Annotated in this window: 203 protein-coding genes, 1 tRNA gene and 5 pseudogenes (1 of these 209 running past the window's edge); 118 read left to right on the top strand and 91 right to left on the bottom strand. The window is 70.0% G+C overall.

The annotated features are described in order from the left end of the window. The 3 genes from groL to ACIBK4_RS20530 form a co-directional block, all read left to right on the top strand. A protein-coding gene (groL, locus tag ACIBK4_RS20540) for a chaperonin GroEL (protein ID WP_033281228.1) crosses the window boundary here: on the top strand, positions 1 to 905 show its 3' portion. The gene continues 724 nt to the left of window position 1, outside the view; 905 of the gene's 1,629 nt are visible here — the last part of the coding sequence; the start codon falls outside the window, past its left edge; its stop codon occupies positions 903 to 905. A 210-nt stretch (positions 906 to 1,115) separates the two neighbouring features. Continuing rightward, positions 1,116 to 2,246 (top strand): NADH:flavin oxidoreductase, encoded by a 1,131-nt coding sequence (locus ACIBK4_RS20535; RefSeq protein ID WP_398996167.1) that lies wholly within the window; start codon positions 1,116 to 1,118, stop codon positions 2,244 to 2,246. A gap of 266 nt (positions 2,247 to 2,512) precedes the next feature. Beyond that, a complete protein-coding gene (locus ACIBK4_RS20530) occupies positions 2,513 to 3,412 on the top strand; it encodes a metallophosphoesterase family protein (RefSeq protein ID WP_398996166.1) in 900 nt (299 codons plus the stop codon). Here the strand turns inward: ACIBK4_RS20530 and ACIBK4_RS20525 are convergent. Genes ACIBK4_RS20525 through ACIBK4_RS20515 form a run of 3 tightly spaced genes read right to left on the bottom strand, consistent with a single transcriptional unit; the run spans position 3,409 to position 5,108 of the window. Then, complete coding sequence (locus tag ACIBK4_RS20525; RefSeq protein WP_398996165.1) at positions 3,409 to 3,792, bottom strand: hypothetical protein; 384 nt, start codon at positions 3,790 to 3,792, stop codon at positions 3,409 to 3,411. The two genes, ACIBK4_RS20530 and ACIBK4_RS20525, sit on opposite strands and share 4 nt — an antisense overlap. 31 nt (positions 3,793 to 3,823) lie before the next feature. Beyond that, on the bottom strand, positions 3,824 to 4,390 hold the full coding sequence (locus tag ACIBK4_RS20520) for a hypothetical protein (RefSeq protein WP_366433566.1): 567 nt from the start codon (positions 4,388 to 4,390) through the stop codon (positions 3,824 to 3,826). A gap of 52 nt (positions 4,391 to 4,442) precedes the next feature. Further along, a complete protein-coding gene (locus ACIBK4_RS20515) occupies positions 4,443 to 5,108 on the bottom strand; it encodes an SCO4225 family membrane protein (protein ID WP_398996164.1) in 666 nt (221 codons plus the stop codon). Between the two features lie 219 nt (positions 5,109 to 5,327). Between ACIBK4_RS20515 and ACIBK4_RS20510 the strand changes: the two genes are divergently transcribed. Beyond that, a complete protein-coding gene (locus ACIBK4_RS20510) occupies positions 5,328 to 5,999 on the top strand; it encodes a class I SAM-dependent methyltransferase (protein WP_398996163.1) in 672 nt (223 codons plus the stop codon). Positions 6,000 to 6,049: 50 nt separating this feature from the next. On the opposite strand, the gene ACIBK4_RS20505 is transcribed toward ACIBK4_RS20510, so the two are convergent. Continuing rightward, a complete protein-coding gene (locus tag ACIBK4_RS20505; RefSeq protein ID WP_398996162.1) occupies positions 6,050 to 6,562 on the bottom strand; it encodes an RICIN domain-containing protein in 513 nt (170 codons plus the stop codon). Between the two features lie 341 nt (positions 6,563 to 6,903). Here ACIBK4_RS20505 and ACIBK4_RS20500 point away from each other — a divergent pair, with 341 nt between their 5' ends. Further along, positions 6,904 to 8,439, top strand: coding sequence for a subtype B tannase (locus tag ACIBK4_RS20500; RefSeq protein WP_398996448.1), 1,536 nt, complete (start codon positions 6,904 to 6,906; stop codon positions 8,437 to 8,439). Positions 8,440 to 8,505: 66 nt separating this feature from the next. Here the strand turns inward: ACIBK4_RS20500 and ACIBK4_RS20495 are convergent. Both ACIBK4_RS20495 and ACIBK4_RS20490 read right to left on the bottom strand, forming a co-directional pair. Then, positions 8,506 to 8,682 (bottom strand): annotated as a pseudogene (locus ACIBK4_RS20495) (hypothetical protein); the annotation flags it as partial. Then, positions 8,646 to 9,152, bottom strand: coding sequence for an AraC family transcriptional regulator ligand-binding domain-containing protein (locus ACIBK4_RS20490; RefSeq protein ID WP_398996161.1), 507 nt, complete (start codon positions 9,150 to 9,152; stop codon positions 8,646 to 8,648). The gene ACIBK4_RS20490 and the pseudogene ACIBK4_RS20495, both read right to left, overlap by 37 nt. 84 nt (positions 9,153 to 9,236) lie before the next feature. Between ACIBK4_RS20490 and ACIBK4_RS20485 the strand changes: the two are divergent. The 3 genes and pseudogenes from ACIBK4_RS20485 to ACIBK4_RS20475 form a co-directional block, all read left to right on the top strand. After that, a pseudogene (locus tag ACIBK4_RS20485) lies at positions 9,237 to 9,383 on the top strand (acyl-CoA dehydrogenase); the annotation flags it as partial. Between the two features lie 152 nt (positions 9,384 to 9,535). After that, a pseudogene (locus tag ACIBK4_RS20480) lies at positions 9,536 to 9,676 on the top strand (hypothetical protein); the annotation flags it as partial. Positions 9,677 to 9,737: 61 nt separating this feature from the next. Continuing rightward, entirely contained in the window at positions 9,738 to 10,037 is a 300-nt protein-coding gene (locus ACIBK4_RS20475; RefSeq protein WP_398996160.1) for an acyl-CoA dehydrogenase family protein, read from the top strand. On the opposite strand, the gene ACIBK4_RS20470 is transcribed toward ACIBK4_RS20475, so the two are convergent. The 3 genes from ACIBK4_RS20470 to ACIBK4_RS20460 form a co-directional block, all read right to left on the bottom strand. Next, positions 10,015 to 11,439: a PTS transporter subunit EIIC gene (locus ACIBK4_RS20470; protein ID WP_398996159.1), complete on the bottom strand. Its 1,425-nt coding sequence runs from the start codon at positions 11,437 to 11,439 to the stop codon at positions 10,015 to 10,017. The genes ACIBK4_RS20475 and ACIBK4_RS20470 overlap by 23 nt on opposite strands. Before the next feature lie 16 nt (positions 11,440 to 11,455). Further along, positions 11,456 to 12,391 (bottom strand): N-acetylmuramic acid 6-phosphate etherase, encoded by a 936-nt coding sequence (murQ, locus tag ACIBK4_RS20465; RefSeq protein WP_398996158.1) that lies wholly within the window; start codon positions 12,389 to 12,391, stop codon positions 11,456 to 11,458. Between the two features lie 184 nt (positions 12,392 to 12,575). Further along, positions 12,576 to 13,487 carry a MurR/RpiR family transcriptional regulator gene (locus ACIBK4_RS20460; protein WP_366433560.1) on the bottom strand — a complete coding sequence of 304 codons (912 nt, stop codon included), beginning with the start codon at positions 13,485 to 13,487 and terminating at the stop codon, positions 12,576 to 12,578. 55 nt (positions 13,488 to 13,542) lie between these two features. On the opposite strand from ACIBK4_RS20460, the gene ACIBK4_RS20455 reads away from it, so the two are divergent. Further along, the gene (locus ACIBK4_RS20455) at positions 13,543 to 13,917 is read left to right on the top strand and encodes a hypothetical protein (RefSeq protein ID WP_398996157.1); all 375 of its coding nucleotides are present in this window, start codon (positions 13,543 to 13,545) and stop codon (positions 13,915 to 13,917) included. Beyond that, on the top strand, positions 13,914 to 14,180 hold the full coding sequence (locus ACIBK4_RS20450) for a DUF4031 domain-containing protein (protein WP_398996156.1): 267 nt from the start codon (positions 13,914 to 13,916) through the stop codon (positions 14,178 to 14,180). Before ACIBK4_RS20455 ends, ACIBK4_RS20450 begins: the two co-directional genes overlap by 4 nt. A 49-nt stretch (positions 14,181 to 14,229) precedes the next feature. On the opposite strand, the gene ACIBK4_RS20445 is transcribed toward ACIBK4_RS20450, so the two are convergent. Then, a complete protein-coding gene (locus tag ACIBK4_RS20445; RefSeq protein WP_398996446.1) occupies positions 14,230 to 15,273 on the bottom strand; it encodes a GNAT family N-acetyltransferase in 1,044 nt (347 codons plus the stop codon). 529 nt (positions 15,274 to 15,802) lie between these two features. On the opposite strand from ACIBK4_RS20445, the gene ACIBK4_RS20440 reads away from it, so the two are divergent. From ACIBK4_RS20440 to ACIBK4_RS20425, 4 genes are all read left to right on the top strand, one after another. Continuing rightward, positions 15,803 to 16,906 carry a SagB/ThcOx family dehydrogenase gene (locus tag ACIBK4_RS20440; protein ID WP_398996155.1) on the top strand — a complete coding sequence of 368 codons (1,104 nt, stop codon included), beginning with the start codon at positions 15,803 to 15,805 and terminating at the stop codon, positions 16,904 to 16,906. Positions 16,907 to 17,011: 105 nt separating this feature from the next. Beyond that, positions 17,012 to 18,058: a SagB/ThcOx family dehydrogenase gene (locus ACIBK4_RS20435; protein WP_398996154.1), complete on the top strand. Its 1,047-nt coding sequence runs from the start codon at positions 17,012 to 17,014 to the stop codon at positions 18,056 to 18,058. After that, entirely contained in the window at positions 18,055 to 19,428 is a 1,374-nt protein-coding gene (locus tag ACIBK4_RS20430; protein WP_398996153.1) for an MATE family efflux transporter, read from the top strand. The genes ACIBK4_RS20435 and ACIBK4_RS20430 overlap by 4 nt, the downstream gene beginning before the upstream one ends. Before the next feature lie 499 nt (positions 19,429 to 19,927). Then, a complete protein-coding gene (locus ACIBK4_RS20425) occupies positions 19,928 to 21,766 on the top strand; it encodes a prolyl oligopeptidase family serine peptidase (RefSeq protein WP_398996152.1) in 1,839 nt (612 codons plus the stop codon). Here the strand turns inward: ACIBK4_RS20425 and ACIBK4_RS20420 are convergent. Further along, positions 21,666 to 22,340: a hypothetical protein gene (locus tag ACIBK4_RS20420; RefSeq protein WP_398996151.1), complete on the bottom strand. Its 675-nt coding sequence runs from the start codon at positions 22,338 to 22,340 to the stop codon at positions 21,666 to 21,668. The genes ACIBK4_RS20425 and ACIBK4_RS20420 overlap by 101 nt on opposite strands. A gap of 44 nt (positions 22,341 to 22,384) precedes the next feature. Between ACIBK4_RS20420 and ACIBK4_RS20415 the strand changes: the two genes are divergently transcribed. Together ACIBK4_RS20415 and ACIBK4_RS20410 are read left to right on the top strand one after the other, a co-directional pair. After that, complete coding sequence (locus ACIBK4_RS20415; protein WP_398996150.1) at positions 22,385 to 23,068, top strand: maleylpyruvate isomerase family mycothiol-dependent enzyme; 684 nt, start codon at positions 22,385 to 22,387, stop codon at positions 23,066 to 23,068. A gap of 107 nt (positions 23,069 to 23,175) precedes the next feature. Beyond that, entirely contained in the window at positions 23,176 to 23,868 is a 693-nt protein-coding gene (locus ACIBK4_RS20410; protein ID WP_398996149.1) for a copper homeostasis protein CutC, read from the top strand. A gap of 14 nt (positions 23,869 to 23,882) precedes the next feature. On the opposite strand, the gene ACIBK4_RS20405 is transcribed toward ACIBK4_RS20410, so the two are convergent. Then, positions 23,883 to 25,946 carry a HelD family protein gene (locus ACIBK4_RS20405; protein ID WP_398996148.1) on the bottom strand — a complete coding sequence of 688 codons (2,064 nt, stop codon included), beginning with the start codon at positions 25,944 to 25,946 and terminating at the stop codon, positions 23,883 to 23,885. A 294-nt stretch (positions 25,947 to 26,240) separates the two neighbouring features. On the opposite strand from ACIBK4_RS20405, the gene ACIBK4_RS20400 reads away from it, so the two are divergent. Next, positions 26,241 to 26,423: a hypothetical protein gene (locus tag ACIBK4_RS20400; protein WP_318017052.1), complete on the top strand. Its 183-nt coding sequence runs from the start codon at positions 26,241 to 26,243 to the stop codon at positions 26,421 to 26,423. A 39-nt stretch (positions 26,424 to 26,462) separates the two neighbouring features. Here ACIBK4_RS20400 and ACIBK4_RS20395 read toward each other — a convergent pair whose 3' ends face one another. After that, positions 26,463 to 28,109 (bottom strand): DNA repair helicase XPB, encoded by a 1,647-nt coding sequence (locus ACIBK4_RS20395; RefSeq protein WP_398996147.1) that lies wholly within the window; start codon positions 28,107 to 28,109, stop codon positions 26,463 to 26,465. Between the two features lie 134 nt (positions 28,110 to 28,243). Here ACIBK4_RS20395 and ACIBK4_RS20390 point away from each other — a divergent pair, with 134 nt between their 5' ends. After that, complete coding sequence (locus tag ACIBK4_RS20390) at positions 28,244 to 28,747, top strand: NUDIX hydrolase (RefSeq protein WP_398996146.1); 504 nt, start codon at positions 28,244 to 28,246, stop codon at positions 28,745 to 28,747. Between the two features lie 9 nt (positions 28,748 to 28,756). On the opposite strand, the gene ACIBK4_RS20385 is transcribed toward ACIBK4_RS20390, so the two are convergent. After that, positions 28,757 to 31,351: a helicase-associated domain-containing protein gene (locus ACIBK4_RS20385; RefSeq protein ID WP_398996145.1), complete on the bottom strand. Its 2,595-nt coding sequence runs from the start codon at positions 31,349 to 31,351 to the stop codon at positions 28,757 to 28,759. Between the two features lie 361 nt (positions 31,352 to 31,712). Between ACIBK4_RS20385 and ACIBK4_RS20380 the strand changes: the two genes are divergently transcribed. Continuing rightward, positions 31,713 to 32,720, top strand: a complete 1,008-nt coding sequence (locus tag ACIBK4_RS20380; protein WP_398996144.1) for a hypothetical protein — start codon at positions 31,713 to 31,715, stop codon at positions 32,718 to 32,720. A 77-nt stretch (positions 32,721 to 32,797) separates the two neighbouring features. Next, positions 32,798 to 33,439 carry an HAD family hydrolase gene (locus ACIBK4_RS20375; RefSeq protein ID WP_398996143.1) on the top strand — a complete coding sequence of 214 codons (642 nt, stop codon included), beginning with the start codon at positions 32,798 to 32,800 and terminating at the stop codon, positions 33,437 to 33,439. On the opposite strand, the gene ACIBK4_RS20370 is transcribed toward ACIBK4_RS20375, so the two are convergent. After that, entirely contained in the window at positions 33,418 to 33,666 is a 249-nt protein-coding gene (locus tag ACIBK4_RS20370; RefSeq protein ID WP_019057238.1) for a hypothetical protein, read from the bottom strand. The genes ACIBK4_RS20375 and ACIBK4_RS20370 overlap by 22 nt on opposite strands. Before the next feature lie 151 nt (positions 33,667 to 33,817). Between ACIBK4_RS20370 and ACIBK4_RS20365 the strand changes: the two genes are divergently transcribed. Next, a complete protein-coding gene (locus ACIBK4_RS20365; protein ID WP_019057239.1) occupies positions 33,818 to 34,201 on the top strand; it encodes a cold-shock protein in 384 nt (127 codons plus the stop codon). A gap of 133 nt (positions 34,202 to 34,334) precedes the next feature. On the opposite strand, the gene ACIBK4_RS20360 is transcribed toward ACIBK4_RS20365, so the two are convergent. The 4 genes from ACIBK4_RS20360 to ACIBK4_RS20345 all read right to left on the bottom strand — a co-directional run bounded on the left by ACIBK4_RS20360 (position 34,335) and on the right by ACIBK4_RS20345 (position 37,800). After that, entirely contained in the window at positions 34,335 to 35,189 is an 855-nt protein-coding gene (locus ACIBK4_RS20360) for a 1,4-dihydroxy-6-naphthoate synthase (protein ID WP_398996142.1), read from the bottom strand. Continuing rightward, entirely contained in the window at positions 35,176 to 35,868 is a 693-nt protein-coding gene (locus ACIBK4_RS20355; RefSeq protein ID WP_398996141.1) for a futalosine hydrolase, read from the bottom strand. The genes ACIBK4_RS20360 and ACIBK4_RS20355 overlap by 14 nt, the downstream gene beginning before the upstream one ends. Further along, complete coding sequence (locus ACIBK4_RS20350) at positions 35,838 to 36,302, bottom strand: DUF2771 domain-containing protein (protein ID WP_366433542.1); 465 nt, start codon at positions 36,300 to 36,302, stop codon at positions 35,838 to 35,840. The genes ACIBK4_RS20355 and ACIBK4_RS20350 overlap by 31 nt, the downstream gene beginning before the upstream one ends. Before the next feature lie 73 nt (positions 36,303 to 36,375). Then, a complete protein-coding gene (locus ACIBK4_RS20345) occupies positions 36,376 to 37,800 on the bottom strand; it encodes an MFS transporter (protein WP_398996140.1) in 1,425 nt (474 codons plus the stop codon). A 399-nt stretch (positions 37,801 to 38,199) separates the two neighbouring features. Here ACIBK4_RS20345 and ACIBK4_RS20340 point away from each other — a divergent pair, with 399 nt between their 5' ends. Next, on the top strand, positions 38,200 to 39,126 hold the full coding sequence (locus ACIBK4_RS20340; RefSeq protein WP_398996139.1) for a DUF3027 domain-containing protein: 927 nt from the start codon (positions 38,200 to 38,202) through the stop codon (positions 39,124 to 39,126). 46 nt (positions 39,127 to 39,172) lie between these two features. On the opposite strand, the gene ACIBK4_RS20335 is transcribed toward ACIBK4_RS20340, so the two are convergent. Together ACIBK4_RS20335 and ACIBK4_RS20330 are read right to left on the bottom strand one after the other, a co-directional pair. Continuing rightward, complete coding sequence (locus ACIBK4_RS20335) at positions 39,173 to 39,331, bottom strand: hypothetical protein (RefSeq protein ID WP_398996138.1); 159 nt, start codon at positions 39,329 to 39,331, stop codon at positions 39,173 to 39,175. A gap of 101 nt (positions 39,332 to 39,432) precedes the next feature. Beyond that, positions 39,433 to 39,966 (bottom strand): hypothetical protein, encoded by a 534-nt coding sequence (locus ACIBK4_RS20330; protein ID WP_398996137.1) that lies wholly within the window; start codon positions 39,964 to 39,966, stop codon positions 39,433 to 39,435. A 431-nt stretch (positions 39,967 to 40,397) separates the two neighbouring features. Between ACIBK4_RS20330 and ACIBK4_RS20325 the strand changes: the two genes are divergently transcribed. Beyond that, positions 40,398 to 43,523 carry a sacsin N-terminal ATP-binding-like domain-containing protein gene (locus tag ACIBK4_RS20325; protein ID WP_398996136.1) on the top strand — a complete coding sequence of 1,042 codons (3,126 nt, stop codon included), beginning with the start codon at positions 40,398 to 40,400 and terminating at the stop codon, positions 43,521 to 43,523. 86 nt (positions 43,524 to 43,609) lie between these two features. On the opposite strand, the gene ACIBK4_RS20320 is transcribed toward ACIBK4_RS20325, so the two are convergent. Then, complete coding sequence (locus ACIBK4_RS20320; protein ID WP_398996135.1) at positions 43,610 to 43,966, bottom strand: DUF6086 family protein; 357 nt, start codon at positions 43,964 to 43,966, stop codon at positions 43,610 to 43,612. After that, positions 43,963 to 47,628, bottom strand: a complete 3,666-nt coding sequence (locus ACIBK4_RS20315) for an ALF repeat-containing protein (protein ID WP_398996134.1) — start codon at positions 47,626 to 47,628, stop codon at positions 43,963 to 43,965. The genes ACIBK4_RS20320 and ACIBK4_RS20315 overlap by 4 nt, the downstream gene beginning before the upstream one ends. A 471-nt stretch (positions 47,629 to 48,099) precedes the next feature. Here ACIBK4_RS20315 and ACIBK4_RS20310 point away from each other — a divergent pair, with 471 nt between their 5' ends. The 3 genes from ACIBK4_RS20310 (at position 48,100) to ACIBK4_RS20300 (ending at position 51,453) form a co-directional block, all read left to right on the top strand. Next, positions 48,100 to 48,561: a hypothetical protein gene (locus tag ACIBK4_RS20310; RefSeq protein ID WP_398996133.1), complete on the top strand. Its 462-nt coding sequence runs from the start codon at positions 48,100 to 48,102 to the stop codon at positions 48,559 to 48,561. Between the two features lie 72 nt (positions 48,562 to 48,633). Continuing rightward, positions 48,634 to 50,202: an FG-GAP-like repeat-containing protein gene (locus tag ACIBK4_RS20305; protein ID WP_398996132.1), complete on the top strand. Its 1,569-nt coding sequence runs from the start codon at positions 48,634 to 48,636 to the stop codon at positions 50,200 to 50,202. Positions 50,203 to 50,508: 306 nt separating this feature from the next. After that, on the top strand, positions 50,509 to 51,453 hold the full coding sequence (locus ACIBK4_RS20300) for a hypothetical protein (RefSeq protein WP_398996131.1): 945 nt from the start codon (positions 50,509 to 50,511) through the stop codon (positions 51,451 to 51,453). 102 nt (positions 51,454 to 51,555) lie between these two features. On the opposite strand, the gene ACIBK4_RS20295 is transcribed toward ACIBK4_RS20300, so the two are convergent. Next, on the bottom strand, positions 51,556 to 53,952 hold the full coding sequence (locus ACIBK4_RS20295; protein ID WP_398996130.1) for a cation-translocating P-type ATPase: 2,397 nt from the start codon (positions 53,950 to 53,952) through the stop codon (positions 51,556 to 51,558). Between the two features lie 113 nt (positions 53,953 to 54,065). Continuing rightward, complete coding sequence (locus ACIBK4_RS20290; RefSeq protein WP_398996129.1) at positions 54,066 to 54,392, bottom strand: DUF2530 domain-containing protein; 327 nt, start codon at positions 54,390 to 54,392, stop codon at positions 54,066 to 54,068. 143 nt (positions 54,393 to 54,535) lie between these two features. On the opposite strand from ACIBK4_RS20290, the gene ACIBK4_RS20285 reads away from it, so the two are divergent. Next, positions 54,536 to 55,930, top strand: a complete 1,395-nt coding sequence (locus tag ACIBK4_RS20285) for an NCS2 family permease (protein ID WP_398996128.1) — start codon at positions 54,536 to 54,538, stop codon at positions 55,928 to 55,930. 19 nt (positions 55,931 to 55,949) lie between these two features. On the opposite strand, the gene ACIBK4_RS20280 is transcribed toward ACIBK4_RS20285, so the two are convergent. Then, entirely contained in the window at positions 55,950 to 56,132 is a 183-nt protein-coding gene (locus tag ACIBK4_RS20280) for a hypothetical protein (RefSeq protein WP_033281377.1), read from the bottom strand. Between the two features lie 154 nt (positions 56,133 to 56,286). On the opposite strand from ACIBK4_RS20280, the gene ACIBK4_RS20275 reads away from it, so the two are divergent. Both ACIBK4_RS20275 and ACIBK4_RS20270 read left to right on the top strand, forming a co-directional pair. Further along, positions 56,287 to 56,724, top strand: a complete 438-nt coding sequence (locus ACIBK4_RS20275) for a MarR family winged helix-turn-helix transcriptional regulator (protein ID WP_019072529.1) — start codon at positions 56,287 to 56,289, stop codon at positions 56,722 to 56,724. Positions 56,725 to 56,749: 25 nt separating this feature from the next. Next, the gene (locus ACIBK4_RS20270) at positions 56,750 to 58,102 is read left to right on the top strand and encodes an MFS transporter (protein WP_398996127.1); all 1,353 of its coding nucleotides are present in this window, start codon (positions 56,750 to 56,752) and stop codon (positions 58,100 to 58,102) included. Between the two features lie 37 nt (positions 58,103 to 58,139). Here ACIBK4_RS20270 and ACIBK4_RS20265 read toward each other — a convergent pair whose 3' ends face one another. Then, a complete protein-coding gene (locus tag ACIBK4_RS20265; protein ID WP_398996126.1) occupies positions 58,140 to 58,664 on the bottom strand; it encodes a GNAT family N-acetyltransferase in 525 nt (174 codons plus the stop codon). Between the two features lie 110 nt (positions 58,665 to 58,774). Between ACIBK4_RS20265 and thpR the strand changes: the two genes are divergently transcribed. After that, on the top strand, positions 58,775 to 59,332 hold the full coding sequence (gene thpR, locus ACIBK4_RS20260; RefSeq protein WP_398996125.1) for an RNA 2',3'-cyclic phosphodiesterase: 558 nt from the start codon (positions 58,775 to 58,777) through the stop codon (positions 59,330 to 59,332). Between the two features lie 210 nt (positions 59,333 to 59,542). Here the strand turns inward: thpR and ACIBK4_RS20255 are convergent, their stop codons facing one another. Next, positions 59,543 to 60,535 (bottom strand): aldo/keto reductase, encoded by a 993-nt coding sequence (locus tag ACIBK4_RS20255; protein ID WP_398996124.1) that lies wholly within the window; start codon positions 60,533 to 60,535, stop codon positions 59,543 to 59,545. A gap of 70 nt (positions 60,536 to 60,605) precedes the next feature. Beyond that, on the bottom strand, positions 60,606 to 61,352 hold the full coding sequence (locus tag ACIBK4_RS20250; protein ID WP_398996123.1) for an SGNH/GDSL hydrolase family protein: 747 nt from the start codon (positions 61,350 to 61,352) through the stop codon (positions 60,606 to 60,608). A gap of 78 nt (positions 61,353 to 61,430) precedes the next feature. Between ACIBK4_RS20250 and ACIBK4_RS20245 the strand changes: the two genes are divergently transcribed. Further along, complete coding sequence (locus ACIBK4_RS20245) at positions 61,431 to 62,426, top strand: WD40 repeat domain-containing protein (RefSeq protein WP_398996122.1); 996 nt, start codon at positions 61,431 to 61,433, stop codon at positions 62,424 to 62,426. Here the strand turns inward: ACIBK4_RS20245 and ACIBK4_RS20240 are convergent. Next, a complete protein-coding gene (locus ACIBK4_RS20240) occupies positions 62,410 to 63,207 on the bottom strand; it encodes a TetR/AcrR family transcriptional regulator (RefSeq protein ID WP_398996121.1) in 798 nt (265 codons plus the stop codon). The two genes, ACIBK4_RS20245 and ACIBK4_RS20240, sit on opposite strands and share 17 nt — an antisense overlap. 106 nt (positions 63,208 to 63,313) lie before the next feature. Here ACIBK4_RS20240 and ACIBK4_RS20235 point away from each other — a divergent pair, with 106 nt between their 5' ends. The 3 genes from ACIBK4_RS20235 (at position 63,314) to ACIBK4_RS20225 (ending at position 66,855) form a co-directional block, all read left to right on the top strand. Further along, positions 63,314 to 64,327 (top strand): ATP-binding cassette domain-containing protein, encoded by a 1,014-nt coding sequence (locus ACIBK4_RS20235; RefSeq protein WP_398996120.1) that lies wholly within the window; start codon positions 63,314 to 63,316, stop codon positions 64,325 to 64,327. Further along, on the top strand, positions 64,324 to 65,175 hold the full coding sequence (locus ACIBK4_RS20230; RefSeq protein ID WP_398996119.1) for an ABC transporter permease: 852 nt from the start codon (positions 64,324 to 64,326) through the stop codon (positions 65,173 to 65,175). The genes ACIBK4_RS20235 and ACIBK4_RS20230 overlap by 4 nt, the downstream gene beginning before the upstream one ends. Positions 65,176 to 65,301: 126 nt before the next feature. Beyond that, on the top strand, positions 65,302 to 66,855 hold the full coding sequence (locus ACIBK4_RS20225; protein ID WP_398996118.1) for a cellulase family glycosylhydrolase: 1,554 nt from the start codon (positions 65,302 to 65,304) through the stop codon (positions 66,853 to 66,855). Between the two features lie 123 nt (positions 66,856 to 66,978). Here the strand turns inward: ACIBK4_RS20225 and ACIBK4_RS20220 are convergent, their stop codons facing one another. After that, positions 66,979 to 67,644, bottom strand: coding sequence for a TetR family transcriptional regulator (locus tag ACIBK4_RS20220; protein ID WP_398996117.1), 666 nt, complete (start codon positions 67,642 to 67,644; stop codon positions 66,979 to 66,981). 111 nt (positions 67,645 to 67,755) lie between these two features. On the opposite strand from ACIBK4_RS20220, the gene ACIBK4_RS20215 reads away from it, so the two are divergent. Both ACIBK4_RS20215 and ACIBK4_RS20210 read left to right on the top strand, forming a co-directional pair. Then, positions 67,756 to 68,520 (top strand): SDR family NAD(P)-dependent oxidoreductase, encoded by a 765-nt coding sequence (locus tag ACIBK4_RS20215; protein ID WP_398996116.1) that lies wholly within the window; start codon positions 67,756 to 67,758, stop codon positions 68,518 to 68,520. Between the two features lie 34 nt (positions 68,521 to 68,554). Then, on the top strand, positions 68,555 to 68,971 hold the full coding sequence (locus ACIBK4_RS20210; RefSeq protein WP_398996444.1) for a Scr1 family TA system antitoxin-like transcriptional regulator: 417 nt from the start codon (positions 68,555 to 68,557) through the stop codon (positions 68,969 to 68,971). A 43-nt stretch (positions 68,972 to 69,014) separates the two neighbouring features. Here the strand turns inward: ACIBK4_RS20210 and ACIBK4_RS20205 are convergent, their stop codons facing one another. Continuing rightward, positions 69,015 to 69,197, bottom strand: a complete 183-nt coding sequence (locus ACIBK4_RS20205; RefSeq protein WP_398996115.1) for a hypothetical protein — start codon at positions 69,195 to 69,197, stop codon at positions 69,015 to 69,017. 117 nt (positions 69,198 to 69,314) lie between these two features. Here ACIBK4_RS20205 and ACIBK4_RS20200 point away from each other — a divergent pair, with 117 nt between their 5' ends. Continuing rightward, positions 69,315 to 69,854, top strand: coding sequence for a hypothetical protein (locus ACIBK4_RS20200; protein ID WP_398996114.1), 540 nt, complete (start codon positions 69,315 to 69,317; stop codon positions 69,852 to 69,854). A gap of 165 nt (positions 69,855 to 70,019) precedes the next feature. Next, positions 70,020 to 70,454, top strand: coding sequence for a GNAT family N-acetyltransferase (locus tag ACIBK4_RS20195; protein ID WP_398996113.1), 435 nt, complete (start codon positions 70,020 to 70,022; stop codon positions 70,452 to 70,454). Between the two features lie 229 nt (positions 70,455 to 70,683). Here ACIBK4_RS20195 and ACIBK4_RS20190 read toward each other — a convergent pair whose 3' ends face one another. Further along, positions 70,684 to 71,364 carry a hypothetical protein gene (locus tag ACIBK4_RS20190; protein WP_398996112.1) on the bottom strand — a complete coding sequence of 227 codons (681 nt, stop codon included), beginning with the start codon at positions 71,362 to 71,364 and terminating at the stop codon, positions 70,684 to 70,686. A 235-nt stretch (positions 71,365 to 71,599) separates the two neighbouring features. Then, a complete protein-coding gene (locus ACIBK4_RS20185) occupies positions 71,600 to 72,025 on the bottom strand; it encodes an ATP-binding protein (RefSeq protein ID WP_398996111.1) in 426 nt (141 codons plus the stop codon). Positions 72,026 to 72,212: 187 nt separating this feature from the next. Here ACIBK4_RS20185 and ACIBK4_RS20180 point away from each other — a divergent pair, with 187 nt between their 5' ends. Genes ACIBK4_RS20180 through ACIBK4_RS20170 form a run of 3 tightly spaced genes read left to right on the top strand, consistent with a single transcriptional unit; the run spans position 72,213 to position 73,449 of the window. Beyond that, positions 72,213 to 73,082 carry a helix-turn-helix domain-containing protein gene (locus ACIBK4_RS20180; protein ID WP_398996110.1) on the top strand — a complete coding sequence of 290 codons (870 nt, stop codon included), beginning with the start codon at positions 72,213 to 72,215 and terminating at the stop codon, positions 73,080 to 73,082. Continuing rightward, the gene (locus ACIBK4_RS20175) at positions 73,079 to 73,255 is read left to right on the top strand and encodes a DUF397 domain-containing protein (protein ID WP_398996109.1); all 177 of its coding nucleotides are present in this window, start codon (positions 73,079 to 73,081) and stop codon (positions 73,253 to 73,255) included. Before ACIBK4_RS20180 ends, ACIBK4_RS20175 begins: the two co-directional genes overlap by 4 nt. An 11-nt stretch (positions 73,256 to 73,266) precedes the next feature. Then, positions 73,267 to 73,449, top strand: coding sequence for a DUF397 domain-containing protein (locus ACIBK4_RS20170; RefSeq protein WP_398996108.1), 183 nt, complete (start codon positions 73,267 to 73,269; stop codon positions 73,447 to 73,449). 1 nt (position 73,450) lies between these two features. On the opposite strand, the gene ACIBK4_RS20165 is transcribed toward ACIBK4_RS20170, so the two are convergent. The 8 genes from ACIBK4_RS20165 to ACIBK4_RS20130 all read right to left on the bottom strand — a co-directional run bounded on the left by ACIBK4_RS20165 (position 73,451) and on the right by ACIBK4_RS20130 (position 81,468). Continuing rightward, a complete protein-coding gene (locus ACIBK4_RS20165) occupies positions 73,451 to 74,263 on the bottom strand; it encodes an acyl carrier protein (RefSeq protein WP_398996107.1) in 813 nt (270 codons plus the stop codon). 290 nt (positions 74,264 to 74,553) lie between these two features. After that, positions 74,554 to 75,672: a phosphoserine transaminase gene (gene serC, locus ACIBK4_RS20160; RefSeq protein WP_398996106.1), complete on the bottom strand. Its 1,119-nt coding sequence runs from the start codon at positions 75,670 to 75,672 to the stop codon at positions 74,554 to 74,556. Positions 75,673 to 75,768: 96 nt separating this feature from the next. After that, positions 75,769 to 77,001, bottom strand: a complete 1,233-nt coding sequence (locus ACIBK4_RS20155; RefSeq protein WP_398996105.1) for a cytochrome P450 — start codon at positions 76,999 to 77,001, stop codon at positions 75,769 to 75,771. 119 nt (positions 77,002 to 77,120) lie between these two features. Then, a complete protein-coding gene (locus ACIBK4_RS20150; protein WP_398996104.1) occupies positions 77,121 to 78,326 on the bottom strand; it encodes a cytochrome P450 in 1,206 nt (401 codons plus the stop codon). Next, the gene (locus ACIBK4_RS20145; RefSeq protein ID WP_398996103.1) at positions 78,323 to 78,964 is read right to left on the bottom strand and encodes a GTP-binding protein; all 642 of its coding nucleotides are present in this window, start codon (positions 78,962 to 78,964) and stop codon (positions 78,323 to 78,325) included. Before ACIBK4_RS20145 ends, ACIBK4_RS20150 begins: the two co-directional genes overlap by 4 nt. Further along, positions 78,945 to 79,289: a DUF742 domain-containing protein gene (locus ACIBK4_RS20140; protein ID WP_366437128.1), complete on the bottom strand. Its 345-nt coding sequence runs from the start codon at positions 79,287 to 79,289 to the stop codon at positions 78,945 to 78,947. The genes ACIBK4_RS20145 and ACIBK4_RS20140 overlap by 20 nt, the downstream gene beginning before the upstream one ends. Continuing rightward, positions 79,289 to 79,693, bottom strand: a complete 405-nt coding sequence (locus tag ACIBK4_RS20135; RefSeq protein ID WP_317880350.1) for a roadblock/LC7 domain-containing protein — start codon at positions 79,691 to 79,693, stop codon at positions 79,289 to 79,291. Before ACIBK4_RS20135 ends, ACIBK4_RS20140 begins: the two co-directional genes overlap by 1 nt. Beyond that, a complete protein-coding gene (locus tag ACIBK4_RS20130; RefSeq protein ID WP_398996102.1) occupies positions 79,690 to 81,468 on the bottom strand; it encodes an ATP-binding protein in 1,779 nt (592 codons plus the stop codon). Before ACIBK4_RS20130 ends, ACIBK4_RS20135 begins: the two co-directional genes overlap by 4 nt. Positions 81,469 to 81,723: 255 nt before the next feature. On the opposite strand from ACIBK4_RS20130, the gene ACIBK4_RS20125 reads away from it, so the two are divergent. The 12 genes from ACIBK4_RS20125 (at position 81,724) to ACIBK4_RS20070 (ending at position 99,572) form a co-directional block, all read left to right on the top strand. Beyond that, positions 81,724 to 84,726, top strand: coding sequence for an FAD-binding and (Fe-S)-binding domain-containing protein (locus ACIBK4_RS20125; RefSeq protein ID WP_398996101.1), 3,003 nt, complete (start codon positions 81,724 to 81,726; stop codon positions 84,724 to 84,726). A gap of 249 nt (positions 84,727 to 84,975) precedes the next feature. Continuing rightward, entirely contained in the window at positions 84,976 to 85,107 is a 132-nt protein-coding gene (locus ACIBK4_RS20120) for a hypothetical protein (protein WP_019072556.1), read from the top strand. Positions 85,108 to 85,248: 141 nt separating this feature from the next. After that, positions 85,249 to 87,336, top strand: a complete 2,088-nt coding sequence (locus tag ACIBK4_RS20115; RefSeq protein WP_398996100.1) for an ABC transporter ATP-binding protein — start codon at positions 85,249 to 85,251, stop codon at positions 87,334 to 87,336. Between the two features lie 206 nt (positions 87,337 to 87,542). Next, positions 87,543 to 88,400: an EamA family transporter gene (locus ACIBK4_RS20110; RefSeq protein ID WP_398996442.1), complete on the top strand. Its 858-nt coding sequence runs from the start codon at positions 87,543 to 87,545 to the stop codon at positions 88,398 to 88,400. 1,004 nt (positions 88,401 to 89,404) lie between these two features. Next, the gene (locus ACIBK4_RS20105; RefSeq protein ID WP_398996099.1) at positions 89,405 to 90,211 is read left to right on the top strand and encodes a TIGR03084 family metal-binding protein; all 807 of its coding nucleotides are present in this window, start codon (positions 89,405 to 89,407) and stop codon (positions 90,209 to 90,211) included. Then, complete coding sequence (locus ACIBK4_RS20100; protein WP_398996098.1) at positions 90,208 to 91,950, top strand: acyclic terpene utilization AtuA family protein; 1,743 nt, start codon at positions 90,208 to 90,210, stop codon at positions 91,948 to 91,950. The genes ACIBK4_RS20105 and ACIBK4_RS20100 overlap by 4 nt, the downstream gene beginning before the upstream one ends. Continuing rightward, the gene (locus ACIBK4_RS20095; protein ID WP_398996097.1) at positions 91,947 to 93,545 is read left to right on the top strand and encodes an acyl-CoA carboxylase subunit beta; all 1,599 of its coding nucleotides are present in this window, start codon (positions 91,947 to 91,949) and stop codon (positions 93,543 to 93,545) included. Before ACIBK4_RS20100 ends, ACIBK4_RS20095 begins: the two co-directional genes overlap by 4 nt. A 26-nt stretch (positions 93,546 to 93,571) precedes the next feature. Then, positions 93,572 to 95,428, top strand: coding sequence for an acetyl/propionyl/methylcrotonyl-CoA carboxylase subunit alpha (locus tag ACIBK4_RS20090; protein ID WP_398996096.1), 1,857 nt, complete (start codon positions 93,572 to 93,574; stop codon positions 95,426 to 95,428). Between the two features lie 70 nt (positions 95,429 to 95,498). After that, complete coding sequence (locus tag ACIBK4_RS20085; RefSeq protein ID WP_398996095.1) at positions 95,499 to 96,629, top strand: acyl-CoA dehydrogenase family protein; 1,131 nt, start codon at positions 95,499 to 95,501, stop codon at positions 96,627 to 96,629. Between the two features lie 35 nt (positions 96,630 to 96,664). Next, on the top strand, positions 96,665 to 98,233 hold the full coding sequence (locus ACIBK4_RS20080; RefSeq protein ID WP_398996094.1) for a 4-coumarate--CoA ligase family protein: 1,569 nt from the start codon (positions 96,665 to 96,667) through the stop codon (positions 98,231 to 98,233). Next, positions 98,230 to 98,967, top strand: a complete 738-nt coding sequence (locus ACIBK4_RS20075) for an enoyl-CoA hydratase family protein (protein WP_398996093.1) — start codon at positions 98,230 to 98,232, stop codon at positions 98,965 to 98,967. Before ACIBK4_RS20080 ends, ACIBK4_RS20075 begins: the two co-directional genes overlap by 4 nt. Next, positions 98,955 to 99,572, top strand: a complete 618-nt coding sequence (locus ACIBK4_RS20070; protein ID WP_398996092.1) for a TetR/AcrR family transcriptional regulator — start codon at positions 98,955 to 98,957, stop codon at positions 99,570 to 99,572. Before ACIBK4_RS20075 ends, ACIBK4_RS20070 begins: the two co-directional genes overlap by 13 nt. A gap of 172 nt (positions 99,573 to 99,744) precedes the next feature. Here the strand turns inward: ACIBK4_RS20070 and ACIBK4_RS20065 are convergent, their stop codons facing one another. Further along, complete coding sequence (locus tag ACIBK4_RS20065; RefSeq protein ID WP_398996091.1) at positions 99,745 to 100,857, bottom strand: citrate synthase 2; 1,113 nt, start codon at positions 100,855 to 100,857, stop codon at positions 99,745 to 99,747. 172 nt (positions 100,858 to 101,029) lie between these two features. On the opposite strand from ACIBK4_RS20065, the gene pdxH reads away from it, so the two are divergent. Further along, positions 101,030 to 101,716, top strand: coding sequence for a pyridoxamine 5'-phosphate oxidase (pdxH, locus tag ACIBK4_RS20060; RefSeq protein ID WP_398996090.1), 687 nt, complete (start codon positions 101,030 to 101,032; stop codon positions 101,714 to 101,716). Here pdxH and ACIBK4_RS20055 read toward each other — a convergent pair. Next, the gene (locus ACIBK4_RS20055; protein ID WP_398996089.1) at positions 101,706 to 102,635 is read right to left on the bottom strand and encodes a winged helix-turn-helix transcriptional regulator; all 930 of its coding nucleotides are present in this window, start codon (positions 102,633 to 102,635) and stop codon (positions 101,706 to 101,708) included. The two genes, pdxH and ACIBK4_RS20055, sit on opposite strands and share 11 nt — an antisense overlap. A 137-nt stretch (positions 102,636 to 102,772) precedes the next feature. Between ACIBK4_RS20055 and ACIBK4_RS20050 the strand changes: the two genes are divergently transcribed. Genes ACIBK4_RS20050 through ACIBK4_RS20040 form a run of 3 tightly spaced genes read left to right on the top strand, consistent with a single transcriptional unit; the run spans position 102,773 to position 105,417 of the window. Beyond that, positions 102,773 to 103,594: an ABC transporter permease gene (locus ACIBK4_RS20050; RefSeq protein ID WP_398996088.1), complete on the top strand. Its 822-nt coding sequence runs from the start codon at positions 102,773 to 102,775 to the stop codon at positions 103,592 to 103,594. A gap of 3 nt (positions 103,595 to 103,597) precedes the next feature. Further along, on the top strand, positions 103,598 to 104,587 hold the full coding sequence (locus tag ACIBK4_RS20045; RefSeq protein ID WP_398996087.1) for an ABC transporter ATP-binding protein: 990 nt from the start codon (positions 103,598 to 103,600) through the stop codon (positions 104,585 to 104,587). Continuing rightward, entirely contained in the window at positions 104,584 to 105,417 is an 834-nt protein-coding gene (locus ACIBK4_RS20040) for an ABC transporter permease (RefSeq protein ID WP_398996086.1), read from the top strand. Before ACIBK4_RS20045 ends, ACIBK4_RS20040 begins: the two co-directional genes overlap by 4 nt. A 280-nt stretch (positions 105,418 to 105,697) precedes the next feature. On the opposite strand, the gene ACIBK4_RS20035 is transcribed toward ACIBK4_RS20040, so the two are convergent. Both ACIBK4_RS20035 and iscB read right to left on the bottom strand, forming a co-directional pair. After that, positions 105,698 to 106,282 carry a hypothetical protein gene (locus ACIBK4_RS20035; protein ID WP_398996461.1) on the bottom strand — a complete coding sequence of 195 codons (585 nt, stop codon included), beginning with the start codon at positions 106,280 to 106,282 and terminating at the stop codon, positions 105,698 to 105,700. Positions 106,283 to 106,316: 34 nt separating this feature from the next. Beyond that, positions 106,317 to 106,865: pseudogene (iscB, locus tag ACIBK4_RS20030) on the bottom strand (RNA-guided endonuclease IscB); the annotation flags it as partial. Between the two features lie 601 nt (positions 106,866 to 107,466). Between iscB and ACIBK4_RS20025 the strand changes: the two are divergent. Beyond that, complete coding sequence (locus ACIBK4_RS20025) at positions 107,467 to 107,955, top strand: GNAT family N-acetyltransferase (protein ID WP_398996085.1); 489 nt, start codon at positions 107,467 to 107,469, stop codon at positions 107,953 to 107,955. Here the strand turns inward: ACIBK4_RS20025 and ACIBK4_RS20020 are convergent. After that, positions 107,924 to 108,550 carry a nucleotidyltransferase family protein gene (locus ACIBK4_RS20020; RefSeq protein WP_398996084.1) on the bottom strand — a complete coding sequence of 209 codons (627 nt, stop codon included), beginning with the start codon at positions 108,548 to 108,550 and terminating at the stop codon, positions 107,924 to 107,926. The two genes, ACIBK4_RS20025 and ACIBK4_RS20020, sit on opposite strands and share 32 nt — an antisense overlap. Positions 108,551 to 108,703: 153 nt before the next feature. On the opposite strand from ACIBK4_RS20020, the gene ACIBK4_RS20015 reads away from it, so the two are divergent. Next, positions 108,704 to 110,116, top strand: a complete 1,413-nt coding sequence (locus tag ACIBK4_RS20015; protein ID WP_398996083.1) for a PAS domain-containing protein — start codon at positions 108,704 to 108,706, stop codon at positions 110,114 to 110,116. A gap of 58 nt (positions 110,117 to 110,174) precedes the next feature. Here the strand turns inward: ACIBK4_RS20015 and ACIBK4_RS20010 are convergent, their stop codons facing one another. Next, the gene (locus ACIBK4_RS20010) at positions 110,175 to 110,930 is read right to left on the bottom strand and encodes an SIS domain-containing protein (RefSeq protein ID WP_366437110.1); all 756 of its coding nucleotides are present in this window, start codon (positions 110,928 to 110,930) and stop codon (positions 110,175 to 110,177) included. 227 nt (positions 110,931 to 111,157) lie between these two features. Between ACIBK4_RS20010 and ACIBK4_RS20005 the strand changes: the two genes are divergently transcribed. Next, entirely contained in the window at positions 111,158 to 111,850 is a 693-nt protein-coding gene (locus ACIBK4_RS20005) for a metal-dependent transcriptional regulator (RefSeq protein ID WP_019057324.1), read from the top strand. Positions 111,851 to 112,473: 623 nt separating this feature from the next. Continuing rightward, complete coding sequence (locus tag ACIBK4_RS20000; RefSeq protein ID WP_398996082.1) at positions 112,474 to 113,331, top strand: alpha/beta fold hydrolase; 858 nt, start codon at positions 112,474 to 112,476, stop codon at positions 113,329 to 113,331. A 111-nt stretch (positions 113,332 to 113,442) separates the two neighbouring features. On the opposite strand, the gene ACIBK4_RS19995 is transcribed toward ACIBK4_RS20000, so the two are convergent. From ACIBK4_RS19995 to ACIBK4_RS19985, 3 genes are all read right to left on the bottom strand, one after another. Next, entirely contained in the window at positions 113,443 to 115,050 is a 1,608-nt protein-coding gene (locus ACIBK4_RS19995; RefSeq protein ID WP_398996081.1) for a transporter, read from the bottom strand. Next, positions 115,047 to 115,817 carry an ABC transporter ATP-binding protein gene (locus ACIBK4_RS19990; RefSeq protein WP_078652842.1) on the bottom strand — a complete coding sequence of 257 codons (771 nt, stop codon included), beginning with the start codon at positions 115,815 to 115,817 and terminating at the stop codon, positions 115,047 to 115,049. The genes ACIBK4_RS19995 and ACIBK4_RS19990 overlap by 4 nt, the downstream gene beginning before the upstream one ends. A 64-nt stretch (positions 115,818 to 115,881) precedes the next feature. Next, positions 115,882 to 116,535, bottom strand: coding sequence for a bifunctional DNA primase/polymerase (locus tag ACIBK4_RS19985; protein ID WP_033286568.1), 654 nt, complete (start codon positions 116,533 to 116,535; stop codon positions 115,882 to 115,884). A gap of 265 nt (positions 116,536 to 116,800) precedes the next feature. Between ACIBK4_RS19985 and ACIBK4_RS19980 the strand changes: the two genes are divergently transcribed. After that, the gene (locus ACIBK4_RS19980) at positions 116,801 to 118,186 is read left to right on the top strand and encodes a transcriptional regulator (protein WP_398996080.1); all 1,386 of its coding nucleotides are present in this window, start codon (positions 116,801 to 116,803) and stop codon (positions 118,184 to 118,186) included. A 200-nt stretch (positions 118,187 to 118,386) separates the two neighbouring features. Next, positions 118,387 to 120,153, top strand: a complete 1,767-nt coding sequence (locus ACIBK4_RS19975; RefSeq protein ID WP_398996079.1) for a hypothetical protein — start codon at positions 118,387 to 118,389, stop codon at positions 120,151 to 120,153. Between the two features lie 68 nt (positions 120,154 to 120,221). Here the strand turns inward: ACIBK4_RS19975 and ACIBK4_RS19970 are convergent, their stop codons facing one another. Further along, positions 120,222 to 121,532: an ABC transporter substrate-binding protein gene (locus ACIBK4_RS19970; RefSeq protein ID WP_398996078.1), complete on the bottom strand. Its 1,311-nt coding sequence runs from the start codon at positions 121,530 to 121,532 to the stop codon at positions 120,222 to 120,224. A gap of 117 nt (positions 121,533 to 121,649) precedes the next feature. Between ACIBK4_RS19970 and ACIBK4_RS19965 the strand changes: the two genes are divergently transcribed. Then, positions 121,650 to 122,150 (top strand): hypothetical protein, encoded by a 501-nt coding sequence (locus ACIBK4_RS19965; RefSeq protein WP_398996077.1) that lies wholly within the window; start codon positions 121,650 to 121,652, stop codon positions 122,148 to 122,150. Between the two features lie 228 nt (positions 122,151 to 122,378). Then, positions 122,379 to 123,260 (top strand): formyltetrahydrofolate deformylase, encoded by an 882-nt coding sequence (gene purU / locus ACIBK4_RS19960; RefSeq protein ID WP_366437102.1) that lies wholly within the window; start codon positions 122,379 to 122,381, stop codon positions 123,258 to 123,260. Between the two features lie 281 nt (positions 123,261 to 123,541). Here the strand turns inward: purU and ACIBK4_RS19955 are convergent, their stop codons facing one another. Together ACIBK4_RS19955 and ACIBK4_RS19950 are read right to left on the bottom strand one after the other, a co-directional pair. After that, on the bottom strand, positions 123,542 to 124,909 hold the full coding sequence (locus ACIBK4_RS19955) for a zf-HC2 domain-containing protein (protein ID WP_398996076.1): 1,368 nt from the start codon (positions 124,907 to 124,909) through the stop codon (positions 123,542 to 123,544). 140 nt (positions 124,910 to 125,049) lie between these two features. Beyond that, entirely contained in the window at positions 125,050 to 125,622 is a 573-nt protein-coding gene (locus ACIBK4_RS19950; protein ID WP_398996075.1) for a sigma-70 family RNA polymerase sigma factor, read from the bottom strand. A 321-nt stretch (positions 125,623 to 125,943) separates the two neighbouring features. On the opposite strand from ACIBK4_RS19950, the gene ACIBK4_RS19945 reads away from it, so the two are divergent. Continuing rightward, positions 125,944 to 126,333 (top strand): STAS domain-containing protein, encoded by a 390-nt coding sequence (locus tag ACIBK4_RS19945; RefSeq protein ID WP_366437099.1) that lies wholly within the window; start codon positions 125,944 to 125,946, stop codon positions 126,331 to 126,333. 141 nt (positions 126,334 to 126,474) lie between these two features. Continuing rightward, positions 126,475 to 126,987 (top strand): EF-hand domain-containing protein, encoded by a 513-nt coding sequence (locus tag ACIBK4_RS19940; RefSeq protein WP_318016982.1) that lies wholly within the window; start codon positions 126,475 to 126,477, stop codon positions 126,985 to 126,987. Here ACIBK4_RS19940 and ACIBK4_RS19935 read toward each other — a convergent pair. Continuing rightward, a complete protein-coding gene (locus tag ACIBK4_RS19935; RefSeq protein ID WP_398996074.1) occupies positions 126,966 to 128,483 on the bottom strand; it encodes a class I adenylate-forming enzyme family protein in 1,518 nt (505 codons plus the stop codon). The two genes, ACIBK4_RS19940 and ACIBK4_RS19935, sit on opposite strands and share 22 nt — an antisense overlap. A 105-nt stretch (positions 128,484 to 128,588) precedes the next feature. On the opposite strand from ACIBK4_RS19935, the gene ACIBK4_RS19930 reads away from it, so the two are divergent. From ACIBK4_RS19930 to ACIBK4_RS19915, 4 genes are all read left to right on the top strand, one after another. Beyond that, positions 128,589 to 129,785, top strand: a complete 1,197-nt coding sequence (locus ACIBK4_RS19930; protein ID WP_398996073.1) for an amidohydrolase family protein — start codon at positions 128,589 to 128,591, stop codon at positions 129,783 to 129,785. Then, entirely contained in the window at positions 129,785 to 130,918 is a 1,134-nt protein-coding gene (locus ACIBK4_RS19925; protein WP_398996072.1) for an acyl-CoA dehydrogenase family protein, read from the top strand. Before ACIBK4_RS19930 ends, ACIBK4_RS19925 begins: the two co-directional genes overlap by 1 nt. 1 nt (position 130,919) lies before the next feature. Further along, a complete protein-coding gene (locus ACIBK4_RS19920; RefSeq protein WP_398996071.1) occupies positions 130,920 to 131,798 on the top strand; it encodes an acyl-CoA dehydrogenase family protein in 879 nt (292 codons plus the stop codon). A 494-nt stretch (positions 131,799 to 132,292) separates the two neighbouring features. Next, positions 132,293 to 132,784: an ATP-binding protein gene (locus tag ACIBK4_RS19915; RefSeq protein ID WP_398996070.1), complete on the top strand. Its 492-nt coding sequence runs from the start codon at positions 132,293 to 132,295 to the stop codon at positions 132,782 to 132,784. A 348-nt stretch (positions 132,785 to 133,132) separates the two neighbouring features. Here ACIBK4_RS19915 and ACIBK4_RS19910 read toward each other — a convergent pair whose 3' ends face one another. Beyond that, the gene (locus tag ACIBK4_RS19910) at positions 133,133 to 134,092 is read right to left on the bottom strand and encodes a cyclase family protein (RefSeq protein ID WP_398996069.1); all 960 of its coding nucleotides are present in this window, start codon (positions 134,090 to 134,092) and stop codon (positions 133,133 to 133,135) included. Between the two features lie 95 nt (positions 134,093 to 134,187). Here ACIBK4_RS19910 and ACIBK4_RS19905 point away from each other — a divergent pair, with 95 nt between their 5' ends. From ACIBK4_RS19905 to ACIBK4_RS19890, 4 genes are all read left to right on the top strand, one after another. After that, complete coding sequence (locus ACIBK4_RS19905) at positions 134,188 to 135,099, top strand: SDR family oxidoreductase (protein WP_398996068.1); 912 nt, start codon at positions 134,188 to 134,190, stop codon at positions 135,097 to 135,099. A 136-nt stretch (positions 135,100 to 135,235) separates the two neighbouring features. Beyond that, entirely contained in the window at positions 135,236 to 136,384 is a 1,149-nt protein-coding gene (locus tag ACIBK4_RS19900; RefSeq protein WP_398996067.1) for an acyl-CoA dehydrogenase family protein, read from the top strand. Beyond that, entirely contained in the window at positions 136,384 to 137,433 is a 1,050-nt protein-coding gene (locus ACIBK4_RS19895; protein WP_398996066.1) for a Zn-dependent alcohol dehydrogenase, read from the top strand. The genes ACIBK4_RS19900 and ACIBK4_RS19895 overlap by 1 nt, the downstream gene beginning before the upstream one ends. 100 nt (positions 137,434 to 137,533) lie before the next feature. Beyond that, positions 137,534 to 138,811, top strand: a complete 1,278-nt coding sequence (locus ACIBK4_RS19890) for an MFS transporter (protein ID WP_398996065.1) — start codon at positions 137,534 to 137,536, stop codon at positions 138,809 to 138,811. Between the two features lie 23 nt (positions 138,812 to 138,834). On the opposite strand, the gene ACIBK4_RS19885 is transcribed toward ACIBK4_RS19890, so the two are convergent. Then, positions 138,835 to 139,920, bottom strand: coding sequence for a GlxA family transcriptional regulator (locus ACIBK4_RS19885; RefSeq protein ID WP_398996064.1), 1,086 nt, complete (start codon positions 139,918 to 139,920; stop codon positions 138,835 to 138,837). Positions 139,921 to 139,992: 72 nt separating this feature from the next. Between ACIBK4_RS19885 and ACIBK4_RS19880 the strand changes: the two genes are divergently transcribed. Further along, complete coding sequence (locus tag ACIBK4_RS19880; RefSeq protein ID WP_398996063.1) at positions 139,993 to 141,342, top strand: MFS transporter; 1,350 nt, start codon at positions 139,993 to 139,995, stop codon at positions 141,340 to 141,342. Positions 141,343 to 141,345: 3 nt separating this feature from the next. Here ACIBK4_RS19880 and ACIBK4_RS19875 read toward each other — a convergent pair whose 3' ends face one another. The 3 genes from ACIBK4_RS19875 to ACIBK4_RS19865 all read right to left on the bottom strand — a co-directional run bounded on the left by ACIBK4_RS19875 (position 141,346) and on the right by ACIBK4_RS19865 (position 143,077). Then, positions 141,346 to 141,639, bottom strand: a complete 294-nt coding sequence (locus ACIBK4_RS19875; protein WP_398996062.1) for an SCO0607 family lipoprotein — start codon at positions 141,637 to 141,639, stop codon at positions 141,346 to 141,348. Between the two features lie 143 nt (positions 141,640 to 141,782). Further along, positions 141,783 to 142,319: a VOC family protein gene (locus ACIBK4_RS19870; protein WP_398996061.1), complete on the bottom strand. Its 537-nt coding sequence runs from the start codon at positions 142,317 to 142,319 to the stop codon at positions 141,783 to 141,785. Between the two features lie 149 nt (positions 142,320 to 142,468). Beyond that, positions 142,469 to 143,077 (bottom strand): flavin reductase family protein, encoded by a 609-nt coding sequence (locus ACIBK4_RS19865; RefSeq protein WP_398996060.1) that lies wholly within the window; start codon positions 143,075 to 143,077, stop codon positions 142,469 to 142,471. A 532-nt stretch (positions 143,078 to 143,609) separates the two neighbouring features. Here ACIBK4_RS19865 and ACIBK4_RS19860 point away from each other — a divergent pair. Beyond that, the gene (locus ACIBK4_RS19860) at positions 143,610 to 143,924 is read left to right on the top strand and encodes an HAD family acid phosphatase (RefSeq protein WP_398996059.1); all 315 of its coding nucleotides are present in this window, start codon (positions 143,610 to 143,612) and stop codon (positions 143,922 to 143,924) included. 51 nt (positions 143,925 to 143,975) lie between these two features. Here the strand turns inward: ACIBK4_RS19860 and ACIBK4_RS19855 are convergent, their stop codons facing one another. From ACIBK4_RS19855 to ACIBK4_RS19835, 5 genes are all read right to left on the bottom strand, one after another. Further along, positions 143,976 to 145,466 (bottom strand): oxidoreductase, encoded by a 1,491-nt coding sequence (locus ACIBK4_RS19855; protein ID WP_398996058.1) that lies wholly within the window; start codon positions 145,464 to 145,466, stop codon positions 143,976 to 143,978. 36 nt (positions 145,467 to 145,502) lie between these two features. Beyond that, a complete protein-coding gene (locus ACIBK4_RS19850; protein WP_398996057.1) occupies positions 145,503 to 146,318 on the bottom strand; it encodes an enoyl-CoA hydratase/isomerase family protein in 816 nt (271 codons plus the stop codon). Then, positions 146,315 to 148,540, bottom strand: a complete 2,226-nt coding sequence (locus ACIBK4_RS19845; RefSeq protein WP_398996056.1) for an acetate--CoA ligase family protein — start codon at positions 148,538 to 148,540, stop codon at positions 146,315 to 146,317. The genes ACIBK4_RS19850 and ACIBK4_RS19845 overlap by 4 nt, the downstream gene beginning before the upstream one ends. Positions 148,541 to 148,677: 137 nt before the next feature. After that, on the bottom strand, positions 148,678 to 149,871 hold the full coding sequence (locus ACIBK4_RS19840) for a flavin-containing monooxygenase (protein WP_398996055.1): 1,194 nt from the start codon (positions 149,869 to 149,871) through the stop codon (positions 148,678 to 148,680). A gap of 216 nt (positions 149,872 to 150,087) precedes the next feature. After that, a complete protein-coding gene (locus ACIBK4_RS19835; protein WP_398996054.1) occupies positions 150,088 to 151,689 on the bottom strand; it encodes a subtype B tannase in 1,602 nt (533 codons plus the stop codon). A 232-nt stretch (positions 151,690 to 151,921) separates the two neighbouring features. Here ACIBK4_RS19835 and ACIBK4_RS19830 point away from each other — a divergent pair, with 232 nt between their 5' ends. From ACIBK4_RS19830 to ACIBK4_RS19800, 7 genes are all read left to right on the top strand, one after another. After that, a complete protein-coding gene (locus ACIBK4_RS19830; RefSeq protein ID WP_398996053.1) occupies positions 151,922 to 152,374 on the top strand; it encodes a DoxX family protein in 453 nt (150 codons plus the stop codon). Then, complete coding sequence (locus ACIBK4_RS19825) at positions 152,362 to 152,799, top strand: Zn-ribbon domain-containing OB-fold protein (protein ID WP_398996052.1); 438 nt, start codon at positions 152,362 to 152,364, stop codon at positions 152,797 to 152,799. The genes ACIBK4_RS19830 and ACIBK4_RS19825 overlap by 13 nt, the downstream gene beginning before the upstream one ends. Before the next feature lie 12 nt (positions 152,800 to 152,811). Further along, positions 152,812 to 153,411 carry a GNAT family N-acetyltransferase gene (locus ACIBK4_RS19820; RefSeq protein ID WP_398996051.1) on the top strand — a complete coding sequence of 200 codons (600 nt, stop codon included), beginning with the start codon at positions 152,812 to 152,814 and terminating at the stop codon, positions 153,409 to 153,411. After that, entirely contained in the window at positions 153,408 to 154,286 is an 879-nt protein-coding gene (locus ACIBK4_RS19815) for a GNAT family N-acetyltransferase (protein WP_398996050.1), read from the top strand. The genes ACIBK4_RS19820 and ACIBK4_RS19815 overlap by 4 nt, the downstream gene beginning before the upstream one ends. Positions 154,287 to 154,296: 10 nt before the next feature. After that, the gene (locus ACIBK4_RS19810; RefSeq protein ID WP_398996049.1) at positions 154,297 to 154,986 is read left to right on the top strand and encodes a pyridoxal 5'-phosphate synthase; all 690 of its coding nucleotides are present in this window, start codon (positions 154,297 to 154,299) and stop codon (positions 154,984 to 154,986) included. 77 nt (positions 154,987 to 155,063) lie between these two features. Next, positions 155,064 to 156,428, top strand: a complete 1,365-nt coding sequence (locus ACIBK4_RS19805) for a hypothetical protein (RefSeq protein ID WP_398996048.1) — start codon at positions 155,064 to 155,066, stop codon at positions 156,426 to 156,428. Between the two features lie 116 nt (positions 156,429 to 156,544). Further along, on the top strand, positions 156,545 to 157,723 hold the full coding sequence (locus ACIBK4_RS19800) for an acyltransferase family protein (RefSeq protein WP_398996047.1): 1,179 nt from the start codon (positions 156,545 to 156,547) through the stop codon (positions 157,721 to 157,723). Here the strand turns inward: ACIBK4_RS19800 and ACIBK4_RS19795 are convergent. Further along, positions 157,621 to 158,793 carry a thiolase C-terminal domain-containing protein gene (locus tag ACIBK4_RS19795; protein WP_398996046.1) on the bottom strand — a complete coding sequence of 391 codons (1,173 nt, stop codon included), beginning with the start codon at positions 158,791 to 158,793 and terminating at the stop codon, positions 157,621 to 157,623. The genes ACIBK4_RS19800 and ACIBK4_RS19795 overlap by 103 nt on opposite strands. Before the next feature lie 76 nt (positions 158,794 to 158,869). Between ACIBK4_RS19795 and ACIBK4_RS19790 the strand changes: the two genes are divergently transcribed. Together ACIBK4_RS19790 and ACIBK4_RS19785 are read left to right on the top strand one after the other, a co-directional pair. Next, positions 158,870 to 160,060, top strand: coding sequence for an acyl-CoA dehydrogenase family protein (locus ACIBK4_RS19790; RefSeq protein ID WP_398996045.1), 1,191 nt, complete (start codon positions 158,870 to 158,872; stop codon positions 160,058 to 160,060). Next, positions 160,057 to 160,521 (top strand): nitroreductase/quinone reductase family protein, encoded by a 465-nt coding sequence (locus tag ACIBK4_RS19785; RefSeq protein ID WP_398996044.1) that lies wholly within the window; start codon positions 160,057 to 160,059, stop codon positions 160,519 to 160,521. Before ACIBK4_RS19790 ends, ACIBK4_RS19785 begins: the two co-directional genes overlap by 4 nt. Positions 160,522 to 160,608: 87 nt before the next feature. On the opposite strand, the gene ACIBK4_RS19780 is transcribed toward ACIBK4_RS19785, so the two are convergent. Next, entirely contained in the window at positions 160,609 to 161,244 is a 636-nt protein-coding gene (locus ACIBK4_RS19780) for a TetR family transcriptional regulator (RefSeq protein WP_266776648.1), read from the bottom strand. 134 nt (positions 161,245 to 161,378) lie between these two features. On the opposite strand from ACIBK4_RS19780, the gene ACIBK4_RS19775 reads away from it, so the two are divergent. From ACIBK4_RS19775 to ACIBK4_RS19765, 3 genes are all read left to right on the top strand, one after another. Continuing rightward, positions 161,379 to 162,113: a VOC family protein gene (locus ACIBK4_RS19775; protein ID WP_398996043.1), complete on the top strand. Its 735-nt coding sequence runs from the start codon at positions 161,379 to 161,381 to the stop codon at positions 162,111 to 162,113. 179 nt (positions 162,114 to 162,292) lie between these two features. Further along, the gene (locus ACIBK4_RS19770; protein ID WP_398996042.1) at positions 162,293 to 164,629 is read left to right on the top strand and encodes a PQQ-binding-like beta-propeller repeat protein; all 2,337 of its coding nucleotides are present in this window, start codon (positions 162,293 to 162,295) and stop codon (positions 164,627 to 164,629) included. A gap of 36 nt (positions 164,630 to 164,665) precedes the next feature. Beyond that, positions 164,666 to 165,226 carry a hypothetical protein gene (locus ACIBK4_RS19765; RefSeq protein WP_398996041.1) on the top strand — a complete coding sequence of 187 codons (561 nt, stop codon included), beginning with the start codon at positions 164,666 to 164,668 and terminating at the stop codon, positions 165,224 to 165,226. A 3-nt stretch (positions 165,227 to 165,229) separates the two neighbouring features. Here the strand turns inward: ACIBK4_RS19765 and ACIBK4_RS19760 are convergent, their stop codons facing one another. Genes ACIBK4_RS19760 through ACIBK4_RS19750 form a run of 3 tightly spaced genes read right to left on the bottom strand, consistent with a single transcriptional unit; the run spans position 165,230 to position 167,649 of the window. After that, positions 165,230 to 166,039 (bottom strand): enoyl-CoA hydratase/isomerase family protein, encoded by an 810-nt coding sequence (locus ACIBK4_RS19760; RefSeq protein WP_398996040.1) that lies wholly within the window; start codon positions 166,037 to 166,039, stop codon positions 165,230 to 165,232. Then, positions 166,036 to 166,452, bottom strand: a complete 417-nt coding sequence (locus tag ACIBK4_RS19755) for a Zn-ribbon domain-containing OB-fold protein (protein WP_398996039.1) — start codon at positions 166,450 to 166,452, stop codon at positions 166,036 to 166,038. The genes ACIBK4_RS19760 and ACIBK4_RS19755 overlap by 4 nt, the downstream gene beginning before the upstream one ends. Before the next feature lie 18 nt (positions 166,453 to 166,470). Beyond that, positions 166,471 to 167,649 carry a lipid-transfer protein gene (locus ACIBK4_RS19750; protein ID WP_398996038.1) on the bottom strand — a complete coding sequence of 393 codons (1,179 nt, stop codon included), beginning with the start codon at positions 167,647 to 167,649 and terminating at the stop codon, positions 166,471 to 166,473. Between the two features lie 98 nt (positions 167,650 to 167,747). On the opposite strand from ACIBK4_RS19750, the gene ACIBK4_RS19745 reads away from it, so the two are divergent. Continuing rightward, positions 167,748 to 169,328 carry a FadD3 family acyl-CoA ligase gene (locus ACIBK4_RS19745; RefSeq protein ID WP_398996037.1) on the top strand — a complete coding sequence of 527 codons (1,581 nt, stop codon included), beginning with the start codon at positions 167,748 to 167,750 and terminating at the stop codon, positions 169,326 to 169,328. A gap of 112 nt (positions 169,329 to 169,440) precedes the next feature. Here ACIBK4_RS19745 and ACIBK4_RS19740 read toward each other — a convergent pair whose 3' ends face one another. Continuing rightward, on the bottom strand, positions 169,441 to 169,638 hold the full coding sequence (locus ACIBK4_RS19740; protein ID WP_398996036.1) for a hypothetical protein: 198 nt from the start codon (positions 169,636 to 169,638) through the stop codon (positions 169,441 to 169,443). 218 nt (positions 169,639 to 169,856) lie between these two features. Next, the gene (locus ACIBK4_RS19735) at positions 169,857 to 172,811 is read right to left on the bottom strand and encodes a BTAD domain-containing putative transcriptional regulator (RefSeq protein WP_398996035.1); all 2,955 of its coding nucleotides are present in this window, start codon (positions 172,809 to 172,811) and stop codon (positions 169,857 to 169,859) included. A 210-nt stretch (positions 172,812 to 173,021) separates the two neighbouring features. Between ACIBK4_RS19735 and ACIBK4_RS19730 the strand changes: the two genes are divergently transcribed. The 3 genes from ACIBK4_RS19730 to ACIBK4_RS19720 all read left to right on the top strand — a co-directional run bounded on the left by ACIBK4_RS19730 (position 173,022) and on the right by ACIBK4_RS19720 (position 175,971). Beyond that, positions 173,022 to 174,275, top strand: a complete 1,254-nt coding sequence (locus tag ACIBK4_RS19730; RefSeq protein ID WP_398996034.1) for an amidohydrolase family protein — start codon at positions 173,022 to 173,024, stop codon at positions 174,273 to 174,275. Further along, entirely contained in the window at positions 174,272 to 175,195 is a 924-nt protein-coding gene (locus ACIBK4_RS19725) for an LLM class F420-dependent oxidoreductase (protein WP_398996033.1), read from the top strand. Before ACIBK4_RS19730 ends, ACIBK4_RS19725 begins: the two co-directional genes overlap by 4 nt. A gap of 215 nt (positions 175,196 to 175,410) precedes the next feature. Next, positions 175,411 to 175,971: a response regulator transcription factor gene (locus ACIBK4_RS19720; RefSeq protein WP_398996032.1), complete on the top strand. Its 561-nt coding sequence runs from the start codon at positions 175,411 to 175,413 to the stop codon at positions 175,969 to 175,971. Positions 175,972 to 176,021: 50 nt separating this feature from the next. Here ACIBK4_RS19720 and ACIBK4_RS19715 read toward each other — a convergent pair whose 3' ends face one another. Together ACIBK4_RS19715 and ACIBK4_RS19710 are read right to left on the bottom strand one after the other, a co-directional pair. Continuing rightward, the gene (locus ACIBK4_RS19715; protein WP_398996031.1) at positions 176,022 to 176,816 is read right to left on the bottom strand and encodes a hypothetical protein; all 795 of its coding nucleotides are present in this window, start codon (positions 176,814 to 176,816) and stop codon (positions 176,022 to 176,024) included. An 85-nt stretch (positions 176,817 to 176,901) separates the two neighbouring features. Next, positions 176,902 to 177,636: a hypothetical protein gene (locus ACIBK4_RS19710; RefSeq protein ID WP_398996030.1), complete on the bottom strand. Its 735-nt coding sequence runs from the start codon at positions 177,634 to 177,636 to the stop codon at positions 176,902 to 176,904. 212 nt (positions 177,637 to 177,848) lie between these two features. Here ACIBK4_RS19710 and ACIBK4_RS19705 point away from each other — a divergent pair, with 212 nt between their 5' ends. The 4 genes from ACIBK4_RS19705 to ACIBK4_RS19690 all read left to right on the top strand — a co-directional run bounded on the left by ACIBK4_RS19705 (position 177,849) and on the right by ACIBK4_RS19690 (position 183,166). Then, on the top strand, positions 177,849 to 178,625 hold the full coding sequence (locus tag ACIBK4_RS19705) for an SDR family NAD(P)-dependent oxidoreductase (RefSeq protein WP_398996029.1): 777 nt from the start codon (positions 177,849 to 177,851) through the stop codon (positions 178,623 to 178,625). Positions 178,626 to 178,742: 117 nt separating this feature from the next. Continuing rightward, complete coding sequence (locus ACIBK4_RS19700; protein WP_078652839.1) at positions 178,743 to 179,861, top strand: LLM class flavin-dependent oxidoreductase; 1,119 nt, start codon at positions 178,743 to 178,745, stop codon at positions 179,859 to 179,861. An 81-nt stretch (positions 179,862 to 179,942) separates the two neighbouring features. Further along, the gene (locus ACIBK4_RS19695) at positions 179,943 to 181,694 is read left to right on the top strand and encodes an amidohydrolase family protein (protein ID WP_398996028.1); all 1,752 of its coding nucleotides are present in this window, start codon (positions 179,943 to 179,945) and stop codon (positions 181,692 to 181,694) included. After that, the gene (locus ACIBK4_RS19690; protein ID WP_398996027.1) at positions 181,691 to 183,166 is read left to right on the top strand and encodes an aldehyde dehydrogenase family protein; all 1,476 of its coding nucleotides are present in this window, start codon (positions 181,691 to 181,693) and stop codon (positions 183,164 to 183,166) included. The genes ACIBK4_RS19695 and ACIBK4_RS19690 overlap by 4 nt, the downstream gene beginning before the upstream one ends. 15 nt (positions 183,167 to 183,181) lie before the next feature. Here ACIBK4_RS19690 and ACIBK4_RS19685 read toward each other — a convergent pair whose 3' ends face one another. Both ACIBK4_RS19685 and ACIBK4_RS19680 read right to left on the bottom strand, forming a co-directional pair. Then, entirely contained in the window at positions 183,182 to 183,619 is a 438-nt protein-coding gene (locus ACIBK4_RS19685; RefSeq protein ID WP_398996026.1) for an SMI1/KNR4 family protein, read from the bottom strand. Positions 183,620 to 183,638: 19 nt separating this feature from the next. Further along, positions 183,639 to 184,034 (bottom strand): nitroreductase/quinone reductase family protein, encoded by a 396-nt coding sequence (locus ACIBK4_RS19680; RefSeq protein WP_398996025.1) that lies wholly within the window; start codon positions 184,032 to 184,034, stop codon positions 183,639 to 183,641. 50 nt (positions 184,035 to 184,084) lie between these two features. On the opposite strand from ACIBK4_RS19680, the gene ACIBK4_RS19675 reads away from it, so the two are divergent. Continuing rightward, complete coding sequence (locus ACIBK4_RS19675) at positions 184,085 to 184,906, top strand: endonuclease/exonuclease/phosphatase family protein (protein WP_398996024.1); 822 nt, start codon at positions 184,085 to 184,087, stop codon at positions 184,904 to 184,906. A 13-nt stretch (positions 184,907 to 184,919) separates the two neighbouring features. Here the strand turns inward: ACIBK4_RS19675 and ACIBK4_RS19670 are convergent, their stop codons facing one another. Beyond that, entirely contained in the window at positions 184,920 to 186,452 is a 1,533-nt protein-coding gene (locus ACIBK4_RS19670) for a CehA/McbA family metallohydrolase (RefSeq protein WP_398996023.1), read from the bottom strand. Between the two features lie 261 nt (positions 186,453 to 186,713). Between ACIBK4_RS19670 and ACIBK4_RS19665 the strand changes: the two genes are divergently transcribed. Next, positions 186,714 to 189,299: a bifunctional FO biosynthesis protein CofGH gene (locus ACIBK4_RS19665; protein ID WP_398996022.1), complete on the top strand. Its 2,586-nt coding sequence runs from the start codon at positions 186,714 to 186,716 to the stop codon at positions 189,297 to 189,299. 111 nt (positions 189,300 to 189,410) lie between these two features. Then, positions 189,411 to 189,962 carry a hypothetical protein gene (locus ACIBK4_RS19660; RefSeq protein WP_398996021.1) on the top strand — a complete coding sequence of 184 codons (552 nt, stop codon included), beginning with the start codon at positions 189,411 to 189,413 and terminating at the stop codon, positions 189,960 to 189,962. A gap of 25 nt (positions 189,963 to 189,987) precedes the next feature. On the opposite strand, the pseudogene ACIBK4_RS19655 reads toward ACIBK4_RS19660, so the two are convergent. Together ACIBK4_RS19655 and ACIBK4_RS19650 are read right to left on the bottom strand one after the other, a co-directional pair. Continuing rightward, a pseudogene (locus ACIBK4_RS19655) lies at positions 189,988 to 190,086 on the bottom strand (DUF2165 family protein); the annotation flags it as partial. A gap of 98 nt (positions 190,087 to 190,184) precedes the next feature. Continuing rightward, positions 190,185 to 190,667, bottom strand: a complete 483-nt coding sequence (locus ACIBK4_RS19650; RefSeq protein WP_398996020.1) for a hypothetical protein — start codon at positions 190,665 to 190,667, stop codon at positions 190,185 to 190,187. A gap of 184 nt (positions 190,668 to 190,851) precedes the next feature. Between ACIBK4_RS19650 and ACIBK4_RS19645 the strand changes: the two genes are divergently transcribed. Together ACIBK4_RS19645 and ACIBK4_RS19640 are read left to right on the top strand one after the other, a co-directional pair. Then, on the top strand, positions 190,852 to 192,135 hold the full coding sequence (locus ACIBK4_RS19645) for a helix-turn-helix domain-containing protein (protein ID WP_398996019.1): 1,284 nt from the start codon (positions 190,852 to 190,854) through the stop codon (positions 192,133 to 192,135). Positions 192,136 to 192,407: 272 nt separating this feature from the next. After that, positions 192,408 to 193,526: an ADP-ribosylglycohydrolase family protein gene (locus ACIBK4_RS19640; RefSeq protein WP_398996018.1), complete on the top strand. Its 1,119-nt coding sequence runs from the start codon at positions 192,408 to 192,410 to the stop codon at positions 193,524 to 193,526. Between the two features lie 6 nt (positions 193,527 to 193,532). Here ACIBK4_RS19640 and ACIBK4_RS19635 read toward each other — a convergent pair whose 3' ends face one another. Both ACIBK4_RS19635 and ACIBK4_RS19630 read right to left on the bottom strand, forming a co-directional pair. Next, a complete protein-coding gene (locus tag ACIBK4_RS19635) occupies positions 193,533 to 195,116 on the bottom strand; it encodes a sodium:solute symporter family protein (protein ID WP_398996017.1) in 1,584 nt (527 codons plus the stop codon). Positions 195,117 to 195,251: 135 nt separating this feature from the next. Further along, positions 195,252 to 196,040, bottom strand: coding sequence for an SDR family oxidoreductase (locus ACIBK4_RS19630; protein ID WP_398996016.1), 789 nt, complete (start codon positions 196,038 to 196,040; stop codon positions 195,252 to 195,254). An 80-nt stretch (positions 196,041 to 196,120) separates the two neighbouring features. Between ACIBK4_RS19630 and ACIBK4_RS19625 the strand changes: the two genes are divergently transcribed. Next, complete coding sequence (locus ACIBK4_RS19625) at positions 196,121 to 196,960, top strand: hypothetical protein (protein ID WP_398996015.1); 840 nt, start codon at positions 196,121 to 196,123, stop codon at positions 196,958 to 196,960. 3 nt (positions 196,961 to 196,963) lie between these two features. On the opposite strand, the gene ACIBK4_RS19620 is transcribed toward ACIBK4_RS19625, so the two are convergent. Both ACIBK4_RS19620 and ACIBK4_RS19615 read right to left on the bottom strand, forming a co-directional pair. Continuing rightward, complete coding sequence (locus tag ACIBK4_RS19620; protein WP_398996014.1) at positions 196,964 to 198,820, bottom strand: MFS transporter; 1,857 nt, start codon at positions 198,818 to 198,820, stop codon at positions 196,964 to 196,966. Positions 198,821 to 199,018: 198 nt separating this feature from the next. Continuing rightward, positions 199,019 to 202,255, bottom strand: coding sequence for a D-alanyl-D-alanine carboxypeptidase (locus ACIBK4_RS19615; protein ID WP_398996013.1), 3,237 nt, complete (start codon positions 202,253 to 202,255; stop codon positions 199,019 to 199,021). Positions 202,256 to 202,563: 308 nt separating this feature from the next. On the opposite strand from ACIBK4_RS19615, the gene ACIBK4_RS19610 reads away from it, so the two are divergent. From ACIBK4_RS19610 to ACIBK4_RS19600, 3 genes are all read left to right on the top strand, one after another. Next, positions 202,564 to 203,316 carry a GPP34 family phosphoprotein gene (locus ACIBK4_RS19610; RefSeq protein ID WP_026150485.1) on the top strand — a complete coding sequence of 251 codons (753 nt, stop codon included), beginning with the start codon at positions 202,564 to 202,566 and terminating at the stop codon, positions 203,314 to 203,316. 401 nt (positions 203,317 to 203,717) lie between these two features. Continuing rightward, positions 203,718 to 204,575 carry a helix-turn-helix domain-containing protein gene (locus ACIBK4_RS19605; protein WP_398996012.1) on the top strand — a complete coding sequence of 286 codons (858 nt, stop codon included), beginning with the start codon at positions 203,718 to 203,720 and terminating at the stop codon, positions 204,573 to 204,575. A 257-nt stretch (positions 204,576 to 204,832) separates the two neighbouring features. After that, positions 204,833 to 205,042, top strand: a complete 210-nt coding sequence (locus tag ACIBK4_RS19600) for a DUF397 domain-containing protein (protein ID WP_398996011.1) — start codon at positions 204,833 to 204,835, stop codon at positions 205,040 to 205,042. Positions 205,043 to 205,206: 164 nt separating this feature from the next. On the opposite strand, the gene ACIBK4_RS19595 is transcribed toward ACIBK4_RS19600, so the two are convergent. The 3 genes from ACIBK4_RS19595 to ACIBK4_RS19585 form a co-directional block, all read right to left on the bottom strand. Next, positions 205,207 to 206,067 carry a MerR family transcriptional regulator gene (locus tag ACIBK4_RS19595; RefSeq protein ID WP_398996010.1) on the bottom strand — a complete coding sequence of 287 codons (861 nt, stop codon included), beginning with the start codon at positions 206,065 to 206,067 and terminating at the stop codon, positions 205,207 to 205,209. A gap of 137 nt (positions 206,068 to 206,204) precedes the next feature. Continuing rightward, positions 206,205 to 206,708 carry a glutathione peroxidase gene (locus ACIBK4_RS19590; protein WP_366436738.1) on the bottom strand — a complete coding sequence of 168 codons (504 nt, stop codon included), beginning with the start codon at positions 206,706 to 206,708 and terminating at the stop codon, positions 206,205 to 206,207. A gap of 77 nt (positions 206,709 to 206,785) precedes the next feature. Further along, positions 206,786 to 207,751 carry an ArsR/SmtB family transcription factor gene (locus ACIBK4_RS19585; RefSeq protein WP_398996009.1) on the bottom strand — a complete coding sequence of 322 codons (966 nt, stop codon included), beginning with the start codon at positions 207,749 to 207,751 and terminating at the stop codon, positions 206,786 to 206,788. A gap of 72 nt (positions 207,752 to 207,823) precedes the next feature. Between ACIBK4_RS19585 and ACIBK4_RS19580 the strand changes: the two genes are divergently transcribed. From ACIBK4_RS19580 to ACIBK4_RS19555, 6 genes are all read left to right on the top strand, one after another. After that, a complete protein-coding gene (locus tag ACIBK4_RS19580; RefSeq protein ID WP_398996008.1) occupies positions 207,824 to 209,011 on the top strand; it encodes an MFS transporter in 1,188 nt (395 codons plus the stop codon). Between the two features lie 154 nt (positions 209,012 to 209,165). Then, positions 209,166 to 210,095 carry a M23 family metallopeptidase gene (locus ACIBK4_RS19575; protein ID WP_398996007.1) on the top strand — a complete coding sequence of 310 codons (930 nt, stop codon included), beginning with the start codon at positions 209,166 to 209,168 and terminating at the stop codon, positions 210,093 to 210,095. Between the two features lie 139 nt (positions 210,096 to 210,234). Next, the gene (locus ACIBK4_RS19570; RefSeq protein WP_398996006.1) at positions 210,235 to 211,356 is read left to right on the top strand and encodes a GNAT family N-acetyltransferase; all 1,122 of its coding nucleotides are present in this window, start codon (positions 210,235 to 210,237) and stop codon (positions 211,354 to 211,356) included. Between the two features lie 177 nt (positions 211,357 to 211,533). Further along, a complete protein-coding gene (locus ACIBK4_RS19565) occupies positions 211,534 to 212,643 on the top strand; it encodes a DUF475 domain-containing protein (protein ID WP_398996005.1) in 1,110 nt (369 codons plus the stop codon). A 111-nt stretch (positions 212,644 to 212,754) separates the two neighbouring features. Then, entirely contained in the window at positions 212,755 to 213,339 is a 585-nt protein-coding gene (locus tag ACIBK4_RS19560; protein ID WP_398996004.1) for a MarR family winged helix-turn-helix transcriptional regulator, read from the top strand. Then, on the top strand, positions 213,336 to 214,325 hold the full coding sequence (locus ACIBK4_RS19555) for a DMT family transporter (protein WP_398996003.1): 990 nt from the start codon (positions 213,336 to 213,338) through the stop codon (positions 214,323 to 214,325). Before ACIBK4_RS19560 ends, ACIBK4_RS19555 begins: the two co-directional genes overlap by 4 nt. A gap of 68 nt (positions 214,326 to 214,393) precedes the next feature. Here the strand turns inward: ACIBK4_RS19555 and ACIBK4_RS19550 are convergent. After that, positions 214,394 to 214,466: transfer RNA gene (locus ACIBK4_RS19550), tRNA-Arg, on the bottom strand. 653 nt (positions 214,467 to 215,119) lie between these two features. Between ACIBK4_RS19550 and ACIBK4_RS19545 the strand changes: the two genes are divergently transcribed. Both ACIBK4_RS19545 and ACIBK4_RS19540 read left to right on the top strand, forming a co-directional pair. Then, the gene (locus ACIBK4_RS19545) at positions 215,120 to 215,773 is read left to right on the top strand and encodes an RNA polymerase sigma factor (protein WP_398996002.1); all 654 of its coding nucleotides are present in this window, start codon (positions 215,120 to 215,122) and stop codon (positions 215,771 to 215,773) included. Further along, a complete protein-coding gene (locus ACIBK4_RS19540; protein ID WP_398996001.1) occupies positions 215,770 to 216,807 on the top strand; it encodes a CU044_5270 family protein in 1,038 nt (345 codons plus the stop codon). Before ACIBK4_RS19545 ends, ACIBK4_RS19540 begins: the two co-directional genes overlap by 4 nt. Before the next feature lie 21 nt (positions 216,808 to 216,828). On the opposite strand, the gene ACIBK4_RS19535 is transcribed toward ACIBK4_RS19540, so the two are convergent. Next, entirely contained in the window at positions 216,829 to 218,481 is a 1,653-nt protein-coding gene (locus tag ACIBK4_RS19535) for an IclR family transcriptional regulator C-terminal domain-containing protein (protein ID WP_398996000.1), read from the bottom strand. A 56-nt stretch (positions 218,482 to 218,537) separates the two neighbouring features. Next, the gene (locus ACIBK4_RS19530; protein WP_398995999.1) at positions 218,538 to 219,821 is read right to left on the bottom strand and encodes a M6 family metalloprotease domain-containing protein; all 1,284 of its coding nucleotides are present in this window, start codon (positions 219,819 to 219,821) and stop codon (positions 218,538 to 218,540) included. 321 nt (positions 219,822 to 220,142) lie between these two features. Here ACIBK4_RS19530 and ACIBK4_RS19525 point away from each other — a divergent pair, with 321 nt between their 5' ends. Together ACIBK4_RS19525 and ACIBK4_RS19520 are read left to right on the top strand one after the other, a co-directional pair. Continuing rightward, positions 220,143 to 220,787, top strand: a complete 645-nt coding sequence (locus tag ACIBK4_RS19525; protein ID WP_398995998.1) for a TetR/AcrR family transcriptional regulator — start codon at positions 220,143 to 220,145, stop codon at positions 220,785 to 220,787. Positions 220,788 to 220,931: 144 nt separating this feature from the next. After that, on the top strand, positions 220,932 to 222,494 hold the full coding sequence (locus ACIBK4_RS19520) for an MFS transporter (protein ID WP_398995997.1): 1,563 nt from the start codon (positions 220,932 to 220,934) through the stop codon (positions 222,492 to 222,494). 112 nt (positions 222,495 to 222,606) lie between these two features. Here ACIBK4_RS19520 and ACIBK4_RS19515 read toward each other — a convergent pair whose 3' ends face one another. Then, positions 222,607 to 223,140, bottom strand: coding sequence for a MarR family winged helix-turn-helix transcriptional regulator (locus tag ACIBK4_RS19515; RefSeq protein ID WP_398995996.1), 534 nt, complete (start codon positions 223,138 to 223,140; stop codon positions 222,607 to 222,609). A 122-nt stretch (positions 223,141 to 223,262) separates the two neighbouring features. Between ACIBK4_RS19515 and ACIBK4_RS19510 the strand changes: the two genes are divergently transcribed. Then, positions 223,263 to 224,066, top strand: coding sequence for a class III extradiol ring-cleavage dioxygenase (locus ACIBK4_RS19510; protein WP_033285688.1), 804 nt, complete (start codon positions 223,263 to 223,265; stop codon positions 224,064 to 224,066). Between the two features lie 34 nt (positions 224,067 to 224,100). On the opposite strand, the gene ACIBK4_RS19505 is transcribed toward ACIBK4_RS19510, so the two are convergent. Further along, a complete protein-coding gene (locus tag ACIBK4_RS19505) occupies positions 224,101 to 224,631 on the bottom strand; it encodes a GNAT family N-acetyltransferase (RefSeq protein ID WP_398995995.1) in 531 nt (176 codons plus the stop codon). Positions 224,632 to 224,813: 182 nt separating this feature from the next. Between ACIBK4_RS19505 and ACIBK4_RS19500 the strand changes: the two genes are divergently transcribed. Further along, the gene (locus ACIBK4_RS19500; RefSeq protein ID WP_366436754.1) at positions 224,814 to 225,812 is read left to right on the top strand and encodes a sigma-70 family RNA polymerase sigma factor; all 999 of its coding nucleotides are present in this window, start codon (positions 224,814 to 224,816) and stop codon (positions 225,810 to 225,812) included. Positions 225,813 to 225,968: the final 156 nt, after the last annotated feature.

Here is a 225,968-nt window from a genome sequence, read left to right as displayed (position 1 = left end):
GCAAGCCGCTGCTGATCATCGCCGAGGACGTCGAGGGCGAGGCCCTGTCCACGCTGGTCGTCAACAAGATCCGCGGCACCTTCAAGTCCGTCGCCGTCAAGGCTCCGGGCTTCGGTGACCGTCGCAAGGCCATGCTCGGCGACATCGCCATCCTCACGGGCGGCGAGGTCATCTCCGAGGAGGTCGGCCTCAAGCTGGAGAACGCGACCGTGGATCTCCTCGGCCGCGCCCGCAAGGTCGTCATCACCAAGGACGAGACGACGATCGTCGACGGCTCGGGCTCGGCGGACCAGGTTGCCGGTCGCGTCAACCAGATCCGCGCCGAGATCGAGAACAGCGACTCGGACTACGACCGCGAGAAGCTCCAGGAGCGCCTCGCCAAGCTCGCCGGCGGCGTCGCCGTCATCAAGGCGGGCGCGGCCACCGAGGTCGAGCTCAAGGAGCGCAAGCACCGCATCGAGGACGCCGTTCGCAACGCGAAGGCGGCCGTCGAGGAGGGCATCGTCGCCGGTGGCGGCGTCGCGCTCATCCAGGCGGGCCACGTCTTCGAGAAGCTCGAGCTCGAAGGTGACGAGGCCACGGGTGCCGCGATCGTGAAGCTGGCCCTGGAGGCCCCGCTGAAGCAGATCGCCGTCAACGGTGGTCTCGAAGGCGGAGTCGTCGTCGAGAAGGTCCGCAACCTGCCCATCGGTCACGGCCTCAACGCCGCGTCCGGTGAGTACGTGGACATGATCGCCGAGGGCATCATCGACCCGGCGAAGGTCACGCGCTCTGCCCTGCAGAACGCCGCGTCCATCGCCGCGCTCTTCCTCACCACCGAGGCCGTCATCGCCGACAAGCCCGAGAAGGCCGGTGCCGGCGCGGGCGCCGGTGGCGGCATGCCGGGCGGTGACATGGACTTCTGATCGACCTCTGGTTGATCAACGGTCTTACCGAGGGCGGCACTTCCTGTTCCGGCAGGGGGTGCCGCCCTCGGGCGTTTCCGGGGTCTGCGTGTCCGGGATCACAGGCCGAGGTGCCGGGCGGTCGGAATGAGGGGCTTGGCCGGGTGGTTGTTGTTGACGCATGATCGATGCATACGCACATACCGTCCGGTACCCGAGGAGCCCCCACACGTGTCTACGACCGCCCCCGCATCCCGAGCGGCCGAAGTCCTCGCCCGCCCGATCACCCTCAACGGCCTGACCGTCCCGAACCGGATCGTCATGGCGCCGATGACCCGGCAGTTCTCGCCGGGTGGCATCCCCGGTGAGGACGTGGTGTCGTACTACGCCCGCCGGGCCGCCGCAGGTGTCGGTCTCATCGTCACCGAGGGGACCTACGTCGGTCATGAGTCGGCCGGGCAGAGTGACGACATCCCGCGCTTCCACGGCGCGGAGCAGCTCGCGGGCTGGGCGAAGGTCGCCGAGGGCGTGCACGCGGCGGGCGGGACGATCGTGCCGCAGCTGTGGCACATCGGCATGGTCCGCGAGCAGGGCCAGCCGCCGTACGCGGACGCCCCCGCGGTCGGCCCGTCCGGGCTGCGCATCGGCAGCGACGAGGTCACCGGCAAGGCGATGACGCAGCGGGACCTGGACGACGTCATCGGCGCGTTCGCCGAGGCGGCGGCCGCGGCCGAGCGGATCGGCTTCGACGGCGTCGAACTCCACGGCGCGCACGGCTACCTCCTCGACCAGTTCCTGTACGCGGGCACCAACCGCCGTACGGACTCCTACGGCGGTGACGCGGTCGCCCGTACGAAGTTCGCGGCGGAGATCGTGGCGGCGGTCCGCGAGACCGTGTCCCCCGAGTTCCCGATCATCTTCCGTTACTCGCAGTGGAAGCAGGACGTCTACGGCGCCCGTCTCGCCGAGACCCCGGAGGAGCTGGAGTCGATCCTGACCCCGCTCGCGGCGGCGGGAGTTGACGTCTTCCACGCGTCCACCCGGCGTTACTGGCTCCCCGAGTTCGAGGAGACCGGCTCCGACCTCAACCTCGCCGGCTGGACCAAGAAGCTCACCGGCAAGCAGACCATCACGGTCGGCTCGGTCGGCCTCGACGGCGACTTCCTCAAGGGGTTCCGGGGTGAGGGCGCGCCGGTCAAGGGCATCGACGACCTCCTCGACAGCCTGGAGCGGGACGAGTTCGACATGGTGGCTGTGGGGCGGGCGCTGCTCCAGGACCCGGAGTGGGCGGCGAAGGTGCTTGCCGGGCGGGTGGAGGAGCTGGCTCCTTATGACGCGGCGGCGCTGCGCTCGCTGAGCTGACCTTTGGGTGCGGGTCGGTGGGGGTGACCGTCCCTGGGGGCTGCGCCCCCAGACCCCCATCGGCCCTGAAGGGGCCTCGTCCTCAAACGCCGGACGGGCTGAATTTTGCCGGCCTGCGCTGGAAGGTGACGGGCGGGCTGGTACCGGCCTGCGCTGGAAATTGACGGGCGGGCCGGATGGCGTCGGCCTGTGTTTCGAGTTGTGGGCCGGGGTCTCGAGCCCTGTCCCCTGTCCGCCGACCCCAACTCCGGCTAGCGTTCGCGCACATGAGGATCCTGCACCTGTCCGACGCCCACCTGGAGCGCACCGACGCCCCCAACCGGCACGGGTTCAGCGCGACGGACTCCCTGCGGCTGATGCTTGCCGAGTTGCGGCATCAGCGTGGGGTGGACGCGATCGTCGTCACCGGGGATCTCGCCAATGACGGGGCGGTGGAGGCGTACGCGGCCGTGCGGGAGTTGGTGGGTGGGTTCGCGCGGTCGGTGGGTGGGGTGCCGGTTTTCTATACGACCGGGAACCATGACGAGCGGGAGGCGTTCGGGAAGGTGCTCGGGAGCGGGCACCTGGCCGCCGACGGCACGGATCGGGTCGTGTCCGCCGTGTTTCCCGCGGAGTTCGGGTGCGCGGCCGTGAGTGACGTGGGCGGGTACCGGTTCATCACGCTCGACTCGCTGGTGCCGGGGAAGGTGTACGGGCGGCTGAGCGGGGCCCAACTGGACTGGCTGAAGGAGGAGTTGAGCACGCCGTTCGGGAACGGGACCGTCCTCGCCTTCCATCATCCGCCGATCGCCCTCGACGTACCGACCCAACAGGCCTTCGGGCTGCGGAATCCCGGGGAGCTGGCGGACGCGATCCGGGGGAGTGACGTACGGGTCGTCCTCACCGGGCACTTCCACGTCCAGCTCTTCGGCTTTCTGGAGGCGACGCCGGTGTGGGTCACGCCCGGTGTCGTCAACCGGATCGACCTGACCACCGCGCCCGGTACGGAGCGGGCGGTGCGGGGGGCTTCCGCCTCGCGGGTCGAACTGGGCGGAGAGAGCGGGCCGTTGTTCCACACCTTCCACGCGAGGGATCCTCGGGCGCACGAGACCGTGTACCAACTGGACGCGGAGCAGACCCGGTTGGTCGTAGAAAGAGAACGGGAGCGGGAACAGGCCGACGGCTAGCGGGACTTGAACCACGCGACCGAGACGATCAGGGCCGCGCCGAGCACCGCGCCCGCGAACTCACCGGCCGCGTGGAAGGCCAGGTCGGAGCGGTCGGTCACGGCCCAGTCCCGGCCGGCGTAGAGCCGTATGCCCGTCACCTGTTCCTCGGCGTACTCGAAGCCCAGACCCGCTATCTCCCCGCGCCCGCGCTGTCCGCCGGGCAGGCCCCAGGCGCCCGTGCACCGGTCGTTCGACTCGCAGTGGACGTACCCTTCCGTGATCGTCCAGTCGCCGTCGACGAACCGGTGGACGTTCCGCGCGGCGAACCACAACGGCAGCGCGAGCGCGCACAGGCACACGGCCAGCACCGCCCGCTGCCACCACCTGAGCCCGCTCACCACATCGGCACTCCAAGCCAACGGGCCCACGTCAGAGGTTCCCCAGCGGCTCGATGTCCACGTGCACCGGCGTGCCCCACACCCGCAGCACCTCGTAGTCCGTGAACTCGTGGACGAGGCGGTACGCCATCGCCGGACGGGAGCCCCGGCGCGCGGCGTTGATGTACAGCTCGGCCTCGTGGCGGTCGCGGCGCGGGGTGCCGCAGAGCTGCCAGGCCTGGCCGTTCCACAGTTCGGGGAGCCAGCGCTGCTGGGCCTGCGGGCGGTCCTCGCGGACGCCGTAGCGGGAGGGTGTGGTGTCGGTGGGCCGGGGGGCGGCCGGGCCGTTGAACTCGGAGCGGCGGGCCGACCGGCGGCGGGTCTCGCAGAGGAGGCAGAGGTCGGGGGCGCTCTCGTCGACCGGGCCGTTCGGGTGCTCCGGGCAACGGGTGGTCGGCGCGGCGCCGCTGACGCTGTCGTCCAGCAGGTCCAGGGCGCGCTTGAGATCGGCCTTGACCTCGTGGAGCTTGCCGTCGGGGGTGTCGGACGTGAGCGCCTCGCCGTGCTCGCCGAGGAGACGGAGGGCGCGGCCTAGGGCGGTCTGCTGGGCGTGGTTCATGGTTCTTTCGACCATAGTCGAGCGCGCCGCGGTCCGGTGGTCCTGGTGGGGGTCAGGTGGCCGGGTGTGCCTCCGGTGCCCGGAGCCGGTGGGCGAGGTGGCCGAGCAGGACGGCGTTGGCCAGCCCGCACAGGGCCGTGGCGGCGGCGAAGGCCAGCGGGTTCGACGTCGGCAGGAGGAAGGCGAGGAAGCCGGCCGGTGCCGTGGCCATCAGCGGCCAGATCGCGGCGAATGCCGGGTCCGTCAGGACGTGGTCGGCGCAGAGGAAGAACACCAGCGAGGTCGCGACCACGGCGAGGTAGGCCCGCGCGGGCCAGTTGTCCACGGCGGGGGCGAGCAGGGTGCGCAGGCGGGCGCGGGTGCGGGCGTAGGGGCGGGCGCCGGCGCGGGTGGGAGGTGCCGTGGTGGTCGTCGGCGTGGATCTCTTCGCGAGGGCGCCGAGTACGGCGGCGTTCACGAGGGCGCAGAGCAGGAGCCATACCGTCCACGAGCCGAACGCCAGCGCCTGGAGCGGCCCCTCGGTGCCGGGGCCGAAGGGCAGGACCACGCTCAGGAGGGAGAGCGGCGCCGTGAGGACCAACGGGCCTGCGGCGACGGGGCTTTCCGGGGCGACGAACATCGCCGCGACGGAGACGCCCACGACGGTCAGGTAGGTCCGCGCCGGCCAGTTGTCCGTGGCGAGGGCGAGGAGTCGGCGCGGGCGGGAGGTCTGCGGCATCGAGGAGTCGTCCTTCGCGTCGGTCGGACCGGGTCGGTGATGACAACGGTGGACCGGGGGGCGCGTCCGGACATGAGTACCGGTACTCAGCAGCGGGGGAGAAGGGGCTCACCTCTCGCACGGCTCGTTCAACCGGCCGAACCGTGAGGCGCGCCTGCCCCGAGCTCACCTGCCCGAGCTCACCCGCCCCGAGCTCGCCGGCCGTGGTCGACTGGGCCCATGGCCGTGATCCCGTCCCGAGTCCTCCGCGCCCTGGAGGCCTTCAACTCCGCCCACCCCTGGAGCCACAACGCCCACTACCACCCTTGGCTGCTACGGCAGTTGCCCCGCGGGTTCGGGCGAGCCCTGGACGTGGGTTGTGGGAGCGGTGACCTGGTGCGGCTGCTGGCCGCGAGGAGCGCGGGTGGTGTGGAGGGGGTCGACTCCGATCCCGAAATCATCGCCAGGGCAAGGGAGTTGACCCCACCCGGCGTCCCCGCGGCCTTCGCCGTCGCCGACGCCCGGGCCGGAATCCCCGCCGGCCCCTACGACGTCATCACCTGCGTCGCCGCCCTCCACCACCTCCCGCTCACCGAGACGCTCACCCGCTTCCGCACCCAACTCGCCCCGGGCGGAACCCTCGTGGTCGTCGGCTGCGCCCGCGAGGCCGGCTTCGTCGACCATCTCCTCGCCGCCCTCTCGATCCCCCTGAACCTCGCCATGGGCCTGCTCAAGAACCGGGGCCGTAGAGCCGAGTCCCGCCCGGTGTCCATGACCGCCGTCACCCGGGCGCCGGAGCTGACCTTCGCGGAGGTGCGCCGGGAAACCATGCGTGTCCTGCCGGGTGTGCGGACGCGGCGGCGGTTGTTCTGGCGGTACACGCTGGTGTGGCGGGGGCGCCCCGGCCGGTGAGGGAGGGCCGGCCCCCGTTGGTCAGGAGCCGGACCCCGAGGCTCTGTCGGTTACTGCAGATGCCAGCGGTCGTACAGGTCGGTGGGGTCGCAGGACGTGGTCTGGATGGTGGTGCCGTTGGCGACGCTGGGCGTGGTCATGCAGTACCCGCTCGACGCGTTCTGCCAGACGTCGTACCAACCCGAGGGCGGGCCAAGGGGGTTGTCCGCGAAGAAGACGCGCCACTGCTGGTTGGTCGCGGCCGCGTTGCAGAATCCCATGATGACCGTGCCCGGCCCGGAGGAGGGCGCGGTGATGCACAGGCCCGTGTTCTGGTTGGTGAAGGTGACCAGGTCGGACTGGGTGCTGAAACCTTCGAGCCACTTCTGCTGGATGTTGCCGCTGCACGAATACATCTGGATCTTGGCGGCGTTCTCGGTGGCGTTGTCGAGACAGTGAGTGGAGTTCCAGATGTTGATCGGGGTGAAGCCCACGGCCTGTGCGGGTGATCCGCCCGCCCAGGCCAGGGCCAGTACTGCCAGCATCGCGGTGACGAGCGCGGCCAGTCTGCGTCGTGTGGACATGGTTCTTCTCCGTCCCTCGTGCGTGGTGATTCCGGTTTCCCGTGCGTGCCGGGAAGCCTTGTGGCCCCGGTAAGCGGTTGTCGTGCGCTGTTCCGCTCAACGGAACGGACATGAACACGCCAAAGTTGCGGACGGTTTTGCGGGCGATTGACGGGGTTTGCAGAGGCGATGTACAGGTCGGCCGGTTGGCCGGTTCGCCGCACTGTCACCGGGGACTCACAGGAACCCTTCAGGAACGGTTGCTGCACTGCCGTCTGCTGTCCGAACGAGCCGCGAACACACGCCACGGCACACCGAACGCACCACGACAGGAGACCGCAGTGAAACGCAGAACAGTCGTCATGGGGATCGGTGCGGCCGCCGCCGCGATACCCGCGGTCGGGTTAACCGGAACCGGCACCGCGCGCGCCGCCACCCCCAACTCCGTTGCCGCCGCGGCCGATTCGCTCGTCTTCGACCCCACGGCCTACACCGAGTTGACCATCGACATCACCGACACGGCCGGCACCACGCACACCGTCGTCTACCACTTCTACAAGGTCGCCTCCTACGTGGCGAACCCGGTCGACGCGACCTACCAGTCCCTCAACGTCAGCGTCCCGGTCACCATCGACGGTACGGCCGTGGACACGACCGACGCCCCGATCCTGTTCGCCAACTCCATCGGCGGCTACATGCCGTCCTCCGTGGCGGACGCCACCGGCATCGGCAGCGGGATGGGCGGAGGGCCGGGCGGCCCCGGCGGCCCGCCGCCCGCCGTCGACGCGACCCCCGCAGGCCGGCAGCAACTCGCCCTCGCCGCAGGCTTCGTGGTCGTCGAACCGGGCGCACGCGGCCGGTCCCTGGTCGACGCCGACGGGGTGCTGTACGGCACCGCTCCCGCCGCCATCGTCGACCTCAAGGCCGCCGTACGGTATGTGAAGTTCAACAAGGGCCGTATCCCCGGCAACGTCGAACGCATCGTCTCCGCGGGCACCAGTGCGGGTGGCGCGCTGTCCGCCCTCCTCGGCGCGTCCGGCGACAGTCCGGTCTACGGCCCCTACCTCGCGGCCCTCGGTGCGGCCGACGCCTCCGACGCGATCCACGCCACCGGTGCCTGGTGCCCGATCACCGACCTGGAGCACGCCGACATGGCGTACGAGTGGAACTGGGGCGCCAACGCGCTGAGTTCGGGCTCGCTCGTCGACCGGACGGTGTCGAAGGACCTCAGTACCGCCTACGGCTCCTACCTCGCGTCGCTGCGGCTCTCGGCCCGCGACTTCGGTCCGCTGACCGACCGCAACCTCGACGCGTACCTGGTGAGGACGCACCTGGAACCGTCCGCCACGAAGTACCTCGCGGCCCTGTCCGACGCCGACCGTACGACGTATCTCGCCGCGAACACCTTCATCACCTGGGACGGGAGCAAGGCCACCTTCACCTGGGCCGACTTCCTGGTCCACGTCGGCGCGCGCAAGAAGGACGCCCCGGCGTTCGACGCGTTCGACCTGTCCGCCGGTGAGAACAACGAGTTCGGCGCGGGGACCGTGGCCAACCGGCACTTCACGCTCTACAGCCTCCGGCACGAGGAGGGCCCGAGCGCCCGCCTCGACGCCGACATCCCCGAGAAGCTGCACCTGATGAACCCGATGTTCTTCCTCGCCGACAACGTCAACGGCCGCCGCTCCAAGCACTGGTGGATCCGCCTCGGCACGAAGGACAGCGACACCGCCCTCACCGTCGCGAGCAACCTCGGGGCCCGCCTGACGAACCTCGGCGACGACGTCGACACCTCGTACTACTGGGACGCCGGGCACGGCGCGGACGAGGACCCGGGCGACTTCGTCACGTGGATCGCCGCGGTCTCCGGCCATCCGGGGGGCCAGGCCAAGAAGTAGGCCGACCGGTTCCCTTGCCGTCGGGCCTCCGCCGCCGCGGGCCCGACAATACTGCTGATACGCCGCTCATCCGCCGGTGAGCGCGGGCGCCAGCTCCCGCCACGGCTCGGCCGGCACCTCGAACGGCGACTCCATCAGGACCTGTAGCGCGTGGGGTGGGGCCGGGTGGCTGAACTCGACCCGGGTGAGGGCGATCCGGCGCCGGATCAGCCGGCCCGCGAAACGGTGGGCGACGACGGTGGCGGACTCGGCGAGGTAGTGGTCGAGGTCGTCGAAGCCGGAGAGGTCGAAGACGAGCGCCGCCGCCTACTGCCCAATTCGCCTGCCCCCTCCTCCAGTTGGAAGCGGGAACCGCCGGGGAAGAGGCCGTAGAAGGTGCTGCTGCGGTTGATCGCGGTGCGGAGGTCGGGGCTGCAGTGCACCACCGCGTGACACATCATCGCGAAGGTGCCCACCTTGAGGGGGTGCGGCCCGAGGCCCTGCAACTCGTCGTCGAGGGCCTGCCAGACGGCCTGGGTGAGCCGGGCGAACTGCTGCGGCGAGACCCGGGCGAGCGGGACGTCGAGCAACTCCGTTGGAATGGACGCCACTTCGAGGAGCGAGGCGATGTCCACGCCGTGCCGCCGGGCTCCGCGCAGGGCGGCCCGTACGTGGTGGATGGCGACCGAGCGGGTGGGCGCGCCGTACGCCTCGCTCTCCAGAGGTGCGGACATGGCCGCCGATCGTACGGGACACGGAGGTCTGGGCGCGCGAGGGGATCGTAGGAAAGGACGTCTGGCGGCTCGCGGGCGCGGAACCTGCTCTGCCCGTGGGCCGATCCCGCCTACGGCGGTCTGGGGCTGGCCGATCTGCGGTACGAGCAGATCGCGATCGAGGAGCTGGCGGACGCGGGGGAGTCGGGGTTCGCGGTGCCGTTGCACTCGGGCGTCGTCACCCCCTACCTGGCCGCTTTCGGCACCGAGGACCAGAAGATCCGGCATCTCACCCGCGCGGTCTCCGGCGAGGCGCTGGTCGCCATCGCGATCACCGAGCCCGGGACCGGTTCGGACGTGGCCGCCCTTCGTACGCACGCGGTGCGCTCCCCGGGCGGGGACGGGTGGCTGCTCAACGGGCCAAGACGTTCATCTCCAGTGGCCTCAACGCCGACCTCGTCATCGTCGCCGCTCGCACCGGAGAGGGGCATGCGATCGGGCTGTTCCTGGTGGCCGCCGACGCGCCCGGCTTCACCCGGGGCCCCAAGCTCGACAAGCTCGGGCTGCGGACCTGGGACACCGCCGAGTTGTTCTTCGACGACGTCCATGTCCCGGACGCCGATGTGTTGGGCGGCCCGGGTCAGTTCCGCGCAGGCCTTCGTCGACGCCTGCGTCCTCGCCCACAACCAGGGCGCCCTCACCGCCGACCAGGCGGCCGAGGCGAAGCTCGTCGCCACGGAGTTGCAGGGCCAGGTGGTCGATGACTGCATGCAGATGTTCGGCGGCTCCGGCTATCTGTGGGAGTCGCCGATCTGCCGCCGGTACGCCGACGCGCGGGTCCAGCGGATCTGCGGCGGGACGTCCGAGATCATGAAGGAGGTCATCAGCCGCGCGATGCATCGGTGACCAACTCACCTCTGTCCCGGGCGACTTGGTCCCGGTCCCGGTGGGGGAAGCCGAAGGCGTAGGTCGCCAGGAAGCCGACCAGGTAACCGGTGAGCAGGCCTCCCGCGTAGATCGCCGCGGTCAGGAGCAGGGAGCGGTTCCCCGCCAGCAACGGGAACAGCGCCCACCCCGACGGCCCGATCGCCGTCGCCCCCACCTTGTCGCCCAGCATCGCGAAGAACCCGACGAACGCCCCGCCCGCCGCCCCGCCCGCACAGGCGGTCAGGAACGGTCGGCCGAGGGGGAGCGAGACGCCGTAGATGAGCGGTTCGCCGACCCCCAACAACCCTGCGGGGAGCGCCGACTTGATGGTCGTGCGGATCGAAGTGTCGTGGCGCAGGCGGAAGTAGACGGCGACGGCCGCGCCGACCTGGCCCGCGCCCGCCATCGCCAGGATGGGCAACAGGACGGTGTAGCCCTGCTGTTCGATGAGGGTGGTGTGGATGGGGATGAGGGCCTGGTGCAGGCCGAGCATCACCAGGGGGAGGAAGAGGCCGCCGAGGATCAGGCCCGCGAAGGGGCCGGTGGTGGAGAGGAGCCAGTTCGCGGCGGTGCCGATCGCGGTGGAGATCTCGCCGGCCGCGTACATGAGGCCGTAGAGCGTCGCGAGGCCTGCGATCAGGACGGTCAGGGTGGGGGTGAGCAGGACGTCGAGGGTCGCGGGGACCCAGGTGCGGCACCACTTTTCGACGTACGTGCCGAGGACCGCGGCGGCGAGTGCGCCGAGCACGCCGCCCTGGCCGGGGGAGAGGGCGATCCCGAAGGCGGTCACTTTGGCGACCCCGGGATACACCACGACCGCCGCCACCGCTCCGCCCAGCACCGGTGTCCCACCGAACTCCTGTGCCGTGTTGTAACCGACGAAGACCGCGATGAGGGTGAGAAACGCGGAGGGGATGACGGCGAGGGTGCCCGTGAGTCCCGGGAGCCAACCCATGGTGATCAGCAGCCCGTTGAGGCCTGCCAGGACTCCGCAGCCGATGAGGGCGGGGATGAGGGGGACGAAGATGTTGGCGATGCGGCGGAGGAGGAGCTTGCCGGGGGTGGAGTTGCGGGTGCGCTGTGCTTCCTTCAACTCGGCCCCGCGAGCGGCCAGTTCGCCAGCGCTGCCCACCAACTTCTCGAATTCCGGGGTCACTTTGGCCACCACCCCCGGCCCCAGCACGATCTGATACGTGTCGTCGTCCACCACCCCGAGCACGCCGGGCAGCGCCCGCAGCGCCTCCTCGTCCACCAGCGAACGGTCGGCCAGGCCGAGCCGGAGGCGGGTCATGCAGTGGGCGACGGAGGTGACGTTCGCGGGGCCGCCGACGAGGGGGAGGAGGGCGGCGGCGGTGGCGGTGGGCGAGGGCGAGGTGTTCACCCTCCGAGCGTGCTGGTCAGTCGGCCGCCGCGGTCAGCGCCGCGCGCAGTCGGCCGCCGGACTCCTCCAGAAGGCGGGCGGCCGTCGGGCCGTCGACCCCGGCGAGGATCACGAGGATCGCGTTCTTCACCTCGCCGTCGGTGGCGGCGAGGGCGCGTTCGATCTCCTTGTCGTCCGCGCCGGTCGCCAGCGCGACGATGCGCCGGGAACGGGCGCGCAGCTTCTCGTTCGACGCGCGTACGTCGACCATGAGGTTTCCGTACGTCTTCCCCAGCCGGATCATCGTGATCGTCGACAGCATGTTGAGCACCAGCTTCTGTGCCGTGCCCGCCTTCAACCTCGTTGATCCGGTGAGGAGTTCGGGGCCTACGACGACTTCGATGCCGTGCGCTGCCGCGGCGGCGAGGGCGCTGTGCTCGTTGCAGGACAGGCCGATGGTCAAGGCGCCCTTGCTGCGGGCGTGTTCTACGGCTGCGATCGCGTAGGGGGTGCGGCCGGAGGCGGAGATGCCGACCACTGTGTCGTTGGCGGTGAGCGCGAGCGCGTCGAGGTCCGCTTCCGCCAACTCCCTTGAGTCTTCGGCGCCTTCGATCGACGTGACGAGGGCGTCCGGGCCGCCGGCGATCAGGCCGACTACCTGGGTCGGGTCCGTGTTGAAGGTCGGTGGGCATTCGGATGCGTCCAGTACGCCCAGCCGTCCGGCGGTTCCCGCGCCCATGTAGATGAGCCTTCCGCCGCGTCCCATCCGGTCGGCTACGGCGTCGATCGCGGCGGAGATTTCGGGGAGGCGGTGGGCTACCGCTGCGGCGACCGTGGCGTCCTCGGTGTTCATGAGGCGGGCGATGTCGGGGGTGGGGAGTTGGTCGATGCCGGCGAGTTCTGGGCGGAAGGCTTCTGTGGTGAGTGACTCCAACTCGGTGCGGAGGTCACGGGGGTTGGACGTTGAGGTCATTTGAGAAGCGGCTCTTTCCGTTTGTTCTTTGACCGCGGGCCGGTGGGGGCTGGTCGCGCAGTTCCCCGCGCCCCTAAAAGCCTGGGTCCGCTGGTGTTTTTAGGGGCGCGGGGCTGCGTCTGTCTGCGGCTCCGCCGCGTGGGCGCGCTCAGCCCCCACCGGGCCCGCAGACAACCACGAACCGTCAGCGCCTATGCCTGTGCGCCAGCGCCTCATAAGACGCCGACAACGCGGGCGCAGCCTGCTCATACGTCCGTTGCGCCACCCCGATGAACAAACAGTCCACCACCAGCAACTGACTGGTCCGGGACGACATCGCGGCCGGCCGCAGCTCGCTCTCCCGAGCGGTGGACGTCGTGAGGATGTGATCGGCGTACTGCGTCACCGCCCCGTCGGGCCGCCCGGTGATCGCAACGGTCGTAGCCCCATGCTCAAAGGCCACCCGCAACGGCTCGATGACATCGCCGGTGGAGCCGGAGTGCGTGATCGCTATCGCCACATCCCCCGCCTTCAGCTGCACGGCGTTGGTGACGGCGAGGTGCGGGTCGCTGTGGGCGTGGGCTATGAGGCCTATGCGGAGCAGCTTCTGGGTCAGGTCCTGGGCGACGAGGCCGGACGCGCCGACGCCGTATATGTCGGTACGGCGGGCGGACGCGAGCGCGGTGACGGCCGCGCCGAGCTGGACGGTGTCGAGACCGGCCGCCGTGTCCGCCAGGGTCTGCTGCTCGTCGTAGGCGAGTTTCGCGACGACGTCGGCGATGGGGTCGTCGACGGCGATGTCGGTGGTGAGGGCGGGCGCGCGGCCGGACTGCTGCTGCGCGGCGAGCCCGGCGAGGGCGAGGCGCAGGTCGCGGTAGCCGGGGTAGCCGAGGATGCGGGCGGTACGGACGACCGTGGCCTCGCTGGTGCCGGTGAGTTCGGCGAGGCCGGTGACCGTGAGGGCCGCGCAGCCCGCCGGATCGGCGGCGACGGTCTCGGCGACGCGCTGCATGGAGCGGGTCATGGAGGGGGCGAGGGTGCGCACCTTGGCGGCCAGTGCGGCGGGTGGCGTACTCCCGGAGGCGCTTCCGAAAATTTCCTTCACGTCCTGGGTCACCTTTGAAAGATATTTTCGTGGCGGTGGTCCGGTCAAGAGTGCGCACAATGGGTGCATGGACCCCAGTAGTGATCCCATCAGCCCCCTGGAGCAGGCGCTGCACGCCGCCCGTGCCCTCGTGCTCGCCGACCTGGCCGCGCGCGAGGTCGTCGCGGCGGACGTGGTGTCCATGGTGGAGGAGTCCATCGTGGAGCGGCGGTGGTGGGTGGAGCAGTGGCCGGAGGGCGTGGCGTACGTCGCGGGGCTGGTCGCGCAGGACGTGCAGGACGCGCTGCTGGAGGCGTACGGCCGCTGGCCGCTCTGCCCGGTCTGCGCGGCCGGCGACCCGCACGCCCTGGAGGTCGAACCGGAACTCGGACCCGACCCGCACTGGGTCTGCCACCAGGCGGGCGTGAAGGTCGCGGCCGTGGGAAACCTGGGCTCCTTGTGACCGTGTACATCGACCCACCCACCTGGCCGGGGCACGGACGCCTCTGGTCCCACCTCGTGAGTGACGTCTCGTACGACGAACTCCACCTGTTCGCCGAGGAGTTGGGCGTACCCCGCCGGGCCTTCGAGCGCGATCACTACGACATCCCGTCGCATCGTTACGCGGACGCGGTGGCCGCCGGGGCGGTGGAGGTCAGGAGCCGGGAGGTGGTGCGGTTGCTGACGGAGGCGGGGTTGCGGAGGCCCAAGGGGCGGGAACGGTGAGGGAGTTGGCGGGGGCCGGCCGAACGGGCTTGCTCAGCAGCGCAGTTGATCAGCTCCCGAGTTCGTAGCCGAACTCCTCGTCCTCCTCGCTCACCTTCCTGAACCCGGCCCGCGTGACGACGGCCTGTGACGCGAGGTTGTCCCGTTCGATCGTCGCGAAGACCGTGCGTACGTCGTCGCGGGCCAGCGCCCACTCCGAGAGCGCGCGCAGCGCCTCCGTCGCGTAGCCCTGGCCGCGGGCGCCCGCCGCAAGGTCGTAGCCGACCTCCGCGCGGCCCTCCTCGTCGGGGACGCCGTGGAAGCCCAGGCCGCCGACCGCGCGGCCGTCCTCGCGGCGGACGAGGACGAACACGCCGAACTCCGGGCGGTGGACGCCCGATGCGTAGGCCTTCAGCAGGAAGGTCGCGGCCTCGCGGGTGCCCTCGTACGGGCCGCCCTCGATCCACTCGAACCCGCCGTCGCCACCGGCGACCAGGTCACCGGCGGCCCCGGGGGTGACGCCCTGGAGGGTGAGGCGGTCGGTGTCGTGGACGAGGTTGTTGTTCCACTTCCACTCGGTGACGGGGGCGCGGCCGGGGAGGTCGCCGCGGCCGGTCGCCCAGAGCAGGGTGCGCCACTGGTCGGCGCCGGGGCGGATGTGCGGGAAGATCCGGCCGAGGACGAACTCGGCGAGTTCCGGGGCGGGTTGATAGGTCAGGCCGAGGCCCTCGGCGATGTCGTGCGTGTGCAGCAGTACTTCGGCGGCGCCCATCGCGGCGAAGCCCTCGCGGTTCGCGCTGCGGAACGGGAACGGGTGGAACGCGCGTACCTCGCGGGGTGTGGTGCGAACAGCTGCGGAGAGCAGGGCGCCGGTCGTCCGAATCACGTCCAGGACACCGGAGTTGTCGGTGCCGTCGTCGAGGGTGATGTCGAAGGGGACGTAGGAGTGCTGCGGGCGCCCGGCCAACTGGCCCGCGTACGAGATGAGATCGCTGGCGATGTGCTCGGCGGTGGACCGGCAACTCCACTCCAGCCGCCCGGCCTTCGTCCCGTCCCAGTCCCGGTCCGTCGCCGCCCTCAGTACGGCGAGGCAGCTCGCGACGGCCTCTTCCAGCTGGTGTGCGCCTGTGTTCCCCATGCCGGGGAGCATAGGGGCCCGCGGCCGGGACCTCGTATTGATTAAAGCATTCACCAACGGCACATGACGGTGATTTGATCATTCACTCGGGCTGGCTTGGGGTTGGCCTGCCGGGTGGTACCGACAAATCGCACATAGCGGGTGATCCGTGTGCGTCCTCAATGGCTTCTGAAATGTAACCGACAGGTAGGAATGGAATCCCCTTTGCATTCCTCTCCGTTATTCCAGGGATGGAGAAAGGGGATGCTTGCCGAACTCCTCATTTCCGGGTGATCATTTCGTTGTCGCCGGGCAACCGGGGGCGGAAATGTAAATCACCGAAATCCAGGAGGTTCCCCATGGAGAACACCGTCGCCGCTCAGGACATCACCGTCGAGATCGAAGAGGTCGAGTCCTACGAGCCCATGCTCCTCCAGGGCCCGAACGTCGACTAATTCTGTGCCCGCTCCGGTGGCCCGGGGAATTCGCTTCCCCGGGCCGTCGGAGCCCCAGTCCAGGGGTGACCGTGTCTGTACAAGCGAGTGAGTCCGTACGAGCAAGTGAGTTCATCCGGCTGACGCCCCGACCGGGCGCGGTCGGCCAGTGGATCGCCGACGACCTGCTGACCAGGCGATCCTTCAAACTGGGAGCGCAGGAGGCGGCCGTACTCGTCCTCGCGAGCCGCCCGCTGGAACGGCGGCTGCTGGCCAAGGAGGCCGCCGCCGAACTCGGCGTGCCGCCCGAGCGGGCCGAGGCGGTCGTCGCCGCGATGGAGAAGGCCGGCCTCATCGTCGACGACGAATATCTCGACAGCCCGCGCTACACATGGGGTCGGGAATTGTTCCGCCGGTGGGAGGAAAAGGGCTGGCGTATGGCCGCCGAATATCACCTCGCCGCGCATGATTTCCCCGGGGTTGATTACAGCAAGGGAATTGCGGTCGACCGGGAGCGAATTCACCGGTATCGGGATGAGGAAATAGACGGCGACCGTTTCAAGGAGCCCGCGTCGGCGGAGCGTATTCCGCTGCCCGAACTCTCCCCGGAACTCGCCCCCATGCCCGTAGGCACGGACGCGGGCCGCACCCGCCACCTCGACCGCCCCGAACTCCTCACGATCGCGGCCCTCGCCCTCGGCATCGTGGAGACGACCCGAAGCCGCGCCCCCGGCTCCGCCGACTACCTGACCCGGACCAGCCCCTCCGGCGGCCGCCGCCATCCCACCGAGGGCTATCTCGCCGTCCTCGACGTCGACGGCGTCGAACCCGGCTGGTACCACGTGCACGGCGGCCTGCACGCGCTGGTCAAACTCCCGGTCCCGGCGCCGGACCCGACCTCCGAGGAGTTCCGCCGCGTCTTCCGGGCGAGCACCACCCGCCCCGCCTTCGACGTCCGCTGCCTCCTTGTCCTGACCTCCGTGTTCCGCCGCAACATGTGGCGCTATCGCGAACCCCGCACCTACCGCAGCATCCACATGGACGCCGGCCACATCGCCTCGACGGTGACCCAACTCGCCGAGGGCTTCGGCATCCCGGCCTTCCCCGCCTACGGCGACCTGGAGTCCGGGGTCGAGCGGATGATCGGCGTCGACGGACTGACGGAGGGCCTGATCGCAACGGTGGCCCTCGGCTGATACTCCTCACGCCTCTCACACCTTCGACTCCCTTGCCGTGCGGCCGAGTTGTCCCACGGCGAGTTGACTTCCGCCCCTGACGAAGGACTTGAAAGGAGCAGCCCCATGTCCGATCCGTCCGCTCTCCCGTCCATGCTGCGCATCGGCGGCGGGCTCAGTCCGCGGGACGGTGTGCATGTCCAGGACCTGGCCGGACGCCGTCGCGGGTACGTCGACCGGCGCACCCTGGCCCGTACGATCGCCGGGGGCGCCGCGCCGGACGGCTCCGGCGCCCTCGCCTCCTGGCTGGCCGCCGCCGAGGCCGCGCCCCAACCCGCCGAGGAACTGGTCGAGTTCTGGCACCGGCGGCGCTGGCGTCCCTCCCTCGAATATCACCTCCTCTCCCGCGATCTGCCGTACGCCGACTCGGGCCCCGACGCGGTGGACACCCGCCGCGAGGTGCTGTCCGGTTACGGCGGCGGTGCCCAACTCCCGCCCCGCATACGCCCGGAGGGCCGCCGCGTACCGTTGCCCGACCCGGTGCCGGGTGACAGCGACCGCAGCCTCGGGACCGCCCTGCTGACCCGGCGCTCGGTCCGCAGCTACCTCCCCCGGCCGACGCCGGGCGGCGCCCTCTCCGCCATCCTCCGCACCGGGCTCGCCACGGTCGCCGCCAACCAGCGCCGCACCGGCGAGGACGACCCCTGGGAACTGCTCCGCTCCTTCGGTACCGCCTTCGACTTCTACGTCCTGACGTACAACGTCGACGGCATCGACCCCGGCGCCTGGCACCTCGATCTCGCCCCCGCCGAACCGGAGTTGACCGAGATCCGCCCCGGTGACCTCCGGGGCGCCATGCGGCAGGTGTTCTACGGCTCGCCCTGGCCGCTGACCGCCGCGTTCACGCTGGTCATGGTCGCGGACTTCGAGCAGTACCAGTTCCGGTACCGGCACGAACGCGCCCTGCGCAACCTGTACATCGAGTCCGGGCACCTGGCGCAGCGGCTGTTGCTGCTCGCCGACACGCACGGGCTGGGCACGCTGGTCACCCCGGCGGTGCGGGACGGTCTGATCGAGGACCTGCTCGGCCTCGACCCCGTCCGTCAGGCGACCGTCTACACGCTGACCATGGGTCCCGATCCGCGGCACGGCACCCGGACACGGGTGAAATGAGCGCCGCACCGGACACGGTGGCGCCCGTCTCCCCGGGCGGCGGCGGCCGGCTACGCCAACAAGCCCGCCCGCTGCTGGAGTTGGCGCTGCCCGCCGTCCTCGCGACCACCGTGTCCCGGGCCGGTGACCTCATCAGCCTCGCGCTGACCGGGCACTACAGCTCGACGGCGCTGGCGGGGGTCGCCGGGGCGATCGTCGTCGTAGAACTGGCACTTGGGGTGTTGCTGGCCGGGGTGACGGGTTATCAGGTGCTGTGTGCGCGGTATCTGGGTGCGGGTGAACGGGGCGCTGCGGTACGGGCGTTGCATGCGTCGCTACGACCCGTGGGCGCGCTGGCGTTGCTGGCGGCCTTGGTGTTGGTCTTCGCCGCCCGTCCCCTGGTCGCGCTCACCGTGCACGATCCGGCGGCGGTCGCGGCCGGTGCGGCGTATCTCCGTGCCCGGGCCCTCAGCCTGCCGCTCGCCGTACTCTCCGCCCTCGGCACGATCACCCTCCAGGCGGCGAAACGAACCCGGCTCACCCTCCTCACCAACTGCGTTGCCATGCCCGTCAATCTGCTCATGAGCTGGGCCCTGATCTACGGCGTAGGCCCGTTCCCCGCGCTGGGCGCCGCCGGCAACGGCCTAGGAGTCACCCTCTCCCTGTTCTGCGCGGGCGCCCTCCAGGTGGTCCTACTGCGCCGAGCGGGCCTGTGGGACTGGCTGAGCACCTGGCGCGGAACGTCCTGGGACCGTCAATCAGCGCGCGAGAGCTGGGAGTTGGCGTGGCCGGCGATGGTGTCCATGGCGGTGGACTACCTGGCCTCCTTCGCCTTCTTCGCCGCGATAGGACTCCTGTCACTCACCGAACTGGCCGCCTCCCGTGTGGTGTTCCAGCTGGTCCTCCTGATCTTCATGCTGTCCAACTCGTTCTCGGCGGCGGCGGGTGTGCTCATGTCCCGGGCGGCGGGCGGGGGTTGTCCGGATGCGGTCCGCGTCCACTGGCGCACGAACCGCGTCCTCGTCACGGGTGCCCTGGCTCTTGCGGGGGGCGCGCTGGCGGTGGCCGTGCATCCGCTGCTGGGCCTGTTCACCGACGACCCGGCGCTCGTATCGGCCGGCGTCGGAGCGACCTTGCTGGTAGCCGCGAGCCTGCCCTTCGTCGCGGTGACCGTGAGCAACACGGCCGCGCTGCGCGCCCTGCGGAACACGCGGGCCGACATGGTCGCCAACGCGGTTGCGTCTTGGGCGGTTCAACTTCCGCTGGCCTGGGTGGCGGTGCGGGTTGGGTGGGGGCTGACGGGGGCGTTCGGTGGGGTGTTGGGGTACTGGGTGGTCCGGGCGATGGTCACGGAGTGGGCGGTACGGCGTCTGATGGGGGCGGGTGCGTGAGCGCGCCGATCCGTCGTGTCCGCCCAGGAACTCGGGGGTTCGCGTTCGAGGGGCGACTGCGGGTGCGTTGTGGCTGGTCGCGCAGTTCCCCGCGCCCCTGGGGGGGCTTCTGTTTCGGGGCGGCTGCGGGCAGTCCGTGGTTGCTCGCGCAGTTCCCCGCGCCCCTTCGAAACGCAGGCCCAGTCCCAGGGGCGCGATGAACGACGCACCCGCACCCTTCCGGATACGGAACCCCCACCCCCTAGGGGCGCGGGGAACGGCGCGAGCAACCACGACGCACCCGCACCCTTCCGGATACGGAACCCCCCCCCCCCCCAGGGGCGCGGGGAACGGCGCGAGCAACCACAGCGCACCCGCACCCTCCCCGATACGGAACCCCCACCCCCCCAGGGGCGCGGGGAACTGCGCGACCAGCCACACCCCACCCGCACCCGCCCCAAAACAGAACCCCCCATCACCCCCCAACCCCCCCAACCCCCCGTCCACAAGGAGCACAGGCATGATCACCCCCGCCCTCTCCCCGGACGGCACCTCCGTAGCCCACGTCACCGCCGACGGCACGGTCACGGTGACCGACCCAGCCACCGGCACGGCACGCACCCTGCACACGCTGCCCCCCGGTTCCATCCACGCCCTCCAATGGGCCCCGGACAACGCCCACTTGCTCCTCCTCACCGAGAACACCGGCGGCGAGCGCTTCACCCCCCACGCCCTGCGCGTAGCAGACCGCGCCCTCATCCCCCTCGCCCCCGACAACACCCTCCAGGCCCGCGGAATATGGACCTCCCCCACCCACCCCCACGCCATGGTCACAACCATCCGCCGCCGAGCCGACCACGCCCTCCACCCCTGGTACCTCCCCCTGGACCAAACCACCCCCGCCCGCCAACTCGCCCACTGCGCCCCCGGCACCAGAGACTGGGCCTTCGACCCCCAACTCACCTGCCGCGCAAGCCTCGTCGGCCTCCCCGACGGCACCCTGCGCCTGCTCACCACAACGAACGGCCACGACTGGCACCCCGTCCTCGACCTCCCCCTCGACGACGCCCCGGAGACCCGCCTCCTCGGCATCCACCCGACCACCGGCGAGATCCTGCTGCTCACGGCGTACGAGGCGGACGCCGTCCGGCTGGCCGCCGTAGACCCCCGCACCGCCCGCCCCCGTCCCCGCACCCTCCTCGCCGCACCGCCCCCGTACGACATCACCACCACCCGACTCACCCCGGACGGCACTCCCCGCGCCGCCCTCCACCACGCGGCCCGCCGCCACCACACCTGCCCGGACCCCGCCTACGCCCGCGACCTCGCCCGCGCGGCCACCCGTATCCCCGGCGACCTCGAACTCCAGGGCCACGACACCGCCGACACCCGCTGGCTCCTCACCGCCCACGACCCGGCCCGCCCTCCACGCCACTACGTCTACGACCGACGGGACGGGACGGCCGTAGCGTTGCACCCAGAACCCCAACACCCAACCACCGAGGGCCCGTTCACCACCGACCTCACCGTCACCGCTTCCGACGGCCGCCCCCTCACCGCCTACCTCACCCTGCCCCCGAACACCGTGAACCCGCCGCCTCTCATCCTCCGTGTCCACGGCGGACCGTGGGCCCGCGACCGCTGGCGTCACGACCCCGAAGCCACCTGGCTCGCCACCGAAGGCATCGCGGTCCTGCGCGTCAACTACCGCGGTTCCAGCGGCTATGGGCGCGCCTTCCGCGATCTCGGCGACGGCGAGTGGGGCGCGCGCATGCAACAGGATCTCTACGACGCGGTCGACGCCGTGGTCGAGCGGGGCGCGTGCGATCCGGACCGCATCGCCGTCTACGGCGGCTCGTACGGCGGTTACGCCTCCCTGCTCGCCCTCACCGACCCCCGTTTCCGCTGCGCCGTCGCCGTGAACCCCCTCGTCGACCTCGCCTCCTCCGACTGGGCGGACGGGCCGTACTGGCGCCGGATGCGGGCCCTTTGGGACAAGCAGATCGGCTGGAGTCGGTTGCCGGAGGGGGAGTTGAGGCGTCGGTCGCCGTTGCACCGGGTCACGGACATGCGCGGGCCCGCGTTGGTCGTACGCGGCGCGCACGATCCACGCATTGACGCGGCCGGCATCGAGGCGTTCGTCACCGCCCGGCGCGCGGCGGGCGGGGAGGTGGAGGAGCTGATCCTCCCCAACGACGGTCACGCCGTACGCAGTTCAGCGGGGCAGGACGCCCTCCGCCGCGCCCTCTCCGCCTTCCTCACTCGCCACTTGGCCCTGCCGACGCCAGCAACTCCAGCTCCGCCGCCAGGTTGTAGCGAGCCGTGGCCTCCCATTCCGCGGCCCCGTACGGCGTCCTGAACAGCCTGGGCAGGGACAGGAGTTGGCGCAGGATTGCCGAACGGCCCTCCCTGAACGCCTCGTTGGGGACGAACGCGTACTCCTCTCGGACCGCCGCCGTGTACGCCGCGTACGCCGACGGCGGCGCGGCCAGGATCGCGAGGTCGGCGTCGCACAGCACCTGGCCGTCGCGGTCGTCGTCGGCGGGATCGTGCGTGACGGTGAGCCGGACGAGACGGGCGACTTCTGCCGTCCGGTCCTCCGGCACGCCCGCCTCCGCCAGCGCCCGCTCGGCGAGCCGCGCGGACCGCTCCTCGTTCTCGGAACGGTCCGGGAGGTACACCGCGTCGTGGAACCACGCCGCGAGCCGTACGACGTCCGGGTCGTCGGCGTGCTTCTCCAGCACGTCGATGTGGTCGAGGACCGAGGCGAGGTGCGTGAGCGTGTGGTAGTGCCGCTGCGGCTCCTGCCAGCGGGCGAGCAGATTCTCGGCGTACGGCGAAGGGTCCGGACCGGCGTCGGGGTCGTCGGTGGATGTGCGGGCGCCTTCGAGGGCGTGGGTCCAGCGGGCGCGGAGGGCGTCGAGATCGGGCATGCCCCTTATTTTCCTCCCGGGGCCGCGCCCCTAGCGTGGAACGCATGACTTACGCCGACACAGCACACGACGTACGCGACCCCGAACTGCCCGGACGGCTCCTGGCCACCGAGCGCGACGCGCTGATCCCGTTGCTCCGTTCCCGGCCCGACGAGGACTTCGCGCTGGCGACCCTCGCGTGTCCGGGGTGGACCGTGCGGGATGTGCTCGCGCACTGTTCGGCCGCGCTGACGCGGGTCGTGGAGCGGCGCTTCGAGGAGGGCGTGTTCTCGCCGGAGGCCAACGACCGGGACATCGCGGAGCGCGCCGACTGGACGAACGCGCAGGTCGTCGACGAACTGGAGCGGGGCATGACCGAGGCGGGCGCCGCGATCGCCCGCGCGGGCGGCGCGCTGGACGCCGTAGCGCTCGGCGAGTGGGTGCACGCGGGTGACGTACGGGACGTTCTCGGCGCGCCCGGCGCCTATGGGGGTGCGGGGCTGGGGTCCGCTCTAACCCTTCTCGGCCTTGTGACCCGTCAGAAAAACCACCGGCCTCTGCACGCCGACCTCGACGACCTGGACGATCCCCTGCGCCTGGGCGACCTGTCGGGCGAGCTGACCCCGGCGCGCTACATCGGCGACGCGCCCACGCTCGTACGGCTGTACTCGGGACGCCCGGTGCCGGACGGGACGGGGTACGAGTTGGCCGGCGCCGAACCGGCTGAGCTGAACATCTTCGGCGGCTGATCCGGGTCCCGCGACGGGGGCGATCTCGCGGCCCCCTGACCTCCCGCGTACCCTGGATATTGGACTAGACCTGTAGCCGCTCCAGGGAACACGACGGAAGGGGTCCTATGAGCACGCGTGCAGTCCTGGAGGTGATCGCCCTCGGCGCCGAGGACGCGATCGCCGCCCAGGCCGGAGGCGCGGACCGTCTCGAACTGGTCACCGACATGGCGGCCGACGGACTCACCCCGCCGGTGGAGACCTTCGCCGCGATCCGGGCCGCCGTCGACATCGACCTGCGCGTGATGCTGCGCCTCGCGGACGGGTTCGCCGCGGGCGACGTGGACCGGCTCGTCCGGGTCGCGGGAGAGCTGCGGACCGCCGGTGCCGACCAGTTCGTGCTCGGGTTCCTCGACCCGGACGGCAGCGTCGACCTCGACGCGGTGGAGCGGGTCGTCGCCGAACTGGACGGCTGCGCCTGGACGTTCCACCGCGCGATCGACCGCGCCGCCGACCGCGACGCCCTGCGCAAGCAGCTCGCCGACCTGCCCGGCCTGGATGCCTACCTCACCGCCGGTTCCGCGGACGGCGTCGACGACGGCCTCCCCACGCTGCTCCGCGAGGCCGCGCTGCACGGCGAACCCGGCTACGAGCAGCGCGTCCTGGTCGGCGGCGGCCTGCGCCTCGACCACGTACCGACCCTGCTGGCGGCCGGAGTCGACGCCTTCCACATCGGCGGGGCCGCCCGCCCGGACGGCTGGGAGCGGCCGGTGTCGGCGACGGCCGTGGGCGAGTGGCGGGCGGTACTCGACCGAGCCTGAACCGCCCTCTCCACTCAGGCGAGTTGGGGCGGCAGCGGAGCCGTGTGCGTGACGATCAGGCCCGACACCGCTCGGGTCAGAGCCACGTACAGGCGCCGCAGGCCGGTGCGTTCGTCCGGTTCGCCGTCGACCACGGCCTGCGGCTCGTCGAGGACCACGTAGTCGTACTCCAGCCCCTTCGCGAGCGACGCCGGGACGAGGGTGAGACGCGTGTCCACGGTGGTCTCCTCACCCGGGTCGATGTAGCCGATGCCCGCCGCCGTGAGGGCTTCCGCCAGCGCCGGGATCCTGGCGTCGGCGGCGATCAGACCCGTCGAGCCCTCGTTGGCCAGCAACTCCTCGCAGGCGGCGACCACTTCGGCCGTGGCGGTCGTCTCCCGAAGGTCGAAGAAGCCCGGGTTCTCACGCACCGAGGCGACGGGCGTGAGCCCCGGGGCGATGTGGGGGAGGAGCCGGGAGGCGTACGTGATGACGTCCGTCGGTACGCGGAAACCGGCCGTCAACTCCTCGATCACACCCTCCGATTTGCCGAGGTGGGCCAGCGCCTCGTCCCAACTCCGCGTCGCCCAGGGCGTGGTGCCCTGCGCCAGATCGCCGAGGACGGTCGCGGAACCGGTCGTGCAGCGGCGGCCGACCGCGCGGTACTGCATGGGGGAGAGGTCCTGCGCCTCGTCGAGCACGACATGCCCGAGCGAGTGCGTCCGCTGGACGAGGTCGGTCGCCTCGTCGATCAACACGGCATCCGCAGCAGACCACTTGGCGGCTTTCACGCTCCGCACCGGCTTTGCCCAGAGGATCGTCTTCTGCTCGTCCTCGTCGAGGATTCCGTCCGCGTGCACGGCGAGGAAGTCGGCGTCGCTGAGCAGCCGCAGCACGAGCTTCGCGGGCTCGACCGGCGGCCACATCGCCTTGACGGCCGCCTTCACCGCGGTGTTGCGGGCGACGGCATCCTGCACCCGGTCGTCGGGCGCCTCCCCGGACCGCTCCATCTGCACCAGCACGGCATGCGCGATGCGTTGCGGAAGGGCCTCGCGGGCGGCGCCGTAGCGGATGTCGCGGTCGAGCAACTCCCGCACGATGGCTTCGAGTTCGTACGCCGGGACCCGCCAGCGCCGTGAGCCGCGCACGACCATCACCGGTTCGGTGGGCAGGGTGACGTGGGAGTAGATGGCCTTCCGCAGTACCTCGGCCATGCGGGCGTCGCCCTTGATGACGGCGGCCGGTGCCTCGTCCGTGCCGCGCACCTCGACGTGGGCGACCAGGTCGTCGACGGTTCCCTGGCGGACCGTCAACTCGCCCAGCGCGGGCAGGACTTGCTCGATGTAGTGGAGGAAGGACTTGTTCGGCCCGATGACGAGGGTGCCGGTACGGGCGAGCCGCTCGCGGTGGGCGTAGAGGAGATAGGCGACCCGGTGCAGACCGACGGCCGTCTTTCCGGTGCCGGGCCCTCCCTGCACACAGACGGTCCCGCCGAGACCGGACCGTACGATCTCGTCCTGCTCGGGCTGGATGGTCGCGACGATGTCGCGCATCGGCCCGACGCGCGGGCGCTCGATCTCCTGCTGGAGCAGCTTGCTGGTGGCGGCGGCCTCGGCCGGGTCCATGAGGTGCTCGTCCTCGTACGCCGTGAGGTCGCCGCCCGTGTACCCGAAGCGGCGGCGCAGCGAGATGTCCAACGGGTCCTTCTTGGACGCCCGGTAGAACGGCTGCGAGACCGGCGCACGCCAGTCGATGACCATCGGGTCGCCGTCGGCGTCGTGCACATGCCGGCGCCCGATGTAGAACTGCTCGCCCTCCGCGCCCTCGGCCTGCTCGGCGCCGGGTGCGTGCAGGTAGTTCAGCCGGCCGAAGAAGAGCGGAGTGTCGCTCAGGTCGGCCAGCGCTTTGATGCGGTCGTCGATCTGGCGGGCGAGGACCTCGGCGTTGACCCAGTTCGCCGTGACGTCCTTGATGTCGAGCGACTCGACGTCCTCGCGCATGGCACGCAGCGCGGAACGGGAGGAGGCGAGGTGAGAGCGTTCGCGGGCGAGCGGGTCGTCGATGGGATCGCCGAGGGGATCGGCGGCGGGCGTGGACAAGGGGGTGCCTCCGGAAGACCTGCTGAAGCGGCTGCTGGGTGGGATACCGACCGGTTTCCGTCCGGGCGGCGGCACTCCCTGCGGGGAGGCGGGCAAGAGCGGAGATTCTAGGTCAGGGGGAGCGGGGGAGGCGAATGGTTTTACGGCCGCGCTGACGCCGACGCCGGCTTCCCCTAGGGGACGACCCCTCCACCCAGGAGGGGAACGGGTCAGCCCGGAGGCGTACAAGGGCGGCTCGGAGGTTGGCTCTCTGGACCGATGCCGACCTTATGTCCCGAGACGCACCATGGAGACATGAGCGCAGCAACCATCACCCCGGTCCCCGTCCGCCCGTCCGGTGCCACACCGGTCGCCGGCGGCAGCCACCCCCATCGCCTCGGCAATGCCCTGCGCGCGATAAAAGTGTTCGCGGGCGCCGCGTTCAGCGTGGTCGTCCTCGGCGAGTACGGCGAGGAAGCGGGCGTTCGCCGTAAGTGACCACCGGCTCCGCCCGCTTCACCCGCCTTGCCGTGTCGCTCAGTTGTTCTCCGCGAGGATCTCGTCCGCGTCCATGATCCGGTAGGCGTACCCCTGTTCCGCCAGGAAGCGCTGGCGGTGGGCGGCGAAGTCCTGGTCGATCGTGTCGCGCGCGACGACGGAGTAGAAGTGCGCCTGGTGCCCGTCGGCCTTCGGCCGCAGCACACGGCCCAGCCGCTGAGCCTCCTCCTGACGCGAGCCGAACGTCCCCGACACCTGGATGGCGACGGTGGCCTCCGGCAGGTCGATCGAGAAGTTCGCGACCTTGGACACGACGAGCACGCTGATCTCCCCCTCGCGGAACGCCCCGAAGAGCTTCTCGCGCTGCGCGTTGGAGGTCTCGCCCTTGATCACGGGCGCGTTCAAGTGCTCGCCCAGCTCGTCGAGTTGGTCGATGTACTGCCCGATGACGAGGATCTGCTGACCGGCGAAGCGCCGCACGATCGCCTCGGTGACCTTCCGTTTCGTCGCGGTGGTCGCACAGAAGCGGTACTTCTCCTCGGCCTCGGCGGTGGCGTACGCGAGCCGCTCGGAGTCCGTGAGGTTGACCCGGACCTCGACACAGTCGGCGGGCGCGATGTACCCCTGCGCCTCGATCTCCTTCCAGGGCGCGTCGAACCGCTTCGGCCCGATGAGCGAGAACACGTCCGACTCGCGGCCGTCCTCGCGCACAAGGGTCGCGGTCAGGCCCAGCCGCCGCCGCGCCTGCAGATCCGCCGTGAACTTGAAGACAGGAGCGGGCAGCAGATGCACCTCGTCGTAGAGGATGAGCCCCCAGTCCCGGGAGTCGAAGAGCTCCAGGTGCGGGTAGACACCCTTCCGCCGCGTCGTCAGCACCTGGTACGTGGCGATGGTGACGGGCCGGATCTCCTTCCGCGTCCCGCTGTACTCCCCGATCTCCTCCTCGGTCAGCGAGGTCCGCTTGATCAGCTCGTGCTTCCACTGCCGGGCGGAAACGGTATTGGTGACGAGGATGAGCGTGGTCGACTTGGCCTGCGCCATCGCCCCCGCGCCGACGAGGGTCTTCCCGGCCCCACAGGGCAGCACGACAACACCGCTGCCCCCGTGCCAGAAGTTCTCCACGGCCTGCTTTTGATACGGCCGCAGCGCCCACCCGTCCTCGTCCAGCTCGATCGCGTGCGCCTCACCGTCGACGTACCCGGCGAGGTCCTCGGCGGGCCAGCCCAGCTTCAGCAGCACCTGCTTGATCTGCCCGCGCTCGGAGGGGTGCACGGCGACGGTGTCGGGGTCGAGCCGGTTGCCGACGAGCGGGGCGATCCGCTTCGACCGCAGGATCTCTTCGAGCACGGGCCGGTCGGTGGTGGTGAGCACGAGCCCGTGCGCGGGGTGCTTGCTCAGCGTCAGCCGACCGTACCGGTCCATGGTCTCGGCGATGTCGACCAGCAGCGCGTGCGGCACGGGATACCGGCTGTACTCCACCAGCGCGTCCACGACCTGCTCGGCGTCGTGCCCGGCGGCCCGCGCGTTCCACAGCCCCAGCGGTGTCACCCGGTACGTGTGGATGTGCTCGGGCGCCCGCTCCAGCTCGGCGAACGGCGCGATGGCGCGCCGGCAGTCGTCGGCTCGCTCGTGATCGACCTCAAGGAGCAGGGTCTTGTCGGACTGGACGATGAGAGGGCCATTCACGCGCGACTGCCTTTCTGCGGGCCTCGGCCGGGCCTGGAGGACTCGGGACGGCCAAACGTCCAGTGTGCACTACCGGCCGATGATCACAGCTGGCCATGTGAGGCTGGGGCATCGGCGAGCTGAGGATGGGGGCCATGGGAGAACTGGTGGAACGGGTGGACGAGAACGACCGGGTGCTCGGGGTCGTGGACCGGGGTGAGGCCATCACGCATCACTGGCTGCACCGGGTCGCGACGATCGTGTGCCGGGACACGGAGGGCCGCGTCCTGGTGCATCAGCGGGCGGCGGACATGTCCCGGTTCCCGGGGCAGTACAACTTCATGGTCGGCGGTGCCGCGGAGGTAGGGGAGTCCTACGAGGAGGCGGCGGCCCGCGAACTCACCGAGGAACTCGGGGTGCGGGTGCCGGTCCGGTTCGCCTTCAAGTTCCTGTGCCGGGGAGAGATCGCCCCGTACTGGCTCGGCGTCCACGAAGCCGCCGTCCATACGGCCATAGCCCCCGACCCGGCCGAGATCGCCTGGCACGCGTGGGTCACGGAGGACGAGCTGCGGGAGATGGCGAGTCGGCGGACGTTCGTGGCGGACGCCGTCGAGGCACTGGACCGCTACCTGAACCGGGACGCCCGCCCCGCTACCTGACCCGGGCCCTCAGTCCTCGGCCAGCTCCGCCACCCCCGTCACCCGGTGCAGCGGATACGTCCGTACCTCGTCCGCCGTGTGGTCGTACGCCGTGACGAAGCCGCCCTCCACACGGATCGGGGCGATGACGCGCTGGCTGGCGGAGCCCTCGGCGTTGACGTAGCCGATCCAGACGGTGTCGCCGGTGAGGACGGCGGCCTGCATGGTGGCGAGGGTCTCGGCGGAACTGGTCCGGGGGAGGTCACCGTTGGGCGAAGGGGTCGTCTTGAGCGGTGTCGTAGAAGCGCGGTCGCCCGCGCGGATCGCGCGGATCGCCGCCGACAGGAGCGTGGCGTCCGGGGTCGGCGGGCCGTCCGGTACCGGTTCCGGGGCCGTGCGGGGCGGGGTGCGGTGGGCGTGGGCGCGGGTGATGACGACATCGCCCTCGGCGGACTCGGCGGCCGGCGCGAATCCCATCGCGCGCAGCCCTTCGAGGAGCGCGGCGGGGTCGGCCTGGGCGGCGAGCACGGTCGGGGCGAGGCGGCGCAGGCGCAGGCCCGCGGAGCGTTTGTCGGCCAGGATCTCGCTGAGTACCGCGTCGTCGTCGCAGCGCACGTACGCCGAGGCCGCGCCGATCCGCAGATGACCGTGCCTGCGGGCCACGTCGTCGATCAGGTAGGCGAGGGGCTGCGGGACCGGCGTACGGGAGTGCGCGCTGAGGAAGTCGTGCAGGTCGGAGGCGGACCGCCCCGCGTCCAGCGCGCGCCGCACCGACCCCGGCGTGAACCGGTAGACGGTCGCCCCGCCCTTCGACTCCACCTCCGCGAGCACGTCCAGCATGTCCGCCAACGGCCGTTCCAGCGGGCCGGGGGCCACCGCCGTCAGGTCCGCCTGGAGGAGGACGTGGTCCAACGGTTCGGGGAGGAGCGGGGCAAGTAGCCGAGCGGCGGCGGCACTTGCGGCGGCCTGTTCGACGGGGGAGAGGGGTTCGGGGGGAGCGGGCGGGCGGTGATGGTGATGGTGGACGGGGAGCTTGTCACCGGGACCGGAGGGGCTGGAGGGGCTGGAGGAGCTGGAGTCACCCGAGGGAGCAGAGGCGCTGGTGGAGGAGTCGGCCGCTGCTGCACCCCGAGGCCCCAACAACGCCCGCCCCTGCGCCGACAAGGCCCCCCGCCCCGTCACCCCCAACATCTCCGCCTCGCTCAACGTCCACCGGGCCAGCCGACTCCGCAGATCGTCGCTCTCCTGAGGACCTGGCTGCGCACCCCCCGCCCCCCGAACCGGCCGCTCCCACCGCAACCGCGCCAACACCGACTCGGCAGCCGGCGAGGCACCCTCGGGCAACCCGGCAAGCAAGCCCAGCACCCGGTGCCGTACTTCAGGAGCCGCCGACCGGTCCAGCCCCGGCCCCAGCGCGGACAACGTCCGTTCCTTCGCGTCCCGCCCCCCGACCAGCCCCGACGTCCGCGTCCCGGCGAGCCAGGCCTCCGCGAGCCGCGCCCAACGCTGAGCGGCGGGCAGCTCCAGCCACTCGTCGAGGGCCGGGGTAGCGGCGTACCGTTCGTCGGCATCACCGTCGGAGGCCAACAGCCCGGCCGCATAAGCGAGTTCGACCCAAAAGGCCGCGACGGGCTCGGCGACATCCAGTGCGACCGCCGTCCGCTTCAGATCACGGACGCTGAGACCCCCCGCCCGCATCACGGTCGGCCCGCCCTCGTCCCAGTCCTTCAGCAGCTCCTCGACCGTCGCGAGCGCGGTGTACGCCTGCCCGGCCGCCGTAGTGTCCACAACCTGTGGACGATGCGTCGCCTTGGCCTCGACCACCGGCGCGACCGGTTCCGTCTCGCGGTGCGCACGCCCGGCCCGCAGGTGCAGGGCCACTTCACGGGGGAGTACGACCGTGCCGGGCGCGGTCGGCAGCAGCAGCCCCCGGTCGATGAGCCAGCGCAGATGGGACGCAGGTTCGGCGGTCACCTGCCCGTACGGCGGCCCCCAGACCAGCCGGGTGAGCACCTCCAGGGACTCCGCGGGGGCGCGCCCGAGCAGCGCTTTCATCCGCCGCCGACCGGTGAACAGCTTGGTCAGTGCGGCCACCGCAGACACGGAGTCATGCGTGGAGGGCAGCCCGGCGGCCGTCACGATCTCCTGAATACGCCCCGGCGACATCCCCGCCGTGGCCTCCGCGACCGTAGGCCCGAGGCCGGTCGGCGAAGGGTGCTGCGGCGAGGGCGCCAGCAGTTCCCGCGCGGTCCGCACCAGCCGCAGCCGATCGTCCGCCCCCCACACCAGCGCCTGCTCGCGCAACGTGGCAAGGGCACGCGGCAGCGCCTGCACAACGGCGGCATCGCGCGCGTCCCCCGCCATCAGCCCGACCAACTCGTCGTACGACGCCGGATCCGCCGCCACGGCCAACGCCTCCGCCGTCTGCAGCGCGAACCGGTCCAGCCGCTCCAACGCCCGCACGACCGACCCCCGCGTACCGGCCCGCGTCGCGAGCTGCGTCAGATCGGTGGGCACGGGCGTGATGAGGTCGGGCCGGCTGCGCAACAGCGCGGCAAGGGAGACGTCGTCCCTGTGTCGAAGTGCCTCCGCGAGCGAACGGGGCGGCGTGGCCGGGGTGCTCATCCGACCCACGGTAGCGGGTACGACGCCCACACCGCCGCCGCCCGCCCGACAGTGAGCGCCCGACGACACCCCGCATCCACCCCGTGCGGGGCCGGCGATCACTCTGACTCCGGGCTGATGACAGCCCCGCGCGGGCGGCGATCCCCTGCTGCCCGGGCCACGGTGAACGACCCGGCCGCCACCGCTCCGGCCGCCGGGAGGGCCCGCTCGTCCACGGCGGCCACTCCCTCGCCGCCCCCGTACAACGCCCGCCCTCACCTCACCCCGCCCCACACCCCCGATGCGCGGCCGACATGACGCCCGACCTGCGCTACGGTCGTTGCGGCGGGGTATCCAACGCACCCGCCCCGGAGGGGACTTCGTGGGTATCGAGAGCGACCAGGTCGTCTACGAGTATCTGAGCCGCGTCGGTGACGTGGCGCAGCAACGGCAGCTGCCCTCGGTCACGCGTATGCGGCTCGTGTCCGAGTTGCGGAACGAGATCGACCGGCGGCGGGCCGGGGCCACCGTCGACACCCCGGCCGCCGTCCAGCGCATCCTCAAGGGCCTCGGCACCCCGGACGAGATCGTCGCCGCGGCCGGCACCGGCGCCGGTGTTCCTCAGATGCCGACCGCCTCCGTCCCCGTACAACGCGACCACGAGGACGATCTACGGCCGAAGGGGCTGCGCCGGGTCGTACCGTTGCCGCGCCCCCGCCTCACCAAATCCGCGCCCACAGCCGACCCCGAGCCCGACAACTCCGCCTCGTCGCCGCATCTCGCGAGCGCCTCCGACCTCGGTGCGAGCGTGATGCAGCCGGACTGGTGGCGGGTGGAGAACGGCAACGGGTTCGCGCTCGGCGACAGCGTGCCCGGGTTCACGGGCGGGGTCGAGATCCCCGAACTCCTCAAGCCCCCGCCGCCGAAGGAGACGCCCAAGGAGACGGAGAAGGAGGCAGTCAAGGCACCTGAGACCGTCGTCGCCCCGGTCGTCGAGCAGGCGCCGGCAACCCCCGCCCGTCGGCGCCGCATGGTCCCCCGCCTCCCCGCCGGACGCTGGTCCAACCCCCTCCTCCTGATCGCCGCCGCGCTGCTCGTCGTAGGCGCCGTACTCGGCAACTGGTTCGCCCTGCTGCTGGGTTGGCTCATCGCGTATGCCTCCCGGCGACTGTCCGACGCCGAGACGAAGGCGGCGGTGATCGGTCTGCCGGCGGCGGCCGTCGCGGCCGGCATCGTCTGGCTGTGGGGGCGCAACGACGGCCGCTGGGGCACCCCCATCGCGCAGGGCCACATGAACGACGCGATCGCCGAGACGTGGCCGTGGGTGGTGCGGGGCGCGGCGGTGGCATCGGCGCTGTACCTGGTGTGGCGGTCGCAGCGACAGAGGTAGGACGGCCGGGGCGACAGAGGTGAGCGTCACGGTCGAGGGCCGGTGGGATTGTCGTAGCGTCGTACTGACTGGGCACAATGGCCCATATGAGCCCGCACCCTGAGCCCGCCCTGACCGTCGGTTTCGACCTCGACATGACCCTCATCGACTCCCGGCCCGGTATCCACGCCTGCTATGTGGCGCTGGCGGAGCGGACGGGGACGTACATCGACGCCGATCTGGCGATCACCCGGCTCGGGCCGCCGCTCGCGGACGAGTTGATCAACTGGTTCCCGGCGGACGAACTGCCCGCGATGGCCGACCTGTACCGCGAGATGTACCCGTCGATCGCCATCGCCGCGACCCCCGCGATGCCCGGCGCCCCCGAGGCGATCGCGGCCGTGCGCGCGGCCGGCGGGCGGGCGATCGTCGTCACCGCGAAGTACGAGCCCAACGCCAAGCTGCACCTCGCACACCTCGGCATCGACGCCGACGCGGTCATCGGCAACCTGTGGGCCGAGCAGAAGGCGGAGGCGCTGCGCGAGGAGGGCGCGAGCGTGTACGTCGGCGACCACGTCGGGGACGTACGCGGCGCCCGTACCGCCGAGGCCCTGTCGGTCGCGGTCGCGACCGGACCGTGCGACGCGGACGAACTGCGCGCCGCCGGGGCGGACGTGGTCCTCGGCGACCTCACCGAGTTCCCGCGATGGCTTTCGGACTACCTTCCGGCGCGCGCCTGACGGCGGCCCGCGGCGACCGACTGGAGCACGCCTCCGGCGGCCAGCAGGAATCCGACGCCCATGAGCATGCTCAAGAGGTACATGTACGTCGGAAAAGGCGTCGTGTGGAGCAACAGCGGTACCACGGTGACGAGTGTGGCCACCGCGCCGAGGAAAAAGACGATGGCACCGGCACGGATCAGTCGGTCACCGGCCGCGGCGGAATTCGTTTGGGTTTTGTCGCGCACTGGACCAGGGTAGTTCCCTGCGCAAAGGAACAACCCGGCGACGTCTTGTCACCGGCCTGAAGACCATTAGCCTTGGTACCGGCGGGTCCCGACGACCCGCCGGTCTGCTATCCGAAGCAGTTTTCCGACGAGTACGAGGACGAGGACAGACGTGCCTACCGGCAAGGTCAAGTGGTTCAACAGCGAGAAGGGCTTCGGCTTTCTCTCCCGTGACGACGGCGGTGACGTCTTCGTCCATTCCTCGGTTCTGCCCGCCGGAGTTGATGCCCTGAAGCCCGGACAGCGCGTGGAGTTCGGGGTCGTCGCCGGTCAACGCGGCGACCAGGCCCTCTCGGTGACCCTGCTCGACCCCACCCCGTCGGTCGCGGCGGCCCAGCGCAAGAAGCCGGACGAACTGGCCTCCATCGTCCAGGACTTGACCACCCTCCTGGAGAACATCACGCCCATGCTGGAACGCGGCCGCTATCCCGACAAGCCCGCGGGCGCGAAGATCGCGGGCCTGCTGCGGGCGGTCGCGGACCAACTGGACGTGTGAGGGGGCTTCTCAACTCAGGCCGGTATTAGTCGGCCCGTCCGGCGTTTGAGGACGAGGCGCCTTCAGGGCCGATGGGGGGTCTGGGGGCGCAGCCCCCAGGGGCGGCACCCCCAGCTCAGGCCAACCGGGAAGCTCAGGGAAACGTGAGCGCGTCCGGTCCCAGTGCGGGCACCAGCCCCTCCGCCGCCGCCCGCGTCAACAGCCCCCGGATCGCCGCATACCCGTCGCCCCCCAGCTCCGCCGTGAACTCATTGACGTAGAGCCCGATGTGCTGGTCGGCGACGGACGGGTCCATCTCCTGCGCGTGCTCCATGACGTACGGCCGGGAGACCTCGGGGTCGTCCCACGCGGCCCGCACCGACGCCCGGATCGAGTCGGCCAGCAGATTCAACCGCTCGGCACCCAGCGACCGCTTCGCGATGATCGCCCCCAGCGGGATCGGCAGCCCGGTCGTCGCCTCCCAGTGCTCCCCCATGTCCGCGAGCTTGTGCAGCCCGTAGTTCTGGTACGTGAACCGCGCCTCGTGGATGACAAGCCCCGCGTCGACCTTCCCGTCCCGCACGGCCGGCATGATCTCGTGGAACGGCATCACCACGATCTCCCCGACCCCACCCGGAATCGTGTCCGCGGCCCAGAGCCGGAACAGCAGATACGCGGTCGACCGCTCACTCGGCACGGCGACGGTACGACCGGTGAGGTCCACGTCCGCCCCCCGGGTGAGCACGAGCGGCCCGCACCCCCGCCCCAACGCACCCCCGCACGGCAGCAGCGCGTACTCGTCCAGCACGTACGGCAGCACGGCGTACGACACCTTCAGCACATCCAACTCACCGCGCTCGGCCATGCCGTTGGTGATGTCGATGTCCGCGAAGGTCACGTCGAGCGCGGGCGCACCCGGCACCCGCCCGTGCGCCCAGGCGTCGAAGACGAACGTGTCGTTGGGGCAGGGGGAGAAGGCGATCTGCAGAGGCTGCTCACTGGTGGTCATACGGGTTCCAACTCTCCAGTACGGGCGCACACTTCCCGAATCCCTCACTCAGGGCCGCGAGCGCGTCGCCGATCCGCCAGGCGGTACGGTCGCGCGGGCCGACGGGGTTGGAGACCGCGCGCAGTTCCAGGACGGGGATGCCGTGCGCGGCGGCGGCCTCGGCCACCCCGAAGCCTTCCATCGCCTCCGCGAGGGCGCGAGGGTGCCGGGCACGAAGTTCCGTGGCGCGGGCGGCAGTTCCGGTCACTGTCGAGACGGTGAGTACGGCTCCGACGCGGGCGCCGGTGGCCGCCGCGAGATCTCGTACGAGTGCATTCGGCGGACGGTGGGTGACGGCGCCGAAGCCGAGTTCGGTGACCGGGACGAACCCGTCCGGGGTCTCCGCGCCCAGGTCGGCGACGGTGATCTCGTCGGCGATCACGAGGGACCCGACGGGAGCCTCGGGCTGGAAACCGCCGGCGATCCCGGCGGAGACGACGAGGCCGTACGAGGCGCCGGCGAGGGCAGTGGCCGTAGCGGCGGCGGCTGCGGCGGGACCCACCCCGGCGGCGATGACATCAACCGCGCTGTCGCCGGTGAACGCCCGTGCCACCGCGTCCCGTTCGGCGGGGACGGCGGTGGCGACGAGGATACGAAAGGCGGCCGTGGTCAGGAATCCTTCTTGAACTTGAAGGACCACAGGCCCTTGACCGTCTTGTCGCCCTCCTTGATGGAGACGACGGTCGAGTTGCCGGTCGCGCCGTACTGGGTGTTGAAGAACACGCTGCCGGGGATCGTGCGGTACGTCTTCTTGCTGGAGTCGGTCAGCGGCTGACCGTTCATCAGGATCGTCCAGCCGTTGTCGGCGATCTTCGGGTCGACACCGAAGCGCACGGTCTCGTCCGGGTCGACCGAGATCGACGTGGAGGCCTTCAGGCACTTCGCCAGCTCCGCGGTCTTCACCGCGTCGCCGTCGTTGTAGCAGGTGGCCTCGGTGTGGACCGAGTTCCTCCCGACGGTGATCGTCGAGATCGGCGTCGGCTTGTCGCACGCCGACAGGACGAGCAGTCCGGCGGAAACGGCGCCGGCGGCGGCGACGGCGCGGCGGCGTCGCACAGCGGATTGCATGGTCATGGGGCGAAGGCTATCGGGCCCGTCCAGTACTCCCCCCACGTGGGGTGCGGCGCGGCGGGACGGGTGGCGCGGGTTAGGCCACTCGCGGGCGTCCGCCGGTGCCGTGTCGGGCCGAGGCGAGGAGGCCGCGCAGGGTGGTCAGCCAGCCCAGGGCGATGACTCCGGCGGCGAGGGTGAAGCCGAGGGCGCCGTTCAGCGGCATGACGATGCCGATCGCGCCGCCGAGGACCCAGGCCATCTGGAGCATCGTCTCGGACCGTGCGAACGCCGAGGTGCGCACCAGCTCGGGCACGTCCCGCTGGATCAGCGCGTCCAGGGACAGCTTGGCCAGCGCCTGGCAGAAACCGGCCGTAGCCGCGAGACAGGCCACCAGCACAGCCCCGAAGAAGATCGCCGCCGTGATGGCCGCACCCAGGACGAGCGCGACGACGGTCACGATGATGAGTTCCGGGGCCCGTTGCCGCAGCCAGGAACCCACCGCCGTACCGAGCGCGTTGCCCACGCCCGCCGCGACGGCGACTATGCCCAGCGACACGGCCGCGCTCTGCCCGGTCATCGGATGCTCGCGCAGCAGGAACGCGAGGAAGAAGGTCAGGAACCCCGACAGCCAGCGCAGCGCCGCGTTGGCGCCCAGCGCGTGGGTGACCGCGATGCCGACCGTGCGCAGCCCCGGACGCTTGACCTCCTTGGGATGCGGACCGTGCAGATGGTCCTCGTCCGCCGCGAGCAGCGCCGTGTCCTCGCCCTTGGCCGAGTCGACCTTGGGATCCAGCGAGAACGACAGGAACGTACCCGCGACGAAGATCACGAACGCGCCGTAGAGCGGCCAGGGATCGCCGATGGCGTGCAGGCCGCCCGCGATCGGGGCGGCGACGCCGGTGGCGAGGAGCCCGGCGAGGGTGACTCGGGAGTTGGCCTTCACCAGCGAGATGCGGGGCGGCAGCAGCCGGGGCACCACGGCGCTTCTGACGACGCCGTACGCCTTCGAGGCGACCAGGGCGCCCAGCGCGGCCGGATACAGCTCCAGGCTGCCGGTGGCGACCGCGCCGGAGATGATCAGCGCGAGGAGGGCGCGGGCGAGCATCGCGGCGGCCATGGCGGCGCGGCGCCCGTGCGGAAGCTTGTCGAGCAGGGGCCCGATCACCGGAGCCAGGACGGTGAACGGAGCCATGGTGATCGCGAGGTAGAGAGCGACCCGCCCCCGCGCCTCGTCGGTCGGCACGGAGAAGAAGACGGTCGACGCGAGGGCGACGGTGATCATGACGTCACCGGCGCCGTTCACCGCGTGGAGTTCGATGAGCCGGCCGAGGCCCGACTCGCCCGCGCCGTGGGCGTGCGTGGCCTTGCGGATGCCGCGGGCGGTACCGGTGACGGGGAAGTGCAGGGCACGACCCATCGCGCGGACGGAACCGCTCACCCGGCCCGAACCGCCACCTCGGATGTTCCCCTTCGCGCCACCGATCCCGGTGGCACCTTGGGGCGACCTCGCGGCTGCCACCCCGTCATAGTGCCCCGAGAACGGCACGAGTAGTGCGGTTACCGCGCGTATGGAGGTGTGCGGGAACGGATCGGGAACGGATCGGAGACGGATCAGGGACCGGGCAGAGACGGATTCGGGACCGTAATCGACGCCGTACCGGGACCGTCGGTGTGGGCGCATGGCGCGGGAGAAGGTAGCGTGCGTAGCGCGCCGTGGCGATTGTTCTCGGCCGCGCGCCTCTCGGCCATCCCGCAGAATGGATGGCGTAGGCGTGCCCGAGCGCGATCGGGTGCGGACGTCGACGCGGCCCTCCACCAGTGCCCCCAAGGGCCTGGTACATGTCTTTCAGCCGCTCCGTCCGCTCCCTTCGCCACACCAGGCGCACCCGTGAGACGGCGTAGGAGAGAAGCGATACCTGTGAGCGCAGCGACCACGCGAAGCCGCACCCCCGACCGCCTGTGCGCCGAGGCCGTCGACCTCGCCCGTGCCGCAGCCGAGGAGGCCGCCGCGCCCGGCGTGGTCGGCGAGCACGCCGGCTTCGAATCCGACGGCGACCGTGTGGTCACGCACTTCTTCGAGTGCAAGGAGTTCGGCTACCGCGGCTGGCGCTGGGCGGTGACGGTGGCGAGGGCGTCCCGAGCCAAGCTGGTCACCCTCGACGAGGTCGTCCTGCTCCCCGGCCCGGACTCGCTCCTGGCCCCCGAATGGGTCCCGTGGAGCGAACGCCTCCGCCCCGGCGACATGGGCCCCGGCGACCTCCTCCCCACCGACGCGGAGGACCTCCGTCTGGAGCCCGGTTACACGGGCGAGGACGAGCCCCCGCCGAACTCCGCGGTCTCCGAGGAGATGGCGGAGCTGGTGGAGGCGGAGGACGCGGAGGTGACGGCGGGCACCCCCGCCACGCTCCCCATGGCCCCCACCCGAGGCTCGATCGCCGCGGTGGCCGAGGAACTGGGCATCCGCCGAGCCCGAGTCCTCTCCCGCTACGGCCTCCATGTCGCCGCCGACCGCTGGGAGGACGGCTTCGGCCCGAAGACCCCGATGGCCCAGGCGGCCCCCGCGGCCTGCGTCAGCTGCGGCTTCCTGGTCGCGATCGGCGGCTCGCTGGGCCAGGCGTTCGGCGTCTGCGCGAACGAGTTCTCCCCGGCGGACGGCCACGTCGTCTCGTTGGCCTACGGCTGCGGCGGCCACTCGGAAGCAGCGATCATGCCCAAACCGCCCCAGCCCCCGGCCCCGGTGATCGACGAGACGATGGTCGACCCGTTCCCGCTGCGGCCTGCGGCGGATTCGGGGTCGGTGTCGGTGGGGTCGGACGGGGAATCGGCGGAGTTGGGGCACTCGTAGCCGCTGCGGCGAGCGGTGCGAGGCGTTGGGAGAGGGGCGGGGGCGATCACGCCGTCACGGCGAACGGGTCGCCCAGAACCCCGGCCAGCCGGACGAGCCCCGGGCCGTCCGCGTCGTCAGCCACCGCCGCGTAGACCGTGACGCGGTACCGGGCATGGTCCTGCTCCCAGGTGATGTCACGGGGATCAATGCCGCGAATATCCATGAGGCGAGCTTAAGAGACCATTTCGCACACCCGCCGACTCCCCAACCGAACAACGGCTTACTGAACACGATCTACTGGACCCCGACTTACAGCTGATCCCTTTACAGCTGATCCCCGCTGACGGCCGCTGCCGGAGGATGCGGACCGCCGCCGTCCTTGACGTCCTGCTCGCAGGTTTGTCCTTGGTAGGACTGGTCGTTGGGGATCAACAGCACTCCGGCGACCTGTGCAGGATGCTCGACGGTGAGCCAGTCGTCGCCCGTGGAGCTGCCGTTGGGCCCGAACGCCCCCGACGAATAGACCGTCTGACACCCCAACGCCACACGCTTCTTGTCGACCGCACAGACGTCCAACGCAGGATCGGACCATTCGTCGACGCCGCCGAAACGGTAGTGGAAGTGGACCACGTCACCTCCGTACGGCCGCTGCGGATGAGGCTCAAGCCGCCAGTCGACGACCTCTGCGGTAACGCCGCGAAGAACCTTCCCGTCCACATCCTCGACCCGCACCCTGACACCGGCGACACCACGCTTCGCAGTCGTGTCGGAACACCCCCAGCTCGAAGAACATCCGCCCCCGGCAAGAACCACCAGAGCCAACACCGGCACCCCGACAAACCCCCGTGCGACAAACACTCAGATGACCCCCAGTCAGAGTGAAGCGCGACAGTCTATCCAGGTGCATTGCCCCCCCCACGAGCCCGCAGCCGCCGACGAACCGGGAGCGGGTCGTGGCGGTACGGCGCAGCCCGCCGCTCAGCTGGTCCCCACTCCTTCAACTGTGGCAAAAGACAGAGGGGCGCAACCCGCGGCGGGCTCGCCGTACCGCCACGACCCCGACCCCACCCCCCCCCCACAGCGGGCGCCCCCCCCCACCCCCCCCCCCCCCCCCCCCCCCCCCCCCCCCCCCCCCCCCCCCGACCCCACCCACCACCAACTGCGGGCGCCCACCCCAACCCCCTCCACGCCAACCCCCTCCACCCCAACCCCCACACCCCGGCCCCGCGCCACCCCCTCCCCTCCGCGCGGTACCTTCATCGCGACGCCGATGAGGAGAGTGAACGTACGTGAGTAAGTTCGTGCGGCCCGCCGCCGAAGGTGCCGACCCGTTCGGCACCGCCCGTCTGCGGCGTGGGGTGCTCGACGCCTGGGCGACCAGCCCGGCCCGCTTCCGGGAGGACGCCAACGCCGAGGAGGACCTCGTCCTCGGCGGCTACCGGGACCGGCTGGTCGTCGAGCTCGCCCAGAACGCCGCCGACGCCGCCGCCCGCGCAGGCGTGGCCGGCCGCCTCCGCCTCACCCTCCGCGACGGCGTCCTGTGCGCCGCCAACACCGGCGCCCCCCTCGACGCCACCGGCGTCGAATCCCTCTCCACCCTCCGCGCCTCCGCGAAGCGCGACGCCGGCGACAGCGCGGTGGGCCGCTTCGGCGTCGGCTTCGCAGCGGTCGTAGCAGTCACCGACGAACCCGCCGTGGTCGGAAGGCACGGCGGCGTCCGCTGGTCCCTCGCCGAGGCCCGCACCCTCGCCGACGACACCGCCCGCCACAGCCCCGGCCTCGGCACCGAGATCCGCCGCCGCGACGGCCACATCCCCGTCCTCCGCCTCCCGTTCGCCGCCGAGGGCACCGCCCCCGACTCCTACGACACGGTCGTCATCCTCCCGCTGCGCGACACCGCCGCCGAGGACCTGGCCGAACGCCTCCTCAACGCGGTGGACGACGCTCTCCTCCTCGCCCTCCCGGGGCTGACCGAAGTCGTGGTCGAAGTCGGGGACCAGACCCCCCGCACCCTCACCCGCCGCACCGACCACGCCGACACGGTCGTGGACGACAGCCGCGACGGCTCCACCCGCTGGCGCACGGTCGCCGCGCACGGCGAGCTGGCGAAGGAACTCCTCACGGACCGCCCCGTGGAGGAGAGACTGCGCCCGTACTGGTCCGTCACCTGGGCCGTCCCCGTAGACGACGACGGAACCCCGGCCCACCCCCGCACCAGCCCCGTCGTCCACGCCCCCACCCCCAGTGACGAACCCCTGGGCGTACCCGCCCTGTTGATCGCCTCGCTCCCCCTCGACACCACCCGCCGCCACGCGGCCCCCGGCCCGCTCACGGACTTCGTCGTGGAACGCGCGGCCGACGCCTACGTCGAACTCCTCGCCGCCTGGCGCCCGGTGACCACCGGCATCATCGACCTCGTCCCCGGCCCCCTGGGCAAGGGCGAGCTGGACGGCACCCTGCGCCAGGCGATCCTGAACCGCCTGCCGCGCACCGCGTTCCTCCCACCCGCCCTCGAACCCGCCGCCGACGACACGGAGTTGCCCGAGTCGCTACGACCCCGGGACGCCGAGGTGGTCGAGGGCGCGGGCGCGGACACCGTGCGGGTCCTCGCCGAAGTACTCCCCACCCTCCTCCCCGCGGGCCTTGAACGCCGCGTGGAACTAAGGACGTTGGGCGTGGCCCGAGTCCCCCTCACCGACGCGATCGACCGCCTGGCAGGCCTGGAGAAGGACCCCGCCTGGTGGCGAAGCCTCTACGACAGCCTCGCGGGCGTGGACCCGGACCGCTTGTCCGGCCTCCCCGTACCGCTCGCGGACGGCAGGACGACGATCGGCCCCCGCCAAGTCCTCCTCCCCACCCCCGACTCGCCCCAGGTGGACCCCGAAGTCCTGGCCCGCCTGGGCCTCAAGGTCGCTCACCCGGACGCGGCACACCCCCTCCTGGAGAAGCTCGGCGCCCTGCCCGCAACCCCGCGCGCGGTCCTCACGACACCCCAGGTACGAGCAGCCGTAGCCGCGTCCCTGGACGACGAGGGCGGCGCCGTATGGGACGAACCGACCCTGGACGCCGAGGAGTTGGCGGACACCGTCCTCGCCCTGGTCCGGGACGCGGGCCTGGAACCCGGTGACGAACCCTGGCTGGGTGCCCTGGCCCTCCCCGACGAGGACGGCGAACTGGCCCCCGCCGGCGAACTGGTCCTGCCCGGCAGCCCGTTCGCGCAGGTAATGAGGCAGGACGAACTGGCTTTTGTCGAGGCCGACTTGGCCGACCGCTGGGGCGAACAGCCCCTGGCCGCCTGCGGAGTCCTCGCCACCTTCGCCCTGGTCCGGGCCACCGACGTGGTCCTGGACCCGGACGAACTGGAGCCCCGGGACAGCGACTTCGCGGAACCCGACGACCCCGGCCTGCTGGACTCCGTGGACGTCTGGTCGGAAGACGTCCTGGACCGCTTCCCCGACACCCCCGTACCCCCCGTGGCCACGGAACTGGTCGCCGTGCGCGACCTGGACCTGGTGGACGACGACCGCTGGCCCCAGGCCCTCGCCCTCCTCGCCCAGCCCCCACTCCGCGACGCGATCACCCAACAGGTCCGCATCCTCCTCCCGGACGGCACGCACGAACTCGTACGGCCGTACACCGCATGGTGGTTGCGCGGCCACCCGGTCCTGGACGGCCGCCGCCCGGCGGGGCTCCTGGCGGCCGGCGGCGACCCCCTCCTCCGCGGCCTGTACGACGAGGCCGACGCGACGGGCTTCGACGATGAACAGGTCCTGCGGGCCCTCGGCGTACGCACCTCGGTCGCCGCCCTCCTCGACGAGCCGGGCGGCGCAGCCGAACTCCTCGACCGCCTGGCCGACCCGGACCGCGAGGTCACCGGCGCCCAACTCCACGCCCTGTACAGCGCGTTGGCCGACCTGGACCCGGAACAGGTCACTCTCCCGGACGACTTGCGCGCCGTGGTCGACGGCGAGGTGACGGTCGTGGACGCGGCGGACGCGGTGGTCGTCGACTCACCCGACCTGCTCCCCTTCACCACCGGCACCCCCCTCCTCCCCGTACGCCCGTCCCGCGCCGCCGAGTTGGCCGACCTCTTCCAGGTCCGCCGCCTCAGCGAATCGATCACCGGCGAGGTTACCTCCGAGGGCACCGAACACGACGTACCGGATTCCGTCCGCGTCCTCCTCGGCCCCCGCACCCCCACGACGTACGTCGAACACGACGAACTGATCGTGGACGACGTGGAGATCGACTGGCGCCGAACCCGCGACGGAGTCCTGCACGCGTCGACCCTGGAGGGCGTCGCCGCCGGCCTGGCCTGGGCGGCCGGCCAGTGGCCGCGCCGCTTCGAGGTAGCGGCCCTGCTGGAAGACCCGTCCCGGACAGAGGAGTTGGCACGGGACCGCTGGTTCGACTGACCCTCACGCCAGAGGGGTGCCCCCGGTGTCACTGGGGGCACCCCTCTGGCGTGAGCCGTCCATGCCGTGTGTCGTGCCTGGGTGCGCTACGCCATGGAGTGTGCGAGCGCTGTCATCTCCTCCCTCAAGGACGCCTCGTGCTCGGGGCGGAGGGCGATCGCGCTCCCTGCCCGCTCCGCGAGGACGAGTGAGGTGACCAGCAGACCGTCCGCGAGGCGGTGCAGTACGTCGTTGTGAGTCGAGGCGTACAGGTCGTACAACCGTGCGGTGAAGGCGGCGAACGCTGCCGGGTTCACCTCGCAGCCGCCCTCGCGGGTGGGTGTCAGACCGGACGGAACCTTGAGGAACTCGGCCGCTCCCTGGGCCAAGGCGGCGTACAACCGCCCGCTGTGGTACCCCGCGTCCCAGAGCGTTTCGTCACCGAGTTCAAAGGGATGACTCAATCTGCGATCTCCAGCCTGAGGTCGAGGTCCGGGTATTTCTGCCTGAGTTGTTTGAACCGCTCCTCCAGCGCCGTCCTGAAACGCGGGTCCATCCCCGACGTCGTGAACCGGAAGCCGATGGGCGCGTTCTCGTAGCCCGGAAGAAGTCGACGGCACTTCAGGTAGTTGTCCAGCTTGATGTTGATGTGTTTGTTGAGCCAGACGTCGTCAGCGTAGATCGCCGACTTGAGCTCCCACATCACATTGTTCTCGAACAGGTCGATATCGGTGATGATTCTTCCCGTGTCCGGGTCGTAGACCTTGTGGTCGATGGCGCCTTCCAGGCAGCTGAACCCACTGCCGGCCGCCGTCCGCGCCACGGATGTGAAGGAGGCCCGCGTCGCCACCGACGCCTTCTTGACGATCTTGCAGCCACGCTTCAGCAGCTTCAGCTCGTCGTAGACCCGTTCCAGCGTCTTGAACTTGGCGCTGAGGAGCGCGTCCACCGCGACGCCCTTGCAGCTGTCGAAGTCCTTGTTCTGCAGGCACTTCTCGAACTGACCGAGACCCAGCAACTCCTTCTCGGCGTTCCACAGTTGCTCCATGGCATCGCCGAACTCCTCGCCCTGGGCCACGATGTCGCAGGCGATCTCCGAGTGCTGGCACCACCGGGCGAAGTCCTGCGGGTCGCACGGGACCATCCCCTGCTGGCAGCGGTAGACCTCGGCGGCACGGCGACCGTCCTCGTTCTTCGCCTTCTCCTTGGCCGCGACGGCGGCCTTGCGCCGCGCCTCCTCCTCTTCCCGGTACTTCGTGACCGTGATGGTGAAGGCCTCGGTCGCCGCCTTGAGGGCGGCGTCCGCGTCCTTGCCCGCCGCGACCGCCGACTTGCGGGCGTCCTCGGCGTAGTACGCGGCGTTCGACGCGGCGGCCTGGGCGGTCTCCGAGGAGAGCGTGGCGTCGGCCGCGGAGCGGGCCGCGTCGTTGGCCGAGACGTCGGCGCGGTTCGCGGCGTCACGGGCCGTCCTCGCCGACGCGGCGGCCTGGGCGGCGGACGTCTCGGCGTCCTTGGCGTACTGGTCGGCCTGCTTGGCGTAGTCGTTGGCCTTGGTCGCCGCGGCATCGGCCTTCTTGGCCCACTCGGCGGCTTCGGTGGCCGCCTTGCGGGCGGTGGCGGCGACCTTCTGGGCGGTCGCGGCGTTCTTCTGCGCGGTGGCCGCGACCTTCGCCGCGTCCGCCAACAGCTTCTGGACCTGGGCCACATGCGTGACGGCCAGATAGTCCTTGCGCTGTGCCTTGTACTGGCCGGAGACGACGAACACGTGCAGCGCCTGTGGTGAGCCCTCCAGCGCGACCCGGGCCGCCGACTTCACCTCGGGAGTGCCGCTGTCGATGAGCTGCGCGGCCTTGACCCGCTCGTCCTGGGTCCGTGCGGTGTACTGCGTGGCGACCAGGAACTCGCTGTACTTCTTCGGGTCGCCCGTGGCCAGCGCCTTGCGGCCGGCCTCGGTGACGACGGGCCCGGCGCCGGAGAGGACCTGGACGATGGCGACGCGCATCCCCTGGGCACCGGCCTGGTACTGCCCGTTCTCGACGAACGCGGTGATCGCGGCGGCGTCTCCGTCGAGTGCGGTCTCGGCCGCGTCGCGTACGGTCTGGTCCTCGCTCTCCTCCGCGAGACGCTCCACGTAGGAGCGGTCGTCCTGCTGCTCGGCGGTCCTCCAGCCGTTGCGCAGATAGTCGACGACGACCTCGTCGGGGCCCGACAGCGCGGCCTCGGCGGCGCCGCGACCCCAGGCCGTACCGCCCTTCATCACCCGTACGGCCAGGTCGCGGCCCTGTTTGGCGACGGACGCGAGATCGGCGCCGGGCTCGGTGGCCGCGGCCACCAGCCGGTCCCGTTCGGCCCGGCGGTCCTTGACCTCCTTGTCCAGCGCGGCCTGCGCGGTGGTGCGGGCGGTGTACGCGGCCTTGTCGTCCTTGGCGAGCTCGATGCCGCCGTTGGTACGGCCCAGCAGCTCCTCGCTCTCGACCTCGCGGGCGAGCTTGTAGACCGCCTGAGCCGTGGCTACGGCCTTGGTGGCGTCGTTCGCGGCCGTGGTGGCGGCGTTCGCGTGCTCGGTCGACCTGGTGGCGGCCTGCGCCGCGTTGCCGGCCTGGTCGGCGGCTTCCTTGGCGGCCTTGGCGGCGTTCTTGGCGTGCGTGGCCGCGGACTTGGCGGCATCCCGTGCCTCGCGAGCCGCGGTGGCCGCCTTGCGGGCCAGCGTCTCGGCGGCGGCCGCCGCGCGGTTGGCCTCGGTCGCGTGCCGCTTGGCGGCGGCCGCTGCGGCGCGGGCCTCGGCGGCGGCGGAGCTGGACTGGCCCGCGTAGTTGCCGGCCTCGATCGCGGCGTCGGCGGCGGCGTTGGCGTTGGCACCGGCACTGGCCGCGGAGTGCGCGGCGTCCCCCGCCGCGTCGGCTGCCTTCGCTGCCTGATCGGCGGCATCGGCAGCCAGGTTGGCGCCTGCGGCGGCCTTCTCGGCGTCCTCGGCCGCGGTGCGCGCGGCGGCCGCGTTGCCTGCGTCGACCGCGGCATCGGCGGCGGCGTTACGGGCACGGGAAGCGGCCTGGGAGGCGCCGGCAGCGGCGGCCGCTGCCTGCGAGGCCGCGTTGGCGGCCACGCGTGCCGAGTTGTTCGCGGCACTGGCCGCGTCGATCGCCCGCTGTGCGGAGGCCGCTGCCTGGGACGCCGCGGTGGCGGCCCGCTTGGCGGCCCGAGCGGCCTTGGCGGTGTCGTCCTTGGCCGCCTTGGCCTCGGCCTCCGCCTCCTGCGCGGCTTCCTTGGCGAGCTGCGAGGCCTTGACCGCCTTGGCGGACTCGGTCTTGGCCGCGGCGGTCTGCTCGGCGGCTTGTCGTCCCGCTTCCTTCGCCTGCGCGGCGAGTTCGGCGATGGTGGCGTGCTCCTGGTCCTTCGCGCGGGCGACGAACTGGCCGATCTCCAGGAACTCCCGGATGTCCTCGGCGGTGCCGTTCAGCGCGATGCGTCCGGCCGCCCGTACGTTGGTGCCGCCTACGCTGACGATCTGGACGAGCTGCACCCGCTCGTCCTGGTCACGCTGGGCGTACTGGCCCTGGGTGAGGAACTTCCGGACGTCGTCGGACGTGCCGTTCAAGGCGGCCCGGCCGGCGTCCCGCACGTTGGGGCCGCCGGTGTCGATGATCTGGGCGACCCGGACCCGGTTGTCCTGTTGCATCGGGTCTTCCCAGCCATCGTCCAGGAAGTCCTCGAGCGCGGCACGGTTTCCGGTAAGCGCCGTGCGTGCGGCGGTCAGCAGCTCCGGTCCGCCGACGGAGGCGAACTGCGCGGCGGTCACCCGCTCGTCCTGGAACACCAGGCCGTCCGCCGCGGCGAGGAAGTTCTGTACGTCGGTGTCGCTGCCGGTGAGCGCCGCCTCGGCAGCTGCCCTGACGCCGGGGCCACCGGCCTTCCAGTAGTCGACCACCGAGCCGCGGTCGGCGGGGTCGACGGCGGATACGGCGGCGGTGCGGACGCTGTTCGTCGGGCCTGTGGCGGCCGACGCGGGCGGCGAGCTCAGCAGGCCGACGGCGAGGGCGAGCGGCAGCAGACTCAGTACGGCGCCGTGGAGGACGCGCGGTCGTGGATTCTTCCCGGCGGTATCGAACTGGTCAGTTCTTCGATTCACTGGGTACCCGTCTCGATAATCGGCGACGACCCCCAATACGTGAGTCGCCGAATGGTCGGCGGGTAAGCATAGTCAGCTTTTTCTGTTTCGTGGTGACCAATATCCAGGACTGCGCAGAGCGGACAATGCGGGATCTTTGGTGCTCTTCCGCATTAATTCAATGTGCTGAAAAAATGCCCGTTGACGTTTTCTCTTCCTATGCTTACGCTATACCTCGACTTTGCTCCTGATGCGTCCAGCCTGACCAGCTGGGATCGCATCGGAGCCCTAGGACTGCAGGGGGTTGAGGGGGGTCGGGCGCGCTTGTTCGCGCCCGTCTGAACAGGGCTTTTACGTCGACCATGAGTAGTCGCGGCCCGTCTGTGTACTTTTCGACAGCATCCTGGCGGGGGGCCTCGCGCTGCGAGGAGCCGCGCCGGAAGGGACTCTTCGGTGCCTTTCCGTGCCCGAAATCTAATTGTTTCCGGGGTCGTGGCCGCAGCTGCCATGCTCACTGGAATTTCCGTTGCCTCCGCCGATGATCCACCGCAATCGCCATCGAATCCGCCTGCCCTGGTCGAGGACTATTCCTATCCCGGTGCCGACCGGATTTTGGCGGAAAAGGGAATCAAGCTGAAGAAGGGTGACGGTCGTATTCTGCTGGCCGACTGCGATTCGACCGCCTCGCAGATCCACGTGATGACCGTCGGGGACCCCGCCCAGAATCGCGCGGACGACTACTGCTTCAGGACTGTCGGGAAGACCGGCTGGCTCACCCTGGAGCTCTCCCGAGTCTTCGCCGTCGCGGCCTCGGACCACCCGATCCGCGCCGACCTCACCGCGAACGGCGAGACGACCTCGGTCCTCGTCCCCAAGGGCGAGTTGGCCCCCGTCGGTGAGGGGACCGTCGGGGGCGCGAGGTCCGTTCTCGTCGAGTTGCGCGTGACCGGCTGACCCTCACCTCTTCTTCCGCACGCTTCGTGGGGCCGCCGCTCCACCGAGCCGAATTCCCGATGCGAGGCACACGTGAATGACGCCCGTCCGCGCAGAACGCGCATGGTGTGGGCCACCGGGCTCGTGGCCGCCGGCCTGACGACCGGCCTGCTGGCCGCACCGCCCGCCCAGTCCGTCGTTGGCGACCAGGTCGCGGAGGGAGCCGACCAGTATGTGGTCAAGGTCCATATCGCCGGCGGCACCGACAACGAACGTTCCTGTTCCGGCACCCTGGTGGACCCCCAATGGGTCCTCACCGCCGCGAGCTGCTTCGCGGCCGATCCCCAGCACGCGACCGCGCTCACCAGGGGCGCGCCGCCTCTTCCCGCCGTGGTGACCGCCGACGGCAACAAGCCCGCTCCGAAGGCCGAGCGTAATCAGAGGGTGGATGAGATCGTGCCCTTCCCGGGCCGCGACCTGGTCATGGCCCGCTTCATCCAGCTTTCCTCCGACGATCCGTTTCTCGGACCGTTCCCCGAGATCGAGGTTGCCGAGGTCGACGACGCGGCCCCGACGCAGGGTGACCGGCTCAGGGCGGTTGGATACGGCCGGACCAAGTCCGAATGGACACCCGAGCGTGCTCACACCGGCTCCTTCAACGTGGACCTCGTCGACCCGACGACCCTGGCGATGTCGCCGGCCGCGACCCGCGCTGCCCTGTGCAAGGGCGACGCGGGCGCTCCAGTGTTCAACGGAGCCGACGGCATGGTCGGCGTGGTCAGCGCGGCCTGGGACGGCGGGTGCCTCAACTCGGCGGAGAGCCGTACCGGGGCTGTTGTCACCCGGGTCGACGACATCGCCGACTGGGTCCAGCAGGTTCGGCTGACCTTCCAGCAGCGGAAGATCAGCGATGTGATGACTGCGGGCGACTTCAACGGTGACGGCCGTACGGACATCGCCTCGCTGATGCGGTCGGGCACCATCCACGTGTTCCACGGTCGCCGGGACGGGACGCTGCAGTTCGGGAGCTATCTTTCCGCGGTTGGGCGCAGCGACCAGAAGCGGCTTGTCGCGGGCGACTTCGACAGTACGCGGGGACTCGAAGTGATTTCGGCCGACAGCGTCGGCAATCTCGTTCTGCACAGTCAGCGCACCTGGGTGCCGGGCTTTTACGCTCCGACCGATCTGTGGACCGACGCCACTTGGAAGGACGGCCTGCCCGTCGCCGCCTTGCGGACCGGCACCGCCGCACGCGACACCCTGCTGTTCCAGTGGCCCGACGGCTCCCTCTACACCTACAAACGGGACGCCGCCGGCAAGCTGGTCAACCAGAAGAAGGCGATGTGGCCGGACAAGACCTGGAAGAAGAAATACATCGCCACGGGTGACTTCACCGGTGACGGACGGGACGACATCGCGGCCGTGGCCGCCGACGGAGCACTGCACCTGTACCCGGGCAAGGCCGACGGGACCTTCGACACGGCCCGATCGATGTGGCCCGACAAGAGTTTCGGCGCCATGCGGCTCATTCTGGGCGGTGACTTCAACGGAGACGGCAAGGCCGACCTCGCCGCAGTGACAACTGCGCGCGACATGCGTCTGTACGCCGGTGACGGCAGGGGCGCTCTTGCCGCGCCCAAGTCGATGTGGCCGACGGTTTGAGCTGGTATGTGGGCGCGTGGATCGATGGTCAAGACGAGTTCGAAGGGCATCCTGAAGACCACGGTCAACGCCGCCGGTGACGTCATCCACGTGAAGTAGTCCGGGGAGCGTCGGCGGAGTCTCCGTACTTCACCACGGGTTTGCAATACCCGTACAAAGTCTCGATCCGCCGTACAACCTGTCCCACCTGTCGCGGATCAGGACACATGAGCCAACAGGCTCCGCCATCACTTGGGCCCCGGCGCCGACGACGAGCCGTTCGGAACGACCAGCGCGTCGGGGTCCCCTTTCCCACTTGGGGAACGCATGCGCATACGCGCCACCGTGGCCGCCGTCTCCGGCGCCCTGGTCCTCTCCGCCTTCGCCGTACCGGCCGCACAGGCCGCGGGCTCCGACGCCGGCTCCTACCGCTCGGACATCGCGAAGATCCGTGAGGCCGCCCACGCCGCCTCCGGCAAGGCCACCCTCTCCCACTCCACCGTCGCCACCGCGGCCGACGCCGAGCCGTACCCCCTCAACGTCACCTTCGCCAACGTCAAGGTGAACAACGGCAAGCCGATCGTGGCCGGTATCTCCGGGCACCTCTCCGTGCCGGTCACCTACACGCTGACGCACGGCGCCGACGTCGACATCACCGCGTCCGACTTCCTCACCGGCCCGTACATCTACAAGGGCACCTTCGCCAAGCCGACCAACGCGCTGTTCGGCGAGGACGCGGGCACCTGCAAGGTCACCTCGGCGACCGCCGCCTCCTGCAAGGCCACGCTCGACATCTACCCGGGTGAGGGCGACCTGTCGAACGTCGACGCCGGTGCCTGGAAGGCCGGTGCCGAGGCCATCGCGCTGAACGGCCAGAACCCGGACAGCACCAGCTTCGACATCACCAAGGTCGGCCTCGCCGACCAGGGCAACTTCGCCTCCCCGAACGTCACGCGCCTGGCCAAGCTCACGGTCAACGCCGCCCCGGAGCCCGTCAAGAAGGGCAAGACCATCACGGTCACCGGCAAGCTGACCCGCGCGAACTGGGACGACACCAACTACACCGGCTACTCCACCCAGCCGGTCAAGCTCCAGTTCCGCAAGAAGGGCGCCAGCACCTACACCACGGTCAAGACCATCAAGACCAGCTCCACGGGCGCCCTGAAGACCACCGTCAAGGCGGCGGTGGACGGTTACTTCCGCTACAGCTTCGCGGGCACGTCCACCACGGCCCCGATCAACGCGACGGGCGACTACGTCGACGTCAAGTAACCAACACCGGCAGCCACCCGCGCCCTGCTTTTAGGGGCGCGGGGAACTGCGCGACCAGCCCCCACTCGGCAGCAGCGAACAAACGACGTACCACCCGCCCCCTCAAGCCGGCACCCGCCGATCAACCACCCTCCACACCATCTCCAGCACAACCCCCGCCACCACCGAAATCCCCACAGCGATCCACGGCATGGTCACCCCCACCAGCTTCAAAGCAAAGAAGTGCTGAAGCCAAGGCACCACCAGCACCACCACGAACGCCGCCCCCATCGAGGCGACCAGAGTGATCCGCCACCACGTGTACGGCCGCGCGATGATCGCCAGCACCCACATCGAGATCAGGAACAAGGTCAAGGTCGCCGCGCTCGTCTCCGCCGCCAACGACCCCTTCCCCGTGTAGTGGTGACGGGCAATCAGATACGTCACGAAGGTAGCCGCCCCGGCGATCACCCCACCCGGGATCGAGTACCGCATCACCCGCCGCACGAAATGGGGTTTCGCCCGCTCCTTGTTCGGCGCCAGCGCGAGGAAGAACGCCGGGATCCCGATCGTCAGCGTCGACAACAGCGTCAAGTGCCGCGGCAGGAACGGGTATTCAACCCGCCAGCACACCACCAGCACCGCCAACAGTACCGAGTACACCGTCTTCACCAGAAACAGCGTCGCCACCCGGGTGATGTTCCCGATCACCCGCCGCCCCTCCGCGACCACCGAAGGCAGCGTGGCGAAGCTGTTGTTGAGCAACACGATCTGCGCGACGGCCCGGGTCGCCTCGGACCCCGACCCCATGGAGACGCCAATGTCCGCGTCCTTCAGGGCAAGGACGTCATTCACCCCGTCCCCGGTCATCGCAACCGTGTGCCCGCGAGACTGCAACGCCCCCACCATGTCCCGCTTCTGCTGCGGAGTGACCCGCCCGAACACCGTCCCCTCGTCAAGGGACTTGGCCATCTCCCCCTGATCCGAGGGCAGTTGACGGGCGTCCACGACCTGCCCGCTCAGCCCCAGTTTCCCGGCCACCGCCCCCACGGACACCGCGTTGTCCCCGGAGATCACCTTCGCGTGCACATCCTGCTCGGCGAAATACGCGAGCGTCTCGGCCGCGTCGGGCCGCAACCGCTGCTCCAGCACCACCAGCGCCGTGGCCGTGGCCTCCCGCGCGACCTCGGGATCGTCCAGCTCACCGGAGACCCGGGCCAGCAACAACACCCGTAGCCCTTGCTCGTTGAGCCGCCCGGTCTCCTCCAGCGCGGGATCGTCGTCGGCGAGCAGCACATCGGGCGCGCCGAGCAACCACGTACTCGACTCCCCGTTCCCCTCACTGAACGACGCCCCGCTGTACTTCCGCGCCGACGAGAACGGCAGCGACTCCACGCACCGCCACTCCCCGCTGTCCGGATAGGCCGCGATGATCGCCTGCAACGACGCGTTCGGCCGCGGGTCCGACTCCCCGAGCGCGCCGAGGACTTTGCGTACGTACGTTTCGTCGGCCCCGCCGAGCGGACGCAACTCGGTGACGTCCATCCCGCCCTCGGTGAGCGTGCCCGTCTTGTCGAGGCAGACCGTGTCGACGCGGGCGAGGCCCTCGATGGCCGGAAGTTCTTGAACGAGGCACTGTTTCCGGCCAAGCCGGATGACACCGATCGCGAAGGCCACCGAGGTGAGGAGGACAAGACCCTCCGGGACCATCGGGACGATCCCGCCGACCGTCCGGGCGATGGAGTCCTTGAACCCGTGCTGTTTGACGACGAGTTGGCTGATGACCAGGCCGATCGCGGTCGGGATCATCATCCACGTCACGTACTTGAGGATCGTGGAGATACCGGTCCGCAGCTCGGAGTGGACGAGCGTGAACCGCGAGGCCTCCTCGGCGAGTTGGGCCGCGTACGCCTCGCGCCCCACCTTCGTCGCCTCGAACGCGCCACCGCCGGCGACCACGAAACTGCCCGACATCACCGCGTCCCCGGGCCGCTTGACGACCGGATCCGCCTCACCGGTGAGCAGCGACTCGTCGATCTCCAGACCGTCCGCCTCGACGCACTCCCCGTCGACGACCACCTTGTCACCGGGCCCGATCTCGATCAGATCACCGAGCACGATCTCGGAGGTGCTCACCGCCACGGCGGCCCCGTCCCGCCGTACGGTCGGCTTCGACTCGCCGATCACCGCGAGGGAGTCGAGGGTCTTCTTCGCCCGCCACTCCTGGAAGACCCCGATCCCGGTGTTGGCGAGGATCACGTACCCGAACAGGCTGTCCTGGAGCGGCGCGACGCTCAGCATGATCAGCCAGAGCACACCGATGATCGCGTTGAACCGGGTGAAGACGTTGGCGCGCACGATCTCGCCGAGGGAACGGCTGCTGCGCACCGGGACGTCGTTGACCTCCCCGCGCGCCACCCGTTCGGCGACCTCGGCGGTGGAGAGCCCGCGCGCACGTGCGGCCGGGACGGGCACGGGGTGCACAGGGTCGAGTTCGGCGCCCGCGTCGGTGTGCGTCATGCATTCGACGGTACGTGCGGATTTACGGCTTCACCCGCCGAGTGCCCGGAAGATCCGACCAGGGGAGGACGGCGGGCGGAGCGGGCTGATGCCCCGGGTGGAGAGAGGCCTCATCAATCCGCAGCAGGGGAGGGGGTGTCCGTAGCCGAAGTGGTCGAAGGGGGCGACGCGGCCGAAGTGGTCGAAGCCGCCGCCTCGGCCGCCAGCCGCTTGAGCGCCGCGTCCCGCCCCCGCACGTACCAGATGCCGATCAGCCCGAGCCCGGCCCCGGCCAAGCAGGTCCACACCCACCACAGATGACCGTGGTCGTCGAACCAGCCGTAGAAGGGGAGCTGTGCCAGGAAGAGGACGAACCAGAGGATCGTGCCGCCGATGATGGTCGGGACGATCGGGCCCTCCAGGGGCTCCGGTGCCTCGTGTGTCGGTGTCCACTTCGCCATGCCCCCAGCTTACGAGGCGGCACAAGCGGCTCGATGGACACTCGGCCCCACGCCGGTCTACGCGCGGAGATAGCGCCTGACGTCTTCATATGTTCATACTGAAACGGTTTCCGTCTGTCCACTTCTGCTCGTAGGAACATCCAATGCCGACCGCGCTCGACCGTTACTTCAAGATCTCCGAGCGTGGCAGCTCGCTGCCCCGGGAGATCCGCGGCGGCTTCGCCACCTTCTTCGCGATGGCGTACATCATCGTGCTCAACCCGATCATCCTGGGCAGCGCGAAGGACATGTACGGGCACCACCTCGACAACGGCCAGCTGGTCACCGCGACGGCGGTCACGGCGGCCTTCACCACCCTCCTCATGGGGGTCATCGGCAACGTCCCGATCGCGCTGGCCGCCGGACTCGGCGTGAACTCCGTCGTCGCCCTCCAGCTCGCGCCCCGCATGACCTGGCCGGACGCGATGGGCATGGTCGTGCTGGCCGGCCTGATCGTGATGCTGCTGGTCGCCACCGGGCTGCGCGAGCGCGTGATGAACGCGGTGCCGTACGGACTGCGCAAGGCCATCTCGATCGGTATCGGCCTGTTCATCATGCTGATCGGGCTCGTGGACTCCGGGTTCATCTCCCGCATCCCGGACGCCGCCCAGACCACCGTCCCGCTCCAGCTCGGCGCCGACGGTCACCTCAACGGCTGGCCGGTCCTGATCTTCATCCTCGGCGTCCTGCTCACCCTCGCGCTGATCGTCCGCAAGGTCTCCGGCGCGATCCTGATCTCCATCGTCACGATGACCGTCCTCGCGGTGATCGTGAACGCGGTCGCGACGATCCCCTCCTGGGGTCTGACCACCCCGAAGTGGCCCGGAAACCCGGTCGCCACCCCGGACTTCGGCCTGATCGGCAAGTTCAGCCTGTTCGGCGGCTTCTCCAAGGTCGGTGTGCTGACCGGCGTCCTGTTCGTGTTCACGGTCCTGCTGTCGTGCTTCTTCGACGCGATGGGCACGATCATGGGCATCAGCGACGAGGCCAAGCTGACCGACGGCGAGGGCAACATGCCCGGCATCAACAAGGTCCTCTTCGTCGACGGCATCGCGGTCGCGGCCGGCGGTGTCAGCTCGTCCTCCGCGACCACCTGTTTCGTGGAGTCGACGGCCGGTGTCGGCGAGGGCGCCCGCACGGGCTTCGCGAACGTCGTCACGGGCGCGCTCTTCGCCGTAGCGCTGTTCCTCACGCCGATCGCCACGATGGTCCCGTCCCAGGCGGCCACCCCCGCGCTGCTCGCGGTGGGCTTCCTGATCCTGGCGGGCTCCGTCAAGGAGATCGACTGGGCCGACTACACGATCGCGATCCCGGCCTTCATCACGATGGTGATGATGCCGTTCACCTACTCGATCACCAACGGCATCGGCATGGGCTTCATCACCTTCGTGGTGCTGAGGCTGGTGGCGGGCCGGGGCCGGGAGGTCCCGGTGCCGATGTACGTCGTAGCGGCGGTGTTCGGGTTCTACTACCTGATGCCGGCGCTGGGTCTGACCTGACCCGCGCTTCTACGGGCCGTCACGTGACCCCGTAGAACTTCTCGGTTTCTTCTACGGCGGTCTGGAACCGCTCGTCGAAATCGTCCCGGATGAGCGTCTGGACCACATAATCCTGGACGCTCATTCCCCTTTTCGAGGCATGGTCGCGGAGCCGTTCGAGCAGCTCCCCGTCTATCCGCAGGCTGAGCACGCTGGTCCCCATGTAGACGAGGGTCCGGGGCGGTTCCGGGCGGCGGGTGACGTTCCGCGCCGGGATCACTCATATGGGTGACGGAAGGGTTCAGTGGTCAGGGTCACGGGCATCTCGGCGTGTTCCCGTTGGTCTTTAGCGAGAGTAATGAGTTACGCTAAAGAACATGCCGGACCTTACGCATGGCGACGACGCTGCCGCCGTGAACTCCCTGCGATCAGCCGTGATGCGGTTGTCCCGTCGACTCAAGCACCAGCGGGTCGACGAGTCACTGAGCCCTACCGAGATGTCGGTGCTGGGCACCCTGTCCAACTGCGGCAGCGCGACCCCTGGCGAGCTCGCTCGCAAGGAGCATGTGCAGCCGCCCTCGATGACCCGCATCGTCGCGCTGCTCGAAGCGAAGGGTCTGGTCCAGCTGGAGCCGCACCCCGAGGACCGGCGCCAGAAGGTCGTCACCAAGACCCCCCAGGCCGAGGCGATGCTCGAAGAGAGCCGCCGCAAGCGCAACGCGTTCCTGGCCGGCCTGGTCGACGGCCTCGACGAGGACGAGTGGGCGAAGATCGTCGCCGCCGCCCCCGTGCTGGAGAAACTCGCACACCTGTAAATCCCCCTAGCCTGGAGGCGACCTTTTGAGTTCGGGACCCGGAGCAGACTCCGCCCCCGCGCCAGCCACCCCCGACTCCCCGCCCACCCCACGCGGCAAGTCCTCGATGTTCAGCTCGCTGAAGATCCGGAACTACCGCCTGTTCTTCATCGGCCAGGTCGTCTCCAACACCGGCACCTGGATGCAGCGAATAGCCCAGGACTGGCTGGTCCTCAGCCTCACGGGCTCCTCGACCGCCGTCGGCATCACGACAGCCCTGCAGTTCCTGCCGATGCTGCTCTTCGGGCTCTACGGCGGTGTCCTCGTCGACCGGCTGCCCAAGCGCCCCACCCTGCTCGTCACGCAGTCCGCGATGGCCCTCACCGGCCTCGCCCTCGCCGCCCTCACCCTCTCCGGCCACGTCCAGGTCTGGCACGTCTACGTCGCCGCCTTCGCCGTGGGCCTCGCCACGGTCGTCGACAACCCGGCCCGCCAGTCCTTCGTCTCCGAGATGGTCGGCCCCGACCAACTGCAGAACGCGGTCAGCCTCAACTCCGCGAACTTCCAGTCCGCCCGCCTGGTCGGCCCCGCCGTCGCGGGTGTCCTGATCACCGGCGTCGGCACGGGCTGGGCGTTCCTCTTCAACGGCCTGTCGTTCGTCGCGCCGCTGGCCAGCCTGCTGCTCATGCGCAACCGCGACCTGCACTCCGTCCATCGCGCCCCGCGCGGCAAGGGCCAGCTCCGCGAGGGCCTGCACTATGTCGCCGGCCGCCCCGACTTGATCTGGCCGATCGTCCTCGTCGGCTTCATCGGCACCTTCGGCTTCAACTTCCCGGTCTGGCTGTCGGCCTACGCGGACGACATCTTCCACGCGGGTGCCGGCGCGTACAGCCTCTTCAACACCCTGATGGCGGTGGGCTCGTTGATCGGCGCCCTGCTGGCCGCCCGCCGGGGCACCACCCGTCTCCGCGTCCTGATTGCGGCGGCGGCGGCCTTCGGCATCCTTGAGGTGGTGGCCGCGGTGGCCCCCTCCTACTGGCTGTTCGCCCTCCTCATGGTCCCGATCGGCATCGCCGGCCTGACGGTCAACGTCACGGCCAACACCGCCGTCCAGATGGGCACCGACCCGGCCATGCGCGGCCGGGTCATGGCCCTGTTCATGATGGTCTTCATGGGCGGTACGCCGCTGGGCGCACCGATCGTCGGCTGGATCACGGACGCCTACGGCCCCCGGGTGAGCTTCGCCTTCGGCGGCGTAGTGGCGGCCGTCGCCGCGGCCACGATCGGCGTGATCCTGGCCCGCATCGGCGACCTGCGCCTGTCCTTCGACTGGAACCACGGTCACCCGAGCGTGGCCTTCGTCCCGCGCGAGCGGGAGCAACTGGCCGCTGCGGCTTGAGAGTTGTGCGGTACGACTGGCCCGGAGGGCGTGCGTGTCACACCCTCCGGGCCAGCACCTGTCCCGGCCACTTGTCCTCACCGACGACGAACGCCTCGGTCGCGGTGAACCCGTTGCCCTCGTAGTAGGCGACGAGCTTGCGGTCGTCCCCCGCGTAACAGTCCACCCGCAGCAGGGAGACCCCGGCCCGCCGCGTCTCCTCCGCCGCGTGCGCGAGCAGCGCGCTGCCGACGCCGTAGCCCTTGAACCGCCGGTCGGAGGCGAGGAGATGGACGTACCGCTCGGGTTCGTCGACGGCGGGGATGTACGACCCCGGTGAGTCGGTGAGGGTGAGCGTCCCGGCCGGCACCCCGTCGACCTCGGCGATGTAGGGCGAGCCGGTCGCCACATACCGCTCCACCATCGCCACGGCCTTCGGGTTCTCCGACCACGGTGTGCTGCCCCACTGCCCGGTACGCCCCTGCGCGACGAGCCACGCCACGGCACTGTCGAACATGCCGAGTATCGCGGGGATGTCGTCGGGCCCGCCGTCTCTGATGCTGATGCTGGTGTCGGTCTCCATGGCAGCAGGCTAGGGGTCCGAAGAGGCTGTGCGCTGGACTGACCGGTCTGGCCCCACGAGACCGGTTAGTCCAGCGCACACACCTTGAGCGGTGGTGAAAGGCTGCCCCCATGAGACTCTTCGCCGCGCTGCTGCCGCCGGAGCCCGCACTGGCCGAACTCGGCGCGGTGGTCGACGAGTTGAGACGCCTGCCGGGCGCGGACACCCTGCGCTGGACCGGCCGCCCCGGCTGGCACCTCACCCTCGCCTTCTACGGTGAGGTCGCCGAGGACGTCGTACCCGAACTGTCGGCCGGACTGGAGCGGGCGGCGCGGGCGACCGAGCCGTTCGGGCTGGCGGTGCGTGGGGGTGGGCAGTTCGGGGACGGGCGGGCGCTGTGGGCGGGGGTGGAGGGCGATGTCCTGGCCCTGCGGCGGCTCGCGGAGCGTTGCGAGGAGGCGGCGGTGACGGGGGAACACCGGCGGTACCGCGCCCACCTCACCGTGGCGCGCAGCCGGGACGCCATGGACGTACGGCCGTATCTCGACCGCCTCGACGGCTTCGCGGGCCGGGCGTGGACGGTGGACGAGCTGGTGCTGGTCCGGAGCGACCTGCCGAGGTCGGGTGTGCGGGGGGAGCAGCCTCGGTATGAGGCGGTCGCTCGCTGGGGGCTCGGGGTGGGCGGTTAGGCTCGGGTACGTGGACCCGAAAACCCGGAACCGGATCATGGCCGGTGTGCTTGTGCTGTTGTTCGTTGTCGTGGGGCTGGCTGCGGCGCTCGGTAAGTGAGGGCGGGACGGGGCGTGGAGGACTGCGCGATCGTTGCCGGGCGCGGGCCGGATGTGGCTGGTCGCGCAGTTCCCCGCGCCCCTAAAAAAGGGCGCTTGCCCTGACCGTGATTACCAGGCGAAGGCCTCGGGCGACGGCCCAGGACCCGGGAAGATCTCGTCCAGCGAGGTCAGGATCTCCTCGCTCAACTCCAGTTCTACGGCGCGCAGCGCGCTGTCGAGTTGCTCGGCGGTGCGCGGGCCGACGATCGGGCCGGTGATGCCGGGGCGGGTGAGGAGCCAGGCCAGGGCGGCCTCGCCGGGCTCGATGCCGTGCTTGTCGAGGAGGTCCTCGTAGGCCTGGATCTGCGCGCGTGAGGTCGGGTTGGCGAGGGTGTCCGCGGCCCGGCCGCTCGCCCGGCGCCCGCCCGAGACCTCCTTCTTGATGACCCCGCCGAGGAGTCCGCCCTGGAGCGGGGACCAGGGGATGACCCCGAGGCCGTACTCCTGCGCGGCCGGGATGACCTCCATCTCGGCGCGGCGCTCGGCGAGGTTGTAGAGGCACTGCTCGCTGACGAGCCCGATGGTGCCACCTCGGCGGGCGGCGATCTCGTTGGCCTGGGCGATCTTGTAACCGGGGAAGTTCGAGGAACCGACGTAGAGGATCTTGCCCTGCTGGATCAGGGTGTCGATCGCCTGCCAGATCTCCTCGAAGGGGGTGGCCCGGTCGACGTGGTGGAACTGGTAGATGTCGATGTAGTCGGTGTGAAGCCGCTTCAGGCTGGCGTCCACGGCCCGCCGGATATTGACTGCGGAGAGCTTGTCGTGGTTGGGCCACGCGTCGCCGTCGGCGGCCATGTTGCCGTAGACCTTGGTGGCGAGGACCGTCTTGTCGCGGTGGACGGGGCTCTTGGCGAACCAGTTGCCGATGATCTCCTCGGTCCGGCCCTTGTTCTCACCCCAGCCGTACACGTTGGCGGTGTCGAAGTAGTTGATGCCCGCGTCCAGCGCCGCGTCCATGATGGCGTGGCTGTCCGGCTCATTCGTCTGCGGTCCGAAGTTCATCGTGCCGAGGACCAGTCGGCTGACCTTGAGGCCTGTGCGGCCGAGCTGCGTGTACTTCATGAGTGTCTAGCCAACGACTTCGAGTGCGCTCTACGCAAGGGGAATCGGTCGTGGCCGACGTCGCCGGCGGTCAGCGCCGGGCCGATCGCCTCGACGAGGAGTGGGGCGCCCAGTGGTGGGGGCTGTCGTCCGCGGCCGGGTCTTCCTCGCCGTACTCCCCGCCCACCCCCCACGCCTGATGCATCGCCCCCGCGAACGCGCCCGCGATCTTGTGCTCGCCGGCCGCGTTCGGGTGCGTGCCGTCGTACGTGTCGTGGTCGACGTCGTACGACTCCGGGAGGGAGGCCAGGAGGAGGGGGGAGCGGGGGTCGTCGAGGTCGGCGACCGCCTTTGCCTGGAGTTCGTTGAAGAGGGCGACCTCGGTGGCGAAGGGGGCGTCCGTGCGGGCGCGGACGTTCGGGATGACCGGCAGGAACACCATGCGGACGGAGGGCTTCGCGGCGCGGGCCTCCGCCACGAAGGTGCGCATGTTGTCCGCCGTCTGGGGCGCGTTCGTGTAGAAGCCCAGGTCGATCAGGCCGAGGGAGACGAGGAGCACGTCCGCCCGGTGCGCGCGGACCGCCTCGCCGATCAGCGGGGCCATGTGCAGCCAGCCCTCGCCCCAGCCGGCCAGGTGGACGTGCGGGAAGTCGGGGTCGGCGTACTCGTACGACGTGGGCGAGTCCGTCGCCTTGTCGTACAGCGCCTCGCGCGGGCCGACCAGGGCGAACGGGCCGCCGTAGGTCGCGCGCAGGTGCTGCCACATCCGGTAACGCCACGTGTGTTCGCCCGCGCTTCCGATCGTCATGGAGTCGCCTACGGGCATGAACCTGAGCATCCGCTCATGATGGACGATCAACGGCCGTTCGCTGGAGCCGATGGGATGTGAGGCCCGCCACGATGGCAGGCTGGGGGCATGCGTCGCTTCCTCGCGTTCCTCGGCGCCGGCTTCCTCGTCGGCGCGCTCGCCCTCCCCGCTTCCGCGGCACCCTCCGACGACGGTGACGGCAAGGGCGACAAGGGGTTCACGATCACGGACTCCCGGATCACGGAGTCGAGCGGGCTCGCCGCCTCGCACCTCCACCCCGGCATCTACTGGACGCACAACGACAGCAACGACGGCCCGTACATCTACGCCGTCGACAGCAGCACCGGCAAGACGGTCGCCACGGTCACGTTCAGCGGGGTCGGCAAGCCGCGTGACGTCGAGGCGATCTCCATCGGCCCCAACAACGAGATCTACATCGGCGACATCGGCGACAACCTCGACGGGACCTGGCCGTACGTCTGGATCTACAAGCTGCCCGAGCCGAAGGTGCTCAAGAGCCAGACGATCCGGGCGACGCAGTACGTCGTGAAGTACTCGGACGGCGCCCGCAACGCCGAGTCGCTGATCGTGCACCCCAAGACCGGACGCGTGTACATCATCGACAAGAAGGAGGACGGCGGCCATCTCTTCGAAGGCCCGGCCAAGCTCTCCTCCTCCGGCACCAACTACTTCAAGCCCATCGCCGCCGTCGACCTCTGGGCCACCGACGCCGCCTTCTCGCCCAACGGCCAACAGCTCGCCGTACGCGGCTACTTGGGCGGTATCTACTACGACTGGAACGGCGGGAAGATCAAGCGCGAGGGGCGCCTCGACGTGCCGTTGCAGGGGCAGGGGGAGTCCGTCAGCTACTCGGCGGACGGCACCAAGCTCATGTACGGGAGCGAGGGCACCGACAGTCCGGTGCAGGCCGAGGACGCGCCCGGGGGCGGTTCGGATTCCTCCAAGTCGCCCTCGGGCGGCGGGAGTTCGGCGAGCGGCGACGACGGCGGCGGCTCGGGGAGCAACGTGAAGATCGGTGCCGTGGCCGTCGTGGTCGTCCTGGGCGCGCTCTTCGGGCTACGGCGCCTCACGCGTCGCCGCTGAACTCCCGTACCGCACACCGCTGTTGGACCACGACCTCAAGACCGTCCAGGATCCGCCCGAGCCCGAACTCGAAGTGGTCGAAGTCGGCGGTGAACGTGTCGGGGGAGAGCGACGCGAGCGTCGGGTAGGCGCCGGTCGTCATCGCCTTCTCCAGCGCCGGGACTTGAGCGCCGTAGAACTCAGCGTCGGTCAGGCCGGTGCTGCGGGCCGCCTCCTCCTGGTGGACCTGGGTGCGCGCGGCCCCGACGACATAGCCGTCGATCATGACGACCGTCGAGACGAGCTCGGGGTCGGTCAGGCCCATCGGGCGGATACGGCCGAGCAGGTGCTCCAGGGTGGCGAGGGCGCGCGGGCCGAGCAGCGGGCGGGACTGGTTGACGCGCAGCAGCCAGGGGTGCCGGCGGTGCACGGCGAGCGCGTCGCGGGCGGCGGTCTCCAGCGCGGCACGCCAACTGCCGCTGTCCGCCTCGTCGTTGGGCCGGTCCGGGAAACGGACCCGGTCCAGCATCAGGTCGAGGAGTTCGGCCTTGCCGGGCACATACCGGTACAGGGACATCGCGCCGGTACCGAGATCGGTGGCCACCCGCCGCATGGACACCGCGTCCAGCCCCTCCTCGTCCGCGATACGGATGGCCGCGTCCACGATCCGGTCGACGGAGAGCCCCGGTTTCGGTCCGCGGGAGGGGCGGGGGCCGGTGTCCCACAGCAGTTCGAGGGTGCGCCCGATGTCACCACTGCCGCTGGACTCCGTCGCGTTCGAGTTCGGGGGCCTGCTCGTCATGCGGGGGAGTCTAGGTCGCCGCGCGAAAACCGAGTACACCGTACGCGCAATCGGATACGGTGCACGCAGTTCGAACGCCCGGTACAGGAGGGAGGGATGAGGACCCATGGGTGATGACACCTACGTGGTGGAGGCCGAGGGGCTGGAGAAGCGCTACGGCGACAAACGCGCCCTCGACGGCTTCGACCTGGCCGTCCGCGAGGGCACCGTGCACGGTCTGCTCGGCCCGAACGGCGCCGGCAAGACCACCGCCGTCCGCATCCTCTCCACGCTGGTCCGCCTCGACGCCGGCCGGGCGACCGTCGCCGGCCTGGACGTGGCCCGGCAGCCGCGCCAGGTGCGTACCCGGATCGGCCTCACCGGCCAGTACGCGGCGATCGACGAGATCCTCACCGGCCGGCAGAACCTGGAGATGTTCGGCCGCCTCTTCCATCTCGGCCGCAGACGCGCCAAGTTGAGGGCGGCCCAACTCCTGCGCCAGTTCGACCTGGAGGCCGCCGCCGACAAGGGCGCGGGCGGCTACAGCGGAGGCATGCGCCGCCGCCTGGACCTCGCCGCGTCGATGATCCTGGCCCCCGCCGTCCTCTTCCTCGACGAACCGACCACCGGCCTGGACCCACGCAGCCGGGGCGAAGTCTGGGAAGCGGTACGGCAGTTGGTGGCCGACGGCACCACGGTCCTCCTGACCACCCAGTACCTGGAGGAGGCCGACCGCCTGGCCTCCCGCATCACCGTCATCGACCAGGGCCGCGCCATCGCCGACGACACCCTCGACGGCCTCAAGAACCGCGTCGGCGGCGACCGTATCGAGGTCGTGGTCCGCGAACCGGCCCACATCCCGTACGCGTTGCAGGCGGTCGCGAGGGTCGCCCACGGCGGCCAACCCGAGGCGGACATCGGGGAGTTGCGGGTGCACGCGCCGGTCGCCGACCGGGTGGGCTCGCTGACCGAGGTCGCCCGCTACCTCCACCACTACGGCATCCCGGTCGAGGACATCGGCCTGCGCCGCCCGAGCCTGGACGACGTGTTCCTACGGCTGACGGGCCGCCGTACGGAGGAGGAACCGGCAGACCGGGAGCCGGAGTCCGAGGTCGCGGAGACCGAGGAGGCAGCGGCATGAGCGGCGGCACCACGACGGCATCCGAGGGCACCGGCCGCACCTACCGCAGACGCCCCCAGCACGGCCGCCTCTTCTGGACGATCGCCGACTGCTGGAACGTCGTCCGGCGCGGCCTGACCCACTACCGCCGCCAACCGGTCAGCATCCTCTGGCAGTTGGGCTTCCCGATCCTCTCCGTGCTGCTGTACGGCTACGTCTTCGGCAAGGCGATGCGGGTACCGGGCGGCGGCGACTACAAGGCGTTCCTGATGCCGGGCATGTTCGTGATGACGGTGGCCATGGGGTTTGTCTCCACGGCCACGATCTTCGTGAACGACGCGAAGAAGGGCGTCATCGACCGTTTCCGTTCCATGCCGATGGCGCCGTCGGCGGTGGTCGCGGGGCGCGGCGCGACCGATCTCATCGTCGCCTGCGCCGAGTTGGGCATCATGATGACGACGGCGTACGGCATGGGCTGGCGCCCGGAGTTCGGCATCGGCTTCGCGAAGGCGGTGGCGCTGCTGCTGGCACTGCGCTTCGCGCTGATCTGGGTCGGCGTCTGGCTGGGGTTGCTGCTGCCCGGCCCGGAACAAGTCGGCGGCCTGTTCGCGATCGTCTTCCCCCTCACGATGATCTCCAGCATCTACGTCTCCCCGACCCAGATGCCCCACTGGCTCGGCCAGGCCGCGCTCTGGAACCCGCTCTCGTCGACGGCGGGCGCGACGCGGGCGCTCTTCGGGGCGCCGACCGGGCAAGGCACGTCCTGGCCGGAGCGGCACGCGTTGCTGCTGGCGGGAGCGTGGCCGGCGGCGCTGACCCTGCTGTTCCTTCCGCTGGCGGTGCGAAGGTTCCGCAGGCTGAGCCGATAGCCGTAGAGGACTGTCGACGCCCGTTGCCTTGACGTGTTCACGTGACGTGGCTTCCATGGAGGGTGCCGGGTGATGGGAGCGCTCCCACGAGTTCCGGACCCGCGCCTCCCGAGAGGAAGCAGCGACATGTTCCGCAGCTTGAGAAGAGCGCTGGGGGTTGTTGCCGCGACGCTGTTACTGCCGCTGGCCGGCGTGCAGACGGCACAGGCGGCTGGTCCGGCGGGCGTGGCGGGCGTGAAGGAAGTGGCGGCCGACGCACCCGGAGCGGGTTACTGGCACACCAGCGGCCGCCAGATCCTGGACGCGGCCGGGCAGCCGGTCCGTATCGCCGGGATCAACTGGTTCGGCTTCGAGACCGCCAACTACGTTGTCCACGGCCTCTGGTCGCGCGACTACAAGAGCATGATCGACCAGATGAAGTCGCTGGGCTACAACACCATCCGCCTCCCCTACAGCGACGACATCTTCAAGTCCGGCACGGTCCCCAACAGCATCGACTTCTCCAGCGGCAAGAACGCGGACCTCCAGGGCCTCAACTCGCTCCAGATCATGGACAAACTCGTCGCCTACGCCGGCCAGGACGGCCTGAAGGTCATCCTCGACCGGCACCGCCCGGACGCCTCGGCCCAGTCGGCGCTCTGGTACACGGCGGCGGTACCGGAGTCGACGTGGATCGCCAACCTTCGCTCCCTGGCGACCCGTTACGCAGGCCAGTCGACGGTCATCGGCATCGACCTCCACAACGAGCCGCACGATCCTGCGTGTTGGGGCTGCGGCGACATGGCGACGGACTGGCGCCTGGCGGCGCAGCGGGCGGGCAACGCGGTGCTGTCGGTCAACCCGGACCTGCTGATCTTCGTGGAGGGCGTGCAGACGTACGCCGGTGTATCGGGTTGGTGGGGCGGCAACTTGATGGGCGCGGGCCAGTACCCGGTCCAACTGACCGTGCCCAACCGGGTCGTGTACTCGGCCCACGACTACGCGACGAGCGTGGCCCAGCAGCCGTGGTTCAGCGACCCGACCTTCCCGGCGAACATGCCGGGCGTGTGGGACAAGTACTGGGGCTATCTCTTCCGGCAGAACATCGCGCCGGTGTGGGTGGGCGAGTTCGGCACGACGCTGGCGTCGACGGTGGACCAGAAGTGGCTTGCGGCGCTGGTGAGTTACCTGCGCCCGACGTCGACGTACGGCGCCGACTCCTTCTCCTGGACCTTCTGGTCGTGGAACCCCAACTCCGGTGACACGGGCGGGATTCTGAAGGACGACTGGGTGACCGTGGACACGGTGAAGGACGGGTATCTGGCGAGCATCAAGGCGGCGGGGTTCCCGAGCACGGGGACGGGCGGGGGCGGGGGAGACGGAGGAGGCGGCGGAAGCACAGCCGCGTGCGCGGCGACCTACGCCACCACCAGCGACTGGGGTACCGGCTTCAACGCCGCCGTGACGGTGACGAACTCCGGGACCTCGCCCCTCAAGTCCTGGCAGGTGAAGTGGACTTGGTCCGGCGCGCAGCAGATCACGAACATGTGGAACGCGACGTATACGCAGAGCGGGGCGAGTGTGACCGCGGTGAACGCGGATCACAACGGGAGTGTGGGGGTGGGGAGTTCGGCGAGTTTCGGGTTCGGGGGTGCTCCGGGGGGTGGGAGTGCGCCGAGCCTGAGCTGTACGGCGACGTGAGGGGCTGACGGGCTGACGGGGTGAGGGGCTGAGGGAGCCGGGCCGGGTTGTCGCTCGGGCGGCCGACAGCCCGGTCGGTCCAATGGGCTCGACCGGCTCGACCGGCTCGACCGGCTCGGCCGGTCAGGCGTGCGTCGTCAACGGGTGCACGGCGTTCATCGCCTCGTCGAGGAGGGTGGGCAGCGGGAGGCGGCCCTCCTCCCGTGCCCACGCCTCGATGGCCGCGTCCAGGCAGCTCAGGGCGCTGGCGATCAGGGCGGAGGCGGCGGGGTCGGGGCGGGAGGCGACGGCCGGGGTGATGCGACGGGCGACTTCGGGGAGGAGCAGGTCCCGCCAGCGCCGGTTGCGTTCCTGGAGGCGGGCCCGGATGGACGGGGACTCCACGATCACCCGGGCCGTCTGGAGGGCGGCGCCCAGGTCCTTGGCCTGCTCGCGGACGGGGGGTTCGAGCGCGTGCCGCAGCGCCGTCCACACCGGTTCGTCCTGCGGGCGCCGGATCAGCGCGTCCCGGGTCTGCTCGGCGAGGTCCTCGACCAGGGTCAGGACGACGTCCTCCTTGGTGGGGAAGTACCGGAAGAACGTGGCGCGGGACATGCCGGCCGCCTTGGCGATCTGGTCGGTCGTCGTCCGCTCGAAGCCGTCGGTCAGGAACAACTCCATCCCGATCTCGGCCACTTGAGCCTTCACGGCCTGACGGGCACGGGAGCGCACGCTCGGCGGCTGGTCCTTGACGCCCTCGGTGTCCTTGATGCCCGCGGTGTCCTTGGCGTCCTCGGTGGAAATCCCCATGGCTTCACGATAGCTTGCCTCGCGACTGAGACTTAGTCTCATTCACGAGATGTACTATCGATACTGAGGTCAGGCCTCGCGCGGGTGAGGCGAGAGCGGAAGGTGTGCACCATGACGAACAGACTGGACGGGAAGGTGGCCGTCGTCACCGGCGCCGCGAGCGGGATCGGCGCGGCCACGGCACGCGTCCTCGTGCGCGAGGGGGCCCGGGTGGTCCTGGGCGACATCAACGACGAGGCCCTGGGCAAACTGGTCGCGGACCTGGGCGACAGCGCGGTCGGGCTGCACGCCGACATCAGCCAGGAGGAAGGTGTACGGAGTCTGGTGCGGGCGGCGCTGGACACCTTCGGGCGCCTGGACGTGCTGGACAACAACGCCGCAGCCGAGGTGCCCGAGGACACCGGCACGTCCACGTCCAGCGACGAGGCATGGCGGCGCACCTTCGACCTCAACGTCATGGCCGCGGTCTGGGGCGCACGGCACGCGATCCCGGCGATGCTGGCAAGCGACGGCGGCGGCTCGATCATCAACATCTCGTCCGGCGCCGTACGCCACCCCACCGCGACGAAGGCGGCCTACGGCGCCTGCAAGTCGGCGCTGGAGACCTTCTCCCTGTACATCGGCGCCCAGCACGGCGCGGACGGCATCCGCAGCAATGTCGTACGGCCCGGGTTCGTCCTCACGGAGGGCGTCCGGGAGATCTTCGACGAGGAGCAACGGCAGCGGTTCGCGGACATGCTGGCGCTGGGCCGTGTCTGCGAACCTCAGGACATCGCCGAGACGGTCGCCTTCTTGGCGTCACCGGCGGCCGGCTACGTCAACTGCGCGGTCCTCGACGTCGACGGGGGCGGGGCGAAGCCGATGGTCTCCTGGTGATGTCCCCGACGAGAGGCAGGCGGGGGTTTCGGGAATCCCCACCAGGGACACGGACGACGCGGTGCGCGCGCGGATGAAGCGGCAGGAGTGGTTGCGCCTCCCCGGCAGGGAGTTGCACCAGTTGGTCTGGGAGGGGGCGTTGTGCCTCCGGCTTGGCTCGCGGGAGGTCATGGTGGCCCAACTGGAGCAGCTCCGCGCGGTGTTGGAGCTGGACACCGTACGACTCGGGGTCGTGCCGTTCGACGCCGTACTCCCGCTGGTGATCGGCAATGGATTCACGATGGTGGACGAGCGTCTCGTCGTGACGGAGGACTGGCACAGCGAGCACTGGCTCGACGACCCCGACGCGATCGCCCTGCGCCGAAGGGTCTGGGAGACGCACGCCGCGTCCGCCGTGTACGGGGCGGACGCCCGATCCCTGATCGTGAAGGCCGTCGACGCGCTGCGTTGATACGAGCGCGGCGCCCGACCCGCCGTACGGCGCGCACCGCCGCCTACTCGCGCTTCGCCCGGTCCAGCCACGCCAACAGGTCGACGCAGTCACGCAGTTCAGGTCGCGGCAGCCCGGCGTGTTCCCGTATCACCACGATGGCCTGGATAGTGCGGTCGGCGGCGACGAGGCCGTTCACCTCTGCTCGCGCCTCGGTCGACAGGCGGTCCCACAGCGTGTCATCCACATCCAACTCCTCGCTCTGCTGCCGTGAAAGCGGACAAAGGCACCGACGCGCACCCACCGGGCAACTACGCTGCGGACGCGCCGTGTTACCCATCGCGGCCACCGGAGGAGGAACCCCGTGTCATCGTCCTGCGACCCCAAGCACGCCCCCGCCGGCGACGTGGGCGCCGTACTCATGATGGTCGACTCCTGGATCAAGGCCGTCCACGCCGGGAAGTCCGGGACCGACCCCGAACAGCGGGCGCTGATGGACCATTACCTGGCGTCGTTGGGGCCCGACGGGCTCGACGAGCTGTTGGACGGTGCGTGCACGCTCATCTACATGTTCACGGTGTGGCTGAGGAAGGCCCACGAGAGCGAGGGCAAGGACGTCATCGAGTACGTGGTGCCCACCCTCGTGGCCACGATGCGGATGATGCCCAGGAGTTGTCCTCCCGAGGCCATCCCCACGATGGCCGGTCTGGTGATCGCCGCAGGCACCGGGCTGAGCCCCAACCTGTGGCGTCGGCAGTACGGCGACTGGACCGATGACGAGATGACCGCGCTCGAAGCCACCGTGTTCCTGCTCGCGGAACACATCAACCGCGTGGCCGACGACCCCGACTTCGCCACCCGCATGATCGTGGACGCGCTGACCAAAGTGAGTGGAGAGGGCTAGCGCCTGTCGTGGGTCCAGGCCACGCAAAATGCCTGATCAGAGGGGGCGGTGAGTGTTACCGTCGCCCGCATGCCCGAACTGATCAGGCCCACAGACCGACTCCACTCCTCATGGCTCGCGGCGCGTGACGAGTGGCCTCCAGGTGCCCACCAGGACGGAACCGGCTTGCGTCTCGCACCTGAAGCCGATCTCGACAGCCCCGAGGCTTTCTCGGCGTGGGTCGAGCAACTGCATCAGCAGTCGGACACGTCGGTCGCCGTGGGAGAGGGGCGCGTCCACGCCACCCACTGGTGGATCGTCGAGGACGACAACTACCTGGGAGCCATCGATCTGCGGCACTACCTGAACGCTTTCCTACTCGATGTCGGCGGCCACATCGGTTACAGCATCCGTCCCTCCGCCCGGAGACGCGGCTTGGCCAAGTGGGCCCTCGGGGCGGTTCTCCTGAAGGCCCCCGAGTTCGGTCTGGACCGGGTCCTCGTCACCTGCGACGACGACAACGTCGGATCGGCGCGCAGCATCGAGCGCAACGGCGGCGTCCTGGAGGACATCCGCACCACCGACGCGGGCAACAAGCGCCGCTACTGGATCACTCTGTAGGCATCCGTAGGCATCCATAGGCACCTGTGGGCAGTGGTGCCACGCTTCGGCCGTCGTCGGGCCAACTCGCCCTGGGTGTCGGCCAGTCGGTGCCTAGTCGGTGCCTCAGCGCTTCGGGGGACGCGATGGTGCGTCTACGTCTGCGAGACGGGCGTGGATTTCGGGGCCGGTCGGCTTGCCGCGGACGTGGCGGGGGCGAGTTCGACCTCGGGGCTCGGGTGCGGGCCGGTCATGCCTCCATGGATGCACCGTCGGTCCGCGTCGTCACGGTACGCGGCGGCTCGGGTGCGTCAGCCGCGCCACCGTTCCGCTTCGCCTCCACGCACAACCACACATAGACCAGGTCGAGCACGCTGCACATGATGCCGAGGCCGAGCAGGAACCCGTCGTGCTGGATGGCGCCGAACAGGATCGTGGGCGCGAGTGTGCCGAGCCACTTGGCCACGGCGATCGTCACCGACTGCCCGCGCAGGCCGCGTCGCGCGACGAACATCGCGATGAACAGGCCCGACATCAGCAGGTTTTGGAGGAACGCGGAGTAGCCGGCCCCGTCCTCCGCGCCGAACTTCCCCAGGAACAACCACTGCACGGCGAACGACATCCCGAACAGCAGCACGCTCAGCCCGGCGAACATCCGGGGCGTCACGAACGACGGGAACTCGGCACGGCCGTACCGGAAGAACGTGTACACGATGACCGCGTCGGCGATGCCCCACACCAGGTTGATACCGCCCTGCACGGACGGGTCGAAGACCAGGTTGTGCACCGCGTACGTCCACTCCCACGCGAAGTTGAGACCCAGCGCTACGGCGGGCATGGCGTAGGTGCGTTCGCGGAACCCGATGCGGATCGCTTCGATGTACACGATCGTCCAGGCGATGCCGCTCGCGAGGATGAGGGCGATATGCATCTGCGTCTCCTGTCGCGGATCTTCGGGCTGCGGATCTTCGAGGGGTCGCGCGGACGCTAACAGACACGTTCGGGGGTGTGGGCGATGTCCGGCTTACGGAAGTGTGACGGGCGGGAGTCGCCATACGTAGGGGTCGGGCGTCCGGACTTCGGCCCCAAGGTCCGTGTCCGGGAGGGGAGTTCGGGGCGTGCGGGGCGTTCTGGGTGTTCGGGGCGTGAGCATGCGGGCCGCCGCCTCATAAAGTCGCCGGAACATGAGCTTGGACCCCCTCCAGTTCGAACCTTGCCCACACGCACTTCGCGTACGGCTCCTGTCGGCATCCCCAGTCGGCGGCCAGCGCGGCGACGAGCGCGAGGCCCCGGCCACCTTCTTCCTCCGGGGTCGAGTCGTGAGGTCGGGGGAGTCTGTCCCGGTCGGGGTCTGAGACCTCAAGGATCAACTCCGTGCCGTTGAGGGTGAGTTCGACCTTGATCTGGGAGTAGGAGACGCGGCAGTGGGTCACGGCGTTGGTGACGAGTTCGTTGGCCAACAGGGTGACTGCGTCGGCGAGTTCGTCGGTGATGCCCCAGTCCGCGAGGGCCTTGCGGACGCGTTGGCGGGCGACGGGGACGTGGCTTCGGTGTTTGGGGATGCGGAAACGGAAGCTTTCGGACGCGGGCATGGGGAACTCCGTCCTGACGGGGCGTCAAGTTGGGCTGCGCGTCGGCGCCTTCACGAAGCTAAGGGTGGATTCCAGATCCGCGCAATGTGAATCGACGAATATATTCGTGAGTGTCACTCGATCGAGTGATGCAGCCCTGAGGTTGACGCTCGGTGTGGCATCGTTGCCGCAGAAGAGGGGAGGGCCCATGCCCGCAGGTGGACGGCCGACAGTGCGCAGCAGGCGCTTGGGTACGGCACTCAAGCAGTACCGGCAGGCTGCGAAGTTCGACCAGCCGCAGGCCGCCGATCTGATCGCATCAAGTCAGGCCAGGATCAGCCGCGTTGAGAGTGGCCACGCCACCCCGCGCGTGATCGAGGTGCGCTTGCTGTTGGATGCGTACGGCGTCAAGGACCCGGAAGTGCGCGTCAAGCTGGAGGAGTTGGCCAAGAACTCGAAGAACCGGGGCTGGTGGCTTGAGCATGCCGCACACCTGCGGCCGGACTACGTCGACCACATCGCGTTGGAGGATGACGCGACTTACATCCGCGAGTGGCAGCCGGTCATGGTGCCAGGGCTCCTGCAAACTCCGGCTTACGCGGAGGCAGCTATCGCCAGTGGTCCTCACTACATCGATCCGGATCGGGTCGACCAGTTGGTGAAGGTGCGAGTGGGGCGCCAGACGAAGATCGAGGACGGCGGTGCGTCGTACACGGCCATCCTCTCGGAAGCGGTCATCGTGCACCCGCTAGTGAGCGTCGAGCTTCACCGGGAGCAGCTGTCGGCGATCCTTGAGATCGGAAAGCGGAAGAACGTCACTGTGCAGGTACTGCCGTTCAGCGCGGGCGTCTTGGTGGGCTACACCTCAGCTTTCTCCTCCTTCAGTTTCGACGAGGAGCCGACGGTCGAAGCCGTCACTATGGACAATCTGCGTGGCACGTCGGTCCTCGAAGGGGCTGAGGACCTTGCCGCTTACGCCAATGCGTACGACCTACTACGATCGTCAGCGTTGGCACCGGACGCGAGCATGAAGCTCATCCGGGGCGTGCTGCGAAGCTTGAAGGAAGACACATCGTGACCGAGGTCGTAAGCCCCTTCTGGAAGTCGTCGTACTCGGGGCAGGAGAACAACTGCGTCGAGGTCGCTGACACAACCGACCTCGGCCGAGCCGTCCGCGACAGCAAGCAGGCAGACGGCCCCCTGCTCCTCGTCTCTCGCGACACCTGGCAAGACTTCCTCCAACAGTTCTGAGGAGATGCCTCATGGCCGAGAGCGCAGGCCCCTTCTGGAAGTCCTCGTACTCGGGCGCGGAGAACGCCTGCGTCGAGGTCGCCGACACCGCAGCCCACGGCCGCGCCATCCGCGACAGCAAGCACCCGGAAGACGGTGCCCCCCTCCTCACCGTCTCCCGGGAAGCCTGGAACCACTTCGTCCAGTGCCTCTGAACTACCCGCGGGGCAACGACGTGTTGGTGATCGGGAGCTTCTGGATCGCCCCCGCCACGTACAGGTCCCTCGGAGCCGTGCGCAGCGTGAACGTGTCGTCGTAGGACGAGACGCGGACCGACAGGACGAAGAAACCGTCGTCCTCGGCGGTCACCTTCACGTGGGACTGCTGTTCCCAGTACGTCTGGAGGAAGACCTCCGTGCCCTGGGGCTCGACGCCCTGGGGGAGGGTGACCTTGCCCTGGACGGTGAGGATGTCGCCGGCCTTCACCTTCTTCTTGTTGACGGAGTAACTGACCGAGCTGGAGCGGGCCTTGGTGGCGACCGTGGTCTCCGCGAAGTAGCCGTCCTGCGGGGTGTTGAGGTCGCCGTCCTCGTCGTACAGGGCGGTGATGTGAACGTCGCGCTGGACGTTGAGCAGGCTGCTGCCGCCCTCGTGGTCGATGTCGACGTCCGGGACCGTGAACTTCCCGTTGGCGTCGGTGACCGGCTTCCCGAGGTCGCGGGGCTCGTAGTAGTTGGGGTCGATCGGGTCGCCCCACGGGTTCCAGGTCGTGAACTGGACGACTTCCTGGAGGGTGACGGGGATGTTCGCCGCCGGGGTGCCGTCCGCCTTGGTGACGGTGCCGGTGACGTCGACGTGCCGTTCCTGGTAGTTGGTGCTGGCGGGGTTCGTCGTCACGGTCAGTACGTATGCATCGCCGGGCGCGGCGTCCGAGGGGGCCGCCGATGCGGCCGGTGCGGACAAGGCGCCTGCGGCGAGCAGTAGCGCGGCGGTGGCGGCGAGCCGCGTCGGCAGGGACTTCCTGGGCATGGGGGCAACTCCAACTTCGGTCGGCAATAGAGGAGTTGCGCCGCAGGTGTGCGACGCAACGGGTTCGACCGGCACGGTGGGGTGGGAGTTGTCCGCTGTGTGTTCGCTGTTACCCGGCTGTGGCGTGCGGGGGGTTTGTCCGGGTTCCTGGTTCACCTGGACTTCGGACGCAGGCTGCCCCGCATTGCCCTACGACGACAAAAGGCGCCCCGCGGAACAATCGCGGGGCGCCTTTCACCGTCGTAGCCGAAAAGCCTGAAGAGGCAGACAGGCCAGCGGAGTTGGAGAGGTCAGAGCTTCTCGATGACGTAGTCGATGCACTTCGTCAGCGCCTCGACGTCCGCCGGGTCGATCGCCGGGAACATCGCCACGCGGAGCTGGTTGCGGCCGAGCTTGCGGTAGGGCTCGGTGTCGACGATGCCGTTCGCGCGGAGGACCTTGGCGACGGCCGCCGCGTCGATCTCGTCGGCGAAGTCGATCGTGCCGATGACCTGCGAGCGCTTGGTGGGGTCGGACACGAACGGGGTCGCGTACTTCGACTCCTCCGCCCAGCTGTACAGACGGCTCGACGAGTCCTTCGTGCGGGCCGTCGACCAGGCCAGGCCGCCCTGGCCGTTGATCCACTCAAGCTGCTCGTTGAGGAGGAACAGGGTGGAGAGGGCCGGGGTGTTGTACGTCTGGTTCTTGCGGGAGTTGTCGATCGCCGTGGGGAGCGAGAAGAACTCGGGTACGTGGCGGCCGGACGCGTGGATGCGCTCCGCGCGCTCGATCGCGGCCGGGGAGAACACGCCGATCCACAGGCCGCCGTCGGAGGCGAAGGACTTCTGCGGGGCGAAGTAGTAGACGTCCGTCTCGGCGATGTCCACCGGGAGGCCGCCCGCGCCCGAGGTGGCGTCCACGAGGACCAGCGCGCCCTCGTCGGCACCCTGCACTCGCTTGATGGGGGCCGCGACGCCCGTCGACGTCTCGTTGTGCGTGTACGCGTACACGTCCACGCCCGCCTCGGCGGCCGGCTCGGGGTGCGTGCCGGGGTCGGAGGAGATGACCGTCGGCTCGGCCAGCCACGGCGCCAGCTTGGCCGCCTTCGCGAACTTCGAGCTGAACTCGCCGAAGGTCAGGTGCTGCGACTTGTTGTCGATGAGCCCGTGGGTCGCGACGTCCCAGAAGGCCGTCGAACCGCCGTTGCCGAGGACGACCTCGTAGCCCTCGGGCAGCGAGAACAGCGCGGAGACGCCCTCACGCACCTTGCCGACCAGGTTCTTGACCGGGGCCTGGCGGTGGGACGTGCCCAGCAGAGACGTACCGGTGGCGGCCAGCGCGTCCAGCGCCTCCGTCCGCACCTTGGAGGGGCCAGCGCCGAAACGTCCGTCGGCGGGCTTGATGTCAGCGGGAATCTGGATATCAGCCACGAGCCGGAGCGTATCCCCTCGGTGAAACCGGACGGAAACGCGTCCGTTCGATGAGACGACCGAGGAGATGGGTCCTCCGGCCCGTGGACAAGTGGATCAGTCGCCCGGCGTCAGCCGTACCGGCAGCTCGAAGATGTCGTTCTGCGTCACCACCGGCTTGTTGCGGAGCTCGCTCGCCGGGACCGCCAGGTCCAGGTGCGGGAAACGCTCGTAGAGGGCCGGGAGTGCCACGTCCGCCTCCAGGCGGGAGAGGGCCGCACCCGGGCACACGTGCGGGCCGTGGCCGAAGGAGATGTGGCGGTTCTCGCTGGTGCGGGTGATGTCGAACTCGCCCGCCGTCGGCCCGTGGGCCTCCTCGTCGCGGCCGATCGCGGCGTACGACACGATCAGCGCGTCCCCGGCCGGGAGGACCTTGTCGCCGACCTGGACGTCCTCCGTGGCGAAGCGGATCAGGACGTGCGAGGTGGGCGTCGAGTGGCGCAGGGTCTCCTCGACCACCGAGGACCAGTCGGCCTCGCCGGCCAGGACGAGGGCGCGCTGGACGGGGTGCGTCGAGAGGTTGACGACCGCGTTGACGATCAGCGAGATCGTCGTCTCGTGGCCGGCCGCGACCATCAGCTGGAGCGTGGAGACGATCTCCTCGTCGGTGAGGTGGTCGCCGTTCTCGGACGCCGCGATCAGCGCCGACGTCAGATCGTCACCCGGCTCCGCCCGCTTGGCCGCGACCGTCTGCGCCATGATGCCGGCGAGTTCGGTCAGCGTCGCGATGACCTCCGCCGGCGGCGTCTGCGTCGAGAAGAACTTCTCGAACAGCTCCTTCAGGCGCGGGAGTTGGGACTCTGCTATCCCCATCAGGTCGGCGATGACGTACATGGGCAGCGGGTACGCGAACGCCGCCTTCAGATCGACCTCGTCCGCGTCCCCGTCCAGGCCGTCGAGCAGGCTCTGCGTCCGCTTCGCGATCCGCTCCCGCATCTGCTCCACCCGGCGCGGGGTGAGCGCCTGCGCGACCAGCGTCCGCATCCGGCGGTGGTCCGCGCCGTCCACGGTCAGCATCGAACGGCCCGGGTTCGCCAGCCCGATCAGCGGCCAGTCCGCGGGGATCTCACCGCGCTGCCAGGCGCCCCAGACGTTGATGTCCTTCACCAGCCGCGGATCCGTGAGCAGCTGTTTCGCCTCGGCGTGCCGCGTCACCGCCCACACGGGCACGCCACCGGGCAGTTCTACGGCGGCCAGCGGACCGGCCGCGCGCAGCCTGGCACTCTCGCCGTCCAGGTCGCCGACGAAGGGGTCGAGGACGATACGGGTCTCTTCGGTACCGGTGCTCATACGGGTGCCTCCAAGGGCAGGGGTGGGGTACCGCGTCCTTCCGGGGGTCGTGGTCAACTCCCGTGCCCCCGGCGGGCGTTGTGGTGCCGCCGGGGTGACGCAGGATCGGAGTCGGAAGCTCAGAGCGCGGCTACGGGCGTGAACCGCACCGGCAGTTCGGTCAGTCCCCGCAGCCACGGGGAGGGCCTGCGCGTGAGGGACTCGGCCGGTACCGCCAGGTCGATGTCCGGGAGGCGGTCCAGGACGACCTCGATGCCCGTCCGCGCGATCACCTCGGCCACCTCCTGCGCCGGGAACGGACACCGGTGCTCCCCGTGCCCGAAGGAGAAGTGCGCGTTGTTGCCGCCGGTGAGCGCGGAGCCGTCGGTGCGGACCTGGGGGTCGGAGTTGGCGCCCTGGAGACCGAGCAGGAGCAGGTCACCGGCGCGGATACGGCGGCCGCCGAGCTGCGTGTCGCGGGAGGCCCAGCGCCCGGCCACGTTCTGCGTCGGGGTGTCCTCCCACAGGACCTCGTTCATCGCCTCGGCGACACTGTTGCGGCCACCGAAGAGGGAGGCGGCGAAACGGTCGTCGGTCAGCATCAGCCGCAGCGAGTTGCCGATCCAGTCGGCGGTCGGCTGGTGTCCGGCCGCCATCATGACCATCAAGTCCTGTGCGACTTCAACGTCGTTGAAGCCGGACTCGTGCGTCAGCATGCGCGATACGACGTCGTCGGCCGGCGCTTCCTTCCGGTCGGCCAGCAACTGCCCCATGGACGTGGCCAGATGGGTCTGCCCGGCGATCGCGCGCTCGCGTCCGTCGATCATGTCGTTCAACGCCGTCACCAGGCCCGGGCCTTGCTCGTCCCGGAAGCCGTAGAGCCGCGCCAGGACCCGTACCGGCAGCAGCATCGCGTAGTCGCCGACGATGTCCGTCTCGCCCTTGGCGCAGATCCCGTCGATCAGTTCGTCCGCGAACTTCTCGGTGTACGACCGGAGTTCGGACGGGTCGACGGCCTCCAACGCGTCGCTGATCATGCCGACGCGCTCGCGGTGCCGTTCGCCGACCGTGTAGAGGATCGACGGCTGCTTACGGCCGATCATCGGCAGCAGCGGCCAGTCGTCCGGGATGCCGTCCCACTGGTTCCACAGGTCGGAGTCACGGCTGAACAGCACGGGATCGCCGGTGACTTGGTGCAGCTCGCGGTAGCCGAGCACCAGCCAGGCCGGTATGTCGCCGTCCAGCACCACGGGGGTCACGGCGCCGTGCTCGCGCCGCATCTCCCGGTACAGCCGCGCCGGTTCGGTCTGGAACCTGGGTCCACTCAGCGGTACGGGCGCGGTCACAGGGCCAACTCCTGGTGGGGGGCGGGGACTTGGGTGTCGTAGCGACCGGTCTGGTGGCCGTGGTGGTTCTTGACGTGCTCGACCAGGGTGATCAGGACCTGCTTGGCGGACGCGCGGGAGCGGGCGTCGCAGTCCAGGAGGGGGACGTGCGGGTCGAGGTCGAGGGCCTCGCGGATCTGCTGCGGGGCGTAGGTGGGGCCGCCGAAGTCGTTGCAGGCCACGATGAAGGGGGTGCCGTGGTGTTCGAGGCGGTCGATCGCGTACCAGGAGTCGCCGATGCGGCGGGTGTCGACGAGGACCACCGCGCCGAGCGTCCCGGAGAACAGCCGGTCCCAGAGGAACCAGAACCGCTCCTGGCCGGGGGCGCCGAACAGGTACAGCACATTGCGGGCGTCGAGCGTGATGCGGCCGAAGTCGAAGGCGACCGTGGTCGCGGACTTGCCGCGCACCTCGCTGATGTCGTCGACGGCCTCGCCGGCCTTCGTCATCGTCTCCTCGGTGTTGAGGGGACGTATCTCGCTGACCGAACGGACCAGCGTGGTCTTGCCGACGCCGAAGCCGCCGACGACCACGATCTTCAGGCCGTTGTCGGCGGAGGCACCCAAGGGGGTGCGCGCGTCAGAGGTTGCGGAGTCCAACGAGCACCTGTTCCAGGACGTCGGGATCGAGAACCGCCTTCCGCGGATGCCGGGCACTGACCCGGCCGGCCGCGAGAAGGTCGGCGAGGAGGATCTTGGTGATGCTCACCGGGAGCTTCAGTTCGGCCGCCAACTCGACGACGGCCGTGGGGTGTTCGGTGAGCCGGAGGATCGCCGCGTGCTCCGACTGCATCCCGGTCACCGGATCGCACTCGGCGACCACGAGAGTCACCAGGTCGAACGGGCTGTCCGGGCCGGAACGGGTGCGGCCTCCGGTGAGCGTGTAGAGGCGGTCGGGTGAGTCGTCCCTGCCGGGGCGGCTCATCACGAACGGGGTTCCGCGCGCAGGTGCTCGCCGAGCTGTTCGACCAGCTCGCTCATGTTGTGCCCGATCAGCCCCGCGTCCGCGTCCTCGGTGGTGACGAGCGCCAGGTGCGCGCCCTCACCCGCCTCGACGATGAACAGCACCCCGCCGTAGAACTCCGTCATCGCGGAGCGCACACCCCCGCTGCCGTCGCCGAACTCCACCGACGCGCCGTGCGACAGCGACTGGATCCCGGCGGCGATCGCGGCGAGCTGGTCGGCCTGGTCGACGGAGAGTTCGGGCGTCCGGCACAGCTTCAGGCCGTCCCGGGACAGCACGAGCGCGTGCCGCGCGCCCGGGGTGCGCTCCAGGAGGCCCTCGATGAGCCAGGTGAGCTTCTCGTCGGCGGTCGTCGTGCCGGTCATGAGGTGGGGTTGCCTTCCGAGTGGGAGAGGGAGGGGGCGGGCTCTGCTGATACGGGGCTGTCTGTTGATACGGGGCTGTCCGCGTCGGTGCCGGTGTCGGACGCGCGCGTGCCCTGGTCGGCCGCCGCGTCGCGTACGGCCTGGCGGAAGCTGTTGAAACGGGCGGTGCGCGCGAGGGTGTCGTCGGCCGAGGGCGCGGGGCGCGTCGTCTCGGGGGCCGCGGACTCGGCACGCGCGCGTGACCGCTCGGCCTCCGCGAGGGCCTGACCCCGCCGCCGCTTGGGCAGCCCTTCGGGCAGGGTGTCCGCTCCGTCCGTCACCGCGTCGGCCGGGGCGCCGCGGTCCGGGGACTCGTGCGTGGGGACCGGGTCCGGGTCCAGGTCGGAGAGGGTGCGCCCGGCGGCGTAGGACATCCACGGATGGTTGCGAACGGAGGAGGCGGGCTCGGTAACCGCCTCCGGATCCACCACTGTTGACGACGACGAGGGCTGCGACGAGGGCTGCGGCGACGACTGCGACGAGGGCTGTGCCGACGGCTCGGGAAGGTCGAGGGTCTGCTGCGGGGCCCGCGCGTCCTGGGGTACCAGGATGTCCTGCGGGATGAGCATCAGGACGCCGGTGCCACCCCGCGCGGAGGGCCGGTACGACACCTTGAGGCCGTACTTGCGGGCCAGCCGCCCGACGACCGCGAGGCCCAGCCGGGTGCCGGTGAGGCCGCCGAGTTCAGTGGTGTCGCCGGACACGGCACGCTCGGCGCGGCGCAGTTGGATGTCGCCCATGACCAGGCCGCTGTCCTCCACCGAGAGGATGACACCGGCGGGCACTTCTTCTACGTAGACATGCACTTCGGCGCTCGGCGGCGAGAAGTTCGCGGCGTTGTCGAGGAGTTCGGCGAGCGCGTGCATCACGCCCTCGGCCGCGTGCCCGGCGACGGCGGTGTCGCTCGCGGAGTGCACGCGCACGCGCTGGTAGCCGCTGATCCGGCCCATCGCGCCGCGCAGGATCGACTCCATGGCGATCGGGCGGGCCCAACGGCGCCCGGAGCGTGCCCCCGTGAGGACGGCGACGGAGTCGGCGAGCCGGCCCGCCTGCGCGGTGCGGTGGTCGAGGTGGAGCAGGTCGGCGAGGACGTCCTCGTCGGAGTGCCGCTCCTCCATGGCGCGCAGGTCGGCGAGCATGCCGGTGGCCAACGCCTGCATACGGCCCGCCGCGTTGGCGGTCGCGGAGAGCGCGGCGGCGCGCTCGTGGGAGTCGCGGCGGGCGCGCTCGGCCAACTGCTTGTTCTCGGCGCTCAGTCGGGCGCGCTCCAGCTCGCTCTCCTCCGTGAGCCGGCTGCGCTCCTCCGCGAAGGAGGTGGTGAGCCGCATGCGCTCCTGGGAGAAGTCGGAGGTCAACCGGGCGCGTTCCTGCGAGAGTTCGGCCGTCAGCCGGGCCCGCTCGTGGGTCAGCTCCTCGGTCAGCTGCACGCGCTCCCGGTCGAAGTCCGTGCTCAGCCGGGCCCGTTCCTGCAACAGCCGCCCCGCGTCCAGCGTGACGGCCTCCAGCCTGCGGCGGGTGATCCGGGCCGTCTGGTACGCGTGCGCGGCGAGCGCGACGGCCGCGCACAGCAGCAGCGCGCCGGCCCCCGCACCGCAGGCGACCGCGAGGCGCTTCGAGCCGGGGGTCACATAGACCGCGCCGGCGACCGCGAGCCCGGCCAGGACGGCGGTGAACACGGGAGCGGGGGCGATGGTGCGGAAGGTGGGTCGTTCGCCGGGAAGTATGGGGGCGGTCATGAAGGGGGTCCTCGGTCGGGTCCTCGGGCGTCTTTGGTCGGGGTCCTCAGTCGTCCTCGGTCGTGTCCTCGGGGGGTGCTCGTCGGGTTCCTGGGCGAGAAGCGACACCGGGTGCTCAACTGACGGTCACTATATGAGAGTTAGTGATCGAACTGGGGAGGTTCTGGATGCGTTTACAGAATCGGTTCAGTCCGGACCCGAAGTTTCCCTGAACTGGTATCGGTCACTGTCAGTGGTCGGGGGCATGCTGGAGACATGGCGGATCTTCAGGCGGAACCGGCGGGTGTTCGGGCGGAACTGGTCGATCTTCAGGCGGAGCTGCGGCGGACCGTCCGGGGCGAGGTCGGCTTCGACATCACGTCCCGGGCGCTGACGACGATGGACGCGTCGAACTACCGACGCGTCCCCCTGGGAGTCGTCGCGCCCCGGGACGCCGACGACGTGGCGGCGACGCTGGCGGCCTGCCGTTCGCACGGAGTCCCGGTGGTGGCGCGCGGCGGCGGCACGTCGATCGCCGGCCAGGCGACGGGCACGGGCGTGGTCCTCGACTTCACCCGTCACATGACCGGCCTGGTGTCCCTGGACCCCGCCTCCCGTACGGCGGTCGTCCAGCCCGGCCTGGTCCTCGACCGCCTCCAACAGGCCGCCGCCCCCCACGGGTTGCGCTTCGGCCCCGACCCCTCGACCCACAGCCGCTGCACCCTCGGCGGCATGATCGGCAACAACTCCTGCGGCTCCCACTCGGTCGCCTGGGGCACGACGGCGGACAGCGTGAGCGAGTTGACGGTGATCACCGCGCGGGGGGATCTCCTGCACCCCGGGCGCGACTGGACGGGCGCCCCGGAGGGTCTACGCCCGCTGGTGGAAGCCGAGTTGGCCCGCCTGCGCACCGGCTTCCCGGACCTCCCCCGCCGCATCTCGGGCTACGCGTTGGACGCCCTCCTCCCCGAGAACGGCGCGGACGTGGCCCGCTCCTTCTGCGGCAGCGAGGGCACGCTGGGCATCCTCACGGAGGCGGTCGTACGCCTCGTCGAGGCACCCCGCGCGCGTGCGTTGGCCGTACTGGGCTACGCCGACGAGAGCGGGGCGGCGGAGGCGGCGGCGGGCCTGCTGGTCCACGGCCCCCTGACGGTCGAGGGCATGGCGGCCGACCTGGTCCGCTCCACGGCCGACCTCCCCCGGGGCGGAGCCTGGCTGTTCGTCGAAACGGGCGGCGACACGGAGGCGGAAGCACGCGCGCGTGCCGAGACGATCGTCCGCGCGGCCGACGTCCTCGACTCCCTGGTGGTGACGGACCCCGCGGGCCAGCGCGCGTTGTGGCGCATCCGCGAGGATGCGAGCGGCACGGCGACGAGGATGCCGGACGGTTCGGAGGCATGGCCGGGCTGGGAGGACTGCGCGGTACCACCGGCTCAACTGGGCGCGTACCTGAGGGACTTCAGAGGCCTACTGACCGCACACGGCCTACGGGGAACGCCGTACGGCCACTTCGGGGACGGCTGCATCCATGTCCGCATCGACTTCGACCTGTTGACGGAGCCGGGGGTGGCACGCTTCCGCGGCTTCTCGGAGGAACTGGCGGAACTGGTGGCGGCGCATGGCGGCTCACTCTCGGGCGAACACGGGGACGGCCAGGCACGAGCGGAGCTACTACCTCGGATGTACGGCGCCGAGATGGTGACCCTGTTCGAGCGAGCGAAGGGCGTCTGGGACCCGGACGACCTCCTCAACCCCGGGATGCTGGTGCGGCCGGCCCCGCTCGACTCGAACCTCCGCTTCTCGGTGCTCCCGCGCGAGCCGGTGGACGTGGTGTTCGGCTACCCGTCCGACGGCGGCGACTTCGCGGCGGCGGTACGGCGGTGTGTAGGGGTGGCCAAGTGCCGTACGACAGAGGTGTCCGGATCATCGGTGATGTGCCCGTCGTTCCGGGCGACGGGCGAGGAGGCGCACTCCACGCGCGGGCGCGCCCGACTCCTGCACGAGATGCTCGCGGGCGAACTGGTCACCGACGGCTGGCAGTCGACGGAGGTACGGGACGCGCTGGACCTGTGCCTGTCCTGCAAGGGCTGCCGTACGGACTGCCCGGTCGGGGTCGACATGGCCACGTACAAGGCGGAGTTCCTGCACCACCACTACGAGGGGCGACGCAGGCCGGCGGCGCACTACGCGATGGGCTGGCTGCCGCGCTGGCTGCGGCTGGTGGCACGGACGCGTACGGCGTGGCTGGTCAACTCCCTCGCCGCCGTGGGGCCGTTGGCGTGGGCGGCGAAGAGGCTGGGCGGGATCGCGCCCGAGCGGAGGATCCCGCGGGTCGCGCGGGTGACGTTCACCCGATGGTCGAAGCGATGGTTCAGGGCGAAGGTGCGGGGCATGCGCGCCGAGTGGCGATCGGGCCGGGAACCCGAGCGTCCCCGGGGCGGCGCCGTCATGGTCTGGCCGGACACCTTCACGGAGCACCTCTCACCGGCGGTGGGAATGGCGGCCGTGCGCGTACTGGAGGCGGCCGGGCTCTTCGTGATGCCCATGCCGGCGAAGACCATGGGCGTGACGGAGACACCGGACGAGGACGGCGACGGCACGCCGTACACCTTCAGCCCCTGGAAGGCCCGCCGAGTCCGCGTCTGCTGCGGCCTGACCTATGTGTCGACCGGCCAACTCGACCGCGCCCGCGCGGTGTTGCGCAACACGCTGGACCTGCTGGATGTGTTCCTTAGCCCCGTCCTGCCCGAGACGGACGAGCTTCCGGCGCACTTCGTCGTCCTGGAACCGAGCTGCGCGGCGGCCCTCCGCACGGACCTCCCGGAGCTACTCCCCGACGACCCCCGGGCGGCCCGCCTCGCCGCCATGGTCCTCACCTTCGCCGAGGCCCTGGAACGCCTTGCCGCCCCCGACTGGACCCCGCCCCGCATCGACCGCCCCGCGGTCGGCCAGACCCACTGCCACCAACACGCGGTCCTGGGCGACACCCCCGACCGCCGCCTCCGCACGGCAGCGGGCCTGACCGGCGAACTGGCGGGCGGCTGCTGCGGGTTGGCCGGCAACTTCGGCTTCGAGAAGGGCCACTACGAGGTGTCGGCGACCTGCGCGGAGGAACAGCTCCTGCCGTCGGTGAGAGAAGCACCGGACGGAGCGGTGATCTTGGCCGACGGCTTCTCGTGCCGGACGCAGCTGGAGCAGATGGCGGGGGTACGGGGGCGGCATTTGGCGGAGGTGCTGGCGGAGGCGCTGGACGGGGAAGGGGCCGGGGACGGGGCGTGAGGCGGCGCGACTGAGGGCGGAAGCACAGGTTCATTAAGGTTCCTCTCAGGTTTATCAGAGAAATCTCAGGTTCGGCGGCGTAACTCAGGTTTTACAAAGGTATTCACAGCACCTGCTTGCCGTTCTCTTGCCGACTTTGCTGCCGCTTGGCGTCGGGCGCGTGTAAGTTTCTCGGTGTCGGGAATTCCCCGGGCGGTAAAACGCTCGACTTTGACGCACAAATTCCTCTGCACAACCTAGGAGTTCGGAATGGGCCTCAACAAGCTCGCCCCGCTGCCCAAGCCCAAGAAGCAGCAGCTTCCGCCCCCGCCGCCCCCGAAGCCCCGCAAGAAGCACGAGCCGAAGCCGCTGCCGAAGCCGCTGCCCGGCCAGGACAGCTGAACCGGCAGTAGAAGAGGGCCGACCCACGCAGTCGGCCCTCTTTTCTTTCCCGAATTCGAAAATCCAAGAGAATTCTGATGACGGAAAGTGGAGGGGATTGTGGGCGTGGATGCAGATGCAGATACGTATGTGGATGCAGATGTGGATACGGATGAGGAAGACCTCGAATACGACGAGGACTACGGAACGCCCACCATTCCCGCCCGCGTCGCTTTTCGTCGCTTCTGGCCGTTGACCCGTGGTCTTCGGCGCTGGCTGATGCTCGTGTGGGTGTGCACGGTGATCGGCGCGCTCGCCGAGACCGAGTCCATCCTCCTCTTCAGCGACCTCACCGACCGCGCCCTCGCGAAGGGCTCGCTGAGCGCCTTCTGGAGCCCCGCCGCCAAATGGCTCGGCGTCGCGCTCGTCGGCGCGCTCGTCTCGTACGCCGGCAACTCCCTTGCCGCCTGGGCCACCGAACGCTTCGTGATGAGACTGCGCGAGCATGTCTTCGACCACGTACAGCAGTTGCCCCCGCACTTCTTCCAACAGCACCGCCAGGGCGACCTGTTGTCCCGCCTCACCGGCGACGTCGAGGCGATCGAGACCCTCGTCGTGTCCGGCGTCGTGGGCACCGCCTCCGCGATCTTCTCCGCCCTCTTCTATGCCGCCGCCGCGTTCTGGCTGCGCTGGGACCTGGCCGCCGCCACCTTCGTCCTCGCCCCCCTCTTCTGGCTGGCGGCCCGCCGCTTCTCCGGCTCCATCAAGGACGTATCGCGCGAGGGCCGGGTCGCCGACGGCGCGATCACCTCGGTGGTCGAGGAGTCACTCGGCAACATCGTCCTCACCCAGGCCTACGGCCGCCGCGACGCCGAACGCCGCCGCCTGAACGAGGAGGCCGGCGCCTGGTTCCGCGCCTCCGTCCGCTCGACGCGGCTCAACGAGGCGTACGAGCAGCTCGTCTCCGTCATCGAGACCGTCTGCGTGCTGGCCGTCATCGGCATCGGCGCGTGGGAGATCTCGACGGGCCGCATGACCCTCGGCCAACTCCTGGCGTTCTCCGCCTTCTTGGGCTACCTCTACCCGCCCGTCCGCGGCCTGGCCCAACTCGGCCTCACCATCACCGCGGCCACCGCGGGCGCCGAGCGCCTCATCGAGATCCTCGACGTACGCCCGTCCGTGGCCGACCCCGCCCGCGACTCGGAGACGGGCCGCCCCGACGGCACGGTCGAACTCCGCGACGTCTCCTTCAGCTACCCGGGCGCCGACCGAGTCGCCCTGGAGAACCTCTCCTTCACCGTCAACCCAGGCGAGTTGGTGATCGTCACCGGCCCCAGCGGCGCCGGCAAGTCCACGGTCTCCAAAATGCTGCTCCGCTTCTACGACCCCGACGCGGGCCAAGTCCTCCTCGACGGCGTGCCGTTGAGGGACCTCCCCCTAGCCCGCCTGCGCGAATACGTGACCCTGCTCCCGCAGGAAACCCTGGTCCTGCACGACACCGTCCGCGCGAACATCGCCTGCGGCCGCCCCGGCGCCAGCGAGCAGGCGATCGTCGACGCGGCGATCGCGGCCGACGCCCACGAGTTCATCCTCCGCCTCCCCAACGGCTACGACACCAAGGTCGACCCCAACTCGGCCCGCCTGTCCGGCGGTCAGCTCCAGCGCCTGGCGATCGCGCGGGCGATTCTGCGGGACGCCCCGGTCCTCGTCCTCGACGAACCGACCACCGGGCTGGACTCCATGGCCGCCCGCCGGGTCGTGAAGCCCCTACGCCGGCTGATGGCGGGCCGTACGACCATCATGATCACCCACGACCTCAACCTCGCCCCCGACGCCGACCGCATCCTGGTGGTGGACCGGGGCCGGATCGTGGAGACGGGACGGCATGCGGAGCTGATGGCACTGGGCGGGGCGTACTCGCAGCTGCACCGGTCGCAGAACAACGCGGTGATGGACACCGGGGAGCTGCGGTTGCCGTTCTTCGCCGAGACGGGGGTACCGGCGCAGGCACCGGTGGGGGTGCCGGTGGCGGAGGGCGTGGCGGCAGGTGCGGGCGTGAGTGCGGGCGTGGGCTACGACGGGTACTACGCGGCGCCGGTCTTCACGGAGAGCTGGGTGCCGTCGACCTACTACCACCAGCCGGAGTACCAGCCGACCTACCCGCAAGCCGCGTACCCGGAGTACTCCGACCCCCTCTTCGGCCCGATGCCCACCACGCTCCCCGACGGTCGGCCCCTGTTCCGGGACTAGGCGCGCATGACAGTTGCATAAGGGGTTCTCACGCCTGTCTAAGTCCATTACCCTGGACTGAGCAGTGCATCGTGATGGACGCATGTGCGCTGAGCTGAGCCGCGCCTAGCCCTGGAAGCCCCGTGAGTATTCCCAGTACGCCGACCCCCGCGACCACCGCCCCCACGGGCACCCCGACCGCCGACGCTGCCGCGGCTCCGTCTCGTATGGGTTCGCTCGGGCCGGTGGGGCTGGTGCTGGCCGGGGGGATCTCGGTGCAGTTCGGTGGGGCGCTGGCGGTGACGTTGATGCCCAGAGTCGGGGCGCTGGGTGTGGTGACGCTCAGGTTGTTCGTGGCCGCCGTTGTGCTGTTCGCGGTCTGCCGGCCGAGGCTGCGCGGGCACTCGCGTGCGGACTGGGGCACGGTCGTCGTCTTCGGCGTCACGATGGCCGCGATGAACGGCCTCTTCTACCAGTCGCTGGCCCGCATTCCCCTCGGCCCCGCGGTAACCCTGGAAGTACTGGGCCCGCTCGCCCTCTCGGTCCTGACTTCCCGGCGAGCGGTGAACGCGGTCTGGGCGGGGCTCGCCCTGGCGGGCGTCTTCCTGCTCGGCGGCGGAGGCTTCAGCAGCCTGGACCCCGTGGGCGTGGCCTTCGCCCTGGGAGCCGGCGCGATGTGGGCTACGTACATCATCTTCAGCGCCCGTACGGGACGCCGCTTTCCGCAGGCCGACGGGCTGGCGTTGGCGATGGTCGTAGCAGCGGTGGTGTTCCTGCCGCTCGGTGTCGTGGAGTCGGGCACAAAACTCCTGAACCCTACGACGGTCGCCCTCGGCTCCGCGGTCGCGGTTCTCTCTTCGGTCCTGCCCTACACACTCGAACTCCTGGCGCTACGCCGGCTCCCCGCCTCCACCTTCGCCATCCTGATGAGCCTTGAGCCTGCCGTGGCGGCGACGGCTGGCTTCCTGATCCTCCACCAGGCGCTGTCCGTTCCTGAGGCTATGGCTATCGCGCTCGTCATCGGGGCGAGTATGGGGGCGGTGCGGACGCAGGTGGGGCGGGGGAAAGTGAAACTAGACGTGTAGGTGCGGGGGGTTGGGCCACTCGCTTCTTGGCCAGTGTCGGGCTTCCACGGCCCGAGTGAAGGGCGCTTCGCTGCGCTACGCGTCGCCTCCGGCGATGGCCCTGCGGGCCACCCTTGACTAGGGCCGCTCCAGCCCGTTTGAGAAGCGAGCGAGCGGCCCTGAGGGATGGGTGGCCAGGTAGGGATCCCCTTGCCTGAACTGTGTCGGCGGCCGGTGTTGAGGGGCGCGCTCGCGTCTCGCCAGCACGCCGGGCCGGCTCAGCGGCCAACGGCGGGTGGGGGGGGGGTTGCTGGAAGCTGCAGGTGAATCTAACCACTGTGAGGCCCCTTGACCAGTTAGAAATTACCCCAGCCTACGGAGGGTGGTGGGCGCGGCGGGGGAGCGGATTGGCGGTTCGGTCAGGGTCATCGCTCGGATCGCCACTCCGAACTGGCCCGGACCTGCCCAGGTCCGCCCAGTCAGGAGTCTTCACTCATCCCGTGGTTCACATCGGTCTCTCGCCAACGCCCCACTGCCCACTGCCCCTTGGGTTGGTACCCACCCGTGCGCCCTCCTCGCCCCCGACCCTGCCTTCCCCGGAAGCCGGGGTCTTTTCTAACCAGTAAAAGCGCGCGACGATGGTCAGATTTACCCCCAGCTTCCAGCAACTACCCACCCGGGGTTGGCCGCTGAGTCGAGGTGGCGTGCTGGCGAGACGCGAGCGCGCCCCTCCACCCCGGCCTGCAACGCGGCCCACCCGACGGAATCCCCACCTGGCCACCCGTTTTTGCGGGCCGCTCGCTCGCTTCTGAAACGGGCTGGAGCGGGTCGAGTCAAGGGTGGAGTGCAGCGGAATCGGCGTAGCCGACGCGACCGTAGGGAGCGCCCTTTACTCGGGTCGTGGAAGCCCGACACTGGCCAAGAAGCGAGTGGCCCAACGTTCACGCCTCGCACCCCGGTCCCACGGCACCCTAAATAATACAAGCACGCTTGATTGTTTCCGGCGCCCCTGCCATGCTCCCCCCATGTCCGATCCAACGCGCGTGTTCGACGACCTGCGTGAGGAGAGCGAGGAACTCGACCGGCTAGTCGCCGAGTTGGGGCCAGAGGGCTGGGCCTTCGAGACGCCCGCCGCCCGCTGGACCGTCGCCCATCAGATCGCCCACCTGGCCTGGACCGACCACTCCGCCCTGCTCGCCGTAACGGACGAGGAAGCGTTCGGCGCACTGGTCGAGAAGGCGCTCGCCACCCCCGAGACATTCGTGGACGAGGGCGCGCAGGAGGGGGCCGCGAAGACACCCGCCCAACTCCTCGCCGACTGGCGGGCCGGTCGGGCAGCCCTCCTGGCCGCCCTGTACGCCGCACCCACCGGAACCCGTTTCCCCTGGTACGGCCCACCCATGTCGGCCGCCTCCATGGCCACAGGCCGGCTCATGGAGACCTGGGCCCATGGACAGGATGTCGCCGACGCGGTCGGTGTGGTCCGGCCGCCTACCGATCGGCTCAGGCACGTCGTACGCATCGGCGTGCGCGCCCGCGACTTCGCCTTCGGCGTGCATGGACTCACCCCGCCGAGCGAGGAGTTCCGCATCGAACTCCACGCACCCTCCGGCGAGGGCGAGTTGTGGGTCTACGGCCCCGAAGACGCCCCGCAACGCGTCACCGGCCCCGCCCTCGACTTCTGCCTCCTCGTCACCCAGCGAGCCCACCGCACCGACCTCGCGGTGGAGGCGGTAGGGCCCGATGCCGACCGTTGGCTCGACATCGCCCAGGCCTTCGCGGGACCCCCCGGTGCCGGGCGCCCGCCGAAGACGAAGGGGACCGGACAGTGACGACAGCGAACTCCACCGTCGCCCCCCTCCGCATAGGCAACGCCTCCGGCTTCTACGGCGACCGGTTCGACGCCCTCCGCGAGATGCTCACCGGCGGTCAACTGGACGTCCTCACCGGTGACTACCTCGCCGAGCTGACCATGCTCATCCTGGGACGCGACCGGCTGAAGGACCCCGGCGCCGGATACGCCCGTACCTTCCTCAAGCAGTTGGAGGAGTGTCTCGGGCTCGCCCAGGAGCGCGGGGTACGGATCGTCACCAACGCCGGGGGACTCAATCCCGCCGGACTCGCCGACGCCGTACGGAAGTTGGCCGATCGGCTCGGGGTGCCGGTGCGAGTTGCACATGTCGAGGGCGACGATCTCGCCGGGCGGTATCCGGATGCCCTGGCCGCGCATGCCTATCTCGGTGGCTTCGGGATCGCTGCCTGTCTGGATGCGGGGGCCGATGTCGTGGTCACCGGGCGGGTCACCGATGCCGCCCTGGTCACCGGGCCCGCCGTCGCCCACTTCGGGTGGGGGGCCGAGGACTACGACCGGCTCGCGGGGGCCGTCGTAGCCGGGCATGTGCTGGAGTGCGGGACCCAGGCCACCGGTGGCAACTACGCCTTCTTCACCGAGCACGCACCAGAGAAGCTCCGCCGCCCCGGCTTCCCGCTCGCCGAGATCCACGACGACGGCTCCTGCGTCATCACCAAACACCCCGGCACGGGCGGAGTCGTGGACGTCGGTACCGTCACCGCCCAGCTCCTCTACGAGACACACGGCGCCCGGTACGCCGGTCCCGACGTCACCGCCCGCCTCGACACCATCCGGATCGGGGAGGACGGGACAGGGACAGGGACAGGGACCGGAACCGATCGGGTCCGGATCGAAGGTGTACTCGGTGAGGCCCCGCCCCCCACCCTCAAGGTCGGGCTCAACCGGCTGGGCGGCTTCCGCAACGAGGTCACCTTCGTGCTCACCGGACTCGACATCGAGCGCAAGGCCACGCTCGTCCGGGAACAGATGGAGGCCGCGTTCGGCGAGGGGAACGCCAAGTCCCGGCCCAGTGAACTCCGTTGGGATCTCGCCCGTACCGATCACGCCGATGCCGTCACCGAGGAGACCGCCAGCGCGCTGCTGCGACTCGTCGTGCGGGATCCCGATCAGGAGGTCGTCGGGCGGCCGTTGAGTGCCGCCGCCGTCGAGCTCGCGCTCGCCAGTTACCCCGGCTTCCATGTGCTGACCCCACCTGGAAAGGGAGCGCCCTATGGCGTCTTCGATGATGTGTATGTCCCTCATGACGCCGTCGACCATGTGGCCGTCCTCCACGACGGGCGCCGGATTTCTGTGGCCCCGGCCCACGACACCCGCGTACTGGAAGACCTTCCGCAGCCGGCCCTCCCCGAGCCTCCGCCGGACGGGCCCACGACGCGGGCGCCCCTTGGTCTGGTCGCCGGGGCCCGTAGCGGTGACAAGGGAGGGAACGCCAACGTGGGGGTGTGGGCGCGTACGGATGAGACGTGGCGCTGGCTCGCCCATGCGCTGACCGTCGAGCAGTTCAGGCAACTCCTGCCGGAGACCGCCGAGTTGGGCGTCACCCGGCACGTCCTGCCCAACCTCCGCGCCCTCAACTTCGTCGTCGAGGGCATTCTCGGCGAGGGCGTCGCCGCCCAGCATCGTTTCGATCCGCAGGCCAAGGCCCTTGGCGAATGGCTGCGTTCCCGCCGTCTGGACATACCGGAGGTCCTCCTGTGACCGTCCTCCCGACCGCCCTGGACACCCACGGTCCCGACTACACGGCCAACCGCGAGGCCATGCTCGCCAAACTCGGCGAACTCGACACCGAGCACGCGAAGGCCCTCGCGGGCGGCGGCCCGAAATACGTCGAACGGCACCGCAAGCGCGGCAAGTTGCTGGCGAGGGAGCGCATCGAGCTGCTCCTCGACCCCGACACCCCCTTCCTCGAACTCTCCCCGCTCGCCGCCTGGGGCAGCGACTACACGGTCGGCGCCTCCCTCGTCACCGGCATCGGTGTCGTCGAAGGCGTCGAGTGCCTGATCACCGCCAACGACCCCACCGTGCGCGGCGGCGCGAGCAACCCCTGGTCGCTGAAGAAGGCCCTGCGCGCCAACGACATCGCCCTCGCCAACCGCCTCCCCTGCATCAGCCTCGTCGAGTCAGGAGGCGCCGATCTCCCCTCCCAGAAGGAGATCTTCATCCCGGGCGGCGCCATCTTCCGCGACCTGACCCGCCTCTCGGCCGCCGGCATCCCCACGATCGCCGTCGTCTTCGGCAACTCGACCGCCGGCGGCGCGTACATCCCCGGCATGTCCGACCACGTGATCATGGTCAAGGAACGCGCGAAAGTGTTCCTCGGCGGCCCGCCCCTCGTGAAGATGGCCACCGGTGAGGAGAGCGACGACGAGTCCCTCGGCGGCGCCGAGATGCACGCACGCGTCTCGGGCCTCGCGGACCACTTCGCCGTGGACGAGCAGGACGCGCTACGGCAGGCGCGCCGCGTCGTCGCCCGCCTCAACCACCGCAAGGCGTACGGCGATCCGGCCCCGGCGGCACCCCCCAAGTACGACGAGGACGAGCTGCTGGGCATCGTCCCCGGGGACCTCAAAACCCCCTTCGACCCGCGCGAGGTCGTCGCCCGCCTCGTCGACGCCTCCGACTTCGACGAGTTCAAGCCCCTCTACGGCACGAGCCTGGTGACGGGTTGGGCGGCTCTGCACGGCTATCCGGTCGGCATCCTGGCGAACGCCCAGGGAGTCCTGTTCAGCCAGGAGTCCCAAAAGGCGGCCCAGTTCATCCAGTTGGCGAACCAGCGAGACATCCCCCTCCTCTTCCTCCACAACACCACCGGCTACATGGTCGGCAAGGAGTACGAGCAGGGCGGCATCATCAAACACGGCGCGATGATGATCAACGCCGTCAGCAACAGCCGCGTACCGCACCTCTCCGTCCTCATGGGCGCCTCGTACGGCGCCGGCCACTACGGCATGTGCGGCCGCGCCTACGACCCCCGCTTCCTCTTCGCCTGGCCCAGCGCCAAGTCCGCCGTCATGGGCCCCCAACAGCTCGCCGGCGTCCTGTCGATCGTCGCCCGCCAGTCGGCCGTGGCGAAGGGGCAGCCCTACGACGAGGACGCGGACGCTGCGCTGCGCGCCATGGTGGAGCAGCAGATCGAGTCCGAGTCCCTGCCGATGTTCCTGTCGGGGCGGCTGTACGACGACGGAGTCATCGACCCGCGCGACACCCGCACAGTCCTCGGCCTGTGCCTGTCCGCCATCCACACGGCTCCCTTCGAGGGCGCGCGCGGTGGCTTCGGCGTCTTCCGGATGTGACGGCCATGACTGATGTGAGGGATCACGTGATTTCGACAGTACTGGTCGCCAACCGGGGCGAGATCGCCTGCCGGATCTTCCGTACCTGCCGTGAGCTCGGCATCCGGACGGTCGCCGTGCACTCGGACGCCGACGAGAACGCGCTCCACGCCCGCATGGCCGACGCGACGGTACGGCTGCCGGGAGCGACACCCCAGGAGACCTATCTGCGCGGGGAGTTGATAGTGAAGGCGGCCGTAGCGGCAGGCGCGGACGCCGTCCACCCCGGCTACGGCTTCCTCTCCGAGAACGCCGACTTCGCCCGCGCCGTCCAGGCCGCCGGGCTGGTCTGGATCGGCCCCCCACCCGAGGCGATCGAAGCCATGGCCTCCAAGACCCGCGCCAAGCAACTGATGGGCATCGCCCCCCTGGAAAACGTCACCGAGTCCGACCTCCCGGTCCTGGTGAAGGCGGCGGCGGGCGGCGGCGGACGCGGCATGCGCGTCGTACGCCAACTAGCAGACCTCAAAGCCGAGTTGACGGCAGCGCAGGCCGAAGCGACGAGCGCCTTCGGCGACGGCGAGGTCTTCGTCGAGCCCTACGTGGAAGGCGGCCGACACGTAGAGGTCCAGATCCTCGCCGACACCCACGGCACGGTCTGGTCCCTAGGCACCCGCGACTGCTCCCTCCAACGCCGCCACCAGAAGGTGATCGAGGAGTCCCCGGCACCGAGCCTGCCTGATCAACTATCCGCAGAACTGGGCGAGTTGGCTGTTCAGGCGGCACGCGCGGTCGCCTACGAGGGCGCCGGAACCGTCGAGTTCCTCATCTCCCCCGACAACAAGGCCCACTTCCTGGAGATGAACACCCGCCTCCAGGTCGAACACCCGGTGACGGAGGCTGTGTTCGGCATCGACCTGGTGGCCATGCAGCTACGCATCGCGGAGGGCGGCCCCCTCGAAAGCGACCCTCCGCACCCGCGCGGCCACGCCATCGAAGCCCGCCTCTACGCCGAGGACCCGGCGACCGACTGGACCCCGCAGACCGGCACCCTGCACCGCCTCGCCGTCCCGAACGGCGTCCGCCTGGAAACGGGTTACACCGACGGCGACGCGATCGGCGTCCACTACGACCCGATGCTCGCCAAGGTCGTGGCCCATGCCCCCACCCGCGCCGAGGCCCTCCGCAAACTCGCGGGAGCCCTGGAGCAAGCGCCAATCCACGGCCCGATCACGAACCGCGCCCTCCTCGTCAACTCCCTACGCCACAAGGAGTTCACGACGGCCCACATGGACACGGGCTTCTACGACCGCCACCTCCCGGAACTCACGAAGCCCACCCCCGACCCCCACGCCCCCCTGGCGGCCGCCCTGGCGGACACCCACGGCCGCTCCCGCTTCGGAGGCGGCGGCTGGCGCAACCTGCCGTCCCAGCCACAGGTGAAGCGCTACGCCATGGGCAACACCGAGTACGAGGTCCAGTACAGGCACACGAGGGAGGGCCTGACGGCGGACGGGGTGCGCGTCATCCACGCGGACGCCGGTCTGGTCGTACTCGAAGTGGACGGAGTGCGACGGAGGTTCGAGGTGGCGCGCTACGGCGACGGCAACCAGGTGTACGTGAACGCGACCACCCTGACGGCCCTGCCCCGCTTCCCCGACCCCACCGCCCAACTGGCCCCAGGTTCCCTCCTCGCCCCCATGCCGGGCACGGTGGTGAGAGTGGCCGAGGGCTTGGCGGTAGGAGCCCAAGTAACAGCAGGCGAGCCCCTGTTGTGGCTAGAGGCAATGAAGATGGAACACAAGATCACCGCCCCGGTCACGGGAAGTCTGACGGCCCTGAACGCAGTACCTGGCCAACAGGTACAGCTAGCCGCTCTATTGGCGGTAATCCAGCCCACCTAAAGGGGCGCGGGGCTGTATCTATATGCGGCTACCGCCGCGCGAGCGCGACCAGCCACAACGAGGGAGTCACATGTCCACAACCGAAACAAACGAGCACAAAGCCCTACGTGAAGCTGTATCCGCCCTAGGTAAAAGACACGGCCGCACCTACGACAGGGCACAACTCTGGTCCGAGGCAGCCAAACTGGGCTACCTAGGAGTCAACCTCCCCGAGGAATACGGCGGCGGCGGAGGCGGCATCTCCGAACTCTCCATAGTCCTGGAGGAGTTGGGAGCCGCAGGCTGCCCCCTCCTCATGATGGTCGTCTCCCCGGCAATCTGCGGCACAGTAATCGCCCGCTTCGGCACAGAACCCCAAAAACAAACCTGGCTCCCCGCACTGGCAGACGGCACCCGAACCATGGCCTTCGGCATCACAGAACCAGACGCGGGTTCCAACAGCCACCGCATCACCACCACAGCCAGAAAAGACGGCACAGACTGGCTGTTGACCGGCCGCAAGGTCTTCATCTCCGGCGTGGACCTGGCCGACGCGACCCTCATAGTCGGCCGCACGGAAGACTCCCGAACAGGCCGCCTCAAGCCCTGCCTGTTCATCGTCCCGCGAGACGCCCCCGGCTTCACCCGCCGCCAGATAGACATGGAACTCCAGGCCGCGGAGAAGCAGTTCGAGCTGACCCTGGACGACGTACGTCTCCCGGCGGACGCCCTGGTCGGAGACGAGGACGCGGGCCTGCTCCAACTCTTCGCCGGTCTCAACCCCGAGCGCATCATGACGGCCGCCTTCGCGATAGGCATGGGCCGCTACGCGCTCGCCCGAGCGATCGAGTACGCCCGCGACCGCACCGTATGGGACGCCCCCATCGGCGCCCACCAGGCCATCGCCCACCCCCTCGCCCAGGCGCACATCGACCTCGAACTGGCCCGCCTGATGATGCAGAAGGCGGCGTACCTGTACGACACCGGTGACGACGTGGGCGCGGGCGAGGCCGCCAACATGGCCAAGTACGCGGCCGGCGAGGCCTGCGTCCGGGCCGTCGACCAGTCCGTGCACACCCTCGGCGGCAACGGCCTCACGCGGGAATTCGGGCTCGCCTCATTGATAACTGCCGCGCGCGTGGCTCGTATTGCTCCGGTGAGCAGGGAGATGATTCTCAACTACGTCTCCCACCAGACCCTGGGCCTGCCCAAGTCGTACTGAACAGAAGCCCGCGCCAGTCCGGGCCAGGAGGAACCATGTTCCGCAGCGAGTACGCAGACGTTCCGGCCGTAGAACTCCCCATCCACGACGCGGTGTTGGGCCACGCCGCCGAGTTCGGGGACGAACCCGCGCTGGTCGACGGCACGGACGGCACCACCCTCACGTACACCCAACTCGACGCGTTCCACCGGAGTATCGCGGCCGGCCTCGCGGACGCGGGCGTGCGCAAGGGTGACGTCCTCGCCCTGCACAGCCCCAACACGGTCGCGTTTCCCCTGGCGTTCTACGCCGCCACGCGCGCGGGTGCCTCCGTCACGACGGTGCACCCGCTCGCCACACCCGAGGAGTTCGCCAAGCAGCTCAGCGACTCCGAGGCCCGCTGGATCGTCACCCTGTCGCCCCTCGTCGACACGGCCCGCCGGGCGGCCGAACTGGCAGGCGGCGTCGAGGAGATATTCGTCTGCGACAGCGCACCCGGCCACCGTTCGCTCGCCGACATGCTCGGCTCCACGGCCCCCGAACCGGTGGTCGACATCGATCCGGTGACGGACGTAGCGGCCCTCCCGTACTCCTCGGGCACGACGGGCACGCCCAAGGGCGTGATGCTCACCCACCGTCAAATAGCAACAAACCTGGCCCAGTTGGAGCCTGCGGTCCCCACCGGCCCCGGCGACCGCATCCTCGCCGTCCTCCCCTTCTTCCACATCTACGGCCTCACGGCCCTGATGAACGCCCCCCTGAGGAAGGGCGCGGCAGTCGTGGTCCTCCCGCGCTTCGACCTGGAGACCTTCCTCGCGGCCATCGAGAACCACCGCATAACAGGCCTGTACGTGGCCCCGCCCATAGTCCTGGCTCTGGCCAAGCACCCCGCGGTCGCCCAGTACGACCTCTCGTCCCTCAAATACATCATCAGCGCCGCCGCCCCCCTCGACGCGAACCTCGCCGCCGCCTGCTCCCAACGCCTGGGCCTGCCACCCGTAGGCCAGGCGTACGGCATGACGGAACTCTCCCCGGGCACCCACGTGGTCCCCGTACGGGACATGCCCACCGCACCTCCGGGCACGGTCGGCAAACTCATCGCCGGCACCGAGATGCGCATCGTCTCCCTCGACGACCCGGACAAAGACCTGGGCATCGGCGAGGCGGGCGAACTCCTCATCCGCGGCCCCCAGGTGATGAAGGGCTACCTCGGCCGCCCCGACGAGACCGCCGCGATGATCGACCAGGACGGCTGGCTGCGCACCGGGGACGTCGGCTACGTGGACGACGCCGGCTGGACGTTCGTCGTGGACCGCGTCAAGGAACTCATCAAGTACAAGGGCTTCCAAGTGGCCCCCGCCGAACTGGAGGCCCTCCTGCTCACCCACCCCGGCATCGCGGACGCGGCGGTCGTAGGCGAGTACAACGACGACAACAACGAGGTCCCGCACGCCTACGTGGTCCGCCAGCAGACCGCCCCCGACCTCTCCCAGAGCGAGGTCCTGATGTACGTCGCCGAACGCGTCGCCCCCTACAAACGCGTCCGCATCGTCACCTTCATCGACGCTGTCCCCCGGGCAGCCTCCGGCAAGATCCTGCGCCGCGAACTGCGAGGCCGCGCATGACCCTGATCGGCCGCACCCGCACACGTGGCATCGAGACCCTGAGCCTGGACTCACCGGAGACCAGAAACGCGCTGTCGGCGTCCCTGGTAAGGGAGTTGGCGGACGTGCTGACGGACTGCGCGAAGGACGCCGACGTACGGGCGATCGTCCTCACCCACACCGGCAACACGTTCTGCGCGGGAGCGGACCTACGGGACCCGCCCGCCCCGGAGTCCCTGGTGACCCTGCTCCGCCAGATCGTAGAACTCCCCAAACCGGTGGTGGCGAGGGTGACGGGCCACGTAAGGGCAGGCGGCGTAGGCCTGTTGGCGGCCTGCGACATGGCGGCAGCGGCGACGACATCCGCCACGTTCGCGTTCACGGAGGTACGGATAGGGGTGGCCCCGGCGGTGATCTCCCTCCCGCTCCTGCCCCGCGCGGACCCCCGCACCCTGGCCCGCTACTACCTCACCGGCGAACGTTTCGACGCGACGGAAGCGACCCGCGCGGGCTTGCTGACGGCGGCGGGAGAGGACGTGGACGAGGTATTGGCACCCATCCTCGACGGCCTGCGCCGCTCCGCTCCCGAGGCCCTGGCCGAGACGAAACGGCTGCTCACGGCTAGGGTGCTGGAAACCTTCGACCGGGACGCGGCCGATCTGACCGCGCTCTCGGCACGGCTGTTCGGTTCCGCGCAGGCCCGCGAGGGGATGACAGCTTTCCTCGAACGACGGGATCCCGCATGGGTGGTGTGAGCGCGACGACGGCACCGGGCGCGGTCGACCGCAGACCCAAGCAGGACCGCAGCCGGGCCACCCGGCAACGCCTCCTGGAAGCCGCCGTGTCCTGCCTCGCCGAACACGGCTGGGCAGGCTCCACCGTCTCCGTCGTGGCCGAACGCGCCGGCGTCTCCCGAGGCGCCGCCCAACACCACTTCCCGACCCGCGAGGACCTCTTCACGGCGGCGGTCGAGTACGTGGCGGAAGAACGATCGACGGCCCTCCGCGCCCTGTTCCCCGAGGGCGCCGCAGACCGCCGCGCGGTGATCGAGGCCTTGGTCGACCTCTACACGGGCCCGTTGTTCCGAGCGGCCCTACACCTCTGGGTAGCGGCATCGAACGAGGACCAACTCCGTCCGCGGGTAACGGAGTTGGAGGCGAAGGTGGGCCGCGAGACTCACCGTATCGCGGTGGAGTTGCTGTCCGCGGACGAGTCCCAACAGGGCGTACGAGAAACAGTCCAGGGCCTCCTGGACATGGCAAGAGGCTTGGGCCTGGCCAACCTGCTCACTGATGACGGGCCGAGGCGGGAGCGGGTGGTAGCCCAATGGGCGGCACTCCTGGAACACACCCTGGGGTGACGCTTTTAGGGGCGCGGGGCTGTGTCGATTTGCGGCTCCGCCGCGTGGGCGCGACCAGCCACGTCCGCCCCGCAGTCGCCCACTTACCTCAGCCCCCACTTCCCAGGGGCGCGGGGAACTGCGCGACCAGCCCCCACACACCCGCACCCGCCCACGCACCGAAAGCCCCTCTTCAGTGGGCGATATCCCCAAACCCCGAGATCTCCTGAGGCCCCCGAGTAGCAGGCCCCACATACCGAGCAGAAGGCCGCACAAGCCGCCCCGTCCGCTTCTGCTCAAGAATGTGCGCCGACCACCCAGCCGTACGCGCACACGTGAACATGGACGTGAACATGTGCGCCGGCACCTCGGCAAAGTCCAGCACGATAGCCGCCCAGAACTCGACGTTGGTCGCGAGCACCCGATCAGGCCGCCGCGCATGCAACTCGGCCAGCGCGGCCTTCTCCAACGCCTCGGCAATCTCAAACCGTGGCGCCCCCAACTCCCGCGCGGTACGCCGCAGTACACGAGCCCGAGGATCCTCAGCCCGATAAACCCGGTGCCCGAACCCCATCAACCGCTCACCCTTGTCCAGCGCCTGCCGCACATACGCCTCGGCATCCCCGGTCCGCTCGATCTCCTCGATCATCCCGAGGACACGAGAGGGGGCACCCCCATGCAGAGGCCCGGACATCGCACCCACGGCCCCGGAAAGCGCGGCGGCGACATCAGCCCCAGTAGAGGCAATAACCCGAGCGGTGAAGGTGGACGCGTTCATCCCATGCTCCGCGGCGGACGTCCAATACGCGTCCACGGCCGCGACATGCTTGGGATCCGGCTCCCCCCGCCACCGAATCATGAACCGCTCGACAACCGACTGCGCCTTGTCGATCTCACTCTGCGGCACCATCGCATGCCCCTGCCCACGCGCGGACTGAGCGACGTACGACAGCGCCATCACGGCCGCCCGCGCGAGGTCGTCCCGCGCCTGCTCCTCGTCGATGTCGAGGAGCGGCTTGAGCCCCCACACCGGCGCGAGCATCGCCAGCGCGGACTGCACGTCGACCCGGATGTCCCCGGAGTGCACCGGAATCGGGAACGGTTCGGCGGCCGGCAACCCGGGGTCGAACGCGCCGTCGACGAGCAGCCCCCAGACGTTGCCGAACGAGACGTGACCGACCAGATCCTCGATGTCGACGCCCCGGTACCGCAGGGCGCCGCCCTCCTTGTCCGGTTCGGCGATCTCCGTCTCGAACGCGACGACTCCTTCGAGACCAGGTACAAAGCCGGGATCGAGGTCGGACATCAGGCGGCTCCTCATGCTGTGGCTCCGCGGTCGCGGGGGACTCGCGGGCCGAAGATAGAGACATCAGCACCATAACGCCGAGTGCCACACAAGGGGAGGGTGTACGGCACTGAGTGCCACCGGAACGGGACACCGCCCCCACCCTTCCGACGCCGTACGGCAGGATGACCGCGTGACCGACCGCGATTCCACTGCCGCCGACCGTGATCCCCGCCTCGACCCGGCCGCCATGCGCAAGCAGTACCGCGTCGAGGGCCTCGACGAGACGAACCTGGCCCCCACCCCCATGGCACAGTTCGGCCGCTGGTTTGAGGAGGCGGCACTCCAGGGGCTCGTCTACGAGCCCAACGCCATGGTCGTCTCCACCGCCGACGCCGAGGGCCGCCCCAGCTCCCGCACGGTCCTCATGAAGCACTACGACGACCAGGGCTTCGTCTTCTACACGAACTACGACTCCCGCAAGGCCCGCGAACTCGGCGCCAACCCCTACGTCTCGCTGCTCTTCCCCTGGCACCCGATGGCCCGCCAGGTCCTGGTCACCGGCACCGCCCGCCGCACCGGCCGCGACGAGACCGCCGCGTACTTCCGCACCCGCCCGCACGGCTCCCAACTCGGCGCCTGGGCCAGCACCCAGTCCGCGGTGATCCCCTCACGAGCCGAACTGGAGTCGTCCTACGAGGAGTTGACCGCCCGCTACCCCGAGGGCGAACAGGTCCCGGTCCCCCCGCACTGGGGCGGCTTCCGCATCGCCCCCCAGACGGTCGAGTTCTGGCAGGGCCGAGAAAACCGCCTCCACGACCGCCTGCGCTACACGGCCGAGCCGGACGGAACCTGGCGGGTGGAGCGCCTCAGTCCTTGAGGTCCGTGAGGTCCCTGAACTCCCCGGACTCCCCGAAGTCCCTTACGGCGGTGGCGACTTCGAGGGATGCCGTCACCGCCGCCGGAATGTCCGTCACCGGGAACTGCACGTGTCGTACGACCCGTTCCCGGTCCACGACCAACACCGCCCGCTTCAGGCGCAGAACCTGCCCCGCCCGGAACGTCGGCAGCCGCAGCGCCGCGGACAGCCGTAGATCCACGTCCGAGAGGAGCGGGAAGGGGATGCGCTCCGCCTTCGCGAACTCCCGCTGTTCGTCCGGCCGTTGGGTGCTGACTCCGCGCACCGAGACTCCCGCGGCCACGAACTCGTCGTGGGCGTCCCGGAACAGCCGGTTCTCCAGGGTGCAGCCGACCGTCCCCGGGATGTCCGACCAGCCGTCCGGCAGCGGGCTCGGGCGGCCGGTCGCCGGGTAGCAGAAGAGCACGGTCGGCGCGTCGGCCACCGGGTCCAGGGCGTCCCCGGTGTGCGCGGGCAGGGTGAGCGCCGGCAGCCGGGTGCCGGGCAGGGCCGCCATCCGGCGCGCCTCCGCGCTGTCGCCCTCGGCGGACCCGGTCAGCGTGCCGTCGCCCAGCAGCCAGCGGTCGGCCCAGTCCTGCATCGACACCAGCACCGGCAGCAGCGCCCGCCCGGTCGCGGTCAGCCGGTACTCGTACCGCACCGGGCCCTCCTGGTACGGCACCTTCGCCAGGACCCCGCTGTCGACGAGCTGCCCGAGCCGCTCCGCGAGCACCTTGCGGGAGATGCCCAGCTCCTCCTGCAGCGCGTCGAAGCGATGGTGTCCGCGGGCCGCCTCCCGCACCAGCAGCAGGCTCCACCAGTCGCCGATCACGGCAGCCGCCTGCGCGATCGCACAGGCCGCGTCCCGTTCCGGTACGGCTCGCACCAAGACGCCCTCCATCGTCGGTCATCCGTGTTCGTCAATTCTGCCCACCATCTTGCGCCACCAGCTCAGTTCCCGATAGAAACCCTGATGAGAAAGTGAGTTCCCAATGGAGACTCACTCGTATCGACGATCGATGATCGACGGGGGATCGGATGGCTACAGCCACCGCCTGGCGCACCGGCCGGGCCACCACCTGGCGTACCTGGCACATGACCAGGCGCGCCTACCCATGGACGTACGCCGTCGGCACCGTCCTGCCCGCCGCGCTCACCATCGCGCTCGGCTACCTCGGCTTCCACGCCATCGGCGGCGGCGAGACCGGCGCGGACTTCGCGAAGGGCAGCGGTACGAGCGCCTACCTCGCGTATCTCGCGGTCGGCGCCACCGCGTTCCAGTTCACGGTCCGGCTGATCCTCTGGTCCGCGAAGGCGCTCATCACCGAGCAGCGCCAGGGCACGCTCGGCGCCCTGCTCATCGCCCCCGCGACCCGGCTGCCGTATCTGCTCGGCTTCACGGCGTTCGCGGTCCTGAGCTCCATCGCCGAGTTCCTGACGCTGGGCGTGGTCATCGGCGCGCTGGGGATCTCGATCCCGGTGGCATCGGCGCCGGGAGCGGTGGCGGGCGCACTCGCCCTGATCGTCGCGGTGTTCGCGCTGTCGGTGGGCCTCGGCGGCCTGATGATCGCGGCGGGGGAGGCGCACATCTCCCAGAACACCGTCTTCATCGTCCTGGGCCTGCTCTGCGGCTACACGTTCCCGCGCGACTACCTTCCCGACTACGTCCGCTGGCTGGCCGAAGCCTTCCCCACCACCGCCGCCATGGACGTCCTGCACGGCACCCTCACCGGCGGCCACACCCTCACCGACCTCGCGCCCCGCCTCGCCGTCAGCCTGCTGCTCTCCGCCGCGTACCTGCTGCTCGGCGTCAGGACGCTCCCGTACTTCGAACGCCGAGCCGTGGAAAGGACGTACTAACCGATGCCCGACACCGGCATAGAGGTCCGCGACCTGCACAAGGAATTCCCCGTCCGTGACCGCGGCCTGTTCGGCCCGCGCACCACCAAGACCGCCGTGAACGGCCTCGACCTCGACATCCCGGCAGGCCGCATCACCGGCCTCCTCGGCCTCAACGGCGCCGGAAAGACCACGACCATCAAGATCCTTGCCACCCTGCTGCGGCCCACCTCGGGCACCGTCCGCGTCGACGACCTCGACTCCGTCGCCGACGCCCGCGCCGTACGCCGCCGTATCAACCTCATCGCCGGCGGCGAACGCATGGTCTACACGCGCATGACCGGCCGCGAGAACCTCTGGTACTTCGGCCAGCTCTACGACGTCCCCAAGCGCGAACTCCGCGCCAGGATCGACGAGTTGCTGTCCCTGGTCGGCCTCACCCCGGCCGCCGACACCATGGTCGAGCGCTACTCGCGGGGCATGACCCAACGCCTGGCCATCGCCCGGGGCCTGATCAACGACCCGGCGTACCTGCTCCTGGACGAACCCACCCTGGGCCTGGACGCACCGATCGCCCGCGACCTGCGCCGTGTGGTCGCCCGGCTCGCGGCCGAGGGCACGGGGGTGCTGCTCACCTCGCACTACCTCGCCGAGGTCGAGGAACTGTGCGGCCACGTCTACGTCATCGCCGACGGCCGGCACCTGGCGGCGGGCAGCCCCGCCGAGCTGAAGACCGCGACGGGAAGCGTCGGCACGGTACGGGTCACGGTGCCTCGGGTCCCGCCCGCGGTCGCCGAGGTGGCCGCCCGCTTCGGGGCGACGCGGACACCGGCGGACGGCGGCGGCGAGATCCTCACCCTCCGCAGCCCGGACGACATGGCGGGCCCGCTCGCGGCGGCGATCGTCGGGGCGGGCGGAGCCATCACCGGCCTGGAGATCAAGGAGGCGAGCCTGGAGGACGCGATCCTGGCGCTGACGGACGGGACGGTGCCGGGGGCGGTGGTGCCGGCGTGATCGACGCGACGAGGTCGGCAGCACGGGTCTTCGCGGCGGAGACCCTGAAACAGCACCGCCGTCTCTTCGGCCAGCCGCTGGTCGTCTTCTCGATGCTGGTCTGGCCGATCCTGCAACTGGCGACGACCTACTACACCCTCCGCCCGGTCGCCACGGCATCCGAAGCGGCCGCCCACTGGCCCCTCGCGGCGGACCCCCACCGCCTCCTTGCCTTCCTGGCCACCGGCACCCTCGCCTACGCCTTCTTCTTCTCCCTGGTCCAGTCGGCCTGGCACTTCTCCTTCGAACGCACCACAGGAACACTGGAGTTGCTGTTCCTGTCCCCCGCGGGCCGCCTCACCCTGATGATCGCGAACGGCGCCGGCGCCCTCCTCCAGAACGCCTGGCTCCTGACCTGCTTCACCACCGCCGCCCTGCTCGGCTTCGGCACACTGTCGGTCGCGTCCTGGTGGATGTACGGGGTCGTGGTGCTCGCGTTGCTGATCCCGGCGGTGGCATGGGGAGCGTTCCTGAACAGTCTCCTGGTCTTCTCCCGCGACTCGGCATTCCTCTACACGGTCCTGGACGAGCCCCTGTGGTTCGTCAGCGGAGTCCGGCTACCGCACTTCGCTCTGCCGGCGGCGGTCCAGGTGATCGGCGCGGTGTTCCCCCTGACGGGCAGCCTGATCGCCGTAAGAGGAGCCCTGCTGGAAGGCGAACCCCTGGGAGCCCTGGCCCCGACCCTGGCCTGGCTGACCCTCCTGAGCGCCCTGCTCCTGACAGCGGCGGCACTGATCCTCCGAGCCGGCGAGGCCCACGCCCAACGAACGGGCAGACTCCGCCTCGCATAAGCACCCCGGAAACGGCCCCGAAAACGCAGACGACCCGCGAGCTCAGGTCCCCTCGCCTGACGGCGGGGGAGCCGGCCGGACGTACCGGCGAGCTCGCGGGTCGGGTGACTGCTGGAGATTGGGCCGGCTGCACGCGTTTCTCACGTGCTGGTCCGGCACCGCACTGGGTGTGGCGACGGGCCGCTAGCCCGCAGTCACCTCACGCGTCCGGTATTCATACATCTGCCGAACCACCTCCCTTCTCGTGTGCACCACACATTAGGAACCGCCCGGCGAGGGTTCAACCGCTTTTTCGGGAAGTTGACGGCGTCGGCTCCGGACGACTGCCGTATCCGTATCCGTCGCTCCGCTGGAGGAGCCGCAGATTCCGGTGAGAGACGTTGATACGTCCTCCCGGCGTCGTCAGACTGTGCTGCCCCCTGGCCCGTACGGAGACCCGGCCGGTCCACGTGCCCGCCCACTTGCCGGAGGACACCGTGGCCCGTACGAGATCTCCGGTGACGTACCCGAAGTGCCGCTTGGTACGAGCCCGGTGAAGCCGGGGGAAGCCGAACCGGTCCGGAGTCGTCCGGGCGTAGGAACCGCGCCCGGTGGCTTTGGCGACGAGCACCCGCTCCGGATACCGCACGATTGCGTCGCCGCCCTCGTGGTCCAGGCTTCCGACGGACAACGCGTCCAGGGTGTGCGTCTTGGGCAGGCCCATGGCGCTGCGGTTGCCATGCGTACGCCTGCCGGACCAGGCGTGCACGGGCCTGCCGAGGGTGCCCAGCGCCGCGGTGAGCTGCCGGTGGGTCGTGTTCATGGCGGCGGCGTCGTGGAGCGGCGTTCCGGCCTGGAGGTACCCCACTCGCGTCGCAGTAGGCACACGTGCTGTTCCACTTGGCGTGGAGGTAGGCGCGGGCGGTGGTTCCGGTGAGTGGGCCCTGTCGGTGCTCGGCTCCGGACAAGGGGCGCCCCGCGCTCATGGAGTGGGTGTCGAACGCGGCGTGTTCGAGGTGGACTTCAGTGACGGGCGCGTAGCGGCACAGGCGGGTTGCCAGGGAGAGGGTGGTGTCGACCCGGTGGCGCAGGGAGGGCGGCAGCCATCCCGCGGGACGGGGGCGGTTGCTCGAACGGGGCGCTCGGTAGCGGCAGTTGGCCGATCGGCGCCGGTAGCCGGCGCGTTGCCGCATGCACAGATGGATCTGCTCACCGCGATGCTGGAGTTCGACCGCGATCAGTCCGCGTCTGACGGTGACGGGGGAGCCCTGCCGACCGGCCTCCTTCTTCTCATCGGTGACGACGAGGCCGGTGCCTTGTGAGCCGGGGTCGATGCGCAGCCGCACTCCGTCGACTTCGGAGTCGGCGCGAGCGCGGTCCTTCAACCGGATGGTGAAGGGCACCTGCCGGGCGACCACGGCCCGCCCCGTGCCCAGGAGTTCACGGGCACGGGCCGGATGGCAGGGCATGAGAGGTTGTCCGCCCCTGGCGAGCACGAAGACCCTGCTCGCGCCGACCCCGCCTGTGTACGACCGGTGGTGTGCGGGAGCGTCACCGCTCCCGTTCTCTGCCGCCTGCGCCGCCGTGGCCGCGCTCTTGGCGTGACGCCGACGGGCACCGGTACCGCGCCCGTCGGTCTCCCCTCGCCCATGTTCCCCGGCGGTGCCCCGCGCCGTGGCGGGGAGTCCGTGAGCCGTTTCGTCCCTGCTCCCAGGGGTGTCTGCTCCCACGGATTCCAGAGCGGGCCGCTGAGGAAGCACGGCCTGGTGGGTCTGCTCGCCCACGGGAAACGTAGTCATCGGGGTACCTCCCTGATCTCTGCGATCGTGATGACCGGGGCTGGCCACTCTGCGTCCGTCCGCCGGGGCGGCGCGGACTCCGGTCGATGCCCGGGGAGCGAGTGGCCTCCTTTCCGAAGTGTCGAGCCGACGCTAGAGACCGAGATCCGTCCTCGGGGCTTGATCCAACAGAAGTCGCCCGTTCGTGCGAACAGGCCGAATATGTCGAACGCGTAGCCGATCTTCCTGTTATTCACGCACGGAGGCCGGTCCGCTCGCCTAGCGTCCTGCCATGACAGAACAGCGTGTGGAGTGGGGAGCGGTGACGGACCTTCGCATCGAACTGGTGGACCCGGCTGCGGAGAGCGCCCTCCAGGACTGGCGGCACGTCCACAACCTGATCGTGCCGCCCGCCGCGATGTCCCTCGACGAGGTGCGGGAGCGGAGTGGGCGGAATCGGCTGGAGAACGCGTATCTGGGGGACGCGCTCGTGGGGTGCTCCACCGTGCGGCCGCCGGACGGGGAGGACGCGGTGGTGACCGTCATCGCGCGCGTGCTGCCCGGGTTTCGGGGGCGTGGCTATGGAGCCGCCCTTTACGAAAACGGCCTTGCACGCGCGCGTGCGCTCGGTGCCGGTGCGATCGAGACCGTCGTGCTGGCCGCCAACACGGACGGGGTGCGGTTCGCCGAGGTGCGGGGTTTTGTCGAGACCGAGCGTTATGTGCTGGACGGTGAGAGCGACCTGTGGATCACGTTGCGGTTGGGGTCGTGGATTCCGTAGGCCAGGGGAGGACCGTCAGCTCCGGCCAGGTTTCCCGCCAGCGGGCCGCCTTCGTCTCGTAGACCTCTTGGGGTGCCAGGACCGGGTTCGGGCGTACGACGAGGTTGAAGACGTCGGAGAGGCCGTGCGGGGCGTATACGCGCCAACTGCCGTCCTCCTTCAGGCGTACGGCGAGGCAGCAGGTCGTCGCCGCGAAGGAGTCGATCGCGGCCTCTACGGAGTCGTACGGCGGGCACGGGGTGCCGAACTTCTGCTCATACCAGAGGTGGACCCGGGCTTCGTTACGGAGCTCGATCTCCGGCTTGGTGGGCAGGTCGGCGTACGTTTCGCGGGCCGACCGGATCACCTTGTCCTCGGCTTCCCAGGACAGGTCCGTGTCGTCGTAGTAGAAGACGTCGTAGTCCTTGATGCCGTGGGTCGGGGGACGGCCCGTGACCGTGTTCCAGATGGTTTGGAAGAGGCAGCCCGCGGTGAGGTACCAGTTCGGGAGATCGAGGGTCGCGGTGCGGTCGAGGATCTCCAGGAGAGTCTCGTTGCGGGACAACGTCGTGCGCAGCGCGGTGAGTTGTTCGTCGAGCGGGAGGCGGGCCGGCATCGGTCGAGTGTGCCGGGGGCCGAACCGGTGTCGTACAACGATTCCTTCAATCTTGCGGGAACTCAGTGTGTGCTGCGTCACGTTCGAGTTGAATGAGGGGGAGTGAGTGAACCGACGCGTCGTGTCCGCGGACGCAGCTTGCAGGGGGTCCAGGTGAGTGCTTCCCGGCGTAGTGGGACCACCGACGAGTTGGGTCCCGACGAGCCCGAGCGGGACGGCGGGCCCGAAGGGGTCGGTGGGTCGGATCTGTTGGCCGCGTTGCTCGACGGGATGGACGCGGCTCTGTGTGCCTTCGACGCGGACGGTGTGCTGACCCACTGGAACCGCGAGGCCGAGCGCATCCTCGGCTGGACCGCCGCCGAGGCCGTAGGGCGGCACGGGCTGGCCGGGTGGGCCGTACGGACCGCGGATGCCGAGGAGGTCGAGGGGCGGCTCATGTCCGCCATGCAGGCCCCCGGGCGGCAGGTCAACGAGTTCGCCCTCCTTACGAAGGACGGCGGGCGCGTGCTCGTGCGGACCCAGTCCGCCGCCGTGCGCGGGCCCGACGGGAAGCCCGCCGGGGTCTACTGCGCCTTCAGCGAGGTGCATGCGCAGATCGACCTTGAGCGGTCGATCGCCCTGAGTGAGGCGTTGTTCGAGGACGCCTCCTGGGGGGTTGTGCTCGTCGATGCCGATCTGCGGCCCGCCGTCGTCAATTCCCATGCCGCGCGGGCACTCGGTACCGGGCGCACCTCCGTGCTCGGGCGGCCCCTCGGCGAACTGCTCGCCCAAGGCGTCGAGGAGTTGGAGGCCGCGCTCACGCACGTGCTCGCCGAGGGCGCGCCGCCGGCGCCCGCGGAGATCTGGGTGAGCGTCCGGACGCCGGAGGGCAACCTGCGGCGCTGCTGGCGCAGCGGCTTCCTGCGGCTGGCCTCGCCGCTCACCGAGGAACCGGTGCCGCTCGGCGTCGGCTGGCTCTTCCAGGACGTCACGGAGGCCAAGCAACTGGAGCAGGAGGCCTCCCTGCTGCGCTTCCGCGCCCAGCAACTGCACCGCGCCGCCCGCGCCGCCGCCGAGTGCGAGAACCCCCGCGACGCGGCGACCGTCCACCTCGACTTCGCCCTCGCCGGCTTCGCCGACCACGCCCTCATCGACCGGGTGGCGGGAGGATCGTTGAACGATGGGGACGGGATGCGTGCTACGGCCGTACGACTCATTCGGGTCGCCGCTACGCCCACCGGCGCACCCGGCCCCAGCCTGCTCTCCGGCGCGGCGGGACTTCCCGTGCGCTACGGAGAGGGGCATCCCGCCCTCCAGTGCGTCGAACGCGTCGGCTCCGTGCGGGCCAGCATCGGCACCGTCCCGCCCGAACAGGCCCGCGAGTGGGCCCGCGTCCGCCAGTGGCCCACGGACGCCGTGCACGCCCTGTGCGCGGTGCTGCGCAGCCGGGGGCGCACCCTGGGCGTCGTGACGTTCCTACGGGGTGCGGGGCGCAGCCAGTTCGAACGGTCCGACTCGATCTACGCCGAGGACGTCGCCGTACGGATCGCGGCGGCGCTGGACCTGGCGGAGGCGGCGGGCGAGTAGTGAGCCACCGCCCAGTAGCGAGCGGCTACTAGGCAGTCGCTCACTACTGGGCTGCTGCTCAGTACTGGTAGAAGATCCGGTCCCGGTACTCCTCGAAGACCCGGCCGTTCCACTCGTGGCCGCCGTCCACGTTCCCGGAGCGCAGCAGTGGGGGCTCGATGCCGCGGTCGGCCAGGGTCGCCGCCGCTGTCGCCATGACCGCCTGGAGGAGGGCCGTGGTGACGGCCGTGGAGGCGGGGGCGAAGGGGGCCGGGATGGTGTCGAGGGTGAGTTCCGCGTCGCCGATCGCGATCTTCGAGTCGAGGACGACGTCGCAGTGGTCCTTGAGATACGTCCCCGAGGTGTGCCGTGACGTCGTCTCCGAGGCGTACGCCACCGAGGTCACGCCGATGACGCGGACGCCGAGGGAGCGGGCCTTCATGGCCATCTCCACGGGGAGGGCATTGCGCCCGGACAGCGAGATGATGACCAGGGCGTCGCCGGAGCGCAGCGGTGACGTCTCCAGGACGACGCTCGCGAGGCCGTCGACGCGCTCCAGGGCGGAGCCCAGCGTGGCCGGCATGACGTCGACGCCGACGACTCCGGGGACGGTGAGCAGGTTCATCAGGGCGAGTCCGCCCGCGCGGTAGACGACGTCCTGGGCCGCGAGGGAGGAGTGCCCGGCACCGAAGGCGAACAGGCGCCCGCCGTCGGCCACGGTGTCCGCGATGAGCGTGCCGGCCGCCTGGACGGACTCGGCCTCTTCGTCGCGGACCCGCTGGAGGAGGGTGATCGCGGCGTCGAAGAACTGGCCGGCCGGCGTACGGTCGCTCATGCGGAAGTCCCCTCGGTGAGTTTGTGTCGCGGATCACCGTGCGGTCTGGACCAAGGGGATGTCAATACGGCGACGGCACGTCTCCAGGGGGCGCTGCGGGCGGCTGTAACCGGCTGGTTTCAGCGGCGCGGCACGGTTGTCAGTGGTATGCGTCAGAATTGAGTCCAGGGCCAGCGCACGCGCCGCGGAGCCGTCGAGCTTCGGGCAGAGGTAATCGAGGGGCACGTATGTCCGGACTGATCGACACCACGGAGATGTATCTCCGCACCATCCTTGAGCTTGAGGAGGAAGGTGTGGTCCCCATGCGCGCCCGCATCGCCGAGCGGCTCGACCAGAGCGGCCCGACGGTGAGCCAGACGGTGGCGCGCATGGAGCGCGACGGCCTGGTGGCCGTGGCCAGCGACCGCCATCTGGAGCTGACCGACGAGGGCCGCCGGCTCGCCACGCGCGTGATGCGCAAGCACCGGCTCGCCGAGTGTCTGCTCGTCGACGTGATCGGCCTGGAGTGGGAGCAGGTGCACGCCGAGGCCTGCCGCTGGGAGCACGTGATGAGCGAGGCGGTGGAGCGGCGCGTCCTTGAGCTGCTGCGCCACCCCACGGAGTCGCCGTACGGCAATCCGATCCCCGGGCTCGAAGAGCTCGGCGAGAAGGACGGGGCGGACCCGTTCCTGGACGAGGGCATGGTGTCGCTGGCCGACCTCGACCCGGGTGTCGACGGCAAGACCGTCGTCGTACGGCGGATCGGCGAGCCCATCCAGACGGACGCGCAGTTGATGTACACGCTGCGCCGGGCGGGCGTGCAGCCCGGTTCGGTGGTGAGCGTGACGGAGTCGGCGGGCGGGGTGCTGGTGGGCAGCGGCGGTGAGGCGGCCGAGCTGGAGTCGGAGATCGCCTCGCATGTGTTCGTCGCCAAGCGCTGAGCCGAGGGTCGAGGGGCGGGGGTCGAGGGGCGGGGTAGGCGCTGAGTTCGCCCTTTCCTCGGTGGGGCGTCAACTCGCGGGGCGCGAGGGGTAGTTGTGGCGTTTCGGCGGGGCTGTCGGCGATCCCGGCGAAACCAAGATTCAGTGCGCTGAATCGCAGCGCTCGGGCGCTGCGCGTGCCAGGCTGTCGCGTAAGGCATATGACCGTGAGGGGGGCGGGAGGATGTGCCGCAGACGTGGAGAGGGCCCCGGCGCCGCACGGCGCCGGGGCCTGTCCTCCCCTGTGCTGACCCGGAGCCCCGAGCTCTCAAGGTCATCCCCTTCGGACCGGTTTCCCCGAGCGGTCCGCCTCCCGCTGAAGGTCTCCCCTCGGCAGCGGCGATCATTCCCGGAGCCGGGTCACTCGAACGAGGGGTGTTGCGGCCGCGGACAACATTTTCGAATCTGTATTCGATAACCTGTGGGTGATGAAACCCGCGGGGCATGAGCTGTAGGAAGAGACGAGCGAGAGAAGAGACGAAAGCAAGAAGAAACGGCACAGGCGGCAGAGCGTGGTTCACAGGACCGGTGGGCTCGAAGCGGGAGCGAGCGGTCCGTGCGGAGCTAGGGGGGTGCCAGGACCAATGGCGCGGCGCATCGACGTGACCGGAGCAGGCGGCGTACGCCTGGCCGCATGGGAGTTCGCGGACCCGCCCAAGTCGGGGGAGATCGAGCGGGCACCCGGAGTTCTGTTACTGCACGGCCTGATGGGCCGTGCCTCGCACTGGGCGTCCACCGCCCGCTGGCTCTCCGAACGGCACCGCGCCGTCGCACTCGACCAGCGCGGCCACGGCCAGAGCGACAAGCCGCCACAGGCGGCCTTCACCCGCGAGGCCTACGTCGAGGACGCGGAGGCGGCGCTGGTGCAACTCGGGCTTGCTCCGGTCGTTCTCATCGGTCATGCGATGGGCGCGCTCACGGCGTGGCAGCTCGCGGCGAAACGGCCTGATCTGGTGCGGGGGTTGATCATCTGTGACATGCGGGCGTCCGCGCTGGGCGCGGCCTCGCAGCGGGAGTGGTCGGACTGGTTCGAGTCGTGGCCCGTTCCCTTTGCCACGCTTGCGGATGTCCGGAAGTGGTTCGGCGAGGACGACCCCTGGGTCGAGCGGCCGAATCCCTCCCGGGGGGAGTTCTACGCCGAGGTCATGCACGAGTCCGCGGACGGGTGGCGGCCGGTGTTCGAGCCCGAGCAGATGCTGAAGTCGCGGGAGACGTGGGTGTACGACGCGCACTGGGAGGAACTGGCTCAGGTGCAGTGTCCTTCGCTGGTCGTGCGTGGGCTGGATGGGGAGTTGGGGCGGGCTGAGGCGCAGGAGATGGTGAGGGTGCTTCCTCGCGGGGAGTATGCGGAGGTCGCTGACGCCGGGCATCTGGTGCATTACGACCAGCCGGAGGCCTGGCGGGCGGCTATTGAGCCGTTTCTTGATGGGGTGCTGGTGTGAGTTGGGCGCCTAGGGGGGTGGGGGTTCTGTTGTGTGGCGGGTGCTGCGCCGTTGGGGCTGGTCGCGCAGTTCCCCGCGCCCCTAAAAGCACCGCTCCCGTGTCTTGGAAGGTCAGCCCTTGCTCACAGCCGCCAGGATCTCCGGCAGGCGCCTTGCCGTTCCCGGTGCCGCCAGGCGCAGCCCCGCGTAAGTGATCGCCGCCCCGTACCCCGCCCCCGCCGGCAGCAGCACCCAGCTCCACTGATCCCCGTCCGCGCTGACATTCGCCCAGATGGTGAGGGCGATGAGCGGGGCGCACAGCAGGGCCGCGGAGATCATGCCGCCGAAGATGGAGATCCAGGCGAGGCCGGCCTGGCCGGGGGCTACGTTTTTGTGGGTGCCCTGGGGGATGGAATAGGGGAAGCGGGCCGAGGTCCAGGCGCCGGTGGCGAGCATCGCGCCGAGGAGGGCGAAGGAGAGGCCGAGGACCTCCGGGAGCCGGGACCAGTCGCCGAGCAGCGCGGTCGTCAGAACGGTCACCAGGGCCGCGTACGGCAGGGTGATCACCAGCAACGCCAGGGCGCGGGCGCGGAGTTCGACGTAGGCGTCCCTCGTCGTGGAGATCGTCATCGCGACCATCCAGAACGCGGACGTGTCCTGGCCGAACTGGTTGTACATCTGGATGCCGAGCATCCCGGCCGCGAAGCACGCGAAGTACACCGAGCCGGTGCCCTGCAACGCGTTGAACACCGGCACGATCAGACCGATCGCCAGCGAAGTCACCCACGCCGCCTTGGTCTTGGGGTCGCGCCAGACGTAGCGCAGGCTCCGCTCCATCACCGTCCCCGTGCGGCCCGACGGGAGGAAACGGGCCAGGCCTCCCGTGGACGCCCTGTCCTTCGCCGCCGGTTCCGCGGACTGGAGCGTCGAGCCGTCCGGCGCCGTCATCAGCTTGGTCAGGCTGTGCGACCAGAGGAGGAGCAATGTCCCCAAGGCGCAGGCGGACAGGACGAGTTGAGTCGCTGCCAGGCCGTACTCACCCTTGCTCACCGAGTCCACCGCGCCCACCGCCGACGCCGGCGGTACCCAGCGCAACACCTCTGCCGCCGGGTCGAGTTGGGACAGCCCGGACGAACCGAGGCGCTGCGCACCGAAGTTGACCAACTGCGCCCCGACCGCGATCACCAGCCCGCTCAGCACCGCCAGGTCCCGGCCCTTGCGGCTGGTCAGCAGGCGGATGTTGGCCGCGGCGACCGCCCGCGCGAGGGCCACGCAGATCAGCAGTCCGAGGGCGACGGCCAGGACGGCCGTGACGTACGCGGCGGCGCCGTGCGCCACCGCGATCACCGACCCCAGCAGCAGCACCAGCGTGAACAGCGGCCCGATGCCGACCAACGAGGCCGCCAGCAGCGCCCGTACCAAGGGTTGGGGCCGAAGCGGCAGCATCACCAGGCGAGTTGGGTCGAGGGTCTCGTCGCCGGACGGGAAGAACAGCGGCATCACCGCCCAGCCCAATCCCAGGACCGCCACCAGGAGTACGACCACGGAGACCGCGTGCGTGTCCCCGCGCAACGCGATCAGCCCCAGCAACTGGAGCGCGGCGAAGAGCAGCGCCACGACCGCCGACGCGACGTATGCGGCCCGCCGGCCACCGGACTGTCGTAGACCGTTGCGGAGCAGGGACAGCTTCAGGCGGACGACGACCGGGGTGATCGAGGCGGGTGCCGTGGTGTCGGTCATCGGGTGCCGCCGCCCAGCCAGTCGAGGTCGGAACTGTGGTCGCGGGCGCCCGCGCCGACGAGTTCCAGGAACGCCTGCTGGAGGGTGGGGGATTCGCCGCGGACCTCGGCGAGGGTGCCCTGGGCGCGGATGCGGCCGGCGGCCATCACGGCGACCCAGTCGCAGAGCGACTCGACGAGTTCCATGACGTGGGAGGAGAAGACGACGGTGGCGCCGGAGGCGGTGTAGCGCTCCAGGACGCCCCGGATGGTCTGCGCGGAGACCGGGTCGACACCCTCGAACGGCTCGTCCAGGAACAGGACTTCGGGATTGTGGAGGAGAGCGGCGGCGAGCCCGATCTTCTTGCGCATACCGGTCGAGTAGTCGACGACCAGCTTGTGCTGGGCCCCGGCCAGGTCGAGCACGTCCAGCAACTGCGTGGCCCGCTTGTCGACCTCGGCACCGGGCAGCCCCCGCAACCGCCCGCTGTACCCGAGGAGTTCACGCCCCGAGAGCCGCTCGAAGAGCCGAAGCCCTTCAGGCAACACCCCGATCCGCGCCTTCACGGCCACCGGATCCGCCCACACGTCATGCCCGACGACCGAGACACTCCCCTGATCGGGCCGCAGCAACCCGGTCACCATGGAGAGGGTGGTGGTCTTCCCGGCCCCATTGGGCCCGACCAGCCCGATGAACTTCCCAGCGGGCAGTTCGAGATCGATCCCGGCTACGGCTACTTGCTGCCCAAACCGTTTCCAAAGCCCACGCACACTTACAGCCGACGTCATGGAAGCCAACCCTAGGGGCGCGGGGAACTGCGCGACCAGCCACAACGAACCCGCACCCGCAAAGCTACCGATCCCGCCCACACGCATAGGCGAGCGGCGAGATCAACTCCTCCGCATCCGGCAGCCAACGGTTCGCAGCGGTAGGCCGACAAGCCCACTGCACAGCCCCCCGAGACCCGAACCGAGTAGGCGGCGCAGCCACATACGCACCCTCACCCAGCACCACCAGATCAAGAGAAGCAGGCGCCCACCCGATCCGCCGCACCAGATCCGGCACCTTCACCGAAGCCCCGGGAAGAACGAAGAACTCCATCCGCCGCGCAGGCGTCAACGTCACAGGCCCGAGCGTCAGTTCCATCCGCTCCATCCGGGCCAGCGCCAAGAACCCCGAACTCTCCGGAACGGAAATCGCGTCGAACGTCCGCCCCGTGGGCAACAGAATCGAAGACGCCGGCTGCTTCTGCCACATCCGCCGCGCGACAGTCGCACTGCCCGTCGCCTGCGTCGCCCAGTCCTCACGCGCCGGGTGTGCGCCGGGTGCGGCGCACGCGGGGTCGCCGCAGGAGCAGTGCTGCACCCCGTCGACGGCTTCCAGCCAGGTGCCGGGGAAGACGTCCCAGTGGCGCTCCTCGGCGTAGCGTACGGCTGTCTCCAGCAGCGATTCCCCGCGCTGCTTCGGAATCTGAGCGGCTTCGGTGCCCGCGATCGTCTCTTCCACGCCCAACACAACTCCCGCACCCACCTGGAGTTACGGGGGTAGCGCGCGCGGGGGAGGGGCATCGATTCCGCAACTGGGGCGCATGGAGGCATGTGCGGGGGCGCGCGGGAGGAACGACGGCGGGAGTTGGGTAGCCACGTGTGGGGCGGGCACCAGCTTTTACCCCGGCATTCCTCGCATGCTTCGCATTTTCGCCATGTTCGCTGGGCATTGATCTTCACGGCCGGATCTTTTCGCTTCAGGGGTTGTTCCCAGGGGGTACGCCATGGCCGCAAGGCCACTTGTCGCGCGGCAGCCGAACGAACGGCTGCAGGCGCTCATCCAGGAGGCGGGGTGCTCGAACGCCGGGCTGGCCCGCCGGGTCAACATGTGCGGCGCCGAGCATGGTCTCGACCTGCGCTACGACAAGACGTCCGTGGCCCGTTGGCTGCGGGGACAGCAGCCGCGCGGGCGGGCTCCGGCGATCATCGCCGAGGCACTGGGCCGCAAGCTGGGCCGTACGGTCACGATCGACGAGATCGGCATGGCCAACGGCAAGAACCTCGCGTCGGGCGTGGGTCTTCAGTTCTCGCCGACCGTCCTCGGGGCCATCGAGCAGGTGTGTGAGCTGTGGCGCAGCGACGTGGGGCGCCGGGACTTCCTGTCCGGTTCGTCGGTCGCCGCGTCCGCGCTGGTCGAGCCGAGCCGTGACTGGCTGATCTCCTCGCCGGACTCGCAGGTCGCCCGTGCGGCGGGGCCGAGGGTGGGGCAGTCCGACGTGGCTGCCGTGCGCGCGATGACCCAGGCGCTGGGCGAGCTGGACCATCAGTACGGCAGCGGGCATGTGCGCCCGGTCGTCGTGCACTACCTCAACAGCGTCGTCTCCGGGCTGCTGGCGGGGTCGTACCGGGAGGCCGTGGGGCGTGAACTCTTCGCCGCCGTCGCCCGGTTGACGGAGCTCGCCGGCTATATGGCCGTCGACACCGGTCAACCCGGCCTGGCGCAGCGGTACTACATCCAGGCGCTGCGCCTCGCACAGGCGGCGGGGGACCGGGGATACGGCGGGTATGTGCTCGCCGCGTCCATGAGTCACCTCGCCGCGCAGCTCGGAAACCCGCGTGAGATCGCGCAGTTGGCGCGGGCGGCGCAGGAGGGGGCGCGTGGGCGCGTGACCCCGCGGGCCGAGGCGATGTTCCACGCGGCGGAGGCGCGCGGGCACGCCCTCATGGGTGACGCACGGTCCGCGCAGCTCGCGTCGGGGCGCGCGGTGAGCGCGCTGGACGCGGCCGATCCGTCGACCGGGGACGACCCGGCGTGGATCGCGCACTTCGACGAGGCGTATCTCGCCGACGAACTGGCGCACTGCCACCGGGACTTGGGGCAGGCGGAAGCGGCGGCGCGGTGCGCGCAGGAGTCCCTGGACGGGCACCCGGAGTCGCGGGCGCGCCGCCGGGCCATCGGGTACGTCCTCCTCGCGAGCGCACAGGTGCAGCAGCGCGAGGTCGAGCAGGCCTGCAACACGGGCCTCAAAGCAGTGGAGTTGCTCGGTTCGCTGCGGTCCAACCGGGGCGCCGAGTACCTGGACGACTTCCAGCAGCGCCTGGAGCCGTACCGGGACGAACCGGTGGTGCGGGAGTTCGGGGCGCGGATGGAGTTGCAGGCCGCCGCGTGAACGCCGGGGGGACCGGCAGGTGAACACCGCTCCAGTGCGGAAAGGAGTGCGGACAGCGGCACTTGGAGCGGAGACGGGTCCGGGACTGTTACCGCCGTCACAAGAGGGCAGGTCCAGTCCAGTGCTGCGTGGCACCGGGCTCGGGGTACCCGGTAGCGTGAGCCGACGATCCCGAAGGTCCCCCATTCGTAGGAGTCCCGGTGACGCAGAGTGGACAGGGCGAGGAGCCCTCGGCGCGGCCCGCGCGCGAAGGCATCGTGCTGCCCTCCGACGGAGGCGCACCCCTCCTGCCGGGTATGACGGGCGGACGCGGTGACCAGCAGTCGGGCGGGCAGCCGTCGATAGCACCGCCGACCAGTGGCCAGTCCTGGGGCGGGCCGTGGGGCCCGGACCAGCACGACCAGCAGCACCAGCACCAGAGCCCGGCCCCGCCGCCGGGCCAGGGCTGGGGAGACCAGCAGCAACAGCAGCAGTGGGGTGCTCCCGAGCAGCCCGCCGCGTCCCCGTGGGGCGCCCAGGACGGCGTCCCCGCCCAGCCGGGCGCCCTGCCCCAGGAGAGCGCCCAGCACGCGGCCTACGGCGTCCAGCAGCAGTCGTACGCCCAGGAGTACCCGTCGGGTTACGCCCAGGAGCCCGCCGCCGGGTACGTCGGCGCGGGCTACGCGTCCGACCAGTCGCCCGCGATACCCCAGGGCGCCGCGCAGAACTACGGCTACGGATACGGCACTTCCGGTTCCGACGCGCACCAGCAGCCGTCCTCCGCCCCCCTCCCGGCCGCCGCCCCCGCGTTCCCGAGCGCCCCGCTGCCGCCCGCCGACGAGGGCGCGACGCAGTACATCCCGCCGGTGGTCAACGTGCCCGGCGACGAGGGTGCCACCCAGTTCCTGCCGCCGGTGCCCGCCGCCCCCATGGACGAGGGCGCGACCCAGTTCATCCCGCCCGTGGGGCCCGGGGCGCTGCCGCCCGAGATGCCCGCGGCCGCCGGCCCGATGCCGCAGGCCGCGCACCCCGACGCGCAGCCCACGCAGTTCCTCCCGCCGGTACCCGCGCAGGGCGCCGCTCCCGGGTACGGGGCACGGCCGGGCGGGCCGGACGACCGGCAGCCGCCCGCCGAGTTCGACAACCTCTTCCGCAGCGACGCCGGGGCCGAGCAGCCCGCCGCGTCCACCCAGCAGATGCCCCGCTTCCAGCAGCCGCCGCGCGCCGAACAGCCGGGCCAGCAGGGCTACGGCCAGCCCCAACCGCCGTACGCGCAGCCGTCGTACGCCCAGCCCGCGTACGCCCCGCCCGGGGACGGCGGTGGCCGGCGCGGCGGGCAGGGCGACGACGGGGGCCGGGGCGGGCGCCGTTCGCGGGTGCCGCTGATCGCCGGGGTCGGGGTCGGTATCGCGATCCTCGGGGTCGGCGCCGGGGCGCTGCTCAGCGGCGGCGGCAGCAAGAGCGACGACAACAACAAGACGGTCGCCGCCACTTCGGCCGCTACTGACGGTTCCTCGTCGGCGGGCACGGATGCCGCGAAGGAACAGGCCGTCGCCCTGGACAAGTTGCTCGCCGAAAGCGGCAGCAGCCGTGCCTCGGTGATCAACGCCGTAGGCAATGTGAAGGCCTGCAACAAGCTCGGCGAGTCCGCCTCCGATCTGCGGGACGCGGCCAAGCAGCGGGCCGAACTGGTCACCAAGCTCTCGCAGTTGACGGTGGACAAGCTGCCGGACAACGCGGCGCTGACGACCGCGCTGACCAACGCGTGGAAGGCGTCCGCGTCGGCCGACAACCACTACGCGACCTGGGCCGACCAGGCGGCCGGCAAGAAGGGCTGCAAGAAGGGCCAGGCCCGCACCACCGGCCAGACCGCGGCCGGCAACGCGGCGAGCGGCGTCGCCAGCAACCAGAAGGTCAAGGCCGCCGCCCTCTGGAACACGATCGCGAAGACCTACGGCCTGACCCAGCGCCAGCCGACCCAGCTCTGAGCACGTCCGACAGCGCGGATCACGGATCACGGATCTCGGTCGAGGTCCGTGATCCGCGCGCTCCGTCGTCAGTCCAGGTCGGCGCCGTCCAGGGTCTTCGTCATGTCGAAGAAGCCTTTCTTCGCAGACACGAGAACGCCCTTCCGTACGACCTGAAGGGTCACGTTCGCGTTGACCAGCCGGGCCAGTCCGACCGAGGCGAGGTTGTCGTCGCGGGGGGCCCACTGCAGCGTCGGGGTGAGCCCGCCCGTGTTGACCTTCACACCGTCGTCGAGGGCGCGGCGCACGGTGTCGGCGGTGATGTCACCGCTGCCGAGCGAGTTCACGACCGTCTTGAACGCGGTGTACGCGATCCAGGTGGTCTGCACCCCCGCGTCCGCCGGGTCGATGCGGTTGTCGCCGAAGGCCACCTCGTTGATGGCCTTCTTCATCGGGTCCCAGCGCGCGTCGCTCGCGACCGGGTACCAGCCCGTGATGTACGACCCCTCGTACGGCCCGGACTGCCCGCCCGTCGAGTTGATCTCCGTCTGGTCGACACTGCCGAGCACGGTCGCGGCGTGCACCGCGGGATAGTCCTGGCGGTCGCGGCGGAACGAGTCCATGAAGGTGTCCGTACGGTCCCCGAGCGAGGGCACCACACAGCCCTCCTTGTCCGGGTCGCTGCTCGCGCTCGCGAGGGCGCGCGTCGACTGGCTGGAGTACTCGGTGGCGTCGTCGGCCGCGAGCTGGTCGGCCGCCGCCGCGTGGCCGCCCGCGGCGAGCCCGGCGTTCAGCAGCGGGGGCAGGTCGTCGCCGGCGATGGAGTCGGGCCGTACGAGGGTGACCGGGCCGCAGGTCGGGGCGAGTTCCTTGCCGAGGCCCGCCAGGAGCGCGGGCTGGCCGCCGTTGACGGGGTAGGACAGGGCGCGGGTGAACTCCTCGGTCGTCACGCCGTAGCCGCCGATGTACGGGATGCCGGCGCCCTCCAGCGGGGCGAAGTACGAGTCGCTGAACTCGCTGTACGAGCCGACGACCGCGACGACGTTCTCCTGCACGGCCTGCCGGGCGCACCGCGCGGCGGACACGCTGGTGTTGTGGTCGTTGCAGGTCAGGACCTTGAGCTTGCGGCCGTTGATCCCGCCGTGCTTGTTGATCCACTTCGCGTACGCCGTCGCCATGGCGGGCATGCCCGGCTTGTTGGTCGCGCTGGTGTCCCACGGCGCCCAGGTCATGACGGTGATCGAGTCGTTGGCGGAGCCCCCCGTGGTCCCGGGGATGACCCCGCAGCCGGCCACGAGCGACGCGCACGCCCCCAGGGCGGCCGCCGACAGGACGGTCGCTCTGACGGGCCGGGTGAAGGTGGGGAGGAAGGTGCTGCGGTTGCGTCGCCTGCCTGTCATGGACAGACACGCTTCCGTCACGCCACAAACCCGGGTGTGACTCGGGGTCAACAAGTGGTGACGTGGAGGTGAATTACGGGGGGCGTTCCTGTGTGTGTGACGAGGAACGTACGATCGATGACCGTGCAAGGTTCGGAGAACTCTTCCCGTCGCCCCCGTCGCTCCTCCACCATGGGCGGCATGCCACTGAACGACATGCCCTGGTGGCGCTGGCGCAGCAACGTGCGTTCCGCGCTGCACATGCTCTCCGATCCGGCGTTCCAGCAGAACGTCTGGCTGTCGGGTGTCGAGGGGTACGGCGACGTCACCGACGCCGTCTACCGCCTCGTCGAGGACACCTGGCTCGACAACTGGTCCGCCGAGAAATACGTCGGCACGATCTTCCGCGACTCCCAGGAGGCGGCGCTCGTCGACACCGCGGTCCTGCGCGTCCTGCGGATCATGCACCAGGTCGGGCCGGACGCCCATGTCTCCGTGTACGTCGATCACGAGGCGTGGCCGGATGCGGTGCGGGCGGCGCGGGATGCGCATGTGCGGATGGCGGTGAGTGACGGGGATGATCCGGATGCGGCGCCGCGGACGCTTGAGGTTTTGCAGATCATGACGCGGTCTGCGTAGGCGGGCCGTAGGGGTGGGTTGCGGGTTCGTCGGTGGGTGCGGGTGCGGGTGCGGGTGCGGGTGCGGGTGCGGGTGCGTGGGGGCTGGTCGCGCCCACGCGGCGGAGCCGCAAATCGACACAGCCCCGCGCCCCTTCGTGACGTGCCGTTCGTTTAGCGGTGCGGGGTGGTGGGTCCGGGTGGCGGACGGGCGTGTCTCTGGTCAGGGGGATATGGGACCCTGTCCTGCATGAACGCGCAGTCCACCCGAGCCGCGGCACTCGCCGACCAGTACGTCCTGACGTTGTCGTGCCCCGACAAGCAGGGCATCGTGCACGCCGTGTCGAGTTACCTCTTCATGACCGGCTGCAACATCGAGGACAGCCAGCAGTTCGGTGATCACGACACGGGGCTGTTCTTCATGCGCGTCCACTTCTCGGCGGAGTCGCCGGTGACCGTGGAGAAGCTGCGGGCGAGTTTCGCGGCGATCGGTGACTCGTTCCACATGGACTGGCAGATCAACCGGGCCGCCGACCGGATGCGGGTCGTGCTCATGGTCAGCAAGTTCGGGCACTGTCTGAACGACCTGCTGTTCCGTGCCCGGATCGGTGCGTTGCCGGTGGAGATCGCGGCGGTGGTGTCCAACCACACGGATTTCGCCGAGCTCGTGGAGTCGTACCACATCCCCTTCCACCACATCCCGGTGACGAAGGAGAACAAGGCCGAGGCGGAGGCGCGGGTTCTCGACCTGGTCCGCGAGGAGAACGTCGAACTCGTCGTCCTCGCGCGCTATATGCAGGTCCTCTCCGACGACCTCTGCAAGGCGCTCAGTGGGCGGATCATCAACATCCACCACTCCTTCCTGCCCAGCTTCAAGGGCGCGAAGCCGTATCACCAGGCTCACTTGCGCGGCGTGAAGCTGATCGGGGCGACGGCGCACTATGTCACCGCCGACCTCGACGAGGGGCCGATCATCGAGCAGGAGGTCGAGCGGGTGGGGCATGACGTGACGCCGGACCAGTTGGTGGCGATCGGGCGGGACGTGGAGTGCCAGGCGCTGGCGCGAGCGGTCAAGTGGCACGCGGAACGCCGGATCCTGTTGAACGGGCGCCGGACTGTGGTGTTCGCCTAAGAGCGGGGTGGGTTGCTGGTTCGGCGGCGGCTGCGGGTGAGTGGGGGCTGGTCGCGCAGTTCCCCGCGCCCCTGAGGGGGGTTCGGTTTCAGGGTTGGCTGCGGGTGCGTTGTGGTTGCTCGCGCAGTTCCCCGCGCCCCTGAAAGGAACCGCGCGTTACGAAGGCGCCCGGGGTTATGCCGGGCCACCCGCTTAAACGAACGGCTCGTCACGAAGGGGCGCGGGGAACTGCGCGACCAGCCCCCACTCACCCGCACTCCCCGACGAACCGAAACCCACCCCTACATCCGGCTCAAGCTAGCCGTAGCGAACAACACATCCCGAATCGCCTCCCGGTCACCGAGCTGCCCCGCAGCCGCCTCCTCCGGCGACACATGCCCCGCGGCCAGGTGGCAGAACTCCACACCATCCAGGGCGATATGGGCAACCTCCCGCTCAGCCGACCCCACCGCCCCGGGCGAGTCGAGGGAGATCAACCACTCACCCCCGCCATGCCCTTCGATCTCCAGCCGCAGGCTACGACCGGGCTCACCCACCCCCACCAAATGCCGCCCACTCCCCGGCGAAGCCAACCCATGCCGGCGCCGCTCGGCCAGCACCACGGGAAGCATGCGCGCGGCCAGGTCGATCATCCGGTTCAGATAGCGGGGGGACGGCGGATCGTACGGGTAGTCCACCGCCTCCGCGATATCCCCCGCGTGCACCCAGCACTCAAAGGCCCGGTCGAGCATCGCATCGTGCAACGGCAGCTCGAAGTCCCCGTAGGAAACGGCCAGTTTGCCGGTGCTGCCACCCGTGAACGACACCGTCCGCACGATGTTGTGGCTCTGCTCGCGCCACGGCGAGCGAATGGACCGGGTCGGCGGAAAGTGCGACGACTTCCAGTACGCCTCGGTACGCGACGCCGGCGTCATGGCCTTGGCGGCGCTCTCCCCGGTCAGCGGGTCGTCGAGGCCGAGCGCCGCCGCGACCAGCCCGTCGACGGTCAGCAGATGCGCGATGACCCCGGCAACGGTCGTACGACGACTCGTCGGCCCCTCACCCTCGAACCACCGCAACCGCACCGGCGCATGCCACTCGGCGTCACCTATGTCCTGCAACAGGGCGTCCAGGCGGGCGGTTTCGGAGTCGTACGGCGTCGCCCACTCCGGTACCGGAATCCGCGGCGGCCGGCGATCGAAAGACCCGCTCAGGACACGCGTCCGCAGACCGGGGTCGAGGTCGAGCGGTTCGACGGGATGCAGGAGGCCCACCGCACCGCGCAGCCGTAGCGCCTCGTCCGCGCAGGCCCCGCACTCCCCGAGGTGCTCCTCCACGGCCGCCGTCTCCTCCGCCGAACACGCGGCCAACGCCCACGCCCCGAGCAGCGCCTTCAACACCCGGTGCTCCAGAACCAACGGCACGCCCCGCGACTCCACCGCGTCCAGCTCGGGCAACGGCCGCCCACTGTCCTCAACGGAGGCCCGCGGCATGGGAATTCGAGGCGGCTCCCCTTCACCGCCCACAGAACCCCGGTCCACGGAACCACCGTCCCCGGAACCGGAAGCACCCCCGGGACCACCGGAACCGCCCGGCCCACCCCGCAAGGCGTCGTCGTCGCCGTCACCGTCGTCGTTCACCGAACCGCCGTTCCCGGAGCCGTCGTTCACAGGGCGCCCGTCCTCAGGCCCACCGGGCCTGCCGTCCCTCGCCCCACCCTGCGGCGGCACGACCTCCTCACCCTCCCCGGCCCCTTCGCCGTACCCCTCATACCTCTCGAAACCCTCCTGACCCTCCCGCCACGCGTCGCTCACCCCGGACCCCCCGCCCCCGGCGGCGCGCCGGCGTCGTGGGCAGTGGACAGGAGCTGGAGGCCGAGGCGCAGGCGGCGGCGGGCCTCGTCCTCGGTGACGCCGAGGTCGACGGCGGTCTGGCGGTAGTCGCGGCGCTGGAAGTAGGCCAGCTCCAGGGCGGCCCGCAGCGGGGCGGGCATGGACGTGACGATGTAGTCGGCGCGGGCGGCGACGGAGGCGCGGCGGACCTTGCGCTCCAGCTCCTCCGTGGAGCCGTGGCCGCCCTGCGCGAGGGCAGCGGTCTCGGTCGCGCGCAGGCGCTGCACCGCGAGCCGGTGCGTCAGCGCGGCCACCCAGGAACGCAGCGGGCCCTGCTTGGGGTCGTAGGCGTCGGGGTGTTCCCATACGTGGGCGAAGACCTCGCGGGTGATGCCGTCGGCGGCGCGCTCGTCGCCGAGGACGCGGTGGGCGAGGGAGTGCACGAGGGAGGCGAAGCGGTCGTACAGCTCACCGAGGGCCGCCGCCTCGCCGCGGGCCAGCCGCTGCTGCATCTTGCGGTCCCAACGGGGCGGTGCGTCCTTCGTCGCCATGCGGCCCCCTCACCGTGCCTGTGCCCGAGTCAAGCGTGCGCTCACCGTCTCTTCGAATGTAGTGGGCACGTCTGACAGCGCACCCCCCATTCTGCAATTGCACGCCCCCGAAGGGCCGTGGGTGGTAACGGATCTGCGCCTACCCCACCCACATCTGATCGAACAGGATCGAAGGCGACTAAAACAAGCCTCTTCCGACCGGCTTCCGTTTCTGCCCCCGTGTTTCAGGGAACGGCCGCTGGGCAGCCGCGCTGCAAGGAAGCGTAGGTACGGCTTCCGTTTCCGGACGGTCTCCGGGAGTTCCGGCTAGCGAGAGGCGCGATGGTGGCCTTCAAAGTGAACGACGGCGAGCGCGGCGGCTGGTCCGTACTCCTCGTGTCCGGCGAACTGGACCTGGTGACCTCGCCGGTGCTGCGCCAGGCGGTGCACGACGTGGTGGCCGAGGGGCAGCACAGCCTGGTCCTCGACCTCTCCGAGGTGCTCTTCTGCGACTCCAGCGGCGTGGGCGTGCTGATCGCCGCCCGCCGCCTGATCCGCTCCTGCCAGGGCCACCTGCGCGTGGTCCTGCCCGCCCAGGGCGCGGTCGACGGCTCGCACGTCAACCGGGTCCTCGGCGCCCTCGGCGTACGACGCCTCTTCGACGTCTACCCCGATGTGATGACCGCCACAGAGGACGAGCCCGAGGACGAGGCGGACCCCCTCTCGGCGTGACGCGTCGGTTTCCGGCGTGACGTCGTTGTTTCGGAATTTCCCCGGTCTTGGTACAAGCGTCGTTTTCCGCTCCCGGACCCGCCCCGGCGTCGTACGCTCCGTCCCAAGCGCACCCCACATGAGTAAGGCGGCCCGAAAGACATGGTCAGCACCGAGTACGAGCGACGGATCGCGGCCCGTTTCGCCACCTTCGACCAGGACGGCAACGGGTTCATCGACCGGGAGGACTTCAACTCGGCGGCCAAGGCGCTGCTCGCGGAGTTCGGTACGGCGGCCCGCTCCGACAAGGGCCAGGCCCTGTACATCGGCGCGGAGGCGTTCTGGCAGGGCATGGCCGGCATCGCGGACCGGGACGGCGACCAGCGCGTCAGCCGCGAGGAGTTCGTGGGCGGCGCGGTCAAGCGGCTGCGCGACAACCCGGAGCGCTTCGCCGAGATCGGCCGCCCCTTCCTGCACGCGGCCCTCGACGTCGCTGACCCGGACGGCGACGGCTCGGCCACCATCGCGGACACCGTGCGCGTCCTCAAGGCCCTCGGCGTCCCCGACGAGATCGCCGCGATGGCCGCCGACGCGCTCGACACGGACAGCGACGGCAAGGTCGGCGAGGCGGAGATCATCTCCTCCTTCGCGCGCTACTTCACCGTCCCCGAATAGCGTTCCCGCAGCTTGTACTTGAGCACCTTCCGCAAGGTCTCGTTGCGCGGAAGGGCGTCCACGACCTCCAGCTGCTCCGGCAGCTTGTGCACGGACAGCCCTTCCGCGCGCAGATAGTCGGTGACGGCGGCAAGGCTCAACTCCCCGCCCCCCGCCGCCCGTTCGACCACCGCACACACCCGCTCCCCACGCTCGGCGTCCGGCAGCCCCACGACGGCCACGTCCCCGACGTCCGGATGCGCGGCCAGCAGATCCTCGATCTCCTTCGCCGAGATGTTCTCCCCCTTGCGGATGATCACGTCCTTCAACCGCCCGGTGAGGATGAGATGCCCGCTGGCGGTCACTTCCCCAAGATCCCCGGTACGCAGGAAACCATCCCCGTCAAACGCCTCCGCCGTCTGCGCCGGATCCAAGTACCCCTGACACACGGCCTCCCCGCGCAACCGCACCTCCCCATCCTCCGCGATCCGTATCTCCATCCCCTCCGGCGGCCGCCCCTCGGTCGTTGCCAGATTCTCTACGGTGTCGTCGGGCGCCCCCATCGTGATCATCGGCACCTCGGTCATGCCGTATCCGTGGGTGAGTTGGACCCCCATCTCACGTACGACGGAGTGGTAGACCTCCGGCGGCTTGGGAGCCCCGCCGCCCGCGAGCAGCCGTAGCGAGGGAATGACCTTCTCGCCCGGCTGCTTGCGTTGCTCGGCAAGGAACATGGAATAGAAGGCAGTTGAGCCGCCGGCCACCGTCACCCCGTGCTTGCGGTAGCCCTCCAGCGCGTCCGGCAGCGCGAACTGCTCGAACATCACCGCCGGGAAGCCGTACAGCAGCAGCATCACGGTGTAGTCGGGCCCGGCGATGTGCGCGTACGGGAAGGCCATCGAGCCCACGTCGTCCGCCGTGAGGTGCAGCGCGTGCGCGAGGCACGAGCCGCCCGCGATCAGTGAACGGTCCGTGTGCAGCACGCCTTTGGGGTCGGAGGTGGTGCCGGAGGTCCAGTAGATCCAGCGGACGGAGGTGCCGTCGGCGGGCGGGGGCGGCAGCAAGGCCGGGTCGCCGTCCGGGAGTTGGGCGTCGTCGTACGCCTCGAAGATCCCGCGCGCCCCCAGCCGCCGCGCCATCTCCGTGTGGTCGAAGCCGCGCCAGACGCCCGGCACCGCGAAGTACTCCGCCTTCGACTCCCGTAGCGCGAAGCCGACTTCGCGGTCGCGGTAGAAGGGGATCACCGGGGTCTGTACGGCGCCCAGGCGGGCCAGCGCGAAAGAGAGCAGGGCCGTCTCGATGCGGGTGGGCAGCTGCCAGGCGACGACAGTGCCGGGGCGGACTCCCATGGCGTAGAGGCCGGCCGCGACCCGCTCCGACCGGTCGCGCAACTCCCCGAAGCTCAGGGCGCGGTCGTCCTGGAGGAAGACCGGCCGGTCGGGGGTCAGGTCGGCGCGGCGGGCGACCAGTTCCCACAGGGTGCGGGAGGAACTCAGGGAGTACGCCGTCTCGTTCATGGTCCCCCTCCGTGGCTGACGACTGACGACTTGGCTGACGACTCGTCAGGTGACATGCTATCTGACGGGTCATCAGATAAGTACCGTCCCGGCGGAGGGGAACCCATGGCCACCGAACTGCCCCGCATCATCAGCGTCGACGACCACGTGATCGAACCCGCGCACCTCTTCGAGACCTGGCTGCCGAAGAAGTACCGCGACCGCGGCCCCCAGCCGCTCACCGCCGGAATCGGCGAACTCGCCTACGTGGCGGGCAAATACCAGATCACGATGGACCCGGACGGCCCGCCCACCGACTGGTGGATCTACGAGGACCTCAAGTTCCCGTACAAGCGCAACATCGCCGCCGTCGGCTTCGACCGCGACGAGATGACCCTGGAGGGCATCACCCGCGAGCAGATGCGCCCCGGCTGCTGGGACCCGGCCGAGCGGCTCAAGGACATGGACCTCAACCACGTCGAGGGCTCGCTCTGCTTCCCGACCTTCCCGCGCTTCTGCGGCCAGACCTTCGCCGAGGCCCACGACAAGGAGGTCGCCCTCGCCTGCGTCCGCGCCTACAACGACTGGATGGTCGAGGAGTGGTGCGGCGACAGCGGCGGCCGGCTCATCCCGCTGTGCCTGATCCCTTTGTGGGACGTGGAGTTGGCGGTCGAGGAGATCCGCCGGAACGCGGCACGCGGCGTACGGGCGATGACCTTCTCGGAGATCCCCACCTACCTCGGGCTGCCGTCCATCCACTCCGGCTACTGGGACCCGTTCTTCGCCGTCTGCCAGGAGACGGGCACGGTCGTCAACATGCACATCGGCAGCAGTTCCCAGATGCCCGCCGCCTCCCCGGACGCGCCGCCCGCCGTCCAGGCCTCGCTCTCCTTCAACAACGCGATGGCCTCGATGATGGACTTCCTCTTCAGCGGGGTCCTGGTGAAGTTCCCGACCCTCAAACTCGCTTACTCCGAAGGGCAGATGGGCTGGATCCCGTACGCCCTGGAACGCGCCGACGACGTGTGGGAGGAGCACCGCGCGTGGGGCGGGGTGCGCGATCTGATCCCGGATCCCCCGTCGACGTACTACTACCGGCAGATGTTCTGCTGCTTCTTCCGCGACAAGCACGGGGTCGCTTCGCTGGATGTGGTGGGCCGGGACAACGCGACGTTCGAGACCGACTACCCGCACGTCGACTCAACCTTCCCGCACACCAAGGAAGTTGCCCTCGACCATGTGAAGGGCCTCGACGACGAGACGGTCTACAAGCTGATGCGGGGCAACGCGATCCGCATGCTGGGCCTGGACCTCGACAAGTAATGGACCTCTCGTACACGGCCGAGGAGGACGAGTTCCGGGCGCGCCTGAGGGAGTGGCTGGGCAAGGTGCTGCCGACTCTGCCGGTGAAGCCGTCGCCGGACGACTGGCCCGGCCGTCGTGCCTACGACTGTGGCTGGCAGCGGATGTTGTACGACGCCGGGTACGGCCATGTGCACTGGGACGCGTCCCCGACCACCCGGCTCATCTTCCTGGAGGAGACCGAGAAGGCCGGCGCGCCCTACGTAGGGGCCAATTTCGTGGGGCTGTTGCATGCCGGGCCGACGATCGCCGCGGAGGGGACTCCCGAGCAGCGGGAGCGGTGGTTGCCGCCGGTGCTGCGCGGGGACGAGGTGTGGTGTCAGGGGTTCAGTGAGCCGGATGCCGGTTCCGACCTGGCGTCGTTGCGCACGCGTGCGTGGCGGGACGGTGACGACTACGTGGTGAGCGGGTCGAAGATCTGGACCTCGCATGCCGAAGTCGCCGACTGGTGCGAGCTGTTGGTCCGGACGGATCCTTCGGCGCCCAAGCATCGGGGGATCAGTTGGCTTGCGATGCCGATGTCCGCGGCGGGGATCACTGTGCGGCCGTTGCGGACGCTGGCCGGGTCCGCGGAGTTCGCCGAGGTGTTTCTTGATGAGGTGCGGGTGCCTGTCGGGAATCGGGTGGGGGACGAGAACGATGGCTGGCGCGTGACCATGGTGACGCTGTCCTTTGAGCGCGGTACGGCTTTTGTGGGGGAAGTCGTTGCCTGTCGGCGGGTGTTGGGGGAGCTGGCGGTCGAGGCGCGGCGGAATGGGCGTTGGGATGATCCGGGGATCAGACGTCGACTGGGGCGGCTTAACGCGGAGTTCAGGGCGTTGTGGCGGCTTACTCAGTGGAATGTGAGTGAGTCGGAAGCCTCCGGCGGTGTACCGGGTGTGGGGGGCTCGGTCTTCAAACTCCGCTACTCGCACGCTCGTCAGGAGCTGTATGACGCGGCGGCGGATGTTCTTGGGCCCGACTCCCTTGATCTGGAGCGGGCTTGGGTGTTGGACCGGCTGTCGTCGCTGTCGTACACCATCGCGGCCGGTACTTCGCAGATTCAGCAGAACATTGTGGCTGAGCGGATTCTTGGGTTGCCGAAGGGACGCTGACATGCGGTTTCAACTCACCGATGATCAGAGGGCGTTGCGGGATGCAGTTCGGGGTGTGATCGGTCGGTGGTCGGGTGCGGGCCGGTGGGGGCTGGTCGCGCAGTTCCCCGCGCCCCTTATTGACCGGGGTTTTTGGGGAGCCCTCGGAGAGCTTGGGGTGTTCTCGCTTCGGTTGCCGGAGGTGGATGGGGGAGCCGGACTCGGGCTTCCCGAAGCTGTGTTGGTGTTTGAGGAGCTTGGGTGGGGGTTGGTGCCTGGGCCGTTGGTGGCTACCCATCTCGCGGCGGGGGAGGTGCCGGGGGCGGCTGCTGGAGACGTGGTCGTGGCGGCCGTAGACGATGGGTTTGTGGAGTGGTTGGACGCGGCCGATGTGGTGCTCGGGGATGCCTCGGGGGCCGTAGCGCTGCGGTCTGTGGATCCGTTGACGCCCTTGCATCGGGTGCCGGCTTCGGCGCGGGTCGACCCTGTTGCTGTTCTTCTCACCGCTGCCGAGCAGCTTGGGACCGCTGGGCGGGTGTGTGGGCTGGCGGTGCAACACGCCCGGACTCGGGAGCAGTTCGGGCAGGCGATCGGCGCTTTTCAGGCCGTCAAGCATTTGTGTGCGCAGGCGTTGGTGCGGGTGGAGGTGGCTCGGGCCGCCGTTTACGCGGCTGCCGTCACTGCTGATCCCGTAGACATCGCCGGGGCTCGGTTGCTTGCCGACGAGGCTGCTGTGCGGGGGGCCCGGGACTGTCTGCAAGTGCATGGCGGGATGGGGTTCACCTGGGAGTCCGAGGTTCATCTGCATTTGAAACGGGCGTGGGTGCGTGCTCGGCGTGGCGGTGGGGGCACGGAGAGTGAGGAGTTGCTCGCGGCGGATTTGGTGGCCCGCGTGGGCTAGTGGGGCGCCTGCCTGCGGGGACCGAGGCGGGCTCGACAACGGTGTCGCGGATTGTGGCACACCGGAATCACGGAGCGTTGATATCGGGTTGTGTCCTACGCGTGACTTGTCACGGCCTGGAGTCGTCTGCGGGCTCCGGTACCTTGTGTGGGATGCGAGTGGTTCAAGGTACGAGCCATGCCGGTGTTGCCCGTGGGGCGACTCCGGATCGGGCGGTGCGCGCCGCCGCTCGCACGGCAGAACGGGCCTTCACCCCTGCCTGTTCGACTCCCCGCGACGAGCGTCGCACAGTATCCCGCACACGTACTCCTTCGCGCTGGAATATGCCCGAAGCGCTTGTTGGGGTGACTGAACGTCAACCATGCTGTCTCACAAGGGATTCACGTTCCGTGACCCCGGTTCTGGCCGTTGTTCTGGCCATGCAGGAAATGGCTACGATCGTGGCCCTCGTGAGGCGCGAGGCTAAGTGTCCGCCGGTTCGGATGGTGTGAGCGGTGCAGGTGCTTCAAGTGCAGCTGGAGATCCGGCCCGACCCCGCGGAGGTGGGGCGAGCCCGACGGTGGGCGCGTTCGCGCCTCGCCGGGTCCGGGATAGAGGCCGACGAACCGCTCGCGGAGACGCTGATCCTGCTCGTCTCCGAGCTGGTCACCAACGCCGTGGTGCACACCGGCTGTCCGGCCGTGCTGCGGCTCTCCCTCCCGGACGTGGTGACCGAGTCGGCGACCGTACGGCTTGAGGTGGCCGACACCAGCTGTAAGGCGCCGGTGCCGCGGTGCGCCGAGGGTGACGAGACCGGCGGCCGCGGCCTGGCCCTGGTGGACGGTCTCGCCGACCGCTGGGGCTGGAGCGCCGAGGGCACCGGCAAGCGCATCTGGTGTGAGATCGACCGGGACAGCGAGCCCCGGGAGGCCGCGGCCGCGTTCGGCGGCGGTGTCACGGCGTACGAGGGCTTCGAGTTCGAGGGCTTCGCGTACGAGGCTGTGTAGGCCCGGGTAGGTGCTGCCTGCAAGTGCCGGGCGGAGATGCGCCGGGCTGTGCTTCCGTGCGCGCCCTGCGATAAATGGGGCTTACGCCGCAAATCCCCGGATGGGCGTTGACTCGACGTGACCATGTGGTCACGCTTGTGGGCAGCGATTCGCCGCGAGGGGACGGCGAGGGCTTCGGTGACGGGAGCCCTCGGCGAGTGTGGGTCGTGTTCGGCGTGGGCCCCCTCGGGGCCGGGGGTCAGGACGGGGCGCCGGAGTCGGATGGCGGCACGCGGTGCCGTGCTCGGGGCGGGCAGCAGCGCGCCGCCATCCGACCGTAAGTCCGGCCCTCGTCAAAACCGGACTGTCCTAGAGGATGGCGATCGGGGCCACCGGGGTTCCCGTTGCGCCGACGAAAGGTTCGGGCATCGCCGACAGGAAGAACGTGTAGCGGTTCTCTTGTCCACAGGCTGTGGACAACTCTTCGAGATTCCAGTTCTGGCCTTGCAGCATGCCCATCTCGACCAGGTCGAGCGCGTGCACCGGCAGCCACAAGTCGGCTATTTCCGGCGGAAATATCTCAAAGGTCAGGGTGTCGTTCGCGACCGCCGCGACATCCCGCGCATGGAACCACTCCGGCGTACGGACCGACAGCCCGGGTGACGGATAGCCGTACCCCTGCTTGTCGCCGGCCAGATACACCTGCACCTGCCCCGTCCGTACGAGCACGATGTCGCCGGCGCGGACCCGCGTACCGGCGAACTCCTCGGCGGCTTCCAGGTCTTCCGGGGTGACCGCGTGACCGCCCTCCAGGCGATCGACGCCCCGCGCGCGTGCCACGTCGAGCAGGACCCCGCGCGAGACGATGTGCCGGGCCTTGTCGATTCCGCTGAACTCGGCGCCGCCGTGCGGGGTTACGGTGCCGGCCGGGCGGCCGTTGTAGAGCTTCCCGGAGTGTGAGACGTGGGTGAGCGCGTCCCAGTGCGTGCCGGCCTGTAGGCCCATCGTCACGGCGTCGTCGCTGCACGCGACCGTTCCCGGGCCGAAGAGTTCCTGGTTGATCTGCACCATCGCGTGCAGGGGGTTGATCCGACCGGGGATCATCCCCGTCTGGACGCCGTCCTGTTGGAGCGGCAGCGCGAGGGGGATGCGGCGGCCGGTCCGGATCTCGGCGGCGGCCTCCCGGATCACGTCATCGGTGATCAGGTTCAACGTGCCGATCTCGTCGTCCGTGCCCCAACGCCCCCAGTTGTTCACGCGCTTGGCGATGTCGTGGAACTCCGGACCGAGTGACGGCGGTGACGCCTGCGGTGACCTCTGCGGTGACATCGGGGCCTCCCCGGGGCTTGTCTCCAGGTATCTGACGGGTCGTAGAATCTGAGTCGAATCTAACGGACCGTCAGAAACCGCGGGAGGGGCCGGACATGGGGAACTTCTTGGCTGGCAAGGTCATCGCCGTTACGGGGGCCGGGCGGGGGATCGGGCGGGCGGTCGCACTTGCGGCCGCGGAGGAGGGGGCGCGGGTTGTCGTCAACGACTACGGGGTCTCCATGGACGGGGGGTCGCCTACGAGTGAGATCGCGGAGGGGGTCGTCAAGGAGATCTTGGCTGCGGGTGGGGAGGCCGTTGCCGTTGCCGATGACATCTCAACCATGGCTGGGGGGCAGCGGGTTGTCGACGTCGCGGTGTCTTCGTTCGGGCGGATCGACGGGGTGGTGTGCGTTGCGGGGATTCTTCGGGAGCGGATGCTTTTCAATATGTCCGAGGAGGAGTGGGATCCGGTTGTCGCTACTCATCTGAAGGGGACGTTCACTGTGTTTCGGGCGGCTTCTGCGGTGATGCGGAAGCAGCGGGCGGGGACGTTGATCGGGTTCACCAGTGGGAATCATCAGGGGTCGGTTTCTCAGGCCAATTACAGTGCGGCCAAGGGCGGGATCATCTCGTTGGTGCGGAGTGCGGCTCTTGGGCTGAACAAGTACGGGGTCACTGCCAACGCGGTTGCGCCTGTTGCTCGTACGCGGATGTCTGCGAACGTTCCTATGGAGTTGGCGGAGATCGGGTCGCCGGAGGATGTGGCGGCGCTTGTTGTTTATTTGTTGTCCGAGCGGGCTCGGGAGGTGGGGATTACCGGGCAGGTTTATACGGTTGCCGGGGAGAAGATTGCTGTTTGGGCTCAGCCTCGGGAGTTGCGGGCGGCGTATGCCTCCGGCGGTTGGACGGCTGAGAAGATCGCGGAGTTTTTGCCGGGGTCTGTTGGGGTGGATCCGATGCCGATGCTTGGGCGGTTGCAGGAGATGGAGCGGGCTGCGCGGGGTGGGGAGCGGCCTAACGCCTAGGGGGGGTGGGGGGTTTGTGTTGTGTGGCGTGTACGGGTGCGTTGGGGCTGGTCGCGCCCCGCGGCGGAGCCGCTAATAGATACAGCCCCGCACCCCTTAAGTAACTGACCTGAACGGTGTTCTTGGGGAGCCCCCTGTGGAGTTTGGATTTGCTGCCGCGGATGAAGTGTTTCGGGCTGAGGCTCGGGCTTGGCTTCTTGCGCATGCTGAGGCCGGTCAGGATCGGCGGGTGTGGGAGCGGACGCTCGGTAAGAACGGGTGGATCGGGCTCGGTTGGCCCGAATCCGGATACGGGAATCGCAGTGCCACCCTTACCCAACAAGTTGCCTGGGCTGAGGAATATGCTCGGTCGGATGCACCGCCTCGGTCTGGGCATATTGGGGAGAATTTGCTGGCGCCCACCCTTATTGCCCACGGGACCGACGAGCAGAAGTCCCGCTTCCTGCCCGCTGTTGCTGCCGGGGACGAGTTGTGGTGTCAGGGGTACAGCGAACCGGGGGCCGGGTCGGATCTGGCCGGGATACGGACTGTTGCCGTTCGGGACGGTGGGGAGTATCGGATCACCGGGCAGAAGATATGGACCTCGCTCGCCCATGAGGCCGACTGGTGTTTTGTGTTGGCTCGGACTGAGGTGGGGTCTCGGCGGCATCGGGGGTTGAGTTTTCTGCTCGTGCCGATGGATCAGCCGGGGTGTGTCGAGGTGCGGCCCATACGGCAGTTGACCGGGACGAGCGAGTTCAACGAGGTGTTTTTTGATGGGGCACGTGCGCGTGCCGAGCATCTTGTGGGGGGTGAGGGCGAGGGGTGGGCCGTTGCCATGAGCCTGCTCGGGTTTGAGCGGGGGGTGTCCACGCTGGCCCAACAGATCGGTTTCGCGCGGGAGTTGGGGCGGGTTGTTGAAGCCGCCGTTGCCTCGGGGGCCGTTGGTGATCCTGTTCTGCGTGATCAACTCGTGCGGCAGTGGGCCGAGTTGCGGGCCATGCGGTGGAACGCCCTGCGGACTCTGGGGCGGGCCGGGGATGCGGGGGCTCCCAGCGTGGCCAAGCTGTTGTGGGGCGGGTGGCATCAGCGGCTCGGGGAGTTGGCGATGCGGGTGCGGGGGGCCGCGGCGGCGGTGGGGCCCGTCGACTGGACGCCGTCACTGTCGTATGAACTCGACCTGTTCCAGCACCAGTTCCTCTTTTCGCGGGCCGACACGATCTACGGCGGCTCGGACCAGGTTCAGCGCACGATCATCGCCGAGCGGGTGCTCGGTCTGCCCAGGGAACCCAAGGGGGTCGTCTGATGCGCGGTGTGGTCTTCGACGGCAAGCAGATCCAGGTCGTGGACGATCTGGAGGTACGGGAGCCGGGGCCCGGGGAAGTGCTGGTCGCGATCTCTGCGGCCGGGTTGTGCCACAGCGATCTGTCCGTGGTGGACGGGACCATACCCTTCCCCGTTCCTGTGGTGCTGGGGCATGAGGGTGCCGGGGTGGTGGAGGCCGTGGGCGCGGGCGTCAGCCATGTCGCGCCCGGGGATCATGTGGCCCTGTCCACGCTCGCCAACTGCGGGACCTGCGCCGAGTGCGACCGGGGGCGGCCGACCATGTGCCGGCAGGCCATCGGGCGGCCGGGGAAGCCGTTCACACGGGGCGGGCAGTCGGTGTACCAGTTCGCTTCCAACTCCGCCTTCGCCGAACGGACCGTGGTGAAAGCCGTGCAGGCCGTGCGGATTCCGAAGGACATTCCGATGGCGTCCGCCGCGCTCATCGGGTGCGGGGTGTTGACCGGGGTTGGTGCTGTGCTCAATCGGGCGCGGGTCGGGCTGGGGGAGAGCGTTGTCGTCATCGGGACGGGTGGGATCGGGCTCAATGTTCTTCAAGGGGCCCGGATCGCGGGGGCGTTGACGATCGTCGCGGTCGACGCGAATCCCGGGAAGGAGGCTGTGGCGCGGGAGTTCGGGGCCACGCACTTCCTTACGTCGGCCGAGGGTGTGCGGGAGATTCTGCCCAACGGGGCGGATCATGCGTTCGAGTGCGTCGGGCGGGTGGAGTTGATTCGGCAGGCCGTGGACCTGCTGGATCGGCATGGGCAGGCGGTGTTGCTCGGGGTGCCGCCGGCCACCGCCGAGGCGTCCTTCCTCGTCTCGTCCATGTATTTGGACAAGTCGATTCTCGGGTGCCGGTACGGGTCTTCTCGGCCGCAGCGGGACATCGCGCTGTACGCCCAGCTGTATCGCGAAGGGCGGTTGCTGCTCGATGAGTTGGTGACCGAGACGTATCCCGTGGAGGACTTCGAGAAGGCGGCGGGGGATGCGGAGGCGGGGCGGGTGGCGCGCGGGGTTCTGACGTTCTGACGGGCCCTGTTGAGCGGATGGGCTCAGTGGGTGGCTGGAGTTATCCACAGGCGGGGGAAAATCGCGGGGCGTTGTCGGTCCCTGGCCTTAGCGTTTCGGCATGACTTACCGCGATGTCGTCTCCCGACAGGTCCTGACCTGGGCCTGCACTGCCATCGGTGCCCGGATGCCGGTCGCCATGGCGCCGCTTGCCCTGGTCTTCCTGGTGCGCGAGCGGCCTGGCGGCTACTCGCTGGGCGCGATCCTCGCGGCGGCCTATGTCCTGGGGGAGATCGGCGGTGCGCCGGTACTGGGGATGCGGTTGCGGCCTGAGCGGGCTCGGGTTCAGTTGGCTGTCGGGCTCGCGGTCGGGACGGTCGGGTTTCTGGGGCTCGGGGTGTTTCCGGGGGCGCATCCTGCCGTGCTCGCCGGGTTCGCGTTCGTCGCCGGGGGCGCGCCGTCCGCCGCGACCGGTGGACTGCGCACGCTGCTCAGCGAGTTGGTGCCGGCGCGGTCCGTGGCGCAGGCGTTGTCCGTCGAGTCGATATTGACGGCGGGCGTGTGGGCGGTGTCTCCGGCGGCGGTGGCGGGGCTGGCGCTCGGTGTTGCGCCACGGGTTCCGTTGCTGCTTGCCGCCGGGTTGATGGCGTGGTCGGTCGCGGGGTTGTGGCTGCTGCCGGCGAGATGGGGCGCGGGCGGTGCGGAGGGCGTGGACGGCGGGGAGGGGCCTCCGTTGCTCCGGGTGCTGGTCGGGGCGTGGCCGGTGTACGTCGTGGGCGCGGCCAGCCTCGCCCTGCTCGGGCTGTCGGAGCTCGTCCTCCCGGCCCTCCTCGAACAGCGGGGCATCGGCGTCGGTTGGTCCGGCCCGCTGCTGACCGGGATGGCGGTGGGTGGTGGGCTGGGCGCGTTCGTCTACGGCTTGCGTGGTTGGCCGGGGCTGTTGCGCACCCGGAGTCTGGTGCTGATGCTCGGCACCTCGGTGTGTGTGGCGCTGGCCGCGGTGATACCGGCCATGGCGGGGATCGCGGTCGCGCTGGTCATGGGCGGCACGCTCCAGTCGGGGGCGATGCTCACCCGGAACCTGTCCCTGCGGGAGGTGTTGCCGCCGCGTGCGTTGGCTGCGGGGTATTCGGTCATGTACGCGGCGGCGGGGGCGGGGTATGCGGCGACGGGGTCGTTGGCCGGTGCGTTGTTGAGGGTGGCGGCGCCTTCTACGGCGATTTTGGCGGGGGTGTGCCTGACCGTGGCGATGACTGGCGTGGGGTGGTGGGGCGAGGTGCGGCGGGCGAGACGGGGCGAGGGTGCGGAGGGGAGTGGCGAGGGGAGTGGTGGGGGCGCCGTAGAACTAGGGGGTGTTGGAGCTGGAGTGGTTGCAGAGGGTGCCAAGTCAGCCAAGTGAGCCAAGTGGGCTGTGGCGCCAGGTCAGTTGAGGGCGCCGACCGTGCCGTGGTGGTCGGAGTTGGCGGTGGCGCGGTCGGGTTCGGAGCTGCCGGTGGCCCCTGTTGCCGCCGTTGCTCCTCCCGTGCGGAAGGTGCGGCGGTAGCCGGTCGGGGTGACGCCCAGGGCCGTCTGGAGGTGCTGGCGCATCGACTGGGCCGTGCCGAAGCCGGCGTCCGTGGCGACCTGGTCCATGGAGAGGTCGGTGGATTCGAGGAGGTGGCGGGCTCGTTCGACGCGTTGCTGGGTGAGCCACTGGCCGGGGCTGACGCCGACCTCCTCGCGGAAGCGGCGGGTGAAAGTGCGCACGGACATCGCCTCCTGCTCGGCCATGTCCCGGAGTTGGATGGGTTCGTGGAGGCGGCCCAGGGCCCAGGCGCGGGCGGCGGTCGTGGTCGCCACCTGGGGGTCAGGGACCGGGCGGTGGATGTACTGGGCCTGGCCGCCGTCGCGGTGGGGCGGTACGACCGTGCGGCGGGCGACGTCGTTGGCGACGGCGGTGCCGTGGTCGCGGCGGACCATGTGCAGGCACAGGTCGATGCCGGCGGCGACACCGGCGGAGGTGAGGACGTCGCCGTCGTCGATGAACAGGACGTCGGCGTCGACTTCGATCTGCGGGAACAGTTCCTGGAAGCGTTCGGCGTCGGCCCAGTGCGTGGTGGCGGGGCGGCCGTCGAGGAGGCCGGCGGCGGCGAGGACGTAGACGCCGGTGCAGATGGAGGCGAGGCGGGTGCCGGGGCGGATGTGGGCGAGGGCGGCGGTGAGCTCGGGGGTGAGGACGCCCTCCTCGAAGACGGGGCCGAGTTCGTACGACGCCGGGACGATCACCGTGTCGGCGGTGGCCAGGGCCTCCGGGCCGTTCGGGACGTCGACGGCGAAGTCGGCGTCGGTGTCGACGGGGCCGGGCGGGCGGACCGAGCAGGTGACGACCTCGTACAGCAGCCGCCCCTCGGTGTCCCTGGGGCGGCCGAAGATGCGGTGCGGGATGCCCAGCTCGAAGGGGAGGAGGCCGTCGAGGGCCAGGACGACGACGCGGTGGGGGCGGAACTCCGGCTCGGACTCTCGGCTCATGGCCCAATCCTAGCGAATGCTGTCCTTCGGGCCAGTGGATCGGGACGGGTGGGATGCCGGAAGCTCATTGACGTGACGCAGACAACCGATGCCACGCCCGGTCCCGGCACCGCCGAGGAGCCCGGCCCCGCGCCCAGTGGCCGTAGCGGCCGTAGCCGTACTCGGATCAACCGTGCGTGGTTCGTCGCCGCCGTCACGTTCGTGACGATCATTGGGGCGGCGGCGTTCCGTTCGCTGCCCGGGTTGCTGATCGATCCGCTGCACCAGGAGTTCGGGTGGTCGCGCGGGACGATCGGGGCTGCGGCCTCCATCAATCTCGCGCTCTACGGGCTGACGGCGCCCTTCGCGGCGGCGCTCATGGACCGGTTCGGGATCCGGCGTGTGGTCGCGGTCGCGTTGACCGTGATCGCGCTCGGGTCCGGGCTGACGGTGTGGATGACGGCGCCGTGGCAACTGCTGCTCTGCTGGGGCCTGTTGGTCGGGCTGGGGAGCGGTTCGATGGCGCTCGCGTTCGCGGCGACGGTCACCAACCGCTGGTTCACCGCGCGCAAGGGCCTGGTCACCGGCATCCTCACGGCCGCTTCGGCGTCGGGGCAGCTCATCTTCCTGCCGCTGCTGTCCTGGATAGTCGAGAAGCACAGCTGGCGTCCCGCCGCCGTCACCGTGTCCCTCGCGGCGCTCGCGGTGGTGCCCTTCGTGTGGCTGCTGCTGCGGGACCACCCGGCGGACGTGGGCGCGAAGCCGTACGGCGCGAGCGAGTTCGTGCCGAAGCCGGAACCGGTGACGGGTGCGGCACGCCGTACGGTATCGGTGCTGTTCAAGGCGGTCCGCACGGGCCCCTTCTGGCTGCTGGCCGGTACCTTCGCGATCTGCGGTGCCTCCACGAACGGTCTGATCCAGACCCACTTCGTGCCCGCCGCCCACGACCACGGCATGCCCATCACGGCGGCGGCCTCGCTGCTCGCGGTGATCGGCGTCTTCGACGTGGTCGGCACGATCGCCTCCGGCTGGTTCACCGACCGCTTCGAGCCGCGCCGCCTGCTCGCCGTGTACTACGCCCTGCGCGGCATCTCGCTCCTGTTCCTCCCCATGCTGCTGGCCCCCACCGTCCACCCGCCCATGCTCTTCTTCATCGTCTTCTACGGCCTCGACTGGGTCGCCACGGTCCCTCCGACCCTCGCCCTGTGCCGCGAGCAGTACGGCGAGGACAGCGCGATCGTCTTCGGCTGGGTCCTCGCCTCCCACCAGATCGGCGCGGCGCTCGTCGCCTTCCTGGGCGGGGTGGCACGGGACGCGTTCGGGTCGTACGACATGGTCTGGTACGTGGCGGGGGCGTTGTGCGCGGTGGCGGCGCTGATGGCGCTGGTGATCCGGCGGCGGCCGGTCGTGCGGACGGGTGCGGGTGCGGTCGCGGTGGCGTGACGGCTACGGGGCGGCGGTGATGTTGCCCTTCGCGTCCACGGTGTGGGTCTGCCAGTACGTGTCCCACTTGTCGTCGACGTGCTGCGGCACCTTCCCCTTCGGGTACCGGGCGTAGCCGCTCGGCGGGTTGTCGCCGTTCTTCACGCAGGCGCCGCCCGCGGTGCTGCCCACGGCCAGGACCGGGTACTCGCCCCCGCCGCACATGGCGTCCGCCGTGGAGAACGAGCAGGCGGACAGCAGCCCGGCGGCGGATATCAGGACGGACGTGAGAACGGCGACTCGCGTGCGCTTGCTCATGGTTGGGGTCCCCCGGTCGGATGCTCGACTGTTCGAATCGGTCTGAGAGCAAGGCTGTCGGAGGAGGGGCGGACCTTCATGAGTACGGAGGCTCAGAATCGGGGCACGGGTTACTCAGGGGGACTCAAGCCCGGGTTGCCCCGTCAGCCGGTCGTCGTCCGCACGGGCGCGCTGCTGCGGCCGTGTCCCCGGCCGCTGAGTTCGGCGTCGAACGTCTCCTGGGCGACGCGCATGACCTCGGCGTACTCGGGTTGCCGCAGCCGCTGCCACATCTCGTCCTCGGGGACGTCCTCGACGTGGGCGACCACCCACCAGATGTTGCCGAAGGGATCCTTGATCCGGCCGCCGCGCTGCCCGAAGGCGTCGTTCGCCAGGGGTGTGACGATGCGGCTGCCGGCGTCGACGGCCCGGGCGAACGCCTGGTCCGCGTCCGGCACGAACACGCGCAGCAGGCTCGGCATGACGGGCCAGTCGGCGGCTCGGTCGAAGGCCAGGACGACCGTGTCGCCGACCCGGATCTCACCGTGACCGATCGCCCCGCCCTCGGTCACCACCCGCCCGAGTTCCGTCCCGCCGAACACCGCGGCGACGAAGTCGAGGAAGGCTCCGGTGTCGTCGGTGACGACCCAGGGGGCGACGGTGGTGTAGCCGTCCGGGGCGGAGTTGGTGGGGTGGGACATGGTCGGATTCCCTTCGTCGCTGCCGGGTGTCGGGCGTGACGATAGGGGAGGGGTAGGACAGTTCCTGTCCTACTGAGGCATGCCGATGCCGACGCCGACGCCGACGCCGAAACCGATGCCGATGCCGATGCCGATGCCGATCCTGACAGTCAGAGGAAGCGGCCCCGGTGGAACAGCAGCGGAGCCGCATCCCCCTCGCCCGCCACCCCCAGCCCGTCCACCCGTCCCACCACGATCAGATGGTCGCCCCCGGTGTGCACCGCGTGGATCGTGCAGTCGATCCAGGCCGCGGCGTCGGTGAGGCGCGGGGACCCGGAGACGGGGGACGCGTCGTAGGGAACGCCCGCGAACTTGTCCCTGCCGCTGATCGCGAAGCCGCGGCACAACTCGCCCTGGTGGGCGGCGAGTACGTTGACGCAGAAGACGCCGGCGCGGGCGATGCGCGGCCAGGTCGTGGACGTACGGCCGACCATGAAGACGACGAGGGGCGGGTCGAGGGAGAGGGCGGAGAAGGACTGGCAGGCGAAGCCGGCGGGACCGGGTTCGCCCTCGGCCGCGGGGGCGGTGATCACCGTCACGCCGGTCGCGAACGTGCCCAGGACGCGCCGGAATTGACCCTGGTCGACCGGTGCCCGCTCGTCGTCCGTGACGCACCGAAGCTCCGGCCGCGGCAGCGCCTCGACAGGCTGCGCGGCCGGAGCGCTTCCGGCCGACCTGAGGTACCGGACGGCGGCCGCGGCCGCCCCTGCGTGTCCCATCACAGCACCCATTGAAGCTGACGGTGCATCAGATAGGAAGGGGTACGGGCCTGTCGGCATCCGGTATCACGGACCGGCCGAAATCGCCTCTGTGCTGGGCCAATTCACAGACTGCCGGTCAGAACATGGGGGTTACGTCGCCCCACGGACCCCTCCGGGTCACCCGCCGCACGCCCACCCCCGGCAGTGTTGCGGAACGACCGCCACCGGTATGTCACCGATGGCAGCCGTGACTTGAGGAGCACCCACACGATGAACCGTCTCACCGCACGCGGCGGAGCCGTGGCCGCCGTCGCCGGCCTCGCCCTGACGCTCGCCGCCGCCCTGCCCGCGCAGGCCGCCGACTCGACCGTGACCGAGTCCCAGTGGCTGACCGACGTCGCCGCCGTCACCGGTCCCGCGCAGACCTACATCGACTCCCGTGCCGCGGCCAACACCTCCGGTGCCAAGCAGGCGATCGTGCTCGACATCGACAACACCTCGCTGGAGACCTACTTCGAGGGCGGCATCACGCCCCCCGGCCACCCCGCCGGTGCTCGCCCTCGCGCAGGACGCGCACGCCAAGGGCATCAGCGCGTTCTTCGTCAGCGCCCGCAGCAACCTCTTCAACGCGGTCACCAAGTCCAACCTGACGTCGGTCGGTTACACGGTCGACGGCCTCTACGCCCGCACGGTCGCCCAGCTCCTCACGGAGTCGATCGCCGACTTCAAGACCTCCCAGCGCAAGGCGATCGAGGCGAACGGCTACGACATCATCGCCAACATCGGCAACAACACGACCGACCTGTCGGGCGGTTACGCCGACACGACGTACAAACTCCCGGACTACGACGGCCTGTTGGACTGACCGGCGTCGCACGACCGACACCCACGGTGTCCGCGTCGGCGGACGGCGATGTCAGTTCTTGTTCAGTGACCGGCTCACGCCCGCGACCACGGCGGTCGTGAGCAGCCAGCCCGCCGCGATCAGCGCGTAGGAGAGCCATTGCGCGGGGCTTCCCTCCGGCCAGTACCAGGCGGTGCGCTGGCCGAGGCCGCCGATGGGGATCAGCAGGTCGAGGGTGTAGACGAGGGCGTTGAACGGTGGGCCCTGACCGGGCTGGGCCGGTTTCGGCGACTGGCCGCCGAAGACGACCATGCCGAGGGCGGCCAGCGCCATGATCCACACTCCGGCCAGCCAGGGGCGGTAGCCGTAGCCGACGAGGGCATCGAGCAGATGCCCCCACACCCGGCCGACCGGGTGCAGAGTGCTGCGGCGGTGACGCTGCTTGGCGAGCAGGACCTTGCGGGCATCGTCCTCGTGGCCGACCTGCCGGTACCAGCTCGCCAACTGCTCGTAGGGCTGCGGGGCGTAGCCGGGCTCGCGTCGGATCCACGCGACGCGACGCGTCACGTCGGAGCCTCGCGGCCCGTCCTCCTCGGACTGGAGGGAGGCATAGCCGAACCCTTGGAGCCGCACGACGCCCGGCCAACTGCTCTCGTCGTCGTGCAGCACCGCAACGTGGGCTCCGCGCAGATCCACTGCTCCGGGGGGTGGTGCGGCGGGAGTGAAGCGGAGATCTCCCGCCTGCATCCTTGTGCAGTCCAGGGACACGCCTTCCCCGTTCAAGTGGGCGCCGTCGAAGGTGAGTTGATCCGCTACCTGCGCGCCGCGCAGCCGTACGGTCCCCTCGGCCGTGAACCCCTCGGAGAAGACCAGGGTCTGCGCCACGGCGTTGTCCGCGAGGAGCGCCGGGCCGTCGGGATTCTCCAGCCGGGCTCCCTCCATGAACAGGCCGCCGGGCAGTTGGGCTCCCAGCAGCCGTATCCCCCCGTGCGCGACGAAGCCTCTGCGGCAGAAGAACCCGCCTTCCATGACCAGGCCGCCGGCGAACAGCGCCCAGCCGTTCGAGGCCGACAACTGCGCCCCGCCCAGCTGCAGTTCGCCCGCTATACGCGCTCGCATGAGCGACAGCGTGCCGCGAAGAACCGAACGCTCCAACGTGAGGGAGCCCTCTATGGCGGCCAACGTCGCGTCGAGGCCCGGCACTTGGCAGTCGACGATCCCGATCGTCCGTGTGGCGGCTCCGTAGAAGCTCGGTGCCTCCTCGAACCAGCAGCCGTCGAAGCGCAGCAGGTGCCCGATGTCCGCACCGGCCAGATCGAGATGACCGGTGATCCGCGCGCCGACGATCCGCAGAGCGGCGGCCGCCCCCGGCGGCGCCGCGTTCGCTCCCCGCGCCAGAGCCGTCACGACGGCCGCGCGAAGCGTGCGCTCGGGCCCCCACCCCGCCCCGTCGGCCGGATCGTCCTCGCTCGGCGTACCCGCGCGCAGATCCACCTGACGACCCTCGGGGAAGGCGTCCCACAACTCCCGCTCGGGCGAGGTCATTTCTTCGTACGGCAGCATCGACACAGCGTAGAGAGTGCGGGCCGGGAGAGCCCGTCAGCGCCCCCGGTACTCCGGACTCCGCCGCTCCACGAAACTCGCCACGCCCTCCCGCGCGTCCTCCGTCGTCATGTTGATCTCCTGCGCCGCCGCCTCCGCCGCGAACGCGGTCGTACGGTCGCTGTCCAGGGACGCGTTGACGAGCTGCTTGGTGAGGGCGAGCGCGCGGGTCGGACCGGCGGCGAGGCGTTCCGCCCAGTCGCGGGCCGTCTTCTCCAACTCCCCATCCGGTACGACCCTGTTGACGAGGCCGAGCCGTTCCGCGTCCGCCGCGCTCACCGCGTCGCCGAAGAACATCAGCTCCTTCGCCCGCTGTGGACCGATCAGGCGCGGGAGGAGATACGCGCCGCCGCCGTCCGGGACCAGGCCGCGGCGGACGAACACCTCGATGAACTTCGCTGATTCCGCGGCCAGCACCAGATCGCAGGCCAGGGCCAAGTGTGCGCCCAGCCCCGCCGCCGTGCCGTTCACCGCCGCGATCACCGGTTTCTCGCAGTCCAGGACGGCGGCGATCAGGCGTTGCGCGCCCAGGCGGATCACCCGGGCCACGTCACCGGCCACCCGTTCGTCACCGGCCGAAGCTCCGCCGCCCCGCAGGTCCGCGCCCGCGCAGAAGCCGCGCCCGGTGCCGGTGAGGACCACCGCCCGTACCTCCCGGTTCGCCGACGCATCCGCCAACAGCCCTATCAGGCGGTCCCGTTGAGCCGGAGTGATCGCGTTCAGCGCCTCGGGCCGGTTGAGGGTGAGGTACGCGACGCCGCCCGCGATCGTGTGCGTGACCTCAGCTGTCGGATCAGCCGTCGGATCGGTCACCGGCACACCGCCAACGCGTCCAACGCCACCGCGCCCTGTCCCCGAGGCAGCACCATCAGCGGGTTGATGTCCAACTCCGAGAGCACATCGCCCAGTTCGAGCGCCATGCGCTGCACCCGGAGGATCACCTCCACCAGGGCGTCCAGGTCAGCCGGTGGCCGACCCCGTACCCCGTCCAGCAATGGCCGCCCGCGCAATTCGCCGAGCATGTCCCGCGCCGCCTCCTCCCCGAACGGCGGCACGCGTACGGCCACGTCCCGCAGGACCTCCACCAGCACTCCGCCGAGCCCGACCGTCACCGTCGGCCCGAACAGCTCGTCCTGCGTGACGCCGACGACCATCTCGACGCCCCGCTCGACCATCTGGCAGACGAGGACACCATCGAGGGTCACGTCCTCGTACCTCGCGATGTCCGTCAACTCCCGGTACGCGTCCCGGACTTGGCTCGCCGATGTCAGGCCCACCTTCACCAGGCCGAGTTCCGTCTTGTGCGCGATCTGCGCGCCGGACGCCTTCATCACCACCGGGTAGCCCACCAGCCCCGCCGCCCGTACGGCCGCCGCCGCGCTGGTCACCAACTGCTCGCGGGGGACCCGGATTCCGTACGCCCGCAGGAGCTGTTTCGCAGCGTGCTCGCTCAGCTGCTGGCCCGGGCGCATCAGGGCCTCGGCCTTGCGGAAGGAGGGGGAGACGGTGCGGGGGGCCTCGTCGAAGGGGGAGCGGTAGGCGTGGACGAAGCGGTGGTGCGAGAAGTAGGCGTGGAGGGCGGTGATGCAGTTGCCGACCGTGCGGAAGGTGGCCACCCGAGACGAACCCAACAGGCGCTCGCGGTACGCCGGTTCGGTGCCCACCGGTGAGCCCCACACCACGCAGACCAGTTTGTCGGTCTCCTCCGCCGCGGCCACCAGGTCCTCCACCAGCTTGTCGCTCAGCGGGGGGAACGGACCCGTGATCGGGCAGACCAGCACCCCCACCTCCGGGTCGTCGAGGATCGCGTCGATGATCTTCCGGCCACGCCAATCACCCACCGGGTGACCGCCGTTGTCCACCGGGTTCGCCACGCTCAGGTACGGCGGTATCCACTCGTGGAGTTCCGCCTGCTTGGCCGTCGACAGCTCGGGCAGCCGCAGTCCCGCCTCGCTCGCCAGGTCGGCGAAGTGGGCGCCCGTGCCGCCGGAGATCGAGTAGACGACGACCCCCTCGGCCACCGGAGGCTTCGCCCGCGCCAACAGGGCCGCCGTGTCCTGGAGTTCGTCGAGGCCGTCGACGCGGATCACGCCGTACTGGCGCATCGCCGCGTCCACCACCGTGTCCGCGCCGGTGAGTTTGCCGGTGTGGGAGGCGGCCGTGCGGGCGCCGGTCTCGGTGCGGCCGACCTTCACCGCGACCACCGGGACCTTGCGGCGGGCGGCGCGGTCGGCGGCCAGGAGGAAGGAGCGGCCGTCCTTGAGGCCCTCGATGTAGCAGGCGATGGCGCCGACTTCGGGGCGCTCGGCGAAGTAGGAGATGAAGTCGGCCGTCTCCAGGTCGGCCTCGTTGCCGGTGGGGGCCCAGTGGGAGAGGCGGATGCCGAGTTCCTGGAGGGCGAAGACCGGGCGGCCCTGGTGGCCGGACTGGGTGATCAGCGCGATCGCGGGGCCGTCCAGGTCCTCGCGGAAGTTCTCGAAGGCGTTGAGGTTGGTGTTCGGACCGAGGAGACGGAGTCCGGATCGGCCTACGGCGGCGGCCAGTTGGGCCTGTGCCAGCGCGCCCTCCTCGCCCGTCTCCGCGAACCCGGACGCGAAGGCGACCGCGAACTTCACCTTCGCCTCGGCGAGTTGCTCGATCACGGGGATCGGGTTCGCCACCAACACCACGGCCAGGTCTACCTGTTCGGGCAGGTCGCCGATGGACGGGAAGCAGGGGGCGCCGAAGACCGTCGTACGGGTGGGATGGACCGGATGGAGACGGGCCCCGACTCGCCCTGCCCAGGCCATGAGTTGGCGGGTGATGCCCGTGTTCGGGCGGCCCTCCGCGTCCGAGGCGCCGATCACGGCGACCGACTCGGGGCGGAAGAAACGGTCCAGGTCGGGTACGCCCGCGTACAACGGCCGCCCACTGACGTCGAGATCGTCGACGTCGGCGGGCCTGCCGTGGACGGCGGGGCCGGGTTGCTCACCGCAGGCGATGACCCGGGCCCGGCGGGAGTCGGTGGTGAGGGTGCCGTGGGTTGATCCAAGCATCGGTCCGCCCCGCTCCTGTGTGACGGCATAATCAACTGACGCACTGTCAGATTACTGAACTGACACAGTGTCAGGAACTGTCGTGCACGCAAAGAACGCAGATGACCCGGATCGCGGAGTCGAATCCCTGTGCACCCCTAGGCGACTTGGCCCTTCCGCACGGCCTTGGCGACCGTCTTCGCGATCTTCTCCGCGTCGATGGCCAGCTCGCGGAACATGCCGCTGATGGGGTTGGTGAAGCCGGTGAAGTAGAGGCCGGGCGCGTCCTTCGGGGTGCGGGCCCCGTTCACGACCGGCTTGCCGCGGGTGTCCAACACGCCGAGGTGGCCGACGAGTTGCTCCAGGGAGCGGTCGTATCCCGTGGCCGCGATCACGGCGTCCGGGCCGATGCGGTCGCCGCCGGCGAGGACCACCTTGCCGTCCTCGAAGCTCTCCACGGCCGGCACGATCTCGACCCGCCCCTTGCGCACGGCGTCGATGAGCCCGACGTCCTGGACCGGGATCGACCCCTCCTTGACCCGGCTGTACAGCCCGGTGTCGGGGCGCGGCAGCCCCTGCGCCGACAGGTCAGGCACGCTGAGCTTGGCCATCGGCCCCGCGAGCCGGTCGACGACGCCGACCGGCAGCCGTCGTACGAGAACGCCCGTGTACTGGGCCGCCCAGCCCGCGGTCGAGCGGCGGACGATGTGCGGGGTCGTGCGGACGGAGAGGCGGACGCGGGACGCCCCGCCCTCCACCAGGTCGACCGCGATCTCCGCGCCCGTGTTGCCGATGCCGACGACGAGGACGTCCTGGCCGGCGTAGGGCTGGGCGTTGCGGTAGGCGGCGGCGTGCAGGAGGTCGCCGGTGTAGGTGTCGCGGCCGGGCCAGTCGGGGATGCGGGGGGTGTGGTTGGTGCCGGTCGCGATGACGACCGCGCGGCCGGTCAGCTCGCGGCCGCCGGTCGCGTGCAGCAGCCAGCCGGTGCCGTCGGCCGAGCGTTCGACGCGGGAGACCTCGACGCCGGTGACGATCTCCAGCTCGTGGACCTCGGCGTACTTCTCCAGATAGCGCACCACGTCGTCCCGCGAGACCCAGCGCCCGAACCGGCGCGGCATCGTGAGCCCCGGCAGGCCCGACAGCCGCCGGGTGGTGTGCAGGTGGAGGCGGTCGTAGTGCCCCCGCCAGGACGCTCCGACCCGGTCCGACTTCTCCAGTACGACGGCACGGATGCCCTGCGCGCGCAGCGCGTACGCGGCGGCGAGACCGCCGGGGCCGCCGCCGATGACGTACACGGGACGGTCTGCGTGGTTCTGCACCGCGGGCTGCGCGGACGCTGTGGAGTCGGCCATGAGCGCGAGCGTAATCACGCGCTCCGTTGATGGGTCTCGGTCAAGCCCGGAATTGGTTGCGGATTGATCACGGGTGTGGAGGACCGGGTGAGGTTGCTGGCGTAGAGCCTCTGGTTGTGGGATGCGCAGTAAGGCACCGCGGCCGGGAAACGTGAACGACGCCGAGCCCGCACGGTGCGCGGTGGGGCTCGGCGTCGTGGTCGCGGCAGGCGGGTGCTACTTGCCCCTGCCCTTGGCCTTGTGTCCCGTCACCTGGGCGATCCAGGTGATGAAGTCACCCGGGTCGGTGTTGGCGCCGTGGCCCTCGTCCCAGTAGTAGATGTGGTTCACGTCGTCGCCCAGGTTGTCGAGGCGGGCGGCGAGGTTGGCGGCGACCGTCAGCGAGGTGTCCGAGTCCTTGGTGCCGAGGCGGATCCACCAGTGCTTGGAGCGGTTCGGGTTGACCTTCTCGACCAGGTGGTACATCGGGTTCATCAGGTCGAGCTTGGCCGGGATGTCGCTCGCGACGCGCTTGCTGCTCAGGCCCGTTGAGTCGTTCTTCGCGCCGTACGCCGTGAAGTGGCGGGCCAGCGTCGTGCCCGTGCCGAACTCGTTGTTCTCGCCGGCCGACAGGTCGAAGGCGTCGAAGGCGGGGGTGTCCTTCTTGCGGGCGCCGACGTGGGTGAGGAAGTCGGCCCAGGTGAAGGTGGCCTTGCCGCCGGACCAGGTGATGAAGGTGTTGGCCTTCAGGTAGGTCGCGCGGGTGGCGTCCGAGAGGGCGGCGAGGTACGTGGTCGCCGAGGGCTCCAGGTACTGCTCGACCATGTACTCGTCGAGGTTGCGGGCGTTCAGCGGACCGAACCCGCCGAGGCCGCGCAGCTTCAGACCGGCCTGGTACTCGGCGAACTGTGCCTGCAGCGCCTTGGAGACCGTCTGGTCCACCAGCTTGCCGGTGCTCAGGTCGTTGGCGCCCCAGTTCCACTCGTAGGCGCCGTCCGCGTGCTCCAGGTCCGTGATCGGGCACCAGGCGCCGGTCGCGAAGATCGCGTCGGAGGCGTCGGCGGCGCCCAGCGCCTTGAGGTACTTGTCGTAGATCGGGCTGTCGCCGGAAGCGCCGAGGAGCGAGGACAGCGCGCCACCGGCGCTGGTGCCCGCGGAAACGATTCGCTCGACGTTGCCGGGGATGCGGCCCTTGTTGGACCGGATGTAGCGGACCGCGGCCTTGAGGTCGACGATCGCGGCGGGTGCGGTGCCGTAGTACTCGCCGCTGGAGTTCTTGAGCGTACGGCCGCGGGCGCCGGGCTCGATCACGACGTAACCGGCGGCCAGCGCGAGGAGCTGGTTGCTGGAGGTCGCGCCGCCGGTGGCATTGGTGTTGCCGTTGGCGCCGGGGGCGCTCGCGGAGGCCGAGGCGCCGGCGGAACCGGTGGGGGCGCCGCTGGGGGCCGCGCCGCCGCCCATCGCGGAACCGCCGCCGCCGACCTCGGTGGCCGTCGACACGGAAGCGGGCAGGTAGCCGCCGACGGAGTTGGCGAACAGGATCGGGGCGTTGCTCGCGTCGACCGCCTTGCCGTCGATCTCCACCGGGGCGCTGACGATCAGCGACTGGTAGGTGGCGTCGACCGGCTTGGCGACGTACGTGATCGCCTTCCAGAAGTGGTAGACGACCGTGTGCTTGGTGCCGGCGGTGTCCGTGATCGACTTCGTCAGCTTCGTGTAGGCGTCCGGGTCGAAGACCAGGGAGCCCGTGGACGACGCGGACTTCGAGCTGCTCGACGCGTTCGCGCTGAGCGCGATGCCGCCGACCGCCGCGACACCGGCGGTCGCGCCGATGCCCATGACTACCGTCCTGCGCTTCACTGCCCTGTGCTTCACCGTGCTGCCTCTCGTCTTCCTGACCGCGTCTTCCCGACCGCTCCTTGGCCTTGCGCTTGCGAACGTAATTCGGCCCGAACAAAATCGTCAACAATCTGCCGGGTATTCACGGGGGACCCACAGCGGCACGGCCGGAACACAGGATTTTCATGGCGGGCTCTCTGCTTTCTTCAGCTTCTGACGTACCGTCAGATTCATGGATGCGATCTGGCTCAGCGGAGCGGACTGGCTCGCCGTTCTCCGCATAGGACTCGGGCTGTGGTGGCTGGAGAGCTGGCGGCACAAGGACAAGAAGGCCTGGTTCGAGCGCGGCACCGGCATCGCGTGGGCGGCCGATGTCGCCGCCAAACACCGCTGGACGGCGGTCCGTTCGGGCTTCGACATGATGGTCGCGCCGCGCCCGCGCACGATGGCGTACGTCGTCGTCTACGCCGAGTTGGCGGTGGGCCTCGGCCTGGTCGTGGGCTTCCTCACCCCGGCCGCGCTGGTCGGGGGCCTGCTCCTCAACGTCCTCTACTTCACGCTCATGATCCACGACTGGGCGGAACAGGGGCAGAACGCGATGATGGCGCTTATCTCGCTAGTGGCGTTCTTCGCGATGTCCTGGCAGGTGTGGTCGGTGGACGCGGCACTGGGATGGTTCCAGTGACCGCCGCCGCCCCGCGCTACGACGTTCCCGAGCCCGACGCGTTCACCCGCACCTACTGGGAGGCGGCGGCGCAGGGTCGACTACTCATCCGCCACTGCGCGGACTGCGGCAGGCCCCATCACTACCCTCGCGAGTTCTGCCCCCACTGCTGGAGCGAGAACGTCACCTGGGAACCCGCGAGCGGCCACGCCACCCTCTACACCTGGTCCGTCGTCCACCGCAACGACCTGCCGCCCTTCGGGGAGCGGGTGCCGTACGTGGCGGCAGTGGTCGATCTCGCGGAGGGCCCGCGGATGATGACGGAAATGGTGCAGGTCGGCCCCGCCGAACTCCGCGCGGGGATGCCGGTGGAGGTGACGTTCCGGGACGGGGTGCCGGTATTCAGGCCGAGGGAAAATGACGTACCCGGTGCGCCCGACGCTTGATTCAATGGCGCGATGGCCCACATACGCGAGCGGTCTCTGCGGTACCCCTTCCCCGAGCTGAACGGTCACGGACTGCGGCTGCGCCCCTGGGACGCCGACGCCGACAGCGATGTGACGGACTGGCTGCGCGGGGTGTCCGACCCCGAATTCCAGCGCTGGAACACCCCGTTGCGGCCGGTCACGGATGTCACCGGCGCCCGCAACTCGCTGCGCTCCCGCGCCGAGAACGCGGAGGACGGCGTGAGCGCGTCGTTCTGCGTCACGGACGCGGCCGACGGTACGACGCTGGGGCACATCGGCATCAACGACATCGACCACGTCATCCGCGTCGCCCGCGTCGGCTACTGGACCCTCCCCGAGGCGAGAGGCCGCAACGTCGCCACCCGCGCCCTCACCCTCGCCGCCCGCTGGGCCCTCACCGACCTCGGCCTGCACCGCCTCGAACTGGGCCACGCCCTCGGCCACGACGCGTCCTGCCACATCGCGGAACGCTGCGGCTTCCCGGCCGAGGGGACGCTGCGCGGGGCGATGTTCGAGGCGGGCCGGCGGGACGCGTTCCGCGACGTACACCTGCACGGCCGGCTGGCGACGGACCCGGAGGTCCAGCTGTGACGACCACCGACTGGCATAGCACCGGCGACCTGACCCAATTCCTCACCCGGGCAGGGGAGTTCCTGCGCTCCCGCCCCGCGCTGCACACGATCCACCTGACGGTGACGGAGGCGCTGCGGAGTCGAGGGCTGCGCGTGTACGGCGAGGGTGACCCGGTGTTCGGCACGCTGGAACGCGACGGCGAAGTGCGGGGCGCCTTCTTCCGCACACCTCCCGGCCGCCTGATGCTGACGCCCCTCACCGCCGAGGAGGCCAACGACCTGGCGTCTCAACTGGCCAAGCGCGACGAAAAGTTGCCGGGTGTCATGGGCGAACGGGACACGGCGTCGGCCTTCGCGGAGGCCTGGATGCGGCTGACCGGATCCGTACCCGAGATCCACGCGCGCCAACGCCTCTACCGCCTGGGCGAGTTGACGCCCCCGCACCCCCTTCCACCAGGCCGCCCGAGAATCGCGACGGCAAACGACCGCGAACAACTCACGCGCTGGTACGTCGAGTTCACCGAGGCGATCGGAGAGAGCGGTACCTCGCAGGACCCCGGCGAATGGGCCGACGCCCGGATCGCGTACGGCGGGATCACGCTCTGGGAAACCCCGGACGGTACGCCGGTGTCCATGGCCGGGCTCACGCCGAAGGTGGCCGGCCAGATCCGAGTCGCCCCCGTCTACACCCCGGCGGACCTCAGGGGCCGGGGCTACGCGGGCGCGGCGACGGCGGAGGTCAGCAGAATGGCGAGGGCGGCGGGCGCGGACGAGGTACTCCTGTTCACGGACCTGGCCAACCCCACGAGCAACGCCCTGTACCAGCGGCTCGGTTACCGCCCGGTGGAGGACTTCGCGGGCTACGACTTCCACCCCGCCCCGGCCCCGAGGTGATACTCACCCCATGGCAACGGGAACGGACCTCGACGAACTACTGAGATCACTACGGGTATGGGCCCCCGAGCGGACCAAACTCCCACCCCTGGACCCGACGACAACCCCGGACACCCCCCTCCCCCTCTTCACCACATGGTTCGCGGAGGCGGTGGCGGCGGGCGAGCCCGAACCCCACGTGATGTCGCTGGCGACGCGCGACGGCGACCCGGCGTCGGAGGGCGGCGGCCTCCCCGACGTACGGATGGTGATGCTGCACGGCGCGGACGAGGAGGGCTGGTCCTTCGCAACCCACTCCACAAGCCGCAAGGGCCACCAACTGAAGGGCTTCGCCTACGCGGCCCTCGCCTTCTACTGGCCCCGCCTGGGCCGCCAGGTCCGCCTACGAGGCCCGGTCCTCCCGGCAACCCCGACCGAATCCCAGTCGGACCTCCACGCCCACTCGACAGGCGCCCTGGCAGCAGCCCTGACCGGCCACCAGAGCGAACCCCTCTCATCCTTGGACGAGTTGAGACAAGCGTCGGAAGAGGCCTGGGAACTGGCCCAACGAGAACCGAAAACCCCTGCCCCGTCCTGGACCCTGTACCGCGTGTTCCCTGACGAGGTCGAGTTCTTCCAGGGCGATGCGCTACGACGACACGTGCGCCTGAGCTATATCCGGGCGGAGCGGGGCTGGACGAAGGAGTTGCTGTGGCCCTGAGTCGATGAGTGGCCCAACGTCCACTGATGAACGAAGTACGTTGATCCCAAGCTCATCGGAGGGAAGGCTGGGGGACTGTGAACGGGCGCCGTCCATTGAAGCGCGCGGCCGGTGCCGGAGCAGTCGTAACCCTTCTGCTTGCGGCGCTCACGTCCTGCGGTGGTGCGGCACAGGACAAGGCGCCCTCGATCACCGCCCCCGAGGTGTTCTACCTGCGGCCCGTCGGTGACAAGTCAGGCCCTCATGACAAGGACCCGTTCCACTTCTCCGCCGCCGACGGCAAGGTGCGTACCGGTGGCAGGGGACCCGTCGATCACACCCTCACCGTGGACGTGCTGCCCGGTGCGCAGAGTGCGGTCGTGCTGCGCAAGGGCGGGAACTGTACGGGCAGTTCGACGCATATGACGTGTGAGGTGCGTTCCGAGTACGACAGTCGGTCGGACGGCGGTGTCTCTCTCGTCGCGGCCAAGGGCAGTAAGCCTGGGGACGCGGGGGACGTTCGGTACACGTACGCGGATCGGAGCGGGAAGAAGGTCACCGCGCGGACGAAGGCCGTCGTAGGCGAGCCGGTGGTCGAGGTGTTGACAGCGAAGGCGGTCAGTGGAGTTCGTCCGGGGGTTGAGCTGAGCCGGTCGATCGTCGTCCGGAATGCCGGCGAGGTGCCGGTCAGGGGGCTGGGGCTCGCGATCGGTCTCGAACAGATGGAGTTCGAGGAGCGGTACGCCAACTGCCGTTATCCGGGCTTCTACAAGGGCCACATCGCGGTCTGCGAGTTCCCGGATCTCCGTATCGCGCCCGGACAGACCGTGACCCTCCGGCCCGCGCTCCGGCTCCGTACATCCAAGACGCGGATGTACGCCTCCTTCAACAGTGAAGCTCGGGCGCTGGACATGGGGCCGGGGTACGCGGGTGTCATGGCCAGTGGGGACCACGGTGACGGTCCGGCCCTTCGGCCTGAAGTCACCGCCGCCGAGAACGGCACCTACGCCAAGGGCGGCGGCTGGACGAACGTCGTGCTCGACACCCACGCCGACTACTCGGTCTCCGACGTCAACCTGTACGGCGCCCCCGGCACCAAGCGGACCTTCGAACTCACCGTCCGCAACAACGGCCCGGCCAACGCCGGCGCCACGGAGAAGCTCGTGTTCAGCCCACCGCTCGGCATGGAGATGGTGAAGCAGCCCATGCAGGAGTACGACGAGGACGCCTACGAGCCCTACTGCGAGAACGGCGCCTTCACCTACACCTGTGACATCAAGGCCCTGGAGCCCGGCAAGACCCAGACCTTCACCTTCACGATGCGCCTCGGCGACCCGGGCGAAGGCACCCTGACCCTCCAGGACAAGGGCCCGGCCCATGATGGCCATGATGGGTACGTCGGCGACCGCGACCCGGAACCGGGCAACGACAAGGCTGTCATCAGAGTCCGGCCCGAACAGTAGCCGCCGTGTCCGTTGAACTGCCCGGCCGGACGCCGCGTACCAGTCGCTGAGGGCCGCATCGGAGGAAGGGTCGAGCGATTTCAGTTTCCGTGGAAGTGAGGGCGAGCGACGCACCCGTGCGTCGGCAGGTGCTGGGGCTGGACGGTCTCCGCGGGCTGGCGGCGCTGTACGTGGTGCTGTTCCACTGCTGGTTGTACGCCTTCCCGGGGTATCCCAACAGTTCGGCACCCCGGGTTCTGGACGTGCTCATGTTCGGGCGCATCGCCGTCGTCTTCTTCCTCGTGCTGTCCGGGTTCTCGCTCGCGATCTCCCCGGCCCGACACGGCTGGCGGTCGGGCGGTGTCGGCCAGTTCCTGCGGCGCCGGGCCTGGCGGATCCTCCCTCCGTACTGGGCCGCGTTGGCCATGAGCCTCGTCATCTCGCTGTTCGTGGTGCCGGCTTCGCACTACGGTCCGCCTGATGGGTCGTCTTTTCTTGTTTACGGCCTTGTCCTTCAGGACGTCTTCTTCGCCCCGACCCCGAACGGCGCCTTCTGGTCGATCGGAGTGGAGGCCGAGTTGTATCTCCTCTTCCCCCTCGTCCTTCTTGTCCGGCGGCGCTTCAGCGCGGCCGCCGCGGTCGCGTGCGTGATGCTCCCGGTGATCGTCCGCGGGCTGCTGGCCCCGGGCTCGAATCCGGTCGAGGGCGACAACTGGCTCGCCCCGCATCTCGCCCCCGTGTTCGTCGCCGGAGTGGTGGGCGCCGGAATCGTCGTCGCGTCGGAGCGGGTTCGACGTCTGCCGTGGGGATGGTTCGCCGTCCTGGCCGCCCTGCCCGTGCTGGCTCTCGGCTTCATCCAGGGTTCCGTCTGGACGGTGCGCCACTACTTCTGGATCGACCTCGCCATCGCCCCGGCCATGACGATGCTGATCGCCGCCGTCGCCACCGGCCAACCCGCCTGGCTCGTACGGCTGTTGACCGCCCGGCCCCTTCAGCGGCTCGGCGACTCCTCCTACAGCCTCTACCTCATCCACCTGCCGATCGTCCTGGTCGTCATCCGTCGCGTGGCCCCGCATTTCGTCGCTCCCGGGCTGCACACCTTCTGCTTCACGCTTCTCGTGGGCCTGCCCGTCTCGCTGCTGACGGCATGGCTCTTCTCCCGGGTCTTCGAACTGCCCTTCAAGCGGAACCGGTCCTGGAAGTCCCTGACGGCTCAGCTCCGCCCCAGCACCACGGTCCCCGAGGAGCAGAACCAGCCGCCGGTTCCTGAGGCGACCCCGAGCCGCGGCAACTCCCCGTCCGCAAGCCTCACTTGACGCGCCCCGCCCTCCCCGCGCAACTGCCGCACCGCCTCCACCAGCAGGAACAGCCCCCGCATACCGGGATGTTGGGCCGACAGCCCGCCCCCGTCCGTGTTCACCGGCAACTCCCCGCCGTCCACCCGCAACCGCCCCTTCTCCACGAAGGCACCCCCCTCGCCCTTCGCGCAGAAACCCAGGTCCTCCAACGTCACCAACGTCATGTACGTGAACGCGTCGTAGATCTCCGCGAAGTCGATCTCCGAGGCCTCGACTCCCGCCCGCTCGAAGGCCAGTCGCCCGCTCACCGCCGCAGGTGACACCGTGAAGTCCGGCCACTCCGACATCGCGGCATGCGACACGTGCTCCCCGGTGCCGAGCACCCACACCGGCGCGGTACGGCAGTCCCGTACGTACTCCTCGGCCGCCAGCAGCACCGCCGCCCCGCCGTCGGACCGTATGCAGCAGTGCAGTTTGGTGAACGGGTCGGCGATCATCGGGCCGGAGAGGACGTCGTCCACGGTGATCGGGTCGCGGAACATCGCCTCGGGGTTGAGGGCCGCGTTCGCGCGGGCCTGTACCGCCACCTCCGCCAACTGCTCGATCGTCGTGCCGTATTCGAGCATGTGGCGGCGCGCGGCCATCGCGTACTTCGCGATCAGCGTGTGGCCGTAGGGGACTTCGAACTGGAGGGGGCCCCGCGCGCCGAAGGACAGGTTGCCCGTTCTGCGGCCCGCCTTGATGTCGGCCCGGGCCGTCGAGCCGTAGACCAGGAGGACGGCGTTCGCGTGGCCCGCCGCTATCGCGTCCGCCGCGTGGGCCGCCATGACCTCCCAGGTCGAGCCGCCGACCGAGGTGGAGTCGACCCAAGTGGGGCGCAGGCCAAGGTATTCGGCCACCTCCACCGGGGCCAAGGTTCCGAGACCCGCTGACGCGAAACCGTCCACCACCTCCCGGCCCAGGCCCGCGTCCGCCAGTGCGCGGCGGGCCGCCTGGGCGTGCAGGGCGTAGGGGGTTGCGTCGTCCACGCGTCCGCAGTCGGACAGTGCCACGCCCACCACGGCGACCTTGCGGCTCCCCACTGGCATGAGGGGCCTCCTCCCTCTGTGCATATCGTGCCCGGACTCCTAATATGACGGACCGTCAGATCTGGAGGGAAGTGCCATGGATGCCAGCTTCACCGCCGAGCAGGACGAGATCCGCCGTACCCTCCGCGAACTGCTCCAGAAGCGGTGCGGTTCCGCCGAGTTGCGCGCCGCCGTCGACACCCCCGCCGGACACGACCCCGCCCTCTGGACCGCCCTCGCCCAACAACTCGGCCTGCCCGGACTCGCCCTCCCCGAGGCCTACGGCGGTGTCGGCTGCTCGGCCACCGAACTCGCCCTCGCGGCCGAGGAGACGGGCCGTTTCCTGGCCCCCAGTCCTCTTCTCGCCACCGCCGTGCTCGCCGCACCCCTCGTCCTCGCCCTCGGCACCGACGCCCAGCGCGCCCGCCTGCTGCCCCGCATCTCCGCCGGCACCCTCACCGCCGCCCTCGCCGTACCCGGTACCGCCCTCACCACCGCCCTCACCCTCACCGGCCCGGGCGGCGGGGAGTGGGCGGGGGGCGGGCGCGCGGGCGGGGTGCAGGCCCGGCAAGTCGGAGACTCCGGGTGGCGGTTGTACGGGCAGGTCGCGCAGGTCCTCGACGGGCATAGCGCCGAGTTGCTGCTCGTCGCCGCTCACGCCGGGGGGTTCGCCCGGTCGCGGACTCTGCTCTTCGTCGTCGCGGGCGATGCGGACGGGCTCGTACGCGTACGGCAGACCGCACTGGACGCCACCCGGCCTCAGGCTCGGCTCGAACTGCGGGATGTAGAAGCGGAGTTGCTTGGTGCGGACGACAGTCCGAGCGTTCTACGGGAGCTCTCCGTCAGCGGCGACACCGTCGCCGCCGTCCTCGCCGCCGAAGCCGTCGGGGCCGCCGACCGGGCGTTGGAGCGGACCGTTCACTACGTCAAGCAGCGGGAGCAGTTCGGGCGGGCCATCGGGTCGTTCCAGGCGGTGAAGCACCGGTTGGCCGATGTGTATGTGCAGGTGCAGGCCGCCAAGTCGGCTGCCTACTACGCCGCTTGGGCGATCGGTCACGGGGAGCGGGTCGGTGGGCTGGCCCTCGCGCAGGCGCTTGAGGCGCTGCGGACCGCTGCCAGTGAGGGGATTCAGCTGCACGGCGGGATCGGGTTCACCTGGGAGCACGACGCCCATCTCTACTTCAAGCGTGCCGCCGGGGACGAGTTGCTGTTCGGGCCGGTGCATCGGCTGCGGGCGTATGCCGCCGAAGGTGCGCGTCTCTTCGAGAGTCACGAGGTGACGGTGTGATCGGTGTGCGTGCGGTGCAGAAGGTTTCGTCGACGCGGGCGTTCGCGCGGATCGCCCCGCATGTCATCCCCGCCATGGACCGGACCGTGCACCGGCTCACGCGCGGGAAGGTGCTGCTCAGCGCCCAGATGCTGCCGGGGGTGATCCTGACCTCGACCGGGGCGCGGAGCGGGCAGGCGCGGCGCAGCCCCCTTGCCTGTATGCCGGAGGACGGCGGCTGGGTGCTCGTCGGGTCCAACTTCGGACGGGCCGGGCATCCCGCCTGGACGCACAACCTCATCGCCCACCCCGACGCCGAGATCAGCTGGAAGGGGGACGAAATCCCGGTCACCGCACGGCTGTTGGAGGGGGAGGAGCGGGCCGAGGTGTGGAAGACCGCGCTCGTCTTCTGGCCGCCGTACGCCACGTACCAGAAACGCGTCGAGCGGGAGATCCGGCTCTTCCGGGTCGTGCGGCGCTGAACTCGGTGTAGATGCAGGGCAGGCGGTGGTCCACCGGAGTGAACCACCGCCCACGAGACAGGACTTGGGACCTGGAAGCAGGAACGTCTACTTCGTCGGTTTCTTGCCGGTCACGCCCAGGTGGACCAACAGCGCCAGGTTCGGCTTGAGTTCAGCCTGCTTGACGCCCCACGTCTGGAAACCCTTCTGGTGCGAGGCGACGGCCGCGAGCATCGCGACCAGTGAACCGGCGACCGCCGCCGGGTTCACGTCCTTGTCGACCCTGCCCTTGGCCTGCAACTCGGCGACCGCGTCCGAGAGGGAGTTGTTCACGGAGTTCAGGATCTTCATCCGGATCTTGTAGAACCGTTTGTCGCCCTCGGCGGCCCCGAGGTCGACGACCCTGAGGATCGCGTCGTTCCTGCGCCAGAACTCCAGGAATCCGTCCACGAGTTCCTGGGAGGTCTGCCAGCCTGCCTTGCCGACCCATGAACGGCCGGCGAGCAGTTCGGTCAACTGACCGCCCTCCGTGGCCATTTGCTCGGCGATTTCCAGGACGGCACCTTCGACGTCCGGGAAGTACTGGTAGAAGGTCGCGGGTGAAGTCCCCGCCTTCCGGGCGACATCGATGACTTTGACGTCCCGGTAAGGGGAGGAGCTGAGCATCTCGCTTAGGCAGTCGAGCAGCTTCTGCCGGGTCGCCTGCCCACGCCGGCCGGCCACGCGGCCGTCGACGGTACGCACTTGTCCTGTCATGCCGTCAGCTTACCGAGGGGTGATCGGAGCGCGATTCGGCCGACTGCAAATGGGGTGCACGAGGGTCCAGAGGGTGGTGTGCCTGGTCTGCGGGGTGCGTGCGGCGCCGTTACTTTGACGGTATGGCCGAAAACAGGGCATCCGCGAAGGAAGAGACCTACGGAGAGGGCGTCCCCTGCTGGGTGGACGCGCAGCTTCCCGACCTGGCGGCGGGCAGGCGGTTCTACGGTGAGCTCTTCGGGTGGACCTTCGAGGAGGCGTACGGCGGCTCCGTATGGGCCCGCAAGGACGGTGAGGCGGTCGCCGCGCTCGCCCACAAGGCGGACGGGCGGATGCCGACCGTGTGGACGGTGTACTTCGCGACGCCGGACGTGGTGCGGCTGAGCGGGCGTATCCGGGAGGCCGGCGGGCAGATCGTCATGGCTCCGGTGGCCTTGGGGGAACTGGGCACCGCCGTTCTCGCCGCCGATACCGAAGGTGCCGTCTTCGGGCTGTGGCAGGCGGCCCGGCATCCCGGTTTCGGGACCCGGCACAAGCCCGGCACCTTCGGCTGGGCCGAGCTGTACGCCCGCGACACGGAGGCCGCGAACAATTTTTACGGCGGACTTTTCACAGACGCCCTCTTCGGACCGGATGCCGTTCCCGATTTCGGGCGGGCGCCCGTCTCCGACGTGTTCCCGGTCGAGATGCCGCCGCATTTCCTCGTTCACTTCCGGGTCGAGGAGATCGCCGCTGTGCTGGGGGCCGTGCGGCGGCTCGGGGGGCGGGTTCAGGTTCCGCTCTTCGAGACGTCGTACGGGAAAGTGGCGGTCGTCACCGACAATCAAGGGGCGTCGTTCGCACTGCTGCAACGCTGACACCTGGACGTTTGTCCGGAGATATGGCGAGACACCCCGATTAGTCGCCGGGTTCGCAACCTGTGGCCCGGCCAGGAAGAATCAGGGTGCGTGCCGCCATGGCGGTGCGGTGGTGAGACGCTGCACGGGGTCGCGTACATAAGTGGGTGGCGTGGCCCGTACGGGGAGGTGGCAGGCAAGTGGTGGATCAGCTGACGCAGCACGATCCGCGGCGGATCGGGCCGTTCGAGGTGCTCGGACGGCTGGGCGCGGGCGGCATGGGGCTGGTCTATCTCGCGCGCTCGGCCTCGGGCCGGCGCGTGGCGATCAAGACCGTGCGGACGGAGCTCGCCGAGGACCAGTTGTTCCGGGTCCGCTTCACGCGTGAGGTCGAGGCGGCACGGGCCGTCTCCGGGTTCTACACGGCCGCCGTGGTCGACGCCGATCCGCGGGCCGCCGTGCCGTGGCTGGCCACCGCGTACGTTCCCGCGCCCTCGCTCGAAGAGATAGTGAACGAGTGCGGGCCCATGCCGGCCCAGGCGGTGCGCTGGCTCGCGGCGGGGGTCGCGGAGGCGCTCCAGTCCATTCACGGGGCGGGTCTTGTCCACCGTGACCTGAAACCGTCGAATGTGCTCGTCGTCGAGGACGGCCCGCGAGTCATCGACTTCGGTATCGCCTCCGGCGTGTCGAACACCCGTTTGACCATGACCAATGTGGCCGTGGGTACCCCGGCCTACATGTCTCCCGAGCAGGCCAAGGACTCGCGGAGCGTCACGGGCGCGAGTGACGTCTTCTCGCTCGGCTCGATGCTCGTCTTCGCCGCCACCGGACACCCCCCGTTCCACGGCGCCAACCCGGTCGAGACCGTCTTCATGCTGCTGCGCGAGGGCCCCGACCTCACCGGTCTCCCGGACGAACTGCGCCCCCTCATCGAGTCCTGCATGCAGATGGAGGCCACCGGCCGGCCCAACCCGGCCGACCTCCAGGCCCAGCTGGCCCCTCACCTCTTCGGCTCCGGCTCCGACGACAGCGGTACGGCGTCCGCCTGGCTGCCCGAGCGCGCGGTCGGCCTGATCGAGACCCGGCGCGGCGGCCGCCCGCCCGTGAAACCGGCGCCCACCAGCGGCCGCAGCGGTGGCGGGCGCGCTGCCGTACCGCCCCCGCCCTCGCACGACCCCGTCGTGCCCGTCCCGGTCGGCGCCCCCGACACCGGGCCCGTACGGCTCGCGGGCGCGCCCGTGCCCATCGGTCCCGGGCCCCGGGTCGCCGACGCCCGCGCCGCCGCCGTGAAGGCACCCCCTCCGGAGGCCGGCCTGGTCGCCACCTGGTCCCGGCCGCGCCCCGGCGTCAACGGCGCCGACCCCGCCGCCGTACCCCCGCCCCCCGCGCTGCCGCCGGAAACGGCCTCCGGCTGGCGCCCCTGGCGGTTCCGCATGTCGAACGACGTCTGGGGCACGCCGACCGTCGCCGGTGACCTCGTCTACGTCACCTCCTTCGAGGTGCACGCCCTGGACGTGCAGACCGGCCGCCGGTCCTTCAAGACCCGGGACGTCGCCTGGTCGATGGCGGTCGCGGACGGCCGTATCCATGCCTCGGACGGCCCCACCCTCTTCGCCCTGGACGCCCGCGAGGGCGGTGACCTGTGGCGGCTGTCCACCGATGCCTGGGTGTACTCCCTCAAGGCCGAGCGCGGCACCGTCGTGACCGGCACCCGCGGCGGCGGAGTGCAGGCCTGGGAGGCGTCCACCGGCCAGAAGCTCTGGCAACTGACCGGCGCGCAGACCGACTTCGAGTCCCCGGAGGCCGGCCCCGCGCTGCACGACGGCACCGTCTACGTCTGGCAGGACGCCCGCCTCCGCGCCCTGGACGCCCGGACGGGCGACGAGCGCTGGGCGTACCCGATCGGCGACGCGGCCTCCTGCGGGGGCGTCCCCGTACGGATCACCGCCGCCCCCGACGGTCACGTCTACGTCGCCGCCGGCACCCGCGTCCTCTCCGTCGACGTCGCGAGCGGCCGCGTCCGCTGGCACTTCGAGGCCCCGGCGGTCTTCCTCTGCCCGCCGACCTTCGCCCCCGGCCCGGCGGTGACAGGTGGCGGGATTTATCTGGCCGACTACCTCGGCACGGTCTACGCCCTCGACGCCGCCGACGGCCGCGACCGCTGGCGTATCGCGACCGAGTCCCGGGCGTCGATCGAACCGGTCCTCGTTGCCGCGGGCCACGTCCACGTCGGCAGCGGCAAAGGGCTGTACACGCTCGACGCGGTCACCGGCACACCCAAGTGGCGCTTCCAGGCGGGCGGCGACATCGTGGGCACCCCCGCGGTCGCCGAGGGCCGCATCCACTTCGGCTCCACCGACCACCTCCTCTACACCCTCAAGTCCGATGACGGCCGCCTCCGTTGGAAGCTCGCGACCGGCGGCGAGATCACCGGGGCGCCGGTCGTCCGGGACGGGGTCGTGTACGCGTGCAGCAAGGACCGCTGCGTGTACGCCCTCGACGCGGAGAAGGGCACGGGCACCGCAAGGACCGCGTGAGCGGGGCCGGTTGGTGCAGGTGGGTACCATGATCGGATGCATACGCGGGGGCGCAGGCTCAAACTCACGGCGGTACTGGCACTGACGGTTCTCACCCTCACCGGCTTCTCCGACGGACGGCACCACAGCACCAGCCGTCACAGGAGCGGCAGTGGTGGGGGAGGGGGCGGGTGCAGCAGCTCAAGCCAGGACCACGACACGTCGACATCGTCCGGCAGTTCGTCGTCGGGCGGCTCGACAGGCGGTTCGTCCGGGGGCAGTTCCTACACCCACCGGCCCAACTACCGCTCCACACCCACCTCTACGGCCACCTCCGGCAGCGGCATCAGCCTGCGGGACGGTACGGCGAAGCTCGTGAGCTGCGCGACGGCGACCAAGCAGTACGCGACCGTCGAGGTCAGCAACCCGAACAGCCGCAAGGCCACCTTCTCCGTCGACGTCACCTTCAAGGACGCCCAGGACAACGAGGTCGACTTCAACTACGCGGACGTGAAGGTCCCGGCGAACGGCAGGGCGACCGTCCGGGTGCGCGTGCTCGGCACCTCCACCCCGGTCGACCACTGCGAGGTCGACCCCAGGGCCACCGCCGGGACCTGACGCTCACCGGGTCCGGAAGCCGCCGTTCTTCCGGCCGGCGAACAACTCCGCCTGCCGTTCGGTCGGGAGATTGCCGAGGGCGATGAGCGGCGGCGCCTGCGCATACGCCTGCGCCCGCGCCGCCTCCTTCGCCGCCCACAACGCCCGCACGGTCCCCTGGACCCCCTCGGTCGGATACCCGGCGATGACGGTCGCGCAGGCCACGGCGGCCTCCAACGCCCGCCCGGGCTCGGTGAGTTCGGAGACCAGCCCGAGCTCGTACGCCCGCCGAGCGGAGATCCGCTCGGCCGTCCCCATGAGCATCATCCGCGCGACCTCGCCGTACGGCATCCGATGCGCCATCAGCACCGACTCGTACGCGCTGACCATGCCGTACGTGGTGTGCGGATCGAAGAACACGGCGGTCGGGTCGGCGACGACGAACTCGCTCTCGCCGAGCAGATAGAAGGCCCCGCCGCAGGCCATCCCGCGCACGGCGGAGATCACCGGTTTCCAGAGGTCGTTCGCCTTCGGGCCGATGTGGAGCAGCGGATCGTCCTGCATGTAGGGCGAGTTGGGCTGCGGGACGACCGCGTCCCGGTCGAGTCCGGTGCAGAAGGCGCGGTCCCCGGCTCCGGTGAGGACGACGGCCCGTACGGAGTCGTCGAACCGCAACTCGCGCCACACGGACGCCAGTTCGGCGGCCGTCGCGAGGTCGATCGCGTTGAGCTTGCGCGGCCGGTCGAGGGTGACGACCGCGACGCCGGTGTCCTGGTCGACGGAGACGGTGAGCGTGGTGAGAGCCGGGAGAGAGGGGCGAGCGGGGAGAGTCATGAGCGCTCCAGAACCCACTGCGGAAGCCCGCCCTCGTCGAACACGACCTGCACCCGCGCCCCGATCCGAACCCGGTCGGGGGAAAGGGAGTTGAGGGCAGCCCCGGGTCCGGTGACCAGATTCCCGACCAGCCGGATCCGCGGCGCGTCGACCAGCTCCACCACGACCACGTTGTACGGCGCGACGGCGGCGTAGTCGGGGAGGAGCGGGGGGTGGGGGAAGACGTACGACCACACCCGCCCGCGCCCGCTGACCTGCCGCCACTCGCTCGCGAAGGACTGGCAGTGGGGGCAGCAGGGGCGGGGCGGGAAGCGGGGTTCGTCGCAGTCGGCGCAGGTCTGGACGCGGAGTTCGCCCTCGCGGGCGTACTGCCAGAAGGGGGCGCCGTCGTCGTCGGTGAGCGGAGTGAGCATGGCGGTCGACTCCTTGTTTCACTTCGTGAGCAGCAGGGCGGAGGTGGGGACGCCCTCGCCCGCCGTCACCAGGCAGGTGGCGGCGTCCGGGACCTGGGCGGTGCTGGTGCCGCGCAACTGCCGTACGCCCTCGTTGATCAGGTTGAAGCCGTGGACGTACGCCTCGGAGAGGCCGCCTCCGCCGGTGTTGAGGGGGAGTTGGCCGCCGATCTCCAGCGCGCCCCCCTCCGTGAATGCGCCGCCTTCGCCGCGTCCGCAGAAGCCGTAGCCCTCCAGGGAGAGCGGGACGAGGGCGGTGAACGCGTCGTAGATCTGGGCGACATCGACGTCCTGCGGGGTGAAGTCGGCGTGTTTCCACAGGTGTCGGGCGGCGGTCCAGGCGGGGCCGGTGAGGGGGTCGTCGTTCCAGTAGTTGACCATGCCGTGGTGCTGGGCGGGGAGGCCCTGGGCGGCGGAGTGGACGTAGACCGGGGTGCGCCGGCAGTCGCGGGCGCGTTCGCGGGAGACGATCACGCAGGCCAACGCCCCGTCCGTCTCAAGGCAGTTGTCGAAGAGGCAGAGGGGTTCGCTGATCCAGCGGGAGGTCATGTACATCTCGCGGGTGAGGGGGCGGTCGTACATGATCGCGGCGGGGTTCTGATTGGCTCGGTTCCGGCAGGCGAGGGCGACGTTGAACAAGTGGTCCCGGGTGGCGCCGTACTCGTACATGTAGCGGCGGGTGAGCATGGCGATCTCGTCGGCGGGGCGGAGGAGGCCGAAGGGGCGGGTCCACTGGGCCGGGGTGGGGAGTTGGCGGGTCGTGTTGGTCCACGGTCTCGCCCCGCTGCCGCGCTTCCGGGACCGCCAGGCCACGCCGACCGTCGCCTGTCCGGCGGCGATGGCGGTGGCGAGGTGGGCGACGGTCGCGCAGGAACCCCCGCCCCCGTAACCGACCTTGCTGAAGAAGGTCAGGTCCCCGAAGCCGACCGCCTTCGCCAGCTCGACCTCGTCGGTCTCCTCCATCGTGTAGGAGGCGAGGGCGTCGACCTCGCCCGGGGCGATCCCCGCGTCGTCGAGAGCGGCGAGTACGGCCCGACACGCCAAGGTCCGCTCGTCTTCGGGGAGTTGCTTGGCGAAGGAGGTCTGACCGATCCCGACGATGGCGGTCGCGTCCTTCAGCCCCGCCGTGCTCCGTCCCGCCATGCTCTGTCCGGCCATGCTCTGTGCACCTCCGCGTGACACCGGGGCTGCTGACAGGGCGTCAGGCTACAGCTAATCTGACGGGTAGTCAGCTATCGGGTGTGGGGAGGCCGTTCATGCGCGGAGACGTGGAGTGGGGCAGCATCCCGGGCCTGGTGCGCTCGGCCGCGGCACGGTACGCGGACGCCGAGGCGGTGGTGGAGGGCCGGACGCGCATCTCCTACGCCGAGTTGGGCGCCCGGGTGGAACGTGCGGCGGCCGCCTGTATCGCGAGTGGCGTGGAGGTCGGCGACCGGGTGGGCATCTGGGCGCCCAACTCGACGGACTGGATCGTCTCGGCGCTGGGCGCGGTGTCGGCGGGCGCGGTGCTCGTGCCGCTGAACACGCGCTTCAAGGGGAGCGAGGCCGCGTATGTGCTGCGCGGCAGCGGGGCGCGGCTGTTGTTCGTGACCGGGACGTTCCTGGGGACGTCGTACGTGGCGTCGCTGCGGCGCGCGGCGGGGGAGGGGGCCGGGGACGGTCCGCTGCCCGGGCTGCCGGCGCTGGAGCAGGTGGTGGTGCTGGCCGATGACGCGCCCGCCGACTTCCGTACGTGGAAGGACTTTCTCGCGGGCGGGGAGGGGGTGGGGGAGGACGAAGTGCGCGAGCGTGAAGGGCAGTTGGACGGTACGTCGGTCTCGGACATCATCTTCACGTCCGGTACGACGGGCCGGCCCAAGGGCGCGGTGATCACGCACGCGCAGACGCTGCGGGGATACGAGATCTGGAGCGACCTGGCGGGGCTGCGGCAGGGCGACCGGTACCTGATCGTGAACCCCTTCTTCCACACCTTCGGCTACAAGGCGGGCGTGATCGCCTGCCTCATGCGGGGCGCGACGATGATCCCGCAGTCGGTGTTCAACGTGGACACGGTGCTCGCGAACATCGCGGCGGAACGGGTGTCGGTCCTCCCGGGTCCGCCCACGCTCCACCAGTCCCTCCTCGACCACCCGGCCCGCGACGCGCACGACCTCTCGGCGCTGCGGCTCGTGGTGACCGGCGCGGCGGTGGTGCCGTTGCGGCTGGTGGAACGGTTGCGGGGCGAGCTGGGAGTCGGGACCGTCCTCACGGCGTACGGCCTCTCGGAGGCCAGCGGCATCGTGACGATGTGCCGGCGCGGGGACGATCCCGCGGTCATCGCGTCGACGTCGGGGCGGGCGATCCCGGGCACGGAGGTCCGGGTGGAGGCGCCTGCCGGTACCCCGGGCGAGGTGCTGGTCCGGGGCTTCAACGTCATGCGGGGCTACTACGAGGACGCGGCGGCCACGGCCGAGGTGCTGGACGAGGACGGCTGGCTGCGCACCGGTGACGTCGGCGTCCTGGACGAGGCGGGTAATCTCCGGATCACCGACCGGATCAAGGACATGTTCATCGTCGGCGGCTTCAACGCGTACCCGGCGGAGATAGAGCAGCTGCTGGGCGTCCATCCCGATGTCGCGGACGTGGCGGTGATCGGCGTACCGGACGCGCGGCTCGGCGAGGTCGGCAAGGCGTACGTCGTGCGGCGGCCGGACGTGACGCTGACCGGCGACGACCTGATCGCCTGGGCGCGGCGGGAGATGGCGAACTACAAGGTGCCGCGAGTGGTGGAGTTCGTGGGGGAGTTGCCCCGGAACGCGAGCGGCAAGGTGGTGAAGGGGGAGTTGCGGGGGCGGTGAGGGACCAGCCTCCCGGACCCAGCCCCTCGAACCCAACCCCCCTCGGACACACATCGGCCGCGACGGCTCCCCCCGGTGCCGTCGCGGCCGATCCCCCGTGCGGTGCAGCCGGTCAGACCGGCTCGCCCGTGGCGTGCACGTTGTCCGTCGACGCGTCGGTGTCCTCGTCGAGGGCGGCGGTGATCGGCTCGCCCGTGGCGTGGACGTTCTTCACGGTGACGGGCCCGATCGTGGCGTGGACGTTGTCCGGAGTCACGGTGGTCGGCTCGTCCGTGGCGTGGACGTTGTCGGTGCTGTTGTCGTCGCTCATCTCACTGGCTCCCCTGTTACGTGCGGTGATTGGGCGGGATCCGCCCGGCAACTCCCCCGAGAACTGCCGGACGGATCCTCAGGGCCGGTTCACCATAGATCCCCGGCCGACCGCCGTTCCGTCTGCCCCCCGACGCGACGGCCCGACACAGCTGAGAGTGTCGGACCGCGATAAACGAACGATGAACGTCCGTGCGGAGAGGACGAATCCGGTCGGTGTCAGGCGGCGGCCGTCGGCGTCAGCAGGCCCCTGACCTGGTCCGCCTCGGGTGCTCCCAGCGTTTCGAAGAGGTCGAGGGCCTCGCGCCAGCACACCTGGGCGCGGCCGGGCTGCCCGATGCCGGCGAGGCCGCGGCCCAGCACGGTGAGGACGTTCCCGCGCCGCCAATCGCCGCCGATACCGCGCAACAGGGTCAGCGCCGCCTCGGCGTTGACCGCGGCCTGGGCGGGCCGGCTTGCCGCCAGGTCGAGTTCGGCGAGCCGGAACAGGGTCATGCCCTCCCACAGGCGCTGCCGGCTGTCCCGGAACACCTGGAGCGCCTGGTTGAGGCACTCGGTCGCCTCGGACAGCTGGCCGCTCTGCGTGAGGGCGAGCCCCAGGGCGTACCGGCCGTTGGCGCCCCGCAGATCGTGCCCCATGTCGTCGTACATCGCGGTGCCCTGCTGGGCCAGGGCCACCGCGCTCGCCGTGCGTGAGGTGGCCAGGTGGATGCGCGAGAGGTTGCACAGGGCGCTCGCCTCGCCGGGGCGGTCCCCGAGCACGCGGAAGCTCTCGATGGCCCGGGTGAAGTGGGCGGCGCCCTCCTCGTGCCGGTTCTGGTAGAGCGCGACCACACCGCTGATGTTGGAGGACCAGCAGCAGGTGAGCGGGTCGTCGGCCTGAGTGGCCAACTCGGTTGCCTGCTCGGCCTCTTGGAGCGCCACGTCGAACCGGGAGCCGGAGATGTGGTGCACGAAGGCCAGCAGCGTCAGCGCCCGTGCCTCCGTGTGGGGATCCCCGGCCTCCCGCGCCGTGTTGCGCAGGAGTTCGGCGACGGCCTCGTACTCCTTGGAGTTGGTACCCGACTCGGCCAGGTCGACCGCCGCCCACAGGACGTCCACGGCCCGCCGGAGCGTCCCCGCCCGCGCGGCCTGCCGGACGCAGGCCAGCAGGGAGACCGCCTCGGCGTACAGCCAGTCCTGCGCGGTGTGCCGGTCCGAGAACACGAGGCCCGGATGGTCGGTGTGCTCCAGGTGGTCCACCAGCCGGTCGCCGGGCCGTTCGATGAGGTAGACGCCCGAGACGGTGGCCAGGTAGAAGTCCAGCAACCGCGAGAGCGCGGTGGCCGGTTCGCTCGGCGGCCACTCGTCCCGCTCCGCACACGCACGCGCGTAGAGCCGCACCAGATCGTGGTACCGGTACCGCCCGGGAGCCGCCGACTCGACAAGTGACGTGTCTACGAGGGATTCCAGCAGGTCCTCGGTCTCCTCCACCGGGAGGTCCAGCATCGCCGCCGCCGCCGCGAGGGAGAGGTCCGGTCCGTCGGCGAGGCCCAGCAGCCGGAACGCGCGCGCCTGCGCCGGCTCCAACTGGCCGTATCCCAGCTCGAAGGTGGCCTTCACGGCGAGGTCGCCGGCCTGGAGCTCGTCCAACCTCCGCCGCTCGTCGGCGAGTTTGGCGGCGAGGACCGAGACCGTCCAGGTGCGGCGGGCCGCGAGGCGGGAGGCCGCGATGCGGATCGCCAGGGGGAGGAAGCCGCAGGCCGCGACCACGTCCAGGGCCGACTCCCGTTCGGCGGCGACCCGTTCGGCGCCGACGATCTTCGTGAAGAGCTGGAGCGCCTCCTCGGGGGACATCACGTCGAGGTCGACGAGATGCGCCCCGGCGAGGTCCACCATCCGCACCCGGGACGTCACCAGCGCCGCGCAGCCCTCCGTGCCGGGGAGCAGGGGGCGTACTTGGGCCGCGTCCCGCGCGTTGTCCAGCAGGACCAGCACCCGTCGCCCGTCCAGCACCGACCGGTACAGCGCGGAGCGTTCCTCCAGCGAGTCCGGTATCGCGGAGTCCGCGGTGCCCAACGCCCGCAGGAACGCGCCCAGTACGGTCTCCGGTTCGGCCGAGCGGGAGCCCGCGCCCTGGAGGTCGACGTACAACTGGCCGTCGGGGAAGGCGGATCGGGCCTGGTGGGCCACATGGACGGCGAGGGTTGTTTTCCCTACTCCGCCGATTCCCGCGAGTGCCGACACCGCCATCACGCGGCCCTCGGCCGATGCCAGGACGTCGCTCAGTTCGGACACGAAGGACACGCGTCCGGTGAAGTCCGGGACCGTCGCCGGTAGTTGGTGGGGGCGGACCGGTGCCACCGCGGTCTCCGCCGCCGGTGCGGAGGGCTCCGCCAGGCCCGGGTCGGCCTGGAGGATGCGCTGTTGCAGTTCGCGCAGGCCCGGGCGCGGATCCACGCCCAGTTCGTCGGCGAGCAGGCGCCGGGTGTCCGCGTACACGGCCAGGGCTTCCGCCTGCCGGCCGGAGCGGTACAGGGCGAGCATGAGCAGCTCGCGGAGGCGTTCGCGGAGCGGGTGGGCCGCGGTGAGGGCGGTCAACTCGCTGACGGCCTCCGCGTGGCAGCCCTGCTCCAGGTCCATGTCCAGGCGGGATTCGAGGAGTTGGAGCCGCCACTCCTCCAACCGGACGCGCTGCGCCTCCGCGTAGGGCCCCGGGAGACCGGCCAGCGGCTCGCCGTCCCACAGCGCCAGCGCCCGGCCCAGCACGTCCCGCGCATGGCACAGGTCACCCGCCGACTTCGCCTTCTCCGCCTCGTTCGCCAGATCGTGGACCTCGGCCACGTCCAACGCGCCCTCGGGCAGCCCCCGTACGGCATACCCGCCCGACTCGCTGACCAGGACCCCGGCGTCCAGGACCTTCCGCAGCCGGGACGCGTACGTCCGCACCGCGGCCAGCGCCTGCGACGGAGGGTCGTCACCCCACAGGGCGTCGATCAGCTCCCCGGCGGTCGCCGTGCGGCCCTCGCGCAGCAACAGCGCGGCCAGCAGCGCGCGTTGCTGCGGGGATCCCATGGGCAGTGAGACAGGGCCCCGCCAGGCACGTACCGGACCGAGCACGCTGAAACGCAGCGCGCTCGACTCCTCGTCGGAGTCGGGGCGCCGCTGCTCCGGTACTCGCGGTCCACCGTCCATCGCCGTTCCCCCTAGGCAAGCCTGATAACTACGACAGTTTGCCTTGTCCGGAGCGGATGCGTCAGCTCTCGGAGACACCGCTCACAGGTGGCCGCGCGGGATATCACAAGGCTCTCACACGGCCTGCGCACAGTTCCGCACACAACCGAGCATCCCGAACCCGTATCCAGCTAGCTGACGGGCCGTCAGATCGGCGCTACCGTGAGCGCCATGGACACCCAGAACCCCCAGGAAACCGACCAGGCCACCCTCCCGCTGATCATCTCCGTCGACGACCACACCGTGGAGCCCGCCGACGTCTGGCAGCACCGGCTGCCCAAGAAATACCTGGACACCGGCCCTCGCATAGTCCGCGCGCCCCTGAAGGAAATGACGTTCCTGGGCGGCCGGTTCAAGCCCGTGATGGGCGAGATCGGCGACGACGGACCCATCGGCGACTGGTGGGTCTACGAGGATCTGCACCGCCCCCTCACCCGCCTCGACACCGCCGTCGGCTACAGCAGGGACGAGATCAAGCTCGAAGTCATCACTTACGAGCAGATGCGTCCGGGGTCGTACGACGTTCCGTCCCGGCTCGCCGACATGGACGTCAACCACGTCCAGTCCGCGCTGTGTTTCCCCACCTTCCCCCGCTTCTGCGGCCAGACGTTCACCGAGGCCGCCGACCGCGAACTCGCCCTGCTCTGCGTCCGCGCCTACAACGACTGGATGGTGGAGGAGTGGTGCGGCCCGGACGCGCGGGGCCGCCTGATCCCCCTGCCTCTCATCCCGCTCTGGGACCCGGAGTTGGCCGCGGCGGAGGTCCGCCGCAACGCGGCCCGCGGCACCCGCGCCGTCGCCTTCTCCGAGATACCCCCGCACCTCGGCCTGCCCTCCATCCACACCGACGACTGGGACCCGTTCCTCGCCGCCTGCGCCGAGACCGGCACGGTCATCGCGATGCACATCGGCTCCAGCAGCCGGATGCCGTCGACCTCGGCGGACGCGCCGCCCGCCGTCGGGTCGACGATCACCTTCGCCAACTGCTGCTATTCGATGGTGGATTGGCTGATGAGCGGCAAGTTCGAGCGCTTCCCGGACCTCAAAGTCATGTACGCCGAGGGCCAGATCGGCTGGATTCCCTACATCCTGGAGCGCGCCGACGTCGTCTGGGAGGAGAACCGAGCCTGGGGCGGCGTCGCCGACAAGGTCCACCGCCCGCCGTCGGAACTCTTCACCGAGCACGTCTACGGCTGCTTCTTCGACGACGCGTTCGGGCTCCGCAATCTGGACTCCATCGGCGTCGGCAATGTGCTGTACGAGACCGACTACCCCCACTCCGACTCCACTTGGCCCAAGTCGCGCGAGGTGGGCGAGGCACAGATGGGGCACCTGGCACCGGACGTGGTCGAGCGGATCGTACGAGGCAACGCGATCGAACTGCTGGGCCTGACGCCCGAAGGCCTCTGGGAAGGCCCCAAGTGACGCGCCCCGCCTACGGGTTGCAGCTGCCCGTCCAGTCCCAGAGCACCATCTACGCCGAACCCTGGGAGGCCGACGCGGGCCCCGCCGACCTCGTCGAGATCGCCCGGGCCGCCGACCGCGCGGGCTTCGACTACATCGCGGGCTGCGACCACGTCGGCGTCCCGCGCCGCCTCGCCACCGCCATGAGCACGATCTGGTACGACCCCGTCGCCACCCTCTCCTACCTCGCGGCCGTCACCGAACGCGTCCAACTCCTCAGCCATGTAGCGGTCGTAGGCCTACGGCACCCCCTGCTCACCGCCAAGCAGTACGCCACCCTCGACCACCTCAGCGGGGGCCGGCTGATCCTCGGGGTCGGCGCCGGGCACGTACAGGAGGAGTTCGAGGCGCTGGGCGTCGACTTCGAGCGGCGCGGGTTCGTCCTCGACGAGTCGATCGACGCGTTGCGCGCCGCGCTCGGACCGGACGAATTCCCGGAGCACCACGGCAAGTTGTACGACTTCGAGGGGCTGGGGCAGCGGCCGCGTCCCACCCAGGAACACGTCCCCCTCTGGGTCGGAGGATCGTCTCCCGCCGCCGTACGCCGGGCCGCGCTCAAGGCGGACGGCTGGCTGCCGCAGGGCGACCCGCGCGACAAGCTGCCCGCGCAGATCGAGCGGATACGGCGACTGCGCGAAGAAGCGTCGATCCAGGGGCCGTTCGTGTTCGGGGCAATCACCGAGCCGCTGTACGTGGGTGATCCGGGGTGGGAGGTCGGGCGGCGCACGCTCACCGGGGCGCCCGAGGTCCTCGCCGAATCCCTGCGTGCCTACGGGGAGATGGGCGTGGACCAGATCCAGGTGCGGTTCCGGTGCCGTGACCGAGCTGAACTCACGGACCAAATAAGCGAGTTCGGGACCGAGGTGGGACCGTTGCTCTGATCGCGACTCTCATCACGTCACGACTCTCGTCACGACTTTGATCACGGCCTGTTTGAACACGGTTACGCCGAGCCGCGTATGTACAGACGTACGGACGTTTTGGCTCCGGCGGAAGGACCTCCGAAGTGCGATCCTCCGAGCGACTCGTAGTTGCCGTGGCCTCTGCGGGGGTCACCTGGCCGCATGAGAACTGGCCGCCCCCGGACGATCCGTACGTGGAGCGTGTGGTGCATGTCCCGCCGCCCTACGAGGGGTTGGCGGAGACCACGGCGGACGTCGTCGTGCTGCACTGCGAGGATCCGGCCGTGTCGTTTCCGCGGCTGTTGGAGGTGCTCCGCACCCGGAAGGTCCCGGCGGTCGTGGTCAGTCCGCGCCGGGACACCGAAGCGGTGGTCGAGGTGTTCCGGGCCGGAGCGGGCTATCTGGTCGAGGGCGACCACTGCCCCGAGATGATGTCCTCGGCGATGGTGGCGGCCACCGTCGGGCACTCCTACCTCTCTCCGTCGGCGACCGCCGCCCTGCGCGAGGGAGCCCGGCGGATGGCCGCGACCGACGACGCGATGGAGCGGCTGCGCGCGCTGCTCTCGCCGCGCGAGCAGCAGATCATGGAGCTGCTGTCGACCGGTCTGGGGGCGCAGCAGATCGGGCAGCGATTACGGCTGAGCGAGAAGACCGTGCGCAACAACCTCAGCAACATCTATGCCAAGTTGGACGCCAGGAGCGGCACGGACGCGGTCCTGCGGTGGCTGGGAGCCACGCCCGTGCTTCGCACCTGAGAACATTCGGGAACATCCGGGAACGCCTGGCCGGAATCCCTTTCCGGGGATCAGGGTGCCGGGACCTCCGACAGCGGTATTTCCACGTCGGTGACATTGGCGCCGCCCTGGCCGAATCCGGCCTCTTCGGACTGGAGGGCCTTCGTGGAGTTCGGGACGGTGTCGGCCGCGGTGGTGTTGCATTTCACATTCCGCAGCCAAAGGCGCCCGTCGGGCGTTCCGTTGTTCAGGATCTGCGGATAGAAGACGTGCACGGTGGCGGCACCCTCGCTGGGCGAGAAGAACACCGTCTGGCCGTCCTGTGCCTCCTTGTACGTCGCCTTCAGGAATCCGCTCACATCGGTGCGCTTGGCGGACCACATGAAGAAGGCGGTGCTGTCCGCCTGCACGGTGTCCGTCCGGTTGAAGGCGAGGGTGGTCGTCTTGTCGTCACGCGTGATGTTGATGGTCGACGTGCTGAATTCCAGGCCGACTTCGAAGAGCGAGTTGCCGAGTTTCGTACCGGCCTCGGTGACGGTTCCCTCTTCCACCTGAAGGGTTCTCGTTACCGAGGTGCTCACGTTGAAGGTCTTCGTCGCGGTGCTCGTGGAACCGCAGTTGTCGGACACCGCGGAGACGCGTTCGTTGGGCCCGAGGCTGTTCGCCTTGAACTGCACGTCCACGAACTCGCAGTTGGCCAGTTTGTCGGAGTCCGCGGAACAGTCGGCGCTCACTTCGGACGGGGTGGCGGCGTTCGCCTGGTTCATCAGCGGGATGATCACCGCGAGCGCCGCGACGGGGGCGAGGGCGAGGGTGATGCGCTTCTTCTTGCTCCGGTGGCTTCTGGGGCGGGGGGTCTGGGTCATGGGGATCTCCGGTGGGGGTGAGGGTGGAGGTGGAGGTCGGGTCAAATGGCTGTGAACTGGGGTTACTTGAGGGCCGGCTGTCGGCTCAGCAGTCCTCCAGGACCGCCTTGGAGGTGCCGTCCACGACACCGGGGGCGCCGGCCGCGCCCGGCAGGATGACCGGTCCCTCGACGACGTCCGGGGCCACGAAGTTCTGCTCCGGACTGGCGGGCAGGACGGTGGTCTGTTCCCGGGCGTTGATCCGCACCCGCCATTCACCCGTCATACGCTGCAACTTGGGCGTGAACTCCATGTGGAGCACCTTGCCGACCGGCACGTCCCGCGCTTCCGTGTCCCCGGCCGTCGCCGATTTCACGGTCATGTCGAGGGTGCCCTTGTGCTTGGCCCAGGCCCCGCTCAGGAATCCGAACAGGCCGCCCGCGGCGCCCTGTTGGGTGGAGACGTACGTGCCCTGTCCCTGTGCCGAGGTCGACGACCAGGTGATGGAGACCTTGGCCGGATCGGTGGCGTTCGGCTCACAGTTGGGGAAGTCGATGGACGCCTTTTCGGTGGGGCCGTCGAAGGTCTCGAAATTCGTCTCCACGTAGTCGCAGTTGTCGGCCTGGAAACCGTCCGCGAAGGCGCCGCCGAAATCCTCCACGGACCGCTGTTCGCCGTTGACCACGGCGGACCTCTCGCACATGGTCATGATCTGGTCCGGGGGCTTCGCGTCGGCCGCGTTCGCCGACGGCAGCAGGGCGACGACCACCCCTCCGGTGGCGAGTGCCGCGCCGATCGCCACGTACCTGACTTTCCTGTTGCGCAATCTCCTCTTTGCCATGACAGGAATTGTTGGAGCCAAGCCGAGGTATGGACAGAGTCAAATGTCCCTACTCCGCGGTCACTTGAAGTGCGCTTGTGCACGCGCGAAGTGCTTGCGGTGCGCTCACGGTGTGCTCGCAGTGTGCTTGTGCAAGGGCCTTCCTGCTATCTGACGCTCCGTCAGCTGCGGCGCTACGATGCCCCGCATCCACCGATCCCGAGGAGGCCCGCATGGGCAAGCTGGACGGGCGTGTCGTTCTGGTCACCGGAGCGGCGCGTGGGCAGGGGGAGCAGGAGGCGCGGCTGTTCGCGGCCGAGGGCGCGAAGGTCGTCGTGGCCGATGTGCTGGACGAGCAAGGGGAGGCACTGGCAAAGGAGTTGGGCGAGTCCGCGTCCTACGTCCATCTCGATGTCGGTGATGAGGCGGACTGGAGTGCCGCCGTGGGGGCCACGAAGGAGACGTACGGGCGGATCGACGGGCTGGTCAACAACGCGGGGATCCTGCGGTTCAACTCCCTTGTGGACACGCCCCTTGAGGAGTTCATGCAGGTCGTGCGGGTGAACCAGGTCGGCTGCTTTCTCGGGATCAAGACCGTGGCGGCGGCAATGGAGGACGGCGGCACGATCGTCAATACGGCGTCGTACACGGCGGTGACGGGGATGGCGGCGGTCGGGACGTACGCGGCGACGAAGCACGCGATCCTCGGGCTCACCCGCGTCGCCGCGCTGGAGTTGGCGGACCGGCGTATCCGGGTCAACGCGATGTGCCCGGGTGCCATCGACACGGCGATGTCCAACCCGGCCCAACTCGACCCGGACGCCGACGTCGAGGCGATGTCCAGTGCCCTCGACGAGCTGTACCGCAAGCTCGTGCCGCTGGGCCGGATCGGGAAGCCGGCGGAGGTCGCCCGCCTGGCACTCTTCCTGACCTCCGACGACTCGTCCTACATCACCGGGCAGCCGTTCGTGATCGACGGGGGCTGGCTGGCCGGGGTCAGCGTCATCTGACGTCATCCGACAGCACGCGGGGGCATCTGACGGGGCGTCATCTATTGACGAATCTGACGCTACGTCAGAAAGTCGTAGCACTCATAGGGACCATCTGGACTGGGACGGTGAACCTCCTTGGAATTCGGGCTCTTTGTACAGGGATACGTGGGCAAGCGCGCCGAGACGGACCCGCTGGCCGAGCACAAGGCGCTGATGGAGGAGACCGAGTACGTCATCCAGGCGGACAAGTCCGGCTTCAAGTACGCCTGGGCGTCCGAGCACCACTTCCTGGAGGAGTACTCGCACCTCTCGGCCAACGACGTCTACCTCGGCTACCTCGCCCACGCCACCGAGCGCATCCACCTCGGGTCGGGCATCTTCAACCCCCTCGCCCAGGTCAACCACCCGGTGAAGGTCGCCGAGAAGGTCGCGATGCTCGACCATCTCACCGGTAATCGCTTCGAGTTCGGGAGCGGGCGCGGGGCCGGCTCGCACGAGATCCTCGGGTTCATACCGGGGGTGACCGACATGAACTACACCAAGGAGATCTGGGAAGAGACCATCGCCGAGTTCCCCAAGATGTGGCTCCAGGACGAGTACGTCGGATTCCAGGGCAAGCACTGGCAGTTGCCGCCGCGGAAGATCCTGCCCAAGCCGTACGGGAAGGCGCACCCCGCGATGTGGTACGCCGCCGGGTCGCCGCCGTCGTATGCGATGGCAGCCCGTAAGGGGCTGGGGGTGCTGGGGTTCAGCATCCAGAAGGTGTCCGACATGGAGTGGGTGCTGGAGCAGTACAAGACGGCGATCGTGAACGCCGAGCCGGTGGGGGCGTTCGTCAACGACAACGTCATGGTGACCACGACGGCGATCTGTGCGCCGACCCATGACGAGGCGATTCGTATCGCCACGAGTGGGGGGCTGCACTATCTGCCCTCGCTGGTGTTCCGGTACCACGACACGTTTCCTCGGCCTGAGGGGTTCCCGGTGTGGCCGGAGACCCTGCCCGAGTACACGCCGGAGTTTGTCGAACTCCTCGTGGAAGAGGAGCTGTTGATCTGTGGGGATCCGGATGAGGTGCTCACTCAGTGCAAGCGGTGGGAGCAGGCGGGGGCGGATCAGTTGAGCTTTGGGTTGCCGGTGGGGGTGCCCAAGGAGGAGACGTTGCAGACGATTCGGTTGATCGGGGAGCACGTGGTTCCGAAGATCGACACGGATCCTGTTCACCGGACTACGCGGTTCCGGGAGACGGCCTGAGGTTGTACGGCGGCTGCGGGGGCGTGGGGGCTGGTCGCGCAGTTCCCCGCGCCCCTAAAAGCAGGTCGGTCAGCGCATCGCATGCTTGAGGAGGCAAGGCTCGTGCTCGATCACGTCATCAAAGGTGTCACCGTCGTTGATGGGACGGGGGCGGCCGGGTTTGTCGCCGACGTCGGTATACGGGACGGGCGAATTGCCGTCATCGGGACGGTGGTTGAGGAGTCCCGGACGTCGGAGGACGCCGCCGGCCTCGTCCTCGCGCCCGGGTTCGTCGATCCCCATACCCACTACGACGCCCAGCTGTTCTGGGACCCGTATGCCACGCCGTCCCTCAACCACGGAGTTACCACCGTCGCCGCCGGCAACTGTGGTTTCACGCTTGCCCCGTTGAATCCTTCCCGGGCTGCCGATGCCGATTACACGCGGCGGATGATGTCCAAGGTTGAGGGGATGTCGCTGGTTGCTCTCGAAGAAGGGGCGCCCTGGACGTGGTCGTCCTTTGGGGAGTATCTGGACGCTCTTGACGGGCGGATCGCTGTCAACGCGGGCTTCATGGTGGGGCATTGTGCGCTGCGCCGGTATGTGATGGGGCCGGAGGCTGTCGGTGGGCAGCCGAGTGAGGAGCAACTCGCCCAGATCGTGCGGCTGTTGCACGAGGCCATGGACGCGGGGGCCTGGGGTTTCTCCACCACGCAGTCCTCCACCCACTCGGACGGGGACGGGAAGCCGGTTGCCTCGCGGCATGCGCAGCCTGCCGAACTCATCGCGCTTTCGCGGGCTGTTGGGGAGCATGAAGGGACACAGATCGAGGCCATCGTCGCGGGGTGTCTCGATCAGTTCAGTGACGCGGAGATCGATCTCTTCGTCGAGATGAGCGCGGTGGCCGGCCGGCCGTTGAACTGGAACGTGTTGACCATCGATGCCGCCGTTCCCGAGCGCGTACCTCGGCAACTGTTCGCGAGTGAGCGGGCTCGGAAGGCCGGGGGCAGGGTCGTCGCGTTGACCATGCCGATTCTCACGCCGATGAACATGTCCCTCGGTACGTTCTGTGCGCTGAACCTGATACCCGGGTGGGGACCGATTCTGAGCCTGCCCGTGCCCGAGCGGATCGCCAAGTTGCGGGAGCCGGACGTACGGGCCGAGATGCTGCGGAACGCCAACAGCAAGGAGGCGGGCGTCTTTCGGCGGCTCGCCGACTTCGGGCGGTATGTGATCGGGGATACGTACAGCGAGGCCAATGAGGGGCTGACCGGGCGGGTGGTCAAGGACATCGCCGCCGAGCGGGGGCAGGAGGCCTTCGAGTGTCTCGTCGAGATCTGCGCGGCTGACCAACTCCGTACGGTTCTTTGGCCGATGCCTTCCGACAATGACCCCGCCTCCTGGGCGCTGCGGGCCGAGACCTGGCAGCACGAGGACGTGTTGCTCGGTGGGTCCGATGCCGGGGCGCATCTGGATCGGATGTGCGGGGCGCCGTACACGACCCGGTTCATCGGGGACTGTTTGCGGGGGCGGAAGTTGGTGGGGTTGGAGCAGGCCGTGAAGATGCTCACCGATGATCCGGCGCGGTTGTTCGGGCTGCGGGAGCGGGGGCAGTTGCGGGAGGGGTGGCATGCGGATCTGGTGCTCTTCGACCCGGAACGGATCGACGCCGGCAAGGCCACCCTGGTGCACGACCTGCCGGGCGGCAGTCCGCGTCTCGACTCCAAGGTGATCGGGATACGAGCCGTGTGGGTCAACGGAGTTGAGGCCATCCGGGACGACGTGGTGAGCGGGAACGTGCCCGGGCGGGTGCTGCGGTCGGGGCGGGACACCAGGACGGTGAGCACGAGGTGAGTTCCGGGGCGGGCTCTCAAGTGGCGGGCGGGCAGCGGTTGTTCGTCGGCGGGGAGTGGGTCGAGCCTGACGGTGGGTACTACGCCGTGGTCGATCCCGCTACCGAGGAGACCGTGGGGTGGGCGCCGGAGGCCTCGCGGGGACAGGTGTTCGCCGCTGCCGCCGCTGCCCGGGAGGCGTTCGGGCCCTGGTCGCGTACGTCGGCCGAGGAGCGGGCGGCGATTCTCGGGCGGGCGGCTGATCTCATCCGTCGCGGGCTCGTGTCGTACGCCGAGCTCGCCCAGGCGGAGAGCGGCGCCACGACCGGGACCGCGCGGGGCATGCAAGTGGGCGTCGCCGCGGCCCGGTTCCGGCGGTACGCGACCGTCGAACCTGCCGAGTGGGCGATCGCGCCGCAGGTCAACGAGGCCGGGCCGTTCGGGCGGGCGGCTGTCATGGGTGCGGTTGCCGTGCGGCAGCCGGTGGGTGTTGTCGCCTGCATCACGTCGTACAACAACCCGTGGGCCAACCCTGCCGGGAAGATCGCTCCCGCCCTCGCCATGGGCAACACGGTGGTGGTGAAGCCGGCGCCGCAGGATCCGTTGTCCGTGTACCGGATGGCGGAGGCCTTGGAGGCGGCCGGGGTGCCTCGCGGGGTCGTGAACGTCGTCAACGGGCAGTCGGTGGAGGTGGGGGAGGCCGCGGTCGAGTCCGGTGACGTCGACATGGTCAGTTTCACCGGGTCTACGGCTGTGGGGCAGCGGATCGCCGAGGTGTGCGGGCGAGGCATGAAGCGGCAGTTGATGGAGCTGGGCGGGAAGGGGGCGGCGGTCGTCTTCGACGACGCGGATCTCGCCTCTGCCGTGTCCGGGATCGGGACGACGTTCTCCTTCTACAGCGGGCAGATCTGTACGGCGCCTACGCGGGTGCTGGCGCAGCGCGGGATCTACGACCGGCTGGTCGAGCAACTGGCCGTGTACGCAGGGGCGTTGAAGGTGGGCGATCCGCGCCTGCCGGACACGGTCGTCGGGCCGGTGATCTCGGCGGCACACCGGGAGCGCGTCGAGTCGTACGTCGAACTGGGCCGGAAGGAGGGCGCGGTGGTTGTAGCAGGTGGTGAACGGCCGTCCACCGGACCGGGGTTCCTCGTCGCACCCACCGTCCTCGCCGACTGCGGCGCCGAGATGCGGGTCGTCCGCGAGGAGATCTTCGGGCCGGTCGTCGTGGTCGTCCCCTTCGACTCCGAGGAGGAAGGGGTCGCCCTCGCCAACGACAGCGACTACGGCCTCATCGACTACGTGTGGTCGGGGGACGTGGCCCGGGCGTTCCGGGTGGCGCGGCTGCTGCGGGCCGGCGGGGTGGGGGTCAACACCGTGGGGCGCAACATGGAGGCGCCGTTCGGGGGGTTCAAGAAGAGCGGGGTGGGGCGGGACGTGGGGTCGTACGCGCTGCATGCGTACAGCGAGGTGCAGGCGATTGTGTGGGCGGGGTGACGTCTTTCGGGCCGGTCATTGATACCAGTCGTCGCCCTCGGACCTGAGGGAACGGTCCAGGTAGTCGCGCAGGTCCCGGGCCACCCACCGGCGGCTGTCGTCCTCGTGCTCCCATACGAAGACGTCGGGCCGCCCGTCGGGGACGCGCACGAACGCGAACTGGTCGCCGCCGCCGTTGTCGCCGAAGAACAGCAGCGGCTCGAACGGCATGTAGAGGTCGGCGAACATCGGGTCCGACCAGAAGCGCAGGTTGTCCGCGACGATCCGTTCCAGGGTCCAGACGGTGTCGAGCCCGTAGGAGCCGCGGATGCCGTTCGTCTCTTGGAGCAGGTCCGCGAGCGCGGCGGGGAGCCGCCGACCGAGTTGCAGCTCTGCCGCGCGGAGGGTCGGCGCATCGACCGGGACGTCGAACTCCGCCTCCGGGCAGGCCTGTTGGGCGGCGCCTTTCCACATACGCGCAGGTTATGTGGGCTCAGTCCCCCAAATCCACCCGCACCGTCAACAGACTCGACCCCATCGCCTTCACCGCCGCGCTGTTGAAGCGGGGCAGGGTGCGCAGGCGGGCCTGAGGGTCGTCGTCCGGGAGGAGGTGGGCCGTGCCGGTGTGCCAGCGGCCCATGATGCGGACCCGTACCTTCGGGTTCGCCTTGATGTTGCGGACGTAGTGGGAGAGCTCGCCGAACTCCGAGACCAGCCAGAACGTGTTGCCGATACGGCGGCCGCCGAGCGGGGTGCGGCGGGGTTGGCCGGAGACGCGGCCCGTGGTCTCCAGGACGGTCTGGGTGGGGAGGTGGCGGGTGACCGAGTTCAGCACGCGTTGGATCCGGCTGATGGTGCGGTACTTGGCCTCGGGGTTCGGTGTCGGCATCTTTCTCGGATCTCCTGTTGCTCGGACGGGGCGTGGACTTCAATGATCGCGTGCGCGTAGTGACATGGAACCTGTGGTGGCGGTACGGGCCCTGGGAGGCCCGGCAGAAGGCGATCCTGGCCGTGTTGCGGGAGCTCGATCCCGATGTCGTCGGGTTGCAGGAGGTGTGGGATGCCGAGGGTGTGAACCTCGCCGCATGGCTCGCCTCGGAACTCGGTATGCACTGGACCTGGGGAGCCTCCCACGACCCCGGGTTCTGGCAGCGACGGCTCGGCGATCCGACCGTCGGCATCGGCAACGCCGTGCTCAGCCGCTGGCCCGTCGCCGAGCGGGCCGTACTGCCGTTGCCGCCGGGCGATGGAGACGGCGGCCGGCTCGCGCTGTACGCGGGGCTCGACGCGCCGGGTCACCGCATCCCCTTCTTCACCGCCCACCTCTCCTCCGCCACCGAGGCCTCGGCCGTACGGTGCCAACAGGTCACCGCACTCGCGGAGTTCGTCGCCGAGCACCGTGGAGAGGGGCCCTTTCCGGCTGTCGTCACCGGGGACTTCAACGCCTGGCCCGACTCGGACGAGGTCCGGTTGTTCGGTGGGTACCGGACCGCGCCGCCCGTTGCCGGTCAAGTCCTCATGGATGCCTGGGACTTCGCCGAACCCGGGGCGCCCTCGGTCACCTGGGATCTCAGGAACCCTTATGTCGCGGGGACGTTCGGGCCGAGCGTCCGTATCGACTACGTCTTCGTGGAACCGACCGGGAAGGGCGGGCTCGGGCATGTGCGGGGCGTACGGCGCGCGGGCGACGGGCCGGTCGACGGGGTGTGGCCGACCGACCACGCGGCCGTAGTCGTGGAGTTGGGCGACGGGACGTCCTAGGCAGTCGGGACGATCACTTGCCGCCGCCCGTACCCAGGAAGATCGGGTTCGTGAGCGCCGCCAGCGCCCCCGGTACCGTCCCCGCCGCCGTCTCATGCCTCAACTCGGCCCGTACGTACGCCGCGTAGGCAGCCGTCGTATGCCACTCCACGCTCCCCGCCCCGCCCACCGGCAGCGGATCGCTGGTGAACAGGACCCCCTGGTCGGTCACGAAGCGAACGGTGCAGCGCGGGGCGCCCGTGGCCTCCAGCCGTACCGTGACCGGGGTGTCCGCGTCGACCCCCAACCGCTCGCCGATTCCCGCGTGTTGGGCCCGCCCACCCGTCGCGGTGAAGGTGAGGGAGAGGTTCTTGGACTCGGAGATGTAGGAGTGGCCCGCGCGGAGGCCGTCCTGGATCGCATCCCTCGTCAAGTCGTCGGCCAGGACGACGGTTTGGGGGAGGCCGACCGCGTCGGGGTCGCGGTGGGCGTCGCTGTTGCCCATCGCCGGGAGCCACGCGCGGTTGTCGCGGACCGAGGCCACCAGCGTCGCGTCCCAGGAGGCGAGGGCGACCTCGTCGTCGGGCGTGTAGGGGCCGTTCCACACCTCGACCGCGTCCGCCTCGCCGAAGCCGAACTTCCAGGCGCAGCCGATGCAGGTGGCGTGCGGGTGGGCGGGGACGACCAGGCCGCCGGCGCGGCGGATCTCGCGGGCGTACCGGCCGAAGCGGTTGTCGCGGGCCCGGTAGCGCCAGTCGATGAAGGCGCCGGGTTCGGTGCCGAGGGCGACGACGTGACCGTTGCGCGTCGTCACCTCCTCGCCCAGCATGATCAGCAGGTCGTCGCCCGCCTCGGAGGCCCAATGGGGGTGCGAGGACGTCGTGTTGTGCTCCGAGGTGTTGATGAAGTCGAGGCCCGCCGCCCGCGCCAGCGCCGCGATCTCGGCGGGGGTGCGGCGCCCGTCCGAGTACCAGGAGTGCAGGTGGCAGTCACCCCGGTACCAGGCCCGCCCGCGCCCCTTCGCCCGCTCCGGCGGGTACACCGGCTGCGGGGCGGCGCCCGGTTCGCCGTAGGTGAGCGTGATCGTGAGCTCGTACGACAGTCCCTGCGGGGAGACCGTGTAGGGGCCGAGTGCGATGTGCCAGGTACCGGCGTGCACCGGGCCGGGGAGGTAGCCGGGGGTCGCGTCGTCCACGCGGAGGAAGAACTCCGTGCGGGCGCCGCCCGACCAGCCCCGGAAACCCCGGCCGCCGAGGTCCGTGCCGTGCTGGTCGAAGATGCCGATGTCGAGCGCGTTGCCCTGGGTGCCGGCCGGGACGGACGGTCTGTCGTAGGTGTACGCCACCTTGAGCTCACTGACCCCGGTGGGGACCTCGACGGGCACATACACATAGTCGGGCGAACCGGTCGGGAGCGTGCCCCGGACCGTCCGCGTCTCCTGGGTACCGCTTGCAGGGGTTGCCGCACCGCTTGCGAAGGTCACACTTCCCAACGTAAGCGCGGCGGTGGCGCCCGTCACGATCAGTGCACGTCGGTTGAGGGCGTTTCCGTGATCGTCGTCGCACATGCTGCTGCTCCCGGGGTGTCGTGAGTGACAGGGATGGCGCGGAGGTGACCCGTACGACTCTGATAGTCGGCTGTGAACTCCCGTGCAAGGACAGGGAATCGGCGGGTGTCGGGAAACAGGAGTCGGCACGGGCGAGGGCCGGAGCCGGTACGGGGAGGGTGGGGTGCTGCCCCTACCAGTGACACCGTGTAACGATCTGCCCGGCCGAAACGAATCGGGCGTCCCTCTTTGGCCTGATCAGACCGATCGTATGCTCGAAGGATGACGACTCCCGCGCGCTCCGGAACCGGCCCGACCGAGAACTCCATGCGTCGCGCCCTCAAACGCGCCCGTGACGGCGTCGCCCTCGACGTGACGGAAGCGGCCGTGCTGTTGCAGGCCCGCGGCGAGGCCCTCGACGACCTCACCGCGTCCGCCGCCCGGGTGCGCGACGCGGGCCTGGAGACGGCCGGCCGCCCCGGCGTGATCACGTACTCGAAGAGCGTCTTCATCCCCCTCACCCGCCTGTGCCGCGACAAGTGCCACTACTGCACCTTCGTCACCGTCCCCGGCAAGCTCCGCCGCGCCGGCCACGGCATGTTCATGTCCCCCGACGAGGTCCTCGACATCGCCCGTCGCGGCGCCGAACTCGGCTGCAAGGAAGCCCTGATCACCCTCGGCGACAAGCCCGAGGACCGCTGGCCGGAGGCGCGCGAGTGGCTCGACGCGCACGGCTACGACGACACGATCGCGTACGTCCGCGCCATCTCCATCCGCATCCTGGAGGAGACGGGCCTGCTCCCGCACCTCAACCCCGGGGTGCTGACCTGGACGGACTTCCAGCGCCTCAAGCCGGTCGCGCCGAGCATGGGCATGATGCTGGAGACGACAGCTACTCGGCTCTGGTCCGAGCCCGGCGGCCCGCACTACGGCTCCCCGGACAAGGAACCGGCCGTACGCCTGCGGGTGTTGGAGGACGCGGGCCGCTCGTCCGTCCCCTTCACCTCGGGCATCCTGATCGGCATCGGCGAGACGTACGAGGAGCGCGCGGACTCCCTCTTCGCGCTGCGGAAGGTGTCGAGGTCGTACCACGGCATCCAGGAACTGATCATCCAGAACTTCCGCGCCAAGCCGGACACGGCGATGCGCGGCATGCCGGACGCGGAGTTGGACGAGCTGGTGGCGACGGTCGCGGTGGCCCGCCACATCATGGGCCCGGCGGCCTGCATCCAGGCCCCCCCCAACCTCGTCGACTCGGAGTACAAGCGCCTGATCGGCGCGGGCATCGACGACTGGGGCGGGGTCTCGCCCCTCACCATCGACCACGTGAACCCCGAACGCCCGTGGCCCCAGATCGAGTTGCTCCGCGAGCAGTCGGCGGAGGCGGGCTTCGAACTCCGCGAACGCCTGTGCGTCTACCCGGAGTTCGTGGGCCGCGGCGAACCCTGGCTGGACCCGCGCCTGTTGCCGCACGTGCGGGCACTGGCGGACCCGGATACGGGCCTGGCGCGCGAGGACGCGAAGGTCGAGGGCCACGCGTGGCAGGAGCCGGAAGAGGCCTTCGTGTCATCCGGCCGCACGGACCTCCACACGACGATCGACACGGAGGGCCGCACGTCCGACCGCCGTGACGACTTCGACGAGGTCTACGGCGACTGGGGCGCCCTGCGGGAGGCGGCGGCGCCCGGCATGGTCCCCGAGCGCATCGACACGGACGTACGGCAGGCGCTGGCGACGGCGGCCGACGACCCCACTCGCCTCACCGACGCGGAGGCGCTGGCGCTGCTGCACGCGGACGGTCCGGCGCTGGACGCGTTGACGCGGATCGCGGACGACGTGAGGAAGTCGGCGGTCGGCGACGACGTCACCTACATCGTGACGCGCAACATCAACTTCACGAACGTCTGCTACACGGGCTGCCGTTTCTGCGCCTTCGCGCAGCGCCGTACCGACGCGGACGCGTACACACTCTCCCTGGACCAGGTGGCGGACCGCGCCCAACAGGCCTGGGAAGTCGGGGCAGTTGAGGTCTGCATGCAGGGCGGAATCCACCCCGACCTGCCCGGCACGGCGTACTTCGACATCGCGAAGGCGGTGAAGGAGCGGGTCCCCGGGATGCACGTCCACGCGTTCTCCCCCATGGAGGTGGTGAACGGCGCGACGCGCACGGGCATGTCCATCCGCGAGTGGCTGACGGCGGCGAAGGAGGCGGGCCTCGACACGATCCCCGGCACGGCGGCGGAGATCCTCGACGACGAGGTCCGCTGGGTCCTGACGAAGGGCAAGCTGCCGACGGCGACATGGATCGAAGTAGTCACGACGGCGCACGAGTTGGGCATCAGGTCGAGCTCGACAATGATGTACGGCCACGTGGACCAGCCGAGGCACTGGCTGGGCCACCTCCGAACGTTGGCCTCCATCCAGCAACGCACGGGCGGTTTCACGGAGTTCGTGACGCTGCCGTTCATCCACACGAACGCGCCGGTGTACTTGGCGGGGATCGCTCGCCCCGGCCCGACGATGAGGGACAACAGGGCGGTGGTGGCGATGGCGAGGCTGCTCCTCCACCCGCACATCCCCAACATCCAGACCAGCTGGGTGAAGTTGGGCTCGGAGGGGGCGGCGGAGATGCTGCGCTCCGGGGCGAACGACCTCGGCGGCACGTTGATGGAGGAGACGATCTCGCGGATGGCGGGCTCGTCGTACGGCTCGTACAAGTCGGTGCGGGACCTGGTCGCCGTAGCGGAACTGGCGGGTCGGCCGGCGAGGCCGCGCACCACGCTCTACGGCGAGGTGTCGGAGGAACGGCAGCGGACCGCTTCCGTCTCGGACGGGCATCTGCCGGAGCTGTTGCCGGTGCTGGACTGAGGGCGGGCGCGGGCGGAGAGGTCAGGCGTCGGGATGGGGGGCCGGTACGATGATCCGACCCCTGTTCGATCGGGATGTGGGGGCTGTGAGTAGCTGAGGAGATGCGTGCCCGTGCCTGCCTCGAAGGTCTGGGTGACCGGTCTGACGGTGGGAGCGATCGCCGCGGTCACGGTCCTGGCCGTCCAGGCCAACAAGGGCCCGCACCCGAAGGCGTCCGCCGCCCGCCCGAGCGCCTCGGCGTCCGCGCACGCGTCCACGTCCCCGAAGCCGCACGCGACGGCCGCCGCGGTACCGGCCTCCTCCGGTACCGGGCGGCGCATCGTCTACGCCGTCGGCCAGAAACGGGTCTGGCTGGTCGACGCGAGCGACAAGGCGGCCCGTACGTTCGCGGTCTGGCCGGGCACGGTGAGCCCCGACCCCGGCACATACACCGTGTCGGTCCGCAAGGACGCGACGACGGGCTCCGACGGCGTCCAGATCGAGAACATCGTCTACTTCGCCACCAAGTCCGGCCTCAACATCGCCTTCTCCAACGCGGTGGACGGCTCCTCGCCCCCGCCGGCGGCGGGCAAGGAGACGGGCGGGGTCCGGATGGGCAAGGCGGACGGTGCGGCACTGTGGGCCTTCGGCACGACGAGCACGAAGGTGATCGTGGTCAAGTAGCGGACCGCTCGCCCGTCAGCCGCACGGAGAAGCGCCGCGCCCGCCCGTCATCGCGCCGGACCCACAACCAGGTCCCGTAGACGAGCACGAGCGCGGCAAGGGTCTCCCACACGATGATCACGACAGAGGGCGACGGTCGTGGTGAGAAGGGTGGCGGTGCGCGAGGTGGGGGTGGTCATGAGAGTTTCCTTCCCCGCGCACCGGGCCCGCCGTACCTCTCGGTCAGTGTGAGTCGCCGCCCGGGTGGCAGGGGCCGCACTCCTCTGCATCCCTCCACAGCGGCAGGTCGACGGCCCAGCCGTCGGACGCGATGACGGTGGCCGTCCTTGTCACCGAGCCGTTGTGTTTCCTCTCGTCTTCCCTCTCGGCTTTCCTCTCGGACCTGGGTACGTGGTGCAGGAGGTGTCCGCCGTTGAAGCGGTCGCACAGTTCGGCGTAGGCCACGGTGTCGAGGGTGATCGTGTGGACGCCGATGTCGACGAGTGTGCTCGGGGTGAGCTCCAGGGACTCGCCCCGGTGCCTCATCGCGGTGAGCAGGTAGGCGTAGCCCTGGTCGAGAACCCGGCCGGCCATGGCCGAGTCGTACGGGTGGTCCCGCACGAGGAGTCCGACCTGCTTGTCCCACAGTTCGGTCGGCACGACCTCGCGTGCGGAGCGGGTCGGGCGGGCCGGGTGGGTCATCAGGTGCACGAGAGCCGTTGTCATGATGCCTCCGTCGGACGGTGCCCCGCGGTTCGGGGCGCTGAGCCCAGCACACCGCGCCTCACCCGCCGGAGGCGATCAACTCGCTTTCCACGCAAGGGCTTTGCACGTTGTGCAAGCGGCCTCGACGGCCCCGCTCCGCGCCCGTAGCGTGATGGGCCCCAGCCGTGCGGTGTGGGAGGGGCCCGTGCCCGTTGACCCGCTCTGGAACAGCACCAGAGCACGCGAGTTGGCCGCACAACGACGTCCCGGCGCGCTCATCCGCCTGGGCCGCGAACACCGCTCCTGGACCCTCGCCGCCCTCGGCCACCGGCTCGGCTGCTCACCGGCCACGGTCTCCCGGCTGGAACGCAGCACCCGGGTCGTCGACCTGACCCTGGTCCATCGCGCCGCCCTCGAAGTCGGCGTTCCGCGACACGTCCTGGTGAGTTCTCTCGCGCCACCCACCCCGACGGTATCGACGGCCACTAGAGTGACGGCCAGTCCGCACGCCGAGGAGGACCCGATGCGCCGCCGTACGCTGCTCACCGCCACGGCAGCCGCCGGACCGGCCGCCCTGCTGCTCGGACTGGACGAGGCCCTGGCCGACACCCCCGGCCCGACCGGCACCGGAAAGCTGGACGCCAGGCTGGCCACGGCCCGCGAGCTGTACGACAAGGGCACGCACGGCCGCCTGCTCGCCGCGCTGCCGGGCCTCATCGCCGACGGACACGCGGCCGCCTCCTCCCGCCGGGAACTCGACCAGGCCCGCCTCTCCTCGGTCTACAGCCTCGCCGCAGCCGTACTGAGCAAACTCGGCTCCTACGAGCAGGCCCGACTCACCGCGGACCGAGCTCGCACCTGGGCCGAGGTCTCCGGCTCGCCGCTCGCATCGGCAGCCGCAGTACGGGAGTTGGCGATCGTGCTACGCCACCAGAACCGCGGCGAGGAGGCCCAAGGCCTCATGTCGGCAGCGGCCTCCGGCGTGGAGGCGACCGGCCTACGCTCCGACGCGTCGGCGTCCGCGTACGCGCAGATGCTCTGCACCCTGGCCTACACCTCCGCCTGGGCCGGCCACCGCGCCGAGGCCCTCGCGATGACCGAGGAAGCCCGCCGCGCCGCCAGCCGACTGCCCCAAACCGCCCCGCCAGGACGCCTGTTCCCCATCAGCCCGGCCGCCGTGGACCTGTACGCGGTCGGAGTCCACTGGGCACTCGGCGACGCCGGCGCGGCCCTGGAAGCGGGCAAGAACCTGCGCCCCGCCCAATTCCCGACCGCCGAACGCAAGGCCCGCCTCGGCACTGACATGGCCCGAGCCTGGTGGGCATGGCAACGCCCCGAACAAACCGCCCAGGCACTGCTCTCCGCATACCGCGCCAGCCCCGCAGAGGTCCGAGACCGCCCCGCGATCCGCAACATCGTCCACGAACTCGCAGAACGCCACCCACGCACAACCGGCGTCCGCGAACTGCAAGCCGCCGTGCACCAGTAGAAACGCGAAGGACGAGGCAGGCCTCCGTAGGCTGGGGTCATTTCTAACCAGTCAACGGGTCATTTACTGGTTAGTTTGACCTACGGCTTCCAGCAACCCCCCACCCCCACCCACTCAGCGGTCGCGTCTCGCCAGCACGCCGGGTCGGCTCAGCGGCCAACCCAGGTATGTCCAACTCCGCATATACCGATCCACCCCCTCAACCCACCGTCCCCGTTCGATTACAGTGCTGAACTGACTCGTACGTACGGACGGAGCCCGAGGAGGCCTTGGTGAGTACGGCAACCACGGCCGTCTGGGGCCGGGTCGAGCAGCAGGACTTCCGTAGCCGGGTGCGCGGGACGCTGCTCGGGGCCGCGGTAGGGGACGCCCTCGGCGCCCCCGTAGACCTCCTCGCGATGGACGAGATCCGGGAGGCCTACGGCGCGGAGGGCGTCGTGGATCTGGCCTTCGGCTACGGCCGCCGCGGCGCCGTCACGCACCTCACCCAGCTCACCCTCTTCACCGTGGACGGGCTCATCCGGGCCCAGGTCAGGCGCGACACCGGCGCCTGGCATCCGCCCACCGATCTGCACCGGGCGTACCTGAGATGGGCCGCGACCCAGCACGACTGGGGCCCCGATGAACGTCGTAAGGACGACGGATGGCTCGCGCGCGAGGAGTGGCTCTACGCGCGGCGTGACCCAACTCGGGCCTGCCTGCTGGGATTTGGGGACGAGCGGATGGGAACGCTCGACGCGCCCAAGAATCCGGGGGAGGCCGGGGGTGAGGCCACCGCCCGTTCCGCGCCCTTCGGGCTGCTCGTCGGCTGGGAGCCCCAGCTCGTGATGCAACTCGCCGTGGAGTGCGCCGCGCAGACCCACGGACACCCCGTCGGCTATCTCTCCGCCGGCGCCTACGCGGTCATCGTGCACGGCCTCGCCCGCGGCGAGAGCCTCGACGCCGCCGTACAACGAGCCCTCGCCCTGCTCGCCGCCCGCCCCGGACACCAGCCCGTCTCCATCGCCCTCCAGCGCGCCCTCGGCGCCGTACGCCAGGGCATGCCCACCTCCGCACGGGTCGAGGAACTCGTGGGGGAGGGCAGCGCGGAAGGCGTGCTCGCGGGCGCGGTCTACTGCGCGCTGGTCGGGGAGGACGTACGGCACGGGCTGTGTCTGGCCGTGAACCACGGCGGACCGTCCGGTACCGCCGGGGCGCTCACCGGCGGCCTGCTCGGCGCGCTGCACGGCGAGACGGCCCTCCCGCCGGCCTGGCTGGCCGAACTGGAGGGCCGTCCCACCCTGCTTGTGCTCGCGGATGACTTCGCGGTGGAGATGACCCAGGGGCCCGCGTTGCACGGGCCCGCCGGGTCCGCCCCGGGGTGGATCGCCAGATACCCCAGAGGCGCGTAGCCGTAGCTACGACTGGCTGCCCACCACGTCGTCCCCCGCACCCGCCTGCGCCTGCGCCGGTACCGCCACCGCCGCAGCCTCCCCGTCGTCGTCCCCGCCCCCGTTGATCTTCTCGATCAACGCGTCCCGCTCCGGGGTGTCTTCGGGCTTCACATAACCGATGAGGATGTAGAGAACCAGGGACACGGCCAGCGGTATCGACACCTGGTACTGGAGCGGGACCCCGCCGTCCACCTCCCAGTTGATCGGGTAGTTGACCAGCCAGAAGGCGAACAGCCCCGCCGCCCAGCTCGTCAGCGCCGCCGTAGGACCGGACTTGCGGAAGGGCCGCAGCAGCCCCAGCATCATCGGGATCGCGATCGGCCCCATCAGACCGGCGACCCACTTGATGACGACCGTGATGATGTCCTTGAACGTGGGCGAGTTGACCTGGGTGGCCACCGCCATCGACAGACCGAGGAAGACGACCGTGGTCACGCGGGCCGCGATGAGCCCCGAACGGTCGTTCCACGCACGGGCCTTGGCGGATACGACCGGTGCCACGTCCCGGGTGAAGACCGCCGCGATCGCGTTCGCGTCGGACGAGCACATCGCCATCGTGTGGGAGAAGAACCCGACGACCACGAGCCCCAACAGGCCGTGCGGCAGCAGCTGTTCGGTCATCAGGCCGTACGAGTCGGAGCCGTCGGGCTTCTGCGCGTGGACGAGCAGCGGCGACATCCACATCGGGAAGAACAGCACCGTCGGCCAGATCAGCCACAGCGCGGCCGACAGCCGGGCCGAACGCTCCGCCTCGTAGGGGCTCTTGGTGGCCATGTAGCGCTGGGCCTGGTTGAGCATGCCGCCGTTGTACTCGAAGAGCTTGATGAAGAGGAACGCGAGGAGGAACACCGTGCCGTAGGGGCCGACGAGCGGTTTGCCGTGGCCCTGGAGGGCGGGTTCGTCCCAGGCGCCGAGGAATCCGATGCCCTTGTCGTTCAACTTCAGTACGACGGCCACGAACATGGAGACACCGGCGAGCAACTGGATGACGAACTGGCCGAGTTCGGTCAACGCGTCCGCCCAGAGGCCGCCGATCGTGCAGTAGACGGCCGTGATCGCGCCGGTGATGAGGATGCCCTGGTTCAGGGACACACCCGTGAAGACGGACAACAGGGTGGCAATTGCTGCCCACTTGGCCGCCACGTCCACGATCTTCAGCAGCATCCCGGACCAGGCGAGGGCCTGTTGGGTCTTCAGGTTGTAGCGGTTCTTCAAGTACTCCAGGGGGGACGCCACATGGAGCCGTGAGCGCAGCCGGTTGATGCGCGGCGCGAACAGCTTGGAGCCGATGGCGATGCCCAGCGCGATCGGGAACGACCAGGTGATGAAGGACGTGACGCCGTACGTGTAGGCGATGCCCGCGTAGCCGGTGAACATCACCGCGCTGTAGCCCGACATGTGGTGCGAGATGCCGGACAGCCACCAGGGCATCTTCCCGCCGGCCGTGAAGAAGTCGCTCACGTTGTCGACGCGCTTGTGCGACCACACGCCGATCGCCACCATCACGCCGAAATAGCCGATGAGCACGGCCCAGTCGAGCCCGTTCATATGCGCCCTCCCACGATTGAGCCGGTTCAGCCCGGGGCTCATCGTGGGCGGTCGCGCGTGAGCACGACAAGTAAGCGCACGGTCAAGGGGAAGTAAAATCGTTCGGATTGATGTTCCGCGTTCACCTACATGAACTCACCGCATCAACTCCCCGGCGTTGACCAGCAACGACTGTCCCGTGATCGCCCGCGCCCGTTCCGACGCCAGGAACACCGCCGCGTCGGCCACATCCCCGTCCGTCGCCAGCTCCGGCAATGCCATCCGGTCGGACAGCCGCTTCAGCACCTCGGCCTCCGGCACCTTCTCGGTGTGCGCGGTGAACTGCACGTACGCCTCCACCGGCGGCCCCCACATCCACCCCGGCAGCACGGTGTTCACCCGGATCCGATACGGCCCCAACTCCCGCGCCAGCGAGTACATCGCGCTCGTCAGCGCCCCCTTGGACGCCGCGTAGGCCGCCTGCCGCACCTGCGAGGGCGCGGCGACGGCGGACTGGGTCCCGATGAACACGACCGACCCCCCACCCGCCTCCTTCAGCGAGGGCAGACAGGCCCGGGTCATCTTCAGCGTCCCCAGCAGATTCACGCCGACCACGGACTCCCAGGTCGCGAAGTCCGCGTCCTCGATCCCGCCGAAGTAGCTGTCCCACGCGGCGACTTGGACCACCGCGTCGACCCGCCCGAACCGCTCCCGCGCCACCGCCACGAGCGCCTCGCACTGCGCCTCGTCGGTGATGTCCGTCGCCCGGTACGCCGTGTGCGTACCGTCCGGATCGATCTCGGCGGCCGACTTGGCGAGATTCGCCTCCGTCCGCGCGCCGAGCACGGCATTGCCCCCATCCCGTACGACGGCAGCGGCGACCTGGTGGCCGAGTCCGGCCCCGACCCCCGAGACGACGACGGTCTTGCCGGTGAGCAGCGACATCCGATCCCTCCCGGGTCTGGCGATTTATCTGACGGGGCGTCAGAGTATGGGCGACCGGCGGAGGACGGAAGGGGAGCGACGTGAGCGAGGAAACCCGGAGCGACGTGTACGCCGAACTGGCCGCCGTAGGACCGTACGGAGTCCGGCCGGGGCATGCGCTGATCACCATGGTCGAACCGCATCCCGGGCACGAGTACGCGTACAACCGCTGGTACGAGGACGACCACTACTACGCGGGCGCGATGGCCATGCCCTGGATGTACGCGGGCCGCCGCTGGGTCGCCCCTCGCGACCTCCAACTCCTGCGCTACCCCGAGAAGTCGGCGATCGCTCAGCCCGTCACCGCCGGCTGCTACCTCTCCACGTACTGGGTCACCGAGGGCCGCTACGACGACCACATGAAGTGGACCGTCGGCATCAACAAACGCCTCAACCGCGACGGCCGCGTCTACCAGGACCGCACCCACGTCTTCACCGCGTTCCAGGACCACGAGGCGACCGTCTACCGCGACGGCGCGGCGGGCCCGAGGGACTTCCACGCCCTCGACCACCCTTACGCCGGGCTGGTGTTGGAGGTCGTGGACAGTGAATCGGCGGAGCAGCGCGCCGAGTTGTTGGAGTGGCTGCGCTCCCGGCACCTGCCCAAGCGACTCGCGGGATCACCGGCCGCCATGGTGACCGTCTTCCGGCCGACCCCACTCCCGGGCGACCGCATGACCTACGTCAAGCAGGTCGAAGGGGTCGACACCCGGCTCACGTTGCTGTGGTTCCTGGAGACGGATCCCCGGGACTGCTGGGAGGAGCACTTGGCCGACCTCGAAGCGCCGGTGGCCGAATCGGGCCTGGGGCGGGTGGAGTTGGTGGCACCGTTCATTCCCACGGTGCCGGGCACGGACAGGTACGTGGACCAACTCCGCTGACTGTTACTTCAACTCGTCCGGACATGGCGTGCCCCGGGGCAACTGGTAAGGCGCCGCCAGGCGATACGTGCCCGTCTTCGGTGCCAGCAGCATCGTCCACTTGTCGCCCTTGGAGTCCTCCGCCGTCTCCATCAGGCACCCGTTGGGGTTGTCGTACGTCTTCGGCGTCCCCTCGGCCCGGTGCTTCGACGCGTCCGTCTCCTGCGGGGGCTTGAGGCTCTTGCCCTTCGCGTCGACGATGCTCAGCCAGGGCGAGTACGGGATACGGATGAGGATCCGCCCCTTCTTCTTCACCTCGATGGTCAACTCGCCCTGCTCCGCCCGGTCCACGACCGCGTTCGGCTCGGCGAGCGGTGCCGGGTCGGTGACCTGGAACAGCTGCCAGTTCGTGTCGCCCCAGACCTGCTTCAGATACGGCATCCCACGCTGCACCAGGGCCCGTTCGCGCTCGCCGCCGTCGCCGTCCGGCTTGTCCTTGGGCAGGACGACGTAGTGGACGGCCCAGCGCTGGAGCCACTCGTGGTAGTTCGCCGAGTTGAGCGTGTCGTCGTAGAAGAGCGGGTTGCGCTCCATGTCGGCCTGGCGGTTCCAGCCGCGCGCGAGGTTGACGTACGGCGCGAGCGCGGAGGCCTCGATGTGGGAGCGGGCCGGGACGACCTCGACGCGACCGCGCTCGGCGCCGACCTCCTGGAGTTCGTTGACCAGCGGCGCGAGTTCGTGCGACCAGGACGCGGCCGGGGCGGTGTTGACGACGTCGTCGACGGACTTGAAGCCGATCCACCCGTTGAAGCCGACGAAGGCCAGCGCGATCGCGTACCACTTGCGCGAGCGCGGCACCGCGAAGGGCAGCGCGGCGATCAGGGCGACCCCCGCGAACAGCATCGCCAGCCGGCTTATGTTCGAGCCGATCTGCGAACTGACCAGCCAGACCAGGATGACGCCGATGCTGTACACGGCCGCCGTGATCCGCACGGTCGTCCACTCGCGCGGCACCAGGAAGTAGACGATCACCCCGGACGCGAGCGGCAGGATCATCGAGCCGAACAGCATCGGCTGCGTACCGGAGAACGGGAACAGCCAGGCGGACACGGCCACTACGGCCGCGGGCGCGAGGCCGAGAGCCCATGCACCCGGGCGTCGCTTCTGGAGGAAGAGGGCTACGGCGACCAGGCCCACGAACAGTCCGGCCACCGGCGAGGACATGGTCGCGAGCGCGGCCAGCGGGGCCGCGCACAGGGCCTTCGCCCAGCGTTTGTAGCGCCAGCGGTACGGCCAGCAGAAGACGACGGCGACCGCGCCGAGGCCGAAGACCAGGCCGAGGCCGTACGTCACCCGGCCCGACGCCGCGTTGCACAGCAGCGCGAAGACCCCCGCGAGCGAGGCCCACAGCGGGTTCTTCACCGAGCGGCTGCGGATCAGGATCATGGTGAGCAGGCCCGCCGAGATCGTGCCGGCGATCATCATCGTCGTACGGACACCGAGCACCGACATCAGATACGGCGAGACCACGCTGTACGACACCGGGTGCATGCCGCCGTACCAGGCGAGGTTGTACGCCGAGTCCGGGTGCCGGCCGACGAACTCCGCCCAGGCGTCCTGGGCCGCGAGGTCGCCGCCACTGTTCGCGAACGTGAAGAACCAGACGACGTGCAGGACGCCGGAGAGAAGCGTGAAGCCGATCACCGGGTGACGGAGGAAGGGGGCGCGGAGGCTGTCGATCAGCCGCGCCCACCGGCCGCTCCGGGAGCCTGCGCTAGCTGTCGCGTCGTCGCCCGTGCGGTGTGCGGGCAGCTGTATTCGCGGGCCGGCTACCGGGCCCGGATCGGCATCGTCGGCACGTGTCGGCTCCGCTGTGGCCACCTGAAGGCACTCCCCGTGTCCCGTCTTCTGTTCTCGGCCGCGTTCTGTCCCGTTCCCGGCCTGTTCGACGCCGCGTCTCACCGACCGGCGACCTGCCCCGATTCGCGACGCTAGCACGCACCCCGCCGACGGGCTCCCGGGTGGGGGCCCGCCGACGGGGTGCGGTGACGCGCGCGGTGACGTGCATCGCCTCGTGGGTCAGCCGAGGCGGGTCAGCTTCGCGGTCAAGGCCGGTTCGGCGAGATCCTTCTGGAGAGCGACCGGCACCTTGACGGCACCGCTCGAACCGTCGCCCACGGTGAGCGTGCCCACCTGGGTGCCGGCCTTCGCGGTGTGCGGTACGTCGTCGGGCGCGAAGGACAGCTTCACCTTGAGGCCGGCCCAGCCGACCGCCGCGACGTCCTTGGTGACGACGACCGGCGTGTGACCGCCGAGCTGGTCGTCGACGTACCCGACCACGGTCCCCTTCTTCAGGATCTTCGCCGAGGTCATCGCGTCCTGCGCCGCGAGCATCGCCGTCTTGCTGACCGCATTGACCGTGTCGATGATCGGCGCGGTGTGCTGGCCGAGGATCGCGCCGACGACGACGGCGGTCTCACCGCCGACCTCCTTGGTGGCGGCGAAGAGCAGGTTGCCGCCGGCCGCGGTGGTGGTGCCGGTCTTGATGCCGAGCGAGTTGTTGTACGGCACCAGGCGGTTGTAGTTGGTCCACTTCTTGCCGGACGGGTCGATCCAGCTCGGCAGCTTGGTGATGTCCATCAGCGCCTGGATCTTGACCAGTTGGTTGCCCAGCTTCACCTGGTCCTCGGCAGAGGAGACGGTGGTCTCCTTGAGACCGGACGCGTCGGTGTACGTCGTGTTCGTCATCCCCAGTGACTTCGCGGTGTCGTTCATCTTCTTGATGAACGCCGCCTCGCTGCCCGCGTCCCAACGGGCCAGCAGGCGCGCGATGTTGTTCGCCGACGGGATCATGATCGCCGAGAGCGCCTGCTTCTCCGTGAGGACGTCGCCGGCCTTCACGGTGTTGAGCGTGGACTCGCCGTCCTTGTCGTAGCCGCCCTCCTTCTCGGCGGTCGCGTCGACGGTGATCTTCTCGCCCTCGGTGCCCGCCTTCAGCGGGTGGTCCTTGAGGACGATGTACGCGGTCATCGCCTTCGCCACGGACCCGATCGCGACCGGGGTCTGCTTGCCGAAGTTGCCCATCGTGCCGATGCCGTTGACGTCCATCCAGCCCTGGCCCTCGCTGGGCCACGGGAGGTTCACCTTGCTGCCGTCAAAGGTGTACGAGTCTTCGGCGGTGAGGGCGAGGGAGGGGGCGGGGAGGGGGCGTACGGCCTGTACTACTGCAAAGACGATGGCCAGGAGGATGACCAGCGGGGTCCAGATCTTGACCCTGCGGATCGCTGTGCGGACCGGGGTTTCCGGGGGTGGGGGGGTGTTGGTCAGTTCGGCGAGGAGGTCCAGCGGGGGCTTCGGGGGGAGCGGTTGCTGGGTGGTGTGTTCCGGGCCGACGTGGGGGACGGGGCGGGTCGCGTCCGGGCGGGCGGTGTCCCTGCCGGGGGTGTCCCTGCGGGGCGTGCGGGGTTCGTCGAGGGGCTTGAGGGCGACGAACTTGCTGGTGCGCTCGGGGGCGGACTCGGGGGTCTTTGTTGCCCCCAGTTTGAGCATGGTGGTGGGCTGGTCGACCTGGGGCTTCGGCGGTCGGGGGGCCTTGAAGACGGCGGTGGGGTGATCGACGGCCTCGGCTTCGCCCTCGGCCGTTTGTGTTTTCCCACCCGCACCGCCCGTGCGGGTCTCGTTGTCGGGTGCGGGTGGCCCCTTCGGGGGTTGCTCGTCGGTGGCGGCTTGCGGTTGTGGGTCGGGGGTGGCGTCCGGGGCGTCGGTGCCAGTGGGGGCGGGGGCTTCGGTGCCGGTGCCGGTGGGGGCAGTGGCGGGGGCGGCGTCTTCGGTGCCGGTGCGGGCGTCAGTCGTCCGGGGATCCGCGCCCGTGGCGCCTTCGGCGGCCACTGCACCGGGGGCGGGTTCGCCTTCGGCGGCTTCCGGGCGGCTGTCGGTCTTCGGCTCGGGTGCGTCGGTGGGCGTCTTGCCTTCGGGTGACGTCCGGTGGTCGTCGGTCTTCGGCTCGGTCGCGTCGGAGGGCGCTTCGCCTTCGGCGGGCCTCGGACGGGCGTCGGTCTTCGGCTCGGTTACGCCAGTGGCCGTCTTGCCTCTGGTGGCTTCCGGGCGGCCGTCAGGCTTCGTTCCGGTCGCGTCGGTGGGCGTCTCGCCTTCGGCGGACTCCGGGGCGGCGTCGGCCTCGGCTTCGTCCACCTCGGCTTCCGCGATCCCGGCATCAGCGGTCACGCCCGCCTTGGGGGCATCGCCCGAGCCGGTGTCGGTGGCTTCCGGGATCGAGTCGGCGACCGCGTCGGCTTCGCCGGAAGGCGCGGTCACGGGCGTCTTATCCGCATCGGCCTTGTCGGCAGCTACAGCCCCCGGAGCCGCGTCCACCGCGGAGTCGTCCTCCGACGAGTTGGTACTGGCGTCAGCGACCTGCTCACCCTCGGTCGCATCGCCGTCGCTGTCGCCGCTGCCCTCGGACTCGGCCCCGGCGTCAGCCGAATCGCCCGCGGTGGGTTCAGCGGCACCCGCATCGGCCCCCTGGCCGCTCTCAGCGCCCTTGGCAGCCTCGGCCACGGAAGTTTCCCCCGCGCCCTCGGCATCCCCGCTCTCCGGGCCCTCAGCGGGCGTCTCCGCGTCCTTGGAGTCACCGGCGGAGCCATCGGCCGTAACGGCAGCGCCCTCCGCGTCCTCGGGCATGTCAGCCGCCTCGCTCCCGGCGAGCGTCTCCGCGTCCTTGGAGCCGCCGGCGGAGCCATCAGCCGTAGCGGCAGCGCCCTCCGCGCTCTCAGCCGCGTCAGCCACCTCACCCCGGGCCGACTCCTCCTCGCCCTCGGGCACCTCGACCGCCTCACTCCCGGCCGGCGTCTCCGCACCCTCGGGGCCATCCACCCCGCCCGGCCTCTCCCCGGCCGACCCCGACGTCACCCACGCCGCCACAGCCGCCCGCAACCGCGCATCGCCCTCCGACCCGCCCTTGGCGGACTGGGCGGACATGGCGGACTTGGCGGAAGGGTTCTGCGTATCGGCGTCCTCGGAGGTCTCACCGGCGTCACCACCGGCCTCACCAACGGCGTTGCCCGCGGCGTCTGCCTCCGGGTCCCGCAGCTCACGGATCGAGAAGATCTTCGTCGCCGTGTCCACACCACCCCGCTGCCCCGTGGACGGCGACGCGGACGCGGAGCGTGTCGCGTCCTCGCGGGCCACCGCCAACCGGGGATCGCGTTCGCCCCTGGCCTCAGGAACCGGACTCGCGCTCCCCGGCGTCGGTTCTGCCGACGACTCGCGCTGCTTCGACCTGTCGGGGGACTCGCCCGCCACCGATGCCTCCTCCATGCGCCGCACGCGGAGCGTGCGTCAACCGAACCGACCGAGATAACCGAATTAGCTGAATTGGCTACAGAAACAGCTAAAAAATCAGCTGGAAGCCAGGTGGCGGCCAGCTGGAAAATCTCTTACCCGCAGTCCGGACAACGCATCAACACCACTGTCCGAACCATGTACCAGTGTCCTGTGTGCGGGCTTAACCCCACCGGTAGACGAGAACGACATACCTACCGGTTCCACTACGAAGCGGTCACGCACCCTCGACAGACCAATGTGAGAGGGGTCACCCTGTCATTCATCCACGCGGGGAGGCATGGATGGGCAGGAGCCGCAGAACTCTTCCGGAAGAGCTTCTACTGCTGGCATTGGACCCGGCCACGGGTACCACTGCGCAGCCGCAGTCGCTCGACCTCGGTCTGGCCGGAGCGCAGCTAGTGGAGCTGGCGCTGGCCGGACGGATAGCCCCAGACGGGGATCGTATCGCCGTGGTCGTACCACGGCCGACCGGAGATCCGACTTTGGACTGCGCGTTGGAGTTGCTGCGAAGGCGTGGCGCTCCCGTACGTGCGGTGAACTGGATTGGCGGGCCCCGACTGGGACTTCGCCAGACCTACCTCTCGCATCTGGAGCGGTGCGGCATGGTGCATGCCGTGGCGGGACAGATGTGCGGGGTGCTGCCGACGACTCGCTATCAGGCGACGGACAACGAGATCAGCCGCGAGATCAGGGGCCGACTCGATTCCGCGATCCGCACCGGTGTGCCACCGGACCCGCGGACAGCCGCGCTCGCCGCACTGGCGCACGCGGTCGGTCTCGGCAAACACCTGTATCCGGGTAACGAGGGACGCTCGTCCCGCTCCCGGTTGCGGGACCTGATCAGGCACGACCCCATGGGCGGACTCGTGGCGCACGCCGTGATGGACGTCCAGAACGGAGTGGCGGCACAGCCACGCCGTAGCCCGGCCCCGGCCGGCCGTCAGGCCGCGCCCGGATCAAGGCCACCGGAACCGGCTCGTGGTGTTCCGATGCAGCCGCACCGCGGCACCATGGCGCGCGCCGTGGCTCACTGAGCCGCAGTACCACGGCACACGTCCGCATCACGAAGGACCGCACGACCGAACCACCGCAGGACCGCACCATCGCAGGACCGAACACCGCACCACCGCAGTACACGCCGCACCGCAGTCCCCAAGACCCGGTTCGGGAGCCGCTGGTCCGAGCGGGGTGGAGTAGACGTAACGTCTCTCCACCCCGCTCGGCCGCATCTACGGACGCCTTCGCTGACGCCTCGGGCAACCCGAACCTGGCTCGTACCTGCCGCATATCCACCGTTTCCCAGCGGTAGAAACCACCTTGGTGGCAGTCTGCTCAACAGCAGATACGCAAAGTGGCAAGCGCGTGGCAAGCAGTGAGCAGCACGCAGCAGTCAGCAGTGGCAAGTAGAGGCATGCAGCCGGAGGTGCACGTTCCCGTGGCGTCAAGTGTCAATCCCACCGTCAGGAGACGCCGGTTGGGCCAGGAGTTGCGTCGACTCCGCGAGCTCAAGGGCATGACGGCCGAAGAAGTCGCCGAGCGGTTGCTGGTGTCGCAGTCGAAGATCAGCCGGCTGGAGAACGGCCGGCGCAGCATCAGCCAGCGCGACGTCCGCGACCTGTGCGGGGTCTACGAGGTCGAGGACGTCCGCATCGTCGACTCGCTCATGCAAATGGCCAAGGACTCACGCCAGCAAGGCTGGTGGCACTCCTTCGGCGACATCCCGTACAGCGTCTACATCGGACTGGAGACGGACGCGGCGAGCCTGCGCGTCTACGATCCCCAGGTCGTCCCGGGCCTGTTGCAGACCCGGCAGTACGCCGAGGCGCTGATCACCGGGGCGTTGCCCGAGACGGCCCTGGCCGATGTCGAGAAGCGCGTCCAGGTACGGCTGCGCCGGCAGGAACGGATCTCCGCGCCGGAGAACCCGCTGCGGCTGTGGACCGTGATGGACGAGTCCGCGGTGCGTCGCGTGGTCGGCAACCGCTCTTTGATGCGGGACCAGTTGGAGCATCTCGTCGAGCAGTCCCAGCTGCCGCACGTGACCGTGCAGGTGATCCCGTTCGACATGGGCGCCCATCCCGGGCTCAACGGGCAGTACGCGATCCTGGAGTTCCCCGACGCGGCGGACTCCAGCGTCGTCTACATCGAGGGCGTCACCAGCGACCTGTACCTGGAGAAGGCGAACGACGTCCAGAAGTACAGCGTGATGTACGAGCACTTGAGGGCGCAGGCCCTGAACGTGGAGCAGTCCCGCCAGTTCATCGCGGACATCGCGAAGGACTACGCGCGCTGAGAATCACGCGTGTCGAGGGTCCCTCCGGCGGAAGGTGCCGCACAGTACACCTTCCGCCGGGCGGGATGGAAGACACCAGGGGTATATGCCACCCGGTCGAGTGAATGGCCACTCCGCCCGCCGATGTTGGCGAGTAGCGTCGATCACGCCATCGAGCAACAGGCTTTGGCGCAAACCGTGTTGTACGTCCGATGCGTTCGTGGTCGGACGTGACGCGCGGTGACAGCAACTCATCAACTGGCATAACCGGAGCAAAAATGGCAATTCGTCAGGGCGCCGCGGACAAGTGGACCAAGTCCTCGTACTCCACCGGGAACGGCGCATGCGTCGAGGTCAAGTCGCCGGTTCTCGCGGCCATGGCCGTACGGGACTCCAAGGTCGACGGGGGTCCGGCGCTGGCCTTCCCCGCCGACTCGTGGAACGCCTTCGTGGCAGATGTCGCGCGGGGGGCGCACGACCTTCACTGATGCGGCTGATTCACCTTTCACAACTCCATAAGCAGCACAGTGCAGTTCATGCACGACACGTAGTGCAAGCAGCACGAGCATTTCAAGAAGAGCCCTCTCGACTGGCCCGCCGTCCTGGCCGAGGGGGCTCGGCTCGTTCCCGGCGCCGTAGACCGGGCGGCGACTCACTTCACCGGGGACTCCACCGGAAACGCCACATCGCACACCGGGTCCTCGGCCCCCGCCGCCCCCCACTCCGCGAAGTACACCTCGCGACACGGCCCCGCATACCGCAGCCCCTCCCCGGCCACCCACTGCTCAACCGCCTCGAACGCGGCCATGATCTGCGGATGGGCCACCTGCGCCTTGGTGATCCGGGTGTAGGCCAGCGTCCGCGCGGGTTCCACGCGGACCGCCGTCTGCCGGGCCCGCCCCTGCCGCGCCGCCCACGCCCGCGCCGCCGCCTCGTCCGCGACCGGTACGCAGGCCTCGGCCGGGCCGTCGCTCTCCGTCGACACCTCGGCGTGGTAGACGACGAAAGGCGCCGCGCTCACGCCCCCGCACTCCTCCGCCGCCGCCTCAAGTCGCCCCAGCGAGGCGGGGATCCAGGTCGGCAACTCGTCCGCGAGGGTGTGCCTCGTCTCGGTGATCAGTACCTGTTCCGGTACCTCGACCGTCTCGACCACGAACGTTTCGTACATCTCGGAGCTCCTCCCCGAAAGGCGTGCACGGAGGTACTCGGCGAGCGTGCGCTGCCCGGCGATCCGGGTCTCGACGTCCGTCCAGTACGCGGCGAGGAGTTCCGCCGCGTCCGGCCCCTCGGCCTCGACCAGCTCGGCGATCCGGGCCAACGGCATGTCCAACTGCCGTAGCAGCGCGACGAGTCGGGCCCGTTCGGTCTGGTCGGCGCGGTAGTAGCGGTAACCGCTGACCTCGTCGACGTGCGCCGGGGCCAGCAGCCCGAGCCGGTCGTACAGCCGCAGCGCCTTGGCCGAAAGCCGTGCCCTGGCCGCGAACGCACCGATGGTCAGCAGATCGTCGTCCACCCTCGCATCCTCCGTCACCGGGCGGGTTCTGTCCGCCCGGCGAGAAGGACGCTCGGCCTTGCCCCAGGGGCAAGGTCAACACCTGCCCACGACAGTCCTGACCTGCCTACAACAGTGCTGGACTGCCTACGACAGTCCTAGGCGACGGCGCTCTCCACCGCGGCCACGACCTCCGCCGACTCCGGCTCGGTCTGCGGGGAGAAGCGGGCGACGACCGTGCCGTCGCGGCCGATCAGGAACTTCTCGAAGTTCCAGCGGATGTCACCGGTGTGGCCCTCGCCGTCCGCGAAGCCGACGAGGCGGTCGTACAGCTCGTGCCGGCCGTCCCCGTTGACCTCGACCTTCTCGGTCAGCGGGAAGGTCACGCCGTACGTCGCCGAGCAGAACTCGGCGATCTCCTCGGCGCTGCCGGGCTCCTGCCCGAGGAACTGGTTGCAGGGCACGCCCAGCACGGTGAAGCCCTGCGCCGCGTACCGCTCCTGGAGCCGCTCAAGGCCCGTGTACTGGGGGGTCAGCCCGCACTTGGAGGCCACGTTCACGACGAGGACGGCCTTGCCCGCGTACTGCGAGAGGTCCGCCGAGCCGCCCTTGAGCGACCCGATCTCGACACCGAGGGGACCCGTGTTCTCTGTAGTCGTCATAACCGGATGCTAACTCCGGTAAATGTCGTTCTCCCCACGGGGCCCATACGGGGCTACGGTCCCGCAGACCCCCGCGCTCACAGCCCCGCCGCCTTCACCACGACCTCACCCGCCGCCGTCCGCGAATACAGCACCGACCGCCCCGCCCGCCGCCGCTCCACCAGCCCCGCGTCCAGCAGCACCCGTAGATGCCGCCCCACCGAACCCAGCGCCTGCCCGGTCACGGCGGTCAGCTGGCTGGTGCTCATCGGCGAACCCAGCAGCGTCAGCACGACCGCCCGCGCCGGGCCCAGCAGCGCCCCCAGGCTCGCCGGCACCGCATGCGAACCATGGTCGGCGAGGGCACCCGCACACGGGTAGACGATCGCGTACCGGTCCGGCTCCTCCCACGACACCCACCCGCCCTGCGGTGTGACGGGCATGAGGAGCAGTTCCGCGCCGGAGATCTCCCGGGGCGGATTCTCGTGCAGATTGATCTGAAGCCGGTTCTCCCCGAGCCACCGCGTCCGCCCCGGCCGCAACGCGTCCAGCACGGCCGCCCAGCCGCCCTGGCTCACCTGCGCGGTCCGGGCGACCACATCGGCCTCCAGCACCCGTCGTCGCCGCGCCCAGGACGGCCGTACGGTCTCCTCCCAGACGTACTCCAGGACACGCGCCGCCCGCTCGGGCAGATCGTCGCGGTCCAGGGCGGCGGGGAGCGGCCCGGCGAGCGAGACGCCGAGATGCGCACGGGCGGTGGCCGGGGGAGTGGTACGCACTCGGGCGACGGTCTCGGCGAACGACTCCCGGTCGGTCTGCGTCGGGCAGAAGAAGTCGGCGATCCAGGACCGCCCGAGCGCGGCCCGCACCAGCGCCCCGGTGACCGGTTCGGCCGCCAACAGCCCTTGATATCCCGGCAGATGATTCCGCAGCCACACTTGCTCACCGGGGTGCGCGCCCACCCCCGCGTGCAGCAGTCTCAGCGCGGCGAAGGTCTCCGCGAACGACGACAACACGAACCGGCTCCGCGCGAGGGTGTCCGCGTTGAGCTGCCACAACCCCACCCGCGCACCCCCCGTGTTTCGCGTCCGCGCGAAAGAATAGAACCCCCACTCCCGCCCCCGCAGACTCCCCGCATGCGCAGCTACCGCGAGCTCTTCCGCACCCCCGAGTACACCCCGTTCTTCTTCTCCTTCGCGGCCCAGAACGCGGCCTTGACCATCAGCGGCCTGGCGCTCGCCACCCTCGTCTACAAGGCGACGGAGTCCCCCTTACTGTCCGCCGTGAGCATGTTCGGCCCGCAGCTGGCCCAGATGCTCGGCGCGACCTTCTTCCTCTCGGGCGCCGACCGCCTGCCCCCGAGGCTCACCCTGACCGGCATCAACACCGCCTTCGCCGCCTGTACGGCCCTGCTCGCACTCCCCGGTCTACCGATCGCTGCGGTCTTCGGCATCGTGTTCCTCCAGGGCCTGATCGCCTCGCTGGCCGGCGGGGTGAGCGGCGGCCTGCTGAACGAGATCCTGTCCAAGGACGGCTATCTGCTGGGCCGTTCGGTCTTCAACATGGCCTCGGGCCTGATGCAGGTAACAGGCTTCGCAACAGGCGGAGCCCTCCTGACACTTCTCTCCCCCCGCGTCTGCCTGCTCCTCGCGGCGGCGCTGTACGCGACGACGGCCCTGGTCCTCCGCCTGGGCCTGACCGCCCGCCCACCCCGAGCGGAGGGCCGCCCGTCGGTGACCGCGACCTGGCGCACGAACGCCCTCCTGTGGTCCTCCCGCCCCCGCCGCCTCACCTACCTCGGCATGTGGGTCCCCAACGGCCTGATCGTCGGCTGCGAATCCCTCTACGTCTCCTACGACTCCGGTTCCGCGGGCGTGCTGTTCGCGAGCGCGGCGCTGGGCATGTTCGTGGGCGACCTGACGCTGGGCCGCTTCACCCCACCCACCCTCCGAGCCCGCCTGGACATCCCCCTCCGCCTCCTCCTGGCCACCCCGTACCTCTTCTTCGCCCTCCACCCGCGCACGCCCTGGGCCGCCACCGCGGTCTGCCTGGCCTCCATCGGCTACGGCGCGAGCCTCGTCCTCCAGGAACGCCTCATGAAACTCACCCCACCCGAACTAGCAGGCCACGCCCTGGGCTTGCGCTCCGCAGGCATGCTCTCCATGCAGGGCATCGGCGCGGCCCTAGCGGGCACGATCGCCCAACTCACCTCCCCGGCAACGGCGATGACCCTGGTGGCCGTAGCGTCGGTAGCGGTGACCTTGACTCTGGCCCTGCTGGGCCGACAGGAGCGGGGAGAGATCCCGGAGGCTCAAATGGCTTAAGAGGAGAGACGGTTGACACCCCGCGAACCCCAACGCCCTAAGGGGCGCGGGGAACTGCGCGACCAGCCCCCACCCACCCGCCTCCCCGCACACAACCTGAGCCCCCCACCCCCTCCCCGGCCCTTCCCAACGCCCGCCCCACCATGAGGTTTCCGTGGAGACAACCCAGCCCGAGCCATCCCAACCCGAGCAACCCACACCCCGCCGACTCCGCCTGCCCCCAGGCCTGTTGATCATCGCCCTCGCCCTCTGGAACGCCGCCTCCCTCTGGACCGCCCCCAACCGCACCACCTGGCTCACCGACCTGACGATCCTCGCCACCTGCTTCGTCCTCACCGAAGGCCTCGGCGCCCCCGCCCGACAACCCCGCCTCCCACGCCGCACGATCGAGACGGGAACCGCCGCAGCCGCCCTCACCTCCGCGTCCCGACTGCCCGAACTGCCGCCGGGGAACGACGTGTTGGGACTCGCGGCCGGAGTCGTACTACTGACGGCCCTCGTCGTACTGGTCGCCGTAGCGCGGACGCACACCTGGCACGCCCCTCTCTCCCAGCCGCTGCGGTTTCCGCTGGAGGGGGAGTGGTACGTCGTGCAGGGCGGCGGCCGGCCCCTCAACCATCACGCCCGATTCCCCGAACAGCGGGGCGCGGTCGACCTGGTGGGCCTGGGCCGCTACGGCACCCGTACGCGCCACGACCACGAGCTGACCGCGTTCGCCGCCTACGGGCGGGCCGTGCGGGCGCCGTGCGACGGACGGGTGGTCTCCGTCGAGGATGCGATCGAGGACCAGGACACGCGGCCCGGCGGACGCGCCCGCCATCAACCCCCGTACGGGAACCACGTGTTCATCGACACCGGGCGGGAGATCGTCAAACTGGCCCATCTGCGCCCCGGTTCACTGACGGTGAGCCGGGGCGACACGGTGCGCGCAGGGCAACTCATAGGAGAGACAGGCAATTCCGGCAACACCAGCGAGCCCCACCTCCATCTGCACGCGGAGCGTGACGGGGTCGGCCTGGACCTGCGGTTCACCGACGTTCCGGGGCGGTTGTACCGGGGAAGGGTGATCCGTGCGTTTCCGTGACCACGGGCATCCTTGACGCCGTGCGTACTGTTTCGCGACGTTTGAGCCCTGCCGAACTGTTCGTGTCTCGTCGTACCTTGGAACAGGTAGGCAGGACGCGGACGACGCGTCGTGGGGGAAAGTGGGGGGACGGTCGCCCATGCGATCCAACAGCAAGGCGGACATCACGATCCACAGACCGGAGGAGCTCGGTACGACGCTCCGCCAGGCCTGGCACAAGGCGATGGACGAGTCGCCGGACTACGCGAACCCTTTTCTGGCACCGGAGTTCGCGGACGGCGTCGGCCGGCACCGCGGCGGTGCGCAGGTGGCGGTTCTGCACGAGGGCGGGGAGCCGGTCGGCTTCTTCCCGTACGAGCGCAACCCCGTCGGCGTCGGCCGGGCCATCGGCCTGGGCCTCTCCGACTGCCAGGCCCTGGTGCACAGACCCGGTGTCACCTGGGACGTCCAGCAACTCCTGCGGGCCTGCGGCCTGTCGGTCTTCGAGTTCGACCATCTCGTCGAGGAACAACAGCCGTTCGGCCGCTACGTCACCGGCACCTTCGCGTCCCCGGTGATCGACCTGAAGGACGGCGACGGCGAGATCCCCTACCCCGAGTGGCTGCGCGGCGCGTACCCGGGCATCGCCAAGACAACGCTGAAGAAGGAACGCCGCCTCGGCCGCGACCTCGGCGAGATGCGGTTCGTCTACGACGAGCGCGACCCCGAGGTGCTGCACACGCTGATGCGCTGGAAGTCGGCCCAGTACCGCAGGACCGGCCGCATGGACCGTTTCGCGCGCCCGTGGATCGTAGACCTGGTGGACCATCTCTTCCGCGTCCGCGAGGAACACTTCACCGGGATCCTGTCCGTTCTCTACGCCGGTGACCGTCCCGTGGCGGCCCACTTCGGGCCGACGTCCCGCACGTTGTTCGCGGCCTGGTTCACGGCGTACGACCCCGAACTCCGGTACTACTCACCGGGGTTGATCATGCATCTGAGGATGGCCGAGGAGGCCGGGCGGCACGGTGTGCGCCTGATGGACCTGGGGCGCGGCGACAAGGAGTGGAAGGACTGGCTCAAGACGCGCGAGCTGCGCGTCGGCGAGGGCTTCGCCACCCGCCCCCACCCGGTCGCCGCGGCCCACCGCCTGTGGCGCCGCCCGGTCCGCGGCCTGCGCAACACGGTCCTGGCCCACCAGTCCCTGCGCGACCCGGCGGACCGCCTGCTCAAGACGGTGGGCACGCTGCGCACGACGGGCAAGGTGCCGCCGAAGAAGTGACGGCGCCGTATGCCGGTACGGGGGCCCTCGACCTTTCGGTCCAGGGCCCCCTCCGCGCTCCCGGGGCCTGCCCCGTCACCCGTACGACAGGCGCTCGTGGTAGACAACGCCGATGATGGTCGGGGCTGTTGGGGCCCGGCCCGCGGGCGACCGCGCGACAACAGGAAGGGGCACCCCGTGCTTCTGAAGACCTTCCGCTGGTCGTTCGCGGTCACCGCGCTCGGCCTGGCCCTGGGAGTCTGGTACGGCGGCTGGACGGCGTTCGGCGTCATCGCGATCCTGGCCGTCCTGGAGATCTCGCTGTCCTTCGACAACGCGGTGGTCAACGCCGGGATCCTGAAGAAGATGTCGGACTTCTGGCAGAAGATCTTCCTCACGGTCGGCGTCCTGATCGCCGTCTTCGGCATGCGGCTCGCCTTCCCGGTCGTGATCGTCGCGGTCACCGCCAAGCTCAATCCGTACGACGCGGTCAACCTGGCCCTGACCGACAAGGACCGCTACGAGCAGCTGGTCACCGACGCCCACCCGGCGATCGCGGCCTTCGGTGGCATGTTCCTGCTGATGATCTTCCTGGACTTCATCTTCGAGGACCGGGACATCAAGTGGCTGGGCTGGCTGGAACGCCCGCTGGCCAAGCTGGGCAAGGTCGACATGCTGTCGGTCTGCATCGCCCTGATCGTCCTCCTCATCACCTCGATGACCTTCGCGACCCACGCCCACCAGCACGGCGGCGCCCACGCGGACAAGGCGCAGACGGTTCTGATCTCGGGCATCGCCGGCCTGATCACGTACATGATCGTCGGCGGCCTCTCGGGCTTCTTCGAGGACCGGTTGGAGGCGGAGGAGGAACGGGAGAAGGAGAGTGAGCGCTCGGCGGTCGTCCTCGCAGGCCAGGCCGCGTTCTTCATGTTCCTGTACCTCGAAGTCCTCGACGCCTCCTTCTCCTTCGACGGAGTGATCGGCGCGTTCGCCATCACCAACGACATCGTGCTGATGGCGCTGGGGCTGGGCATCGGCGCGATGTATGTCCGCTCGCTGACGGTGTACCTGGTCCGCCAGGGCACGCTCGACGACTACGTCTACCTGGAGCACGGCGCGCACTACGCGATCGGCGCGCTCGCGGTGATCCTGATGGTGACCATCCAGTACCAGATCAACGAGGTCATCACGGGTCTGGTGGGGGTCGTCCTGATCGGCTGGTCCTTCTGGTCGTCGGTCCGGCGGAACCGGGCGCTCGCGGAGACGGGGGAGGGCGCCGAGTCCGTGGACACGGCGGGGGTCTCCTAGCGCTGCGAGCGGCCGGCGGGAGTGGCTCGGCGGTACGCGGGGAGAGCGGGATGCGCGTGCCGCCTTTGACATGACCGTGGGGCCATCTTGAAACTCATGCATGAGTCATGCATGGTGGATTTCATGGACATGGAGATGGACATGGACTCCACGGACCGCCGTAAGAACTCCACGGACCGGCGTACGGAGAACCTGCTGGCCGCCCTGGTCACCGCGCTGGGCGACGCGCAGCGGGCGGCGAGCGAGAGCGCGTCCGGACAGAGCGGGGCCACTCCGGCCGCTCTCACCTACCTGTTGCAGGAGCCCGGTGCGGGCCTGGACCGGATCGCCGGCCCGCTCGGGCTGACCCAGTCCGCCGCGACCCGGCTGGTGGACCGGCTGGAGCGCGACGGCAAGGCGCGACGGGAGCCGGGTGCCAACGGCCGGAAGGTGTCCATCGTCCTCACCCCGGAGGGGACCCGGGAGGCCGAGGCGCTGCTGGAGCTGCGGAGCGGCCTCATGAGCGACGCGATGTCCGTGCTCCGGCCGCACGAACGGACCGTACTGACCGGTCTCCTGGAACGGATGCTGGCCCATCTGACGACCGACGCCGATCACGGACAGCGCATCTGCCGCATGTGTTCCCTGGACGACTGCCCCAAGCGGTCGTGCCCGGTCGACATTGCGGCCGTCGCCCGGACGAAAGGACCGTCATGAACAGGAGCTTCCGGCTGCGGCAGACCCGCAGCACCTTACAACTCGGCGCCGTGATCGGGCTGTTGCTCGTCACGGCGGTCTGGGGTGCCACGTTCCTGGTCGTCAAGGACGCGACCGTGGGCACGCCCGTCTTCTCCTTCCTGACCTGGCGGTTCGCGATCGCCGCGGTGGTGATGCTCGCCATCCGTCCCTCGGTCGTCCGCCGACTCGACCGCGGCACGGTGGGGCGCGGAGCGGGGGCCGGTTTCCTGCTGGGGATGGCGTACATCCTGCAGACCCTGGGCCTGCAGCACACCTCGGCGGCCGTCAGCGGATTCCTCACCGGCCTCTTCGTCGTCCTCACCCCGGTGCTGGCCCGGCTGCTGTTCCGCCAGCACCTCTCACCGCTCGCGTGGGCGGCGGCCCTGACCGCGACCGCCGGCCTGGCGCTCATCACGCTCAACGGCGTCTCGTTCGGCTCGGGGGAGGCGCTCACCCTGCTGTGCGCGGCCTGCTTCGCGCTGCATCTCCTGGCCCTGGGCCGCTGGTCCCCGGGCCGCGACGCCTACGCCCTCACCGTGGTCCAACTGGCCACCGCCTCGGTGATGTGCCTGATCGGCACCCTCCCGCGCGGCCCGCGCCTCCCGGAGAGCGGCAGCGCGTGGACGGCGGTGCTCATCACGGCGGTGCTGGCCTCGGCCTTCGCCTACATGGTGCAGACATGGGCCCAGAAGCAGGTGACGGCGACTCGGACCGCGGTGATCCTCACCATGGAACCGGTCTTCGCGGGCCTGTTCGCGGTACTCGCCGGCGGCGAACGCCTCACGGCCTCGACGCTTGTCGGCGGCGCCCTCGTGGTCGCGGCGATGTTCCTGGTGGAGGTCCCGGGAACGAAGTCCGGCACACAGGACCCCGAACAGCGAACGCGGGGAGCCGGAGACACGGGGACCGCCGTCGCCTCCTCACCGAACCGGAGCCGTATGACCGGCGCGACGCGCTCGTCATGATCTGCCGCAGGCGGCAAGTGACGCTGTGCATACGGCCATCGCGATGAGGTCGGCGATGTAACGCGTTGTGCCCTCGGCAGGATTCGAACCTGCGACACCGGCTTTAGGAGAGCCGTGCTCTATCCCCTGAGCTACGAAGGCGGCTGGTCAGTGACGGTGCCCCGGCCCCCGCACCGATGCTTGGGCGGACAACGCGGCATACCGACTACTGGCCAAGGACAGGGTAGCGGATGTGGGCGGACGCGGGTTGCGGGGATGGGGGTACGGGGGTGGGGCGTACGGGGGCGCTGATCGGTCGAGGGTGCACAGGGGCCGATCGGCCGCGGGGTGTCGAGCAGGACGGCCACGTGGTCGGCGGCGCGGGCCAGGCGGTCGTAGACGCGCTCGCAGCCCGCCGTCCGGTCCCGCCGCGGGTTCTTCATCGGTTTCAGCGGGGTGGCCAAGGTGTCGCACGGCCGAGGCCCAGGGCCGCCGCCGTCGTCGGTCTGTGGCGCAGCGCCGCGCTGAACCGGACCGGGTTCTCCACCAGGCGCAGGCTCGCCCAGGCCAGGCGCAGGGCGGCCGCGCACAGCCCGAGGTCCAGCTGGAGCCCGGCGGGGTGGCCGGGTCCGTACGGCGGTGATCCGCCGGGGCGTCGGGCCGGCGGTCGTGGGCGTGTGCGTCATGCCTGGAACTGTCCGTAGGGCAGGGGGAGTTCGAGTGACCCGCACCATACCTCTCCCGGAAGTCGGGGGCGTGGTCATGATGTGACGCGGGTCACCGCAGCGCGGTCCCGGCGGCGGACAGGGAAGGGTGTGGAGAACTCACTGCGTGCCCGTGTGCGAGCCGGGGAACCGGACGCGTTCAGGCACCTCTTCGACGAGCACGCTGCCGTGGTCCACCGGCATGCCGTCCGGATGACCGGCAACTGGGGCACGGCCGACGACATCGTGTCGCTGACCTTCCTGGAGGCGTGGCGGCTGCGCGAGCGCGTGCTTCCCGGTGACGACAGCCTGCGCCCGTGGCTGCTGGGGATCGCGACCAACGTCACGCGCAACACCGCCCGGGCGGCGCGCAGACACCAGGCCGCGCTCAGCAGGATTCCGCCGCCCGACCCCGTGCCGGACTTCGCCGACGAGGTGACCCGGCGCCTGGCCGACAGCGAGGAACTGGCCGCCGCGCAACGGGCGTTGAGCACGATGCGGCGCGGCGAGCGCGAGGTGTTCACGCTCTGCGTGTGGGAGGGCCTGGACGCCGCCACGGCCGCCGAGGCCCTGGGCGTGGCCGTCGGCACCGTACGGGCCCGGCTCTCGCGCGCGAGAAAGCGCCTGCGCAAGCTCACCGAACTCGAACTCCGGCGCGAGAACGGCACGTTGAGGAACAGCGAAGTGCAACGCCCGGCCGCGGTCGGACAGTCACCGGGTAGCCGCCACCAGGCGGCTCGGTCCACGCAGGAGACGAAGCGATGAACACCGACCCGCTACGACGCGATCAGCCGCTCGATCACCACGAGTTGGCCGAGTTGCTGCCCGCGCCGGGCCGTCCGGTGCTCGCTCAGGACCGCCACCGCGTACTGAGGGAACACCTGATGCAGCACATCACCCGCGAGCACGAGACCAGCCACGAGCGGTCCGTCACGACGACTACGACGACCACCTCACGTCCGTCCGCCGTCCGCCGGCGCCTCGTTCTCGTCGCCGCGCCGCTGGCCCTGGCCGCCGTCGTGGGCCTGGGCGTGGTCGCGGTCGGCAGCGCGCAGGGCGGCAGGCACGGTACGACCGCCTCGAGCGTCACCGTTGGCGACCAGCGGAAGGCCACGCGACTGCTGGACCGGATCGCCCTGGCGGCGGCCGACCGCCCGGTGGTCTCGGCCCGCGACGACCAGTACATCTACACCAAGTCCCAAGGTTCGGCAGCCGAGTTGGGCGTCGACTTCAGCAGTGCCGATGAACTCGCCCGGCACAAGGGGACGTTCACGCCGAAGTCCTACAACGGGGCCGTCCGGCAGGAGCAGTGGAACTCCGTGGACGGCAAGCGGGACGGTCTGCGCAAGGGCGTGGCGGTCGCCGACCCCTCCCAGAAGATGACCATGGACATGAAGGGAACCGGATACCTGACCTTCCGCCAGCTCCAGGCCCTGCCCACCGATCCCGACGCACTGCTGAAGAAGTTCTCCGGGGACGCCGGGAACGTAACGGCGGCCCGCCGCACGGAAGTTGTGGTCGAGAACCTCGGCGCGATCATCGACGAGGCCACCCTGCTCCCCGACCTCAGCGCCGCGATCTACCGTGCCACCGCCAAGCTCCCGGGGGTGACCGTCGTCGACCACGTCAAGGATGCGGCGGGTCGGGAGGGCGTGGGCCTCACGTTCAAGGGTGCCCCGAAGGGCTACGCCTGGGTCTTCGACGCGTCGAGCCTCGTCTACCTCGGCACAACCGACGCCGCCCTCCTGGGAGTTGGCGTCACGGACAAGACGGGCGAGGTGCCGGTCGGCTCGTCCTGAGTGAGCTGCCCGGGCCCCGGGTCAGGCCGCCGACACCCTGGTGAAGCGGCCCGCCACCCGTAGGTCCGCCTCGATCGCGCCCGCCGTCGCCGTCAGCTCGGGCAGCACGTCCCGGACGTACTCCGCGACCGTGCGGCCGGTCACATGGGTCGCCGTGTTCAGCGCGGCCACCACCCGGCCCGTACGGTCGCGGACCGGTACGGCGATCGAGCGCAGCCCCGCCTCCAACTCCTCGTCGACCAGGGCGTATCCCTGCGTACGGACCGTCTCCAGCGCCGCGGCCAGCGCCGCCGGGTCGGTCAGCGTGCGCGGGGTCAGGGGGCGCAACTCGTGCTCCCTCGGCGGCGCGTCGGCCAGCAGCACCCGGCCCAGTGCCGTCGCGTACGCCGGGAACCGTGTGCCCACCGCGATGTTCACGCTCATCACCCGGCTCGTCGCGACCCGGGCCGTGTACTGGATCTCGTCGCCGACGAGGATCGCGAGGGACGCCGACTCGTGGATGCGGGCGGCGAGGGCGGTGAGGTGGGGGAGCGCCAGCTCGGGCAGGGTCGTACGGGAGAGGGGCGGGAAGCCGAGGGACAGCACCCGGGGTGTGAGGGCGAAACGGTGGTCGCCCGACGGGGTCACCAGCCCCAGGTGTTCGTAGGTGATCAACGCCCTCCGGGCTGTCGCCCGCGCCAACCCCGTCGCCTGGGCGACCTCCGTGAGGGTCAGTTCGGCGCGGCCCTCCCCGAACGCCGTCAGGACCGTCAGCCCCCGGGCCAGGGACTCGACGAACTCCCGGCCCAGTTCCTGCTTGGACGCGCCCGTCCAGGTCGCGAGGCCCGTGGGGGAGGCGGCCGGCGGTTCGGCGTCCGGGGCCTCGCGCAGGTCGTTCTCCATCGCCCGCACCGCCGAACGCAGCCTGGGCAGAAGGGAGTTACGCAGGTCGTCCGCCGTGTGCCGGCTCGTATGGCTCACGACGCTGGCCACGCACGCGATCCCGCCGGTCCGGGGATCGCGCACCGGCACGGACACCGCCACCAACCCCGGTTCGATCAGCTGGTCGTCCAACGCCCAGCCGTCCTGGCCCACTTGTGCGGTCCAGCGCTCGAAGTCCGGCCCGGGAGACGGCCGTTGGGGAACGGCCGGAAACCCCATGTCCTCCGGATCGGCGGCCCGCCGCTCCCGCCAGCGCCGCCACTCCAGGTCGGTCCACTCCGTCGCGAACAGCGGTCCCGGCGCGGTGCGTTCGGCCGGGAGCAGGTCGCCGATGCGGAAGCTGAGGGACATCGCGCGGCGGCGGGTGGCCTGGTGGATGAACCGGATACCGTCCCGGTCGCCCACCGCCAACGACACCGACTCGTCCAACTCGTCGGCCAGGGCGTCCGCACGGGCGTCGAGGAGAGCGGGCAGACGCAGCGCGGCCAGATAGGCGTTGCCCAGCTCCATGACCCGAGGTGTGAGAACCGCGTCCCGCCCGTCGAGACGGACGTACCCCATACGAGCGAGCGTCGCGGTGATCCGGTCGACGGTGGACCGCGCGAGCCCGGTGGCCCGCTCCAGCCCGCTGAGGCTCAACACCCCACCCGCCTCGGTCAGTTGCCGCAGGACGGCGACCCCCCGGATCAACGGCGCGACCGCCTCGGCGGGCACGGCGGCGCTGCGGTCGTCCATCGTGATCTCTGCGGGCATCGATTCTCCGGTACGGCGGTCTCGGCAGCCCTACGGTAAGCCCGCGCCCCGCACGGCTACCGCCTCCGTGTCACCGTCACCCGATAGTCCCCCGCCGCATCCGCCCCCGTCACCGCGACCCGGATCCCCCGCGTCGGGTCGTCGAAGGTCTCGCCCGCCGTGAACGGGGCGTCCGACAGCTCGGCGTGGACATTGGGGCTGCGGGTGCAGCCCCCGCTGTTCCGGTGGGCGTCGTAGACCTTTACCGGGCCCATTCCCGTGTCGACGTCCGCCTCGACCTTGTAGATGAGGACGCCCGGGCGGCACACCGCCTCGTCGTTGCCCTCGCGGGTGCGCAGTTCCAGGGCGTAGCCCGTGCGGCGGGTGAGGGGTACGAAGATCAGGCGGGTGCCGTCGGTACCGGGGCGTTCCAGGGGGGTCAGGGTGTACTCCGAAGTGCCCCTGGTCATCGCGCAGTTGACCTGGGCCGGGTCCAGCCAGCCGAGTTTCCACTTGTGCCAGCCGAGGAAGTCGTTGTTGGCGCCCCAGTCCTCGCTCATGATGTCCCAGTGGCCGACCGCGCCTCCGCCCTCCTGGGTGTAGAGGTCGGGCAGGCCGAAGACATGGCCGTTCTCGTGGGGGAGGACGCGGTAGCCGGTCTGGGAGTAGGAGCCGGAGCCGTCGTCCTGGCGGGAGTACACGAACGAGGCGTTGGAGACCGGGACGCCGTCGGCCACCGGGGCCTCCGTGTTGCCCGCGAACGTCACCGACAGGACCGTGTCCAGGGCGGAGGGGCCCGCGTTCGGGGTGACCAGGACGTTCAGGAGGTCGTACTGCCGGAAGTCCACCGTCGGATCGGCCGCGGCCACGATGTCCTGGACGAGCTGCCGGTACCCGGGGTCGAAGGGCGCGCCGCGCTCTATGCCGTAGGACTTGAAGGGCTTGGGCATGCGGAGCCAGTGGTCGACCGGGGTCTCGGGGCGGTAGTCGAGGCGGCCGTAGGAGCTGGTGGCGAACCACTCCTGGGTCTTGGGGAAGAACTCGCGGTACCGGTCCATCGCGCTGCCCTGGCCGGGGGCGTCGGAGAAGTCGACCATCAGGGTCAGGGCGTGGACCGTGCCGGTGGAGCGGGAGTAGCCGCCGGGGGTGGGGATGCCCTCGGACATCTGGATGTCGACGGGGCCGTTGATCATGCAGGGGCCGAGTGCGGAGGTACGGGCGAGCGCGACCGGGCCCGCCGCCGTCATGGCGCCCGGGGTGAGGTGTCCGGTACCGGCCGAGGTGCTGACCGCGAGGGTCAGGACGGTCACGGACGCGAGGGCGGCCACGCGGCGCGGGCGTATCCGACGGCTGGGCTGCATGCAGGGACCCTTCGCGCCAACGGCAGCCACCGGTCTCGGGCTGCACCCTTTCGATCACCCTGTGTCGTGAGGTGCGAGGGCGCGCGCTGGAGGAGACCGACCGTGTGTTTCTCGCTGGTAGGGGGCCGAATGGGCAGCCCCGCGAGGGCGCCGGACGGAGATCCAAACCGGGATCCCGGCGATTGTGACTCAGGTCACATCAGAACAATCGCGGAGGTGGAAATAACCGGGGAGCGTCTCCCCGTTTAGCCATGTGTCCGAGCGAAACGGGGATTCGGTCCCCGGATCGCCTCAGCAGTCCAAGACCTTCAGGAGCACGCCGTGACGACCGCGACCCCCGTACAGCGAAAGGTGACCCGGCCGCGCGCCGACGCTTTGCGCAACCGGGAGCGGATCGTCACCGCCGCCCGCGAGATGTTCGTCGAGTTCGGCCCGGATGTGCCGCTCGACGAGATCGCCCGCCGGGCCGGCGTCGGCAACGCCACGCTCTACCGCAACTTCCCGGACCGTGACGCCCTCGTCCGCGAGGTCGTCGTCTCGGTCATGGACCGTACGGCGGAGGCCGCGGAGCAGGCGCTCGACGAGAGCGGCGACGCCTTCGCCGCGCTGGAGCGCTTCGTGCACGTCTCCGCCGACGAGCGGATCAGCGCGCTGTGCCCGATGATCTCCAGCACCTTCGACCAGTTCCACCCGGACCTGGAGGCCGCGCGCAAGCGGGTCGAGGAGCTCATCGACGAGGTCATGGAACGGGCCAGGAGGGCCGGGCAGCTCCGGTCCGACGTGGGAGTCGGCGATCTGATGGTCGCCGTGGCCCAGCTCAGCCGGCCGCCGGCCGGCACGGGTTGCCTGAGCGCCGACCGCTTCGTACACCGACACCTGCAGCTGTTCCTGGACGGACTCCGGGCCCCGGCCCGCTCGGTCCTGCCCGGCACGGCCGCGACCATGGAGGATCTCCGGCAGCCCTGATCGATTAGTCCTCACCGATTAGTTCAGCGCTTCACCTCAGTCCCAACTCCGATACCAAGCTCCCGGCAGGCGCCGACGAACCGGCGACAAGCCGTCCCCGAAGACACCATTTTTCCGTCACGAAGTCCCGAAGTGGGTACCGCCATGTCTGAAACAGCTCGAAGCGCCCCAGGCGCTCTCGACAAGGCCTCCGAGGCCGCCGAGCACGAAGCCCATTCCAACCGCTGGAAGGCGCTCGCGTTCATCGCGCTCGCCCAGCTGATGGTCGTGCTGGACGCGACCATCGTGAACATCGCCCTCCCGTCGGCCCAGACCGACCTGGGCATCTCCGACGGCAACCGGCAGTGGGTCGTTACGGCCTACGCCCTCGCTTTCGGTGGACTCCTCCTCTTCGGCGGCCGTATAGCCGACCTCTGGGGCCGCAAGCGCGCCTTCGTCGTCGGTCTGACCGGCTTCGCCGCCGCGTCCGCGCTCGGCGGTGTCGCCACCACCGGCGCGATGATGTTCGGCGCCCGTGCCCTCCAGGGCGCGTTCGGTGCCCTGCTCGCGCCCGCCGCGCTCTCCCTGCTCGCCGTGATGTTCACGGACGCCAAGGAGCGTGCCAAGGCGTTCGGCATCTACGGCGCGATCGCCGGTGGCGGCGGCGCCGTCGGCTTCATCCTCGGCGGTGTGCTGACCGAGTACCTCGACTGGCGCTGGACGTTCTTCGTGAACATCCCGTTCGCGATCGTCGCCGCGCTCGGCGCGTACTTCGTCATCCGCGAGCCGGCCGGCGGCCGCAACCGCAACCCGCTCGACATCCCCGGCGTGCTCCTGTCGACCCTCGGCCTGGTCTCGCTCGTCTACGGCTTCACCCGCGCCGAGTCCAACGGCTGGGGCGACTCCTCCACCATCGCGCTCTTCATCGCTTCCGCGGTCCTGCTGGTCTCGTTCGTGATCGTCGAGTCCAGGGTCAAGGCCCCGCTGCTGCCCCTGCGCGTGATCACCGACCGCAACCGCGGCGGTATCTACCTCTCGCTCGGCATCGCCATCATCGCGATGTTCGGCACGTTCCTGTTCCTCACCTACTACCTCCAGGTCGTGAAGGGCTTCTCGCCGATCAAGACCGGCTTCGCCTTCATGCCGATGATCGTCGGCATGATGGTCGGCTCGACCCAGATCGGCACCCGCCTGATGACCCGCCTGCCGGCCCGTCTGCTGATGGGCCCCGGCTTCCTGGTCGCCGCGGTCGGCATGCTCCTGATGACGCAGCTGGAGATCGGCTCGTCGTACGCCTCGATCATCCTGCCCGCGATGCTGCTGCTCGGTCTCGGCATGGGTACGGCGTTCATGCCGGCCATGTCCCTGGCCACCCTGGGCGTCGAGCCCCGGGACGCGGGTGTCGCCTCCGCGATGGTCAACACCTCGCAGCAGGTGGGCGGCGCGATCGGTACGGCCCTGCTGAACACGATCGCCGCGTCCGCGACGACCGCGTACATCAAGGACCACATCGCCGGTGCGGGCAGCTCCAAGACCCAGCAGCAGCTCGTCGCGCTGCAGGGCCAGGTGCACGGCTACACCAACGCCATCTGGTTCGCCGTCGGCATGCTGGTGACGGCCGCGGTGATCGTCGGGGTCCTCGTCAACGCCGGCAAGCAGGGTTCCGACCCGGTCGCCTCCGGTGACGACGTCGAGGACGACTTCAAGATCCCGGTCGTCGCCCACTGACGGCGCCCGGCCCGGTCGTACCCCCTTCGCACCATCCGTGCCTACGGGGAAGGGGACGCCCCGTAGGCACGACTCCCAGGAACTGCCCTGGTTCTCGCCTGAGTTGAGCGGCTCAGCGGAGCCAGGGCAGATCCGCGCCCGCTTCGTTCGGCTGAAGTCCCTCGGCGACGATCTCCATGATCTCGCCGAGGGACTTCTGCTGTTCCGGGGTGAGCCGCTCGAACAGCGCCTGCCGTACGGCGGTCACATGGCCCGGCGCGGTCCGGCTGAGCACGCCGTAGCCCTCGTCGGTCAGCACCGCGAACTGGCCGCGCTTGTCGGAGGGACAGTCCTCGCGGCGCACCCACCCGTTCTTCTCCAGGCGCGCGATCGCGTGCGAGAGGCGGGAGCGGGTGATCTTCGCGTTCATGGCCAGCTCGGTCATCCGCAGCCGGCGGTCCGGGTGCTCGGCGAGCTGCACGAGCAGGCCGTAGTAGATGTGCGGCATGCCCGCGTCACGCTGCAGCTGGCGGTCCAGATGGTCCTCCAGGAGGGTGCTGGCGTGCATGTAGAAGCGCCAGACGTGCTGCTCCTCGGTGGTGAGCCAGCGGGGTTCGTCAGCGGGGGCCACTTCTTCAGCGAGTGCGGGTGCGGATGCCGTGTTCATGCGCTCCACTGTACGAGAGCGCTCCTTGAAGGTTAAACAAATGGGGCGTAAGCTCTCGCACAGGAAGTTTGAGAGTTCAAGCATCGAGTTCGATCAAGGTTCGACCCTGGGGAGTGACCGTCATGTCCACCGCCGCACCGGAGCGCATGCCCGCCCTGTATCTCAGCCACGGCGCCCCGCCCCTCGCGGACGACCCGATCTGGCCCGGCGAACTCGCCGCCTGGTCCGCCGACCTCCCCCGCCCCAAGGCGATCCTCATGGTCTCCGCCCACTGGGAGGAGGCCCCCCTCGCCCTCGGCGCGGTCGACCCCGTCCCCCTGGTCTACGACTTCTGGGGCTTCCCCGAGCACTACTACCAGGTCCGCTACGACGCTCCGGGCGCCCCCGAACTCGCCGAGTCCGTACGGAAGTTGCTGCGCGCCCCGGGCATCCCCGTCCAGGACGTCCCCGACCGCGGCCTCGACCACGGGGCGTACGTCCCGCTCGTCGAGATGTTCCCGGCCGCCGACATCCCGGTCCTCCAGGTGTCGATGCCGACCCTCGACCCGGCCAAGCTGATGGACATCGGCCGCAAGCTCGCCCCGCTGCGCGACGAGGGCGTCCTGATCGTCGGCTCCGGCTTCTTCACCCACAACCTCGCCGCGCTGCGCCACACCGGCGGGGGAGTGCCCACCTGGTCCTCCGAGTTCGACGACTGGGGCAGGCGGGCACTGGAGTCCCGCGACTGGGACGGCCTGCTGGACTTCCTCCACAAGGCACCGGCCGGACGCTACGCCCATCCCCGCACCGAGCACTTCGCCCCGCTGTTCGTCGCCATGGGCGCGGCGGAGGCGGCCGGCGAGCTGGACGCGCGGGAGTCGGTGAACCCGTCCGTGATCGACGGGTTCTGGATGGGGATGGCGAAGCGGTCGGTGCAGTTCGGCTGAGCCCGCGACAAGAGGCCCTTCCCTTCGGGAAGGGCTACAACTCCTTCTCATACCAGGCGACATCCCAGTAGCGGCCGAACTTGCGGCCCACCTCCCCGTAGGTGCCGACGTGCCGGAACCCGAAGCGTTCATGCAGCCGCGTGGACGCTTCGTTGGGCTGTGCGATGCCCGCGTACGCCCGGTGCACGTCCTCGTCCGCCAGGGCGGCGAACAGGGCCTTGTAGAGCAGCGTTCCGATACCGCGCCCGCCGGCGTCGGGGGCGAGGTAGATCGTGACCTCGACGGAGGTCGAGTAGGCCGGCTTCGCCCGGTAAGGGCTGGATGTGGCGTAGCCGAGGATTCGCTGTGAGTTTCCTTGGAAGGTCCCGTCCACGGCAACCTTCAGCCGGTATGGACCGTCTTCAGGGTGGGAGAGCAGCCAAGGACGGCGCTCCTCCGGTGTGAAGGGAGCGGTGTCGAAGGTGATCGTGGTCTCGCGTACGTAGTGGTTGTAGATGTCGGTGAGGGCATCGAGGTCGCTCTCGACTCCTGGCCTGACCTGCACCTCTGTACGTTCCGACGGCATCGGACCTCCCTTGTGGCCGGACAGGGTACTGCAAGATCAGAAAAATAGGGGAGTGGGTCGGGAATTCTGTCCGGATTCCAGTCGTTGTTTCCATCAGATGCAGGGCACACGAGAAGAGTCACGAAGAGAGTGCCCGAGCATCCGACGAACACCTGCTGACCCACCATCGCAAGGGAGCACGCATGGCAACCCGTGCCGTCGCCCGTCGTAAGTCCGCCTCCGGCGAGACCTCCGGCGTGGCACGCAGTGTTCGCGCCCATGGCGGCGAGATCGCCGACCGCGACCTGGTCGGCATGTATCTCGACGAAATCGCGCGCACACCGCTGCTCGACGCCGCCAAGGAAGTCGAGCTTTCGCAGACCATCGAAGCGGGCGTGTTCGCGCGCCAGGTCCTCGACGGCGAGGAGAAGTCCCAGGCGGACGCCACCCACGCCGAGCTGGAGGCCCTGGTCGCCGAAGGGGAGCGTGCCAAGGACGTCTTCATCCGGTCGAACCTCCGTCTGGTCGTGGCCGTGGCCCGCCGTTACCCCCGTAGCGGTCTGCCCCTCCTCGACCTGATCCAGGAGGGGAACGCGGGCCTGGTGCGCGCGGTCGAGAAGTTCGACTACCGCAAGGGCTTCAAGTTCTCGACGTACGCGACCTGGTGGATCCGCCAGGCCATCACCCGCTCCATCGCCGACCAGTCCCGGACCATCCGCCTCCCCGTCCACCTCGTGGAGGAGCTGGGCCGGATCCGCCGAGTGCAGCGCGAGTTCAACCGCAAGAACGGGCGGGAGCCCGAACACGCGGAGATCGCGGCCGAGTTGGACACGACTCCGGAGCGCGTGACCAACGTCCTGGACTGGGCCCGTGACCCGGTCTCGCTGAACATGTCGGTGGACGACGACGGAGACACGCAGTTCGGTGACCTCCTGGAGGACACCTCGGCGGTCTCGCCCGAGCAGTCCGTCATGACCCTGCTGCGCAGCGAGGAACTGGACGACCTGATCGGCCGCCTCGACCAGCGCACGGCCTCCATCATCAAGATGCGGTACGGCATGGAGGACGGCAGGGAGCGCACGCTCACCGAGGTCGGCAAGGAGCACGGGCTGACCCGCGAGCGGATCCGCCAGATCGAGAAGCACGCGCTTCTCGAACTGAAGAAGCTGGCGAGCCAGACCGGGTTCGACGCGGCGGCGTAAGCGGTCGTGAGCGCGGCGGGAGCGGTCGTGCGCGTGGCGGGAGTTGTGCCGGGGGCGTGAGCCCTCGGCCTCCGGCCCGGTGGATCCGGACCCCGGGGCGTACTGCCAACCGGGTGCGCGACGGACCGCGTACGCCGGGTGGCGGAAGGCCGCGCG

Origin of the sequence: Streptomyces sp. NPDC050528 (genome assembly GCF_044457795.1) — a bacterium.
Taxonomy (GTDB): Bacteria; Actinomycetota; Actinomycetes; order Streptomycetales; family Streptomycetaceae; genus Streptomyces.
This window is presented reverse-complemented; position numbering and strand designations above follow the sequence as displayed.

What these genes read in the sequence shown, in the direction of transcription:
- ACIBK4_RS20530 (WP_398996166.1), top strand. Translation starts at nt 2,513, where the DNA reads ATGAGGATCCTGCACCTGTCCGACGCCCACCTGGAGCGCACCGACGCC.
- ACIBK4_RS20520 (WP_366433566.1), bottom strand. Translation starts at nt 4,390, where the DNA reads ATGAACCACGCCCAGCAGACCGCCCTAGGCCGCGCCCTCCGTCTCCTC.
- ACIBK4_RS20515 (WP_398996164.1), bottom strand. Translation starts at nt 5,108, where the DNA reads ATGCCGCAGACCTCCCGCCCGCGCCGACTCCTCGCCCTCGCCACGGAC.
- ACIBK4_RS20510 (WP_398996163.1), top strand. Translation starts at nt 5,328, where the DNA reads ATGGCCGTGATCCCGTCCCGAGTCCTCCGCGCCCTGGAGGCCTTCAAC.
- ACIBK4_RS20505 (WP_398996162.1), bottom strand. Translation starts at nt 6,562, where the DNA reads ATGTCCACACGACGCAGACTGGCCGCGCTCGTCACCGCGATGCTGGCA.
- ACIBK4_RS20500 (WP_398996448.1), top strand. Translation starts at nt 6,904, where the DNA reads ATGGGGATCGGTGCGGCCGCCGCCGCGATACCCGCGGTCGGGTTAACC.
- ACIBK4_RS20490 (WP_398996161.1), bottom strand. Translation starts at nt 9,152, where the DNA reads ATGTCCGCACCTCTGGAGAGCGAGGCGTACGGCGCGCCCACCCGCTCG.
- ACIBK4_RS20475 (WP_398996160.1), top strand. Translation starts at nt 9,738, where the DNA reads ATGTCCCGGACGCCGATGTGTTGGGCGGCCCGGGTCAGTTCCGCGCAG.
- murQ (WP_398996158.1), bottom strand. Translation starts at nt 12,391, where the DNA reads ATGACCTCAACGTCCAACCCCCGTGACCTCCGCACCGAGTTGGAGTCA.
- ACIBK4_RS20455 (WP_398996157.1), top strand. Translation starts at nt 13,543, where the DNA reads ATGGACCCCAGTAGTGATCCCATCAGCCCCCTGGAGCAGGCGCTGCAC.
- ACIBK4_RS20435 (WP_398996154.1), top strand. Translation starts at nt 17,012, where the DNA reads ATGTCCGATCCGTCCGCTCTCCCGTCCATGCTGCGCATCGGCGGCGGG.
- ACIBK4_RS20430 (WP_398996153.1), top strand. Translation starts at nt 18,055, where the DNA reads ATGAGCGCCGCACCGGACACGGTGGCGCCCGTCTCCCCGGGCGGCGGC.
- ACIBK4_RS20425 (WP_398996152.1), top strand. Translation starts at nt 19,928, where the DNA reads ATGATCACCCCCGCCCTCTCCCCGGACGGCACCTCCGTAGCCCACGTC.
- ACIBK4_RS20420 (WP_398996151.1), bottom strand. Translation starts at nt 22,340, where the DNA reads ATGCCCGATCTCGACGCCCTCCGCGCCCGCTGGACCCACGCCCTCGAA.
- ACIBK4_RS20415 (WP_398996150.1), top strand. Translation starts at nt 22,385, where the DNA reads ATGACTTACGCCGACACAGCACACGACGTACGCGACCCCGAACTGCCC.
- ACIBK4_RS20410 (WP_398996149.1), top strand. Translation starts at nt 23,176, where the DNA reads ATGAGCACGCGTGCAGTCCTGGAGGTGATCGCCCTCGGCGCCGAGGAC.
- ACIBK4_RS20400 (WP_318017052.1), top strand. Translation starts at nt 26,241, where the DNA reads ATGAGCGCAGCAACCATCACCCCGGTCCCCGTCCGCCCGTCCGGTGCC.
- ACIBK4_RS20390 (WP_398996146.1), top strand. Translation starts at nt 28,244, where the DNA reads ATGGGAGAACTGGTGGAACGGGTGGACGAGAACGACCGGGTGCTCGGG.
- ACIBK4_RS20385 (WP_398996145.1), bottom strand. Translation starts at nt 31,351, where the DNA reads ATGAGCACCCCGGCCACGCCGCCCCGTTCGCTCGCGGAGGCACTTCGA.
- ACIBK4_RS20375 (WP_398996143.1), top strand. Translation starts at nt 32,798, where the DNA reads ATGGCCCATATGAGCCCGCACCCTGAGCCCGCCCTGACCGTCGGTTTC.
- ACIBK4_RS20360 (WP_398996142.1), bottom strand. Translation starts at nt 35,189, where the DNA reads ATGACCACCAGTGAGCAGCCTCTGCAGATCGCCTTCTCCCCCTGCCCC.
- ACIBK4_RS20350 (WP_366433542.1), bottom strand. Translation starts at nt 36,302, where the DNA reads ATGACCATGCAATCCGCTGTGCGACGCCGCCGCGCCGTCGCCGCCGCC.
- ACIBK4_RS20335 (WP_398996138.1), bottom strand. Translation starts at nt 39,331, where the DNA reads ATGGATATTCGCGGCATTGATCCCCGTGACATCACCTGGGAGCAGGAC.
- ACIBK4_RS20300 (WP_398996131.1), top strand. Translation starts at nt 50,509, where the DNA reads ATGCGCATACGCGCCACCGTGGCCGCCGTCTCCGGCGCCCTGGTCCTC.
- ACIBK4_RS20295 (WP_398996130.1), bottom strand. Translation starts at nt 53,952, where the DNA reads ATGACGCACACCGACGCGGGCGCCGAACTCGACCCTGTGCACCCCGTG.
- ACIBK4_RS20290 (WP_398996129.1), bottom strand. Translation starts at nt 54,392, where the DNA reads ATGGCGAAGTGGACACCGACACACGAGGCACCGGAGCCCCTGGAGGGC.
- ACIBK4_RS20285 (WP_398996128.1), top strand. Translation starts at nt 54,536, where the DNA reads ATGCCGACCGCGCTCGACCGTTACTTCAAGATCTCCGAGCGTGGCAGC.
- ACIBK4_RS20280 (WP_033281377.1), bottom strand. Translation starts at nt 56,132, where the DNA reads ATGGGGACCAGCGTGCTCAGCCTGCGGATAGACGGGGAGCTGCTCGAA.
- ACIBK4_RS20275 (WP_019072529.1), top strand. Translation starts at nt 56,287, where the DNA reads ATGCCGGACCTTACGCATGGCGACGACGCTGCCGCCGTGAACTCCCTG.
- ACIBK4_RS20265 (WP_398996126.1), bottom strand. Translation starts at nt 58,664, where the DNA reads ATGGAGACCGACACCAGCATCAGCATCAGAGACGGCGGGCCCGACGAC.
- thpR (WP_398996125.1), top strand. Translation starts at nt 58,775, where the DNA reads ATGAGACTCTTCGCCGCGCTGCTGCCGCCGGAGCCCGCACTGGCCGAA.
- ACIBK4_RS20255 (WP_398996124.1), bottom strand. Translation starts at nt 60,535, where the DNA reads ATGAAGTACACGCAGCTCGGCCGCACAGGCCTCAAGGTCAGCCGACTG.
- ACIBK4_RS20250 (WP_398996123.1), bottom strand. Translation starts at nt 61,352, where the DNA reads ATGCTCAGGTTCATGCCCGTAGGCGACTCCATGACGATCGGAAGCGCG.
- ACIBK4_RS20245 (WP_398996122.1), top strand. Translation starts at nt 61,431, where the DNA reads ATGCGTCGCTTCCTCGCGTTCCTCGGCGCCGGCTTCCTCGTCGGCGCG.
- ACIBK4_RS20240 (WP_398996121.1), bottom strand. Translation starts at nt 63,207, where the DNA reads ATGACGAGCAGGCCCCCGAACTCGAACGCGACGGAGTCCAGCGGCAGT.
- ACIBK4_RS20235 (WP_398996120.1), top strand. Translation starts at nt 63,314, where the DNA reads ATGGGTGATGACACCTACGTGGTGGAGGCCGAGGGGCTGGAGAAGCGC.
- ACIBK4_RS20230 (WP_398996119.1), top strand. Translation starts at nt 64,324, where the DNA reads ATGAGCGGCGGCACCACGACGGCATCCGAGGGCACCGGCCGCACCTAC.
- ACIBK4_RS20225 (WP_398996118.1), top strand. Translation starts at nt 65,302, where the DNA reads ATGTTCCGCAGCTTGAGAAGAGCGCTGGGGGTTGTTGCCGCGACGCTG.
- ACIBK4_RS20220 (WP_398996117.1), bottom strand. Translation starts at nt 67,644, where the DNA reads ATGGGGATTTCCACCGAGGACGCCAAGGACACCGCGGGCATCAAGGAC.
- ACIBK4_RS20215 (WP_398996116.1), top strand. Translation starts at nt 67,756, where the DNA reads ATGACGAACAGACTGGACGGGAAGGTGGCCGTCGTCACCGGCGCCGCG.
- ACIBK4_RS20190 (WP_398996112.1), bottom strand. Translation starts at nt 71,364, where the DNA reads ATGCATATCGCCCTCATCCTCGCGAGCGGCATCGCCTGGACGATCGTG.
- ACIBK4_RS20185 (WP_398996111.1), bottom strand. Translation starts at nt 72,025, where the DNA reads ATGCCCGCGTCCGAAAGCTTCCGTTTCCGCATCCCCAAACACCGAAGC.
- ACIBK4_RS20180 (WP_398996110.1), top strand. Translation starts at nt 72,213, where the DNA reads ATGCCCGCAGGTGGACGGCCGACAGTGCGCAGCAGGCGCTTGGGTACG.
- ACIBK4_RS20170 (WP_398996108.1), top strand. Translation starts at nt 73,267, where the DNA reads ATGGCCGAGAGCGCAGGCCCCTTCTGGAAGTCCTCGTACTCGGGCGCG.
- ACIBK4_RS20165 (WP_398996107.1), bottom strand. Translation starts at nt 74,263, where the DNA reads ATGCCCAGGAAGTCCCTGCCGACGCGGCTCGCCGCCACCGCCGCGCTA.
- ACIBK4_RS20155 (WP_398996105.1), bottom strand. Translation starts at nt 77,001, where the DNA reads ATGAGCACCGGTACCGAAGAGACCCGTATCGTCCTCGACCCCTTCGTC.
- ACIBK4_RS20140 (WP_366437128.1), bottom strand. Translation starts at nt 79,289, where the DNA reads ATGAGCCGCCCCGGCAGGGACGACTCACCCGACCGCCTCTACACGCTC.
- ACIBK4_RS20135 (WP_317880350.1), bottom strand. Translation starts at nt 79,693, where the DNA reads ATGACCGGCACGACGACCGCCGACGAGAAGCTCACCTGGCTCATCGAG.
- ACIBK4_RS20130 (WP_398996102.1), bottom strand. Translation starts at nt 81,468, where the DNA reads ATGACCGCCCCCATACTTCCCGGCGAACGACCCACCTTCCGCACCATC.
- ACIBK4_RS20125 (WP_398996101.1), top strand. Translation starts at nt 81,724, where the DNA reads ATGGCGGATCTTCAGGCGGAACCGGCGGGTGTTCGGGCGGAACTGGTC.
- ACIBK4_RS20120 (WP_019072556.1), top strand. Translation starts at nt 84,976, where the DNA reads ATGGGCCTCAACAAGCTCGCCCCGCTGCCCAAGCCCAAGAAGCAGCAG.
- ACIBK4_RS20110 (WP_398996442.1), top strand. Translation starts at nt 87,543, where the DNA reads ATGGGTTCGCTCGGGCCGGTGGGGCTGGTGCTGGCCGGGGGGATCTCG.
- ACIBK4_RS20105 (WP_398996099.1), top strand. Translation starts at nt 89,405, where the DNA reads ATGTCCGATCCAACGCGCGTGTTCGACGACCTGCGTGAGGAGAGCGAG.
- ACIBK4_RS20085 (WP_398996095.1), top strand. Translation starts at nt 95,499, where the DNA reads ATGTCCACAACCGAAACAAACGAGCACAAAGCCCTACGTGAAGCTGTA.
- ACIBK4_RS20080 (WP_398996094.1), top strand. Translation starts at nt 96,665, where the DNA reads ATGTTCCGCAGCGAGTACGCAGACGTTCCGGCCGTAGAACTCCCCATC.
- ACIBK4_RS20075 (WP_398996093.1), top strand. Translation starts at nt 98,230, where the DNA reads ATGACCCTGATCGGCCGCACCCGCACACGTGGCATCGAGACCCTGAGC.
- ACIBK4_RS20070 (WP_398996092.1), top strand. Translation starts at nt 98,955, where the DNA reads ATGGGTGGTGTGAGCGCGACGACGGCACCGGGCGCGGTCGACCGCAGA.
- ACIBK4_RS20065 (WP_398996091.1), bottom strand. Translation starts at nt 100,857, where the DNA reads ATGTCCGACCTCGATCCCGGCTTTGTACCTGGTCTCGAAGGAGTCGTC.
- ACIBK4_RS20055 (WP_398996089.1), bottom strand. Translation starts at nt 102,635, where the DNA reads ATGGAGGGCGTCTTGGTGCGAGCCGTACCGGAACGGGACGCGGCCTGT.
- ACIBK4_RS20050 (WP_398996088.1), top strand. Translation starts at nt 102,773, where the DNA reads ATGGCTACAGCCACCGCCTGGCGCACCGGCCGGGCCACCACCTGGCGT.
- ACIBK4_RS20045 (WP_398996087.1), top strand. Translation starts at nt 103,598, where the DNA reads ATGCCCGACACCGGCATAGAGGTCCGCGACCTGCACAAGGAATTCCCC.
- ACIBK4_RS20025 (WP_398996085.1), top strand. Translation starts at nt 107,467, where the DNA reads ATGACAGAACAGCGTGTGGAGTGGGGAGCGGTGACGGACCTTCGCATC.
- ACIBK4_RS20020 (WP_398996084.1), bottom strand. Translation starts at nt 108,550, where the DNA reads ATGCCGGCCCGCCTCCCGCTCGACGAACAACTCACCGCGCTGCGCACG.
- ACIBK4_RS20010 (WP_366437110.1), bottom strand. Translation starts at nt 110,930, where the DNA reads ATGAGCGACCGTACGCCGGCCGGCCAGTTCTTCGACGCCGCGATCACC.
- ACIBK4_RS20005 (WP_019057324.1), top strand. Translation starts at nt 111,158, where the DNA reads ATGTCCGGACTGATCGACACCACGGAGATGTATCTCCGCACCATCCTT.
- ACIBK4_RS20000 (WP_398996082.1), top strand. Translation starts at nt 112,474, where the DNA reads ATGGCGCGGCGCATCGACGTGACCGGAGCAGGCGGCGTACGCCTGGCC.
- ACIBK4_RS19995 (WP_398996081.1), bottom strand. Translation starts at nt 115,050, where the DNA reads ATGACCGACACCACGGCACCCGCCTCGATCACCCCGGTCGTCGTCCGC.
- ACIBK4_RS19990 (WP_078652842.1), bottom strand. Translation starts at nt 115,817, where the DNA reads ATGACGTCGGCTGTAAGTGTGCGTGGGCTTTGGAAACGGTTTGGGCAG.
- ACIBK4_RS19980 (WP_398996080.1), top strand. Translation starts at nt 116,801, where the DNA reads ATGGCCGCAAGGCCACTTGTCGCGCGGCAGCCGAACGAACGGCTGCAG.
- ACIBK4_RS19970 (WP_398996078.1), bottom strand. Translation starts at nt 121,532, where the DNA reads ATGACAGGCAGGCGACGCAACCGCAGCACCTTCCTCCCCACCTTCACC.
- ACIBK4_RS19965 (WP_398996077.1), top strand. Translation starts at nt 121,650, where the DNA reads ATGACCGTGCAAGGTTCGGAGAACTCTTCCCGTCGCCCCCGTCGCTCC.
- purU (WP_366437102.1), top strand. Translation starts at nt 122,379, where the DNA reads ATGAACGCGCAGTCCACCCGAGCCGCGGCACTCGCCGACCAGTACGTC.
- ACIBK4_RS19950 (WP_398996075.1), bottom strand. Translation starts at nt 125,622, where the DNA reads ATGGCGACGAAGGACGCACCGCCCCGTTGGGACCGCAAGATGCAGCAG.
- ACIBK4_RS19945 (WP_366437099.1), top strand. Translation starts at nt 125,944, where the DNA reads ATGGTGGCCTTCAAAGTGAACGACGGCGAGCGCGGCGGCTGGTCCGTA.
- ACIBK4_RS19940 (WP_318016982.1), top strand. Translation starts at nt 126,475, where the DNA reads ATGGTCAGCACCGAGTACGAGCGACGGATCGCGGCCCGTTTCGCCACC.
- ACIBK4_RS19935 (WP_398996074.1), bottom strand. Translation starts at nt 128,483, where the DNA reads ATGAACGAGACGGCGTACTCCCTGAGTTCCTCCCGCACCCTGTGGGAA.
- ACIBK4_RS19930 (WP_398996073.1), top strand. Translation starts at nt 128,589, where the DNA reads ATGGCCACCGAACTGCCCCGCATCATCAGCGTCGACGACCACGTGATC.
- ACIBK4_RS19925 (WP_398996072.1), top strand. Translation starts at nt 129,785, where the DNA reads ATGGACCTCTCGTACACGGCCGAGGAGGACGAGTTCCGGGCGCGCCTG.
- ACIBK4_RS19920 (WP_398996071.1), top strand. Translation starts at nt 130,920, where the DNA reads ATGCGGTTTCAACTCACCGATGATCAGAGGGCGTTGCGGGATGCAGTT.
- ACIBK4_RS19910 (WP_398996069.1), bottom strand. Translation starts at nt 134,092, where the DNA reads ATGTCACCGCAGAGGTCACCGCAGGCGTCACCGCCGTCACTCGGTCCG.
- ACIBK4_RS19905 (WP_398996068.1), top strand. Translation starts at nt 134,188, where the DNA reads ATGGGGAACTTCTTGGCTGGCAAGGTCATCGCCGTTACGGGGGCCGGG.
- ACIBK4_RS19895 (WP_398996066.1), top strand. Translation starts at nt 136,384, where the DNA reads ATGCGCGGTGTGGTCTTCGACGGCAAGCAGATCCAGGTCGTGGACGAT.
- ACIBK4_RS19890 (WP_398996065.1), top strand. Translation starts at nt 137,534, where the DNA reads ATGACTTACCGCGATGTCGTCTCCCGACAGGTCCTGACCTGGGCCTGC.
- ACIBK4_RS19885 (WP_398996064.1), bottom strand. Translation starts at nt 139,920, where the DNA reads ATGAGCCGAGAGTCCGAGCCGGAGTTCCGCCCCCACCGCGTCGTCGTC.
- ACIBK4_RS19875 (WP_398996062.1), bottom strand. Translation starts at nt 141,639, where the DNA reads ATGAGCAAGCGCACGCGAGTCGCCGTTCTCACGTCCGTCCTGATATCC.
- ACIBK4_RS19870 (WP_398996061.1), bottom strand. Translation starts at nt 142,319, where the DNA reads ATGTCCCACCCCACCAACTCCGCCCCGGACGGCTACACCACCGTCGCC.
- ACIBK4_RS19865 (WP_398996060.1), bottom strand. Translation starts at nt 143,077, where the DNA reads ATGGGACACGCAGGGGCGGCCGCGGCCGCCGTCCGGTACCTCAGGTCG.
- ACIBK4_RS19855 (WP_398996058.1), bottom strand. Translation starts at nt 145,466, where the DNA reads ATGCTGCCGTACGAAGAAATGACCTCGCCCGAGCGGGAGTTGTGGGAC.
- ACIBK4_RS19845 (WP_398996056.1), bottom strand. Translation starts at nt 148,540, where the DNA reads ATGCTTGGATCAACCCACGGCACCCTCACCACCGACTCCCGCCGGGCC.
- ACIBK4_RS19840 (WP_398996055.1), bottom strand. Translation starts at nt 149,871, where the DNA reads ATGGCCGACTCCACAGCGTCCGCGCAGCCCGCGGTGCAGAACCACGCA.
- ACIBK4_RS19835 (WP_398996054.1), bottom strand. Translation starts at nt 151,689, where the DNA reads ATGGGCATCGGCGCGACCGCCGGTGTCGCGGCGGTCGGCGGCATCGCG.
- ACIBK4_RS19830 (WP_398996053.1), top strand. Translation starts at nt 151,922, where the DNA reads ATGGATGCGATCTGGCTCAGCGGAGCGGACTGGCTCGCCGTTCTCCGC.
- ACIBK4_RS19825 (WP_398996052.1), top strand. Translation starts at nt 152,362, where the DNA reads ATGGTTCCAGTGACCGCCGCCGCCCCGCGCTACGACGTTCCCGAGCCC.
- ACIBK4_RS19820 (WP_398996051.1), top strand. Translation starts at nt 152,812, where the DNA reads ATGGCCCACATACGCGAGCGGTCTCTGCGGTACCCCTTCCCCGAGCTG.
- ACIBK4_RS19810 (WP_398996049.1), top strand. Translation starts at nt 154,297, where the DNA reads ATGGCAACGGGAACGGACCTCGACGAACTACTGAGATCACTACGGGTA.
- ACIBK4_RS19795 (WP_398996046.1), bottom strand. Translation starts at nt 158,793, where the DNA reads ATGCCAGTGGGGAGCCGCAAGGTCGCCGTGGTGGGCGTGGCACTGTCC.
- ACIBK4_RS19790 (WP_398996045.1), top strand. Translation starts at nt 158,870, where the DNA reads ATGGATGCCAGCTTCACCGCCGAGCAGGACGAGATCCGCCGTACCCTC.
- ACIBK4_RS19775 (WP_398996043.1), top strand. Translation starts at nt 161,379, where the DNA reads ATGGCCGAAAACAGGGCATCCGCGAAGGAAGAGACCTACGGAGAGGGC.
- ACIBK4_RS19765 (WP_398996041.1), top strand. Translation starts at nt 164,666, where the DNA reads ATGCATACGCGGGGGCGCAGGCTCAAACTCACGGCGGTACTGGCACTG.
- ACIBK4_RS19760 (WP_398996040.1), bottom strand. Translation starts at nt 166,039, where the DNA reads ATGACTCTCCCCGCTCGCCCCTCTCTCCCGGCTCTCACCACGCTCACC.
- ACIBK4_RS19755 (WP_398996039.1), bottom strand. Translation starts at nt 166,452, where the DNA reads ATGCTCACTCCGCTCACCGACGACGACGGCGCCCCCTTCTGGCAGTAC.
- ACIBK4_RS19750 (WP_398996038.1), bottom strand. Translation starts at nt 167,649, where the DNA reads ATGGCCGGACAGAGCATGGCGGGACGGAGCACGGCGGGGCTGAAGGAC.
- ACIBK4_RS19745 (WP_398996037.1), top strand. Translation starts at nt 167,748, where the DNA reads ATGCGCGGAGACGTGGAGTGGGGCAGCATCCCGGGCCTGGTGCGCTCG.
- ACIBK4_RS19740 (WP_398996036.1), bottom strand. Translation starts at nt 169,638, where the DNA reads ATGAGCGACGACAACAGCACCGACAACGTCCACGCCACGGACGAGCCG.
- ACIBK4_RS19735 (WP_398996035.1), bottom strand. Translation starts at nt 172,811, where the DNA reads ATGGACGGTGGACCGCGAGTACCGGAGCAGCGGCGCCCCGACTCCGAC.
- ACIBK4_RS19730 (WP_398996034.1), top strand. Translation starts at nt 173,022, where the DNA reads ATGGACACCCAGAACCCCCAGGAAACCGACCAGGCCACCCTCCCGCTG.
- ACIBK4_RS19715 (WP_398996031.1), bottom strand. Translation starts at nt 176,816, where the DNA reads ATGACCCAGACCCCCCGCCCCAGAAGCCACCGGAGCAAGAAGAAGCGC.
- ACIBK4_RS19710 (WP_398996030.1), bottom strand. Translation starts at nt 177,636, where the DNA reads ATGGCAAAGAGGAGATTGCGCAACAGGAAAGTCAGGTACGTGGCGATC.
- ACIBK4_RS19705 (WP_398996029.1), top strand. Translation starts at nt 177,849, where the DNA reads ATGGGCAAGCTGGACGGGCGTGTCGTTCTGGTCACCGGAGCGGCGCGT.
- ACIBK4_RS19695 (WP_398996028.1), top strand. Translation starts at nt 179,943, where the DNA reads ATGCTTGAGGAGGCAAGGCTCGTGCTCGATCACGTCATCAAAGGTGTC.
- ACIBK4_RS19685 (WP_398996026.1), bottom strand. Translation starts at nt 183,619, where the DNA reads ATGTGGAAAGGCGCCGCCCAACAGGCCTGCCCGGAGGCGGAGTTCGAC.
- ACIBK4_RS19680 (WP_398996025.1), bottom strand. Translation starts at nt 184,034, where the DNA reads ATGCCGACACCGAACCCCGAGGCCAAGTACCGCACCATCAGCCGGATC.
- ACIBK4_RS19670 (WP_398996023.1), bottom strand. Translation starts at nt 186,452, where the DNA reads ATGTGCGACGACGATCACGGAAACGCCCTCAACCGACGTGCACTGATC.
- ACIBK4_RS19665 (WP_398996022.1), top strand. Translation starts at nt 186,714, where the DNA reads ATGACGACTCCCGCGCGCTCCGGAACCGGCCCGACCGAGAACTCCATG.
- ACIBK4_RS19650 (WP_398996020.1), bottom strand. Translation starts at nt 190,667, where the DNA reads ATGACAACGGCTCTCGTGCACCTGATGACCCACCCGGCCCGCCCGACC.
- ACIBK4_RS19635 (WP_398996017.1), bottom strand. Translation starts at nt 195,116, where the DNA reads ATGAACGGGCTCGACTGGGCCGTGCTCATCGGCTATTTCGGCGTGATG.
- ACIBK4_RS19630 (WP_398996016.1), bottom strand. Translation starts at nt 196,040, where the DNA reads ATGTCGCTGCTCACCGGCAAGACCGTCGTCGTCTCGGGGGTCGGGGCC.
- ACIBK4_RS19615 (WP_398996013.1), bottom strand. Translation starts at nt 202,255, where the DNA reads ATGGAGGAGGCATCGGTGGCGGGCGAGTCCCCCGACAGGTCGAAGCAG.
- ACIBK4_RS19610 (WP_026150485.1), top strand. Translation starts at nt 202,564, where the DNA reads ATGGGCAGGAGCCGCAGAACTCTTCCGGAAGAGCTTCTACTGCTGGCA.
- ACIBK4_RS19600 (WP_398996011.1), top strand. Translation starts at nt 204,833, where the DNA reads ATGGCAATTCGTCAGGGCGCCGCGGACAAGTGGACCAAGTCCTCGTAC.
- ACIBK4_RS19590 (WP_366436738.1), bottom strand. Translation starts at nt 206,708, where the DNA reads ATGACGACTACAGAGAACACGGGTCCCCTCGGTGTCGAGATCGGGTCG.
- ACIBK4_RS19580 (WP_398996008.1), top strand. Translation starts at nt 207,824, where the DNA reads ATGCGCAGCTACCGCGAGCTCTTCCGCACCCCCGAGTACACCCCGTTC.
- ACIBK4_RS19570 (WP_398996006.1), top strand. Translation starts at nt 210,235, where the DNA reads ATGCGATCCAACAGCAAGGCGGACATCACGATCCACAGACCGGAGGAG.
- ACIBK4_RS19560 (WP_398996004.1), top strand. Translation starts at nt 212,755, where the DNA reads ATGGTGGATTTCATGGACATGGAGATGGACATGGACTCCACGGACCGC.
- ACIBK4_RS19555 (WP_398996003.1), top strand. Translation starts at nt 213,336, where the DNA reads ATGAACAGGAGCTTCCGGCTGCGGCAGACCCGCAGCACCTTACAACTC.
- ACIBK4_RS19540 (WP_398996001.1), top strand. Translation starts at nt 215,770, where the DNA reads ATGAACACCGACCCGCTACGACGCGATCAGCCGCTCGATCACCACGAG.
- ACIBK4_RS19535 (WP_398996000.1), bottom strand. Translation starts at nt 218,481, where the DNA reads ATGCCCGCAGAGATCACGATGGACGACCGCAGCGCCGCCGTGCCCGCC.
- ACIBK4_RS19530 (WP_398995999.1), bottom strand. Translation starts at nt 219,821, where the DNA reads ATGCAGCCCAGCCGTCGGATACGCCCGCGCCGCGTGGCCGCCCTCGCG.
- ACIBK4_RS19520 (WP_398995997.1), top strand. Translation starts at nt 220,932, where the DNA reads ATGTCTGAAACAGCTCGAAGCGCCCCAGGCGCTCTCGACAAGGCCTCC.
- ACIBK4_RS19515 (WP_398995996.1), bottom strand. Translation starts at nt 223,140, where the DNA reads ATGAACACGGCATCCGCACCCGCACTCGCTGAAGAAGTGGCCCCCGCT.
- ACIBK4_RS19510 (WP_033285688.1), top strand. Translation starts at nt 223,263, where the DNA reads ATGTCCACCGCCGCACCGGAGCGCATGCCCGCCCTGTATCTCAGCCAC.
- ACIBK4_RS19505 (WP_398995995.1), bottom strand. Translation starts at nt 224,631, where the DNA reads ATGCCGTCGGAACGTACAGAGGTGCAGGTCAGGCCAGGAGTCGAGAGC.
- ACIBK4_RS19500 (WP_366436754.1), top strand. Translation starts at nt 224,814, where the DNA reads ATGGCAACCCGTGCCGTCGCCCGTCGTAAGTCCGCCTCCGGCGAGACC.